This is a genomic window from Arenicella chitinivorans, assembly GCF_014651515.1.
Lineage (GTDB): Bacteria > Pseudomonadota > Gammaproteobacteria > Arenicellales > Arenicellaceae > Arenicella > Arenicella chitinivorans.
In genome coordinates this window covers 807397-1038082 of sequence record NZ_BMXA01000001.1, presented here as the reverse complement: position 1 = coordinate 1038082, position 230686 = coordinate 807397, and the positions used below count along the sequence as shown (strand labels likewise).

The window sequence follows — 230686 nt, the reverse complement described above, 5'->3', positions numbered from 1 at the left end:
TTTTTTGCGGATCACTGATTCCCGCTACGCTGAGAATGTTGCTCTTCTTATCTAGTAACTTGTTCTCGATCTGTTGTGGACGCAGCATGGTGGCGGCGCCCGACACAATCACAGAACACACCAGACACAGCAGCGTGGCAACGCCGATGGTCTTGATCATATTGTCATTCGGCAGATGGAAGAATCCACGCTGACGATGATTCATAGTTCGTCTCATTGGTAATTCTCCTTAGGCTGCGTAGCGCGCCGCACGACGTTTGACATTTGACTGCACCACAAACCAGTCGATGAGTGGCGCAAACAAGTTAGCGAAGAGGATTGCCAGCATAATTCCTTCTGGAAATGCTGGGTTCACTACGCGGATCAATACGGTCATCAATCCGATCAGAAAGCCATACCAAAAACGACCAGTATCAGTCATTGATGCGCTCACCGGGTCAGTGGCCATAAACACCATCCCAAAGGCTAGCCCGCCGATCACAAAATGCCACTGCGGCGTCACACTGAACATAGGGTTGGTGTCGCTGCCAATCACATTAAACAGAACCGCCGTGGCAACCACACCGACCGCAACGCCCAGCATGATGCGCCAAGACGCAACCTTGGTAAATAGAAGGAACAACGCACCCATACCAATCGCTATCAGAGATGTTTCACCGATTGAGCCGGCAATGTGGCCAACAAACGATTGCTGCAACGAGTACCCGGCCTCAGTCAAGGCTTGAACACCACCGCTAGCGGCAACACTCAGCGCCGTGGCGCCGGTATAACCATCAACCGCTGTCCAGACCGCATCGCCCGAAATCTGAGCTGGATAAGCAAAGTATAGAAAGGCACGCGCAGTGAGTGCCGGGTTCAGGAAGTTCTTACCGGTACCACCGAAAACCTCTTTGCCAATCACAATACCAAAACTAATACCGAGAGCCGCCTGCCACAACGGTAGCGTCGCTGGCACGATCAGACTGAATAGAATTGACGTGACGAAAAAACCTTCGTTGATTTCATGCCCGCGCACGGACGCAAACAAAACTTCCCAAAAACCACCAACAATAAACACAGTGGCGTAAATTGGGAACCAATACCAGAAACCATGCCAGAAATTATCGAAAACGCTGGTCGGGTCTACACCAATACCAAATAGGCTCAGAAGATCACCACGCCAGCCTGCGACTTCGGTGATACCCAAACTGGCCATCGCTGTATTTGCCTGAAGGCCGACATTGTAACAACCCATCAATACGGTGGGCATTGCTGCCAACCAGACATAGATCATGACGCGCTTCAAATCAATCGCGTCACGCACGTGGTTGCGGCCGCGGTTTACATCGGCTGGTGAGTAAAAAATGGTATCAACCGCCTCGTACAAAGCATAAAACTTTTGGTACTTGCCACCATCAGTAACGTGCGGATGAATACTATCGAGTGTTCGACGTAGAAAAGACATAAAGCTAACCTTCCTTCTCGATTTGAGTGAGCGTGGAACGTAATAAAGGACCGAAATCGTGCTTACCAGGGTCTACAAAAGACAACAGCGACAAATCCTCTTCCACCAGCTCAAGACATCCCAGCTCCTGCGAGGCGTCGGTGTCTTTCACTAGTAGGGAGCGAATCAGTGGCGTTGGCAAGATATCGAGTGGCATGACTTTTTCAAACACGCCAACCGGCACCACAGCACGCGGGCTGCCATGCTGTGACGTAGAAATATCGTAAGTCTTTGGCTTGAAAATGCTGGAGATAAGCACATTCAGCGCTGAAAACTTGGTGCGTCCCGGTGCAATCCAACCCATGAACTCGCGCTCATCGTGCTCACGTATGACTGACACTTGGTTGTCATAGCGACCAAGATAGTCGGCATCACCTGTGGCCGTGTGACCATTGAGCACTGAACCACTAATCACGCGTTTCTTGCCGTCCGCGGTGCGGCCTTCGATCAATTCGCTGACATTCGCACCAGCGCGTGTCTTGAAGACCCGTGGTGAATTAACTAAAGGCCCAGCCAGCGCCACATAACGGCTGACATCTAACTTGCCTTGATTAAACAGAGCACCCAGCGCAATCACGTCTTGATAGCCAATCGTCCATACTGTTTTCTGTGCGAACACCGGATCGATATGGTGAATATGCGTGCTACTCAACCCTGCCGGATGCTTGCCGCTAAAACGTGCTGTTTTAACAGCGCTCCCAGACAAGCTTGGCAATTGTGCAGTATCGGATTGACACACGTAAACTGGAATATCAAATTTCCCAAGAATGCTGACGCCTAGCGCGAAATCGGCAGCGCGTTCATCAATCACAACGGCCGGGTCCACTGCCAACGGATTCGTATCCATTGCATTCACAAAAATCGAATTCGCACTGCTGTCGATCGCGGGAATTTTGCCGTAGGGACGCGTTCGAAACGCAACCCAAAGGCCGGACGCCTGCAAAACTTTGCGCACATCGGCTTCAGACGCGGACGCGACTTCTTTGCAGTCAAAAAGCTCAGCGTCGTCGCCTTCAATCGCAATCACCACCGAGACCAGCGCACGCTTGGCACCTCGATTGATCGCAGCCACGGTACCTGCCGCGGGCGAGGTTATGATGACACCTGGGTTTTTCTTATCTTCGAACAGCGGCGTCCCAACTTTTACTTGATCACCTTCTCGAACCAACATCGTCGGCTTCAACCCAATATAGTCACTCCCTAGAACAGCAACGGTTTTGACATCGTTTGCCACATCAATACGCTCATCGGGACGGCCCTTCAATGGGATATCAAGCCCTTTCTTAATCTTGAATAACAATGATTACCTCGCCAAATATCAAGTTGGCTGCCTATCGTGAGTTAGCGTGCAGTGCCGACATCAGGGACGACCAGTCCACCGGTCGGCATGCCTCTTGCGCGCGAATAGTATACAACTTTGCCAAACCGAGCAACAGTTAGTTCCGGGATCAAAATAAAGCATGCTCGCAGCCCAGCTTGCCCCGCGATTATTCGGCCCAGAGAATGCAAAACACCAATTTATGCGCTTTGTGCTAAGCTCTGCCCTGTGGACCAAACTAGGCGGTCAAAAGCCAAGGCTTTCTACCGCTAGCGCATACCATATACCAAACTAGTTTAAGAATCCGTCAACACAGGAACCCCTATGAATTTTGAAAAAGTCGTTTTTGCGTTCTTCATTATTCTCGCCATGTCACTTAACTTCGGTTTTTTTATCGGTGAGATCGCTGAACCAGCGCATCATCACCCGTACGAGCTGTTTGCGGCACTGGTTGTTAGCTTGATTTGCACGATTATGAAATTCGGTGATCGAACGCAATTTGGCTCGACCGTGCTGGCTTCTAGCCTAGTGGTGGACGGACTATTGATCGCGGCTGCAATCAGCTGGGCTCTGGCTACAACGGGCGGGCAGACGATGTCTCCGATGACAATGGCCAGCATCACATCATTGGCCGGTGGCGCGCTGATCGCCAACATCATATCGGTAATTCTGTTAATCATTGAGACCAGCCAGGTACGTAAGTAAGTGATCGATACATCAAGACGATCACTTTAGTTACTGATAATAAACGCTTGTGTCTGATATCTTTTTTCTAGTATTGCGACGAATGCGGGTTCCGCTGATCTTTTTGATCAGCGTGTACGCAGTATCGACGCTCGGCATGACACTTATTCCAGGTCAAGATGCCGATGGCAACGTTTGGCACATGGATTTCTTTCATGCCTTTTATTTTGTCAGCTTCATGGGCACAACAATTGGCTTCGGCGAGATACCCTACCCGTTCACTGATGCGCAGCGAGCCTGGGTTCTTGCGTGCATTTACACCTCGGTAATTGCGTGGCTTTATGGAATCGGGAGCCTACTTCGACTGGCGCAAGATGAAACGTTTCAGACCGCCGTGTCAGAACGTCAATTTAGAGTCAGCATCCGACGCATCGATCAGCCCTTCTACATTATTTGCGGCTATGGGGAAACTGGCGAACTTATCACTCGTGGCCTAGCCGAGATGGGGATGCAAACGGTGCTCATCGACCAAAACCCAGAGCGCACAAATTCACTGGAGCTCGAGAATTTATTAGTGGCGCCGATTGTACTCAAAGCCGACATCACTGAACCAAAAAACTTATCGTCCGCTGGAATCAATTCACCTTTCTGCCGCGGCGTTATCGCAGTCACGCAAAACGATCACACAAACCTTAAGGTAGCGGTTGCCAGCAAACTGGTTAACAACGGTGTGCCGGTGATTTGTCGTTCTGAGATCCAGGACGAAGCCGATAATATGGCGTCATTTGGCACGAACGCCATCGTCAACCCCTACCTAACATTCGCCAAACGACTGCGCTTATTGACCCAAAACCCGGCACTGCACCGCATTCAGAATTGGTTCATTAACCAATCCAGCGCCGAGCATATTGACCACAAAATCGCACAGGATGGCCTACCTAGCGGGCACTGGATCATTTGCGGCTATGGCCGATTTGGCCGCGCGGTCTATGAGGCACTGGCCGAATCAGACATCAAGTTAACCGTGGTGGACGCAGACCCGATTGCTCAGATGGCACCACAAGGCACCATTGTCGGGCGTGGCACCGAGGCTAAAACACTCCGAGAAGCAAACATTGAAGATGCGACAGTTATCGTGGCTGCCAGTAACGATGACGCCAACAACTTGTCGATTCTAATTACCGCAAAGCAACTAAATAAAGACATCGTCACGATCGGTCGCGTGAGTCACGAAACCGATAATGTGTTGTTCGAGCACGCACGCTGTGATTATATTTTCAGACGCAGCCAAGTCATTGCCAATCAGGTGCTGACCATTATTTCGCGCCCGCTGGTTGCCCGCTTTATTCAGTATTCAACCACCTTATCGCCCAAGGCAACCAACGATTTAATTCAACGCATTAGCAATCTGACACACCACCGTGCGCCCAGCACCTGGCGCCTTGTGATCAGCGCTGAGCGCGCGCCCGCCTTGTTCAATCATGTTGATCGCGGTGGCAAAATTACGATTGCACAATTATGCGAGCATCCGCGATTCACCAACGAGCTTGCCATTCCCTTGCTGTTGCTGCGAGGCGGCATGAGTCATCTACTGCCGGACCCTGAAACACAAATTCAGCTGGACGACGAATTGCTAGTCTGCGGGCGGCAGCACAAAACCATCCTGGCACACAGGCTTCGCGACAATCATGAATTGGTTGACACACTGATCAACGGTAACGCACATGTCATCCCGCTGATCCGCTGGTTATACCGTCGCAAACACAGACCCGCTCGGGTTAGAACCGACAATCCATAGTCCAATTGACATTGAATTCCGTACAACGTAAACCAACATAGCTTAACGTATGCAAAAACTCGATACCCTACTGGATCGGCTCAACACCGTAATCCTCGGCAATCCATTGGCCACTAAGCTGGCTGTCGTGTGTCTGCTGGCGCGTGGTCATTTATTAATTGAAGACATTCCGGGCGTGGGGAAAACCACACTGTCGCATGCGCTGGCAAATCTCTTGGGGCTGCCATTTAAGCGCGTTCAGTTCACCAGCGACCTGCTACCGACGGACATTATCGGGATGACTATATTTGATATGGAGAGCAAAAAATTCCATTTCAAAAAAGGCCCCTTGTTTACCTCCATCCTACTGGCTGACGAAATCAACCGTGCGACGCCAAAAAGCCAAAGTGCACTGCTGCAAGCAATGGAGGAGAAGGAAGTTTCAATCGAAGGAAGACAAGTGAGTTTAAGTGATCCCTTTTTTGTGATCGCCACCCAAAACCCGCTGGAGCAAAGCGGTACCTTTCCGCTGCCGGAGTCACAGCTTGATCGTTTTTTGATGCGGCTTTCGCTCGGCTACCCGAGTGCCGAACATGAGCGCAAGTTACTACTACAACAAAACCAACGCCCCGAACTCAACACCGCTATCTTTAGTCAGACCGAAGTCGCCAACCTGATCGCGCTGGTGGATAAAATTCATGTCAGCGAATCACTGGTCGTCTATCTACAAACCTTGCTGGCAAAAACGCGAGAAAGCGGTGTTTTTGTGACAGGCCTGTCTCCGCGTGCCGGCCTGCAATGGTTGCAAGCCGCCAAAGCGTTGGCCATGCTGGAAGGCCGAGACAAAGCACTACCGGACGACATCAAACTTCTCGCCCCCTTCACGGCGGCTCATCGCTTGCATTGCGCTGATGGCTCGGACACTGTGACTGAATTGACATCAATCATTAATAGCACTGAAATTTTGTAAACTTCGAGCCCTCAATTCCCGCTAGACATGCACGAATTCACCATCGGCCGACGCCAACTGTACATCCTGCCAACCCGAATCGGCTGGTATTATTCGCTGATTCTGGTGGCACTGTTCGGGATCGCCGTAAAATTCGACAATCAAGCCGCATTTATGATGCTGTTTATTTTGATCGCGGTCGGACTGGTGGCCATGATTTACACGCACAATAATGTGATCGGTTTATCGCTCTCAGCACAACCAAGCAAGTCTGTGTTCCTCGGCGAATCCGCTATTTTCCCGGTCACGCTCAAAAATGCCAGCGGCAAACCACGCTCAGCCGTGTGGCTGATCTGTGGCGGTTTTCACAAACTGTGCAATTTAAGCGCCGATGATTCACAGCAGGTTGATTTGAAGCTACCAACCATTCAACGCGGCTACCTCACTTGTGATCCCATTATCATCAGCTCGCAGTTCCCCATCGGCATTTTCTTTTGTTGGACCAAACGATTTTTCTCAGATCAACGTTGCTTGGTATACCCCCAACCACTGGACTTGATTGCATTACCTGAGGACGGAGCCAATGAAGGCCAGCAACAAGCCAACCCCAATGTCAGAGTTGGTGCCGAGGATTACGCCGGTATGAAAAGTTATCAGGCCGGAGATCGCCTACGCGATATTCATTGGCCGTCACTAGCCAAAACGAATAAGCTGGTTTCCATTCAATATGAAAATCAAACCAATAGCGCTGTTAACCTTAGCTGGTTTAACCTACCTTCTGCCATGTCGATTGAAGATCGACTGAGCCAACTCTGCTTTTGGCTGATCGAAGCTGAAAAAGCCGATCAACGATATCAACTTGAGATGCCGAATCACACCTTGGCGTTCGACAAAGGGCAAAACCATTACCATGCCTGCCTCCGGGTTCTGGCGTTGTGGGGCGATGACGAGGTCAGTCCGTGATTAAGCTTCTTGAACGGTTTGGCTTGAGCTTACCCCCGCTACCGAGCACTCCGCCGACGCATTCACCACATCACGCCACTTTGTTGCAGTTGGCGTTCATTATCGGCATTGCTGTACTGATGCATTTTCAGATTGCTGATCCCGCCATTGGTCTGTTCGCGGTCGCGGTCTATGCGCTAAAAGTCGGGCTATTAATCCGTGGACGCACTGCCCCACCACGACTTCTGATGATGGCACTGACGATCTTCAGCCTAGTGTTGATTGTATTTCTTTACGGCGGCTGGAATGGGCAACGCGCGGGCATCAGTTTTTTAGTTTTGCTGGTCGCACTAAAATTTCTCGAATCTCGTGGCCTTAGAGATTATTTTGTCGTCTGTCTGATACTGTACTTTCTCGCCGCCTCCAGCTTTCTGTTCAATTCCTCGATTCTCAGCATCGGCATCGTTGTCCTGTATACGCTGGCCATAACCAGCATCTTATTTCAGCTTAGCGACCCCACCGTACAGCACTGGATCAAGCCGTTCAAATCGGCCGCGATGATCGTACTAAAGGCCCTACCACTGGCAATTTTGTTGTTTTTTCTGTTTCCACGTATCCAAGGCGATTTTGGCTTTCTACCTTCGCAGGACGAGCGCACCTCAGAACTCGGAGACAGCTTAGTTGCGGGCGATCTTGCCTCATCTGCATTTAACAACGCGCTCGCATTTCGCGTCGAATTTGAAGGCAACGTACCGGCACCTGCCGACCGTTACTGGCGAGTCAAAGTCATGGACGTTGAGGAAAATTTCTCGTGGCGAGTCAGGTCGCCCAGCGTGCAAGATTTCCAACGCTCCAAAGAAATGCATAGCAAATTGGATCTGGAGTCAGGACGGATCAAATACCAGGTTCTGCACGAGCAATCTTCCGATCTATTCATACCCTACCTGGATTACATCTCTGGGGCGGAGCTGGGCCGATTACTGCTGGACTATTCAATGGTGCAACGCGAACCGAGTGCAACGTCCTTCACTTACTTCGGTAGCTCGAACTTAAATCAGGCGATTCCCGCACCAGCACCGCAAGGAAAACCTCAGGTCGAAAGCGAGCCAAGCGCAAAGCTAATGGCACTGTTATCTGAATGGCGCGAGCAAGCACAAAACGATGCGGACCTGGTCCGGCTGGCGTATGGGTACTTCCAACAAAATGATTTCGCCTATTCACTAATGCCTGAGGGACTGCGGGATGACAATAAAATAGAAGATTTCCTTCTCAACACGCGGGTAGGTTATTGCGAGCATTATGCCAGCGCCTTCACCATTCTAATGCGCTGGTTAAACGTGCCGGCACGCGTCGTTGTCGGCTATCAAGGTGGTCGCTTCAATCGTACTGGCAATTTCCTTGAAGTACGTTACTCCGATGCCCACGCGTGGAGCGAGGTCTGGATTAATGGCCGTTGGCAACGCGTAGACCCAACGGCGGCCATTAGCCCGGAGCGGATCGAGTACGGCATGGACGCACTCATGGAACTGTGGGACGAAGACGGACTTAACGGCCTTGGCGGCGGCACGCTCTCAGAATTTCTGAACCCAGGCACCGGTACCCGCATGATGCGACAACTGCGCGAAACTTGGAGCAATATCTCGTACCAATGGAACAAATGGATTGTTGACTATGATTTCAAAACACAAAAAGAGTTACTGAGTAAATTTGGTTTTGAAGGCCGCAATAGTGCTTACGTGCTAATTATGCTTATGTTCGCCGCGGTATCGACGCTGATGTTATTCTATTTTTGGCGCTTACTCCCCAAACGTGTTCCACGCAGTGAGGCGCAACGGCTGTATTTGCGTTTTATAAAGCAATTCGACAAAGTGGACATCCACAAGTTGCCCAGTGAGACACCGCGGGAATTTGCCGAAAAAGCAATCACCGCTGCACCGCAGGAATCGGCGGCAATTGCGCAAATCACCGACATTTATGAGAATATACGCTATGGTGAAGCTTCGAGTAATTCGAACGACCAAATACAAGAACTAAAGCGACTGGTTAAACAATTCACCCTTCGTTGAGCTATGCAGGTAGTCACAGTATGAAACATTTACACCAAAACATTCACGTCGGCGGTCAAATCACCGCGCAAGATTTTGATGCATTGGCACAAGCTGGTATTAAAGTCATTATCAACAACCGGCCCGACGGCGAAGAACCCGGCCAACTAAGCCATGCAGACGCAACTAAACTGGCCGAGGAACGGGGTATGGAATACCATTATTTGCCCATGGCAAACGGGCAACCGCTGCCGGAGTCGACCGTACACGATTTCAAAGAAGTATTGGACGCAACCACTGACCCAATCTTCATCCACTGCCGCAGCGGAATGCGCTCAACCGTAATTTGGGCCCTCGGGCAGATCCCAGCTGGCTCCATCACGGTGGACGAAGCGATCAGCAAAGCCAAAGATGCCGGTATCCCGCTCGATAACGTTCGCGCCATGCTCGAATCGGTGGTTCCGGCATAACTTCACACCATACTTCTGGCAACACAGCTAACCAGCTCAAAAATCAATTGTTCCGATTACTGCAACATCAGCTAACTGACGCTATGGTAGATTCCTGACAATTTTTTGAATCCAAATCTCGACTCCTCGCATCTAAGTTACTAGAGGCGGCAATAAAGCTGTCTTAAACCAGAGGAGTCATCATGAAAAAATCAGGCGTTATTATTTCCGCACTTGCCGCGCTATTGACGGTTGCGTCTGCGAGTGCCGCAAGCTCACAATCTTCCTACCACTTACGTGGAGAGCCACCTTCCGGTTCGAAAATTCCAAGCGTTGCTGCTACCGCACCATTGCCATTTGATACCAGCTACGTGGCACTAAGCGCCAGTCAGAAAGCATTGGTCAAGTCTGCCTATGAATCCTTAGGCCTCAATGACACACCACCGTTCCCCCGACACGGACTGAAACAAGTCTACCAACCAGTCATCGAAGCGAACCACAAGATTGGTGCGACCGGCGACCTAGTCTTGATCGCGGATGTAAACCAGTTTGGCTTCGTTGAAACGATTACCGTTCAAGCTTCTCCAGCGCAGGCGTTGAGCCTAAAAGCAGAAGAAGTGTTACGCAGTGCGCGCTTTGACCCAGCCAGCTGCGATGGACAACCTTGTCGCATGACGTTTCCGGTCAAAATATCCTTTCAGTAAACGTCAAAGAAAAATTCACTAACTGCAAAAATAAACACAGAAACGAATTCTTATAACAATATCCTTAGTAATTCATACACTCGTGGTTTAGGAGGTTGGCTTTTACGGCCAACCTCCATTTTTGCATTATTTACAGCCTGATTTGTCGCTCCATTCGGCCTGCTCTCTTTGAGCAGGCTTTTTTTTATGCTTTCGACTTAAGATAAGCAATTGCCTTCTCAACAAACTTGTTTGTTTGTTCGAATCCAGCAGTAAATAATTTTTCCCCATCAGGATCGTCAATCGCAGCGAAGTTGCGGCGCACTTCTTCTGGTGTTTGCGCTTCCGGTGGCAGATAAATACCTTCCGTTTCATAAATATGCGTCACCGCGTAACCACCGGCGCCTGCACATAATATTGTTCTATTTGGTGCTTCTTTGTCACACAGCGTGATTAGACCAGCGGTAACCGACTCCACGCTCATGATATCCATCACCTGTTTATCTTCGATAATGTCCTCCAACATGCGAGTACCCGCCGTTGGCGACAAGGTGTTCACGTGTATCCCGTATTTTTTGCCTTCCAGCACCAGCGTATTCATAAAACCGACCAATGCCATTTTGGCGGCACCGTAGTTGGCCTGACCAAAATTACCGTACATACCACTCGAAGATGTCGTCATCACGATACGCCCATAATTTTGTTCACGCATCTGTTCCCAGACCGCTTTGGTGCAGTTAACGCTGCCCATCAGGTGCACATCAACAACGGAGGAAAAGTCGTCCAACGACATTTTGGCAAAAGTTTTATCGCGCAGAATACCGGCATTGTTGACCAACACATCAACGTGTCCCCACTTGTCGACAGCCTGTTTCACCATGGCTTCGACTTCATCATATTTGGCGACGTTAGCGCCGTTAGCAATTGCTTCACCGCCATCGTTTTCAATCAAGGCGACGACTTCACGTGCCGCGTCGCTGGAACCACCTGTGCCATCACGCGCACCACCGAGGTCATTCACCACCACTTTTGCCCCACGGCGTGCTAATTCGAGTGCATGGCTGCGGCCCAGACCGTTACCAGCACCCGTGACGATCGCAACTTGGTTTTCAAAACTGATACTCATTTTCTCTTCCTCAATCTCTCAGTTACACAAACACCATGGTCAGCCACTCTGCAATGAGCGCTGGCTTATCGACGTCTTCGATTTCCACAGTGATTTCTTGTTTGAATAAAAATTGCCCAGGTTGTTTTTCTTGAACCTCTTTCAATACCGAGCGGCCACGGATTCGTGAACCAACACGTACTGGATGAATAAATCGGAGTTTGTCGCAACCATAGTTCACACCCATTTTGGTGCCTTCTACGCGCAATCCGCATCCGTTCTCAGAAAAGTGTGACAACATCGACATGGTGTAAAACCCATGCGCAATGGTACCGCCAAATGGCGTCTTGGCAGCTTGCTCTGGATTAATATGAATGAATTGGTGATCTAAGGTGACATCGGCAAACTTGTTCACGTTTTCCTGAGTAACTTCGAACCAGTCTGACACGCCAATTTCATTACCTATTTCTGACGCGATAGCGTCAGGACTCACTGTTTTTCCCATACTTACTCCTAATTTAGCGAATGGCAGATTCGAGCGCCTGCCGAATTGATTTTGGTATGCTCACCGACTTGCCAGTATGACGATCCACAAACACATGTGTGAAGCTGCCACTGGCAGAAGCCATGTCAGCATTCTGTTGAAAAATTGCTAACCCGTATTCTACCGAGCTATTACCCAGCTTATTGACCTTAAACCCGCCTTCCAAGGGTTCCGGGTATGCAACGGGTGAATGATAGTGGCACGTGGAATTGACCACAAAGCCCACGATGTCGGCTTGATGGATATCGAGCCCGCCCTGTTCAATCAAAAAACGATTGGCCACGCTATCAAAGTAACTGTAATACACCACATTATTGACGTGCCCATAGATATCGTTGTCGTGCCAGCGCGTGGTAATTGGCGCAAAATAAGCGTATTGATCTCGCTGAGAACTCATACTCACCTCACTATTCTCAATACGCTTGTTGATAAATCATCAATGCCTCATCCAGTGCAACGGTACGAGGATTATTGATCAGAAGGCGTTCCTGCAACATTGATTGTTCGGCCAGCTCCGATAAGCCGCCCTCTTCAATATTCATAGCGCGTAATGCAACGGGTAAGCCAAGCTCTTGGGCCAACGCGTAAAAATAATCTGCCAACTGGTACGCACCGGCGTTTGGCTCGACTGAACCAAAGACCACAGCCGCCAATTCATCGTACATCGTGGCAGCGTACTCGGCATTAAAGCGAAGTACATGCGGCAGCACCAACGAATTACTTAAACCGTGAGGAATGTGGTAGATACCGCCCAGCGGATAAGCGAGCGCATGCACCGCGCCGACCGGTGCGTTGGCAAAGGCTTGACCGGCCAACATCGCGCCCAGCAACATCTTCTCGCGCGCAACAATATCCGTGCCATTGATTACAGCTGCTTTGATGTTGGCAGACAACAATCCAAGTGCTTGCAGTGCAAGCATATCGGAAATCGGGTTTTTCAAACGTTTACTGGTGTAGGCTTCAATCGCATGCACCATGGCATCAATACCAGTCGCGGCCGTCACTGCTGGGGGCAGTCCTACTGTCAGCTCAGCATCCAGTAAAATTGCATCCGCAAACAATCGATAAGACACAACGCCAGATTTAGTGTGCTCACCAGTCGTTACTATCGCCACCGCAGTCGCCTCGGAACCCGTACCCGCTGTGGTTGGAATCTGGATCAGCGGCAAACGACCACCTGAGATCATATCAACACCATACATGTCGGTCAGATGTTGGTCGCCCAGCGCGGCAACCGCAACGAGTTTTGCCACATCCATGGAGCTGCCGCCGCCAAAACCGACCACACCGTCACATTGTGACCTAATAGCTTGTTCTATTGCTGCTTCAACTGTGGCCTGTGGCGGGTCAGCCACCACATCCTGATACAAAACGTAGTCCTCAATACTCGCCATTGCAGGCTTTAGTATTCCACATTTCACTACGCCAGGATCAGACACGATGAAAGGCTTACTAATACCGACTCGTAGGCAAACATCGTGGAGTGTCTTGCTGCACCCTGCCCCAATTTCAATAGTAGGGACCGTTTTAAAAACGTGTGTCATGATTAAAGACCTATTTTAGAGCGCGTTTACCTTTCGATGGATTAAAAAAAACCGGCGTCGAGTCAATGCTCGACGCCGGTTTTGCGCTGTTTCACGTACATTATAGACGGATCACAACGACTCCGGTTTAGAAGTCTTTAGAGATTGTGACACCGTAAGTGCGTGGTTGCGTACGATAACCCGTGAAGCTACCCGACTGAGCGACGGATGGGAACGCACTGATCAATGAAACATGATCGGTGGCATTACGCACCCAAACTGAAAAGCCAAGTCCGCTTTCAGTATTGATGCCCGCGGCCAAGTTTAGGTTCTTAGTTTCGCGATCGAACTGAGAAACATCGATTGTTGGATTCGGGTTTCTATCGCCGATTTGGACTAAGTCTTCATAGAAGTAGTCACCACGGAAGTATGCATCATTAGAGCCAATGTTAAAGCGATAGGTAAAAGATGCCGACAAGCTCCATTCATTGATGTTCGCCGCTTTCTCTCCACTTAAATCCGTCACCACACCCGTTAAAGGATCACGTCCTGCACCAACGAATGAATCGTACTTTGGATCCAGCCAAGTACCGCCTAAGGTCAACTGCAGTGAATCAGTGGGGTAAACCACCAAATCAAACTCAGCACCGACCGTTGATTGTTTACCGGCGTTGGTCAGGTTAAACCCTGTACCAATAAAGGCGTTTGACTGAAAGCCCTCAATCGATTGATCGAAGAGTGCCAAGTTAAAGGAACCGCGCTCAAAACTGGATTTCAAACCGATTTCATACACCGTGGCTTCTTCCGGACCTGCGAAACGCGTGCCTGGAATCAAGTTTGCTGTACGCAACCCGGCAGCTGTTAACGCTGCCACGTCTTCCGCGAACGGACGTGCGTCACGACTCAAGTTCCAAGACGTCGCCTTGAAACCCGTAGATGCACCAGCATACACATTCAAGCTGTCACTAATGTCGTATGCGAGGCGCAACGTGTAGGTCAATTCATCGTCGTCAGATTTGCCGTCTTCCACCGCGTTCGGAAAATCCACGTAGGGTGGCAAGAACTGAAACGCCTGCAAACCAGTGAACGGGTTGGTCGCAGGATTCGAAGCCAGCCCAGCCGCCGCTTGGAACGCTTGCGGCACCAACGCGAAGTTTTGTGGGGTTGGCGCTAAACCTGTGATTTGGTTAAAAATCACGCCGGTACCCAATTCAACACGGTCAACACCTGAAAACGCATCGCCACGTGTTTGACGCGTCGAGGCTTCTTTTTCGTCTTTGGTGTAGCTCAATCCAACCGTTGCAGTGAACGAATCGGTCAAATGAAAATCAAGCTGAGTAAATAACGAAATCGCTTGGTTATCCAATGTCGACTGATGGGTAAAACCTTGGCCTACTTGGCCGAACGCTTGACCAACGGGCAGGCCGAGAATGGCTTCAACTGTGCCAATTGCGCCAGGCGCACCAGCACCAACGGCCAACGCATCGAGGTAACGACGATACGCAGTACCAAATGGCAGGTCGTCCTGATAGTCGATGGATTCGTCAAAATAGAAACCGCCAACCATCCAGTCCATGAACTCGCCACTGTTTGACGTGAGACGGAACTCTTGAGTAAAGGTATCGATATCAGTCAGAATTTCGTTGGTAATCACATCGGCACTGGTGAAATCTGCATCGATGTCATAACGCGAATCGACATTTCGGAACGACGAAATCGAGGTAAACGTAAAGCTGTCGAAGTCATGATCGATCTGCATTGACAAGCCGGTGTTATCCAGCTGGTTGTTTGGATCAATGTTCGTATAAGTCGTCAGCGCTTCAGGATCATTTGCAACGATATTGCCGCCCGCAAAACGAATCGCATTAGTGGCAGGACCGCTGATCAGGTTGACTGTGGCGCAGCACTTCTCGTCGATTGTGTCGTAGTCTGCAATGAAACGAATCTCAGTCGCGTCGCTTGGGTTCAACAACAATTGGCCGCGGAAAGACTGACGATCACGGTCGTTTAACTCGCCGCCAGTGGCCAGATTTTCGACATAGCCATCGCGCGTATTGGTCGATGCTGACAAGCTGAACGCTGCCGTATCACTGAACGCGCTCTCCACATAGCCCTTAGCGATTAATTGGCCATAATTGCCGATGGTCCCGGAAATTTTGCCGGCTGTTTCGCCTGATGGCTTCGCCGTAACAACGTTGATGACACCAGCCGATGCGTTCTTACCGAACAACGTACTTTGCGGACCACGCAGAACTTCCACACGCTCCAAATTAGGTAAATCAGAAATGGCGCCAGCGGAACGAGAACGATAAACGCCGTCGATGAACACACCAACAGATGGCTCAATACCCGGGTTGTTCGCACCATTCCCGAAACCACGAATTACGAAATTGGTGTTGGTGGAACTTTGCAACTGGCTCACGCGCAAGCTTGGTACCACGCTTTGTAGATCACTGATGTCCTGGATCTGAGCGCGCTCGATAGTATCTGACGATGTGACCGACACCGCAATTGGAATGTCTTGTAAGGTTTGAGCCCGCTTGGTAGCGGTGACCACAATCTCTTCGATAAACGGTGATGAATCATCTTGTGCGATGCTCACACCGGGCGCCGCGACACCAGCAAGGGCTAATGCTGCAGCTACTCTTCGTAAACTTAATGACATTTACTACTCCTCCTCTACGGATTTGTTTTCAAGTTATTAATTGGGGCTTAGCCTGCTCTATGCAGTTTGAACCACTGCCCCTTCGTATGTTACCAACCCGCCACACATGCCATTAAATCGTCACCATTTCCAGCTGTGTACGACGGTGTAATTTTTGTCTGGAAGTAATTACGGACTTGCTAACCTTATTATTACCATTAATCCGGCGATCTTCAAAGACATATTGCCTATTTCGAGTGTGAATGTACCAACATAAAACGTCTCGCGGAACGAGTCATTAACTACGAGATTAACGCGGATCAACGCAACCCCTTCAAACACGTAAACAAGCCGCAATCGGCGGTCGTCGAACAGGACTTAGTGTTCGTGCATAAAATCTCGATACAGACCGGCGATATTGTAAATCACATAATGACCGCCATCACGACCAAGCACGCCTTCAGTGGTCCATGCGCGTAGCGTTTTATTGACACGTTGGCGGGATCCCATGGTCATATTAGCCAAGTCAGTTTGGCTGAGCTTCGTTTTAATCTCCAACCCCGCTTCGGTTGTCTCGCCATACTGTTCTGCCAACCAAAGTATGCGGCCTGCAAGTCGCGCCTTGAGCGACAAAAACAGTATCCCGGCGAATAATTCGTACACCATGCCCGACCGATTCATCGTGTCGTTAAAGAGGTTTCGATATACCAACGGATACGCATTCGCGACTTCCACCACTGCGGCTGCGGGCAACACCAGCATTTCAGCTGGCATATCAACTCTGACTGCGAGCATTCTGGACTGATTGCCGGCGATAGCCGCTTCACCTAACCATGCGCCTTCACTTAGATTAGCTAACACAAACTCCTGACCCCGCAACCCGGTCACATTGACGCGAATTCGCCCCGATAACACACAAAATAAATTCGTTTGCCTTTCACCAACCCGATACAGAAACTGATCATCCCGATAGCGTTTGCGGTAAGCGCGTGATGCGAGTACTTTTAAAGCTATCTCTGGTAGGTTAGTAAACCACAGACAGTCACGGATAATTGCAAAATTAGCCAACGCGTCATTGCTCATTATGCGCCACTCTTCCTCATTGTCTGGCTTAAAGCATTCCCAATCACTGCGTATGAACATAGTCAGAGAATATCGAATTTGCAAACATTTCACGTTACGCTAAACGGCAACGCCTATGGCAAATTGTCTTGCTCAAAGATAAACACACACCATCGCCAGCAGACTCAGAACCCCAACCACAACAAACAACTATCCGTAACGCGGCACTATCATCGCAGCGCAAATTTCTCGTTCACGTCAGCCATACCGGCACAAACCGACCCGCGCCGAGTTGTAGATGAAAACATGTCGCCCCAAGACAAGTCCACTCGCCTGCGGGCGCACCCTGAACTACGCTATATTGGTTGGTGGCCTATCGCAAGGTCAGGCATGCCATTCGATACCAACGGTGTGGATTTACGCCGGACTCTGAGCAACCATACCAGTGGCACTAACATTAGACCAATCCCGCCTAGTAGTAAAAAGCATCGCCGCCAATCTGGGATTGGGCCAGCGTGCCGGCGACCACCAAACTGGCTCCAGCGCTCATCGGCGATCCTAAATCGTAAAGACCACTGAACAAATCTCTTCGGCGCGCCGGAAACAACTCAGACATCAACGACATCGCAGATGGTGTCAGCGTCACCTTGCCAACGTAAACCGCCACTCGCGCACTGGCAACATGAAAAAAGCGCCGAGCTGCAGCCGTGACGGCGGTATCAAGGCGCCAAACCAAAAAGCCTAACGCAATGAGTCTGGCCCCAAAAGTGTTGATTGACAAGGTGGCCAGCAAATAGGCCTGTGACAGCGCAGAAGAATACCAACAGCGGGCCTGAGAGCAGGCCGAACTGCGCATCGCTGAACTATAGATCACGCGTAATTAAAGCGCCGACACTGGCGACAAAATTGCGATCGACTATATTGAAAATATTCAGTAAAACCAACACACCATGCACCGAATCGGTATCGACTGGCCTATTCCCTGGAAGCCAACTCCCTGCCAACTCCCTGCCAACATGGTGACAGCAGCATGCACAAATCGCTCAGGACTTACCCATGGTCTTCCCGACCAAAGCCAGTTGGCGGCGAACCTCTTTGGGGTCGGCCAGCAAGGGGCGGTAGATTTCCACACGATCGCCGCTTTCAAGCAAGTAGTCATTTTCGACCTTGTCAGCAAATACACCAAGATCGAGTTCTTCACAGTTGGTGTTTTTCAGGCCCGGAATTTGGTCTGCAAACCCACTCATTTCATACAGCTCCAGCGCACTTGTCCCGCGGGGAACCGTGGTCTCAAACAGCCACTGTTGCTCACGGGTGGCGTAGACGATCGAAACATCAATTTTGTGCATATTGGTCTCCGTATAACTGCGCTGCACGTCGATTAAAGGCATCTAACTGAGTCGCCACGATATTCTCAAACACGCGCCCGAGTAATCTCTGTGTCAGCCTGTTTTCAAACTCAAAGTCCATGACCAACGATACTTTACAGGCCGCGTCACTGAGCGCCTGAATCTGCCAACGGCCGCGCAATCGACTAAATGGGCCACGCACAAGTTCCATCGTGACCAAATCATGTTGCTGCATGGTGTTGCGTGTGGTGAAAGAGAAATTCAATTTGCTGTAGGCAATCGTGAGCGTGGCAATCATTTGTTCATCGCTTTCTTCAAGCAACTCCATCCCGGTACACCAACCCAGAAAAGCCGGATACGAACGTACATCCGTGATCACATCGAAAATCTGTGCATCACTGTATGGCAGCAAAGCCGATCGAGAAACATTCATACTTTTATCACTAACTCCACCACTGCAATGTGGCCTTAACAAGTGAGACGGCTATCAGGCGCGTAATTATCCAGGGTAAAACAAAACCAGCAGCAGCACGATCCCGATCAACGTCGGGGCTAGAAAACGAATACACCAGCGCCACAACCGATAACTCATAAACGGTTTGGTAGATTCCCCGGCCTGGTTCGTACCCAGCGCCATGCGCCAACCCGCAAAAATAGCTATCAGCAACGCGGTGAATGGTAACAGAACATGCAACGACAACAAGGTGAAAACATCAAAGAAGCCGCGCGTTCGTTCTATACCGAAGTAGTAAAATTGAAAACTAAACTCTCCGAATGAATAGACAGACACCAACCCCATCGCCCAAGCTGCTGCCCCAACCAACCATGCAGCTACGCGGCGCGACATCCGACCGCGATCGGTTAATAACGCAATCGTCGGCTCCAGCAAGGCGAACCCTGAGGTCAGAGCGGCGACTAATAAGAGCGTAAAAAACGCGGTACTCCACAACACGCCATTTTCAGGCATCTGAGAGAACGCAACCGGCAGCGTCTGAAAAATCAGCCCAATCCCAGCGTCTGGCCGCATTCCAAACGCAAAAGCGATCGAAAAAATCATCACACAAGTTAGTAGCGCAATGGCGATATCGAACAACATGATTGAACCGCCACCTAGAAACAACGGTCTTCGTTCATCCAGGTACGAGCCATACATGATAAGAATACCAATACCAACGCTGAGTGAAAACAACGCCTGAGTTAAGGCGCTGACGACCATTTCCGCATCAATTTCACGCCAGTCAAAACTAAACATGAATGCAGACGCTTTTTCATAATCACCGGCTTGCGTGGAATACAATGCCAGCCATACCAACATGGCAATAAACACAGGCATCAGTAAGCGAACGGCACGCTCCAAACCGTGGCGAAGGTCGCGGGACATCACCAGAACAACAAGTAACACAAACACGGTGTGCCATATCAGCATTTGATCAGTATTGCGCAACAAAGCGCCGAAGGAGTGCTGCACGATTTCCGCGGGCATATCAACGAAGGCACCAGACACCGACTCCATGACATAAAATAGAATCCAACTGGCGACCACACTATAAAACGAAAAGATCAAAAAACTGGTTACAATGCCTAGCCAGCCAATCACTGTCCACAAACTGGAACTGTGTTCGAGTCGGACAATACGCGCGACGCTGGACACCGTATTACCTTGCCCCACTCGCCCTATCCAAAGTTCTGCCAAAATCAACGGGAATGCCACCAGCGCGACACTGACGAGGTATAAATACAAGTAAGTACCACCATGCACACCAAGCTCGGACGGAAAACGCCAAACATTCCCCAGCCCAATCGACGAGCCGATGGTCGCGAGTAGAAATGCCGGGTACGAGCCCCATTGTGGACGCCGGCGCTGGTTTGATTGCTGATTGCCTTGATTTGCTTGAGTCACGTTTTTTATGTAGTTTTTAGCGCAACGGCGTTATCATGCCCGCTTGTTAACAAGTATACCTAAGCACACACAATGGCAAAGCCAAAAAAGTCCGCCTCCAATACTATCGCAACCAACAAGAAAGCGCGCTTTGATTTTTTTATCGAAGAAGATTTCGAAGCGGGCATTGCGTTGGAAGGCTGGGAGGTCAAAAGTATGCGTGCTGGACGGGTGCAACTCAAGGAGAGTTATGTGGTTATCCATCAAGGTGAGTTATTCCTGCATGGCGCGCACATCTCACCGCTGAATTCGGCATCCACGCACGTCAATGCCGACCCAGTACGACGCCGTAAACTACTGATGAAACGGATTGAAATCAGCCGATTGATCGGGCAGGTCGAACGCGCAGGTTATACCCTTGTGCCGCTGGATCTATACTGGATGCGAGGTCGCGCAAAACTTAAGATCGGCTTGGCTCGAGGTAAGAAACAACACGACAAGCGCGCCAGCATCAAGGATCGCGACTGGAAGCGCGAGCAACAACGGGTCTTGAAAGGCGGCTAATTCGAACCGCCTTCCACACGGATTACCGACGTGCGCTAATCACATCATGACTAAATAAGGCTGATACCGAAAAACTTCAGGGCCACGGTACTTACAAACACAAACAGCAACACCACAGGTATAAATGTACCCAAGGCAAAATTTACGTACTTCTGCGTCAAAGACCCTTGGTAAGCAGCATCGCCCACTGACATCTCGGCATTCAGATTGCTTCGCCGCCAACGATAAACCGCAAACAAACAGATCACTAAGCCATTGAGCGGCAAAATGGTTTCATAGAAAACGTCAATGATGACGTCGAAAAAAGACTTCGTCTGACCGGCATACGATGTGAACTCTGTAAAGTAGTTCACCATACCAAATGACACCGTCGACGCAATGACCAGCAACGCGGCGCACGCACCCAAGGCTAACACACTCTTTGCGCGACTGAATTTGAGTTCATCTTGAAAGGCGCTGATGGGCACTTGCAAGATTGAAACCTGTGACGTCAAGGCTGCAAAAAACACCAGCAAGAAAAAAGCACTGGCAAAGATCGACGCGCCAACATACCCCACCACTGCTTGCAGTGACAGGAAAATCTTGGGTAGAAATGAGAACACCAAAGAAACGGATGACGACGAAAGCTCGTCAGTATTGGTGGCCGGATTAAACACAAAGATTGCGGGCAGAATCAATAATCCAGCAAAGAACGCCACAGATGTGTCCACTGCCGCGACCATCTTAGCACCACCGGCTACGCTTTCATTGCGGCTGACGTAGGACCCGTAGGTGATCAAAATACCCATACCCAACGACAATGAAAAGAACGCCTGACTCAATGCCAGATTGACTACCTCAAGATTAATTTTGCCAAAATCTGGAACCAGATAATACTGAACTCCAACCAATGCATTTGGCAAGGTCAATACAAAAATCGTCAGAATCAACAACATCACGAACAACGAAGGCATCAAGACCTTGGCCAGCCGTTCAATGCCATTTTGCACGCCGGAATTGAGGATAACGCCAACCATGGCGGTCAACACCACCAGATAAATAAACACACCGTAGGAGTTAATAAACTGGCCGAAGTAGCCAGGCTGCGCCATCGCTTCCAGATTTCCAGTGACCGCGCCGACAAAATAGCCAAGCAGCCAGACAGTCAAAACCTGATAAAAAACCGCAATCATAAATGGGGTAATCAAGGCCAGCCAACCACCGATCCGCCACCAAGATTTATCGCCCGCAACGGACTGGTATGCACCCAATGGGTTGCGTTGTGTACGTCGTCCCAGCGCCATTTCGGCCATCATTACTGGCAAACAAATAATGACCACAAACGCCGCGTACACCAGGAGAAACGCGGCACCGCCGCTTTTAGCAGCATTAACAGGGAAGCCAACCAGGTTTCCAATGCCCACCGCAGAGCCAGCGGCAGCAAGGATAAAACCGAGACGAGAGCGAAATTGTTCGCGCTGATTTTCCATATTGTTTTCCTTCGGAGCGTATTCTTGTTTTATTCTCTGTCGCCGAGTCTACCTTTGGCCCTGACGGATCACAAGGATTTCCGAATGTCACCGTTGTATGGTCAACCCTATTTAGTCAGCAAGTGCCGGTACAAATACCCGCCAGTGGCCTGCAATGGTGTCAGGCGATTCCCTTGGGTGACCCAAGCAACAACCGCATACTGGCTTGACGCTTGGTGCGGTCGCGGCAGTTGGCCGGACCAGCTACCCTGCTTCTGCTCCGCAAATCGATGCATGCCTAACACGACGAAATCGTGACGCAATAAACGCCCTCGGTTTTCACCACGCGCCACGTTCGAGACCAGATCCATGCCGAGTATGGCAACAGTTAAGGTGCGTGATTGCCTACCCCTTGGCGCAGCGGTTGTGTGAAATTGTGCTTCAAATTGACCGGGTGCATTAATAAGCAATCGTAAAACGCCGACCTCCTGACCCGTGTTCACCACTGGAGCCATAACGCTTCGCCAGCCTCGCCATTCGCTGCCATTCCATCGCAAGCCCGGGGTATAAACCGTTGGTTCACCGTACTCACGGGCATACCGACGTTGCCGCTGACTGAACGCAGGCTGTGCAAACCGATCTTGCCAGCCCAAATAATTCCAATAGTCAACGTGAAATGCTACCGGCACGAAGTCATGCCACAGGTTTGGGGCTGACTTGACCTGACTTAGCCAGCGATCGGCCGGCGGGCAACTACTGCATCCCTCAGAAGTATAAAGTTCAAGTAACCCGACTTGCGATGATCGACTTACAAAGCGTTGCTGATCGTTTGATCGACCCTGGGTTATTGTCGACCATAAACACGTCGACAACAGCACCCATGCAAATAATCGTGAATGAAACGTACCCATACCACTAAAGACAGGCCCCGGTCGAATTCTATTGCAGGAGCTTAGATATCCTTAGAACGCGCTTGTCTGAGTGGCTTCACAAGACCGTCTAAGCCATCAATCTTCAAAGCAAGACAGAGAGCCAACAGGCGACCTAACTCACCTGTTGGAAATTCGTGCTTTTGAAACCAGAGCAAATAGGCTTCTGGCAAGTCGATCAATGCGCGTCCGGAATATTTACCGAACGGCATCTGCCAGCGTGCGAGTTTGATCAAGTCCTGCTGAGAGAAACCCAGGGTGCTTTGCCAATCCAGCTCAGAATCCACTCATCTACCTTTAATCGTTGGCCAAAAACTCGGCCAATTCTTCCGAACCACCGATCAACTTGCCATCGAAGAACACTTGCGGCACGGTTGCACGGCCTGAAATCGCTTTTACACTGACTGACGTAGCATCCTTACCTAATACGATTTCTTCGTAGGCGATCCCTTTATCTTGCAACAATGCCTTGGCGCGCACACAGTACGGACACCCGGGTTTGCTAAGCAAGGCCACGGAAGACGGTTTACGGGCTTGCGGATTGATGAAATCGAGCATAGTGTCTGCGTCCGATACTTCAAACGGATCACCTGGGACGTCAGGTTCGACAAACATTTTGGTTACCACGCCGTCTTTGACGAGCATGGAATAGCGCCATGAGCGCTTGCCGAACCCCAGATCTTCCTTGCCCACCAGCATGCCCATGCCTGCTGTAAACTCACCATTGCCGTCCGGAATAACCGTAATATTGTCAGCTTCCTGGTCTTGTTTCCAAGCATTCATTACAAAGGTATCGTTCACACTCATACAGACAATACTGTCCACGCCATTGGCTGTGAATGTGTTTGCCAGCTCATTGTACCGAGGTAAGTGTGTTGATGAACAGGTTGGCGTAAACGCGCCGGGTAATGAAAATACAACGACAGTCTTGCCTTTAAACAAGTCGTCGCTCGAAATATTTGTCCACTCGTCGTTCTCGCGCACTCGAAAAATCACATTGGGTACGCGTTTCCCTTGCATATCATCAGACGTCTTAATCACAGTGTGTTGCGACATTTTATCCCCTCCTCAGGGTACTTAATTTGTTAACAGTTGAGCGCTAAGATAACGAGCCGAGAATGATAAGTAAATTTCGATTTTTAGCTCAATACGTTCAATTATTTTAATCATCAATTGGATTTAATCTGCGCATAGGCATCTAGCGCTGCCTGACGTGCAGCCGAGTGATCCACCACCGGCTTGGGGTAATCTTTACCCAGCACCAAGCCAGCGTCGAGTAACGTGGTTTGGGCCGCTGCCCAAGGCTGGTGGACGTATTTATCCGGCAAATTTGCCAACTCGGGCACCCATCGTCGTACGTAATCTCCATGTTTATCAAACTTTTGTCCTTGCAGCACCGGATTAAAAATTCGAAAGTACGGTGCCGCGTCAGCACCACAACCCGCAACCCATTGCCAGCTTGCGGTATTGTTCGCCAGATCCGCATCCACCAAGGTATCCCAGAACCAGTCCGCACCGGATTGCCAATGGATCAACAAATGTTTGGTTAGGAATGATGCGCAGATCATTCGAACGCGATTATGCATATACCCCGTTTGCCAGAGCTCACGCATACCGGCATCGACGATCGGGTATCCTGTACGACCTTGTTGCCAGGCTGCGAGGTGTAATGCCGATGTTTGCCAAGGAAAGTCCTCAAACTTGGGGTTGAACGGCGCGTGCTCTATCCTTGGAAAGTGGCACAGTAGATAACGACTAAATTCCCGCCAGCCAATCTCGGCCAAAAATTTAGAACCGTTTTCGACGCTCACTTCCCCCGTCGCCATGGCCTCCTGCACATCCAACCAAAGTCGACGTACACTGATCTCCCCAAATGCGAGATGTGGTGACAGCATGGACGTCAGTTGCTTAGCTGGCAAATCCCGTCCATCTTTGTACTTACTTATCGTTTCCTCAAGAAACCGTGTCCAGCGCGACTCAGCGCCAAACTCACCTGGCTCCCAGACTGTGCCGAAGCCCCTAGCCCAGTTGGGGCGGCTTGGCAGCAGCGCCCAATCGTCAAGCGTTCTACTGGTCAATTCGTGAGCGATGCTTGTCAGGCGCGCTGGTGCACTGAGTGGTTCTTGCGGCGATATCTGTTGCTGGCTATGCCGCCAGAAAGGCGTAAAGACCTTAAATGGCGTACCTTGTTTAGTGAGAATTTTGCTTGGTTCGATCAGAAGATTGGCATTGAACGACTGGGTATCAACTTGCCCGACAGCCAGACTCTGTTTAAGCGTTTTACCGAGTTCTATTCCCGCAGGGGAATAGACGCGGTTCCACACAACCTGGGTCGCGCCCGTTTGTTTCGCAATCTGCGGAATTGTCGAAATCGGGTCACCATCCAGCAACAGTAACGGCGCGCCAGCATCGGCGCACTGTTGCTGCAGTGTTTTCAAACTGTGATGTAGCCACCAACGACTGGCTGCCCCCATCTCGTCGGGAAAAAAATAGATAGGCAGTACGGCACCACGGGCGGCCGCATGTGACAGCGCGGGGTTGTCGTCTAGCCGCAAGTCTTCACGTAACCAAACGAGAGTGAGTTTTTGTGTCGTGTTCATCGCGCAAGTGTAGCCACAAACAGTGACTTTGAAGTGAATTTAGAACACACGCCAGCAGCGCGACTCGCGTCTCGCTTTTTACCCGCTAAATACGGCCAAATTGCTTTAAACGCAAATACTCAGAGACCAGCTTTACATGGAGATTCTTGTGTGTCGCATCGACCACTGACACACCCTTGGCTCGGAGTAACGCCAGCATTTTCTTGCGACTGTGCTCAAAATGCTTGACCCCTGCGTACAAAAGCACATCGTCTTGAGTCTCCAGCTGCATATCATCCACCTGATCTAAGATGCGTTCCTGCAGCGCCACAATCATGACCAAATGTTGCTTAGATAAAATCGACACTGCCTGCTGCAAATCCTGACTGTCTTCATCACGCACGTTGGTCATCACGATAACCAAGGAACGTTTGCGTTGTTTCACCAACAAGCTCTCCGCAGCGGCAACATAATCACTACTTTGAGTTGAGGTTGACAAGGCATACAAATGATTCAGTAGAGTGTTGATGTTCGCCTTGCCTTTTACCGGTGGTAACCAGCTTGGCTCACCGGAAAAGCTCATCACACCAACAGCATCGCCTTTGTCCAGCGCAATATAACTACTCATCAGGAGCGCATTTAACGCATAATCAAAATAGCTTAGGTCCTGCTCCATCGCTCGCATGCGACGGCTACAATCGAGCAGAAAGACGATATTTTGGTCTTTTTCTTCCTGATATTCGCGTGAAATTGGCGCACCGAGCTTGGCGGTGGCTTTCCAGTCAATCTGCTTAAGTGTGTCCCCTTCTCGGAACTCACGCAGTTGATTGAACTCCATGCCATCACCTTTGCGCTTGGCGATGTGTGCCCCCATATTACGCATCGCCTGTTCAACGCCAAACACAAAGGAATTTGAGATAGCACTGAAATCCGGGTAAACCTTGGCGGATGATTCTCCACCGAGTCGACGAATATGTTCCCAAAAGCCGAGCCGGGATTCGATCAACACATATGCCGGTTCAAATTCCGCGAGACCACGACGTTTTGGCTTCACACTGTATTCAAAACGGCCAATCTGCTCAGTTTCCACTCGCTGATGCAATGGAAATTGTGCGCACTCAAAGTGATCAGGCACGCCGTCACTCACACTCAAAGTTAATACACGATCACCCTTATTTTCGAGTTCGAATACCACACGCTGTGTGCGGTTAAGCGCGAAAGAGTTAGGCAAGATGCGGCGCGCATCATAAGCACTCGGCAAATCAGCGCGAAACGCATCCCATGCCACCATCAATGTAAAGGCACACACCAACCACGCAGCAAGGCTCATAAGGCTTGCCGCCAGTGCAGAGTCCGAGTCGAACAGCTGCCATGCACATAACCCCAAAAACACCACAGCAACACCGACGCCTATGGAAAGTAAGCGTTCGGTTGGACGGACCTGAGGGATCAGCTTTAATTTCACTGACGCGGTGCCTCTACGTCTTGTAACAATTGTTGCAGCACATCCGCGGCCGACAGACCTTCAATCTCGACATCGGGGGTCAAGGCTATCCGATGTTGCAGCACCGCAACCGCGAGATTTTTGACGTCGTCCGGCAGCACAAAATGACGCCCCTCAAGGAAAGCATTCGCTTTAGCGATACGCACCAAACCAATGCTGGCACGTGACCCAGCACCACGAAATATCGATGGATGAGTGCGAGTTGCACGCACAATTCGCACCGCGTAATCCACCACTTGGTCATCGATGGCGATATCCGCGACTTGCTGTTGATACGCCAATAGTTCTGCCGCAGTGACGACCGGATTGATGCTTGCGATGGAATTATTGTCACCAACCTGCCCTTGTGTAATCAGCTTGGTTAAGCGAATCTCATCGGCCACACTCGGAAACTGGATCACGACCTTAATCAGGAATCGGTCTAACTCCGCCTCCGGTAGCGGGTATGTCCCTTCCTGTTCCAGCGGGTTCTGCGTGGCCAACACCATGAACGGCAATGGCACTTTACGCGACTCACCTTCGGTGGTCACCTGTTTTTCCTGCATCACTTCCAGCAAGGCAGCTTGAGATTTAGCTGGTGCACGATTGATTTCATCTGCTAACAACAAATTCGTGAACACCGGACCATGATTCATCTGAAACGACTTATTTTGCAGGTCGAATACCACGTGACCCGTCACATCTGACGGCATCAGATCAGGCGTGAATTGAATCCGTTTAAAGTCCCCGGAAAAAGTTTTAGCCAACGCACGTACCAGCAAGGTTTTGCCCAGCCCAGGAACCCCTTCTAGCAATACGTGACCGTTCGACAACAGGGCTAACAAGACCTGCTTAACCACGGATTCTTGGCCGATTAAGGCCGTATTAACCTGCGCTAACAGCATACGCATTTTAGTGACCGCTTGGTCTTCAGCCGGGCTGCTGGCCGCGGCATCAACCCCAGACGGGGAGATCACTGAATCAGAGTGTTCGTTTGGAGTGTCGTTCATAGCTTTTTCCGTATTAAATTGCCGACTTTCAAGGCATTGAAAAGTTCGTATTGATCGTTGATGTCCTGTGCTGGACCGAGCCAGTATTCCGCTTGCTCACGTCCAACACCGGCAAGCTCTACTAAAAGGTCTACCTGCTCTGGCGTTGATAGTTCCCTGAATCCGGGTGCAACCAATCTCAAACGCGCATCGACATCGTCCCGCAATGAGTTTATCAACGGTGCCCATTGTTGTTTATTTACCAGGTAGCGGGTACTGGCTTCCAAGTGTTCAGCGAAATTACGACGCTGATGGCTGGCAACACGGCGTAACATCTGAGTCCGTATGCCACGCCGCCACAACCACAGTCCAAGTATCACTGCGGCCACCAATAAAAACTCAAAGAAATAACGATAAATCAGTCCCCAGAGTGATTCCGCATCAACGTCGTAAAACAGGTAGAGACTGCTGCCGTCCGGCACCAATTGCGACAGCAAAAAGGCATGATCCGCTTCACCAACGTGCCCATTGTTCCAGTAGTCCGTGCTGGACACGGCAACAAAACGACCCTCACCGTAATCAAAATCCAGCAGACGTGGCCCATACTGATCACGCACGCTCCACGGCTCCGAATCAATATCCGAGCTGGTCGCGGCGGACCATTGCTCGGTATCCATCACATCAGCGTTGTCAATTTCTTCATCACTGGAGATCCAGGGATGCAGCAATACAAAGCGATCTACTTTGGCCATGTAAATCAATGCATCGTCAGTAAATAGGTCGGTGCTAAAATAGCTGTGGCGATGCTTTTGATTCAAGGCATCGATAAAGATCGAAGAAAACTCATCAAGTTCTTCTGAGCTATCATCATCCTCCAACACTTCGTCCTGCGATTCATTAGGCGCGTCGCCAGAGTCGGGTGATTCCGAGCCATCAGCGTCAAGCCCCTGCGCCTTCTCTCTGGCCTTCTGCTCTTCAAGTTGTCGATTTGCTTCGCGCATTCGTTCGCTGGTTGACAGCTCCTTCTCGACCTCATCCTTGATCGCCGCTGCGAATTCAGAGATGTGTGCATGAGGCACAATTCCAAATCGGGTAAAAACGGAGTCATGCCCTTGGACCTCCATGCCGGCACCAACAACCAATGTACCGCCATCAGCTACCCATTCTAGCGCTGCATTGATTTTAGACGCGGATACCAACATATTATCGGCGTGCGAAATCATGACCACAGCGCCAGTCGGAATCGACTTAAAGTCGGCTTCGGTCGCACCGCGAATCACATCCACATTACGTGCGTCCAAATACCGCTCTGTGGCTAGGTACGGATTCCGCTTAGCCTCTCTGCTTAGTCCCAGCCACACCTCCTCCTCTACCCGCTCATGCGTCAGGTAGAACCACGCGCCAAAAACAGCCAGCAATATCAGGGACGCAAGCCAGATTAATCGTCCTTGCATTAAAACACCTCCTGCCAGCCAGTGCACAACTGATCAAACTGTGCTGCGGATGGAACTCGGTGTGCATAGGCTACCTGCTGCCAAAGACGAATCAGTGACCACATGTAGTCGCTCAGTGGCTTGGTGGACTGAGCCTCAATACGCTGACCGCACTCGGTCTCGGTATCTGAGTCATAAAAAGTGCATTCATGGTCATGCAATAGTTTGATGAGACTGGCTTGCAGTAAAGTTGCGATTGCGCCCCGATGGTCACCTTGCGACCACTGTTCTCTGGACCGTGCGACGACATCCTTGGGCAGACTGGTTTTCTTAACGTCCAGACCGAATAGCGTGGTTGGGAGCTCACGTGGCGTAGCATCCTGATTCAGGTTGCGAATAAAGCGGCCGACATCCCCGTAATAGCGGCGAATTAGATACACCACAATCCAGGCCAACAATCCCCACAACAACACTTTAAGAATTAGCGCCATCCCTTCAAAAAAATCACCAGCATTCTCCATGGATTCGGCAAAACTGATCATCCAGTCTGGATACGACTCGTCAGTGTCTTGCTGCTCGGGCTTTTCTTTCTTTTTCCACCGCGTGACTGTCTTAGTACGCGAAAAATCATCCGTTGCTAAAATTTCGCTGATTGCATCATGTGCGTGCTCAGCAACAGGCGCTCGCGGCAGTTCTTCGCCCTCTTTCAATCTGAGGTTGTCCGACTGAGCCAACACAGGCGTGGCGAAACACAACCACATCGCAAGCAGCGCACTGGAACGGCACCAGTTAATCATCCGCTGCTCCCGGTGACGGTTCGGTGTGCGTCACCGATTTAGCCACCCAATCGCGAAAACAGATTTCAATGTCCCAACCTTCCAGCTCTACCCGCCGACATATGTAGAGCATAAATCCAGCAGCGGTATAAAACGGCGCCACCACGGCCACCAATAACAATGAACCATAGTCAATGACGATGCTGTGTTCCGCGAGGTTATTGAAAAATGCGAAACTAAATTCAATGTGATCCGGAAACAGCGTTGCTAATAGAACAGCCACCGCCAGCACTAAAAAAGACTCAATATGGTAGAGCACAACCGTTAACCACGTAGCTTGACTGGCAAAATTGTTGCCCAGCACTAAGGTTCGTTTGCTGTAGTCCGATGCAGACGGTCGTTCCAACAAACTGACAGGCGCATACATCCCGCGCGCAATACTGATGCGTCGCAGCGTCAAAACCCAGCCCATGCCCGGCAGCATCCACTCACGCCAGTGAGCTAATGTGCGCCAAAAACCCATGGGCTGCTTGAACAGCTCACGACTTAACATAAACAGGATCGGTCGCTCGAACATAGGTTTACACCACCACAGAATCACATACGGGATCCAATAATTGGTGTCAAAATAGCTATGACAAGCAATGAACACCGGTGTCGCGATGGTGAGGTATAGCAGGCACGACCGAACCCAGAAATACCGCGCCACCACAAACCCTAGGTCAATCGCCGACCAACCCGTGCGTACCCGAGTCGCGATGATGAGATTATCGAGATTCATGGGCAGCAATGTACGCACGCACTTCCTGGCGAGCGAAGAAAAAGCAGTAGTAGTACACCGCGATCCAAAGTATCGCCCCAACAGCGTATTTCCCTTGGTTTGGAATAATCGCCGAAGCCGACCAGAAAGCCTCAATCAGGGCAGCGATGGTCAACATAATAAACACGCCATACATAATTTTTATGGCATCGGAAGCAGCTGCTTGCATTGCCTGCAATCGACTTAACCGCCCCGGAGACAGGAGGGCCCAACCGAGCTTCAATCCCGCTGCACCACTGAACACGATTGCCGTCAATTCGAACGAGCCATGGCCGACCACGAATGGGTAAAAGGTCTCGGTGTAACCTAATGCGGTGAGGTGCCCCGATACACCACCGATGACAACACCGTTGAACGTCAGCGTGAAGAGACTGCCGACACCAAAAAACAGGCCAGTTGCGAAACAACGAAACGCGATGCCAATATTGTTATAAATGTAAAACCCAAACATGAATAAGTCAGTCGCTGCCTCGTCCTCTCGACCAAACTTATCCGCGCCTGGTTGATACATGGATTCCATACCACGAACTGACGCTGGGTCCATTACCGAATACAACATTTGATCGTTCACCATGCACGCGATCATCATAAGTACGTAAGGCAACACAAACGCAGCCCCGGCGATCCACAAATAGCGTGCGTTTCGACGCAAAGCCGCCGGGAAGCCACGCACAAAATACTCCACCAAAATCCCTTGGTCTTTGACCCGCTGGCCGTACAGTTTCTGGTAGCCGCGCTGAACCAGATAATTCAATCGATTGGTTAAACCCGGTGCATAACGACGACTTTTTGCCACCGCTAAGTGTTGGCAGAGGCGACGATAATCAGACGGAAAACGCTGGATCAGCGAGGCATCCACCTCGTCTTTGCCGTCCAGCAGATCCTCCATATGCTGCCAAAATTCGCGATAATGATTTTCAAATTCCAGTTGTTTCACGCGCGGCTATGCCCCTCTCAACGACATCCTATTTTGCCCCTAACAACCACTTTCCAACACCACGCACGTAGCTTACCGGTTCATGATTGTGGTTCGGAATTTTTGCTTGAATAATCTCAGCTATTTCAAGCTGGCGCGATTGCGACAAGTTCCCGCGATTCAAGGCAAAGTTGATAAACGCAGTCTGTAAATCTTCGCTCAGCGGAATAGTCGGTGCGATTGGCGTTACGTCACTGAGTGCAGTCATATTATAGCGCTGGTTGTCGTCATAGATTACCAACGACTTCGCAGCCAGATCACCCAGGCGTTGAAAGCGTGTCGTGACGGCCATGCTGATAACGCCAAAAATATACAGAAACGGGAAGATATCGGCCGTGCGTAACAGGTTTCGCACCACCGAAGGGCCAAACTTAATTGGCGTCAGGTCTTCGCTGACTACGCGCAAATTGAAGGCACGTTTACCGATGGACTGCCCGTCACGATAAACTTCATAGAACACTGGATAACCCCATTCCAGTAAAAAAAACACCAACAACCAGAGCCCACCTAACTTACCGCCGGTAAAGGTGACCACCAAGCCAAGGATGAACAAAATCCCCATCCGCACCAGAAAATCGATGCCGTACGCCAACGCACGCGGCACTACGCCAGCAACTTCGGCATGCAAATCAGTCCCCTCTGGTGTTTCCACCAGGTGCATGGTGTCTATCTTTTCCGACAAAGCGATCGCCTTTATATAGAGTGCGAGATGGTTTCCCTGCGTCGATACTGCCGAGTTTTAGTTAGGCGGATTCACCGTGTGTGGCTCAACGCCGAACACATCCCGATAGATAATGCCAATAGCAAGGACGACCAGTGGATATGCCCAGATTACGCCAACGAACAGTGCCAGGAAGCCCGCGATCACGACCAACAAGCTCAGAACCCAAAAGCCAAAAAAACTGAACCACTTGTGCGTGATGGCTTTGCAGGACGTAGTCAGTGCTTCAATTGGGCCCATGCGCTTATCGATTACCAACGGCATCGCCAGCGCAAACCCGACAGACAGATACAAGCCCGGAATAATCAACAAGATAAAGCCGATGATGATAAGAATGTACATCAGCAACATAGTCAAAAACAGTGGCATCGTCTTGTCAAAATGCTGATAGATCTCATTGAAATTTACCGGCGCACCAACCGCATGTTTAACACCGATCATCATCAATCCGGCCGCCACCGGCGTCAAAACAATCATCTGCAGTAAATTCATGGCGATGTAACCAACCCAGTTAACCGAACCGGTAGCAGGGTCGCCAGCGACGGTGGTGGTCACAAAAGAGAAACCGAGGGACAACATGCCGTAGATGATCGCCGCAATCCAAAATGGCGACTTCATTCCAGGCAGCATTGCCCAAGCTTGCTTGATTACCTCAACCGGTTTGAGTTCATACTGACCAGCTAATCCACGTTCCAGTGACCCATACTGGCCGGGTTCGGTTGGCTCATTCAAGCTTGCCTGGGGGGCTTTATAAATATCAGACATTCCAATCTCCGTGTAGCACTATTAAAATCGCGTACAGCAATGTCAGAAATGACAATTCCCAATTTCTTACGCGCTTATCGGATGCTAAACTACTGCCAACCAGAATGAAAGCATCAATCTGGTTTGCTTTAAAATAACAATCACATAAATGGATAAAACGGAGTTTTTATGCCAACTAATAATCCTTATCAAGCCCCCAACGCAGATATTTCTCAAGCATCTGACAATACCCCATATCAACCCAAAGTATTTGCGGTCCACGGTCGCATAGGTCGCCTGCGCTACTTGGCCTATGGTTTCTTATCCATGCTCATCGCACTACCAGTATTTGGAATTTTTGGCGCTATCGGTGGTGCTACAAGCACTGAAGAAGGTCCTGGTGCAATCGGTGGGATCGCACTAGCCCTGCTTGTCGTCGCTTATATTGCGCTTCTCGTCTACTCGTTCATTCTCGCTAAGCGACGTTTCAATGACATTAATCAAACCGGCTGGCTGTCACTATTAATGCTGGTACCGTTGGTGAATTTTATTGTCGCTTTGATTCTAATCTTTATGCCTGGAACCAAAACCGGCAACAAGTACGGCCAACCGCCCGCTGCCAATAATATTTGGGTGTATCTGGGTTCCTTGATCTTCCCGGTCATCATGATCGGTGTGCTCGCTGCGGTGGCAATACCCGCCTATCAGGACTACGTAGAACGTGCACAACAATATGAGAGTATGTATCAAGAGTAATTTTCTACGCTTTGATACGAACGGGGCTGCGTCAAAAGCGGCCTCGTTACCACTCTCTCACGCCGAAGCGAAACTTGCTGCTAAACAAACACATCTTCCGCGTGATAGTGCTCTACGGTTGGGAGTGGCGTGTAGAAATGATGCAGCAAGGCACGCCAAGCCTGGTACTCACTTGATTCTCGAAACCCCTCGGTGTGCGCCTCAAGTGACTGCCACTGCACAGTTAATAGATACCGCTCCGGGACAGCGACACATCGACGCAGACGGTGAGATATGTAGCCATCCATCGACGAGATAATTGATTGCGCGTGTTTAAATGCGTCCTCGAACGCCGATGCCTGCCCTTTAACCACATCTAATATTGCAACTTCCAACACCGCTGTTTGCTCTGTTAGGTATTCGAACCTTGGTATCTGTTTAAGCACCGCGCCGTCTTCTGAGTGTATCGACACCAACTCGGTGAACATCGATACAGGTCTGGCCCAACACCCTTTATCGCCATACAAGGCCTGATAGATTACCAACGCCTCGTCAGTTTCCGAATGGTGTGCTACTTGTAGCACACGATAAACTGGACCTTTATAGTGTTGATACAGGCCAGGTTTGAGCTGCATCAAACTTCTGCCTGATCGCCTTTGTTGGAGAGCCACTTTTTACGCGCAGGCACCTGTTTTTTGGCCAGCAGCATATCCATGATTTTCTGTGTACCATCGCCCATTCCAATGGTCATCTGCACCAAACGGCGGGATGCTTCATGCATGGTGGTTTCTCGTAATTGGCTGGGATTCATTTCGCCCAGACCTTTGAATCGCTGCACATTGATTTTCGCATTTGGCTTCTCCGCCTTGATGCGCGCAATAATTGCATCGTGCTCGGCATCATCCAACGCATAAAACACCTGCTTTGCTTGATCGATTCGGTACAGCGGAGGCATGGCAACATATAAGTGACCAGCTTCAACCAAACTGCGAAAATGACGCACAAACAGAGCACACAGCAACGTGGCAATGTGCAAACCATCGGAATCCGCGTCTGCCAGAATACAAATTTTGCCGTATCGCAAGCCGGTTAAATCTTCCGAACCTGGGTCCACGCCGAGAGCAACAGAGATATCATGCACTTCTTGCGACGCAAGCACTTGGCTCGATTCAACTTCCCACGTGTTGAGGATCTTACCGCGCAACGGCATGATCGCTTGAGTCTCACGATTACGGGCCTGCTTGGCTGAACCACCGGCCGAATCCCCTTCCACCAAAAACAATTCAGTTACATCAATATCTTCACTGGAACAGTCCGCCAGCTTGCCCGGCAGCGCGGGACCAGCAGTGACCTTTTTACGCGTAATTTTCTTCGCTGAACGCAGGCGACTTTGGGCATTTTCAATCGCCACCATGGCGATGCGCTCACCGACGTCTAAATTTTGATTTAACCACAAGGCCAAAGCATCTTTCACTTTTGCCGCCACGAACTGAGAAATCTCACGCGACGATAACTTTTCTTTGGTTTGTCCCGAGAACTGCGGGTCTTTCATACGTACAGATAACACATACTGCACCTGAACCCAGACGTCTTCAGGCGACAATTTGACACCCTTGGGCAACAAATTACGAAAATCACAAAACTCACGAATGGCTTCGGTTAGACCGAGTCGCAGACCGTTGACATGCGTACCACCTTGCGCGGTCGGAATCAGATTGACATAACTTTCAGTAATCAAGTCATTGGCATCCTTGACCCAAGCCACGATCCATTCAACTTTTTCGTCCGGACCAGATTCAGCGCCCTGAAAACCCGCTTCCGGTAACCGCTCATAGTCGCCGAGCGCGCCAAGCAAGTAGTCTTTCAAACCATCCTGATAGCACCAGATCTGATTGTTCGATGGCTTTGCTTCGTCTTCAAAGTTAATCGTGAGTCCAGGGCACAAAACGGCCTTAGCACGCAGTAAACGGCACAATTTTCCAGCATGAACATTGGGCGAATCAAAAAACTGCTCATCCGGCCAGAAGCGAATGGTCGTGCCGGTATTCCGCTGACCAACGGAGCCAACCACTTCTAAATCTGACGTTTTCATGCCGTCCGCGAACGCCATATTGTACTCATTGCCACCACGTTTAACCCAAACTTCAACGTGCTTGGAAAGCGCATTCACAACCGAGATACCAACGCCGTGCAAACCACCGGAAAACTGATAATTCTTGTTCGAGAACTTACCACCGGCATGCAAGCGCGTCATAATCACCTCGACACCGGGCACGCCCTCTTCCGCGTGCAGGTCTACCGGCATTCCACGCCCGTCATCGGACACTTGCACCGAACCATCTTTAAACAAAGTGACATCGATTCGTTTACAATGCCCAGCGATCGCTTCATCCACACTGTTGTCGACGACCTCTTGAACCAGATGGTTAGGCCGCTCGGTGGTGGTGTACATCCCGGGGCGCTTTCGGACCGGTTCAAGTCCGGTTAGCACCTCAATAGCCGAAGAATCGTAATCGTTGCTCATACGTTGGTCGTGACAGTTAATTCAGGGTTCGATATCGAATAGCGGTGAAGTTTAACGCGAAATTTACACTGTAGAAACATTAATTACCGACTATGCAAGTAGAGCAACAAAAAACCGTCTTCATTACGGGATGTTCGTCCGGCATCGGCCACGCATCCGCACACCTTTTGCATCAACTTAATTTTAAGGTGGTGGCATCCGTCCGCAATCCAAACCACATCACGCGCTTGACTGACCTTGGTATTGAATGCATCCACCTTGATTTAAGTGATGAACACAGCGTGCAATCAGCGGTTGATTATCTACACGGTAAGCACCCAAATTTATACGCACTGGTTAACAATGGCGCATACGGACAGCCAGGCGCGGTAGAAGACCTGAGCCGAACCGCACTGAAAGCTCAGTTTGAAACCAACCTGTTCGGCACGCACGACTTGACGCAAAAACTGCTCCCGCTATTACGCAAACAAACCACAGCCAGAATTATTCAGGTGAGCTCCGTGCTGGGCTTTGTGGCCCTCCCTCTGCGCGGTGCTTATAACGCGTCAAAGTTTGCCCTAGAGGGATTGAGCGATACCCTGAGGCTCGAGCTCAAAAACACGAACATCGAAGTCATTCTGATCGAACCGGGCGCGATCGACACACAATTTCGTAGTAACGCCTTACTGCAGTTCGAACAACATATTAATCCAGAGGGTAGTCATTATATGGCGCAGTATGAAGCCGCTAGAGTTCGGCTCGAACGTACCGAGCCGGGCCGTTTTGCACTTCCAGCAGCATCGGTCGCTAAGGACATTCACCACGCACTCACTGCGAAGCGACCAAAATTACGCTATCGACAAACCTTACCGACGATTGTCATCGCTAAACTCAAACGCATATTGAGCACTCGAATGATGGACAAAATCCTCAGTAATGACCGCTAATCGACCAAGCGGTGGTAAACTACGCCGCGACAATAACTCGACCGCATATATGCATACATCATGAACGATCAAGACTTGCAAAAACTCAGCTTCGAAACAGCGTACCAGGAGCTGGAATCGATCGTCGACCGCATGGAGCGAGGTGATCAGGACTTAGAGCAGTCATTACAGGATTTTGAGCGCGGCGTGGCGTTGATGAAGCATTGTCACAGCGTGTTGCGCGATGCGGAACAAAAAGTCGACATTCTGGTAAAGGATAACAACGGTTTATTTACTACCGAACCCTTTACAGCCGGCAACGACTAAGTACGCCGCATGAGCAAACTCACGGATTTGCAAGCCCGGATCGAAGCGGTGCTTGCGGAACACCTCTCTAGGCCGGGCATTCCTGACCGACTGCGTGCTGCGATGAAGTATTCCACGCTGAGCGGCGGCAAACGTATTCGAGCCATATTGGTGTATGCCGCCGGTACGGCAGCTAGCGCTAAGATTGAGCGGCTTGACGCCGTCGCTGCAGCAATCGAGTGCGTCCATGCTTATTCGCTGATTCATGACGATCTACCCGCCATGGACGACGATGATTTACGTCGAGGCCAACCGACCAGTCACATCCAATTTGATGAAGCCACCGCGATCTTGGCTGGCGATGCATTGCAAACGCTGGCTTTCGAAATATTGGCAGAGTCCGAGCTCAGTGATCAACAAGCACGTCAAATCACCTTACTACTGGCGCGCAGTGCTGGCGCTGCCGGAATGGTTGGCGGACAAATGATCGACATTTTAGCGACCGAGCAAGAGCTAAATCAACTTGAACTCGAAAACATGCACCGCTGTAAGACCGGCGCCCTGATCAATGCAGCCGTGATTGGCGGCGCGTTATGCGCAGACTCCTTGGACGAGCGCGTCCGAACGGCATTGGAAAAGTATGCTGCGAATTTGGGGCTGGCTTTTCAGGTAATCGACGACATTCTGGACATCGAGAGCACCACCGAACAGCTGGGCAAACCGAATGGATCAGATACCGCGGCCGGAAAAGTCACCTTCCCCCAGCTGCTCGGACTGACTGAAAGTAAACAATTTGCACAAAAACTTTATCACGATGCAATGGAAAGCCTGCAGCTGATCGGCGATAATACCGAGTCGCCAATTGGGGTCAGGCTATTGAGTGACATCGCCGAACGCGTGGTCACACGCACCCATTGACGCATCCACGAAATTAACACTGCTTGTTCCGACAAGTTTACCGAAAACATCTTCCGTGACTGATACTGCTAAATACCCTCTTTTAATGACGCTCGACTCACCGAGCGATTTACGTGCCTGCGACGAAGATCAATTGCAGCAGGTGTGTGATGAAACCCGCGGTTTCTTGATCGACACGGTTGCCAAAATCGGTGGGCACTTGGCGGCTGGACTGGGGACGGTAGAACTCACCACAGCCTTGCACTATGTGTTTAATACACCCGATGATCGTATTGTTTGGGACATTGGTCACCAAGCCTATCCACACAAAATACTGACTGGTCGACGGGATCAACTGCATACCATTCGCCAGGAAGGCGGTTTATCGGGCTTTTTAAAGCGCAGTGAGAGCGAGTACGACACCTTTGGAGCGGGACACTCCAGCACCTCGATCAGCGCGGCACTCGGCATGGCGGTCGCCGCTGCTCAGCAAGGTCTGGATCGCGATGTTGTCGCTATCATCGGTGATGGGGCACTCACCGCGGGCATGGCGTTTGAGGCGCTGAATAATGCCGGCGACATGGACGCCAACGTGTTGGTGATTCTGAACGATAATGACATGTCGATTTCACCCAATGTCGGCGCCCTAAAGAACTATCTGACCAAGCTCATGACCGGCCCGACCATCAGCTCGGTACGCAGAGGCACCAAGAAAGCCTTGAGCGGTATTCCACCAGTGCGAGACTATGCTCGTCGCTGGGAAGAACATATTAAAGGCATGATCCTGCCGAGCACGTTTTTCGAAGAAATGGGTTTCTACTACGCAGGGCCGATCGACGGCCATGATATTGAGACCCTAGTCACCACCTTACGGAATCTAAAAGACATCGATGGCCCACGATTCCTGCATATTGTGACCAAAAAAGGCAAAGGCTTTGAGCCAGCCGAACATGCGCCTATCAAATACCATGGTGTCTCGCCGTTCAATCCGACGACCGGTGAATTTGGCAAGAAAGTCAAAAGCAGAACTTACACCGACGTATTTAGCGATTGGCTGTGTGATATGGCGGCACAGGATGACAAGTTGATTGGCATCACGCCCGCCATGCGAGAGGGTTCGGGCCTGGTTCGTTTTTCAGAAGAATACCCAGAACGTTACTTCGACGTTGCGATCGCAGAGCAACATGCCCTCACCTTCGCTGCTGGCATGGCCTGTGACGGACAAAAGCCTGTGGTTGCGATCTACTCCACCTTTTTACAACGCGCGTATGATCAGCTGATCCACGACATCAGCGTGCAAGACCTTGATGTGATGCTGGCAATAGACCGCGCCGGATTAGTCGGCGCCGATGGCGCCACACACGCTGGTGTATTCGATTACAGTTTTTTGCGCTGTGTGCCAGATTGCGTGATTTATGCACCAAGCGACGAAGCCGAGTGCCGAGACATGTTGTACAGCGCGTATACACATGTTGGACTCACTGCGGTGCGCTACCCTCGCGGTAGCGGCACTGGCGCCGTTGAACGTAAAGAGATGCAAGACATTCCCATCGGCACGGCAGATGTCGTGCGACGGGGCCAGGACATCGCCATATTGAGTTTTGGTACTTTGCTAAGCGAAGCGCTTGAAGTTGCTGAACGACTCAATGCCACAGTGGTGAACATGCGCTTTGTTAAACCCATTGATGAGGCGTTGTTGCGTGAACTTGCCAGTCAGGTCGGCATGTTTGTTACCGTCGAAGAAAACGTGGTTGCCGGCGGCGCCGGATCGGCAGTCAATGAGTACCTTGCCACCGCTTCACTGTCCATCCCTGTCTTGAATTTAGGTATCCCAGACCGATATATAGAACATGGCACACAGGCATCGCAACTAGCACAATGCGGCCTCGACGTGGCTGGAATCGAAAAGTCGATCACTGCTTCGCCATTTTACCAAGCCCTATTTCAAGCCAAGCAAGAACAGCAGACATCCTCTGTTTGATTCAACCTAAGCACAGTATAACCAGATCAGCATTCAGTACTTTTGGTAGTACACCGTAACTATGACTTCGAAACAAAATTCACCTCACGCCAAGCCAGCTAACGATGGCATGGAGGACGTACAAGGCAGCCTTGATACGCGCCAAATCCCGATTAATCGCGTCGGAATCAAGGACATTCAGCACCCGATCGTGGTGGTGAACAAAGACGGCACCACCTCGGCGTCGATCGCGACGTTTTCAATGTCGGTAAGCCTGCCGCATGATCAGAAAGGCACACACATGTCGCGCTTTATCGAGATGCTGAACAGCAAAGAAACCCGTATCTCAGCCAAAGGGTTCCACAGCATGCTGTCTGACATGGTGAAAAAGCTAGAGGCAGAGTCGGGTTACATTGAAATGCAATTCCCCTACTTTATCGAGAAGACAGCCCCAGTCTCTGGGGTTAAGAGCTTGATGGACTATCAAGTTAATCTGGTCGGCCAAATTGAACAAGGGCATATCGACTCGACACTGGAAGTCACGATTCCAGTGAAAAGCCTATGCCCCTGCTCGAAGAAAATTTCAGAATACGGCGCGCACAATCAACGCTCGCATATCACAGTTGGCGTCAATTGCGGCAGTAAACTTTGGCTCGACGAGTTGATTCAAAGTGTTGAAGCACAGGCAAGCGCGGAACTTTTTGCCATTCTTAAACGGCCAGACGAAAAATACATCACTGAACGTGCGTACAACAACCCCAAGTTTGTTGAAGATGTTGTCCGTGATGTCGCGCACGAATTTGATCAGAATGACCGAATTTTGCGTTACTACGTACACGCCGAAAATTTTGAATCCATTCACAACCACAGCGCTTTTGCCGTGATTGAGCATGATAAGTCATTGTAATTATTAAACATCGCCTAGAACTAGAAAAAATCACCCGTTCGGGTGAGGCATCGTAGCACAAGCATCCCTATACTTAAGTTTCCTTACCGGGAACCGCATCAGTCGATAACATTGCCCCTAAGGGCGTGTGGCTCTGTGAATGCCTTCGATTGATCAGTATGCTGCGAGCCGATCGGCGATCAGCTTACAAAAAAACAGGCCGCGTGGAGTCGAGTCCATGCGGCTTTTTTTGTGGTCCATGCTTCAACGGCGTTTAAGCGTCATGGTGTTGCCAGAGCGATTCATATCCAACCGCCCCAAGAATGTCATACCCAGCAATGGCTGCTGCGGATACGCCCCCTCAATGACACCGGCGCCGATATTGTAAAGATTGATCCCACCAATACTGATCTGATCGATTTCAAAATGATACATTGGAGCGGTTCCAGACGCAGTGCTGGCATAGGTTCGTTTACCAGATTTATATTCCAAACCAATCCGGTTTGCTTGCTCGCTGCTCAAGACCACCAGGTTTGCACCAGTGTCGACCAAAAAGCGGAGTGGCCGGCCATTGACCTTAGCGTCTGTTTCAAAAAAACCACGCCCATCCACATACAAAGTAACGCTGTTCGACAGGTTACTCGATGGCTTGCCGCCCATTGCATAATCTAACGTCGTGGTGCTGTTGAGCGTCAGTGTTTGCGATTGACCGTCGATATCAATGACAGCCTCTGAGGTGTTCGAACTAACTAATTTAACGCCTTTATGCGCCTTACCAGCGTGCACGATTTTAGGTTTACCGCTATTCACCGACAACATCGCGCGGCCTTCAAACAATGCGATAGCTTTGACTGAATGTACTTGTGCCCGTGCCTGTGCTGAACCAGCACACCAAAGTATGAGAATAACCAGTTTAATAATCAAACGCATAGCGCACCGCTTGTTCAAGGTTGTTAACTGTAACTATGTCTAATTTACTCGATTTTATGCCGGATTTGTTGCCCTGTGGCATGATCAGGCGTGTAAACCCGAGTTTTTCAACCTCTTTAATCCGATCCAAGCCACGCTGTACCGGGCGTACCTCACCCGTCAAGCCGATCTCACCGAACACCGCTAAGCCCGGTGGTAACCCGCGATTGCGAAAACTTGATAGCACGGCTAACAGTATCGCAAGATCCGCTGCAGGTTCGTGCACTTTGACGCCACCAATTACATTAACGAAAACATCCTGGTCATACAGTGAAAACCCAGCATGGCGATTGACGACCGCCAACAGCATCGACAAACGTTGATTATCTAATCCCACCGTCACGCGACGCGGATTTGCCAGCGAACTCTGATCTACTAAGGCTTGCACTTCCACCAACAGGGGTCGCGTGCCTTCCTGCGAGACCAATACGACACTACCTGTCGCATCGTCTTGAGTACGCTTGATAAACATAGCGGATGGGTTTGTAACCTCCTTGAGCCCGGCATCAGTCATCGCGAACACGCCGATCTCATTCACCGCACCGAAGCGATTTTTGATCGCACGAATCAAACGAAAAGTGCTGTTTTGTTCACCTTCAAAGTAGAGAACGGTGTCCACCATATGCTCGAGCACGCGAGGTCCAGCCAACGCCCCTTCTTTGGTGACATGGCCAACAAGGATCACAATCGTCTTGGTTTGTTTTCCATACCGCACTAGCCGACTCGCGGTTTCGCGTACCTGGGCCACACTGCCTGGCGCCGATTGCAAGGTGTCGGTATACAAAGTCTGAATTGAGTCCACCACCAGAACATCAGGCTTATGGGCAATTGCAACATCCAGAATACTCTCAAGTTGATTATCCGCCAGCAATGCCAGGTCAGCATCTTGTACACCGAGCCGTTGTGCTCTTAGCGCGACCTGTTCAGCGGACTCTTCACCGGTGACATAGAGCGTGCTCTTATGCTCACTCAGCAGCGCCAAACTTTGCAGAATCAAGGTCGATTTACCAATTCCCGGGTCTCCGCCCAGAAGAATAATCGAACCAGGCACCAGACCACCACCTAGGACACGATCCAACTCTTTGAGGCCGGTCCCTGAACGCGGCGCACTTTGGGTACTCACACTGGGTAATTTCTGCACGTCTGCTTTAGGTGCAAACCCTTCGAATCGAGCGGCTTTTGGGTTACTACTAGACGGGATGGACTTAGCTATACCGAGCTCTTCCTGCAAGGTATTCCAATCCCCGCAGTCCTGGCATTGCCCGGTCCATTTAGGGAACTGGGCTCCGCAGGAAGTACACGCATAGACGGTTTTCGCTTTTGCCATCTCTCAACTCCGTTTTTCAGATAGTTAACCGTTCAACCCGCGGCGTAATGCCACAGGTCAATTCGTAAGCAATCGTACCGGCCTTCTCCGCAACCAGTTCAACTGGATTTTCCGCTCCCCAAAGTACCACAGCATCCCCAACTCGAGCATCAACAGTGCCGAGATCGACGGTAATCAGATCCATCGACACGCGTCCGATCAATGGCACCGTATACCCGTTAACGTATACGGGTGTGCCAGTCGGTGCGTGTCGCGGATACCCATCACCGTAACCGGCAGCGATGATACCAACCCGCGTATCAGACTCTAACGTATAGGTAGACCCATAGCCTATTGGGCTACCAGCTGACATTGCGCGCACAGACAACAATTGCGAGCGAAACTGCATTACAGGTTTCAGAGGCAGCGCCGTGGCGTGGCCTCTGGCCTGTGGCGCGATGCCGTACAACACCAAACCAGTTCGAACAATATCAAAAGCTGAGTCACTGAACCCTAGTGTGCCGGCTGAATTCAGAATACTTGCCTCGGCGAAATCAAATTGCGACAGTGACTCCTTAAAACGCGCTATTTGGTATCGGTTACTCGGATGCTCCGGATAGTCAGCATTGGCAAGGTGCGTCATTAGACTAATGGATCCAACCCGAGGATTGGAACGCAGACGTTGGTAAACGTCAGCCAGATCGTGCGGATAAAACCCCAACCGCCCCATGCCGGTATCAATTTTAATCCAGACATCAATCGCTGCACCTGCAGACAAATTATCAAATGCCGTGAGTTGGGTGTCGTCGTACACCACCGGACGCCATCGTCGATCACCAAACTGGCTAAGTTGCGGGGCAGTATAACGACCAGAAAGCAGTGTCAACGGTTTGCTCACACCATGGCGGCGCAGGCGCTCTGCGTCATCTTGGCAGGTGACCCCAAACTCGTCGGCGTCGTTTAAGGCATCCGCAGCGAGTTGCATACCATGCCCGTAGCCGTCAGATTTGATGATCGCCATGACCCGCTTATTCGGCACCAGTGAGCGAACCACTGCTAAATTATGTTGATAAGCGCGGGAATCGATCACCACATGGGTGGCACGAAACTGTTGTTGGACCACAGACACGAACTCGGCTTAGTGCATGTCGCCCGAAAAATTCGGATTCGCGTAGTTTTCAAATCGGGTAAATTCACCCAACCACGCAAGTCTTACGGTACCAATTGGGCCATTACGCTGTTTACCGATGATGATTTCTGCCAAGCCTTTCTGATCAGTTTCGGGCTCATAGACCTCATGACGGTAAATAAACATAATCACGTCAGCATCCTGTTCGATCGCACCAGATTCACGCAGATCTGACATCACTGGCCGTTTATTCGGCCGCTGCTCCAGACTACGATTTAGCTGAGACAGCACGATGATCGGACAGTCCAGCTCTTTCGCCAAACCTTTGAGGGCCCGGGTGATATTGGAGATTTCCAAGGTACGGTTTTCACCACCGCCGGTATCGTTACCGCGCATCAACTGCAGGTAATCGATCATGATCATGCCGAGACCGTGTTCGTGTTCGGCTGCGAGCCGTCGGGCACGGGTGCGCACCTCAAGTGGCGACAGCGCTGGCGTGTCATCAATGTAAATAAACTTGTCTTGCAGAATACCGACTGCGGATGTCAGCTTTGGCCAATCTTCGGTATCCAGCTGACCGGTACGCAGCTTGCCAGAGTTCACGCGGCTCAATGACGCCAGCAATCGCGCTGCCAGTTGGGTACCAGGCATCTCCATACTAAAAACAGCGACCGGCAGATTCTGATTGATTGCCGCGTATTCGACTAAGTTCATCGAAAATGAGGTTTTCCCCATCGACGGACGTCCTGCCACAATCACCAAGTCGCCACCTTGTAGACCGCTGGTCTTTTTATCTAGATCCACAAACCCGGTTGGCACACCGGTCACGGTTTGCTTGGTGTTGAACAGCTCTTCGATCTTATCGACCGCTTGGGTCAACAGTGCGTCAATACGTTGAAACCCGGCTTTTGCCTGATTATTGTTCTTGGCAATTTCAAAGATAATGGATTCCGCAAAATCCAATACTTCTTCGGGTGTCCGGCCGTCCGGCTGGTAAGCCCGTTTAATAATGTCATTAGCGCTTTCAATCAGACGCCGCAAAATTGCACGCTCGCGTACGATTTTGGCATAGGATTTGGCATTGCCAGTATTCGGCGTATTTTTCGCCAGAGAGCCAAGGTAAGCCAAACCACCAACTTGGTCGATTTCACCCAGATGCGTCAATGATTCCGATACCGTCACCACATCCGCAGCTTCACCACGCTCGTCCAGGCGCACGATCTCGTTAAAGATAATCTGATGATCATTGCGGTAAAAATCGCGGGCCTCCAGCTCGGAACTGATTTCATCAATCACACGATTGTCGAGCATCATTGATCCAAGGATCGATTGCTCAGCCTCGATTGCCTGCGGCGGCAAGCGCAAAATATCTTCTTCTTTTGTGGTGTTCGCCATAATCAGAAATGCGGTTCGGTTAACGGTAGAAATGGCTTGCGTTTGGGGTAGAAGACTTTAGCACACTGCGCCAATTTTGTGGCTGGACCTACGCTAATTTAATTCTCAGATGTATTCCACATTGATGGAATCCAACAAACCTAATGAACAAAAAAAATCCCCGCAGTAGCGAGGATTTTTTAAAACAGAAAGCGTGAGCCCTGCTTATTCAGGCACAACCACAACGGTCACTTCAAAGTGAACCTCAGGGTGTACGGAAACCGCAACCTCATATTCACCAACCGTTTTGATCGGACCTTCTGGCAATTGAATTTCAGATTTGTTCAAATCCAGGCCTTTAGCCGAGAACGCGTCCGCAATCTCAATTACGCCAACCGAACCAAATAGCTTGCCTTCATCACTCGCTCGACCAGCGATTTCAACCGACTGACCTTCCAGTTCTTTGGCACGACCTTGAGCGGCTTGCAGCTTGTCAGCCGATGCTTTCTCAAGCTCCAGACGGCGCTCTTCGAACAGTTTGATATTTTCAGCAGTCGCCACTGTCGCCAAACCTTGTGGCACCAGATAGTTGCGCGCGTAACCAGGCTTCACCGTGACCATGTCACCGAGGTTGCCAAGATTAACAATTTTTTCCAATAGGATTACTTGCATGACAACCTCCTATCGATGTCCGTCAGTGTATGGCAAAAGAGCCAGGTAACGCGCATTCTTGATCGCACTTGCCAACTGACGCTGGAAGCGTGCAGCCGTGCCAGTGTTACGACTCGGAATGATCTTTCCAGACTCAGAAACAAATGACTTCAGGGTAGCCAGATCTTTATAATCAATATGCGTAACGCCTTCTGCCGTGAAGCGGCAAAAGCGACGACGCATTTGACGAAAACCTTGACGTCTTTTCTTAGGTGCATTGCGTTTCATGATTATGCCTCCTCAGTTTCTGTCGACTCAGCGCTTTCTTCCGCTTTGTCTGATTCTGCTTTCGCTTTAGCGGCTTCTTCTGCAGCAGCTTCCTCTGCGGCAGCAACACGCGCGGCCTCACGCTCTTCGTCACGTTGACGTTCAGCTTCAACTTCTTTCATCATCACAGATGGTTCAGTTTCTGCGTCTTTCATCTTCAGCACCAAGCTGCGGATGATTGCGTCGTTAAAACGGAAAAGATTCTCGATTTCCGCTAGGGTTTCTTGAGAAACCTCAACGTTCATCAAAATGTAGTGTGCTTTATGGATCTTGTTGATCGGATAAGCTAACTGGCGGCGACCCCAGTCTTCGTAGCGATGAACGGTGCCACCGCCCTGCTCAATAACGCCTTTGTAGCGATCGGCCATTGCGGTGACCTGCTCGCTTTGATCTGGATGAACCAGATACACGATTTCGTAATGTCTCATTTGAGCTCCTCACGGTTAAAAAGTTTCCTGGTATGTGCTCAACTCGAGTTGAACCTGAGCCAGTGAAACAAGGAGAGTGGATATCTTTTCTATCACAGACAACAACGTCGCCAGCAAATATCCTCGTTTTCTCACCACAAAAGGGTTTGCCCAGATTGCAGCGAAGCGCGATTCTATCGGAATCAATGCAAAACTGCAAAGCAAGCACGGTAAAAACCCCTTAAAATAAGCCCTTAGCGCGTTGGCTTTCACTGAATTTGATAATTATTCCCATGCACTACCGATTAGGCGACAATATCTTACTTACCGAACTTGATGACGAGGCCGTACTACTGGATGTTTCATCGGGCAGCTACTATGGTCTCAACGCCGTTGGCGCACGCTACCTATCCCTCCTCAACAGCGGAACGAGCGACGCGGACAGTGTCCGCCAGATTGCCGATGAATATGAGCAAACCCTCGCGCTCGTGTCGACCGATTTGGCAGAGTTACGCACAGATCTGCTCGCCAATGCGCTGATTGTAGAACGTTCCAAGGACGATGGATAATTCGCGCACCAAGCAAGATACACAAGTTGAGCTGCAGTATCTGGCCAGCTTAATCTGTGATTATTCCGCGATTAAATCGAACCACTCAGCGGAATTTGCCGCTGACTGGCGACGCCGTTCGCCACAAGCCAAACTTGAACGCCTCGATTACCATGGCATCACTCTACTGGCAGATGCGAAGAGCACATTGAGCGTGGATTTGGCAACCGCCTGTCAGCAACGGCGTGCCATGCTAGCTGCGACCGAAACACTTAAACAACAGGAATTGCGAAACCTCTTTTCGGCCTGCCGTGCCGCAGGTTTGGGCAACATCATTTTATTTAAAGGCACAGCCCTAGCGCATACGGTGTATCCACAGCCCTGGTACCGCCCTCGCTCTGATGCGGATTGTCTGATCAATCCCGACGCACGCGCGCTTGCGCACCAAATTCTCACCGAGCAAGGCTTTGCAAAGCACTTTGCGATTGAAGGTCGTTACGTCTCGTATCAATCACTCTACAGCAAGTCGCTGCCTGGCCAGAGTCAGATTCACATCGACCTGCACTGGCGAATCAACAATCGACAATGCCTTAGCCAGGCTTATACCGTGGAAGATTTATGGCCGGAGCGTCAGACTATTGATGCGCACTTGGCAGCACCCAGCAACGTCGACAGTTTACTGATCGCCTGTCTGCACAGACTGGGGCACCACGCACGGGAAGAACGCCTTGCCTGGCTGTATGACATCCATTTATTGAGTGCCACACTCGACCAATATGATTGGGAAACTCTAATCAATAAGGCACGCCAAAAATCACTCTGCGCTGTCACGCTAGACGCACTGCAAGCCTGCGCCGGGTTATTAGGAACCCAGCTACCGAACACGGTGCTCGACTCGCTCTCTGGCGCTGCTGAGGAACCTAGCGCTGTATTTACTCGGCGCGACCTCCCTGAATGGCGTTACTTTCTCACTGACCTGCGATGCATGCCAAGTCTGCGGCAAAGAATGGGGTTATTGCGCGAGACGTTTTTACCCTCACCATCTTACGTTCGCACGCAAATGCAAACTTCGTCGGCGACCTTAGGCTATCTTAAACGCCTCTGGCGTGGATTGAAGCGCGTTACGTCGTGAGCAACGCGTCCACGAGTTGCTGCCTAAGATCAGGCAGCTGATCCAACGCTCTGGGGTAAGCAATCTCAAAAGCCGGCACACATTGACAAAACCGCTTGGCGAATTCAGCATGCGCCGCCAGACTGCTCGCGTCGAATAATTTGGCGGCCACAGTATGGCGAATTAACTGTAACATTGCGCTTTGCAGCGGCAAACGACGACACTCGAACACCTCCGCGGGTTGAGGATTAATTCTAACCAGATAGTCTAAAGCAAACGCTTGAGAAGGCAGCCAAGCCACACGCGCATTCGGCAATTTGAGCTGAGGGTAGTCCGGTAACAAACTGACTTCGCTGGAGTCACCGTCCCCCGACAGTCTGACCGGCAGTAAATCATCGCTTACCTGCCGCCAGTCTTCTGCGTCATGAGCACTCAAGGTAGATTTCCCCGCGCCTGACTCTGCCACCATAGCAATAACGCCTGCCCTGCTGTGCACCGCACCAGCATGCAAACAATAAATACTTCGCCGTTGCAGCAACAAAATCAGAGCCGGTCCAGTGATCACCTCGAGATTAACACGTGAACCCAAACCGTCTGAACACAGTAAATGTATCGCTGCCTGGTCGATGTCGAGCTGACAGACAGGCTGCGCATCGACATCAATCTGCACGCCGACGGCGGTCTGCCAAACGGTGACCTCACGCAATCGACCATCAATCGGCGCCGGACCTCGATATACTTCGTCTACGGTAGCAGCGAGCTCAGGCTGTAGCGCCGGATACTCAGACTGCTTTGGCACGTACGCCGGAGATGCATACTCGCTCAAAGCTGTGACCGCCTGATCAAACACCACTGTTTGGCCTGCCAACGTATAGGCAGTCGGTTGCAGCGCCCGCGTTCGTGGCGAGATAGAGGTTACGATGATCACGCCGCGATCATAGCGAATATACTTGAGCTTGAGAACAGCATGACTAATAATCAAATTTTTGGTTGTGTTCTCACCTTGTTATGTCTTCCATTCTCAAACGATATCAACAACTCAGTCGACTCCCCGCTGGCAACTACTTATTCAGTAAAGCAGTCGGGTTCTCCGCACCGTTTTTTGCCAAGATTCACCCCTATGTGGTTAATCTGCGCAAGGGGTATTGTGAAGTCAAAATGCGTGACCGACGCAGTGTGCGCAATCACCTGGGCACCATCAATGCTGGCGCGCTATGTTCTTTGGCGGAAATGACTGGTGGCATGGCCCTGGACAGCTTGGTGCCCGGGAACATGCGCTGGATACCGCGCGGCATGACGGTTGTGTACCATGCAAAAGCTACCGGCACCATCCGTGGGATTACCGAGCTACAAGCCGAGAATATCCAGCCTGGTGATATCGTGGTGCCCGTCAAAGTCTATGACGAAGCGCAGACCCTGGTGTTTAGCGCCGACATTACGTTTTACGTCAGCTTAAAGAAATAGCGACCATCTATAACCGTTAGTCAACCGAATCTCAGCAAACGATCGTGAAAACTATTAAATGGGGCATTCTCGCTCCGGGCAACATCGCTCACAAATTCGCTACTGCGCTCGCTCACGTTGAGGGCGCTGCGTTACACACCGTCGCAAGTCGAGATCCGGCACGCGCGCGAGCATTCCAGCAAACTCACAACGCCACCACGTATGCTGAAGATTATGCCCAGATGATAGCCGACCCTGAGCTGGACGTGATTTATATCGCGTCGCCACATCGCTACCACGCAGAACAAACGCTCGACTGCTTACAAGCTGGCAAAGCCGTTTTATGTGAAAAGCCCTTGACCGTTAATCTCAGCCAAGCCGAAGCGGTGTTTGCCGCGGCAGAACAGCACAATGTGTTCTATATGGAAGCTGTCTGGACCCGTTTTATGCCGATCTACAAACAGGTATCGGAATGGGTATCTGAAGGCAAGATCGGTAACGTCGGAGCTATTCAAGCCAGCTTTGGGATTAATGTGCCGTTTGATGCTGCGCATCGTTTATACGCACCTGAACTAGCCGGCGGCGCGCTGCTGGACCTTGGCATTTACCCGATTACTGTGGCACAAATCGTCACCGACCAAGCTCCAGACAAGGTCGTGGCAGCTGCCCAATTGGGTGAATCCGGCGTGGACGAAGCAACCGGAATGGTGCTGCACTATCCCAATGGCATAGTGGCAACTCTTAATTGCGGCACCCGTGCCACCAGCTCACTGGACTGTTGGATATTAGGAGACCAAGGCAGCATCCACATTCCACAGTTCTGGCAGGCCGAATCCGCCACACTTTACCAACCGGGTGAAGGCCACCACTCGACAGCTAGAAATAACCCAACCGAGTGCCAGCTGCCGCATGATGTAAACGGCTACGAGTATGAAATTCGCGAGGTTAATCGGTGCCTGCGCGCTGGCTTACTGGAAAGCCCATTAATGCGTTGGCAACACAGTCGCGATGTAATGCGTATCATGGACACAGTGCGCTCTCAGATCGGTTTAAAATTCCCGTTTGAATAGCAGGCATCAGACTACCACAGTCTATTTTTTCTGGAAACTCCGGTGCATTGGCTGTAGGTTGATTTCTTCGATCACCACATTACGTGGCTGTTGGATCGCGTGCAGCACCGATTCTGCAACCTGCTCTGCCGTCAGTGAATAGACCTCACCGGACTTCGGTTCAAAACTCGTTTCTGCGAAAAATTCGGTTGCAACCGGACCCGGATTAATCAACATCACACGAATATTATTGCCAGCACAATCAGCGCGTAAACTCTGCGCCAATCCACGCAGCGCAAATTTACTGGCACAATAAACGGCACCGGCCGGACCACCTTGCAATGCGGACTCGCTGCCGATGATCACAACATCACCACCACCGGCTCGTTTCAAATGCGGTAAAAAGTGCTTGATCAAAAACACGTTACTCGTGAGGTTGGTATCCAGTAGATGTTGTATCTGCGAGTACGAAAATTGCTCCAAGCCACCAAAACGCCCATACCCAGCATTTAACACCAAGACGCTGTGATCTAGGCTTAAGGCACGCAGTTTGTCCGGTAATGTGTTGATCTTCGACAAATCAATCTGATGCATCGTGAGCCAATCCGATACCTGCGCTGGTTTGCCACGCGCAATACCATCGACTGTGTAACCCGATTTATGCAGACCTTGCGCGACAGCCAAACCGATGCCGGTGCTGGCACCCGTCACAAGCGCTCGCTTGGGTAGCTCAGGCTTTAGTTTGTTGTGCTTCATCGGCGTAATACACAAATAATTTATCGGCGGCAATAAATGCGCGACATAAGTTTGCGACCGTATCGAGCACCTGACGTTCCAATATGGGTTTATACGATACTAAACCGGCTTGCTCACTGAGCCCAGCGTTAAACAGCCAATGCTCGGGATACAACTTCAGCATTGTCTTGTAAAATCCTTTAGGCAAACGGAAACCGCCTAATGTCACGCTGTCTATTTGCTCGGGGTCAAGTACGGCGAACACGGATTGAATCGCCTGCGCATAGGTTTCGGCATAATCCGCATGCCATATCACTGGGTCGAAACGAATGCCGATCCGCCAACCATGATCCTGTAATTTCTTTAACGCGTCTAACCGCTTTACCAACGGCGGCGCACCCAGCTCCAGCTCGGCTGCGATGGGTTCAGGGCTCAAACTATACGCCACCACGACGTTGTCGATTGGTTCGCGCGCTAACAAGCTGCGCACTTGCGTACTTTTGGTACGCAACTCTAGTACCGCATTGGGGATACCCGCAAACGCAGGAACAAACGTTTCTGCGAAGCGGGTTACCGGTTCATAGGCCAGACTGTCGCAATCGTAGCCAGAGAAAAACCAAACCGGCTTTTCATCATCAATATGACGTTCAGCCACACTTCTAATTTCATCGATAAATTCTTGATAGTTAACGAATAAAAGATAGTTTGCTGAGCGCAACATACCCTGCAAAAAACAGTATCGACAGTCGTACACGCAGTTCAACATATGCGAGAAATAATAATGCGCACCGCCGCCTGTTTCGTATTGATCAGGCGCTGGCATCACCTTGGCATTTTTCTTTTCAGCCAGAATCAGCGATGGATTGTGCTTCTGTGTGCGAAAATTTTGCGCGTGTGAATTGAACACCTCACCATACCGTTCAATCACAATCTGACGCGCTTTAGGGTACCGAGACACAACCGCCGCGGTAGTGTCCAAATCCAGCACTGCGTGTTCGATATACAGCGTATCAACCATCGGCGACCTCCAGAGTAGGTACTCTGTCGTCGACCATTTTTTGCAAAGCCGTCAACACATCACGTGCTGAGGCCTGTTCTCGCACAGCCTCAGAAATGCAATCCGACGCCATACCCAAGACGGTAAGTTGATGCAGCGCTCGCTGGATTTGCTGCTTGACACTGTGACTCGCTCGCAAAGATTCGATATGCAGCACCTGTGGCACTGAAAACGCGTTAGGCATCAGGGACAAAAGGTTATATGCGAAGTGCATCACCGCAGTCACGTGCGGCTGCATTAGCTCAGTGATACGTTTTGGATTCAAGTGTTCAACGCCAGTACGCTCATTGTCAGACACCACTTTGATCGACTGCACAAGCTCACTGTCGCTGAAACGCAGTGCGGCGTTGAAAAAAGCCATCGACTCCATGTCCACAGCCGCGCCACCTGGATAGTGATCCGACACATGATCGACACACAATACAGCATCAGTCGCCCCATCCCAGGCCGCCACCAGCGGCGGGTAGTGAGCCCGGCCTTTCTCCGACGCGGCACAACCATGCACCAGTAGAAGCTCACCTAATTCTCGCGTTGCGTGACCTGCTGTACCAACATTGAGCCACACTCTCGGACCTGGGTTGCGCCCCGCTACCCAACCAATCGCGGTGGCCATCGACTCACTGCCGATACCGGTTATAACCACCTCAATATTATCCTTCGTGTAAAGGTCGTATGGACGCACCGGTACTTTGTTGAGCTTAAGGGCGTCTATCCAAGGCCGTGCCTCGCAACTCAGTGCGAACAACATCGTAATCAACGGTGTGAATCTCATATCAGCTCTGGACACCAGCGCGCCAGTTTGGACTCGCAGTCCTCGACTAACTCAAAATTATTGCGTTTGCGCGCGCCATTACAAAGTATATTCAATTTTTTCACTAACGTTTTCAGCGTCTTCTGACGTTGTTCGACCGTGAGGCTCGGACCAATCTCAGGATGGTTTAGGCAATTTTCCAATGCTATCACGCGGAAGCGATCCATTCCCCAGTACTGCCGTGATAATTGGTCCTCATGTCCTCCATATTTTCGAATACAGGGTTGCGCAACATACGCCACCTCGAATCCGGCAGCGACGCGCAACCACAAGTCGTAGTCTTCACAGGCGGGTAGATTCTCATCGAATCGCCCCACCGTCTCGAATACACTTCGATGAATAACGATTGACGACGGCGACATCGCGCACAACGGCAAACACTGCTCAAATATCCATCCACCCTGCTTCTGATGCTTGTTCATTTGATTAATCCGCCGACCATGTCGAATCCAAATTTCTTCGGTATGACAGACGCTCAAGCCGGTGTCTGCGAGCACGTTCATTTGTGTGCTCAGTTTATGTGGCAGCCACTCGTCATCGGAATCGAGTAGCGCGATCCACTCGCCGCAGGCAATGTCTAGCCCCCGGTTACGTGCCGCACTCACGCCACGATTGGGCTGTTGTAGTAATTGTACGCAAGGAAATCGAGACCGTACGAACTCGGCGGTGCCATCATCGGATCCGTCATCTACCACAATGATTTCAACCTCGGAATCGCGCGTAAGATAATCTTGCGCCAGCACCGACGCCACTGCGCGCTCAAGCGTTTCAGCGCGATTATACGTAGGAATAATAACGGACAGATTCATGCAATTTTTAACGAATATTCGGTTCACAAGACCATATCAGCATGCTAGTCTCACTCTACAAAGTTTCTCTAACTAACTGTTTTTAATAATTAAATTCAATTTTTAGGTATTTATCACACCACATTTGTTGTAGAAAACACACACATCACGCTTTTTACGAGCTTTAAGTTAACTGTTAGTTACCAGCGGATTCTACACTTAGACAAACGCCTATACTTTGAATCATGAAATGTAAATGAGTATTTATTTTCATAACTCTCTCTTCTTTTTGTTAATTTAACGCCGCCCTCTAAGAGCGGCGTTTTTTTTGCCTGACCAGTTCAGATCAGAATGCGTTGATATTAACAAAACAATGGCGTGAATCGCACATCTCAGGCCTGATGGTTAACGGACAAAAATTTATGCCGAAAATCATTGAAAACGCGACCGACACACATATATAATCCCCGCTCGCTGATGTTACGCCGGGGTGGCGGAACTGGTAGACGCGCCGGATTCAAAATCCGGTTCCTTCACGGGAGTGTCGGTTCGATTCCGACCCTCGGTACCATCAGCCAAAAATAAAGCCCCTTAATTGGGGCTTTTTTGTGCCTGCCTAACCGAAAAAAGCACTTACTTCACGCGATACAAAGCACATAGCTTGTGACCATCTGGGTCCCGCACGTACGACAAGTGCATTGCACCCTGTGCGCTTTCACGTAGACCTGGCTTACCCTCTATCGAGGTTCCGCCATTCGCCACCGCGACATCGTGGAACTCTTTCACTTGCTCCGGTGAACTGCATTTAAACCCAATCGTTGCCCCGTTAGCGCAAGTCGCTGCTTGGTCATCAATTGGTTCGGTGATGCCAAAGGTATTGCCATTGTGAACATAAAAATATCGAACATGCCCAGTGGCGGCCACATTCCGAATGCCTTCGGGTGCACCCAAGAACCCCAGTACCGCGTCGTAAAAACGCTTCGAGCGCTCGACATCGTTGCTGCCTATCATTACGTGGTTGAACATTATTCCTCCAACTCAATGGTTGTTTTGTACGCTAAAAAAAGCCAACTATACACAGCTTGTGATGAACTCGCCATGCCCCCTATTCACATCCGAACTAAAGAAATTCTCACGAGCCACTGAGAGATTATTTGTCAAATGACCACTATCTCAATACGAGACTGGATGTGAATGACGTATCAAGGAGTGATTCAACGAACGCCAGGGCCGGCATATTACGGTGTGACTCCCCAGTTTCGCTGGATATCGAGCGACCTTTTCGCTCGCACTTTGATCAATCGGGGAGAAAATGGATGAATTCTAACAGACGAAAATTTTTACAGACCTCCGGCGCATTGGCAGCACAATCGATACTGGTCGGCGCAGGACTCGCCTCACTGACCAAGCCACGTATAGCAGCGGCTGCCGAATGCGGAGGCACCGACTGGGGTGCACTTCACACAACCGTTGACGGTTGGAGCTGTGAGTCGCACGAGGGATACAAAATTCTCGAAATACACTTAACCGGTGGCGCCTCTCAGTGGGAAGCGTTCTGGCTACCAGGCAATGGTGCAACACCAAACTACAGTGACTATGATATGGGGGCGCCAGACAGCGCGCCATTTGCGCCAGCTGGTGTTACCACAACCTTGGATTTAAGCACACTGACCTGGAATAGCCGAAGCGGGGAATTTCCCTGCGAAGCACCAGACAGCCCTGTGTCATCGACGGATGCCACCTTGTTTGCGGCACAATCGGGTGGCGGCAATATCTATTGGGGCGCACCAACAAAGCCCATTTTCAGACGACCGGATATATTTAATCGCGCACGCATGGTCACACAATTCCATGATTTAGCGCCGCATGAAGCAGCCCGTCCATTCTGTATGACTGGGTTACGCCTCGGTAATCCCCGACTGGCTGGTACCGGTGCGGCGATCCAGCGTCGCGCAATGATCAATAATCCTGCGCAAAATCTACCAGTCTCGTATGTGCTCCACCGCTCAGGGTCGCTAGCGGCAAATTACGCTGCTGCCACCGGCGCGCACCCAGGCTCATCCAGACCATTGGTAATACAACTTTCGAGTAATGATAGCTTTCATGACAGCTTATCCAGAACCGGTATCTCAGCGGAGTCAGATGATTTGCTAAGCGCTCTGCGCTACGAGTATCGAGACCGCATGCGCTATCGAGGCAGCGGCGACCCCGTTCGCTCATCGGGCTTCAACAGCTACTGGAACGCTGCGCAATTACTCGGTGACGCTCCAGCTCTTCAGTCGTTGTTCGCCGGCGGTATTTTGCAGATTGACAACAACGAAGTCGTCGCCTGCCCAGATATTGGCGGCACTTTTGAATCCAATACCCCAGCGATCAAAACCATGTTGGAAACGGCCGCGTCATTACTCGAAGACGGCCCTGCACGGTATGTATGCTGTGTAGATTCTGGGCTTGGTGGAAGCTACGACACACACGGAAACAATCATTTATTGGAGGTAAACACCAATATTTACAACGTGATGCATCATTTAGCGAATGTAATTCATCATCCCGTAAACAACCCGTCTGGCACTCTGAACCTCGATAACACCATGATCGCCATCACCACCGAATTCGGTCGCACGCCTTGGATCAACGGCAATGCCGGTCGCGATCACTGGGTACGAGGTCATTGCTGCTACTTATTCGGTGGTCCGATACCTGAATCGTCACCGACCATTCGCGGCAGTATCGACGCCACTACAGCAATCACGGATGCAGCGCACCAATACTCATTTGCTGATTTTCGAGGCGCTTTACTGCTTGCCGCTGGTGTTGATCCGTTCGCACCAGATAATTTTCGGTTTAGTGATTTCAGTCCCGCCTTGCAAGACGGTGTCGCCACCGAACAGGATTTGAGATTGAGAATGAAAGATTGGATATTGGGGGTTTAAGATGGAATTTTTACTACGAAAACAGAATCAATCCAGCACTCGAGTTAGTTTTTTAACGATCGTTCGCTGGTCACTCACCGTGGGCTTATTTACATCGCTGGTTGCGTGCTTCCCTTCAGCCCCGGAAGACGATGAGAGTCACGCCAGCTTTGCCCGCGAAGCGATCCCGACCATCCTTGGTCGCCGTGCAACCGGGGTCGATGAAGTCGAAGTTGTGGCCGACATCGCAGAACTGCTCGGGCGCGATGCGGCAGTCGAAATGCTGATGCAAGATCCTGCTTATGTCGATCACTGGACTGATGCCATGATGGACATACTCAAAGTGCAGCGACATGCCTTGAATGATGGCGTCAACGCGGCGCAGGATCAAATTTGCTGGGGCCCGCCAACCACTGACAACCCTGACCCGCAATTTGCCGAATGGGTTCGGGACCATAGCCCAACGGATGCCGGCGCACCGACCGGTTGGAACATGACTGACCTGTTGCGCTCGGCGATCCTAATCGACGACCTTTCTGTCATCTACAAAGCCTACCTGTTTCCATTGGCGATGCGCCGCGATGGTAGCGGTGGTCGCAACGCGCAATTAGCGGAGCGCTTGTCAACGGTGTATCTAAATCGAGACACCACCTGCTTGCGCTGCCACAACCCAACCTTTTCAACCTCGAACCTGATTGATGGCAGCGGCAACATTGTGTGGCAACGCTTATACAATATTAGTGGCCATCCTGAAAAAGCGTTGTTCAATAACTACTATGATTCGGTTGGCGCATTCGACAACCTAACACCGGTTATGCGCGGAGCTGTTCGTCAGCCTGCCGGCAGTGGTGTTGGCATCCTGCCCTGGGGCATGAACCTGGCTTGCGCTACCGACACAGACCAAGCAGGAGCAGCCAACAACGGCACATTGATTTATAGCGGATTCCAATCAGTCACCGGCGGCGGCAGCAGTGTCGCATTCGGTAGCTTAGATGGCGCCATTGATGCAGATGTGTCGTTATGGGAACTTGAACGCAGCTTGGATCAAGGGGTTACCGATTTACAGGATGGCTACGAACGTTTTACTGCAACCAGCGTCGTGTTACCACCGGATGAAGAGACCTACTGCGAAGCCGTCGATGTGTTTGCCGCAAATTGCACTGGCTGCCACTCCGGCGCCTCACCATCAGGGGGGCTGGACTTATCGACCGACCCGCACGGCGAACTCGTTGGGGTTGCCTCCCAGGCTGGCAGCTCGGTTGAGGCAACACGCGTGGTGGCGAACAATACCGGCGATTCCGAATTGTGGGGTCGTGTCAGCTCAAGCACTGTTGGATATCAAATGCCACCTGGCGGTGGTCTATCGGCGACCGATGAAACAACGATCGAAGACTGGATTAACGCCGGCGCAGCGGGCGTTGATATTGCCAACTGTAACACCAGCCCGATTCCGGACGTTGCGCCGGACGAAGCTTTTGCTTTTCTGACTGCAGCGAATGCCGTCGACGGAATCTGGGATTCAGTCATGGGTTATCGCTTGACCATAGATCACGGTTTTCCGCGCAATAAAGCGCAACGCGATATGTTGTGGAATCTGACCGAATACACCTTGCTTCCCGAAGATTGGTCGTTGAAATCAGTGCTGAGCAAAATTCTTTCGTCCGACTGGTTCGCGCGCCGCGCACCAAGCCTGTCACAGTTGGACTCTGCCTACCCGCTCGAACCGCTTCTTGATCCTTGGATCGTGGCAAACCCAGTCGATGTACCAAGTCCACACGCCTCGGAGGCGCACAATGGTAAAGGCGAGCAAGTGAATCGATATCGGGTAAATACGCTGCTCAGAAGTATCGCAGACGCACTCGGTTGGGAACAACCACGTCGATTTAGAGACGCCACCTACCCGACCAATGTGGATGAACAGCTCGGCCAGTACCGCTCACCAACCATTGCCGGATTTGACGACGTTAACTTCCAATCGCTACTGGCACTGGAAGCCGAACTTGGTTTGTGTAACAAAGCCGGAAAAGCCGTTGGCTCGGACGATTACATCGATCTGTTAGTCGACGCGATTGCGCAGTTTAATTCTGACAACCCGGATACGCCAGTCACCATTGGGGATGCGTATTCAATTCTCAAAGACCGGCTTCTGCAGGACACCACCATTGAGGCGGTGTTGCCACAGGAATTGAGTGCCATGCCGAACGCAGTGAGCGAAGCCTCTGCGATCGTGGCACTGTTCACTGCAGGAACCGGATCGACACTCACACTCAATTCTTCGGCGACGGATCTAGACGCCACTCAGTTGGATGCCAAGCTTCGTGAAAGCTGTGGATCACTGGTTAAAACGCCCCAATTTCTATTGGCCAACATAACACCAGGGGGCTATTCCGATAACAATATGCCGGATGCGCCGCGTCTGACGGTCTGCCTAGATGGCGAAGAATGTGGCTATCCACAAGCGTGTGGTTACTGGCGGTCAACCTTGTGGAATATGGGAACCTACCTGGCATGCGAAGATCGTACTGTTCGGCGTGCGCAGTTGCTTTACCTGCCCCTACCAGAAGATTTTGTGTTCTACCCTCGCGAACCAGGCTTGTTTACACCGATAGGCGAAACTCGGTTTGGTTCCTCCATGTCTGCCAGCGATGAGTCTACCATGAAGAAAGATCGCGCCGCGCTGCCCAAGACTAAGCTAAAACAAGCAGATTTCGATCTGCGATACGCACTCCGTAGTGCGACGCTGTGCCCGGATGGCCTATGCGGCTTCGTCAAAAAGCCCAGCGTGGAGCAATGCGTCGAAGATCCTTCAGCGGCCAGCTGTCGACGCCTGGTTGCCACCTGTGACCCTCGGGATATGGCAGACGTTAATCAGTGTGGTCGCCGACGCGGCGATATTCGTGAAAACGGTGTACACGTGCTCTGGGGGGACGGTGCCAAGGTCGCCGAAACACGTGGTGTAATGCTGTTGCGCCCCGAATTACCAGACCCTAAATCGACCCGTGAACTGGCGGCCATAGAAAAAAATAAACCCAAGGTCAAATCGACCGATCTCATGCCAGCTAAACAGTTTAAGTACGACCCCACAAAACCGTTGGAACGGAAACCGATTGGCAGTCGACTGAGTAGTCGAGACTTGACCAAACTGCAACGCAAACCGATCGGTCCATTTACTGGGCGAGATCTAAAATGGCGCAAGTTGGAACCTGGGGAAACACTGCAAGCTGGTGATTTAGTCCATGTGCCGCTGACTGCGCGCTTGACCCTAGAACACCGTGGCAGCCGCTTTGGCACTGGTAAACCGATCAAACAACGCGTTGAAGGTCGTGCAACCGCAGGTCACGTGTTGTCGATTACCGGATCAAACGCCTCGCAATTGTTCGCCACACCAACCAAGCGTGGTGCGCTCAGTCCGGCACAACTACGCAAAGCGGAACTGAGTGGTGAATTCCAAAGTCGAGCGCCTACGAAACGCGACTGGGCACGATTAAAACGATTAAGCACGAAGCCGCAGTCGTACTACGTGCCAACCATCAAAGAACTCTACCAAGAGACCGAAGCCTATAAGGAACAGCATATCCTCGACCACCCAAATCTCACGCCGGAAGGCACCGACAAACCGTCACGTGATGACAAACAGTAAGCGACTGATAAAGTGATGATCGAAAACGCCTACTCAGCACCTGAGTAGGCGTTTTCACGGTTAAGGGCGCTTGTTAGCCACCTTGACTTAACTTTTTAGCGTAAGCCTCAACCGAAAAGTCGCGACCTAGAAAATCTCTGACCAGCTCGGCTGCCGACTTGGTACCGGTTTTGGCCAAGACCAGATTACGATAGTCCTGTGCCGTTTTCGGGTCTCTAAGCCCTTCTTCTTTGAAGCGCGAAAGTAACTCCTCAGCTATCGAGCTAGACCATTGGTAGGTGTAGTATTTGGCACCATAACCATTGAGGTGACCAAATGCAGCGAACATATGCGTGCCGTCGTCGTAGCCATAGGGTGAATAACGTTCGAAAATGTCTTTTTCGAAGGCTACCAAATCAATCCCTTCTGGATTACGGTTGTACAAATCGAATGATAAAGCCGTGTAAGTCAGCTGCGTAGCGACGCCAAGCGCCTGCCCGAAATAACGCGCCTGATTCATCTTCTCGACTAAGGCCTTGGGGATTACCTCACCTTCTTCATTGGTGGCAAAGCGCTTCAAGGTATCGTAGTCCCAGACCCATTCTTCCAGCATCATCGAAGGTGCTTCACCAAAGTCCGACTCGCTTTGGAATCGACTGTACCCAATGTCATTTTGACCAGCAAAAATGAAGTGCAACAGATGACCGTATTCATGCAGAAACGTCTCCACTTGGCCGTGCTCCATTAGCCCTTTAGGAAAATTCATCAGCAATGCAGCTTCAGGTAGTGTTTCACCTTTTTTGCCCAATTGGATACCGAATTGCGCCGCATGGGTAAATTTGCCATCGCGGGGATGGGAGTCAAGAAAAAATGTGCCGATTAATTTATCAGATTCAAACACATCGTAGGCCTCCACACTCTCATGCCAAGTCGCTGCATCACTGGGTTCAATTTTGAGTGTGAAAAGATCTTCAGACAACGCGATAATTCCATCTCGCACCTTGTCGTAATCGAAGTACTGACGAACTTCTTTGGCATCCAGTTTGTAATCCTGCTCGCGAATAATATTCGACAAATACGACGCATCCCAGCTCCTAACTTCCTTCGCTGCCGGATCTAGCTTCTGCATTTGAGCCAGCAATTGCGCCTTCTCTTTCACCACCGGTTCTGCGATGGCAGCACTTAACTTAGCGGTAAATTCCGCTACCTTTGTAGGTTTCGCCACCATCGTGCCGAGCATGTTGGTTTCAGCGTAGTTTTGGTGTCCTAATAGCTGCGCCAGTTCATATCGTCTCTCCAACAACTCTGTCAGTACGGGCGTGTTCTCCTGTACGGCCCGGTTACGGCTCATCATAGCGACCTCTTTACGTAGGCTTCGGTCATGCGCATATTTCGAGATCGGTCGCGTATCAGAATAAGCTGTGCTAATGGTCACCATACCTTTGTCATCAGCTGGATGACTGTCGAAATAGTCTTGTGGCAACCCCGCTAGGCGCTCAGCTTTGACCTGAATTTTATTCACAGCGTTATTAATGTTTTGGCCAAAGGTATTGCCCAGTGCGCTGATCTCGTCGTTTTTTGCTTTAATGGCAGCACGTGTTTTCTCGTCCTTACCAATACCGGAGCTTTCAAACTCTGATTTCCAATAGTTCACCGTATACGTTTTATCGGCGGCTAAGCCCTCGGTAGGTACGGCAGACATACGTTCGTACAAAGCACGGTTTGCACTCAGGGCATTTAACACAGAGAAGCCCTTCAGCGCACATGCCGTACTGGCATCACGAATGGCAGCATCGGTATGGGCATTCTGCATGAGGTAATCGTGCAACAACTGATCCACGAACTGAGTCATATGATTGTCGAACGCAACAAAAACTGAGTCGTAGCTCGCTTTAGCTTTATCGTTGACTAGGGCGTCGATTTGACCATTAAATTCGGCCATATATTGCTCACAATGACGACTAATCTCTGTCGGTTCGCGATCAAAGCTGTTAGCGGCATGGGTCGTCGAAGTCAATGGCATCCAAGCCACGATTGCGGCCATCGCCACACCTCTAAGTGAATGTTTTTTCACAAGTATTCCTCTTAATAATGGTATTTTTATTCGCGCCCTGAAACTCATGGAACGCACGTACGAGTGCCTCGATAGCATCACCGATACCAGATAAGATGCTGTTTAAGCGAAAAAAGATTCAAAAACACGAACAAGCAATCAACTAATCGGAAAACTGCGCACTTGGCGTAGACAAAGACACCGCGCGTTCATCATCATTCATCTGTGCGTCAATATCACCAAACAACGGTGTGCTCAGATACCGCTCTCCGGTATCCGGCAGCATGCAGAGAATGTTTGACCCTTCCGGTGCTGTTTTGCACACCGCTAACGCGGTCGCCATGGTGGCGCCTGCGCTGATTCCAACGAAGACCCCCTCCTTCTGCGCGAGCTGCTTCGAACACGTTATTGCATCAGTCCCTGTAACCGTGAGAACGTCATCTATGTAATGGTCATTGATCGCGTCAGCGGTGAGTTTGGGAATAAAATCCGGTGTCCAACCCTGTATTGGGTGTGGTTCCCAGTTCGGGTGTGTTTCAGCTGGCGATCCATCATTGTTGTTTTTTTGTATTGCGCCAGACCGAATCAAACTGGCTTGCTCCGGTTCCGAAACCACAATTTTTGTATTTGGTGACTCGACCCGAAGCACACGCGCGACGCCCTTCAGTGTGCCACCGGTGCCGTAACCGGTGACCCAGTAATCCAGCGAGCGATCACTAAACGCAGACAGAATTTCTGGCGCAGTGGTACGTGAATGCATTGCTGCATTGTCTTCATTTTCAAACTGCCGAGTCATAAACCAGCCATGCGCATCGGCCAATTCTTTGGCTTTGGCCACCATGCCGTTGCCACGCAGTGCGGCTGGGGTTAAAACCACTTTGGCGCCCAAAAAGCGCATAAGTCGCCGACGCTCCACACTAAACGACTCCACCATGGTGATCACCAGCGGATAGCCCTTTTGAGCACACACCATGGCGAGTCCAATACCGGTGTTTCCACTGGTGGCCTCAACAATAGTTTGTCCAGGCTTCAAGGCACCGGACTTCTCAGCCTGTTCAATCACATTTAAGGCCAGTCGGTCTTTCACTGATCCCATCGGGTTAAACGCTTCGATCTTGGCATACAAATTAACGTGGGCAGGTGCCATCTTGTTGATCTTGACAATCGGCGTATTGCCCACGGTTTCCAGAATATTGTTATAGAGTTTGGTCATGGTGGTCACAGGTGATTGGCATTTTTTGCCAGCATAGCAGAAATGAATTTACGAGTTCAGACCCTGCGCATATGAATACACACAGGCCAGCAAAGCTGCATGCTATCATCCCGCAAAAACCTGCTGGAGACCAGTATGCAACACACCGCCTTAATCACCGGAACCAACCGCGGAATCGGACTGTCTTTAACAAAACATTATCTTAAAAATGGCTGGAACGTCATTGCTGCATGCCGTCAACCGTCAACAGAACTGGCCGACTCTGGCGCTACCGTAGTGTCTGGGATTGACGTTACCAACCCAGAATCACTCCACAAATTGACCACTACGCTCGCTAGCACAAAGATTGACCTGCTCATTAACAACGCCGGAATCCTACGCGATGAAGCACTCGGGCAACTTAATTTTGACACGATCGAAGCGCAATTCGCAGTTAATACGCTGGGGCCACTAAGAATTACCGAACGCCTACTCAATAACTTTAACGAACATGCCAAAATTGCCATGATCACCAGTCGCATGGGCTCCATCGCCGACAATACGAGTGGGGGGCGCTACGGGTACCGCATGTCCAAAGCGGCCTTAAATATTGCTGCAGTGTCCTTGGCACAAGACCTTAAATCGCGCGGAATTGCCGTGGGCATAATTCACCCGGGCCTGGTTGGCACCGACATGATTGGTGGCTACGGTGATGTTACGCCGGATCAAGCGGCAGCTAACATTGTGCAACGACTTGACAGCCTCGATCTCGATAATTCTGGCACATTCTGGCACGCCAACGGCGAAATCCTCCCTTGGTGACGCCCTTGATTTGGAGCCAAACGTCAGCTTTCAGCCGCAACTTTTTCGACTTCACGCCACACACGCAGTAGATTCAGCCCTAGAATTTTTCGAATGTCCTGATCTGAGTAGCCCTTGTCGATTAATCCCTGAATTAGCACCGGATAGGTAGCAACATCTTTGAGTCCAGTCGGCAGAGAATCGCCGACGCCGTCGTAGTCTGAGCCAAGGCCGACGTGATCCACGCCGATTAGTTTTACGGCATAATCGATATGCGCAACCACATCGGCGCTTGTGGCGTATGGAAAAGGGTTTCGGTCTCGGTAGGTGTCGATAAAGTGTTGCACCACGTCACTGGCCGCGCCATGCTTGCGCTCCATCGCCTCAATCTCGTCTTTACGAATATCCGACCATTTTCGCGCGTCGGCATCAACAAAGGTAGACCCAAAGTTGATCATAATTATGCCGCCATTTTTCGCTAAAGCTAGGAGCATGGCGTCATCCATATTACGTTCGAAACCTGGGGTAAATTTACGTAGTGAGGAATGCGATGCGATAACCGGCGCGGTGCTGATGCGTAACGTATCGTAGAATGCCGTGTCAGAGACGTGTGAAATATCCACCATCACACCACGTTGATTCATCGCGACGACCAACTCCTCACCAAACGGACTCAGGCCATCCCATTGCCTATTGTCATCGTAGGATGAGTCGGAAATGGCGTTGCTCTTGGAGTGCGTCAGCGTAATATAACGGATACCACGCTGATAAAATATTTCAAGGTTATTAAGGTCACCGTTAATCGGTGCTCCATTTTCCATACCGAGCGGCAGCGACACCTTTCCTTGCTTGAAATGCGCCTCTACCTCGGCTGGTGATCGCGCGATTGCGAACTTTTCGGGCGCGCGACCGACGATCGCTTCAACATGATCAATTAGCGTATGAGCTCGCGCGGTCGACTCAGCCGTACCGTCAAGTGCCGCGGGTACATAAATGGACATAAACGGTGCGTTCAACCCGCCGAGTTTGGCACGCGGATAATCGAAATCACCACCGTCCGTGGATTCAGTGACGTCAACCCATTGATCAAACACCCGATGCGGCACATCGATGTGTCCATCTACGATAATCGACGAAGTCGCTAGTGTTTCAGCACGCGTGGACGTTGGCGTGCTTGCGAGTAACTCTGCATTCACGGGCGCGGCTGCCGCGAATATGGATACCATAACCACACCAACGACGTGAACTCGACGTGTATCGAAAAACATAGCTCTCTCCTAGGCTAAAAAGACTGTGTCAGACCATACACTGTAACAACCGATTGAGTGGATTGGCAATGACACACCAATAACGCCCAATCGAATACACCGTAAACAGCAAACCATTCCCGTGTGCTCATGTGCATGGCGCCAGAGTTGAGGCCGCGTAAACAACCGGGGAGCAACAGCTCTGTATTCAACAACTCTGTATTAAAGCACGAAGTCACGACCTCGCCTGGCGAACACTGAGAGGACATCCACCACTAATACGAGTAAAACAACGCAACGAGTGCCATTCTGTAAATCTGCCTAACAGCGCATTACTGGTTCGCCTAAGCTCGCGTAAGGTACGGCGTCAACCAATGGGCAGTATTCTGTACCAACCCCACCGACTGCAATCAAGGGCACCATACCCGTGATGCCTGTCAGAATTAATACTGAACTTGCTCGCGTTTGAGTTCGAGTTCGCGTTTTTGCAACTCAAGGCCACGTTGGCGCAACACGATCAGCTTACGTTCAATATCAATCTGCTCATTAATCAAAGCTGTACGAGCTTCGTTCTTTTCCGCATCCTCAGCAGTGTTATCCGCGAGCGCCTCATCACCTCGAACGTGGGCACAGATCTTCTTTGCAGTCGTAGTTTTGTCTGGGTCACAGATCTCATCGAACTCCATCGCACACCAATTGTCTTTCCCCTCGCGACGACGTAATTTGTATTCATCTTCAGAGCCATCGCAAGTCGCTACTGCTTGCCAGTATCGAATTCCGGCGACTAACACCAGTTTGCGTAGAGAGACTGAATCATTTGCCCAGGTTTGACCCAATGGCAGCAGCAACGAGCCAAGCAATGCAGCTACGGCAACCTTCTTAATCAACAACATGTAATTTTCACAACCAATAAAAAGTTCAACGACGCAAGCCAACAGCACACTCGTTGTGCGACGGCTTCTCGGATGGCGCTATTCTATACCGGTTTAGCTGGAAAGATAGGTGAATGCGTCAAAAAAACAGCCCGAGTACACGAAAAATTCTACTACTCTATCTCGCACCAGTCATCCGCTTGACACAATTGTGCGACAAACTATTAATGGGTATGTTAGGCCTGAAAAACGTGGCGCTATACACATCAAGCCCGTCCGACATTAACCAATAAAATCTAAGACTAAGGTATATGTTGACAATTTCAACATGATATCAGACACTTACAGTCCATTTCACACAGTTTACTTGATCTAACTAGCGCATCCCCTAGATCAGGAAGCTAAACGAACACAACCTTACTATAATGGAATCACTCGCCGGGAAGAACATTGCCGTTGTTGGCGCAGAAGACTTCGGTCTCGCTATTGCGCAAAGCTTTCAGAAGCAGAAAGCCACCGTATTTCTAACTGGCCCGAACACCACACTGATTGCCGAGAAGGCGAAAAAACTGAATATTCGCACGGACGTACAGCCCATGCTTAACGCCGTAGTGAGCGCCGACTTGGTGCTATTGGCGGTACCCGAAGCTGAAATCGAGTCGACCTGTAAAATTCTGGCGATCAACCTCAAAAAAGGCGCGGTGATTGCGCACTTTTCAAAGGTATTGGACAGTACCGCACTGGAGAGCGCACACAAGAAATCGGGCGTACACGTCTGCTCCTTATACCCGGTCAATAAGTTTTATGATCTGGAAGCATCGCAGCGGATTCTCAATAATCGTTTGCACCGTAGCTATCTCTACGGCGAAGGTGATCGTGCAGCGCTTAAAATCACCGATGCAATGTTTAAATTGATCGGCTTTGTCCCGATGACGATTTCTCGTGAATCCAAGCCCAAGTACCACGCCGCATCCGTTATCGCCAGCGATTATCTAACGGTGTTATTGGAAGCGTCGATGCGAATCGCTTCGTCCACAGGCGTTGACGGAAAGCTTTACTGGCGCTCAATACAACCGTTGGTAAAAGGCACGCTCGAGAGCATACTGCAACGGGGTTTCGACAGCACGCTAGGCGGCCCAATCATGGGCGGTGACACCAACACCGTTGCGAACCACCTAACCGCATTGGAACACGTTTCCTCGAATCTTCCTACCCTGTATGCCAATCTTGGCAAACACGTACTCGCGCATGCCACACAGCATAACCGGCTAGATAAAAGTACGATTCTTAAGCTGCATACCGTGTTGAATGACGTCGACATCAAGAAATAAGCCGAACCGCTATCTGATTTAGTCGTTTTCATTATGCAGGCACTTATTTTTGACCATGACGGTACCCTAGTTGACAGTGAGCGCCACCACTTTGAAGTATGGCGGCAAATACTCGCGTCGTTTGGTGTTTCTTTTTGCGAAACGGAGTACATCCGTGAGCATAACGGTGTGCCAACACCGCAAAATGCGGCCGCACTCATAACACGGCATAATTTAGACATCGACATTGATTCACTTTGCGAACGTAAAAACACGGCGTTTGCCGAGTTCGCCTCACGCACTCCAAGTCCGCTGCTGCCAACCGTGTTAGAAACCCTCAAATTGGCGCGCAAGCAAGGTCACAAGATGGCAATTGCTACCGGAGCTGACACTCGAGATGTGATGCGTAGCGTCAAGGCCCATGCGCTGACTCCTTTGTTCGATGCAATCGCAACGCGCAGTGACGTGAAACACGGCAAACCTGCACCAGATGTGTACTTGCTAGCCTGTGAACGCTTACAGATACGCCCGCACCGTGCGGTTGCGTTTGAAGACACGCATACTGGTGTGGCGGCGGCCAAAGCTGCGGGGTTGTATTGTATTGCGATCCCTAATCACTACTCCATTCATCAGGATCTCTCGCGGGCGGACGCCCGTTGTGACACCTTGGCTGATGCGCTTACTCTAGCAACAACACGCGCACGCTGACTTCGCTCAGCCCGTGGCAGGCGCAGACTGCCATAGTGACAGAATCGACTTCAAACTCGCTACCAGCGCCACAGGCTGGTCCAACATCAGATGGTGATGTGCATGTGGAATATCAACGATCGGAAACGGCGTAGCACGGAGCTCAGCAATCAACTCACGCAAATAGTTTGCCGAGTCATCATTGAACAGCATGCTCTCGCGACCATAGACCACCGCTTTACGACCAGGTGCAGTGACAATCCGATGACCGGTTTCAGCCCAACGCTTTTCAAACCCGGCTTCACGACGAAACACGCTCGGATCAAATTTCCAGGACCAGCCTCCGTTGACCTTGCGCAAAGAATGATAGGCCATAAAATCGAGCAGCTCAGCATGACCTACAGGCTGAGGCGGTGCCAGCACAAAACGCGCTTTCGCTTCCTCGTAGCTTGCGTACACCTTATTCGGCTTATTCGATTGCTGATTACCGGGTGGCCGAAAGCGTGCGGCATTAGCTGCCAAGACTTCCGGGCGCATGACCATCAGATCACAAATAATCAGACCATCGAACCGCGCTGCATGCCGGTGCATGGTTTCAACACCAACCTGTCCGCCGTATGAATGTGCCACAATGACCGGTTTTTGATCATGTTCAAACAAACCGGTGCGCTCAGCGACACCGATCAGCTCATCAACCCGCTGGTCGATTGGGTATTCCGATCGTGTCCCGGAGTCGCCCATGCCAGACATATCAAATGCTACTACGTGATAGTCTGTTAGATACGGTGCAATGAAGGCAAAGCAGCGTGCGTGCGCTAGAAAACCATGAATCATAATGATCCCCGGTTTACTCGTATCTCCCCAACGAAAATAATGAATCTGGCAGCCACTAAGTTGCACATACCCCTCTTCTCGCGGCACAGTTAGCGCAGACCGAAGCCACGCAGATGGTTCCGCCACAGCCGGGTTCAGATCATCCAGCGCGGTACTGGAAACCGTAGGTTGATTACCTGCCAACGCAGCAGGTTGTTTAGAATCGAGAGTAGACATTGAACGAGATACCTGAAATTGCAGCATTAGGATACAAGTAATCCGCATGCAAGGCGAGTGTTAGGTCACTTTGAAAGCAATTGTCTCGTCACGGTCGTTGCCAATGCCATGCAGCGTAGACTAAGCTTAAAGAGGTCTACACTAATTTTGCGACGCTCTATCATACCAAGCGCATCTTTTAAACTGAATTACGCTCCCAAAATAACGCCACCACCGGAGATCACTACCTATGGTAACGCTTACCCTAAATGGACAGGAATTAACGCTCGACGCAGACCCAGCTATGCCACTCTTGTACGCGATACGTGATATTGCTCAGCTCACCGGCACCAAGTTTGGGTGCGGCATGGGCTTATGCGGTGCGTGCACCATACACCTTGACGGCCAACCCATCCGCGCCTGCGTCACACCCGTATCCGCTGCGACCAACAAGCATCTAACAACCATCGAGGGCTTAGCCACCGACGGCGTACTGCATCCCGTACAGTCGGCTTGGATCGAGCACAAGGTGCCGCAATGTGGTTACTGTCAAAGCGGTCAAATGATGAGTGCGGTCGCGCTGTTAAAAAACAATCCAAACCCAAATGACGACGACATCAACACCGCCATGCAGGGTAACATTTGTCGCTGTGGCACGTATCCACGGATTCGCAAAGCCATCAAGGATGCTGGCAAGACCATGCGCGAACACGATAAGGCGGTGAAATCATGAGTCATTTCAATAAATTGAGTCGTCGTGAATTTCTGAGCTTAACCGGGCGTGCCGGTGGCGTATTGATGCTGTCCACCACGCCAAGCGCACCAATATTCGCCGCCAATGGGGATGCGGTCGCTACGCCACCCGAGTCAGCACACCATCAGCTTGGTGCCTTTGTCAGTATTGATCAATCTGGTAAAGTCGACATCATCTGTCATCGTGCGGAAATGGGGCAAGGCATTTTGACCAGCGTACCTCAACTGATTGCTGACGAACTGGAAGCGAGCTGGGATCAAGTGAATGCCGTGCTGGGCAAAGCGGACCCAGCTTACGGCAACCAAAGTACCGGCGGTTCTGCCTCGATCCGTCGCTTTATCACCCAGATCCGCCAGATGGGCGCCGTTGCGCGTGTCATGCTGGAACAAGCCGCTGCGGACCGTTGGCAGGTTGATGTGGCGAACGTAAAGGCCAACAATCATCAGGTACACAACATGATGAACGGCGCCACATTCGGCTTTGGTGAATTAGCCGCTGACGCGACGAAACGTCCAATCCCAAAAGCAGACAAACTGGTTCTAAAGTCGACCTCCGAGTTCAAAATTGTGGGCAAAGATGTGCCCTTACAAGGCTTGCGAAAAATTGTGACGGGTCAGGCCACGTATGCCCAGGATTTACAACTTCCTGGCATGCTGATTGCCAGTATCGAGCGACCTCCCGTCGTCGGAGGAAAAGTCAAAACACTGGATGCTAGCGATGCTAAGAGTGTGCGCGGTGTCGTGGACGTGATTCAACTGAAACAGCGTCGTTTTCCCGTCAATGTCAATCCGGTTTCCGGTGTCGCTGTGTTAGCGACCAATACATGGGCAGCAATCGAAGGTCGTAAACGGCTTAAGATAAGCTGGGAGGATGGCGACAACGGGGCGCACGACTCCGAAACCTACAAACAATTGTTGATCGACAAAGTCAAGAATCAAGGCAAAGCCGTGCGCTCGGAAGGCAAGAACCTTTACCAGCACGAGTTTGATCCACAACGCACAGTCGAAGCGTGCTACACCTTTCCTTACCACCACCACATGTCGATGGAAACGCCTGCCGCAACGGCAATGATTAACCAAGACGGCAGCTGCACGGTGTGGAGTGGCACCCAAACCCCGCAGTGGGGCAAAGGGTTGGTGTTAGAAGAATTGGGGCTCGATCCGACCAAAGACGCAGACAAAGTTACGCTCCACAACACACTGATGGGCGGCGCTTTTGGGCGCAAAGGTAAAAACGACTTCACCCTGGAAGCTGTCGAGCTGGCGAAGGCCTCTGGCAAACCGGTAAAAGTTATCTGGAGTCGTGAAGACGATGTCAAACATGGCTTCTACCACGCCATCGCGGCCAATTATTTTAAAGCGGAATTAACCACAGATGGCGGCTGTGAACATTGGCTGCAGCGTGTGGCTTCGCCGCCGATCGCCTGGATTTTCGACGACAGCGCCCAGCACTTAGATGCGACATCACTGTCCTTAGGTTTTGCAGATGTACCATTTGACATACCGCACATGCAATTCGAAAACCCCGGTGTGGATACGCATGTGCGCATTGGTTGGCTGCGTGCAGTTGGCAACATTAATAATGCGTTCGGGCTCGGTTGTTTTGTCGATGAACTGGCCACCAAGGCTGGCGTCAGCACTCACAGTATGTGGCTAAAACTGCTCGGCAAGGATCGACTGTTCGATCCGCGTCTCGAAGGTTTTAAAGACTACACGCATTACGGAAACGAGAGCGCTGATCACTTGCTGGACATTGCTCGGTTTAAGGCCGTACTCAACGAAGTGGTCAGCAAAAGTAAGGCGGATCAAACGCTACCAAGCGGTCAGGGCTGGGGTATCAGCCTCGCGGCGAGTTTCAACTCGTACGCTGCGGCCGCCACCAAAGTAGAAGTACGCGACGGCAAAGTCACAGTTTTAGAAATGCACACGGCAATTGATTGTGGACTGGTGGTAACCCCTGATCGCGTCGTCTCTCAGATGGAAGGCGCAATGATCATGGCGTTATCGATGACGCTGGAAAGCGAGATCACCGTCAAAGATGGAAAAATCGTACAGAATAATTTTTACGATTACCCAGTCACCAGAATCAACAAAACGCCACCGCTACATGTGCACATTCTACCTTCAGACAAAGCCCCTGGCGGCGTTGGCGAACCGGGATTACCGCCTATTTGCCCGAGTATCGTGAATGCGATTTTCCATGCGTCTGGCACACGTATACGCGACTTACCAGTAAAAAAGACCTTACAAGTTTAGCGTCCTCAGACACTCTGAGCGCTCGCGACCCTCAGAGTGTCTAAACCATTAAATCGGCGACCCGGGCGGCATCGTTGGCACCGCCAACGATGGACGTGTAGAAGCCGGGTCCGCAGCTTCAAGACGAGCCAGTTGGTAACGCAAAACTGGATCATTATTTCGTTTTAATTTAGCCTTTAAATATTTGATTTCATTATCAATTATGGAAATTAATGCCGATTTCAACGTGACAGGAACGTCAGCACTGTGCAATAAATTCAGGTAATTTGTGTACACCAGATCAACCACGGATTCATGCACGGTTGCATCTAAGCCGCTTGTCGACAGATTGATAACACGTCGGTGGATTTCCTGCCCAAGTTCGGAGACGGATGGCATGCTTGGGTTAATAGCATGTTGTTGTTGCAATCGCATCAAGCGTTCCGGGTGTAGTAGCATGGCCAGACTGTGTTGTGCGCTTTTAGAGGCTAATGCAACAAAATCAAAACTGACACCGGTTTGACCGCTTATGGACTCGCGGCTGCGCGCATATTCCGCCGCCTTCGGCACCATCAATCCGCGTACGGATGCAGGCAAGGTCAAAAACGACGGCGTCAACGATTCAAGAATGGTTTGCATGGCCAACCGTTGCTGCGTGGCATCGACCGCCACTAACTTTGGTTGATCAATTGCGCCAGGGTCGCCCTTGCGTGCGTAGTCGTAATCCCATCCACCGATCGCCTTGGCAGCCGCAGTGAGTTGATATCGATGCGAGTAGAACACCGGCACCAGAATTTCCTCGAGGTCAGACCACGGGCTGCCCACTTTGAGATTCGCCGCACCAAAGCGTAAGAGTGCCTGCCTGCGCACCTGATACATCCGTGCTAGTTCGGCAACCGGATCGGCACCGTTGTCCCACAGACTGGCCCGAACATGCGGGCTACCTGGGCTGCGAGCATCTTGATCATTAATGTAAACAAGACCGCGATTATCAGTTGCCACCAACAGCGCTTCCAGAGCGTTGACTTCCGCCTCACCGCGCATCAACGCGCCCGAGTCAGCAGCGAACTCCTGATACCCGTAAGCAATCGCAGCTTTGTCCCATTCTCCGATGCCGACACCATAAGCGTTCGGCGCCACCACACGATCACCATCCAGTTCAAACACTGGGTGTGGATAATCCATGACCGACTCACGCCCATAGGTGCTGGCAGCAAAATTGTGCAATAGGCCGAGTGTATGCCCGACTTCGTGTGCCGATAATTGACGGATGCGGGCCAGCGCCAACGCCATCAACGCGCTATCATCTTCTGACTCTGCAAATGGAGCCATCATGCCCTGCGCCAGTAAGTAGTCCTGCCGAACCCTGAGTGAGCCCAGCGTAACATGCCCTTTGATGATCTCACCAGTGCGCGGATCGGCCACGCTAGAACCATATGACCAACCCCGCGTCGCACGGTGCACCCATTGAATCACGTTATAGCGTACGTCCATGGGGTCCGCGTCGGCAGGCAACATTTTGACCTGGTAGCCATTCTCAAAGCCTAGCTCGTCGAACGCGGCTTGCCACCAGCGAGCACCATCAAGCAACGCAGAACGAACTGGCTCTGGTACGCCTGGATCAAGGTAATAGACAATCGGTTCACGCACCGGACTTTTACCTGGCCCGGGATTCACCTTCTGCAAGCGGTGTCGGCCTATGTAGCGCTGTGTAATGGGTTCGTTGATCGGCTGCGCATAGTCCATAAACTGCGTCGTCCAATACCCACTCTTGGGTAAATAGGCTCGCGGCTGATACCCATCGTCAGGGAGTCGTACGAAGCTATGGCGCATTTTGAGGCTAATAGCGGTGGGCTCAGGCACCGTGTCTCGAACATACTGACCCGGTTCGGAGCCAACGAGCGTAATCAGTGACTGAATTTCGGTGTTATCCGGAAAACTTGCAGTTCGGCTTGGGTCCACCGCAGAGCGCGCGGGGTCAACTTTATAGCCTTTGCCCTGTTGTTGCTGTTGCAAAATCCGACCAACGCCGTGAATGTCTTGTAAAGCGAACTCAGTGGCATCCACCAACACGGAATTGGTGCCCTGCTCCACGATCTCGAACCCCCACAGGACGGATGACGCGAATGCCTCTTCAATCGACGCCACTTCCATCATGTTATTCGTATGTGCTCGGTAACGCGTTGGGAGCTGTCGCAACAACAGCTTGTTGCCGAAGCGTTCAAATTTAACCAATCGCGTGTCGCTTAACTGCCCTCGATCCAGACCGACATCATTCGAGCCAAGGCCATTTGGCAGGCTGGTTTGATAAATAAACTCGGCATCTAGGTTGCTCACCTGCAAATACAGCTTACCGCTTGATCGATCCAATAGCAGTCCAAAAAAACCGGGTTGCAGTTGATCGGATTTGAGCGAGGTGGTGGCCGCGCTGAGTGGATTGATGGACAAGCACGCCAGTGAAATCAGCGCGAGCAACACAAAATGAAACACAGGTCTTTGCATGGTCATTTACCGGAATTGAGAATTGATATGGGGCGGCGTCTAACAGTGACACTGGGCACCATAACCCAATCCGCGATCACGTGCCAGACAGGCGGTTTTAGAAGCACGCGCACAATCGGAAATCACAACACGAGCAAACTAACCACCAGATACGTAATGCCAGCGAGTGTGGCCGCAATCAATGCGAGTGGTAACTGCGTATTAACGTGATCCATCAAATCGGAGCCACACGCCAGCGCCGACAGTATCGTGGTATCCGATACCGGCGAACACTGGTCTCCGAAGACCGCACCACCCAATATCGCGCCAAAACACAGCAGCAAGTAGGTCATCTCGGGGGCAACAGCCCAAGCCAAAGGCAACGCAATCGGGAACACCACGGCGTAAGTTCCCCAAGACGAGCCGATGGAAAACGCCACGATCATGCAAATCAGTAGCAACACACTGGGAAGAATATACGGCATACCACTGAGCACACCGGCTGCGATATCTATCACGAATTCGGCAGTCCCCAACGATTCGGATACGTCAGCCAAAGTCACCGCCAAGCCCAATACCAGCGCACCAATCGTCACGCCTTTGATGCCGGTCACCATCGCCTCAAATGCCGTCTGAATCGACATGCCCCGCAACACACTGGTCAAACACGCCGCCATCACAGCCATGCCGAAGCCCTCGAACACCAAGGGTGACTTGCCCAGCACAATAGGAATTATACAAAACCCCAACAGCACGCCAATCGGTACCAGAAAATCCAACACGGAGGGTTGATAACCCTGCGGTACCTGCGACGCCGTCAATTCTTTGGCAGCCATGGGGTTCGCGTTCGGCGCGTCCAGTTCACCACTAACCTGGATTCGCTGCACCACGCTTTTCATTGGTGTGCCGAATAATGGCAGACGGTCGATGGCGAATAAGAAGGTCATCGAAACGGCAAACATGGCGTAAAAATTGAATGGGATTGCGGCTAAGAACAGACCAATCGCCACTTCTTCGTTGGGCACAATTGTGGATAAAGGCGCAATGGTAATCAGGCCGGCCACGTACACTGGCCAAACATTAAACGGAATCAAGGTGGCGACTGGAGACGCCGTAGAATCGACAATATAAGCCAGCTCTTCATGCGCTACGCCGTGCTTGTCGGCCACCGGTTTAACCGTGGTCCCAGCCAGCACGGTACTGATTGTACCGCCTTGATGAAAAAACACGCCCATGCTCCAGGCAAACACCTTAGCCGAAATGCGCGACTTAACCAGCCGCGTGGCCAACGTCTCGGCAAAGTGGCGAGCGCCACCGTTGCGATTCCACAAACCCAGCAAGCCTCCTAAAGCCCAAAGGTAAACCAGCAGAATCTGCGCGTACTTCTCGCTACCGAGGCTTGGCACCAGAAATGCATCAATAATATTGAGTTGTCCGCTCACCAAGCCGCCCGTCGCGACCCCGAGTAGTAGGGCCAACAACACGTTGCGCGTTAAAAAACAAATGCCAATAGTCACCACACTGGGTAACAACGACCACAAACCGTAGTGCGTGCCAGTTGGGTCAGGCCGCAACCCCCAAATCACCAGCGAAACAAGTAAGGCCAATCCAATACTGATACGTGTGGTGTTCATCATTTCGCTCTCTCGCGAGTCGCCTTCGCGACGCATCTATTCAGGATACAACGGTGGCAAGCCACCAGCTCGTTGCGTTTGACACTGCGATTTAGACACCAGTGCGGTGCGCACTTTGGAGACGGTGTCGGCAAAGTCAACGGCGTTGACCTCGCCCTGATCGCGAAATAGCACGCGATCGATTCCCTCGACCAAAGACTGTAAGTTGGTATCACCGCTGCGCTGCACCAGCATCTCAAGACTATCTCTGGCCGGCGCTTTAAGCGCGCTGCGCAACCAGGTCTGTAATACCTCGCGGGTAGTGGCAGTAATGGGTTGCCTGAGGTGCTGCTGTAACGCACTCCAAGCCTGAGCTTCTGAGAGGTGCACCGCTTGTGGTGGCGACAACGGACTTCCGGCCTCGTGCTGTTGTAGTGCGCTCACCTTTCGCTGCAACTGAATTAGCCTGTACATCAAGCCTGCGACAATCAGTGCCAGCACGCCAGAGATAAGCGGCCAGACACCAGCCGAGCCGGCTTGGGATGGTGCGTGCTCAGCCTCAATCGGATCAGCAGTCTGAGCGCCAGTTGCGTTTGCAGACTCACCGTCCGACTGCGTTCCAGACTTAATCCTGACCGATTTAGCCGGCAGAACGGCTACTTCCCAAACACCAGATGTGGTGTTGAACCACGGCAGACGGACTTCGGGCAGTATCAATTCACCAGCCTGTGACGGCACCAACGCTGCTGACTCGGTTCGCGTGGCGGTTACCCCCTCATCCGACGTCTCGTCATCCAGTTGCGGCTGATCCTGATAAACTTTGAATCCGTCATCATTTGGCATGGGCGACAACGGTGACACTCTGGCGCTGCGTTGCTGCTCAGCCTTGACCATCACAGTCCGAGTCAACGGCTGCCCGACCTGCCAGTCATCCAGCGACCCTGACCACGCTTCTGTCAAGACCACAGATTTGGCTGGCAACCATTGCGCAGAGGGTCTATCAACACGTGGCAACACGTCAATAGAGACCGGTTTGCTGCGCGCAATGACCTGCTCGCCGTTCATGCCGAACGCGTCAAACAAACTTCGTCGGCCGCCCATACGCCCGGTGTATTTGAGTTCAGGAATGGTGATAACACCGGCCTTTTCAGGAAAGATTGCGTACCGCAGCTCAACCACCTGTGTCGCAATACCGTTATCGAGCTGCTGAAACGTTTGCTGGCCTAGCGGCACGATCTCACCGCCCTCGATTGCCAACTGTGAACCACCCAAATCATTGAGACGCTGGCTGATTACCAATTGCACCGTCAGAATGACCTGTTGTTCTTCATACACTTGCTCGGGTTCGACCGACACGCTGACAGCAAGTGGCTGCGTGACTGCGTCGGAACCTTGGCTCGCCGCCGCGCTCACAACATTGATACTGATTGGCTGACTCTTTGCCGTACCAATCGTGAACGAGGGAATCGTAAGCTGCCCCTCACGTTTCGGTGCAAGCACGATAGACCAGCGCGTTGTCACACTACTCTGCGTAACGCCATTCACCATGGTGGTCGATGAACTGGTCTGAGGACTGATGCCAAGTACGTCAAAATCCGATCTCAGCTTTGCCGTATCCAGCGCAGAGGTATTAGCCTGGTTGTCGTAAGTGACCGTTAAACGCAATGTTTGGTTGATGGTTAGTTCATTGCGATCCACGGTGCTAACTAAAGACTGTGCCGCACCAATAAGCGGCCATGCACTAAAGCTGGCGAATGTGCATAGCATTAGAAGACGTGTCAAGTGGGGTAACTTAATAGCGCTGTTCATTATTCTTTGGTTGGCGATCCGGTTGCTGGCGCGCACGTAATTGAGATTGGTATTGAAATTTGCGGCGCAGCAGTCCACTTGGGTCGTCCTGAATACTGCGCAACCATTGCTCACTGTTTTCGCTCAGCGGGTTTTCCACCGTGGGCTGTTTCGATAAGTCGACTGATTGGTCCTGGGCTTGTTGGTCCTGGGCTTGTTGGTCCTGGGCTTGTTGGTCCTGGGCTTGTTGGTCCTGGGCTTGTTGGTCCTGGGCTTGTTGGTCCTGGGCTTGTTGGTCCTGGGCTTGTTGGTCCTGGGCTTGTTGGTCTTGACTCTGTTGGTCTTGACTCTGTTGGTCTTGACTCTGTTGGTCTTGACTCTGTTGGTCTTGACTCTGTTGGTCTTGACTCTGTTGGTCTTGACTCTGTTGGTCTTGACTCTGTTGGTCTTGATTCTGTTGGTCTTGACTCTGTTGGTCTTGACTCTGTTGGTCCTGACTTTGCTGGTCCTGACTTTGTTGGTCCTGACTTTGTTGGTCCTGACTTTGTTGGTCGAGCAGCTCCTCAATCACTTGCTTATTATGTTTCGCGTCATCGTGCTCAGGATCGGCTTCAAGCACACGTTGGTAGGCCTCCAATGCCGCCGTATAGTCGCCGTTAAGTGCCAGTGCATTTGCCTGGTTATAAATTGCCTCTACTCCCAATTGAGACGCCAACCCGGCAAACTGCTCAGCCGCTTTGTCATAATTCCCGGCGCGGTATTCAGCGATCGCAGCCCAGTCTGAGCGTTGGAACATATCAGCCGCCATCGCGTAATCGGAACGCGTATACGCGTCTGCAGCACGCTGATCGGCATTTTTCCACCAACTAATGGCATTCTCCGCACGCACGGTTCCCGGTTGTATCCACAGGATCAGTGGCAACAGGTAAATCAAACCGCGTCGAAAACAGTATAAGACGATCGGCAAAATCAATAACACCAACCAATGACCAAGATCCTGCCACTGATGCCATTCTACAGCCCGCTCAGTGGCTTCGGCGTCCGGTTGTTCAGCCAAGCTGGCGCGCACCAAGCTATTAATGTCTTTGTCGTCAGCCGTGATGCGCTGAAATTGACCACCATGTTGCTTAGCCAGCTGCCGCAGGAAGCCGGCATCGATCGAAGTCAAAACGATTTCGCCATTCGCGCCCTGTACAAACCCACCTTGTGGGCGTGGTATCGGTGCGGGCGCTGAACCACTTACACCGAGTATCGATAAGCTGAATCGAGAACCGAGGGTATCGCGAATGGTTTTTGCAGCAGACTCGGCCACGCCATCCGTGATTAGCACTAGGTCGCCGTCAACGCGACCAGCATCTTTCAAAAGACGAACCGCAAGCTGGACCGCTGCCTCCACATTGCTACCTGATACCGGCATTAAGCTCGGCTCCAATGCGGGTAACAACGCTTGTATTGTCGCCGGGTCGTCGGTGAGTGGGCTGACCGTGTGTGCCTCACCGGCGTAGGCCACCAAGGCGGTTTGCCCGTCCACTCGGGCGCGTAAAAAATCAATGATTTTAAATCTCGCACGCGCCAGACGATTGGGTAGCAGATCTTCCGCCAGCATGGAGGGCGACAGATCAAGAATTAGTACGGTGGCTTGCGTATTCTCGATTGTTGGCACCGCTTGCTTACTGAACGTTGGCCCCGCCGCAGCTAGCACCAACAGTACTCCGGTAAACCCAGCTGCACGCGAAAACCACACCGGCAACACGCTCGCTTCAGTAACCATCAGCGCCTTAACCACCATCGGCGGCAAATACCGTTGCCAACGACTTTGTTGCGAGCGTCGACCTGCATACCAGTAAGCCATAATTACCGGCAAACTCAGCATCAACCATTCTGGACGGATAAAATGAAAATCACTCAGCATCGCCGACTACCTCGCGTAACACACCTCGGAATGGCCATTGATAGCTAATAAACAACAATGCAGACAACACCAGTGCCACTAGCAAAATCCAGTGCGTCAAACTGATTTGCGGTCGAAACGTCTGTTCTTCAGGGATTGGTTCCAGCGCATCCAATTTTTCGTAAATCGTATTCAGTTCCGCTGGATTGCGAGCACGAAAAAAACTGCCGCCAGTTTGTTGTGCGATGGCAGTCAGCGTGTCTTCATCCAACTCATTGCCAACCGGCACCATCCGCTGACCACCGAATGCACCGCGTACCAGCCGCATCTCTGCGCCTACGCCGATGGTATGAATGCGAATACCCGCTTCTCTCGCCACCGCTGCCCCCGCCATGGGATCTGTCCCAGCGGTATTTGCGCCGTCAGTTAGCAAGATCAACACCCGGCTCTCGGCCGGACGGTCCCGTAGGCGCTTAACCGCCAAGCCAATGGCGTCACCGATCGCCGTCGCGCCGCCCGCAAACCCGGGCTGCGCCTCGTACAATTGCTGGGCCACGGTATTCCGATCATGGGTCAATGGCGTTTGTAAATAGGCCTGCTCACCAAACAGAATCAAGCCTAGTCGATCACCGACGCGTTGTTGGACAAAGTCCCCTACCACGTACTTTACCGCGTCAATGCGTTGCACATATTGTTGATCAAACAACATATCGGCTTCGCGCATCGATTCCGAAATATCCACCGCCAGCATCAAGTCGCGTCGATCCTGCGCTAATTGGATTGGCTCACCGTAAAGTACCGGTCGCGCGACTGCCACCACAAGCGCGCTCCAGAGCAACCAGAGCAGCGCACCACGCACCACAGGCCTCGGTTGCCCTGTCGGTGCAGTGAGCGAGCCGACCAGTCCATAGAATGGTACGCGAAGCGCGCCGGCCGCACTATCGCTTGGAGGAAGCGCAACGCGCATCAACAGCGGCAGGGGCAGTAACACAAATGCCCAGGGCCAAATCCAGCTAAGCATCCCGCGCCTCACGGAGCTCATGCCGATTAGAATCTACTGAAAGCTTAGCAAACCAGTTCACAACCTCCTGATGCAGCGGGTCGACATCAACCCGGTCGGATGGTGACTGATACAAGCCGAAGGCCAGCGCGTGGCGAGTGGATTCGGACCATGAATCCAAGGGACTAATCTGGTCCAACGCCGCCAACCACGACTCACCGGTTAATTTTGCGACGGACGAGAGCGCCTGCCCTAATAGAAATCGCTTTAGTGTGCTATTCACCGCGCGCAAATATTGAGTGGTATCTTGATGTTGTTGCCAGCGTGCATAGATTCGGTCGAGTTCATTAATGGCAAGCTGCTTCATCCTCGGATCACGGCCTTGAGGTCTCCGCTGCCACCAAAACACCAGCGCCAGCAGCATGGCGACAATAAGACCAAGCAACAACCAATAACCCGGCGCTAACGGCCACCAACTCACCGGCTCCGGCATGTGGACGTCGCGAAGTTGCTCGAGTAATTGCGGCGCAGTATCAGTCATCAAACCCCTCAATCCCGGTATACGGAGCCCAAGATGCTGCGGGCTTTGATGGCGGTGGACGCGGTCAGTAATCGCGCTCGCGCTCGCTTAGCCGCTGTATGCAGTGCATCTTCTCGTTCACTGACCAGCCGTTGATACTGTCGCTGCAGGCCCGCAGTCCAACGTATACGAGTGTGGTGCTGTCCATCACTGATGCGCAGATCACCGTCAACGGGCAGACTCAATTCAAACGGGTCATAAACCTGTATCAACGTTACGTCTGTGTGTCGTGCTAGCGTGCTGAGCGCTTGCTCAAATTCCGCACCTAAACCATTGAAATCACTCACAATAAAAACAGCCGTGCCAGGCCGTGTTATACGGCGACACTCGGTTAATGACTGCGCTAAACTGAGTACCGAAGCAGGCGCTGCGCCGGACTCCATTCTGGGTGTGGGAGTTAACAACGCGTGATTCATCGCCACACTGTGGTGTAAGAATTGCAGGACCGCCGATTTGTGCCGCTTGGCGCGGCAATCCAGTTCCCGACCTTGGCCAAGCACCTGACCTCCGACGCGATCGCCCCCGTTGAGAGCAGCCCACGCCAATGCCACTGCCAACTCCGTCGCCAGTACCGACTTAAACTGTGTCTCCGAGCCGAAAAACATGCTCGCCCGTTGATCGAGAATAATATGACAAGGACGCTCCCTGTCTTCACAAAATAGCTTAGTAAACGTTTCACCCGTGCGCGCTGAGACTTTCCAATCAATGCTGCGAATATCGTCCCCGGCTTGGTAATGGCGAACCTCTTCAAACTCCATGCCCCGCCCTCGAAACCGAGATCGCGTCGCACCGAGCAACATACTACGAGCGGCGGAACTCGCAGCCAGATTCAGCTGCTGCGCCCAATGACGCGAACACACTAACCGTGCGGGATCGACAATCACACCAGCATGCATAAATTCGTCTGAAGTCGCAGATTGGGGGCTTTTCGATGCCAACATAGGTGATCAATCGTGTGGTGTATCGAGTGGAGAATTAAGCCACGGGAACACGGTTCATTAACTCTGTGATAACCTGATCAGTGGAGATACCATCGGCTTCGGCCTCGTATCGCAAAATCAAGCGATGACGTAGACAATCATGCAGCACCGCTTGGATATCATCTGGCGACACGAAATCCCGTCCGTTTAGGTACGCATGCGCACGCGCACAGCGATCTAACGCGATCGTGGCGCGCGGGCTAGCCCCGAATTCAATCCAACCGGCCAAATCATCGCCGTACTTCTGCGGTGTTCGCGTCGCGAGTACGAGCTGAACTAGGTATTCGTCTACCGACTCGGCCGTGTGCAATTGCATTACCGCCTGACGTGCGTCAAAAATACATTGCTGCGAAATCTGGCTCGCGGGTTTGGCCGAGCCACCGGCCAATGCTTCACCACGCGACAAGGCCAAGATGGATTTCTCAGCATTCACGTCGGGATAACCAATGCGGACGTGCATCAAAAATCGGTCCAATTGTGCTTCCGGCAAAGGATATGTCCCTTCCTGCTCGATCGGATTCTGAGTCGCCATCACTAAAAACAACGGCGGCAATTGAAAGGTTTCTCGACCAACGCTGACTTGACGCTCCGCCATTGCTTCCAATAACGCCGATTGGACCTTGGCTGGTGCTCGATTAACCTCGTCGGCCAGCACCAAATTGTGAAAAATCGGGCCTCGTTGAAAACTGAAGCTCTGCGTTTCCGGTCGATATATCTCCGTGCCGGTGATGTCCGATGGCAATAAATCAGGCGTGAACTGAATGCGGTGAAACTCACCTTCGATACCTTCCGACAGACTTTGGATCGCCTTAGTCTTAGCCAATCCTGGCGCGCCCTCGACCAAAAGATGGCCGTCCGCGAGTAGCGCGATCAATAAGCGCTCAACCAATCCTGGCTGCCCCAAAATCTGGCCATTGAGCCAGTCCCGTAACTGTGCAAATTCTTTCAACACGATCGTGTAACCATTCCTATAGATAAAGTGACACCGCGTGCGACACTCTCTTCGCAGCATGGCGTTCGTCGTTGTAAAACTGATGACTGACTTTGCTTTTTATAAGCAGATTTGACGATATTTCAATTACAATTTTGACATAAAGGATGGCCCAGATGTAGACACCAGGCACAACTGCCGTTGCAGTCAGTCTGACTCGTCGGTATCGACCTGCATTTGCTCGACTTCAGTCACGGTTCGCTGCACAAGTTTTATCCGCCCAGCCTTAAGCAAGGCGTCGCGTAACAGGTACTCGATCTGCTGATTAACACTGCGCAAATCGTCGTCGGCCCAACGTTGGAGCGCCGCCAGTACCTGCGGGTTAATTCGTAATGGGTACGCTTTTTTTGCCACGATCAAGCTTCAAGTTAATACAGCGAACCGCTGTTTACTACCGGTTGAGCTTGCTGTTCACTGCAAATTACCACTAACAAGTTGCTCACCATACTCGCTTTACGTTCATCATCCAATTCAAAGTTGTGGTCTCGAGCAAGTGAGTCCACGGCATCGGTCACCATCTCAACCGCCCCTTGCACGATGATTCGGCGCGCAGCCAAGACAGCGCCAGCCTGTTGTTTTCGAAGCATCGCCTGCGCTATTTCAGTAGAGTAAGCAAGGTGTGAAATTCGCGCTTCAATCACCTCCACACCGGCCTTATTGAGCCGCTCCTGGATTTCCTCTTTCAGTTTCTCGGCAACCTCAATCGGATCACTGCGCAGTGACAATGATGCATCATTACTTTCATAGGGATACTGGTTGGCTAAGTTGCGCAAAGCTGACTCGCTTTGAATCGTAACAAAACTCTCAAAATCATCAACTTCAAAAAACGCCTCCGCGGAATCGACTACACGCCACACAACCACCGCAGCGATCTCAATCGGACTACCGACAGCATCGTTGACTTTCATCTTACTGCTCTCGAAGTTGCGCACCTTGATCGAGACCGGCGTGCGCCGATGCAATGGGTTTGACCAGCGCAGGCCGGTATGATTATCCGTTCCCGCGTAACTGCCGAACAGTTGCATAATTTTGCCTTCGTTGGGTGCCACCATAAACAGACCAAACCAGCAAACCGCAAATACCACTGCCGCCACGATGCCACTCAACAACAGTACAAAGTCGGGTGCTGACCCGCTGACAACTGCGGTTTTCAATGTCGAAAACACCAACCAAATTGTACCTGCTTGGAGTACCGCCAATATCAAAATCGCAAGGTATCCGTTTAAAGTCCATGCTCGCTTTTGTTTAATCATTTCAGTCATCCTCACGTAGCCCAACAGTTGGTCATTAAATACAATATACTATTGATATCATTTTGATATCTCACAAGCAAGCTTTTTGCATACGATTTCGTGTTTCAGACTGATTCAATTTGTTCAGGCGTCGGGGTTTACGCTTTGCTCGTTGCCATCATTGAACAATTCACTTTCCTTGTAATGACCAACCGCGTGACGAATTAACACGGCCAATACCGCAGAAACAGGTAGCGCGAGCAATACGCCGACGAACCCGAACAGATGCCCCCCGGCTAATACCGCAAATATCACGGCGACTGGATGCAAACCTATGCGATCGCCAACCAGCCAGGGCGTCAGCAGATAGCCTTCAATTAGTTGCCCGATACCGAATACCAACGCAACTTTCCAGAGCGCAACCCAGTCTTGGTACTGGGCGACAAACAGAACGCCAGCCAAAATCACGCCGACGGCGGTCCCCAGGTAGGGGATAAAACTCATAATCCCGGCCACCAAGCCAACCAGGAGAGAGAATTGCAAACCAATAATTGACAAGCCAAACGCATAGATCGTTCCCAAGCCAGTCATGACTAAGAATTGACCACGCAAGAAGGCGCTGACCATTGAGTCCGACTCAGTTGCCAGTTCTTTAACTTTGGCCTTCAACGCGTGCGGGATCAACTCATACAATCGAGCTACCAGCAAATCCCAATCGCGCATCAAGTAGAACGTGATCACCGGCGTCAATGTCACGAACACCACGCCACTGAGGAGTGCACTGCCGGATTTAAACACCGCCTCCAATAACCCCTTGGTTGCGCTACCCGCCTCTGGTAAATAGGTTTTGGCCACATCTTTAAAGTTAATCGCATCTGCATCCACGCCAAAGTAAGACGCAATTTGTGTCGCCGTGTCATCCAGCCATTCGCCATACTCCGGCGCACGTTGGGTCAAGGCATCTAGCTGATTATGTAACATGGGCACCAGCAACAATACCAGCAGCCCAATCACCACAAAAATAGCCAAAAACACCAGACTCACGGCCGCACTGCGTGACAATTTTAAACGCTCAAGCTGATCCACCAAAGGGTCACCGAGATACGCCAACAGCGCCCCAAAAATAAACGGCGCCAGCATCGGTGATAAAAAGTACACCGCCAGCACCGTACTCAGGCTAACAGCGAGAAAAAACCAGACTCGGGTTTCACGTCGAAAAATTGGCATCATGGTCTCGGAAAACGTTGGATAAATAAATGGGAACTCGGCACGCTATTCAGTTGGTAACAAGGTATTTTGATCATGCTGGAGATACCAGCAACCATCGGATTCAGGCGCGAACAGCATACTCAACAAAAATGGATCACCCGGTTTATTAGGCCGATCAACCGACACCTCATACACTACGATTCCCCAGTGATCACGCACATCGCGGCGAACCTCTCTGGTATTAAACTGCCATGTGGAATCCGCAAACCACTCCCGGTGCATCGACTCAATAGCAGACGTTGACCGTAATCGTGCGCCGTTGGGCAAGATCATAAGCTGATCATCACGCGGCGCAAGGGTTTGCATGTATGTCACCAAATCGCGTGTTTTGACAGCCGCCAAATGCCGTTCGACCACATCGGAGAACGAGCGACCACAAGCCTCCGCGGCGTTGCTCATACGTGGCAGAACCGCCAATAACAAACTAAAAACAACAATTCGCAATATCGTGTTCATGCACCCGTCTCCTGATTAAATCGGTGGAAGCCTACGCTTTGAAAACATCGCGTAACCTATACTGCAAGCATTGGAATCACGTTTCAAACTTTTCGCACCCGAACTCCGCATAAATCAACTCATGGCTTTTGAACTCCACCATTCCTCAGTAAAAGCGTTCTTAGTACCTAACCACAGCATGGTCACGATTAAGCTTCGCGGCGAAGAGCACCCTTTGAGCAATTGGCGTTTTCGTGGCTTTGATGACGATCAACTGTTTATTTTAATCACCAAAGAAAAACGTTCACGCTGGCTCCCTGTCAACTCGATCTCTTTTATTGAACACGTTGACGAGGAACAGCAGTAAACGGCGTCAGATGCGAATCTCGGCCGCGCGTCAGGCAAAGCTTTATTTGTCTAACGCCAAAGCTTGCATCATTTTTGCGTGAATTTCGTTGTTGTCGTACACACCTGCAAACAACTCCGACCCAGGGCCGTAAGCGAATACCGGTACCATTGCCGACGTATGGCCGTGACTGGCAAATTGACGCCCAGCTTTCGTGTAGGATGTTTTACCGTCTTCACCGGGTTCGCCAGCCAGCGTCAAACCACCAGTTTCATGGTCCGCGGTTACGATTACCAACGTGTTTCCATTTGCTTCGGCGTAATCCAAGGCCTTACCGACCGCTTCGTCAAAGTCAATCAGTTCCGAGATCACGTAATCAATCTTATTCTCATGACCGCCCCAGTCTATTTGCGAACCTTCTACCATTAAAAAGAAGCCTCGCTCGGTGCGTGAACGTAAATGTGAAATTGCGGTTGGAATCGAACGCGGAAGAATATCGCCGCGCCCCTTCAAAATCGGATCGGGATGACCGTCAGCGAGAAAATACCCAACCTTGCCTTTGGCTTTGCGTAACTCGGCCAAACTATTCACGAAACTGAAGCCTGAAGTTTGCATTTCCTCGATCAGGTTCCGATCATCTGTTTTTCCGTTATTCGGATCAGTCCGATTCTCAAAGTGCTTACGACCACCTCCGATAAACAAATCTAACGGCGCTTTCTTCATATCCGCAGCAATTTGGTAGTAGTTCTGACGGCTGTCTTCATGCGCGTAAAAGCTTGCTGGCGTTGCGTGTGTGATGACCGAGGTTGCAATCAAGCCGGTGGCATAGCCCTTATTTCCCAGTAATTCCAGGATCGTTTCACGTGCACGTCCGTGCTGGTCGACACCAATAGCACCATTGTACGTTTTAACGCCGGTCGAGAAAGCGGTAGCACCCGCCGCTGAATCAGTAATTTGCTCTTTGGCACTGCGTGTCTTACTCAGACCAACCACCTGAAAACGCTCCATCTCGAGCTTACGGCTATGCTCTTCGATGGCGGCTGATATTTGAGTTAATCCCATGCCATCGCCGACCATCAGGATGATGTTTTGAGTGGTACCTGGCGCGACATCCGAAGGGAGTTGCGATTGTTTAGCGGAGTCCGATCCGCAGGCGGAAAGCGACAAAGCCAGAGAAAAGGTAAAGAATTTTTTGATCATCATGGTGTTAAATAAAACGTAAAGATTAAGCGTTAAAGTCAAACGCGTTCTAATGCGCTAAGAGCATAGCCGATTTACTAGGCAAATAGGTAGTAAACCACGGTCATTCCGCACTACACAAAGTGCCTAAAAGTAACCTAACCCAAATGCATTGCAATGACATGACAGTCACGGCCAGTGTAAATCAAACAACACCGTCGAACAGTAACAAAAAAGCCACCCGATCTGGGTGGCTTTTTTATCTATCTGGGTAACAATTACCAGATTTTGACACGCTTTTCCGGCGGCAGATACATTGCATCGCCCTTCTTCACATCAAAGGCGGCGTAGAACTCATCCATGTTCGACAAAGAACCAAGCGCACGAAACTCACCAGGCGAATGCGGGTCCGTCACAATACGGTTGCGCATCGACTCTTCGACGATCTTGGAGCGCCAAATTTGCGCAAAACCCATAAAGAATCGTTGATCACCCGTTAACCCATCGATTACCGGAGCTTCTTCACCGTTCAAAGACGCTTTATAGGCTTTATAGGCAATGGTCACACCGGATAAATCACCAATATTTTCACCCAAGGTCAGTTCGCCATTAACATTAACGCCTTCAAAGACCTCATACCCGGCGTATTGCTCAATTAAGTTTGCGCCACGCTTACCAAATTCTTCGAGGTCGGTCTCCGTCCACCAGTTTCGCAGGTTGCCATCAGCATCGTATTTGCTCCCTTGATCGTCAAAACCATGCCCCATCTCGTGACCGATGACAGCACCGATTCCACCGTAATTGGCCGCATCATCGGCTGACATATTGAAAAATGGTGGTTGTAGGATTGCCGCTGGAAACACAATCTCATTACGAGTTGGGCTGTAATAGGCATTCACCGTTTGCGGCGTCATACCCCACTCCCATTTGCGAATCGGTCCGCTCAGTTTATCAAGTTCTTTTTGTTCACTGACCTTGCGCGCACGCATGATATTACCAACCAGGTCATCGGCCACAATTGTCAAAGCCGAGTAATCTTCCCAGCGATCTGGGTAACCAATTTTAGGTGTGAAGGCGGCCAATTTCACATGCGCAGCTTTCTTGGTATCGTCAGTCATCCACTCCAATTGATCAATACTGTGGCCGTAGGCCGTGCGCAGATTCTCCACTAACTCCGTCATACGCGCTTTAGCTTCCGGTTTAAAGTGCTTGCTCACGTATAGCTTGCCAATGACTTCGCCCAAGTTGCTATTCACGACCGCCACGCCGCGCTTCCAACGTGGACGTTGCTCCTGTCGTCCTTGCAACTGCCGTGAGAAGAAGTCGAAGTCTTCAGCATCAATCTCGGACGGTAAGTAGCTGGCGAACGCGCTAAGCGTATGGAATTTTAGATAGGTTTTCCAATCTTCCACTGAAGTCGCCGCAAAGACCTCGCCAAAACCTTGAATGAAACTTGGTTGATTGATGATGATATCTTGTTGATCAGCGATGCGTTTAGCGGTCAGGAATGCCTGCCAGTCAAAAGCATCCGTCAAGTTGGCTAGATCCGCGGTAGCGATCTTGTTGTAACGCTTTTCACTGTTTCGGCTTTCCACCCGGGTCCAGTGATGTTTCGCCAGTTGGGTCTCCAAATCCATAATGGTTTTGGCGGCCTGATCACCGTTGTCAAAACCAGCTAAAGCAAACATATTCGCAATATGGGTAAGGTATCCGGCGCGCAGCTTTACAAACCGTTCGGCGTCATTGACGTAGTAGTCTTGATCGGGTAACCCTAAACCGCTTTGCCAGATATGGGCCGCATACCGAGAAGACTCTTTCGCGTCGATTGACACATACGTTATCAATGGGTTCTTTATACCCAAATACCCGTACTCACCGAAAAAGGTCGCCAGACCCTGTTTCGTTTGGATACTGTCGATTTTTGCAAAAATTGGTTTTAGCGGATCTATTTCGACAGCTTCAATGGCTGCACTGTCCATAAACGAACGATAAAGATCCGCAACTTTCTGCTCATCACTGCCCGCTTCGAGCGCTGGCGTTTCCGCCAGTTCCGAAATCAGTTTTTTAACGTCTTCGTCGGCTTGATCACGTAGATCATAGAACGAACCGATAGACGTTTTATCGGCGGGTATCTCGTTATTCTTAAGCCAAGTTCCATTGACGTACCGATAAAAATTGTCCTGTGGCCGCACAGTTTGATCTAGGTTCTCAAGGCTGATACCAGAAGTCAGTGTCGATGTCTCAACAGCAGTAGAATCGACGGTTTCAGACATGGCAGAAATCGCTTCTGACGGGGTAGGATTGGATTCGCTGCAGGCACCCAGCAACAATAAGGGCGCACACAGGGCACCGGTGATTATTTGTCTCATGAAATTTCTCAAGTGTGGTGGTTAAACGTGTTCAATAATTCAGACGATTGACAAGGCTGCATCCTCGCCAAATTGCTGACGATCCTATCTAAGATGCCGGTATTCACGAATTGGTCGCGTAAAGTTTGGTGTTTTTGCGAATACACTGCATGCGCATTCAATTTACAGGCAGTCAACTGGCGGCAGCCATTGATAACGTTGTAATTCAATTCTGCCGGCACAATCGAATTCAATGCCCTCGTCCTCGAGGAGCATGCGTTGATACGCTTCGTAATCCACTACGGCCCTGCGACTGACTTCGCCTTTGGCATTGACAACACGATGCCAAGGCACATCGTGCCCAGCGGGCAAAGCGGATAGTGCGTAGCCGATCTGCCGTGCGTGCCTAGGACGCCCGATCAGCTGCGCCACCTGTCCATAGGTCACCACCCTGCCGGACGGCACCGCACGAACCACCTCATAAACCTGGGCATAGTAGCCCGACACGGCGACCTCAGACTGGTCGATTAAGTTAAGGCGGCGTGCACTGCTCCCATAGCCGCGTAAAAGAGTAACCAGTAGCCAGCATCAATAAAAAATAGGGTTTTACTCTTTTGCGAAAACAAGTAATTCGTGCCGATGGCTGGCAGAATAAACCCGGCTGCGATGCCCACCGCAGTCAATACTTTGACTGAAAAGGATAAGTTAACTGCATAACTGGCAAACGTATGCGCCAAAGTCCAAGAGGCGAGCAAGCTGAACGCCAGGGCTCCGCCATATATCGCCGCCATATTGCCACTGCGAATTTGCGCTTCGCTCAGGCCCACCGCGCCCATCCATTTCTTACCCATGATCGGCCCGTACCAGATACCACCAACCACAAATCCCATGACCGCCGCTGCCAAAACAGCAACCCAATTCACTGCTAATAAACTCATATGCCATCCTCCGGATAATTTTTGTTATCCCGTCAGTGTACTCCGGCGCCGAACCAAAACCAACGTAGACTTAGGCAAGAATTTTCGCAAATCCAATGAGAAACGAATACACTAGCCGCTCTGAACTACGCCACTTCCATCACCGATTTAATTATGAGTTCTATACAGATTTCCACTCAGTTTGACGCAGGCAGCATTGACGTACTCGACAGCGCCGACCCAAGCAATGTGCAGCTAGCTCTCAAAAAAGACAATGCGGCAGATTTTTTACAATGGTTTCACTTCCGTTTGGAAGGGACGGTTGGGCAAACGGGCACGATCCACATCACGAATGCCGGAGAATCCTCATACAAAGGGGGCTGGCCGGATTACAACGTCTGCACCTCATGGGACCGGCAATCCTGGTTCCGCTCACCTTGCCGCTACGAGAACGGCGTTCTGAGCTTTGATTATGAACTGCAACAAAACAGTGTTTACTTTGCTTACTTTGCACCCTACAGCCACGACCGTCACCTGGACTTACTGGCCTGGGCACAGGGCGACACACGTGTTACCAATGAAACATTGGGGCTAACGGTCGATGGCCGCGCCATGAGTATGCTCAAAATTTCCGCGACCGCCGAACCGACACACAAAGTTTGGATGATCGCACGCCAACATCCTGGTGAGACCATGGCCGAATGGTTTGTCGAGGGTTTTCTGCATACCTTGCTGGATGAAGACAATCCGCTGGCGAGCAAACTATTAAAAACCACGGCGTTTTTTGTGGTTCCCAACATGAACCCGGACGGCGCGGCACGCGGTAACCTGCGAACCAACGCAGCTGGTGCTAACTTAAACCGCGAATGGTCGACGCCATCCACGGCAACAAGCCCAGAAGTGTTCTGGGTCCGAGAGCGAATGCTGAAAGAAGGCGGCGACCTGTTTCTGGATATTCATGGCGATGAAGAATTACCCTATAACTTCGTCGCCGGATGCGAAGGCAACCCTGGATACGATGCACGTCACGCAGCCTTGGAAGAGACCTTTAAAACAAGCTATATGGCCATATCACCAGACTTTCAGGATACACACGGCTACCCTAAAGATGAACCTGGCAAGGCGGATATGCGTATCGCAGCGAATTGGTTAGGCGAACAGTTTAAGACCTTGTCGTTCACCATTGAAATGCCGTTTAAGGACAATGCCGATTTGCCCAATGAATTGACCGGATGGTCGCCTGAACGCAGCGCACAACTCGGCTCAGACGTGTTGTTTCCGATCAGTGCGGTGTTATCAACGCTGTAAACGGGTTTGATTGAAGCGAGATTGGCGGCGTCACCTAGCGGTTTGCCGCCCTAACGCCCTGTTGCGCCAACCATTGCTGCAATTGCGTCGATGACAGCGCACCACTCACGCGTGCCGCTTCCCGCCCGTCACGAAACAGTATCAAGGTTGGAATAGAACGAATTTGCCAGCGCGTTGCCAGACTCGGATGGGCTTCTGTGTCTAATTTTGCTAACCGCAGATTCGGCTCATATTGACCAGCCGCCTGCTCAAACACGCTGGCAAAACTGCGACACGGCGCACACCAGGGTGCCCAGCAGTCCACTAGCAGCGGCAATTGATTGTGCTTTAACACGGTTGCGGCATTAGCAGCGGTCAGAGTCATGGGGCGACCAATAAACAAGCGAGTTTTGCACTTGCCGCATTTTGGACCATCGGCCAAGCGCGCCTGTGGAATTCGGTTGCTGGATAAACATTGCGGGCAACTTACAGTCAATGTACTCATACACAACCTCGCTTCGTGGAAATAGTCTTAGCCTAGCGAAAATACTGAGCGAATCAAGTCAGATAGTCGCTCACTAACTCGGTTGCCAGTTTACGCACGTCCGGATCCCAGGTTTCCATCAAGCTGGCGTAATTGATTAATGGGTGCGCATACTGGCTAAACAAATTCGTGTCGCTCATCTGGCCCCAGAAACGACTGTATACATCCACTCGGACGCACTGCGCCGACTTGGCACTGGCAACGTCACTCAGCTTGAGTTCACGCACAAGTTTGTCACGCTTAAATCTACCCACGTATATTTCGCCACTGGCCGGCTGAAAACCAGGGAACGCGCCAGCTAACGCTAATTCACCGCCCAACACTGCCTCATAGCGCCCCAAATCAATCGACTTCCACCAATCAGCGTGCCGACAATAATAACTGCCCAACAGATGTTTCTGTTTTAGGTCAGGAAACGCATCGACCCATTTTCTCAGCAACAATTCGCGATCCAGCCAACGATACTGATTACCATGCGACCGGATAAATCCCTGGTTTTTCAATTCGCGCAGAACCCAACCAATGGTCCCCATGGACACACTGGCATGGTCTGCAATACTACGATAACTGGCATTCAAGAGATTGCCATCGGCCAGTAGCGCAAGAATGACTTTGAGTCCGGTTTCAGTAAAGAGTTTACTGCCTCGATCGGCATCGAATCGCTCTTTAGGCTTCTTACCTTGAATCAGCACATAGATCGGTGGAATATCAAGATAGGCGTTACCGACGTTGTCTAGATAGTTAACATTTGCGGCACGTAACCGTGCGCCTTCCTCATCGGAAATATAATCACAAATCAACAACTTATCGTAACCGGAGCGAGTCTCCTGGCTCAATTCCTGAATCAGATTTCGAGTTCCACCTGAGGTCGCCCATTCGCGCAGTTCAGCTAGCAAGCGAGCATTGGAATTATCGAATTGAATTAAGGCACCGCCAACAGACGCATCGGTTTGACTGACCTGTGCAACCAAGCCAGTATGAAATTGCAATTGATTGAGTGCCTTGACGGTGATAGTACGCGTGTTCATGGCGTAGATATAACAGGACTCGAACATCAACTTAGTTAAATAATGTCCATCTCTGGATAGCGAAAGTCGCACCAGAAACACGCGGGTCAAGCGTGCGCTGGTGCGACAATCTCCGGTTGACCACCTACCCTATAATCGGGCCAACCGGCCTACTAGGGCATTGACCTTTTTTGTCACTCATCCCCAACGGCGTCAATATCAACTTCGTTTTGACGTTTGAGGTTTTCTTCCAAGTCTTTCAGCACTTTATATTCCTCGTTACTTAATGCCGAACGCTCTGCATCGGTCATCTCAGATAACAACTTGGCGGCGTGCTTTACCTCGCCTGTACGTGGATCGACATAGCGTCGATCTTCGGTATTCGGCGCACCTGCGGAAGCAGCATGGGCTCCAATAAGTGTTATGGCGGCCAGCGCTGCTGTGGCTAGATGGCGTTTCAGTGGGATTGTGGTGTTCATACTTACCTCGCATTACTTAGTTAGTAGGGTCGACTGCCAAGAACGACAGTGAGAACGAGTGTACGTCGCGAATTTGGGACGTGAGCTTGCCTGACCTTTCTGTAACGAGACATTCGTCAATTATTAAGGCCCGTTTAGCTGAATCGAATTGAAGTTAATCTGGCTAAGCGGGCTATCACGCGGACAGTCGGAGGAGTTGCGCAGCCATCATTAACGGTTAATGACTGATTTTATTGCGCTTTTTTAATCTGGCCAGCGCTGCTAGGTTTTACAGACCGCCCAGATCCAATTTGGCGTACTTGGCTAAAAACGGCGCAGTAAGACTGGTTACATACAAATGTGTTTCCGATTCAAGCGCGCCGGTGGTGGTGTAGACTTTGCCACTTGGTGAATGAAGATTCGCAACCACCTTCCCATTGCCATCGATCCCAATTACCATGCCGTATAGACCAACCTGAGGCCGCATAAACGCAGGCAGGCGTTGGACCATTTTGCGTAAACCCGGCTTACCGGCCAATCGGTCTAAAATCGAAGACCTAGGCGCAGTCAACCCAATCCAGAAACGCCCATCGCGACCAGCATGAATATTGTCTGGGAACCCCGGAATATTATCAATGATCACGTCGGTTTGCCCTTGCCGCGCACCACTCAGCCAGTATTTATGCACACGGTACTCACCCGTCTCGACGACCAGCAAATACGCACCTTCAGGTCCAAGCGCCACGCCATTGGCAAACGTAAGTCCATCTAGGAGGGTAGTGGTCGCGCCAGTTTCAGCGTTATAAACCAGAACTCGACCGTTGTCGCTGTGCTCCATGATATCCAGCAGACTCGCTTCCAACGTGCCGTAATGCTCCTCGGCACCGAAACGCGTGGACGCGTCGGTAAAGTAGACTTTGCCATCGGGTGACACCGCAACGTCGTCGGCATAGCGAATCGGAATGCCGTCCGCCTGATCGGCGACCACGTTAATCTCGCCCTGTTGGGTTACTTTTTGCAAACCTAGATACGCATTGGCAACCCAAACGGTATTGTCTGCATCAATATCCAAGCCTAATGGGCGGCCACCTAAATCCAACCATGGTTCTAGGGCATCATCAGTCTGATTCGATCGGAGCAGCCAACCCTCGTGCGTGGTGACATACAATCGACCATCTCGGTCGAACGCCGCCGCTTCCGGTCCATGCAGCTCAGGCAAGTTCAGCTTGGTGGGCTTATCCAGTAGGTCGTTAGCACTAAACTCACCGGTATAGCCGGGAGACACCGGTGCCTTCCAGGCCTTGGGCTCGACCGGTACCGGCCACAAAACAAGGTACATGCTGCAAAACAGCAACATCAACCCGGCGATGCGAATCCAGGGCATCATTAGATGGTGAATCCGCCATCCACAACAATGCACTCACCCGTTGTATAACTACTGGCATCCGAGGCTAGGTAAAGTACTGTTCCGGCCATTTCACTGGGCTCGGCATGACGCCCCATTGGAATCGTCGCGAGTGCCATTTTATGAATTTTCTCATTTTCGAATAGCGCGCCTGCAAACTTAGTTTTGGTCAGCCCGGGCAGTAACGCATTAACACGAATATTGTGTGGTGCACATTCTTTGGCAAAGGCTTTAGTCATATTGATCACCGCGGCCTTCGATATGGAATAGATGCCCTGCTGAGGCCCAGGCTGCAACCCGTTTATCGACGCGGTATTGATAATGCAGCCACCACCGGCATCGCGCATCATTTTTCCGGCCTCCACTGACATAAAGAAGTAGCCGCGAATGTTCACTTCAACCGTCTTATTAAATGCCCCTAAGTCGGTATCCAAAATATGCCCAAAAAATGGATTCGCCGCTGCATTGTTCACCAGGATATCCAACTTGCCATGTGTTGATTTGATCGATTCAAAAGTCGACTTAATATCATCCATGTCGCCGACATGACACGCCATAGCCTCGGCCGACCCGCCAGCCGTTTTAATCTTGGCGACGACTTCTTCACAGGATTCCGCACGCCGACTCGATACGATTACATGCGCGCCTTGTTCAGCAAACAATTCGGCGATGGCTTCGCCAATTCCGCGGCTTGCTCCGGTAACAAGGGCAACTTTTCCGCTCAGATCAAATAAGTTAGTGGACATCAAAACTCCTCATCTTCTTCTAGTTTATATAATGTTCTTTTAATTCTGTCAGCATTGCGAGCGCTCACACACCGATTCTCATACGTCCCAAGAAGTCGGCTTTACCCAGTGGTACGCCGTTGTGACGTAAAATATCGTACGCAGTTGTGGTATGAAAATACAAGTTCGGGAGCGAGAACGACATAACAAAGTTCTCTGCCGTGAACGGTAACTCATAGTCTTTGAATTTAAAAATCATGGACTTTCCACTCAGGTTCTCCACATGACTCGGGTCCAGCGTTTCCAGTTCGGACTTGGTTTGAATCAGCATGGCTTGCAAGCCACTGTAATCACGCTGCTCCGTGGTGCTGGGCGGTGTAAACACGCCACTCTCGATACCGCTTAGCGCGCCCAGCGTATGAACCTCGACACAGTTTACCTGAAACAATAACGGCAACATGTTTTCATGCAACCTGGCTTTCACAAAATTGTCTGGGTCCAAGTTATTTTCTGCCGCGAATTCTGCGCCTTTGTTCATCACGGTGATCATGCCGTCAATGGCTTGTTTGTACGACCCAATACTTAAATCATAAAACGTCGTCATGGTTTCTTCTCTCCTGCTTCGATGGTGAAATGGCTTTTGTTTATAGTTTTTTTACGACCGATGATTTTAGTTTCATCGCCCCAAAGCCATCGAGTTTACAGTCAATATCATGACCGTCAACGACATACTCGGGGTCCAGCACCCGAATATTCTTGGCTTTAGTCCCCATTTTAATGACGCCAGAACTGCCCTTTATTTTGAGATCTTTGATCACTGCAACGCTGTCGCCATCCTGCAACAGATTACCATTTGCACACCGTACTTCGAGCGCGGCTGACTCAGCGTCAGCGTCCCATTCATGTGCGCATTCAGGGCAAATCAATAAGGATCGATCGGAGTAAACATACGAGGATTGGCATTTCGGACAGGGAGGAAGAGACATACCGCAAATTCGGACCAATGAACAAAACAAGCCCGTAGTATCGCAGCAATCCCGCTGCGATACAAAGCAGATTGTCTAACTGGCCATCGCGCCCAGAAAGTGGTTACCGACGACTAATGAGGTCGTCGACCACGCTCGGGTCAGCCAAGGTGCTGGTGTCACCGAGTGAACCATAATCGTCCTCGGCAATCTTACGCAGGATACGCCGCATAATTTTGCCTGAGCGTGTCTTCGGTAACCCTGGTGCCCAATGAATGACATCGGGCGTCGCAACCGGGCCGATCTCTTTACGTACATGTTTGATCAACTCGGCTTTAAGTGCATCCGAATAATCCTCGCCTGCCATCAATGTGACATAGGCATAAATACCCTGCCCTTTGATGTCATGTGGATAGCCAACCACCGCAGCTTCTGCCACGGCTTCGTGCAACACCAATGCACTTTCCACTTCGGCCGTACCCATACGATGACCGGATACGTTGATCACGTCATCCACGCGGCCCGTGATCCAGTAATAACCGTCCGCGTCGCGACGACAGCCGTCGCCGGTGAAGTAATAGCCCGGGTACATGGCAAAATAGGCTTCGTGGAAACGCTTGGGGTTGTTGTACACACCACGCATTTGTCCCGGCCAGGAACGTGGAATCGCCAAGTTACCCGATGCTTCACCTTGCAGCACGTTGCCTTCGTCATCCAGCAAGGCCAGTTCAACACCAAAGAATGGCAATGAAGCTGAACCGGGTTTCGCTGGTGTCGCGCCTGGCAAAGGCACAATCATGGCACCACCGGTTTCAGTCTGCCACCAAGTATCCACGATCGGACACTGTTCATTGCCGACCTTATGGAAATACCATTCCCACGCTTCCGGGTTGATCGGCTCGCCGACCGTACCCAGAATCCGTAGACTGGCGCGCGACGTGGTTTCAAGATATTCATCACCGGCACCCATCAGCGCACGCAGGGCGGTCGGTGCCGTGTAGAAAATATTAACCTTGTGTTTGTCGACCACTTGCCAGAACCGACTGGCGTCTGGGTAGGTTGGTACGCCTTCAAAAACCACCGTCGTTGCGCCGTTACTCAATGGGCCGTAGGTCAGATAAGTATGGCCGGTAATCCAGCCAACATCCGCCGTACACCAGTACACCTCGCCTTCCTGGTAATCAAAGATGTATTTGAAAGTCATGGTGGCGGTGAGCAGATAGCCGCCAGTCGTGTGCATCACACCCTTGGGGGTACCGGTCGATCCTGAGGTGTAAAGAATAAATAAGGGGTCTTCTGCGTCCATCTGCTCTGGTTCACAGGAAGTCTCTTGGAAGTCCACCAAGTCGTGATACCAAACATCGCGGTCATCCTGCCAACCAACCTTGTTTCCAGTAACTTGGCAGACCAATATCTTCTCTACAGAGGGCGTGCCCTCGCAGGCTTTATCCACGTTTTTCTTCAACGGAATCGGTTTGGCGCCACGCAGACCTTCGTCCGCCGTGATCACGAGTTTACACTCAGAGTCATTGATGCGACCGCGCAGTGCATCAGGAGAAAAGCCACCGAACACCACCGAATGAATAGCGCCGATGCGGGCGCAAGCTAACATGGCGTATACCGCTTCCGGAACCATCGGCATGTACAGGCACACACGGTCGCCCTTCACGATGCCCAGTGACCGCATGGCATTCGCCAACTGGCAGACTTTGTCGTGCAAGGTCTGATACGTGATGTGCTGGCTAGCATTAGGGTCGTCGCCCTCCCAAATAATGGCGGTTTGCTCAGCGCGCGCGGGTAAATGGCGGTCAATACAATTGTAGGCAACGTTCAATTTTCCACCGGCGAACCACTTAATGTCTGCCGTGTGAAAATCATACTTGCTGACGGTATCCCATGGTTGGTACCAGTCTAAATGTTCTTCGGCCTGCTCTGCCCAAAATGCATCGGCATCATTGAGTGAGCGATCGTACATCGCCTGGTACTGTTCCTTGGTGACATGCGTAGTCGCTTTTATGGCGTCGAAAACTGGGTAAATCTTAGCTTCGCTCATAATTTCGTGTACTCGTTATTTTCGAAAATCTTTGTTAAAGGTGGTTTGGTATTCACCGAATCCCATGCTGGTCTCGGCAAAGTAATGCGCATCGTTTGCGCGCAAGGCGACTCGGACCACCGTTTCAGGCGCCACATCAATTGTGAGCGGCATTCCCCACAGGGTTGATGTCGCGTCGAGTTGGGTAAATTTGACCGGCGTCACTTGTTCGCCACTCGCCATTACAAAACCAGCTTGAGCCTGTTGCAGCGGATGACTGGATGTCAGTTGCAACTGCCGACCCGAGTCCGCAGACACCAGCGTCAGACTGGATTTGAAATCGGAATTCGCCAGGTCGCAGCGGCCACTGGTGTAACGGCAATTTGAATTCGCTATCAAAGGATAAGCCTGGCCCTCGACCGCTGCGTGCGGTTGTTCGCGGACCAGTAAATCAACCAGATAGTAACTGCCTATTGCCAAAACAGGCGTCACAATCATGGCAGTGATGACGTGTTTATTTTTGAAAAAATTCATAAATAGTTGGTCTGAGTAAAAAACTTATCCTCCTTGCTAAAGGAGGATAAGTCAAACAAAGCATGACTCGACGTGCAGCCCCCTGCATCGAGTCATACTGGCTTAGTGGGACACTGCTGTGCCTTCACCGTGTGGCGACCGTACATAGTCAACCAACTCTTGGATTTCTTGTGGTGGTTCTGCGGTTAGTTTGCAGACGGTCACGGCCACGATCAGGTTAACCAGCGCACCAACTGCACCAAATGCATTTGGCTCAATGCCGAGGAACCAGTTCGGGCTCATATCACCCAAGAACGCGGTACTTTGCACAAACATGAAGCCTTTATGCTGGAACACGTAGAACAACGTTACCCCAATACCTGACAACATACCTGCGATTGCGCCTGCGGTATTCATGCGTTTGTAGAAAATACCAAGCATTAGCGCCGGGAAGATAGACGACGCGGCCAGCCCAAATGCCAGCGCCACGGTCCCAGCTGCGAAATCCGGCGGGTTAAATCCTAGATACCCGGCCAGCAATACCGTAAAGGCCATGGCGACCCGAGATGCATTCAATTCGCCTTTCTCTGAGATATCAGGTCGAAATACACCCTTGAGCAAGTCATGTGAGATCGCGGATGAAATCGCCAGCAGTAAACCTGCCGCTGTGGATAAGGCCGCGGCCAAACCACCTGCTGCTACCAAAGCGATAACCCAGTTAGGCAGACCTGCAATTTCCGGGTTCGCCAACACCAGAATGTCGTTATCAACTTTAACCATTTCATTCACGGCTTTATCTGCGCTGTATTGAATCAGGCCATCGCCGTTCTTATCTTGATACTCAAGCAAACCGGTTTTTTCCCAATTCTTGAACCATTGCGGCCGCTCGTCATAGGCCAGATAGTTACCAGGCGTTGGCTCAATGGTGCTCATCAGATTTAAACGCGCCATACCGGCAACCGCTGGTGCTGTGGTGTACAAGATGGCGATGAACACCAGTGCCCAACCGGCAGATTTACGTGCGTCTTTGACACTGGGTACGGTGAAGAATCGAATAATCACGTGTGGCAGACCCGCCGTACCGATCATCAGCGACATGGTGTACACAAACATATTCAGCGTACTTCCCCTGGTCGAAGTCGTGTATTCTGCAAACCCGAGTTCGGTCACCACTTGGTTCAGCTTATCCAGCACGTACGTGCCATCGGACAACAGAGTGCTGCCCAAACCCAGTTGTGGGATAGGGTTACCCGTCAATGACAGAGAAATAAAGATCGCTGGAATGGTGTAGGCGAAAATCAGTACCACATATTGTGCGATCTGAGTATAGGTAATCCCTTTCATGCCGCCTAAAACAGCGTAGATGAATACGATCACCATGCCGGTGGTTAAACCAGTTTCATATGTGGTTTCAAGGAAGCGACTGAATGCCACACCAATACCCTTCATTTGGCCAATTACGTACGTCACCGACGCGATAATCAAACAAATAACAGCCACAATACGTGCTGCTTTGGAGTAGTATCGATCGCCAATAAATTCCGGCACGGTAAACTTACCGAATTTACGTAAGTAAGGTGCGAGGCACATGGCCAGCAACACGTACCCACCTGTCCAACCCAGCAGAAACACGGAGCCGCCGTAACCCTGATAGGAGAAACCGATTAGACCGGCCATCGAAATAAACGACGCCGCAGACATCCAATCCGCCGCCGTGGCCATGCCGTTAGAAATGGGATGTACACCACCGCCGGCAACGTAGAAATCTTTGGTGGAACCGGCTCTAGCCCAAAAGGCAATACCAATATAGAGCGCGAAGGTTAACCCAACAACGATGTAAGTTAAGGTTTGTAATGCCATGACTACTCACCTCCAACCGCAAATTCGTCGTCTAGGTCACTCATCTTCTTTGCATAATAAAAGATGAGTACAACGAACATATAAATTGAGCCCTGCTGAGCGATCCAGAACCCAAGCGGATAGCCGCCAAGACTGAATTGATTAAGCGTATCTACGAAGACGATACCACCCAGAAACGGCACCACGAACCAAATTGCTAGCAGCTTCAAGATCAAACTCACATTGGCTTTCCAATAAGCCTCAGCTTTGTCTTTCATGGCTATTTTCTCCATCACTATATTATTGTAGGACTTAGGAGTGTACGCCGCCTGTTGAATACCGAGTATTCGACAATAGTAGTAGGCCACTTGCCAGAAGCTTATGCGCCTCGCTATAGTAACGTTATGCCGTACCAAGTCTTAATAGCCGACGATCATCCGCTTTTTCGCGAAGCACTGGCTAGCATCATCTCGATGACGCTTCCAGACTGTTCTCTACAACAAGCCACCGATTATTCAGAAGCGCAGCAAGCGCTGTCGAAATCCGCATTCGATCTCGCATTTGTCGACCTGAATATGCCTGATTCCAATGGCCTCACTGATCTTGCATTGCTTAAGAAAATGCACCCGGATTTACCGATTGTGGTGGTGTCTGCGCACGAGGAAGCCGAGGTCATCCGTACTTGCATCGGACATGGTGCAACGGGCTATATCATTAAGTCGTCTGGCCCGAATGAAATCAAACATGCCATTCAAGCTGTTCTCAATGGAGAGACCTACTTGCCAGCAAACATTGATTTGCAGGTAGAGACCCCGGACCCAGAGGCCGATGCAGTGTCACGCATCAGCAGCCTGACACCGTCTCAGTTAAAGGTGTTGATCGAGGTCGGAAAAGGCAAATTGAACAAGCAAATCGCGTACGACCTAGCAATTTCAGAAGCGACCGTCAAAGCGCATATCACCAGTGTGTTCAAGAAGCTTGGAATCAATAACCGCACGCAAGCGGTGTTGTTTGCGCAACAACACCAAGCCAAATACCCAAGCCTGCGTTAAACAGCGGATCAAGCATTGACATCAATGACCACGCGTCCACGCAGTTGACCAGCAAGCAAATCCGCCGCCAGACTGTGGATCTCGCTCATTGGTTTGACACTGGTTGCCAGTTTCAGCTGGTCAAAGTCGAGTGTCGACGCGAGTGCCTTCCAGGCCCGCTGGCGATGCGCTTGGCTTGCCATGACGGAATCAATGCCTCGCAAGGTAACGCCCCGCAGAATAAATGGCATAACCGTGGCTGGCAAATCACTGCCACCTGCCAGCCCACACGCCGCGACAATGCCATCACGTTTGGTTTGCGCAAGGACAGTCGCCAGAGTTTGACCACCAACGGAATCAATCGCCGCCGCCCATTGCTCTTTTTCCAGCGGTCGTGACCGAGCACTCAGCGCATCCCGAGGCAGCAGTGCACTGGCACCCAGTTGACGCAGATAGTCGTGCATTGACTCGCGCCCAGACACCGCGGTCACCTCATACCCAAGTTTTGCCAACAACATAATGGCGACAGACCCGACGCCACCCGAGGCACCCGTTACCAAGACCGGTCCGGATACAGGCGTCACGCCATGATCTTGCAAGGCTAATACACTCAACATCGCAGTGTAACCTGCGGTGCCGATAGCCATGGCCTGTTGCTCACTGATGGCATCCGGTGTGCGCACCAACCATTCCGGTTTTACAGCCTGACGTTGGGTATAGCCGCCCCACTCTGTTTCTGAGAGACCAAATCCGTTCACTAACACCCGGTCGCCAACCTGCCAGTCGGCTGAGTTAGACTCGACAACTTTGCCAGCCAAATCAATACCACAGACCATCGGCAGCCGTCGGCAGATCGGCGCACTGGCCGTGACCGCAAGTGCGTCTTTGTAGTTGAGTGACGAATACGCAATCTCGATCTGGACGTCGTACTCAGGCAAGTCGGCCACTGACATTTTTTCAAGCGTAACGGTTGTCCCGTTTTCCGCCGCTCGTGCTATGACAACATTAAAAGTTTCGTTCATTTGTGCTCCGTCTGTTTAACGCAAGGGATACCACTACCCCGCTTCTTGTTCACGCGCGCCACCACCCAGAATCTGGATCAGTAAATTGCGCAAGCTTTCTGGTTCAATCGGTTTCGCAAGATAGTAAAACCCAAGCCCCTGTGCCTTAGAACTCAGAGATTTGTCTTGTTCAGCAGTGACCAGCACACCTTCCGCCGGCTGCGTATCTTCCAATGCAGTCGCCATGCAGAGAAAGTCCAATCCGGTCTCTGAATAATCCAATCGATAGTCTGCCAACAGCACGTCAAACGGCTGTGAACTGATCAATCGCAGCCCTTGCTTATAGGTACTCACGGACTCGACCACGCAACCCCAACCTTCGAGCAAGGTGCGCATCGCCTCTAGAACACTTTGGTCATTGTCCAGACATAAGATACGGGCACCTTCCAGCCGCTCGACGTCGGTCAAAATCACATCCGACGTCATTGTTGGCGCCAGTGCGACGGACTCACGCACGTCCAGCTCGACCGTGAATACGCTGCCTTCGCCGGCCTTGGAGTTAACCGACACGTTTAATTCCAGCAGCCGGCTGATCCGCTTGACGATCGACAACCCAAGCCCTAACCCGCGCGCGTTCTGTTTATTGCCAGATTTGATCTGATAGAACTCGGTGAAAATGTTACCTAGATGTTCTTCAGCAATACCAACGCCGGTGTCGCACACGCTCAATGCCACGCGACCGCCTTCTCGCAGGTCGGTTTTGACCACCACAGAGCCGCCCGCACGCGTGTAACGTAACGCGTTGGCCACCAGGTTCTGCAATACCGAGAACAACAACTGTTTGTCGGTACGCACCGTCACCTTGGCGACCTCATGGCTCAAGTTGACGCCTTTATCGTTGGCGCTCGGCTGCAATTCATCCAACAAATTAGCAACAAAATGCTGCAGACAAAATTCAGTCGGTTCCGGCTGGATACCACCGGAATCCAGCTTGGAAATGTCCAGCAGCGCGCGCAATAATTCGTTTGCTGTAACCAGAGACTGATCCAAACTCTGGGCCAGCTTCTCGACCGCCTCTGGCTCATTTCGACGCTCGGCAATACTGTGTGTGAAGAGTCGGGCCGCATTAATGGGCTGCAGTAGATCATGGCTGGCGGCCGCTAAGAAATGGGTTTTGCTTCGGGTATTGCGACGCAACTCCTCGGTTAACACTTCTAACTCACGCGTGCGTTCCTGTACGCGATCCTCCAATTCCTCATTCGCCTGCCGTAACAACTCGGAAGCACGCACGCTGTCGGTAATGTCCTCATAGGTTGTAACGAACCCGCCACCAGGCATCGGCTCACCAGTGGACTTAATAATGCGTCCATTCGGTCGGTTACGAACCATTGAGTACGACGCCCGCTTTTGCAGATACCGTAACCGCTTAGAGATCTCGCTTGCATGATCTTTGCTACCAAAATCACCACGTTCAGCGTTATACCGCAGCACATCGCGTAGCGGTTTGCCAACATAAATCAGGTCGTCCGGGTATTCGAATAATCGCAGATAACGATCATTCCAGATGACGAGATTAAGGTCCGCATCCACCACCGAAATACCGTGCGTAATATTCTGCAGGGTGGTTTGCAAGAGGTTGCGATTGAATTGCAGAACGCTGGAGGTTTCATCGACAAAATTAGTGACCTCTTCCAGGTAATCGTCGTCATGCAGCAAGGTGTCTGAGATCACCTTTTGCGCAGAGGTCGTGCCGATCACACCGGCAATTGCCGTCTGCACCAGCGCAACCAGTTGTCGATCGGCCTGCGCACTGGAAGAAACCTCCACACCGAAGCGTGATTCATACTGGCGAAACACCGCATCGGTATTGCGCACACCGATAATCGGTTCCGCCAGAATTCGTAGCGCGTCCGGGTGGACCAACGATGTCTGATGCCCGGTAATGCTCGGGTCCGGCAAACGATTGGTGCCCGCATGGTAAAAGCGGCTGGCTTGTATACGTTCTATCACTGTCTGCGGTTCACGCAGCGAAAACCACAGAATCAAGCTGACGTTGACCACCAGACTCCACACCACGCCGTGCGTCAAGGCATTGCCCATATCGATCCCGAGCAGGTGCTGCGGATGCAATAGTGCATTATCACCGAACCAGGCGAGTACCACCGCATCGCTCAGAATCGTTGGTAACATTAAGGTATACGTCCACAAAGACGCGCCACCAATCAGCCCCCAGAAAATACCCTTGCGGTTAGCTCGTTGCCAATACAAGGCGCACAGCACCGCTGGCAGAAACTGTACAATCGCAGCGAACGACACCAACCCAATGTTGGCCAACTGGGCGTTATTGTCGATCAAAATATAGTAGCCATAGGCGCCTGCGATAAGCCCCACAATGGCAATACGACGGATCATTAAGACAATCTCGTTGAGATTCTCTCGGCGCAGAATGTCCAGCCGTTTGAGATTGATGAGGTACGGCATGACCAAGTCATTGCACACCATGGTGCTGAGACTGATTGCCGCCACAATCACCATACCCGTAGCCGCCGACAGTCCACCAATAAATGCCACCATTGCCAGCGTCGAATTGTCCGCACTTAACGGCAGAGATAACACGTACAGATCCGGCGGGTTGTCGGGCAACAACACCATGCCGCTCAAGGCGATGGGAATGACGATCACGCTGGTGAGAATCAGATACACCGGCATGATCCACATGGCGGTCTTGAATTGGCGATAGTCGCGCGCTTCAACGATTGCCACCTGAAACTGCCGTGGCAGCAGCAGGATGGCGCTGATGCTAAGTAGCGTCTTGGTGATAAAACTGGCCCAGGTCGATTTATCTTCGGCCAGAGCGTTACTCACCGACGCACTGGATACGAACTGCGACACATTTTGGTTAGAACTGTTGTCTAGCAGTAAATACACTGCGTAGTAGCCCACCGCCAGAATAGCAATCAACTTCACCACACTCTCAAATGCGATGGCCAGGATCATGCCCTTGTGGTGTTCGCTGGCATCCAAGTGGCGAGTGCCAAACAAAATGGTAAATAAAGCCAACACGGCCCCAGTGGCGAGCGCAACATTGTCAGAGAGAAACTGACCAGAAATGTTGGCCGCAGTGCTCGACGATCCAGCCAGAACCAGATACGACATCGACACTGCTTTGAGCTGCAAAGCAATGTAAGGCAAAGACCCAAACACGGCAATGATGGTAACCAGAATACCGATCCGGCGATCTTTACCAAAACGACTGGAAATAAAGTCAGAGATAGATGTGATACGGTTCTGCTTGCAGATCAGAATCATGCGCCGCACCAAGGGGTAACCAAACACGAACACCAAACAGGGGCCGAGATAGATGGCTAAATAGTCCAACCCATCCACCGCTGCTGTACCAACCGCGCCATAAAAGGTCCAGGACGAACAGTACACCGCCAGCGACAAGGCATACACCAGGTTGCCATTGCTGTTTATGTCGGGATTGTGATGGTGTGAATCGCCATAATACGCAATCAGAAACAGCGCAAATATGTACACAAACCCAATAATGGCGATGGATTCGACGTTAAACATTTACCCTCGTTGGCATAGTAGGTTTTTGGGGATTCCGCTCGGCGTAGGCGAACAGAATACATTACCAGACTGGTCGACGTCACCGTGGCATACGGAAAATCGAGTCGCGATAAAAAAAGATCGAGGTAGGAATCTATCCTACCTCGATCTCTAAGACTCCGCGCCGCTGGCGCATAGGAAGCGCTAGGTCAACTTGTTAGAATGCATACTTTGCGGTTACTTGGAATCGGTTGAGTTCGCCATCCAAGCCATTTTCCAGTTCTCGGCTAGCCTTAATAACGGCGCCGCCAAACGTCAGCTTGGGTGTTGGTGAATACATCAGATTAACTTCAAAGTTTTCGACGGTTTCAGTATTACTGGAAGCCAACCCCGGTGCTAGATCCGCGGTCGAGAGCGCATACTGGAACGTACTGCGCAACTTGTCTGACCACAGCTGACGATACGCAATGTAACCCCCGGTAATGTCCGTCAGCTCAAGATTACCAGCGGCATCAATTCCGCCATCGCGGAACGCATTTAATGCGATGTACCGACCCAGATTACCGTGCGCGATCGAATAGCGAATGTCATTCCCGTTCGCAAACACCACCTTACCCGCAAGGTTCAAAGCAAAGCCAAATTCATTCTCACTCAGACTCCCGTCATCATAGCTAACTTCGCGACCCAGTGCTGAAACAGCATAAGAGTGGCCACCAGACGCGCCGTTGTAGCGAAGCACGATATCGGGCACACCATTGTCATCAAAATTACTCGCCGCAATACCAGAACCGCCATCAGACAAACTGGTCGAGGGATTTTCTGCCGACATCATGAATGAGCCAGATCCAAGTTTCTTGGTCCAGCGAATCTGCGCTTGGCGATTAAAGATGGTGCCTGACGTAGGGCCGATAAAATCAACCGCCTCGGGCAATGCGCCAACATTAAAGAACGTGCTCCAAGTTTGACCAACCAGTAGCGACGCATTGTCTGAGTATCCCCAGTCCAAGAAGGCGTGACGAATTCGCGGATTGGTTGAGTTTGAAACCCGCTCATCACCGCCGCCGCTAAGAAAATCAAGTTCAACGTGCGATTTGATCACACCGACATCCGTATTGGTCGCCGTCTTAAAGAAGAATCGAGACGTTTTAACGTGTGAGTCAAATTGTGCGCCCTCGCCGACACCGCCGACTGGGATGGTACTTGGGACCAAGATCTCATCACCAATATTGGCCGGACGCGGACCATCATTGTAATCACTGTACATGCCGTCCACTTTTATAAAACCACCGTAGGACAGCGTGGTGTTGTCACCAATCTTTAAATTGTCTTTTGGAGCCGCTTTCGCGACGTCGGCAACCTTATCGTTGACCGCGCCGACCTGTGCAGCACGCTCACCTTTTTCTTTCTGCAACAACGCTTTCAATTCCTGTAACTGTTGCTCCATCTGCTTAACACGTTGTTCAAGTTCCGCGTCGGCAGCCAATGCTGCACTCGGGGCAGCAGTGAGGGTTGACAAGCCAAGACAGAAGCTTGCTATCAGAGTTCTCTTCATGGTGGTTTCCTCGCATTATTAGTGTAGTTTGGTCACTATGACCAAGCACAATGCTGAACGCTATTAGCCAATAGTCTAACTAAGACTAAAGTCTTAGATCCGCGCCTATCGAGGAGCAACCCAAATGTGCTAGCGTGATTGCAAGTCACCCTAATTGCCGTAGCGCGAATTATGAATACGCCAGCGAATACGCCGCCCGAACTGCAGGAGATCATCGATTTTCTGACCGATGTTCGTCCATTCGATCAACTCCCAAACGACGTGTTGATCGACGCGGCGCGTAAAATGAAGACCACCTACCATCGTGCTAATAGCGAAGAGCAAATCCTCGATTACGAGAGCCCAACGCTGTTTATCGTGCGTGCCGGCACATTCGATGTGCGTGACGCCGATGGCAGTCTGATTGATCGCGTCGGTATCGGCGGATTCTTTGGCTTTCTGTCGCTCCTAACTGGTGACTCTAAGGGCCATACGCTGCACGTTTACGAAGACGGGCTGTTACACCGCCTTGATCAACAGGCATTTCGCGAGTTACGCGCTCAAAGCGCGGAGTTCGACCTGTTCTTTAATCAAGCGTTCGAGAAACGACTGCGGGTCGGGCAATCACGACGCAAAGAAAACAGCGCATGGGCCACGCGGATTGCCGAGATCATGTCGCCGCGCCTGATCTCGGTGTCACCAAACACCAGCATCTATGATGCCGCTCAGACAATGACCGCCGAAAACGTTGCCTCATTGCTGGTCATGGATGGCGACACACTGGTTGGTATCTTTACCGACAAAGATTGCCGTAAACGTGTTATTGCAAAACAAGTCGACATCCATGCCCCCATTTCCGCAGTCATGACCAAACAACCGATCACAATAGACCACGCATCCATGGTGCACGAGGCATCCATCACCATGAGCCGGCACCAGATCAAGCATCTGCCGGTGGTGCGCCAGAACCAGGTCATCTCGATGGTCACACTCAGTGATTTGATTCGTCTACAACGCGCGGATCCGGTGTTAATCATTGACCAGATTCACAAAAGCAAAGATGTCGAAAATCTGCAAACCATTACTGCCCAGATTCCCGAATTGTTGTTGTATTTAATTAAGATGGATGTGCGTGCTGACGATCTTGGACGCATTCTAACCTCGGTGACCAGTGCGCTGACGCGACGCCTAATCACGCTAGCCCAAGACCGACTGGGTCCCGAACCAGTGCCGTTTGTGTGGCTGGCATTTGGGTCGCAGGGGCGTCAGGACCAATCCGCCAAATCCGACCAGGATAACGGCCTACTGCTCGACAATCGCGCCAGCCCTGAACACGACGCCTATTTCGAGGCACTGGCCAAATTCGTCAACTACGGACTGGATGCATGCGGTTACGTCTACTGTCCAGGTGATGTCATGGCGCAGAACAAGCAATGGCGAATGCCGCTGCACGGATGGCAAGATACGTTTAAGAATTGGATTCTGGAACCGACCACGCACGCCCTGATGCACACCAGCATCTTCTTTGATCTGCGAGATATTTACACCAGCAAAGGCGGCGAAACACTGCTAGCCGAACTGCAGGACACGATACTGCCAGCCGCGCGCGGGAACAGTATTTTCTTGTCCATGCTGACACAAAACGCCATTGAGCTCACACCACCGCTGGGCTTTTTTAAGCAGCTGGTGGTTGATAACAGCGGAGAACACAAAGACACGCTCGACATTAAAAAACGCGGCATGATGCCGATCACCGACATCGCCAGAATACATGCCTTGGCGCATGGCGTCTCTGCGGTCAACACCCGTGATCGCCTTAACGCATTAATCACTATGAACGCGATTAACGAGCGCGACGGCAAAAACCTGCTGGATGCGCATGAGTACATAGCACATCAGCGTTTACTGCATCAGGGTGAGCAACTTAAGCGCAGTCAAATACCTGACAACCATCTACGCCCCAAGGATTTTAGCGCCTTAACCGTGCGCCATTTGAAGGACGCCTTTCGCGTGGTGCGAGACGCGCAAAGCGGACTGAAACAAACGTATTCCAGCGGTCTCTAACAGAGCATGTTTGAGTCGATTGCCCACACGCGGATGACCCGGCGACGCCGTAAAGCACAAAAGTTGGCGTCTCAAGACAGCATGCGCAACTATCTAGCAACCGCCTTGCCGCACCCGAATCACGCTGCCTGGCAATGCGACTACCTGGTTCTGGACTTAGAGATGTCTGGATTGGACCCAGAACAGAATCACATTCTCAGTGCTGGCTGGGTTGTCATCGAGAATGGCCAAATTTGCCACGACAGTGCTCAGCATCACTATGTGGCAAGCAATGAAGCGCAGCTGGACTTGTCTGAATCCGGCCCCATTCACAAGATTAGCCACACGGTATTGTCGTCCGGCAAGGCACTGAATACGGTATTGGATGCGCTGTTGTTCCAACTCGGCAGTCGTGTATTGGTCGTACACCACGCGCCGCTCGACATGCGTTTTTTAAATACTGCCTGCGAACAGATTTACGGTGTACGGCCCTACTGCCTCGTGATCGACACACTACGCAACGAGCAATTAAAACTGTCACGCCAAAACCGACTGGATGGTGCGTCTCTGCGATTGCACGACTGTCGACAACGCTACAACCTGCCAAGTTATCAAGCACACAATGCCGTAATTGATGCGCTGGCGACAGCGGAACTCTGGTTAGCACAATTAACGTATGCGGGTCCCAATGGTGGCCGAGAAGACCTGCGTTTGCGCTTTTTTGGATAGCGCTTCAGGCCCGCAGTAACACCTATGAGGGCGACAGGCTGGTGATCTTCACCGCAGCCAAGCACTCCTCGCCCGGCGACTAAATTGGCAAATTCTGTTTGATTCCTGCGAAACGCCCCCATATACTGCGTAACCCGATTGGCACACCCAATTTCGAACACATTCCAAACACCAGCGCCACGCGCTTTTGTTTAATGCAAGAAAATGGGGGCGACATGGCTTCGACATGGGTCGCGAAACCTTCGGTGCATGTAGAGCATTGTGGCTTGACTCTTAAATCCAGCTGCAAAAGTTATAGTTGCAAACGACGATAACTACGCACTAGCAGCTTAGGCCGCTAGGGTCTCACCAGAGTTGTTCATGGCTTCGGATTCGAGATCTCATCTCACATGAAATCGCGCGTAGCTTGTGTCGATTAAGCTGCCGTTAAAACGCAAGTCGACTCACCCTAGACCGAGTGCGTTTGTCCAGTTGGTCAGGGCTAAACTAAAGACAAACTAAACATGTAGATCCGATGAGCGGAGGGCTTATGGACGCGGGTTCGATCCCCGCCGCCTCCACCAAATAAAAAAGACACCCTTGGGTGTCTTTTTTATTTGGGCCGGACGTCCGGGTGAGAACCCGCAATCCGGGCGATGCACCTGGACGTGCGAGTGTCGTGGTAGCGCAGGATGCGCGTGAACGACCGACGCGCCAAAGGCGCTAGTGCAGCGCGAGGCAAAGCCGAGTGCTGGAGATCTAACTCAGCAGGAATTCCCATCTAACAATCGACACCCAAGGGTGTCTTTTTTATTTGGGCCGGACGTCCGGGTGAGAACCCGCAATCCGGGCGATGCGCGTGAACGACCGACACCCAAGTGTGCCATTCTTATTTACTCCCCAGACCATCACTAACCAATCCGAAAATTAGAATTCAGCCTACCCCAGTGTTCGGCAAGCTTAATTTTATGTTCTTCATTCATTGGCAAATCTTTGATAGCCTTTGGCCAAACTGTTCGCGCTCTATCTAATGTGTCCTCAAGATGAAATCGAACAGCTTTCCAAGGAACATCCGCCTTTTTAGCCCATGCTTCGAAATGTGAATAGTTCACGTTGTACCAATTCTTTTCTTTATTTAAATTCAGAGCGAAGTCCTTTTCGCCGTCAATATACACAAGCGTGGTCACAATATCGTACGCGGGCGACAGCTTGGGTGTTCTCATATCAGGATAAATCAGGCTCCAGTTTTTTAAGTGTGCATCGCCATTAGCAAGCAAAATGTTAACCAATAGTCGTCTGGCGAATTGCTGCACGTCGGCCAATCGATCGCCCGAATATTGGTAAAGCACCTGAGCAATATTTTCATAATTAGCCGCGCCGTATTTTTGATAAGGCTGTTTGACTAACACTTGGGCGAAATCCTCCATATGAACCCGTTCATCACCATTTCTATCAAATCGCTTAATTGCAAACGCAAACGTCTCATTGGGCAACTTGATCGATGGCAGATTATCGAGCTTATCCAGTTCCACCAGCTTCATATCAGGCACGTCAACACCGGCCAAAGAAGCTAACGTCATAGCCGTAAATTCGTTTTGCGGCACGTCTTTATACTGTGTAGACGGGGTTTTGATTATCCAATCACCCAAAGCACCATCTTTAGATAAGTTATACCGCCCATCTTTTGCTCTCATCGAAAACTTCATCTGCACACCGGCCAGCGAAAATTTATTCTCCTGCGCTCGCTTTTCGTAAAAACTATCGTCAAAGTCAATCGCCCTAACCTCGCCTAAACGCAACAACACATGATGTGGCACTTCACTAGGATCTAAGGTTGTGGCGACCAGAGCACCAGGTAAATCCTCACCTAGATAGGACAATATTTGAAAGTCGTTATCAATATGTACTTTCAACGCTTGAGCTATCAACTCGCGTAATACACCTTCGGGCAGTAGATTTGAGAGTACCGGGTGCAACCGATGGTTGTTGTTCCACACCCCGGAAACCAACGCTTGTGACTTAGGAAAACTAGGGTGCGTAATTAAACTAAACGTTGGGCGATTAGGATCATGCTGAAATTCTTGGGAAAAAATAAGGCTGTTTTTTCCGTTTCGAAAACCGGCCAGATACCCAACTAATGCGCCATGCAAACTAAGCTTTAGAAAATTCACGTCATTATTCACGCTCATGAATGGTCCTCATCATCGCTCAAAAGATCACTCCATGGATCGTCTTCTAGGCTTTCGGTTTGCATGTGTTTTTCTAACTGACCACTACCGGAATCTTCCAGTAATGCCGTTACCGCAGCGACCTTCTCTAAAGGGATCAACATAAGCTCACTATTTAAGCCAGCCGCCACCAACTCCAACGTCGCGAGACGTGGATTCCCCTTTGACTCTAAGCGTTGATAAACCTGACGCAGTATGCCCACTCGGTCTTGCATATCAGTTTGTGTAAAACCGAGTGCTAAACGTCTTTTTTTAATCTGCTTTAGTAGAGAGCTCATTACCAACACTGACGTTGCAAACAATAAAGAAGCATATTAGCTTCATGTCAAAATGATAGCAACTTATATGATTCTTTTTCTGAGATAATAAGAAGATATGAAGTTAAAAAGCTGCTTTTATGTGCGACACACTTAGATGGTTTACTTTTCTGATGGGTGTCCAGATAAGTTCGCCGGTGTCCAGATAAGTTCGCCCGGGTGTCCCAAACTAAACTCCGGCGATGAGTATACAAAAGCGAGACGATCCATACATTACGTATTTTCCAGTTGAAAAATCATGAGCTCAGCTGCGTTTCGAGCTGACTCAAATGTTTATCATAATTCTCAGGAGCATTCCGCTTGAATTTTTCTAGATTCAACATCTTCCACTTCACAGAAGGAAAGTCTTGATAAGGATAAATAGACCAATCGGGCTCAAGCCGGTTGAAACCGAGCAAGAAATCTCTGTCAGATTCACTTAGGCTCTCCAATGCCAGCTTATGCAAAAGAGCCCTAGTCTCTTCATAATCATCGTAGGTGAACGCATGAGCGGTCATGCCTTCAAATTGATTCTCAAACGCCAGCCGTTGATCAATTAAATTCGGCGCGAGCATTTCATGCGTTGGCCTGCCTCCGCTTAACAGGCCATAAATCAAACCCTCTTTAATTTCTTGATTCAAGCCTTCGTTCTCTAACAGCAGCTTTACATCAAATAAGTCTCGCGGATGCTGGCGATCTAAAGCAGCGCATAATTTACCGCCGTAAAGCTGCCCTAGTGGCACCATGGGCACCGAACAAAACGCGTCAAACTCTTCTTGGGCTGCATCACATAATTGAGCTTTAACCACCTCACCTAACAACCCTCGCCCAACCATATTCACTTCAACCTTGATCAGAGTACCGCCCTGATCAATCCTCAATTTACAAATTTCAGGCTTGTGTTGAATCCGCACAGTTGGAAGTAAGCGCTCAACTCGCTCTCTGATTCGAGCTAAGGCGTCGTTAATTGCATTTAACGTCGGTTGGCGTTCTGCTACCTCGGTATACGTTAAATCAATATCAACGGATAGCCTTGGCATATTCCGTACAAACAAATTAATCGCTGTGCCTCCATGCAGCGCGAAACACGCTTCTTTGGCCACCTCGGGTAACACACTTAGCAAAAGACCAACCTGTTTGCGATACGCGATGTTCATGAAACTACCTCCAATTCCTTTGGAACGGTTATCTGATATTTCGGCACGTACGTACCGCCCTGTACGATTGACCGTTTACCCGAACCCAAATCGACCTTTTTCAAATCGAGATAATTAAACCAATCGTGCCCGGCCTTTTCTGCCAGGTAGAGAAACAAACGTTTCACTTTGACCGACTTACACGCTTCAAGTAAAGCCTGAACAGATGCAGGCCTAAGATTATTCAGCCCTTCCATGATTTCATACACTTCAAGCAGTGGCTGCGACTTAGGCACAGAGTATAAACACTCCATCACGGCCCTCGCAGGGCTTGATACCTTAACAGAAAAGCTTTTGTGCTCAACGTCAACCAGGCCTAAGTCCGCCGGTAAAAAGGAAGTTGACGTTATTTCTAACGCTAAACCCCAATCATATTTTTTAAACCAAAGCGGTACGTTTTCGTTAAGGCTGACAAAGAGCTGAGCTTTATCCGCACTCATTTCCAAATAATGCGCCTTCCCTTGCAATGACAATGCTGTTTTAGCCGCTGGGTGTATGCTCAAACCCAATTGAGTCTGAAGCGCATAAACACCGCCCAAGTAATCCACCTGATCTTCATAACGCACGAGAGCGCCAGACCCTATAGATTCAAACCATCGGCTCTTCTTATACTGCTTCAGCAACTCAAAACTGTATCCCTGATCAACCAACCATGAGGATGCAAGCACCACGCCCGAAGGCTGAGATCGCAAAAGAGAGTTTAATTTTACTTTATTATTAGTAGCCATACTACCAATGATAGATTATTTTTAAACCAGATTCTATTTTTAGTTTAGATATTTCGTTATTTTGGTAGTTTGACTACCAATTTAAGCACATTTTTAAACCAACGCAAATCAAGCACTCGAATATCAGACCACTACAATTTCATCTACCCTGAAGATAGAATGATTGGGTTAGCCAAAGAGGTAAAAAAAGTCATCGATGACAAAGCTAGGTATACTGACTGGAATAAACGTGAAGACATTAGAGCCGATCTCCATTTTACACTAGTCCTACTTCTTGATGAATGGAACTACCCGCCAATTGATCGCGATGAGATCTATAAGGAAATTTTTGAACAGGCTGAGAATTTTAAAAAAAATCGAGTAAGATAAAAACACATCCATCAGGGAGGAAAGCATGAAAATTGAAAAACTAATACTATCCAACTTCAGATCTTACAGTGACGAAATTGAAATTGATTTCGATGATCTAAACGTATTTGTTGGAAAAAATGACATCGGCAAATCAACAATTCTTGAGGCGCTTGACATTTTCTTTAATGATAACAAGGGAACAATCAAGATTGATAAGGACGATATCAACAAGCAAGGAATTGCTGAAGGCAATACAGAAATAAAAATTTGTGTTGTATTCGGAAGCCTTCCAGAAGAACTAACAATAGATGCAACAAACCCAACACGTTTACAAGATGAGTATCTTCTTGGGCAGGACGGTAAGCTAACGATTATAAAAAAATACCCCAACGCCGGAAAAGAAAAGGTGTTCGTTAAAGCTTATCATCCAACTCGAGGAGAATGCTCTGATCTACTTTTGAAGAAACAGACTGATCTGAAAAAACTGCTTACGGATGAGATGGGTTGCCAAGATAAAACCAAGAACGCGGAGATTAGAAAGACTATCTGGGAATACTATTCAGAAGATCTCGGGCTCTCTGAAATAGAGATAGAATTGGCAAAAATTGAGGCCAAAAACTCTTGGGAGCAAATTAAAAAGCATCTCCCTGTTTTCACGTTATTTCAATCTGATCGAAAAAACAGCGATGGCGATACTGAAGTTCAAAATCCCATGAAATTGGCTGTTCAAGAAATATTAAGGGATCAGCGGTTAATGAATAGTTTGAATGATGTTGCTAGCGAGGTTGAAACTAAGCTAAATCAAGTCGCATCTCAAACATTAGAAAAATTGAATGAAATGAATTCTGAGATTGCAGACAGTTTAAATCCAGTTATACCGAGCCCTGAAAGTCTTAAATGGGTTGACGTCTTTAAGAGCGTTTCTATTACTGGGGATGATGATATCCCAATAAACAAGAGAGGTAGCGGAGTTAAGCGATTGGTTTTGCTAAATTTTTTTCGTGCTGAGGCGGAAAGGCGAAAAAACGAAAGTGATAGCCCTGACATTATTTATGCTATAGAAGAGCCTGAAACTTCACAGCACCCAAGTCATCAAAGAAAGTTAATTGAAGCATTCATTTCGCTTTCTCAAGCAGAAAATACACAGGTTCTTTTGACAACTCACAGTCCGTCAATAGTCAAGATGTTGCAATTTGAGCATTTAAAGCTAATTAAGTCTTCTCCTGCAAAAGAGGTCATTAATGTAGAGCGTGGTGATTTGCCCTATCCATCGCTTAACGAGGTCAATTATTTAGCTTTCGGCGAGTCGAACGATGAATACCACAATGAGTTATATGGTTTTATCGAGAGCGAAGATTTATTAAGTGCTTACAGGAACGGCAAGGGAACAATGAGCTACATACAGTTGACGAATGGCGTTCCAAGGCCTGCGCGGCAAGTAATACTTAGCGAATATATAAGGCATCAAATTCATCATCCCGAAAACACTCACAATGTACGTTATACCGACGATCAGCTTCAGGACTCAATACGAAGTATGAGGGCGTTTATACAGGCTCAGACTGTTTAAATTTTAGTACCAAACTTTCAAGGAATATTTCGAATGAATGAGATTATTTGTCCGCATTGTAAGAAAGCTTTCAAAGTTGATGAGGCTGGATATGCTGATATTTTGAAGCAGGTTCATGATAGCGAATTTGAAAAGCAGTTGCATGAACGGCTGGAACTAGCAGAAAAGGACAAGCTCAAAGAGGTGGAGTTAGCGAAGAGCAATGTCAGAAACGACATGCAGGCAATTGCCTCGGCAAAAGATACGGAGATCAAAAAGCTAGAAGCGAAACTAGAAGCCGAAGAGGTCGCGCGAAAGCTTGCAGTTACTGAGGCTTTAAAAACTGTTGAAAAAGAGCGTGATTTGCTAGCAAATGAGCTAGAGAAGGCTCGGCAAGATAGTCTTGCCGCATCGAAACTAGCTGAGGAAAGGCTAAGTGCTAGCGAGGCGACTCAAAAGCTTGCTATTTCAGAGGCGCTTGGGAAAGTAGAAAAAGAGCGTGATGAGCTTCGTAGCAGCCTTAAACAGGCAGAGTTAGAAAAACAGCTTGCAGAGAAGTCGCTGAAAGATAAATATGAAACCCAGATTAAAGATCGAGATGATGCTATTGAGCGCCTTCGGGATATGAAGGCTCGCCTTTCAACAAAAATGGTCGGTGAAACGCTCGAACAACACTGTGAAACTGAATTTAACCGCATCCGTTCCACGGCTTTTCCTAATGCCTATTTCGAAAAAGATAACGATGCGAGTTCGGGAAGTAAAGGAGATTTCATTTTCCGTGACACTGACAATGCTGGCACTGAGATTGTGTCGATAATGTTCGAAATGAAGAATGAGAGTGACACTACGGCGACCAAGAAGAAGAACGAAGACTTTTTGAAGGAGCTGGATAAAGATCGCAAGGAAAAAGGCTGTGAGTACGCCATTCTCGTCTCACTGCTTGAGCCAGAGAGTGAGCTATATAACTCCGGTATTGTTGATGTGTTTCATCGATATCCCAAGATGTATGTCATACGACCTCAATTCTTCATCCCAATAATTACTCTTCTAAGAAATGCGGCTATGAAATCTCTGGAGTACAAAACTGAGCTCGCTCTTGTTAAGTCTCAAAGTATTGATATAACAAACTTCGAAAACGACTTAGACCAGTTTAAGACTGCTTTTGCCAAAAATTATGATCTGGCTTCGAGGAAATTTCAAACTGCAATAGATGAAATAGACAAATCAATTAATCATCTCCAGAAGACAAAAGACGCTCTCTTAGGGACAGATCGAAATCTACGCCTTGCAAATGACAAAGCGCAGGATGTAACGATTAAGAAGCTTACGCGGAAGAATCCTACCATGGCTGCGAAATTTGAGGATTTAAAGCCTGACGGCTCTGAAGACTAAAGCAGCATTTCGCTATACCTGTTGACTATGAATTTAGATCTAATCTACTAAAAAAAACATAGCCTCCGGCAATAACGAGCAACTTTGGGGTATTTATGAGGGTATATAGACAATCGATTATAATTTAATTTATTTATTATCATGCACTTACCTTATCTTTGCGATCCCCGCCGCCCCACCGATGCGCCGCAATGCTACCGAGCCAGCATATAACCGCTTGATTACGGCGCATCCAATCTGCAGAGCTGCTCATGCTTAGTCAGATTTTAAGCTCTGCAATAATGTAGCCCTGTGGGCAGTTTTACCGTGACCACATCGGCTCTACCCCCTTTAAATTCGTCATTTACGATCAACGTAAAACAGGGTTAATCTGATATAGGGATTTGATTTTGAATACATTCTTCCTATATATTCCATATTCGAATATGGAATATATGATATGAAAAACGAACAATCTAGTATGAGACCGCAAGATGTTGTGGTGCTTCTAAAAATAGCGTCTCACCAAGGCGAGCCATGGCTACAAACCCCTACTGCCCAACAATTAGGGCTAAGCCAATCTGAAATGAGTAAATCATTGAACAGGTCGAAATACGCAGGCTTGATCGATGATTCTGGGCGAAAAGTCAGGAGACTCGCACTCGTAGATTTTATTCAATTTGGTTTGCCTTATGCATTTCCTCAACGCCCTGGCTCAATTGTCCGTGGCGTACCAACAGCGCATAGTGCTCCACCGCTTAACGAGCAAATACAAAGCGATGACAATTACGTGTGGCCATACGCTAAAGGCAAAGCTAGAGGCCAATCAATAACGCCTCTGTACAAATCCGTACCAGAAGCAGTAAGCAACGACCCGGTACTTTACGAGTTATTAGCCTTGGTTGATGCCATCAGGCTTGGCAACGCTAGAGAAAAGAAGATAGCCATATCCGAGATTAAGCACCGCCTTCTCAATTAGGCAAATAACGATATGAAAAACAGAACAATCAACCTTGGAGTTGTCGCCGAAATAGCACATGCTCTCAGGGAGCTTAATGAATCAGTTGTATTTGTTGGTGGTGCCGTCGTAAGCGTATACGCCGACGATACAGCGGCAGACGAAGTTCGACCAACTCAGGATGTGGATTTAACTCTAACTATAGTGGATATAGATCAACATAGGTTAGACAAAAGGTTGGCTGAGCTTGGCTTTCACCCAGACTTACACGGCCATGCAATCTGCTCTTACCGCTACAAAGATATTGCTGTAGACATAATGGCTGCAACAGACACAATGCGTGGCCCAACAAACCGCTGGTATCAAGTTGGGTTCGAATCAATACAAAAGATAGAAGTCCAAGATACTCCTATTCAAATACTGCCAGCACCATGCTACTTAGCAACCAAATTTGAAGCTTTTAATCATCGCGGCCAGGGCGATTACAGAACTAGTCATGATTTTGAGGACATCATCTACGTAATAGATAATCGAACGACGATTGTCGAGGAAGTCAAAAATTCAGATCAATCGATTCAACGCTTCTTAAAGTCCGAGATACAGGAAGTTTTGAATAACAAATATGCTGATGAAATTTTATCGGCACACATACACCCTTTGATTGCAGAGCAGCGATACCCAATGTTATTGGATAAGCTTAAACGAATAGCGGTCTAAGCCCGCGCATACTTGCCACTTAAGCTTTGAGTATCATCTTGAGCTGCTCAAGATGATTTTTTGTTAGCCGTAGAAGTTTAGATCAAGCCTAAACTTCGACACTTTAGAAACAAAACAATATGTTTTGCGATCCCCGCCGCCTCACTGACAACGATCTATCACGACGTATTGATCCAAACCCTACGCAAACTAACCATCCACGTCCCGCACCTTCTCAGACAAACACGCCTCAAATACGTGAAATAACTCCGCTTTTCTTAACGGCTTAGCAAGGCAGTCATCCATGCCGTGTTCGATGTATTTTTCGCGGTCTCCAACCAACGCATTCGCGGTGAGCGCGATGATGGGCGTTTTTGGTTTGGCTTGGGTTCGTTCATGCTCGCGCATGTGGTGTAGCGATTGCAGGCCATCCATGACGGGCATGTTGATGTCCATCAACACCAGGTCAAATTTCTCTCGCTCGAACGCCTCAAGCGCTTCAGCGCCGTTGTTGCAGATCGTAAAATCGGCGTTGATGCTTTTTAGGATAGCGCTGACCAGCATTTGATTGACCTGATTGTCCTCTGCGACAAGTATTTTTTGCCCCTTGAACGCGTCGGTCTCCACCACGGTGTCTTCAGGTACTTTGGGTATCTCGGATTTTTCGAACGTCAATTCAAAGGCAAACTCGCTGCCCTGCCCCGGTTCACTGTTGACCGACAGCGTGCCGCCTAGTTTTTTGACTAATTGATACGATATCGCTAGCCCAAGTCCGGTACCGCCGAAGCGACGTGCCGTGGCTTTCTCGGCCTGTAAAAAAGGATTGAATATGTCATTCAGACTATTCGAATCAATCCCGATTCCCGTATCACGCACTGAGAAACGCACGCGTAATGCGTCTTGGTTTTCCTCGGTCAGCGCCATATTGACATCGACTCGACCTTGCTCAGTAAATTTGATGGCATTGCTCACCAGGTTGCTAACAACTTGTTTCAGGCGTAACGAATCACTCATCACGCCTTGACTCAGGCCCGCGTCGATTTGTGTTACGAGTAGAATATTTTTCTCACTCGCTTTGCACTTGAACAATTCAATCGCCGGCAGCAGCACCTCGTGAAGATTCACTGCGTGAAAATCCAGTTCGAGCTTGCCTGAATCGATTTTGGAGAAGTCCAAGGTATCGTTAATGATCCCCATCAAGCTGTCGGAACTGTGATTAATGACGTCGATGTAGTGCCGTTGCGTTTCGTTAAGATCGGTGTCGGCGAGTTGCTCGATAAATCCAACCACGCCATTGAGCGGTGTGCGTATTTCATGCGCGACGGTGGCTAAAAACTTATCTTTGTATTCTTGAGCTTTTTGTAGCTGGATGAGCGAATTCTGCAATTCACGCTCTTTTCGATTCAATTCTTGGGTTGCAAAGCAAGCCTGAATACTCTGATCCAGTTTGGCACATAATCTGTTCAATACCTTGATTGTGACCGCGTCCAGCGGTTTTCGTCTTCTAAAGAATAGAACACCGGTGTTGGGCAAATTAAAAAAGTACCCGAGCTCATTCTCCCCCTCCCGTATGAGTAGAACATGTGGCGTCGTGGGGCTGTCAGATTTTACTTGAATCGCTTCTTTGACCAGCGGCACATAGGCTTTTTGCCCTCGAATGGGGATTTGCGCAATCGGTTTTTCTGGGTCGCGTTGATCAAACACGCCAATACCAATTCCATCGAGTTTGCGCAGCAACGTGGTGAGCGATTCCTTGAGAGAGACATCAAGGTCCAACGAATTACCAATCGACATGGCGATTTCGTACAACAGACTCGTGTGCTTTTCTAGTTGAACCTTATCCATGAATCTAAAGCAGGGAAACGACGGTGGTTTTGTTATAGAACTCCAAATACCCACTGCCAGAGTTAGCAATTTCTCCGAGGACGAGTGCGCCAAACATTGAGTGGTTTTCGCCAAATCGCTCGGCTATCGCTTGCAGCTCCAGCTCAAAGTCGCTCTGCAGAAACAAGGCGCGTGAAATGCAGTCCATAACCAACACCTCACCGCCTTCGTTGGATGTTGTCAGTAATCTGCCAGCCGTCTGTCTGGACGATTCGATCAACGCGTCTGCATTGCCGCGAAGGATGTCAACATGGTCGCCCTCGGCGAGTTCACCGACACAAACTAAGTGCCCTTCCTCGGTAACAGAAATCGGATCGCGAACCACGTAATCACCGTCAATTTTTTTGATGCCGAGCGGGAATGATTGAGCGATTTCAAAGAAATTTTCTGACGTAATATTGGTGTCGGTTAAATGACGCGATATGAGTGATTGGTATACGGAAAACGCGTTTTTGTAGTCAATTTCCTTAACCACGTTTTTCTCGACATCGGTGACGAAATGCCCTTCATTAACCGGCACCCAACCGTGTCCAACTTCTATCTGAAGGGGTTTTGCCAGCAGCCCAATCACGGCGGCACTTTGGAATAGCCCGGCATTCGACAAAACGCACGCAGATTGTTCAAAACTAAGCGACCCAGCACCGCCACCAACGTAACTTACATCAGCGCCAAAAAGCGCAAACAAAGAATCAACAAAGGTGCTGATTCGAGCGGATAAGCCGTCCACAAATACAATCATTGAATTAATGTCGACGTCTTCGTCAATTAATGAATTGAGTGTTGACTCGAAATCAACCGCGTCATCATCCAGCCCTTCAATCAGTACCGGCGTCAGATGAAGCTCGGTGGTCACAATTAAATAACCCGATTCTGAGTGCTCAGTATCGTGCACGATCTGTGGAAAAACACCGCCGATCAAAGGTTTTGGGCACCCTTGAAACAAGCGCGAGAGCGCCTTAGCATCCCACCCGTTGCCGTCACAGATAAACACAAAAAGACTCCCGCCTTTCGCCTCTTCAACCGCCTCGGCAAAGTCCTGCTCAAAGCGATTGATATCCCGAGATCTGTTAAATCGTTTCATATGCCCCCCCTTGAATTGACTAGTTCTCTTTAACCCCCGTTATAACCCGGACGATGCGTCACGGCTAAACCGCTTCACAGAGTTCGCCGCTGTCTACTCGGGCTTAGCCAAAATCATACCAGTGTTTCAATCGTGCAACTGTGTAGATAGCAGCAAGCTGCCTCTGTTTCTATCCAAAAAAGCGCGGGCTTGCCAAAAAAGCGCGGGCTTGCGAATCACCCTGGCGTACCAACCAACGCCATCATCTCCCAATATGCATAATCATCATTCAAGTCGGCGTGCCAGAGAATTTTGCCGGTTTGGTTGTCGACGGCGATAAATTCCGGGGCGCAGGCTAGGACCAGATCGGCCCAGGCTGTTTTGTAGCCGTAGAGCACGTAGAATGGCACGCCTTCACTAATCAGAGCGTCTTCGGAGGCAAAATGCTCGGGATGGTCTGTCGGGCGATCACGTTCGCTGGTCATGACGATCATGGGCCGCAGTGTGTTTTGCAGAAACGGGTAGACACTTCGATACACCTTCAGTGCGTTGTCGTACGGCTTATTACCGCGAAACGTGAGCATTAAGCAGTATGGTGTCACGGTGGCGTCGTTCCATGTATGAGTTTTATCCCCGACCAGCAGTTCCATACCCTCAACTTTGCCGAAGGTGCCGCCGACATGCGGGCTTGTGGTGCGGTAAGTTACGTTATTGGCATCGGCTTCAGCTTTTAACCTGGTCGACGCCTGATTATAGGGCGACTCCATGGCACGCATCATGGCGCTTTGATAGCGGTGCATATCGTCCTCGGCACGGAATTTCTGTGCCAAATAATAATCCAAGATGCCGGTAACATCGGTGGTCAGAAAATCGCCATGCTTTTTGTTAAACGCCACAACCGTATCGTAGGCTTTTTGGCTATCGGCGACGCCCTCTTCCAGGTCACACACAGCAATGAGCAAGTCGCGACACGCTGCCTCGTCGGCCGTGCCGTTACTTGCCTGTTGCGCGTCACAGATGCGCCGAATCTGCGAGTACGCTTGGCGTTCCCAGAGTATGCGTAGACCGTCAAACTCACTTACCGATTTGGATTGATAACTCGCGACAATGTCCTCAGACGTCAATTCTGTGCGGATGCCAAGGGGTAATGCAGCCGTTAAAACAATGATTCGCGTGTTATCAGATTGGCGCAAGAATTCATACGTTACCTGTTCATTTGACACCAGTATCTCGGGTACATCGGCGCACGCTGCTGGCGTGTCGTTTACACGCACAAACCAGTCTTTTGGCGCGAGATTCAACGCTGCGGCTGGTGAGTCTGGCGCAACCGCAGTAATTCTGACTGACTGAGTTGGTACGTCGGTAGGACTTGGTCTTTCTTGGATATCTAAAAACCAAGCTTGCTGATTAGACATAGCTTACTTTTACACGCGCACAGTGAAGGGACAAGGAGCGTGATCTATCATTACAGGTGACCTAAGCGTAGCACAGTAAAGTGACATTGGCGCTTCACCTAATAATCAAGTAGTTGCGTTGCAGCAACACAAATACACGGACTGGTCAGCGGCTAGAGTTATTGCACTGAAACCAGCCCGCGTACCTCCCCTTTTCCCTCACGAGTGGGATCTGTCGCCCAGTACGCGTTGCAGTATGGCATCCAGATGCGCCACCAATTGGCGGCATTTATCTGGCGCAGTCGCGTCAGGGTGTGGCGCACTGAAGGCACCGGAATCGTTATCAAAATATTTGCCCGAGGCGTGCTTGAACGCGTCATCCAAGCTTGCTCGAATAAGAATGTCGGCACCAATGTCGAGGTCTTTCCCTGCCACACCAAACCCTTCTTTGACCATTTTACTGGCCAGTAACGAGCCCGGATTTACCGCAATAATCGCTGGTTTATCGGCACCGAGTTCAGCGGCCAGGTGAGCACTCCACATGGTGATCGCTAACTTGCTTTGCGCGTAGGCGTTCATTGCGTCTTCGATCTTTTGCTCACCATTCAGCGCAGCCAAATTGACCGGCGCTTGTGCAGCGGACGAAAGATTGACTACCCGACCAGTATTCGGCATTGAAGGCAGTAGTCGCCGCGTCAATAGATACGGCGCCAAGGTGTTCACCACAAATCGCATGTCCAAACCATTGGGCGCAATGGCCACAGGCGTCTTCAACACGCCGGCATTGTTAATCACCACGTCAATGAACTCGTGGTCGTGTTCGATGTCATCCGCAAGCCGGTGCGTGGCTTCCAGGTCTGACAAGTCAGCCATGTACGGCCGCACTGAACTGGCACCGGCCGCCGAAACCTGAGACACCGCCGCGGTTAATTTCACTTCACTGCGGCCATGAACCAACAGATTGTTGCCTTGCGCGGCGAGTTTTTTGGCGGTGACAAGACCGATACCATCGGTTGCGCCGGTAATCAAAATTGTTTTCATCGTGATGTCTCGTGCTGTGTTCGTGTTAATGACTCACTACGACTTTGCCTAGGCCGGTGCCCGCTTCGGCGTAATCATGTGCGGCAGCTATCTCACTCAGCTGGAATTGCTTTTCGGTCAACACCGGACGCAACGCACCACCGTCCACAATCTCAGCAACTTGTTTAAGTATGTCGCCATGCGCAGCTCGTCCTATGTCGTGAATCATGGGAATCAACATAAACACCACATGCATCGACAAGCCTTTGATGTGCGCGAGAGTGAGGTCGAGCTCCACCATCGAGACAGTCGTGGCGATGTGCCCGTTCAATTTGCTTGCCAGCATCGATGAGGTCAAATTCTCAGCGCCGACCGTGTCGAAGACCACATCAAAGCCTTGCCCGTTGGTGTGCTGATTGACGTAATCATCCACCGTGCTGGTTTTGTAGTTGATGCCAGTGGCACCCAGTGCAGAAATAAGCTGTAACTGGGCATCACCACCGCCGGTGGCATACACATCCGCACCGAGATGTTTGGCCAGTTGCACGGCGATGTGGCCAACGCCACCCGAGCCACCGTGCACCAAAACTTGCTGTCCAGCCTTGACCCCGGCGCGTTGCAACCCTTCAAAGGCAGTGATACTCACCAACGGAAGTGCCGCAGCCTCTTGCATGCTCAGACTTCTTGGCTTGTGTGCCATCAGGCGCACGTCCACCAGCATGTATTCTGCTAAGCTGCCGGGTAAGCCACCGAGCCCACCAGCGCAGCCATACACTTCATCATTAAGTTTGTAGCCGTCTACGTCGTCGGCGACGCCAACCACAGTGCCAGCAAAGTCCATCCCAAGGATGGCAGGTAGTGCGGGCGCAAAGGGTAAATCTGCACCGGCTTCCCGGATTTTGTAATCCACCGGGTTCACGCTGCTAGCAGCAACCCTAACCAACACGTGGCCGGGTTTTAATTCTGGGATCGGCACATCCGCCGCGCTGAATACGTTGCTATCGCCAAATTGGGAAATGGTCATTGCTTGCATAGTTTTCATAAAGTACCCGTATGGTAGTGTGTGTTTGGAAGATCTGCTGAAGCACTCAGTTGGGGCAATACCTCGTCCGCCAACCGTTTTAATGTGTCTTCGACGTTTGCTTGATTAAAGCGCAGGTTTAGGGCCACATGGTTGACGCCAACCTCGCGCAAGGTGAGAAGATGGTCTACCAGTTGTGCAGCACCGATGCGCAACCCTAGGTGAATCGGCGTTGGTGTTTGGTGGTCGTTGCCGACTAAATCAATATAGAGCGGCTGCATGATGGGCAGCGCTGGTCGACCCAGGTCTTGCACCTTGGCGCGCATGTGATTGATCACCGCACACTGTGCCGCTGGGTTGCGTGGATAGGTCATCCATGCATCCGCGTTTTGCGCAATCCAATCATCGCTCTGTTGGCTGCTGCCAGTAACCAATAGAGGTAAGCGCCCAGCTATTGGTTTGGGTAATAAATCCATCGCACCATCGGTTTGACCAAATGGGCTTGCGATGCGCGGATGAGGCTGCCAGCTTTGTTGTAAGTAAGCCACACTGTCTCGAAATCGCGCGCCGCGCGTTGCGTAGTCAAGATTCATGGCGGGGTATTCATCTGGCCGGTCGCCAGACGCAATGCCGAGCAGTACCCGCCCATTCGACAGCACGTCTGCCGAGGCTGCAGCTTTGGCCACATGCGCAGGATGACGCAGTGGCAATACGGCACTCGCCATGCCCAACCCAATCCGCGAAGTCGATGCGGCCAGATACCCCAGATACACGAATGGATCAAACACCTGACCCGCATCGCCAAAGCTGGGTACATTGAACGGCACATCTCGCAGCCACACGGCCGCGAACCCAAGCTTCTCGGCTAACTGGACCCGAGCCACGTGATCTTGCATGGTCGGAACCGGACTTGCGCTGTAGTTTTCAATTGGCACAACGACGCCGAGGCTTAATTGCCCTGATTGAAAAACACGCGCAAACGCCGTATTAATAGTTTGAAAATCAGTGTTCATTGGTTTGGGTCTCATTTCGAATGAAGACAGTATATTTATAGGCAACATCTATGTTAATACTGCTATATTTAGAATCACTATCAACATTTCATTGATAAAAGACCATGAATTTTGAGCATGTGCGCTTGTTCCTTCGCGTCGCGAAGACCCAAAACATCTCCCAAGCAGGGCAAGAACTCGGGCACTCCGCTGCGGTTGCTAGCAGTTACATAAACAAATTGGAAAGCACCCTGAAGGTACGACTGTTTCACCGCACAACACGGCGTGTCACCTTGACGGAAGACGGTGCCGCCTTTTTGCCACACGCGGAAGACATCCTTGCCAGTGTCGCCGCAGCTAACGCAGCCATCGGTCGCGGCAACAGTGCGCCATCAGGGATCTTGCGGATCACATCCCCTGCGTCGTTTGGGCGCATGCACTTAATGCCAGCAATGGGCGGCTTCTTACGACGCTACCCTGAATTAACCGTCGATTGCCGGTTTTCAGATAATATTCAGGATCTGGTGGAAGGTGGTTTTGATATCGCGGTGCGCAATGCACAACTAAAAAGCTCGAGCCTAGTGGCTCGAAAATTGGCGGATGATCGCCGCATTCTATGCGCCTCGCCAGACTACATTGCCCAGTTTGGCAAGCCAACCACGCCGCAGGCGCTTGAACAACATGACTGTATCACCCTGCTCGGCTTGGACAACTGGCAATTTCGAACCCCCTCAGGCATCGAAACAATCCAAACCCATGGGCGATTTCGCGCTGACAACGGTGAGTCGGTGAGAGATGCCTGCGTACAGGGCTTAGGGATCACAATTTGTTCAGTCTGGGTTGCGTACCAACACCTACAGCGTGGCGAGCTTGTTCAAGTACTGGCGGATTACGAACTTGAGTCAAACACCGCCATCTGGGCGGTGTACCCGAGTTCACGACAACTTGCCCCCAAGGTCCGCGCGTTTATAGATTACTTTGCCGATCACTTTGGCGAGCGCCCGTATTGGGAAGTGCCCGGTTTAATAAAGAGTAGTCAGACCATTTAGAAATACTGGCTCTGTGCCTACGCGTACCGCGTTCGGTCACGCTGGAAAACACAGATAGCCGTGCGTATCACTGGCACGCGCTGGCAAAGAAATTGGCAGGCGTCGTGGTTGCGAGGCACGTGTCGGAATTACCAGTGAAGGAGTACGACGCGCCAGTGTCAACATGCGAATGGTAAATTATGAAGTCGCCGGAGCTCGTTGTCCCTGTATTAATCGTGCTGGTGGATGTTGAGCTTAGCTTGGAAAAACCGATTTCGAGCTCGCCCGAAAGAAGATTAATTATTTGCTTACTCGACGCAGTTGATGTTAGTTCGGAGTCAAAGACTTGCACCGAACTGCCGCTGCCGACGTTCAACACGTTATCACCAGTAGATCGGAAAACACTGTTTCGAGCGACAACGTCGACATTGCCCCCTTGTGCCGAGAGAGCACGATCAGCAGCAGTGACATCCACGTTTTGTATGACCACTTCGTCGGAGAAGCTGTCTACCCGAATACCGTCTTCGTCATCGGCGACAATCTTGATGTTCTCAATCCGAACCCTATTGCCCGTGGTGACCACAGCCCCACTCGACGAGGCAGTGGATGAATCCGTGATACTGAGATGTGACAGCAGGTTATTGCCTTGTAACTCGATCGCGCGGTTTCCGGTTGAAGACGCTGCCGCTGAAATCGTCGTTACATCAATACCGGCTCCGCGCAATGAAACATACGGAATCAAAACCAGCTCGCTGGCTGCCAGATTAAACACGCCAGGCTCGACCAAAATAAGCCATGGACTGCTGGCTGAAGCCGTGGTGACCAGATCGAGTGCCGCAAGCAAGGCCGCGCCATTTTCAGAATCGGTTCCAGAGCCACCAACCACGATCGTACGGTCAAAGGTATCGACTTCAATAAACTCGGTGTCGCCGGGCATGGGAACGACGACCACTTTGGTTTGTGCGTTACTACCAGTGGTAAAAAGCAGGCTCGCAGAGACTACCAGAGTTAATATGGTGATGTTTTTCAAGTGTGACCCCTCTTGTTCCATGATCCATTAACTATCGTGGAGTTCACTATCAGAACTCGCACTTCCGAGAGTATAGGCATGAAGGAATAAGGCCAACAACTGGCCATTCGGCCATGCTGTCGGGTCCTACCTTGAAAACACTATTGGCGCTATTTATTCGTGCTCATATACGACATCGCCGTCAACAATCGTGGTGACAACCTCAATAGTACGAATAGCGTCCGGTGCAACCTTGCGAGGGTCGTCCGATAAAATGACCAGGTCGGCACGCTTACCGACTTCCAATGTGCCGGCTTGGTTTTCTTCAAATCCCGCATAGGCATTCACTGAGGTATACGCCCTAAGCGCTTCGGTGACTGTGATTTTCTGTTGCGGCTGCCAGCCGGCAGGCTTTGCACCGTCGGTAGTCTGGCGTGTAACGGCCGCGTAGATACCCTCGATGGGTGATAGCGGTGCCACAGGCCAATCAGAACCAAAGCTCAACAGACCACCCGAATCCAAAATAGATCGAAACGCATAAGTTGTTTTACTGCGCGCTTCACCAATGCGTTTTTCCGCCCAACGGCCATCATCGATGGCATGATACGGTTGCATGGCGGCAATGATGCCGCTGCGCGCCGCCAATGCGATGGCTTGCTCACTTGGGTGCTGAAAGTGCTCAATACGAAACCGATGTGCCAACGTGGCATGTCCGCCCGTCTCGCGAAAAGCCGTGATCAACTCATCAATAGCGCGGTCGCCAATGGCGTGAATATTAAGCTTTAATCCGGCGTCATCAGCAGCGGTAATTAGCGCACGTAACCTCTCTGGTTGAGTCAGAGGAAAACCGGAATTACTGGGTTGATCGTCGTACGGATCGTAAAACCAGGCTGTGCTCGAGCCCAAAGCCCCATCCACAAACCCTTTGACACCGCCCCACCTTAGTTTGCCTTTATGGGTACCTTCAGTTGCGATCTTGGCTGCCAGTTCTTCCCAATATTCAATCGGTGACATCGCATAAACACGCATTTTAAACGCACCGGCGGCTTGGACTTTTTGTAATGCGGGCAGCAGTGTTCGCTCTTTGGGATTCGCGGGCATGGCGTGGACTTGTACCACACCCAGACTCAGTGCATGGTTCTGAGCGGCGACAAACGCCGCCAGAAATTCATCGTCAGTACGCGCTGGAATGACATCCAACACAGCATTCATGGCACCGTCTTTAAGGACGCCACTGGGTTCGCCCTCGGCGTCACGCACGATCTCGCCATCTGCTGGCGCTGTCGAGTTCTTGTCGATGCCCGCGAGTTTTAACGCCGCGGAATTCGCCAGGCCCATATGCCAATCCAGGCGCATTACAAATACCGGCGTATCACCTGTTACGGCATCGATCCAGTGTCGCGTGGGCAACTCACCGCCCCACAGCTCATGATCCCAATTACCATATAAAACCCAACGTCCCTCGGGCAGCGTCTGGCTGTAGTCACCGATACGACGAACAAATTCTTCGCGCGTGTTTGCATCGCGCAGATCCACGCTGGCAAGACCCGCTCCACCATCAATAAAATGCACGTGATTGTCGATAAAGCCGGGCGACATAAACTGGCCCTTGAGGTCGACTGAACGCGTCGCTTTGAACTGAACACCTGAACCATCACCAACATAGACGATTTTACCTGCCTTCGTCGCCAGCATTTGCGCGTCACCTGCCCCCGATAGACCGGTCCATATGGTGCCGTTGTGATACAGCGTATCGACGGGCAGCACGTCATTGTTTGGTTTGTTGATTGACGATGATGTCTGCTGACCTTGCTCGCATGCGACCAAAACAAATAGCAGCGCTAGGGTAAGGAACCTGCTCATATAATCACCTGAGTAAAAAAACCATTAAGTTAACTGGGACTCAATATACGGCGCCAGCGTCCGCTCATTAACGAAGGTAATCTCGTACATTGCGGTCATGCCGGTTGCTTGTTCATCACTTAAACCGAACACGCATAGTACAAACTGCTGTTTGCTCAGCTTTAATCGCTTGCGCAGAGTCAAATACTTCTCGATGTCATGCCTAAACTCTCCCGATTTGCATTCGATGCAGATTGGCTGGCCTTGCTTCGACACCAACACGATATCAAGTTCATTGCGCGACCCATCCTGAAAACGCACATCGACGGACCTAGCACAAGACGACGACAAGTTTTTGTCCTGCATTAGTTTCAACACGGTGATTAGGGCAAACCACTCCATCCATACACCATGGAAAAAAGCACGAATCTTCGGCGCGGTCTGCAAGGTCAGACGCACGAACTTCTCTTTTTTGTGATAAAAGTATTTCGCCACGAAAGAGTAGTCGTACAACTCCTGACAAAAGTGTCGAATAGTTTTCTGGTCCTGTTCGGTAAACTTACCCAAGGCGAATTTAACGTTGGCATAGCCTTTCCCTTGGATATATTTTATTTGATTAACTATTGGGGTAATGGCATCCACATGTTGCCCCATGTGCAACGCGATTTCGTCGAAAAAACCGGTGGTGTCCGCCGCATCCGGATTAAAACTGACATCTACATTTAACGTTTTCAGCCAATCGGCAATCGGGCCTAAATTGGCCTCATCAGCCAAAACATTGGTGTTGTGCACGTCCACATCATCCAGGCTGAACAGCTCATCACCGATGTTGGCACTAGTGTCCGGTTGTAGTTCCTTTAAAATAGCTTTCTGCGCTAAATATTTTTTTACCAGCGTATTAACAAACACCGCCGTGTCGTGCACATTCGCGCCTGACCGACACTTTGGGCATTTGACCAATTTACCAACATAGTCCGCGCTTACTTCACGAACGTGCCCACAGCTATTACATCTGAATATTGCCATCTTATTATTGAATGCTCCCTCTTAAAATATTGCTGCTGATACCTCATTGTATACCGCCAGCGCCTGACATAGAATGCTGAGTGTCAGCCCGTTCCCTCCTTGCTCTTGAAGCGACTCGTGAATCGTGACTTACCAGCCATTCCATCACTCGTCTTTATCGTGCGCATCGTGCTGTGTGTTTTAAAGTCTATACAGCGGGTAGAGCGTTTTGCCTTGCCAGTGGTGAGCCAGTTCATTAGTAGCGCAGGACCAACGACGTTGGTCTGATCGGCGTTAGTCGTGACCATAAGAAACTGTGTATCAATATGGGCGGGCAACAAACCTCTCTAATTCAAAAATTAAAGCGCTTCGCGCGAATCGAAGAAACCTGCGCTGATCGCGGTCAAAGCAGCCTACTGGCGTACGATGGTCTATTCGCTTGCGTCGCCAGGGGCGATGTCGAATTACACGCCCAGGCCAACACGCGCCAAACAGCTGGCTGGACGATTGTACTGTCTGATTGTGGTGGCATTGCACCAACCCATCGATTCCCGTCGATGGCACTGGCTGTCGGCGATGAAGAATTGATTATACTAACACACACGGCTCAAATGAACTAAGGACAGTTGTATCGTCTTTGCTAAGGCCGCGCGGTGCGACTGCTTGCCAATTCGAGAGACATCACCACCTTCCATATTGATGAAAATACGCTGTGCGCGGCCGACTACCGTTCACACACGATTTGGGAACTCAATTTTAATAACATAGGCTCACACAAACTACAACTGGCATCCCTCAACGCAACGACAGACCAACAGAAAAGCGTGATAAGCAAGAACTGCTCACAATTCATTAAGCATGCGTCCGGTCTCGCGCTTATTGGTCTTATTGCACTCGGTGTTGCGTTGATAAAATCTAAGCCGCGTACTGGCGTGTGAAGGTCGAGACGCACAGCGATTAGTGGCAGGCTTGTTGGATCGATCGGCCTCTGCCACGCAGACGTTACTTCTTCAAGATGTGACGCTCAACATAGACCCTAACGAAAAAACCAAGCACAACAAGTATTAGCACATACAGGAAGTTTCCCAAACTTACACCGAGCATCTGTCGAATCTTAACGGCCAAAATTACGCACAGTGTGACGACAATCAGCAAACCTGTCATGTGAAGAAACAGTGTCACCTTGTTACGAGGATCACGGATTTTGATGTCTTGCCTCCTGGTTTGCGCTTGTTGACAGTGCGGACACCTTGGTTACAAGAGAAGAATTCTTAGTAGCTGGACTCCGAGCCTATCAGGAAAACTAAGTTAGAGCGACGACCACACTACCCTGGCATTGCGAATTGGGGTCAGAAAGTGATATCGGCACAATCGCACACGCGCTACAAAGCGCCGAGGTTGGCCAATAGTTGCTCTGCATGTTGCAGTGTTTTCTCGCGCAGTGCTTCATCCATTTTATCTAGATTGCGATACACCATACCGATTCTCGGGTTGCGCCCGAACTCGTCACGGTGTCGGTGCATAAAGTGCCAATACAGGCTGTTGAGCGGGCAAGCTTTGTCGCCGACTTTTTCCTTCACCGTGTAGTGACACCCGGAACAGTAGTCGCTCATACGATTAATGTACGCGCCGCTGGCAGAATACGGCTTGCTGGCTAGCAGGCCACCGTCGGCGTACTGACACATGCCGCGTGTGTTCGGCATTTCAACCCATTCGATGGCGTCGATATAAACACCGAGGTACCACGCGTCCACTTGATCCGGATCAATCCCAGCAAGCAAACAAAAATTGCCTATTACCATGAGCCGCTGAATATGGTGCGCGTACGCGAATTCAAGCGACTGACCAAGCGATTGCTGTAAACATCGCATTTTGGTTTTGCCGGTCCAGAAATAATCGGGCAGTTCTCGATTCGCTTGCAGCGTGTTCGACTGAGCGTAGTCCGGCATATTAATCCAGTAAATCCCGCGCACGAACTCACGCCAGCCGAGAATCTGGCGGATAAAGCCTTCGACTTGCGCAATGCTAATGGCGTCAGGCCGGGCCGAAAACTCGGTCAAAACGCGGTCTATTACCTGTTGGGGCGAGAGCATCTTAGTGTTGAGCGAAAACGAAATGCGGGCGTGGTACAAGCTCCAAGCATGATCGCTTTTTGCCGTCATGGCGTCTTGAAAGGTGCCGAAGTTTGGCAAGCAACGTGCACAGAAAAAGTCCAGCAGCTTTCGAGACTGGTGGCGTGTGGTTGGCCATCGCAAGCGGTCTCCAATTTCTCCAAAGTGTTGGATTTTGTGCGCATTGAGTCGCTCAAAAATATCGTTAACGTCGTTTTCAAACACCAAGGGTTCAGGAATCGCTGCAAGGTCATCGGGCTTGAGCTTGTTGCGATTCTGCGTGTCATAGTTCCATTCACCGCCGACCGGATCATCGCCGTCCATCAACACACCGAAGCGAATACGCATCTTGCGATAAAACGTTTCCATGCGACTGCCACTACCGGCGTCAAAATAGTCGTCAATCTCGTCGAATGGGAGCATAAAATGCTCGGTATCAACCTCGTTAATAGACACTGAGTCGACCGCCAGTGACCGCAACTGCGAAAGCAAGCGATATTCATCGGGCCGCTGGTATTCGAGCACCGATACCGATTCCTGCTCGCACCAATGACGTAGCAAATCGGGCAAGTCTTCAAACGCCTGAGTGTCATCCAGCGTTAGGTGATGTACCCGGTGACCTGCGTCGCTCAATGCTTGAGCGAAGTTTTTCATCGCCGCAAAAAAGGCGGTAATCTTCTGGATATGGTGCTTTACATAGGTCTGCTCTTGATGCAGCTCCGCGATCAAATACACCACATTATCGTCGACATGACGGTACCAGCTATGACTGGCATTCAATTGATCCCCCAAAATCAAACGCAGCGTTACGTCACTCATCGACTTCTCCTAGTCATTCAATGGGCACTGTGTGTTCGAGCGGTCTCACGACATCGACGCGAACAATACTTAACCTGCAACCAATCCCGCGCCCATTTGCGCCGCCAGGTAAATGGACGATCACACACCACGCACAGTTTACTGGGAAGATTGGGTTTCTTATGTACCATGTGTTTCTAACTAAACCGGCCAATCAGCTGCATCAACCGAGTCCAAAGGCAACAGGCTCGCCGCACCCTGCCAACGCGCCACATACGCACCGTCAGGGTCGAAGGTCGCAGCTTGTTTTGCAAGATTGAAATGGCGCTTGGGTTGCACATCTGCACCAACTCCAGCGAGGTATTGCCAGTTACCCCAGTTTGATGCCACATCGTAATCCAACAAAACTTGTTCAAAGTATGCTGCGCCGTACCGCCAATCCATCCCCAGTTCATTGACGAAACAGCTGGCCACGATTTGGCGTCCGCGATTAGATAAGTATCCAGTGGCGGCCAATTCCCGCATACCGGCGTTGACCAACGGGTAAGGCGTATTGCCAGCGATCCACTTTTGGTATCGCTCAGGATAAAAACTGGTCACCAGTGACACATGTTTCACACCGGACAGCGAAAACAAGCTTGCACCATGTTGATGAGCATGCCACTGGAAAAATTCGCGCCATAACAGTTCAAAGTAGATCCAATAGGTCGACTCGTTGGCCGCGACACTGCTCTCATACTGTCGTAGCCTAGCAACTAGCTCTCGAACCGACAAATTGCCGTTCGCCAACCACGGTGAGAATTTCGTGGAGTTGTCCCAGCCGTCCAGCGCATTACGCACCTGCTTGTAGTCAGTAGGCAAGTCAGACGAAAAATACGCCTCCATGTGGCTTAAGGCAGCGGACTCACCACCATTGAACTCACTCGCAGCCTCCCGTACTGAATCAAGCAAGCGCACGGTTGGCAACTGAATCGCCGCTCTGAAACGTGCAGGCGGTGGCAGATAATTCAGTCGTACGATCGGTGCAGACGGGACAGCGGCATCGATCAGTTTGCGAAATCGCGTGAACGTTGCCGGGATGTCGGCCACATCAACGGGCAATGTATCGATATCAAATAAGGTATGGCTGTCAATCGTATGAAAAGTACACTGGCCGCACTTTGCTTTCGCATACGCCCAATCACGATTTTCGTACCAACCTGGATTTCGACTACGGAACACATCGGTGGCTGCAATAGCCCGTATCAAACTGGGAATGATACTGGCCGCAGAACCCTGCACGACGAGCAGTTTCTGACCTAAGGTCCGCAAGTCGCGTTGCAATTCGAGCAGTGATTGCCGCAAAAACTGAAACCGGGACTGCCCCATTGATGGGGCCGAGTAACTACTCGGGGAAACCGACCGTGACTCAAGTACGTACACGCACACCAGTGAATCCACACTCGACACAGCACGCTGCAGCGCTGGGTTGTCATGCAGGCGAAGATCGTTGGTAAACCAAAATAGTCCAGTACGTGCCATCGTCAATCAATTGGGAGTGGAATAGGTCTCTAGGATGTGGGCTGAGCAAACCTGAACGCTATCAAACACCAAGTCAACGCGATGTCAGCATGATCACACGATCTTGAGATCGATTTTACTATGCTGCGCAACGCTAAACTCACTAGAAGAAATGACTATGGCGAACCCACGCTTTAAATTGGAACAGGTTGAGCGCCTCACGCGCGGACACCGTTCTGGGGTCAATATCGGTTCACGGGCGGTGGGCCATCACCTGCGTCCACACGAGCGGAAGCAATATGAGCGCGCACTGCGCGCGGGGTACCTTGAACTCACTCAGCGAGACCGTGAAAACCTGTGGCATGTTTGGGAGAAAGTATGTACCGCGAAAGACTGGCACTTGCTAGTTCTGGTGAAGGACACAGCCAATGGTACGGCCACTGTCTACCATTCTCGGTCCGCCAGCGTGATACGCGATGCTACGGTTGTCCAGCGTACCGAACTTGAATTGGGTCTTGCCAAGCAAGAGATCAGAAATCTGGCGGCCAAATATAATCTCGGCTGACGCCCTGCCTCATGCGATATTTACTGCCGATTTTGCGCTCTCAGAGTGTCTTGTGCCTCACGTACACGACTGGAGCGAGACCGCACACGTAAAGGATCGGTACGATCGGCATCCAGCATTTGTTGAGTACTTGCAGCAGCCCCAGAAGCCAACGGTTTGATGCAGACTGATTCCGGTAGGTACCGCCAATATTTCTTTGGCATTTCGCTTTGCATTGCCTGCTCTTTTAGACGCGCGGGATTAAAGATATGGCAATAATAGGTTTGCCAAAACAGTTCATACTCATCGGAAACGGCCGGCGGTCGAGGCACGCCAGTGCTCAGACTCAGTACGCGTTGATTCCAATGCGCACAGCCGTACGGCGTCAGTATGCTCCAACTCATTCCAGCGAACCGCTTGGCGAAAAACGGCGCGACGCGCTCAACAATCGCATGGTCAGGCTCGAACCAAGCGGTGAAAAATGCGTCTGAGTTAGCCGGCGTACCACGGGTGCAGACACGCTGAAAACGGACAAACGCTTTCATTTTATGACAGTCTCGACTCACCGCACGAGCCATCCGGTTCAAGCACTGCACTTGCGGGTCAGTGGTTAAGCTTAACGTACGGCGGTCATAACGTACCAATCGCCACAACAAGGAATATAGTAAGGACCATTTTTCTGCCGGTACTTTGGCGTCGATAAAACAACTTGCAGCCCGCGCCAACGAGATAAACTGAGCCGGCACTCGCAGTTGTGGCTTAGTTCGGCGAGAAGCACAGGGTGAACTAGGTGCTGAATCGCCGACAACGGCATCCTCCGCCTCTGCCCACAAGCTGATTTGCGCACCTGCATCCCAATGCACCTGCTCGGGCGCGATTTCCATCGACAACAAATTACGCGCGGTGGCGCGCCATTCGTCAAAATTGGTAACGTGAGCTTGGTGCATCGTCATTGTTTGGTAAGGGTTTCAGAACAGGCTGAGTTGTTTGTCCACCGAGGATGCAAAGCGCGCGGCCAGCTGATCGTTGTCTAACTGATGACTGGTTGGCTTATGGTCGATCACTGTCACAAACGACTTTACCTTCTGAATTGGTAAGCGTAGACGCTGAAGATCCGCGAACCGCAACGCGCGGATGCGACGTTGCTTCACCAGACGTCGTGCATTGATTACACCGATGCCAGGCACGCGTAAGATCGTTTCGTAGTCGGCCCGATTCAAATCGACTGGAAACAACTCGCGGTGTGCCAGGGCCCACGCCAGTTTGGGGTCTTGATCGAGTGCAAGCATCCCGGTTTGCTCACGACTTTCAGGACGGTATGTCAGCTCGTCTAGCGAGAAACCGTAGAATCGTAACAACCAGTCGGCCTGATATAAACGGTGTTCGCGCATCAAGGGTGGCGGTTTTAGTGGCAGCTGAGACGAGGCATCCGGAATTGGACTAAATGCGGAATAGTAAACGCGTTTGAGTCGGTAACGTTTATACAAGCCATTGGCACGCTGCAGAATGGTGGCATCATCTGCGGCGTCGGCGCCGACGATCATTTGCGTGCTCTGGCCTGATGGTGAGAACTTCGGTAAGGTGAGTTTTCGATTGCCCTGTTTGCGAGCCTCTCGTTTCGACTCCTTATACTCTCGGATTCCCAACTCCAGGTTCTGCATTGATCGGTCAATCGAACGCGCATTTTTCTCAGGTGCCAACGCATTTAAGGACTTCTCACTGGGCAATTCAACGTTGATACTCAACCGGTCTGCATACAAACCCGCTTCAGCCAGTAGTTCGGGGGAAGCTTCGGGAATCGTCTTCAAATGAATATAACCAGCAAAGCGGTGCTCCAGTCGGAGCTTGCGAGCCACCGCAACGACCTGCTCCATCGTGTAATCTGCACTTCGAATAATACCGGAACTAAGAAACAAACCTTCGATGTAATTACGCTTATAAAACTCCATAGTCAGCGTTACCACTTCATCAATACTAAATCGTGCTCGAGCCACGTTGCTGGACGTACGGTTAACGCAATAAGCACATTCATATAAACAAAAATTGGTTAGCAAAATCTTCAGCAAAGAAATACAACGTCCGTCCGGGGCGTAGCTATGGCAGATTCCCATCCCACCAGAGGTTGAACCAATCCCTCCAGTGGCTGAGGAATCACGGCGCTCTGCCCCAGAACTTGCGCAGGAAGCGTCGTACTTTGCGGCATCCGCCAAGATTGCTAGCTTTTTTAGCAGTACATCTGAATCAATCATGTTTTGATTATTGCACAGTTTTCAAAAAGACGAAATACACATCAGCCACCTTTGCGTTAAACCAGCTTTTCTAAGCTTTATCCGCGAATCCAGGGTCTTTGTCGCATGCATCCAACCGGGCCGACCACTGCGTTAGACTTGATTCACTGTATGACCTATTCCACGGACTTAGATATGCCCTCAAGACTCAAACGAATACTGTGTTCAAGCCTGATGGTGACTGCCGCTTCCACCCAAGCATCAGACACGTCACTCCAATCTCAGTTGCAGAGCATGCTAGACGGCGACCGCACTGGCGCTTGCATGGCTGTAGCCACCATTGATCATGGCGTAAAACGGGCAATTGCGTGCGCAGATCCGGCGGCAGCCACCAAGCGAAAACTTGATTTTGATACGGCATTTGAAATCGGCTCGATCTCCAAGACCATGACGGCCGTGGTCGCAGCCGGTTTGATGCGGGATACAGAGTTAAGCCTAGACACACCGATTAGTGCGCTGCTGCCAACCGATACGCAGGTGCCCGACTTTGCCGGACAGCCGATTCGGCTCCGCCACCTGCTCACGCATACCAGCGGCCTGCCTGCGCTCCCAAGTCGCATGAAGGCAACCTCACTGACCGACCCTTACCGTAAGCTCACTGGCAACGCATTGTTAGCGTCACTTGCTGACGTAACCTTACTTCAAGCACCTGGAGAGTCTTTTCAATACTCTAATTTTGCCATGATGGTGTTGTCGTACGCGTTGGAACTTCACAGTCAACGCGAGTTTGATGCGCTGTTGTCCGACTATGTGTTTAAGCCGTTGAACATGCAGCACAGTTTTACTCACGACAAACCAAAAGGGGTTCACATGGCACAGGGGCATTCAGCGCTCACCAAACCAGTAAGTAACTGGTCATTCACGCCGGGCTTGCATGGTGCTGGCGGCGTGCGTGCGTCGCTAAACGATATGGTGCGTTACGCTCTGGCTCACTTGAGCACTGTGGAAGACGAGACCACATCGCTGCTGCGGAGCACACACACAGAGCTGAGTCAGGTAGATGGTCAACGTGTGGCACACAACTGGATGATTAACCGTATTGGCAACACGGACTATCTGGCGCACGAAGGCGGCACTGGCGGCTTCTCTGCGTTGATCGCGCTCGATACACAACGCCAACGCGGGATTGTGATTCTGGCCGACACCGCACTGACTAGCCTCGGGGGATTGTCTGACTATGCGACGGCGCTGATGGACGAAACCGCGCCCGCACCGCAACCACGCCGCGAGCTGCCAGCGCCGACCACTCTGCTAACACACCTTACCGGCGAGTACGAGCTGACCGAAGCCAATCTGCGAATGCGGTTATGGGAGGAGGATGGTGCACTGAAGGCGCAAGCCACTGGTCAAGGCGCATTTACGCTGAAATACGACAGCCGGGGCGATTTTTATCCGACCAGCTTTGATGCCCTATTACGCCCCGTCGAAACGCCGCAGGGATTGAGCTTTCAATGGCATCAAGGTGGCGGTATTCGCATGGCCCAACGCGTCGGCGCCGAACCGACTGATTTCACACTCCCAGCTGAGAAACTGGCCGAATATGTAGGCATCTACCCGTTAATGTCCGGCTTCTCACTTACCGTCGCTGTCACCGACGACAAACTCGCGATTCAAGGCACTGGACAAGCCGCATTAACGGTGCAGGCAGTTGCAGAAGATGAATTCTGGCGCGGGGATGTCGGCGCCAAATTTGTGTTCAACCGCGGTCCTCATGGCCACGTAATATCGGTTACCCTAAACCAACATGGACAAATCATCACCGGCCAAAAACAATGAGCACGCCACACATACCGCTTGATAAGGAACTGCCCTTCCCCGATCGCTGGCGCTGGGGCTATCAGCATTATCCCGTCTTCAGCTGGGCATGGTGGCGCGGCAGGCTGTTTATCTTTGGCTTAGGCGCATTGGCACTCACGCTGATGACGGGTATGGGCTCACTGATGGACTTTGATGACAACACCGCAGCAATAATCACAACGCTGAAATTCGGCATCGGCGTATTCGGGATGATCTTCTTTGGTGCCACTGCCATGACGCTGGCGCGCGAAAATGTCGTGAACCCCATGTGGCAGCGAGTGTTCGTCACCGTGGGACTCATGATTGGCCTGATGTGCGCTGTTTTGATGGATGCCTGGTCGTCACGTGAGATTGAACACGCTTTCGCTGCCCACAGTCAAAGCCGCCAAGCTATCGAGAGCATGCTGGCCCAACAGGGTGAAATCGAAACTCGCCGTTGGGCGCTGATCGATGCATTCATGGTGTTTGGTATCTATTTCTGGTGCGCTGGCGGCATTGCGTTTATTCGTTACTGGCGAGAACCAGGCATGATGCAGCGCTGGCAGATGCAACAGGAACTAAGCCAAGCGCGCGCGAACCAGCATGATGCCGAGTCCCGCTTGAGCATTCTGCAAGCGCAAATCGAACCACACTTTTTGTTTAATACGCTGGCCGCACTGAAAAGTGTTTTGCGCAGCGAACCCGATCGTGCGGAAGCCGCCATTGATGACCTGGTGGATTACCTTCGTGCGTCAATTCCCCGCTTTAATCAACAGCAACAACTAGCTTCTAACAGCTTGTCACAACAAGTGACTTTGTGTGAAAAATATTTGGCGCTAATGCAATTACGTATGGGTACGCGCCTGCGTTTTGACACGCGCATCGAGCCAGAACTTGGATCTCCAGCGTTCCCGCCGCTGATTCTGATCTCATTGGTGGAGAATGCGATCAAACATGGATTGGAACCAAAGGAACACGGTGGCGAAGTCGCGATACACATCACGACAGCGGGCACGACCTTACATATTGAAGTAGCTGACACCGGGGTCGGACTCAACGCCGACCGACCCACACACACCTCTGGACTGGGATTGAAAAATATTCGTGATCAGCTCAAACTGCTGTATCCGGACCGTGCGACTCTCGATCTGGCCGCTAACCCTGCGGGCGGTGTTATCGCCACCATTACGATTACCGACTTTTTATCCACACCGTTATGACTCAACCTGTTCGCATTCTACACGCCGAGGACGAAGCACCACAACGAAGGGCTTTTCGCGATCTAATTGCGCAAATCTGGCCAGAAGCCGAGCTGGTGGCCTCATGCAAAGACGGTGAGTCCGCGATTGCGGCCTGCCAACAGCTCAGTCCCGACGTGGCTTTTCTGGATATCCGCATGCCGAACAAATCCGGACTGGACGTGGCTCGCCAGATCGGCGACCACACATTCGTGGTATTCACTACTGCCTACGATCAATACGCCATCAATGCATTTGAGTCCGGTGCGGTGGATTACCTTTTAAAGCCACTCACTGCGGTGCGTTTCTCCGAGACTGTCGCTCGGCTTAGGACCCGAATCGAACAACAGCAGCCGGTCAAACTAGATCAGCTGCTGGCGACCCTGGATCAGCTCAGCACACACAGCGAGTCACAACCTTTGCGATGGTTGACAGCAAGCCAAGGAGAGACCTTAAAAATGATCGCCGTGGAGGACGTTCGTTACTTTCAAGCGGATGCAAAATACACCAAAGTTGTCACCAATACGCAAGAAGCCTGGCTTCGGATAAGCCTTAAGGAACTGGCGCAAAAATTAGACCCGCAACATTTCTGGCAAGTACATCGAAGCGTCATCGTAGCCGTTACTTGCATCGACTCAGTCGCCAAAAACGAGTTGGGACAATGGCACCTGCAACTGCGTGGCAGCAGTGAGTACCTACCCGTGAGTCAGGAATTTCAACGTCGATTGCGCGCGCTGTAGTCACGGAATTTTGCAACGTAAAGTGGACAGTCATTGATTAATCCAACGACGATAAGTAGCCAAGCAACTCGGTGAGGGCAGATTGACCCGCTAACGCTTGGAGATTAATTTGGTACTTTCCAGCCCAGATCAGTGTCGGGACAGAGGTGATTTGATTGTTTATAACTTCTTTGTTCATCTTGCGAATCATGGCATCCGCAGAAAATGAGCGTAAACTGCTCGCCACATCAGATTCGGCATAGCCAAGTTCCTTGAAATAACGAACCACTTCTAGATCGCTGTCAAAGGAATCCCTTTTAAGATGTATGCGATCAAAGATCACTTGTTTGTTTCGTTCTTCACCGAGTAATACCATCAACACAAAGGCTTTTTGAGCGTGTTTCGCATTCCGCCCACCAAACGGAGCATGCACTCGACGTAAGGTCAATCCGGGTTTATTCTCGACCAGTCTCTCCAAACTCGGTTCAATGGCATAGCAACCTGGGCAGCTGAATGAAAAAAACTCAGTCAGTTCATACGATTCAGCCTTGATTGGCGATTTGAGAACGCTGTAATGCTGTCCTTCAACGAATACTTGGCTGTGAGCAGCCGCGCCGTAGCTCAAGAGCATTAAACAACCAAGGACACGTAGAATTTTGGTCGTAAAAGCCATCGGTATCACTCACTCCCTTCAGCAATAAGTTTTTGTATTTCAGCTGGTTTTAGAAAACCCAAACGCAGTTCGCCATTGGGGAAAACCATGCCGGGCGTTGCTGATACCTTGAGTCGTTTCGACGCAACGATATGCTCGTTTAAACGATCGGATGAACATTGTTTGAATGCTAACGGCACATTCTGCATCGCCAAAGTGATGGCGTTTGGTACATCGTCGGCACACAGCGCACTGAGTGTTTTGGTATAGCTGGATGAACCCAAACCCGCTCTTGGCAACATCAAATAGTTGACTGATATTCCCTGCTCATTAAGCTCAGGAATCTGGGTGTGAAACTCGCGACAATAGGGACAATCGATGTCCGTAATGACGGTAATCAGAGGCGCATCTAATTGATCACTCGGGTAACTGACAAACGAATTTTCAGGGACAGCACTCAAAATTGCCTTACGTCCAAGCGCCTCGCTATCAGCCACGATGTCACGCTTTCTTACCGTGTCATAAATTGGACCAGCAAAGAGGTACTGCCCGTCATGCGTAACAAAGTAAGACGATACGCCGCCAGCAATTGTGACGCGCTTTAGTACCGAATCATACTCATCAATGGTAATTTGACCATGCTCAAACGTGGCAGCCAGACGCTTCTCAAGCAGCGCCTGTTTTGTCGCAGGCTGCGCAAAAGTTTGGCTACTCAGCAAAAAAACAGACAATAATAGTATTTTTCTCACAACAGTTTCCTTGGTGAACTTGTGTGAGATTATTGTGGTTCAATTACTGAATAAAAATAAACTAAAAGCGTCTTAAACTTTCTAAATATTATTATTTATCAAACACTTAAGAATATAACGGTGTTCGCGATCCAACGCCAACTCCGACATAATAAGCGGCATCTGTATCGGGTGCGCAGTACGACGTTTTCACTGGCTCTGGTTCTAGAGCGCTGCATGGATCCAATTTGCTCTCTGGTATCTCTTCATCTACCTTTGGTGCATTGGAAGCCCTCACCGAGGTCTTTGCAGTCACGGGCGTGTCAGTCACCTTACTCAGCTGCATTGTCAATCCCTGGACCCGCTCATCCACCGCTTCGACGGAGCATTGAGCCACAACCTCTGCGCTCTGAGCGCGTTGTGCATAACGCAGAGCCGCATCCAGTCGCCCCTGACTTTCCATGACCTGACTCATCAAACTACTTGCCGACATTCGGCTATATTCACCAAGATTCGGCTTCCGCAACAGTTTTTCGAGATATCGCGAGGATTCCTCTGCCTTGTCCTGCTTCATCAAGCCTTCGACTAAGAATAGTGATGCTTCAACCGAATCTGGATTTTCGGCCAAAGCAAATTTAAACATCTCGATAGCGTGATCAGTATCGCCACTGTTGAGCGCCAGCACGCCTTTTGAGAGCGCCGTTTGAGCCGGCATCTGAATTGTATTTGGCGCGGACTGTGATGGCTTATAGAGCAAAGCACCTAACAACGACAAGCCAAGCACTAGGCTAACCGTCGCAACCGAACGCGAGAACAATGGACGCTTGACTTGCTGCGTCTTGACAACCCATTGATAACCTTGATTAGGAAGCGTCCGAATAAACGTCTTAGAAAAAGGCGGTTTACGTAATTCGCTGACCAGCTGAAAAAGTACATGATCGCGCTCATGTGGATTACCCCACACGTCGCGATAAATTTCTGATTTGGATACGACTCTCTCTCGATTGCTTATTAAGAAAACCAACAAAATCAATGCTTTTGGGCGAACTGCGAGCGGTTTGTTTCGATAGGTGAGCTGATAGCTCTGAACATCAAAAACGAACTCATCAAACTTATAACAAATCATACGGAACGTATCTTGTAACTGTATCTACCCGCAGCTTAGCACAGACCGCCAACGCTAATCCAAATCCGCGCACGCGGTTGCAGGGCACGGCCTTTTCTGAGGTGCAGTCTATCCGGAGTATGCCAACAGCGCGGCCACAAAAAAGGGCTGCACACACGGCAGCCCTTCTGAATGTCTGATCCAACTCAGTGTTAGCTGAATGACTTGATACCAGGGTATACCGCTTTGTCACCCAATGCCTGCTCGATACGCAGCAATTGGTTGTACTTGGCGACACGGTCCGAGCGACACAACGAGCCAGTTTTGATTTGTCCTGCGGCCGTCGCTACCGCCAGATCCGCAATCGTGGTGTCTTCGGTTTCACCTGAGCGGTGCGAAATCGTGGCTTTATAGCCCGCATCATGCGCCATTTTGATCGCGTCAAACGTCTCACTCAACGAACCAATTTGGTTAAACTTAATCAGGATCGAGTTGGCCACGCCTTTCTCGATGCCTTGCTTCAGGATCTTGGTATTGGTGACAAACAGATCGTCGCCGGTCAGCTGAATATCGCTGCCCACACGTTGAGTTAAATCTGCCCAACCATCCCAGTCGTCTTCGGCCATGCCGTCTTCAATCGTGATGATTGGATATTTGCGTACCCAAGCTTCGAGGTACTCGGCAAACTCTTCAGAATTGAGGGACTTACCTTCGGCACTTAAGGTGTATTTTCCGTCTGAATAGAATTCAGTACTGGCCACATCAAGGCCTATCATGATGTCTTTTCCTGGAACGTATCCGGCATTCTCGATCGCTTTCATAATGATGCCAACCGCGGCTTCATTACTCTCTAGGTTCGGCGCAAAACCACCTTCATCACCGACCGCGGTACTTAAGCCCATCTCGCTCAACACCTTTTTGAGGGAATGGAAAACCTCTGCGCCGGCGCGCAATGCTTCGCCGAAACTTGGCAGCCCGGTTGGCAGAATCATGAACTCCTGAAAATCAATCGAGTTATCGGCGTGTTCACCACCGTTGATGATGTTCATTTGCGGTACCGGCATCGCGTAGGTGTCATTACCAAACAATTCAGCGTAGTACGTATATAAAGGAACACCTTTGCTCGCAGCCGCTGCTTTGGATACCGCCAGCGACACTGCCAGGATGGCATTCGCACCCAATTTGGACTTATTTTCGGTGCCATCTAAATCAAGCATTGATTGATCAATTGCACGCTGATTCAGCGCGTCTTTACCAATGAGCGCGTCGGCAATAAGAGTGTTGGCATTTTGCACGGCCTTGGTCACACCCTTGCCCAAATAGCGTTGCTTGTCGCCGTCACGGAGCTCCAGCGCTTCGAGTGTCCCCGTGGATGCACCGGATGGCGCAACCGCACGGCCGAATGAGCCATCGGCTAAGGTAACGTCGGCTTCAACAGTTGGATTACCGCGAGAATCCAGGATTTCGCGTGCGAGAATTGATTTGATAGTGGACATACTACTTTCTGCCTCGAGAATTAATGAGTAAGTTCAGACTTTGAAACACAGACCGCTGATTTACAGTTCCGTGTCCGAAAAGCCACCAGCTTTCGTGGACTGGTCAAGTTGTTGGAGAACGGTGAGTAATGCTTTGAGTTTCTGCGTAGGCCAGGCATTCGGCCCATCGCTTTTGGCATTATCTGGATCGGGATGTGTTTCCATAAAGACACCCGACACACCAGCGGCAACCGCGGCGCGAGCGAGCACCGGAACGAATTCACGTTGACCACCTGAGCGATCACCTTTTCCACCCGGCAATTGCACCGAATGCGTGGCGTCAAACACAACCGGGCAGCCGGTTTCACGCATCTGCGCCAAACCCCGCATATCCACCACGAGGTTGTTATAACCGAAAGAGGCACCGCGTTCACACACGGTAATTTTGCCTTTGCCGCCAGCGGCTTCGGCTTTCTTGGTGACGTTGACCATTTCAGGCGGGGATAAAAACTGTCCCTTTTTGATGTTGGCAGGAATGCCACAGGCACCGACTGCTTCGATCAAATCAGTTTGCCGACACAAAAAGGCCGGTGTTTGGATCATGTCTACGTACTTAGACGCCAGTTCAACCTGTTCTGGTGTGTGTACGTCGGTCAACACCGGAATGCCAACGGTCTCCCTCACCTCTTGTAAAATCTCCAGCCCTTCTTGAATACCCGGGCCACGAAATGACGATCCAGAGGTTCGATTTGCCTTATCAAACGAGGACTTATAAAGCGTATTGATTCCTAGTTCGCCAGTGATATCGCGCACCATTTTGGCGACTTCCAAGGCGTGTTGACGTGACTCAATAACACAGGGTCCGGCGATGAGGAAAAACGGTTGGTCGAGACCGACTTCAAAATCAGCTATCTTCATGATTGCACCTTTGCGATATCTGCTGGTTGCAATAATCCAGCGAGTAATTTATTGCGCAGCTCGAGCCGCTTCGATATACGAAGTAAACAACGGATGACCGTCTCGTGGGCTCGACGTAAACTCAGGGTGGAATTGTACACCGACAAACCAAGGATGATCAGCTATTTCAATTGTTTCCACTAGGTCATCGTCCGAGACGCCGCCGATAATCAGGCCAGCATCAACCAATTGCGGACGCAGACTATTATTGAACTCATAGCGGTGACGATGTCGTTCGACAATTGAGTCCTTACGGTAGATCTCGCGAACCTTTGTGCCTTCAACCAAGTGACAGGTTTGACCGCCCAAACGCATGGTGCCACCAAGATCTGAGTTTTCATCACGTTGTTGCACTGCGCCACTCTGATCAGTCCATTCGGAGATCAAAGCGATGACTGGGTAAGGCGTATCTGGATTAAACTCGGAACTGTTAGCATCGGTCATACCGGCCACGTGTCGCGCAAAATCGATGGCCGCGACCTGCATGCCCAAACAAATGCCAAGGTAAGGAATTTTATTTTCACGCGCGTATTGGGCGGCACGGATCTTTCCTTCGGTGCCACGATCGCCAAAACCGCCAGCCACGAGTATTGCATCATTCCCGGCCAGCGCCTCAACCCCGATTCGCTCGATGTCCTCGGCTTCGATATAGTTAATGTTCACTTTCGTCAAAGTTTGAATCCCAGCGTGAATCAGCGACTCAGACAGCGACTTATAGGACTCAGTAAGTCCAATGTACTTACCAACCAAGGCAATATTGACCTCGCCAGTTGGGTTGGCTTTACGATCAACCACCCATTCCCACTCGCTGAGATCGGCTGGCGGACAGTCCAGTTGCAAGTGTTTCACCACCAGCTCATCCACATTCTGATCGCGGTACAATAAAGGGATTTGATAGATATTCTCAACATCCACGCCTGAAATCACCGCTTCTGGGCGAACGTTGGTGAACAAGGCGATTTTCCGCTTGGCTTCTTCCGCCAGTGGCTCATGCACACGACACAATAGAATGTCTGGCTGAATACCGATGCTGCGCAGTTCTTTAACTGAGTGCTGTGTAGGCTTAGTCTTGATTTCGCCAGCCACCGCAATGTACGGCACCAAGGTCAAATGCATAAACATGACGTTTTCAAAGCCCTTCTCGATACGCATTTGACGTATTGCTTCCATGAAAGGCAGGGACTCAATATCACCAACGGTGCCGCCAATCTCAACCAGCGCCACGTCGACATCACCAGCGCCATCTTCGATTGCATCCTTCATCTCGTTGGTAATGTGAGGAATAACTTGAACGGTGCCACCCAAGTAATCACCACGACGCTCTTTGCGCAGTACACGCTCATAGATTCGACCGGTGGTAAAGTTATTCTTCTGCGACAAGGTCGTCCGGATGAAGCGCTCATAGTGACCGAGATCCAAGTCGGTCTCGGCACCGTCTTCGGTCACGAAAACTTCCCCATGCTGGAATGGACTCATGGTACCAGGGTCAACGTTGATATAAGGGTCCAGCTTCATCAACGTGACCTTTAGACCACGCGCTTCCAACAGCGTCGCCAAGGAAGCAGCCGCAATCCCCTTGCCCAAGGACGAAACTACGCCGCCCGTAATAAATACATACTTTGTCATTAATTCAAAAACCGAGCCAGCTGGGCTGGCGTATAACGTCTTGTGCGATCAAAAACAACCAAACGAGCACACGCTAACGTGCCTGCTCAACGATTAGTTGTACGTAAAAGAATTGATTTATCAGAGCCACAGGCAAACGCGTGAAAAAGTTTTGCGCTGTGCTCCAGAAGGTTCTACATGATACTCGACACGACAATATTGGACAATCGATTTACCATCGATGCCCGAAAAAAAGTCCGTCCCGGACAACTTGTCCTGTTATCAATTTGACGTCGTGCGTGTATCAGTGCAACGGTGATTCGATCGACACCCAATCATTGTGCGCTTGCAAATCGACTGGACCCAGCACAAAATCCTTACGCGACTTTTTGAGTGTTAGCAACGGCAGAGTCTGGCGTCGCCACGGGGGAATACCAAGCTCATTCATCCATTTTTTGAGATTTAGACTATGACCTTGCAATGCTTTCGGGTTCTCGATATGCGCACGTTCAGCCAAACGAAGTTGCGCCTGTGATTCGGAATGAATCAAGCTTAATAATTTCTGGGTAGCATCCACGCGCACACTACTTTGATATATATCAATAGGTTGAGCTACATTTCGCCAATCAACAACACCGAAAGGTGGCGTCTTTTCCAACGCAGGCATCACATACATAAAACCGTAGTGAAAACGAAACTGCTGGCCACCTTCCTGCAACACAGCGGTGCTTGGTGGCGGCACGGCAACAGCGTCGACCAATTGTTTCAAAAACCGACGACTCGGCGTGTGCAAATTCAAACTCTTAAGCCAGAAACGCAATACATTCGCTTGTCGTGCGGGAGACAAGTGCGCCATGTCTGCAACACACAATGCATAGGACTTATCTACTGGGTGCTTAGGGTGCTCACGCACTTCAACCAAATCGCAGATAGCGAGCTCTCGCAAAAGCTCGTTTTCCTGCTGCAGATTCGCCGCTGCACGCGTGATGTTCTGCACCGCATCTGGACGAAACTCAGTCAGCGCTGGAATAATTTGATTGCGAATTGTATTACGCGAATAATCGTTGGTGCGGTTACTCGGATCATCGACCCATTGCAGGCCGCTTTCATGCGCGACCTGGTATAAATCGTCCTTAGTAAATGGCAACAGCGGTCTAGCCAGCTTGGCACCTTGAAACGGCCGCACAGATCGCATACTGGACAACCCAGCACTGCCTGCACCACGCATTAAATTGAACAGAAACGTTTCTGCGCGATCTTGCTGGTGATGCGCAGTCAGCAATACCGAATTACGGTTTAGCTGCTGACTAAACCACTTATAGCGCGCATTTCGGGCCGCTAACTCACTCTTATTCTCGAGTTCTAACTCGGTTTGTCGGTATTCAATACCGAGTAACTGACACGTCGCGGCGCAATGGTCAGCCCATCGCCCGGCGTCTTTTTGTAGGTTGTGATTAACGTGAAGTGCGGTAAGCTCGAACCCGGCATGAGATTGCAATTGATGCATCAAATACAGCAAAGCGGTTGAATCAATTCCACCACTGAATGCCACAAAAAAGTGGTTCGAACGCATCAACCCCAGATTGTCAAACACTTCTTGTTCGAATTTTTCGATCGAAATAGCCATTCAAGGCGACCTCTGTGTGCTGCGTTTATGTTGTTCTTTATTGTGCGCTCACGACGGAGACGTTCCGCGTAGCAAACCGTGTGCCCGACACCCAGATGTTGAAGTCGAATGTCGCAACAAGCGTCAAATCATAGTTGGTGTATAACGAGTGAGGGGAATAAGTGTACCGAATTACTGAACCGCGCAGGTGTCAAAACAATGACACTTTTGGCAACCCTAACCCGTTAATACCAGCCTTCCTGATACTGCAATTGTTTGGAAAACTATGCAAGTCGCCAAGAGTCCAATCCGGCTTAGGAATGAAGTCAAGCAGTGCTCTTGCATAAGCTTGCGCTGTTGCCGACCAGTATAGCACTGCAAAATAAAACATTTAAAGAGCAAGGACTTAGAAAGTCTTTGAAAAGTTAATCTTAGATAAGTTACGTACCCGTCAGTAAATAAGACGAATATTCCTCTGACCAATAATGTTTTCCAATTGCTCGAGCATCAGTTTGGTCGGAATAATACGCCAACCATGACTGACTTCCAGCTGACAAACCCCACGGGGCGTTCGGTACTCAAAACCAACCCCACACTGCCCTTCCTCACTTGGTTCCAGAATACGCCGTAGATCCCGCACCACGTGCTCATTGAGCTGTTCCGAGCTAAGTTGGATTTGCATGTGCCGCGCCAGATTACTGCGCGCTTGCTCGATATCAAACAGCTCATCGGCAGACAGTCGGATGCCGCCACTAAAATGGTCGTAACTGGCTTTGCCCTTGACCACCAACACTTTGTCTTTATGAATCACATCACGGCGTTGGTCGTACAGCTCACCAAACACACCGACCTCAACGCGCGCGGTTTTATCATCCAACTGTAAAAACGCCATTCGGGACCCAGACTTGGTATTCATAGTGCGTGCACCAATCACCAACCCGGCCAGGGTCACTGATTTCTTCCCTTTGCCTTGCGCCACATCAATGTCCACTAAGCGACAGGATGTAAACTGATCGAGTTCCTGAATGTACATATCTATGGGATGCCCACTCAGATACAGGCCAAGAGTTTCTTTCTCAGCCGCCAGCAGATCCTCCTCTTTCCATTCCGGCACCTGCTGATAGGTCTGCACTGTTTCCGCTGGTGCAGCAATTCCGAACATATCATTCTGTCCTGCCAGTGCACTGCGGTGCTGTTGGTTGGCAGCTTCCAGTGCGAGATCGATACTTTCGATCAAGCTGGCGCGATGGACACCCAAGTCATCTAATGCGCCGGCCCGCACCAGCGCTTCTAACGCACGTCGATTCACTCGTTTCACGTCGACCCGTGCACACAAATCATACAGGTCTTTAAATTCACCGCCGGATTCGCGTGCCTGGATGATGGCTTCAATTACGGGCCGACCAATACCTTTGATAGCGCCGAGTCCGTACACAATATTCTGATTATCGGTCGCACGAAAGTCATACTGACACAGGTTAATGTCCGGATGCTGAACCGACAAACCCATCTGGTTAGCCTCGTTCAGTAAGATCACCACCTTATCGGTGTTTTCCATATCCGCAGACATACACGCGGCCATAAACTGCGACGGGTAATGGGCTTTCAACCAAGCTGTTTGGTACGCGATGAGGGCGTAAGCCGCTGAGTGACTCTTGTTAAAACCATAGGCTGCGAAGTATTCCATTAAGTCGAAAACTTCCTTGGCTACTTCTTTGGGAACTTGTCGCTCATCAGCACCCTGCTCAAAAATGGCTCGCTGCTTTGCCATTTCTTCCGGCTTTTTCTTACCCATGGCGCGTCGCAAAATATCAGCGCCACCAAGCGAATACCCAGCCATCACCTGGGCAATCTCCATCACTTGTTCCTGATAAAGGATAATTCCTTGCGTATTCTCAAGGATTGGCTCCAACATTGGGTGCGCGTATTTGGTCGCCTCTTTGCCGTGCTTACGGTCACAGTACACTTTCTCCATGCCTGCACCGAGAGGGCCTGGTCTGTACAATGCCACGAGTGCCACGATGTCTTCGAATTGGTCCGGTTTCAGGTTTTTAATCAACTCCTTCATACCGGACGATTCCAACTGGAAAATCGCCGTGGTCTGCCCCTGTCGCAACAATTCATAGGTTGCATTGTCATCGAGCGGCAGCTTCGCAATGTCTAACGCCGCTTCACCATTCGCGGCGCGCTGGACATTGATGGCCTTCACGGCCCAATCGATAATCGTCAGTGTTTTCAGGCCGAGGAAGTCAAACTTCACCAAACCGACCGTTTCCAGATCGTCTTTGTCGTACTGTGACACAATCTGATCACTACCGTGCTCGCAATACAGCGGTGTAAAGTCAGTCAGGTCACTGGGAGCGATCACCACACCACCAGCGTGTTTACCAACGTTACGCGCGAGACCCTCGAGCTTGAGCGCCATATCGATCAGCTCGGTAATCTCCTCTTCGTTATCGTAGCGCTCTTTTAATTCAGGCTCCTGCTCAAGCGCCTTGGTTAAGGTAATACCTAAATCAAAGGGGATGAGCTTGGCCACACCGTCGACATGCCCGTAGGACATGCCCATCACTCGGCCGACATCGCGGACCACGCCTTTGGCCGCCATGGTACCGTAAGTGATGATCTGCGAGACCTTATCACGGCCATACTTACGCGCCACATAGTCGATCACGCGTTCTCGCCCTTCGATGCAGAAATCGACATCAAAGTCAGGCATTGAAACTCGCTCTGGATTCAAGAAACGCTCAAACAGCAAGATGTGTTCAATTGGATCTAAATCAGTAATTTTTAATGCGTAAGCTACCAGTGATCCCGCGCCGGACCCTCGTCCGGGACCGACCGGCACGCCGTTTTCCTTGGCCCATTGAATGAAGTCAGCAACGATTAGGAAGTAGCCCGGAAACCCCATCTCATTGATGATTTTGAGTTCGAACTCCATCCGTTCGATATACTCCTTACGGGTTGCTTCGTCTGCCCCGCCAGGAAAACGCCGCAGTAGAACTTCTTCCAATCCGAGAAACGACTCGTTCCGTAAGTGCGACTCAATGGTCTCGCCTTCCGGCACCGGAAAGTCAGGCAAAAAGTATTCACCCATACGCATGACAAAGTTACAGCGCTGCGCGATACGTAAGGTGTTGTCAATCGCGCTCGGGATATCAGCAAACAGCTCAATCATCTCAGCTGCCGATTTATAATACTGCTGCGGTGTGTGATGCTTTACGCGCCGAGGGTCATTGAGAACCCGGCCTTCGTTGATGCAGACCCGGACCTCGTGTGCGTCGAAGTCTTTCTCCTGCATAAAGTGCGCATCATTAGTGGCAACCAACGGTACCTGAAACTGTGCCGCAAGCTGCGCAACGGCGGCGATATACTCGTCTTCGTAGGGTCGACCAACGCGCTGAATCTCAAGATAAAAGCGATCACTAAACCAGGTCTGATATTCAGCAATGAGTTGCGCAGCATATTTGTGCCGCCCGGCCATCAACGCACCACCCAACTCTCCCCGTAAACCGCCCGACAAGCATATCAACCCGTCTGTTTTGCCTTGCAGCCATTCTTTCTGCAAAATTGGCCGGCCATGTGCCTGTCCCTCACGAAATCCGCGCGACAGTAATTCAGACAAGTTGACGTACCCGGTTTCGTCTTGCACCAGCAGCACCAAGATATAGGGCTGGGTGACTTTGTCGGGGTTCGCGATATAAACCTCGGCCCCAATAATCGGCTTAATCCCTTGTGCCACACATTTATTGAAGAATTTTACCGCACCGTACAGATTTCCCATATCGGTCAGCGCCACGGCGGGCATCTGATACTGCAGCGTTTGATCCACCAGCGCGGGCAATCGGATCATGCCATTCACAAGCGAATACTCGGAATGGAGGTGTAAATGGACGAAGGATTCAGGCATCCGCGAATTATAAACTGAAGGGTTTTCAGTCGGGAGACTGATTACAAATTTTTCGATTACAACAAGGCTTTTACGGGCGCAAAACTACGTCGGTGAATTGGCGTAATCCCGCAACGAATCAAGGCCTCTCGGTGCTGTTTGGTTGGATAGCCACTATTGCGATCAAACCCATATTCCGGATACTGCAGCGCGTAATCGCGCATCACGTCATCGCGGGCAACTTTTGCAACAATTGAGGCGGCCGAGATAGCCGGTTCTAAGCCATCACCGCCAACTATCGCTCGGGCCGGGATTCCAAACTCAGGACTTCGGTTGCCGTCCACCAAGATTTGCTGTGGCGTGACGCGCAATTTAGCCACTGCACGCTGCATCCCCAGCATGGTGGCATGCAGAATATTCAGTTGATCGATTTCCGCCACGCTCGCTTCGCCCAAAGCCCAGCAGATGGCTTGCGACTTAATTTGTTCGCTGAGCTGTTCGCGTTTTTTGAGCGAAAGTTTTTTAGAGTCAGTCAGGCCGGGTAAATCATATGATTCGGGTAGGATGACCGCCGCAGTGACGACCGGGCCAGCTAACGGGCCGCGACCGACTTCATCGACACCAGCAATCAACATACCGTGTTACCTGCCTGTGGCGTGTCTTGTATCAACGCTTCAATGGCGTCACAAGCCAATTCGCCAGAATGTTCGTTTAACGCCGGTGCGATGGCAGACAGCGCTCGCTGCATTTTCTGGTAGCGATGTTGATCGGTCAGCAAGCTGGTCACCTCAGCAACTAAACTCTCAACTGTGGCATTCGATTGGATCAGCTCGGGTACCGCCGGAGGATTGGTTAGATGGTTCGGCATTGAGAAATGCGATACCGTCATTGAGCGAGCCGCATACCACTCCTCAATCTTAGCGACTTTGTACATCACCACCATCGGCTTGGCAAACAATCCCGCCTCCAGCGCCGCGGTTCCAGACGCCAGGACAGTTAAATGTGAGAGATACAGTATGTCGCGTGAGTGCCCTTCGATTACTCGGACACCATGCGAATCAGCACCCAGATCTTCAATAAGATAACGGGCGATCTTAGGATTTGCTGCCGGTATCACAAAATCAATATCCGTAAACCGAGTTGCCAACTCAGTCGCGCCGGCCAGCATCAGCGGGGCCAACCGACTTACTTCGCTCATGCGGCTTCCAGGCAGCAGACTGATCAGCTTTTTATCCGCTGCACGCAGCAACTGTTGTTTTAGCGCATCCGACACTGTCCAAGATTGAACCTGCTCAGCCAGCGGATGACCAACATACTTAACACGCACCGACTGCTTCTGATAATAGGTCTCCTCGAATGGGAACAGTGTTAGCATCAACGAAGCGGCACGCTTGATTTTGTGAATCCGCTTGCCACGCCACGCCCAGACAGTCGGACTCACATAATGCACCGTGGGAATACCCGCTTCTCGCAGCGCAATTTCCAGTGACAGATTAAAATCCGGCACATCGATTCCAATGAAGACATCGGGGCGCCAAGTGAGCATGGTTTGCTTTATCGTACGCCGAATCGTCAAGATGTCACGCAGGCCTTTCAACGCCCCCATGATTCCCATGATGCTGATTTTATCCATTTCTGCCAGCGTTCGAACGCCTTCTGCTTGCATCAATGGACCAGCCAAACCAACAAATTCCGCATGCGGGTAGCGTTGTTTGAGGGCAGAGACGAGTTCCGCACCCAGGTAATCGCCAGATTTCTCGCCTGCGACTATCCCTACTTTCATCGCACCAGCACCTTGCCTGGCATAACGTTAGCGGATAACGCCGCGCTTAGACGACTTAATGAACTCCAGTAGGTTTGCAACTTGTGGCACCTGAGACCCTTTCGCCTCTAACTCTGCAATCGCATGCACCATGGTGTGCCCTGACCGATAGATGGTCTTGTAGGCGCGTTTTAGCTCCAACAGCGCGTCTTTGTCGATACCTCGACGACGCATGCCTCGCACGTTAATCCCGTGCGTGATTGCTTTATTACCGGCGACCAACATATATGGCGGAATATCCAGAGTGCAATAGGTGTTAACACCACAGAAACTGTGCTCACCGATGCGGACAAATTGGTGCACCAAGGTGTAGCCTGCTAGTACCACATAATCTTCGACACGAACATGGCCCGCCAGACTGGCATTATTCGAGAAAAGTAGACTCGAACCAAGGCGACAATCATGCGCAACATGTACGTACGCCATAAACAGGTTATTACTACCGATACTGGTAATACCCTCGTCATCCACAGTGCCGCGATTTACCGTAATATTTTCACGAAAAACATTATTATCGCCAATTCGAGTTTCGGTTGGTTCCCCCTTATACGATACCGACTGTGGTTCACCACCAATGGCGGTAAATGAGAAAATCTGATTATTGGCACCAATTGTGGTGTGTCCATCCACCACCACGTGGGCAGCAATTTTTGTGCCGTCGCCGATGCTGACATTCTCGCCAATGACAGAGCACGGGCCAATACTGACATTCTCACCTAACTGTGCGCCAGGTTGGATAATCGCGGTGGGATGAATTGCGGTTGCCATGGGTTGGTTTCCTAATTAAACAATATCTTTAAACGTGAACATCATTTCAGCTGAGGCAGCGACTTTGCCATCGACAGTAGCAACGCCTTTACACTTCCACATGTTTTTTATGCGGCGCAAAATGTCGACCTCTAAAATCAATTGATCACCAGGTTCGACTGGTTGCTTGAAACGTGCTTTATCAATGCCAGTGAAATAGTAGACTCGGTTCTGCGTGTCGATATCCTCGCGACCGTAGCTCGCTGTCAGTGCGGCTGCTTGCGCCAAGGCCTCAACAATCAATACACCGGGCATCACTGGGCGACCAGGAAAATGACCCGTAAAAAATGGTTCATTGTAGGTTACGTTTTTCAAGGCAACCAAGCGTTCTTCCGGTACTGCCTCAAGCACACGATCAACGAGTAGAAATGGGTATCGATGCGGGAGGTAGTTACGAATTTGGTGAATATCGAGCAGTGCCACGGGGAGTTCCTTTTTGGGTCTTAAACAAAGAGTCTTAACAATGAAGCTTGTATGTAAAAAGGCGGAGTAAACATTGCTTTACACCGCCTTTAAAGTCTACCGAGTATAACCTGATTCCGACTCAATCAAAGGGTCAGATTCAGTACAAACTCACTACTTAGATGACATACGCTTGAGGACTTTGTCGGTGATATCCACCTTTGGGCTGGCAAACATCACGCCACTGCGGAGAATCAGGTCAAAGCCTTCTTCCTTCGCTACTTTAGTCACTTCAAGATCAACCGATGATTGGAACTTACGAATCGCTTCATTCCGACGTACGTTGAACAACCGCTCTGTGTCTTCTGCCAGCAATTGCAATTCACGGCGCTTACTTTGCCATTCCAATTGTTTTGCTTGCAATTCAGTTTCCGAATAGATGGTACCGGCATTTTTTTCGATATCGTCTTTCAGCTTCAACAATGCTTGTTGTTTCTCGGCAATCTCTTTCTTTTTAGGCTCAAATTCGGCGTTCAAATTATTGAACTCTTTTTGCACCGAAGGCAGGCTCTCGAGAATTTTGCGTGCGTCATACACACCGATTTTTACTTCAGCAGCCGCAACCGACGTTTGAACCAAAGCCGCAAACGCTGCGACCACAAATAAACTGCGTTTTAACATTATTAGTACCTTATTGTATTAAGCTAATTTTGATCTTTTCACACCATGGGATGTGTGTAAGTCTGAACCTACTGGCCTTACTGAATCAGCTGGCCAACACTGAATTGGAACTTCTCTATCTCGTCACCGTCTTCTTCGTTAAGCGGGAACGCGTACGAGATAGACAACGGGCCAACTGGTGAAATCCAGTTAAACCCAACACCGGCGGTGACACGAATCTCGGACGAATCAAAACTCTCACCCGGTCCATAAACCTGACCTGCATCAACAAACAATTGCAAGCGTTTGTCCAACGCGTCATCACCAACTGGCAGCAGCAATGATGCATTCAACAAAACCCGTTTGCTACCACCCAATGGGTCCTGACGTGCACTACTATCACGTGGCCCCAAGGACCGGGCTTCATAGCCGCGTACTGAGCGCGAACCACCAGCGAAGTAATTTTTGAAAAATGGCAGCTCTTCGGTATCGCCAAAGCCATCACCAAACCCAATATCCGCCGCCAATTTCAAGGCTGCACGCTGGGTAAATGGGAAGTACGTACTCGCATCCACATTCACACGATAGAACTCAAGGTCACTGCCCGGTGCCGACGCATCAAGCGACAGACGGAATTCATTACCATCTGTTGGGTACAACAAACTATCGCGTGTATCATGAACAAATGCGGTACTTAAGGTCAGCAAGTCATTTTCAGGACTGTTGTCGATAAACTCGCGAATCTCAGGCACCGTGAAAATGGTGGATTGCAGATCAATGCGTTCCAAACCGGCACCCAGCGAGAATGAGTTGTGCTCATTAATTGGGAATAAATACCGCACATTCAAGCCCAGCGTTTCTGTGATGTACTCAGACGTATTGGCACGCGCGGAATCGATGCTACGCCCGCTCAAGCCGATGGTACGAGAAATGCCACTTTTTGTGTAATACGGATTCGTGTATTGCAAAGTCACCGCTTCAATAAAACTTGAGCGCTGTACATTAAAATTCAATTGGTTTCCGGTACCGAACAGATTAGTTTGCGACACACTCGCCTGCACCAAAGCGCCATTGTCACCGGAGTACCCCAAACCAAATAGGAAACTACCGGTCGGGCGTTCTTTCACAATGACCTGCAAATCAACCTGATCATCACGACCGGCCACCGGATTGGTTTCGATTTCGACTTCATCAAAGAAACTCAAACGTTGCAGACGAACCTTAGAACGATTCACGCGACTTGGTGAGAACGCACCACCTTCAGTTTGACGCATCTCACGGCGGATAACGGAATCATTAGTCAACTCATTGCCGATGATGTCGATTCGGCGCACGTAAACACGACGGCCAGGCTTGATGTTGATTGAGAATGCCACGGTCCGTGCTTCACGGTCGATTTCCGGCACCGGCACAACTTCCGCGTACGAATAGCCCTCTTCTGCTAATCGATCACTGATGACTTCGATCGTGTTGTCGACGTCTTTGCGCGAGTATGTACGGCCTGGCGCAATGTATACAAATGGTAATAGCTCATCTTCCGGTACTACGAGTCTTCCGTTCAGCACAAAGTGTGACACGGTATAGCGCTCGCCTTCCTTGACATTGATGGTCAAAAAGATGCTGTCTTTCTGCGGTGAAATACTGACTTGATTAGACAAAATTTCAAAATCCAAAAAGCCCTGATCCTGATAAAAGCTACGTAGACTCTCAAGGTCACCGGCAACTTTCTCTTTTGAGTATTGGTCTTCTTTACCCCAGAATTTCCAGAATGGCATACTGTCGGATAATTCGAACTCCTCCAGTAACATGTCATCAGAGAAGTAGTTGTTTCCGACGATGTTGATTTTTTCGATTTTGGCAGTCGGCCCCTCTTTCACATGCAGCTTTACTTTGACGCGATTACGCGGCAAATCGGTGACTTCGGTCCCTACCTGTGCATTGTATTTCCCTTGATTAAGATACTGGCGCTTTAACTCTTGCTTAACCTGTTCCAAAACATTCGGTTGAAATACACGACCCTCGACAAAATCATTGCCCGCTAATGCTTCGCGCAGAGACTCTTCTTTAATCAGCTTATTGCCGGCAAACTCGATCCGCGCGATTGATGGATACTCCACCACTTGCACGATAATGGCAGACCCTTCTGTGCTTAATTCGATATTTTTGAAAAAGCCAGTTTTGTAGAGCTCTCGAATCAACTCAGCCGACATGCTTGGCTCAAATCGGTCACCAACTTTAATCGGCAGATAGTTAAAAATCGAGCCAGCTGAAATACGTTCCAGACCTTTGACCCGGATATCGGATACCTCGAACGATTCCTGCGCCACGACGACACTTGTGGAAACAGCTAAGATTAAGCAGATACAGAGTTTCTTGATCATAAATTTCTCAATGTTCTGGGCACAGAAATAGCGGTGCTAGTTAGTCTCTGAATAGTGTTATTATTGTGGCACGCAGTGAGTACGCTACTCGGTAGCGTGTGCTGATTCTAATTGAATATCGCCGAAATATCATTATAAAAAGCCAGACTCATTAAGCCCGCAAGCATCAATAAGCCCAAAGGCTGAATCGCCAGGTAAACTTTCTCCGATATTCGTCGACCCGCCACCACTTCAACCGCGAAACGCAACAAATGCCCACCATCTAGCATCGGCACTGGCAATAGGTTCATGACCCCGAGACTAATACTGATCAGAGCCAGAAACGAGACATACGATTCCCAACCAATCTGTATTACCTGACCAGCCACATCGGCAATCATAATTGGCCCATTCACATTCTTGTGCGAGACCTGCAGGGTCACCATTTTGCCTAACATGCGAACCATGGTCATGGACATCAGCCAAGTCTGCTCAGCACCGGCGACAACCGCTTCGACCGGTGAGTGCGAAATCGTCACAAACTGTGACTCTGGCCGCGGCACCGGCTTAGCACTGACGCCAATCACACCGGTTTTCTGACCTTGATTTTCCTGTGTTTTAGGCGTAAGCGTCACGTCAAACTGCTTGCCATTACGCTCCATAACCAGGCTAAGAGGTCGCCCGAAGCTCGGCTGTACAATACGCACTAAGTCTGACCAATCCGTCACCGGTTCGCCATTGATCGACACGAACTTATCGCCGGGCAACAAACCTTTGTCATATGCTGGATAGCCCGCCGACACCGCGCCGACTTCGGTTGTTGCAGGCGCACCAATCGGCGTAAAGCCCAACTGGTGCATCAGAGTGGCCGGACTGATTTTGTAGATCGGTATGTCCTGAGTCGGCATCGAAATATCACGCACACCGGACGCATTCTGAACGGTCAGATTGATCGGTTCACGCGTCAACAACTTATTGAAGATATAGACATCATGCTCGGTGTAATGGCGGTATGGCTTACCGTCAATACTCAGGAGTCGTGCACCGGATTCCACACCAGCCTGACCTAGCGGTGAGGTTTGACTCACCTCACCCAGCACTGGCACCAGGCGCTGGGCATCCTGCATTCCAAGCACCATAAATAAAGTTATGGCAAAAAGAAAATTGATTCCCGGGCCAGCCGCGACAATCAACGCACGTTTCCACACCGCCTGATTATCAAATGCGCGGTGACGCTCATCGTCAGCAATGGGCGCATCCGGGTCGTTCTCGCCCAACATTTTAACGTAGCCGCCAAGCGGAATCGCGGCTAGCACGTACTCAGTTTGATCAGGACCGGCAATGCGCTTCCACAAAGGTTTACCAAATCCAACAGAGAAGCGCAGCACTTTGACGCCAAGCCTGCGCGCCATCCAATAGTGCCCGTACTCGTGCACTGTGACCAAAATCCCAATGGCCAATAAAAAACCGATTACGCTGTAGAAAAAACCCATGTCACCACCCGACACGACAGAAGTGTCGCTAAATCAATCTGGATTCTAGACTTGCACATGCGACGCGCCGTGCTTCATTATCAATGTTTAATACGTTTTCCAAACTATTCACTGGCGTTACTGGCATGGCGGTCAGCGTATCTGCAACCACGCTGGCAATGTCAGTAAACCGTATTTTTTTCTGCAAAAAGGCATCCACAGCAACCTCATTCGCCGCATTTAGGATCGCCGGTGCGCTTTGCCCGGCATCCGCTGCCTCGCGTGCCAGACGCAGACAAGGCAAGTTGGTCATGTCCGGCGTATGAAAATCCAACTGCGCGATTGCAGCCAAGTCCAAAGTTTCTGCACCCGAACGAATGCGGTCCGGCCAGGCCAGTGCATGGGCAATTGGGATACACATATCCGGGGCACCGAGTTGCGCTAGAAATGAGCCATCAACGTACTCGACCATGGAATGAATGATGCTCTGCGGATGAATTAGGATCTCCACTTTACGCGCTGAAATCTGAAATAGCGCCGCAGCTTCTATGAGCTCCAAGCCCTTGTTCATCATCGTGGCCGAGTCGACTGATATCTTACGACCCATGCTCCAATTCGGATGTGCACAGGCCTGATCTGGCGTGATGTTTTGTAGATCCGACCATGGACGACCACGAAATGGTCCACCCGAGGCGGTTAGGTGAATCTTTCTGACCGCGCGTTGCGATTGATCTTCGGGCAAGCACTGAAAAATAGCATTGTGTTCACTGTCAATCGGCAGTATGACCGCGCCAGAAGCCTCCGCCTCGCGCATGAACAGGTCACCGGTCATCACTAATGGCTCTTTATTGGCAATCAAAACTCGCTTTCCAGCGCGTACCGCAGCCAGCGTTGGCTCTAAACCGGCCGCACCAACAATCGCAGACATGACCGTGCTTACCGCACTCTCAGCCGCCAATTTAGTTAACGCGTCTGCGCCACTTTCAACCGTAATGTCGGACATGCCGTGTTGCGCCAGCAATAACGATAATTCCGCCGCACTCTGCGCCTCTGTCATGACGACCGTTTGTGGCTTAAATTGACGACATTGCGCCAACATGTCGTTCACGTTGGTATTCGCGGTTAAACCAACAACATCGTATTTTTCAGGATGCAGTTGTATGACTTTAAGCGTGCTTTGGCCGACTGAACCTGTGGAGCCAAGAATCACCAGCGATTGCTTTGTATCTGTCATATACCCTCACGCATACCGGATCTCTAGCTCAGATAACCGAGCACCAGCAAACCGAGCGCAAAGAAATTGACCCCAGCCAAAATACTGTCGATCCGATCCAGAATACCTCCGTGACCCGGGAGTATCTGGCTGCTGTCTTTCAAGCCTACGTGGCGCTTTAGCTTGCTTTCAAACAAATCGCCACCAACCGACACCACCGCCGTGACCAAGACGGTCAGCAATAGCATGCTGGCGGCGTCAGCACTGAAGAAATAGAATAAAACAGGAATGTAGATAACCGAGACTAAGACCAAACCGCCGAAAAACCCTTCCACAGTTTTACCCGGACTGATCGAAGGCGCAAGCTTTACGCGACCAAAACGTCGCCCGGCAAAATAAGCGCCAATATCAGCGGCCACCACCGCACAAAGAAAACAGACAATCCACAAGTGCCCGTGAGCTAGGTTTTTAATCTCAATCACGATAAAGCTAGCGGACGATAAAACCACGATACCTATCAGTAGCTTAAGCCACTTGATATGCAGTATGTTGAGAGCGTCGGTCATCGTGAAAACCAGCAGCACTAACCACAGAACACACACCACCGGAATCACCCAGTCGAGCGCCAACCAGCCACTTTGGGTAAAGTACACAGCCGCACCGAACACACCATAGGCTAACGCTTTAATCGGTAAGGCTTCGATTTGACAAAACCGCAGCCACTCGTAAAATGCCAGCAACACCACAAGGGTAATCAGCGCACGCCAGAGCAATGGATTGGGAATAAATAAGGCACACAGAACTATGGCGGCCAGCACCAATGCCGTTATAACTCGTTGTTTCAACATACTAGGCTGCTTCTCCGCGCGCCGGATCGGTATTGTCATTTTCGGCGGGCGCGACACCATCACCTTGAACTTTATCCACAGCCCCGCCGAAACGACGATCACGCCGCGTATATTTTAGTAAAGCTTCGGTGAACTCGTGCTCATCAAAGTCCGGCCACAACACGTCGGTAAAATAAAACTCGGCGTACGCAGCCTGCCATAACAAGAAATTGCTAATGCGATACTCGCCTGAGGTGCGAATAAACAAATCGGGGTCAGGCATGTCCGCTGTCACGAGCTCACTGGCGATCGCATCTTCGGTGACGTGTGCCGCGGCCATCTCACCGCGTTCTACTTTTTCGGCTAAACGACGACTCGCTTGTGCGATGTCCCAACGTCCACCATAATTAATCGCCACTGCGAACACCAACTTGGTGTTATGCGCAGTCTCTGCTTGAGCCTGCGCGGCTAACTGCTGAATTCGAGGACTGAAACGTGTCAGGTCACCCAGCAATTTTAGACGCACACCATTTTCATTAAGCTTCTTGGTTTGAGTCTCTAACGCGTTACCAAGCAGGTCCATCAAGGCATCGACTTCGGACTGTGGGCGGCGCCAGTTTTCGCTACTAAACGCAAAGATAGAAAGATAGCCGATATCGTGTTGAATGCAGCTCTTGATCAAGGATTTGACCGAATCAACACCACGTTTGTGGCCAGCGACACGAGACAAACCCTGCGCATTGGCCCAACGACCGTTGCCGTCCATGATGACGGCAACATGGTTCGGCTTAGGGTTGATATCTGGAATCCGCCTTGGAGCAGATGAGCGATACAAACCCAAAAGTGTGCGTAATTTAGTTAGCATAGGAAGGCGAAGTGCGCTCAACAGATCAATCTCTGTCAGCTTCACACCGTCAGAATTTCGGCTTCCTTCTCTTTGACGACTTCGTCGACTTCAGCAACGTATTTATCAGTTAGCTTTTGCACGCTGTCTTCAGCTTGTTTCTCTTCATCTTCGCTGATCTCCTTATCCTTCAAAAGCGACTTGAAATCACTGTTCGCGTCACGACGAATATTCCGAATTGCAACTTTACCATTCTCGCCTTCCGCGGCTGCGACCTTGACCATTTCCTTGCGGCGCTCTTCCGTCAACGGCGGCATTGGAATACGAATAATATCGCCCGCTGTAACCGGGTTGAATCCGAGGTTCGCCTCCATAATCGCACGCTCAACGACGGGAACCATGTTCTTCTCCCAAGGCTGTACTGCTAAGGTGCGCGCATCTTGCACGGACACATTCGCCACCTGGTTGATCGGCGTCGCCGTACCATAATAGTCTACGGTCAAATGGTCGATTAGTGCCGAACTGGCACGCCCAGTCCGAATCTTCGCCATTTCGCCACGCATAGCTTCAATACTTTTTTTCATGCGCTGTTCAGCGTCTTTTAGAATATCTTCAATCATGTCTTCGCCTCTATAATCGGGGACTCAATCAAGTATGGGGAAATATCGCGTTTGGCGCGCGTCCACAGTGTACGCAAACCAGGCCGGGGAATCCAGCTAAGCATCAGGCACTGGTTATCAACGTGCCAACCGAACCACCGGTAGCCATACGACGCAATGCGCCCTCTTCGCTGATTGACAGTACACGCATTGGCATATTGTTGTCTCGACACAAGGCAATGGCTGTCGCGTCCATAACCCCTAAACGCTTTTGCAACACTTCATCGTAAGTAACCTGCTCATAACGCGTGGCGTCAGGATTTGTGGCCGGATCGGAGTCATACACACCGTCCACTTTAGTCGCCTTAACCAGAATATCTGCATTGATCTCGGCAGCACGCAGGCTGGCCGCAGTATCCGTCGTAAAATAAGGGTTGCCGGTACCGGCGGCGAAGATAACCACGCGGCCTAAATTCAGATGCTTAAGCGCGCGCAAACGAACGTAAGGTTCAGATACTGGGGAGATCGGGATAGCAGATTGCACCCGAGCTTCGATACCAACTTGTTTTAATCCTTGTTGCACGGCCAGTGCATTCATGACGGTGGCCAGCATGCCGATATAATCGGCTGTAGCTCGCTCGATACCCGACTCGGATGCCGAGATACCGCGAAAAAAGTTACCGCCACCAATCACGACGGCGACCTGTGTACCGGACTCAATCACACCAGCGATTTCCTTGCACACGCCATCGAGCGTCTTGGCATCAATGCCAAATTTTTTGTCTTCAGCGCTTCCGGCCAGTGCTTCACCACTCAACTTGAGCAAGATACGTCGAAAGCCGGAGTTAGGGGTTTTAGTCGACATAAGCGTGTTGTCTCGTGGTCAGTTTAGATTAGTTTTTCAATTTTGGGTCGTGCAGAAACAAAAACGACCTCTCACTGCATGCGCGGTGAGAAGTCGTTAGTTTACGGTTCGAACTTAAGCTTTACCAGCTTGAGCCATCACCTCGCCAACAAAGTCATCTTCTTTCTTCTCGATACCTTCACCGACTTCATAGCGCACAAATTGCACCACGCTTGCGCCTGCTGATTTTAACAACTTCTCAACAGTTTGGTCAGGGTCTTTAACAAAAGACTGGCCGAGCAAGGTGACTTCATTCAAGTACTTACGAATCCGACCTTCAACCATTTTTTCCATGATTTCAGCAGGTTTACCGCTTTCAGCTGCCTGCGCCGCGAAAATCTCACGCTCCTTTTCCAGCAGCTCAGTCGGTACTTGATCGGCAGATATACACACTGGGCTACTCGCGGCGACATGCATGGCAATGTCTTTAGCAAGCTCTTCACTGCCGCTCGCAAGGCGCGTCAACACTGAAATTTTTGTCCCGTGCTGATATGCACCTACCACTTCGCCATCACCAGCTTCCACCAGCTCAAAACGACGTACAGTGATGTTCTCACCAATTTTTTGAATCAATGATTGCCGAGCCGATTCCACTGTTTTGCCCGCTTCAATTTCAGCGTTCATCAACGCTTCTAGGTCGGCAGGTTGCGCGGCCATAACGGTTTGAGCAACCTGATTGGCGAACTCAACAAAAAACGTATCTTTGGCAGAGAAATCAGTTTCTGAATTCACTTCCACGGCGACAGCCTTGTTACCTTCTACCAAGGTCACGATAGTCCCTTCGGCAGCAACACGACCGGCTTTTTTGTCAGCCTGAGCAGCACCACGCTTACGCAGTTCTTCAATCGCTGCATCAATGTCACCGTTGGTTTCGGTCAACATTTTCTTGCATTCCATCATGCCCGCGCCAGTACGCTCGCGCAGCTCTTTAACTAATGCGGCAGTAATTGCCATAATTTCACCTATCTAATTCTTACGAGGTTATATTCTTGCCAATTCAATAACTTAGCAGATTAAGCGATTTTTTCTTTCGCTTGAGCAACCCACTCTTCACGCTCGATGCGACCTTTGAAATTCAGCTCGGCATCCACACGCTCAATGTCTTCAGCTGTGAAATCAGCAATTTGCTTAAACGTGGTAATACCAATGTCTTTCAGCTTGCCAGCGATAACCGGGCCAATACCGTTAATTTCGGTCAACTCATCACCACTCGCCGCGTCGGCCACAGGTGTCGCTTCAACAGCTTCGACCGCTTCTGGCACGGCTTCAGCAACAGGCTCTTGAGCTTCGACGGCTTCGACAACTTCAACATACTCTTCATCGCCATCTGTCAGTGCAGATTTAATCTGCGCTGCCGCGCGTGCATTGATGATGGTTTCCGCGACGGCTTCTGAATACAAGCTGATGGCACGGATCGCATCGTCGTTACCTGGGATTACATAATCAACACCGTCTGGCGTGCAGTTTGTGTCCACCACTGCAACCACTGGAATACCCAGTTTGTTTGCTTCCTGAATCGCAATGTACTCGTTTTTCACATCAACAATAAACAAGCAATCAGGCAGACCCTGCATGTTTTTGATACCGCCCAAACTGCGCTCTAACTTGACGCGCTCACGTTCTAGGGTCAGCGACTCCTTTTTGCTCAAACGTGTGTTGGTGCCCTCGACTAACTGGGTGTCGAGCTCTTTCAAACGCTTGATTGAATTCTTTACCGTTTTGAAGTTGGTCAGCATGCCGCCCAACCAGCGATGGTTAACATACGGAGTACCTGCACGCTCAGCCGCTTCTTTAATCAGCTTACTGGCAGAACGTTTAGTACCAACCATCATCACTTGCCCACCATTACCGGCGATCTGACCGATGTAATTCATCGCGTCATTGAACATTGGGAGTGTTTCTTCCAGGTTAATGATATGGATCTTGTTGCGCTCACCGAAGATAAACGGGCGCATTTTAGGTGACCAGTAACGAGTTTGATGGCCGAAATGTACGCCTGCCTCAAGCATCTGGCGCATGGTAACGTCTGACATAATGTACTCCAAATTGTACGGGTTTAGACAAATCCGAATGATCTAGACAGTTAACCTTCTGACCCTTAAAAAAACTGAATTTTCAATTACTTACAGGCTCAGAAAGCACCCAACTGTCAGTAGTGATAATCGGATGATTTAAGTTGAGGCGCGTTTATACCACAGGGACCCGTGAATGCAAAGAATTTATGCGCTAAAAAGAGCTGTTTTGCGGACGCCAAGCAGCCACTGGAACGCAGCAACGAGGACACGGTATGATGCATGCTTTCACGTAACGTAAAGGAAGGTGTGGTGTGCAACAGCTAAGCGGTTTAGATGCGTCGTTTTTATACCTAGAAACCCCAAACTCGCCAATGCACATCGGCGGGCTAACGATTTACGATCCGAGCACAGCAAAGGATGGCAAAGTTGGCTTTAAGCAGATTCTCGCCAACGTAGCGCAGCGCGCCCATATGGTTGCTACTTTCAACAACGTGTTACTCGAAGTCCCACTCAAACTCGACCACCCGTATTGGCGCTCAGCCGGTCAATTTGATCCCGAGTTTCATATTCGACACATCGCGCTGCCCAAGCCTGGCGATTGGCGACAATTATGTATTCAAGTTGCGCGCCTACATGCACGCCCATTAGATCGAGCGCGACCCTTGTGGGAAATGTATGTAATCGAAGGACTGGACAATCTTGAAGGCTATCCATCCGGCTGCTTCGCTTTGGTGACAAAGATGCATCATGCCGCAATTGATGGTGCGTCTGGCATTGAAATTGCCGCGACCATCCATGATTTGAGCCCGGACTACAACGTAGATCAACAGATTGAGCCAGTGACTACCGACCGCAAACCAACTGCCATGGAACTCATCTGGCGCTCACAAATCAATTCGTTGAGGACCCCTCGTCGAGTATTCGAGGTCGCCAAAAACTCCGTACCCGGTTTAGCAAAGATGGCCACCGGATTAGCCCGCGGGCGACTAAAACGCATTACAGATATTCCGCGCACACGATTTAACACCAATGTATCACCACACCGCGTGGTCGAAGCCGCCGAGTTCGACCTTGACGCAATCAAAGCCATTAAGAACGCCGTGCCCGGCGTGACCGTCAACGACGTGGCAATTGCAATCTGCGGTGGTGCATTACGACGATACCTCGCCGATAAACAGGAATTACCGGAACGCTCTTTGGTTGCAATGGCACCAATCAACGTGCGCACACATGACAAACGCGGAACAGCCGGAAACCAAGTCTCTCAGATGACCGTAGAAGTAGGCAGCCAGATTGATGACCCGCTCGCGCGTCTAGATTTCGTGCATAAAAGCACACGCGCGGCAAAACAATTGACGAATGCGGTTGGCGCAAAAACCATGACCGATTACGCTCAATTCATCCCCTCCACACTGTCTGCAGCGGCAGCTCGGCTTTACAGCCAGCTCGGCATGGCCAATCGAGTTAAGCCAGCATACAACTGTGTGATTACCAACGTTCCAGGACCTCAAATTCCGCTGTATTTTACCGGCGCAAAAATGTTAAGCTCGTTCGCGCTTGGACCACCCATTGATGGCATGGGTTTATTTCACGGGCTGGGAAGTTACTGCGGCAAATTCAACATCACCATTAGTGCGTGTCGTGAGATGATGCCGGACCCGGCATTTTACGCTCGCTGCCTCAATGACGCATTTGCCGAATTACATCAAGCAACATCTGCAGATGGGGTCCGCGAAGCACAGTCCACCACCAAACAAGTACGCTCAGAAAAGAACCAAACCAAGGTCATGACCAAACGCAAGAAGAAAAGCGGCAATAAAAATAGGTCAACAACCAGCAAACCTGCTTCTAAATAACGTCCAAACCAAGAATATGCCAGGCAGACACAGGCTCCTTGAAACCGCCCCCTAAACCCTATCAGCTCTGAGTATCGAGTTATGGAAAAGTATTTAATGGCCAACGGCTTACGCTTGGCATATGAAGAATTCGGCCAACCCGCCAATCCTGCAATTGTGCTAATCATGGGACTTGGCACCCAGATGATTGCGTGGCCAGATGCCTTGTGCAATGGATTGGCTGATCGTGGCTTCCATGTTATCCGGTTTGACAATCGAGACATCGGCTTGTCACAACGTATTGAGACAAAGAAAGACACCAATGTCCTGAAGTTATTATTACGCAAGCGAGTTGGATTATCGATTCGTGTGCCGTACACACTGCGCGACATGGCGGCGGACACGGTCGGCCTGCTCGATCAACTTGAGATTGATTCGGCGCATTGGGTCGGTGCCTCTATGGGGGGAATGATTGCCCAAGTGCTGGCCGCCGAGTACCCAGAACGCAGCTTATCGCTATGTTCTATTATGTCCACCTCTGGCAATCCTGAACTACCGCAGGCGAGCTGGCGAGTCGCTAGACAACTTATCAGCCAGCCCGGCATTACCAACGAACAGGCGTTCTTGAAGCATGCACTGAAAACCTGGGCCATCATCGGCAGTCCAGATTATCCGCCGACGCAAGAAGAACTCACTGAACGCATACTGACGGCGGTCCGACGCGCCTATTCACCCAAAGGATTCGCGAACCAAATGGCAGCGATCTTGGAATCCGGTGACCGGCGGGGTCTGTTGCGTAAGATTGACGCGCCAACACTGGTCATCCACGGTAAAGCCGATGTCCTGGTGCCGGTCGAGGGCGGGATCGATACCGCGACGAATATCAAACACGCCAAACTGGAACTAATCGAGGGTATGGGGCACGATCTCCCTAAGCAATTACTGCCGAGATTTGTCGACTCGATCGATCAACATATCCAAACCATCTGACACATGTCAGGCTGAGCTGTACGGCATCTCACTAAGCCTTGAAACCGGCTCAGCTAGATACGCTGGCCGAACGGGCGTTGTGCGCCGGCACTGAGTTAACGCTTTGCTTCGGCACAGAGAACCACAGCTTATGGATTCCAGTAGCCCGAAACTTTCGCCACTGCCCTTCTGGTTGGCGTAACCTGTCCGCTAACACGTACATAACCAATGGGTTAACGCCAATACCGAGATGACTGGCTGGCACTTCGATATTTTCCGATTGTGGATGTGCGGTTTGGATTGATCCCTCCCAAGCCACAATGCCGTCAGTTTTCGAATAGATCGACGTACTCGGCACAGGCGGCGGAGATTTGAAGCTCGCTCGACGAGCATGATCTAGACTGGACGCCGCACCATTGAGTAACGTAAACAAGGCGTGCGCGCCAGAGTGGCGCGGCTCACCCGAGATCGGACTACCCAATGAAATAACACTGCGCACGCAGTCGGGGCATGCCTTAGCAACTTCGCGTGCAAATAAACCACCCAAGCTCCAGCCAATCAATGACACTTTGCGTCCTGAGTTCGACGCCACTTCACGAACCAGCGCCACCATTTCAGCCTCTAAATGTTCATCGACCCATATATTGGAACCCAATCCCCACCCATGAGATTCGTAACCCAAGCTGGTCAATAAGGCACGCATCGGCCGAGTAGACAGATCACCACCACCAAATCCAGGAAAAACAATGACTGGATGACCATCACCGCGCGGCAGGCGTTTCAACCAAGGGCGAAATGCGTAAAAACTTTGCCACTCAAACAAGGCTCTGGGCTCAGCCAGACGCCAAAAACGGAATTTTGCACGACGCAATGGACTCAATGTTTTAACCCTACTTTGACAACTTTATCCACAGCTTAACGCCACAGCCTGTTAATTTCGACAATATTTTGCTGCAAGCACATGGTTTTAGGTCATTGCGATTAGGAATTTGCTACAATCAGCCTCGAATCTAGCATCAAGAACACACCATGACTGTTTCTATAAAAACGCCCGACGAAATCCAAAAAATGCGCGTTGCTGGCCGCTTGGCGAGCGAGGTGCTTGATATGATCGAAGCGCACGTAAAACCAGGGGTAACGACAGAGGAGCTGAACACGCTCTGCCACGACTACATCGTGAATGAGCAGCAAGCGATTCCAGCGCCACTCAACTATCGAGGATTCCCAAAATCCATCTGCACTTCCGTCAACCATGTAATTTGTCATGGTATTCCTGGTGCCAAAAAACTCAAAAAAGGCGACATTATCAATATTGATGTCACCGTCATTAAAGATGGTTACCACGGCGACAACAGCCGCATGTACTACGTTGGTAAGCCCAACGTTCTTGCCAAGCGTCTGTGTGAAACAGCAAAGGAGGCCATGCTAATCGGCATTGACATGGTGAAACCCGGCGTGCGTCTTGGCGATATTGGCCACGCAATTCAAACGCATACTGAAGCCGGTAATTTTTCTGTGGTGCGCGAGTATTGCGGTCACGGCATCGGCCGTGTATTTCACGAAGAGCCACAAGTTTTACATTACGGACGCCCAGACACTGGCATGGCACTCAAGGAAGGTATGACGTTTACCATTGAGCCGATGATCAATGCAGGCAAAAAAGAAACGCGATTACTGGCGGATAACTGGACCGTCGTGACGCGCGATCATTCCTTGTCTGCACAATGGGAGCACACCATTCTGGTGACCAGTGATGGCTACGAGATTTTGACTTTATCCGACGGCGCGGTGCTGCCGTAAGCCGCCACGGCGATCACTAACGATGCACTTTGCCAAGAGCAAGTTATTTAACCGAGCCGCCTTTAAACAGGCGCTGGGTGACACCGATACGCTCCCCATCGCCCCGTTTAAAGCGGCGATTAAACGCGCACTCACTGTACTCCAGGATCACCAACTGCAAGGTGCTTCTTCATCGGATCTGGTCAACCACTTTACCTGGATGATTGATCAGCTGGTCGTGATGATCTGGGAGCACCACCGGACGCGGCTACCAAACAAGGTCACGGCGGAATTAGTTGCTGTTGGCGGATACGGCCGCGGTGAACTGCATCCCCATTCGGACGTTGATTTACTGATATTACTGGCTAAAGACCAGTATGATGATGCTGGCGAATGCGTCGAAGCCTTTCTGCGCTTTCTGTGGGATATTGGATTGGATATTGGTCACAGTGTGCGCTCTGTTAAAGACTGTGTTAAAGAAGCACGCGCCGATGTCACCATCATGACCAACTTGCTCGAGGCACGCCATCTGGCCGGGGACGCAAGTCTGTTCGAGACACTGGATCAAAAAATCCGTGCGCCACGTATGTGGTCACCCGATAAATTCTATCAAGCCAAAAAGGCCGAGCAGGATGTGCGCCATGCTCAGTATCAGGACACCGCCTACTCGCTTGAACCGAACTTAAAAGAGTCGCCCGGCGGTTTACGCGACTTGCAAACTATTCTATGGATCTATAACCGACGCTACGGCGTACGCTCGTTTCGCGACATGGCTGACCAGCAGCTCATTGACAAAGACGAGTACCGCATTTTGATTCGCGCCCGCAACATATTATGGCGCATGCGTTGTGGTCTGCATCTCATTACCCAGCGGCATGAGGATCGCCTGCTGTTCGACACACAACGAAAGCTCGCCGAGGAGTTCGGCTATCAAGATTCGCCGACGCACTTGGCAGTCGAGCAGCTAATGAAGCGCTACTACCGTACCGCGAAGCAAGTAATCTATCTCAATGAGGTGTTGCTTGCCAGCTACCGAGTGACGCACAACAAGCGCCTATCGCTGGCCGTCGGCAAGAATTTGGATAAAAATTTTGTCCTCAAGAACAAGATGATTGAGCAACGTAACAGCAACGTATTTGAGCGTGAGCCAAGCGCAATGATCAAGCTGTTCAATCTGATGCAAGAGCATAAAATCACGGTTATACACCCAGATACGATTCGTGCGATTCGTGCCAACCTGAGCCAGATAAACAACCAGTTTCGCAACGATCCTGAAACCAAGGCGTTGTTTCTGGATTTATTCAAGCACGACGGTATCGGCCTGACCAACGCGCTGGCACGCATGAATGCGTACGGCCTGCTCGGTGCCTATATCCCCTCCTTCGGCGCCATCGTGGGACAAATGCAACATGATTTATTTCATGTTTATACGGTCGACGGTCATACATTGAAAGTCATCGAAAATCTCACACGTCTACGCAAATACCCGGATGAATTCCCCATGGCGAGCCAACTGCTTGCTGACCTGTACAGACCCGAACGCCTGTTTCTCGGCGCACTGTTTCACGACATTGCCAAAGGCCGTGGTGGTGACCACTCTGTACTTGGCGAGTCTGACGCTTATGAATTCTGTATCGAGCACGGCCTGAGTGAATATGACGCCAAACTGGTTGGCTGGCTGGTACTGAAACACTTGATGATGTCGCACTTTTCGCAACGACGTGACATCTCAGATCCGGACGTCATCAAGGAGTTTGCTGATATTGTTGGCGATATCGAGCATTTGGACAATCTTTATCTATTAACCTTGGCGGATATCCGCGGCACGAGCCCAAAAGTTTGGAATGCTTGGAAGGGTCAGCTTTTACTGGAACTGTATAACGCTACCCGCAAAGCTTTGCGTCAAGGCGTCGCCAAACCGCACAACGTGCGTGAGCACGTCGAAGACGATAAACGTGCTGCATTGGAGCTAATTTCACAACAACTCGGACCTCGTCATTTTTCCGAAGATTCCGTGCAGCAGTTTTGGAGTACTTTGCCAGGCGATTACTTTGTTCGTAACGAACCGTATTACATCGCTTGGCACGCAACCAGTCTACTCACTGGGTCTGCGATTGAGATCCCACTGGTTACTACGCGCTACAGCGAGCGATTGGAAGCGAATATGTTTTTTGTGTTCGCACCTGAAACCAACAAACTTCTAACTCAGGTAACCGGTGCGTTCGACTCAATGGAACTGAATATAATAGAAGCACGCTTACAACTAAGCTCGAACGGCTTTGCGCTCTATACTTTTAACGCCACGGTGCCCGACCTGGACTCTGGTCGCGATCCGGAGTATGCGCGGTTTCTCGAAAAGCGCTTGCGCACTTTGATGTTGGATCATGACGACACCAAGTTTCAACCAAGGCAACGTTCCTCACGGGCGCTCAAACACTTCCCAATTCAGCCTCGCGTTAACTTTTTATTCAATAGCCAAAGCTATACCACAATGGAAGTTGTCGCACAGGATCAGCCAGGATTACTGCACAAAGTGGCTCGGGTATTGCGCAACCACAATATGATTTTACTCAGCGCACGCATCGCAACCTTCGGTGAGCGAGCTGAGGATATTTTCTACATCCGCCACGGAGATCACGCTCCAGTCGTGGATGACGCCATCTTGAAAACTCTGCAGCAACAGATTTGTGATGCCCTGTTAGAGGGTTCGACCACAAAAAAATCTGCTTAGACTATAAATGCACCGATTTACGGTGGTAGTCCGGCGGCGCTTGATAGATAATTCCGCCCAAAAATTTTACTAACCTTCCGCAACTCACCATGTCTGTCCAATTACAATCCACAATCAATGACGCGTTCGAGCAACGCAGCACCATTCGCCCTAACCGTGTTGATCCGCAGATCAAAGATGCGGTTGAAGCCACCATTGAACTACTCGATCGAGGAGACGCACGCGTGGCAGAAAAAATCGACGGTGAGTGGCAGGTCAATCAGTGGCTGAAGAAAGCAGTCCTGCTGTCTTTCGCAATTCGTGATAACGAGCTGATGCCAGGTGGCGAAACCAACTATTTCGATAAAGTCAGCTCTAAGTTTGCAGATTACGATGAAGCCCGTTTTCGCCAAGAAGGCTTCCGCGTGGTTCCTCCGGCTGCGGTGCGCAAAGGCTCTTACATTGCACCCGGCGTTGTTATCATGCCTGGCTACGTCAACATTGGGGCTTACGTTGACACTGGCACCATGGTTGATACCTGGGCTACCGTTGGCTCCTGCGCGCAAATCGGCAAGAACGTACACTTATCCGGAGGCGTCGGCATCGGCGGTGTGCTGGAACCGATCCAGGCAGGCCCAGTGATTATCGAAGACAATTGTTTTATCGGCGCTCGCAGCGAAGTCGTTGAAGGCGTCATCGTGGAAGAAGGTTCGGTCATTTCCATGGGTGTTTACCTCGGCCAAAGCACCAAGATTCTCGACCGCGCCACCGGTGAAATCACCTATGGCCGTATTCCAGCCGGTTCGGTTGTGGTGTCTGGGTCGATTCCGAGTGACGATAAGTCTCATAGTCTGTATTGCGCTGTTATCGTGAAGAAGGTTGACGCCAAAACACGCGCAAAAACGGGCCTAAACGAATTGTTGCGCGTCGATTAATTTACTCGGAGTTCTTTACCATGCCTCGCCAAGACGACGCTACGCTGGCACTGACTAAGCAGCTTATTGCTGCGCAATCAGTGACCCCAAATGATGCCGGTTGCCAGATGCTGATGACTGAGCGTCTCAGTGTGATTGGCTTCGAAATTGAAGCTTTGAATTTCTCCGATAAACACGGCACTGTGCAAAATTTTTGGGCGCGTCGCGGCACTGATGGTCCATGTCTCGCGTTTGCTGGGCATACCGATGTGGTACCTATAGGCGACCTAAAACGCTGGCACAGTGACCCGTTTGAGCCAACCGAGCGAGATGGCATGCTCTATGGGCGCGGTGCAGCGGATATGAAAACTTCCCTCGCAGCGTTCGTCACCGCGATAGAGCAATTTGTCACAGAGCACCCAAATCACGCGGGTTCGATTGCGCTGCTGATTACTTCCGACGAGGAAGGTCCGTCAACCTGTGGCACTGTCAAAGTGATTGAAACACTGGAAGCGCGCAACGAAAAAATTGATTATTGTCTAGTCGGTGAACCAAGCTCCACGAAGCAGCTCGGCGATGTAATCAAGAATGGACGACGGGGTTCTCTTGGTTGCGAACTCACCATTATTGGTCATCAAGGTCACGTGGCGTATCCGCATCTGGCAGACAATCCCATACATCATTGCGGTCGCGTGATCACGGCGCTGACCGAGATTGAATGGGATCAGGGCAACGAGTATTTCCCACCAACTAGCTTCCAGATTTCGAACATCGCTGGTGGCACTGGGGCGACCAATGTCATCCCCGCCACAACCACCCTGACTTTCAACCTGCGATTCTCAACGGAGATTGATGAAGAGGGTATAAAACGAAAGGTGATCTCTACGCTGGATGCGCTGGACCTTGAGTATGAGATGGAGTGGAATTTGTACGGTTTACCATTTCTAACTGAAAAAGGCAGTTTAGTGACGGCCTGCACAAAGGCAATAAAATCGGAGTGTGGTATCGATACGGTGCTTTCGACTTCGGGCGGTACCTCTGACGGTCGCTTCATTGCGCCAACTGGTGCCCAAGTGGTCGAACTTGGACCAGTCAATGAGACCATCCACAAGGTTAACGAGTGTGTTGCGCTGGAAACGCCAGCCAAGTTATCGCGAATTTATGCCGGCATCCTTCGAGAGCTACTAACATAGCACGTAAGGGTATGGTCGTTAGGTTTCGCCCAACCTATTGCGCCCCAACTCCTTGGGGCGTTGTGGAAACGAGGCGGCATGATCAAACGCTGATCACTCCAGTAACAGAGCGTCAACTTCCTTCCGCTCGATTCTCGTTCAATTCCATTGTATTCAAGCTGTCTGTGCGAAACAGGTGGAACGCCTTGCTGTTCGCAAACGCCACCGTATACCCATCGTATCGCCACAGGGTATACGTTGCATGTGTGCCGACCGGCGGTGTGGTACTGATGGGCTCACCAAGAATTTGGCGTACCTGCGCTTCACTTTTCCAACGGATTTGATTGACGTCCTGAGCTACGGCAGCGCTGGGTAAGGCGCTGCACAACAACAGACTCGCCAAAATACCGACCGGCATTGAGAGACTCTTCGAAAAGAATCCTATAACTGTTTGATTTGACACTTTAAATTTTCCTTCAAGTATTGGGTAAAAGCACATTATCAAAGAACAGTCGCAATCGCAATTGGGATATATCAAGCTTTTTGGCCCGGTTTCAGTAATAATTTAGTAGATAGTCAGTCAACCAACTCAAAACTTAGTCTAAAAATGCAATACAAGTTATTGATCTTTATCACTTTAATCATACAAGCGACAATACTATCCAGCGCCGCCTCTGCTGATCTAAGCGGCGTGATTTCAGCACCTTTGGCCGAGATGCAGTCTGGCTTGGCACAACTCGAAGCCAACCATTCCGACATTGTCGAAAATACCGAGAAGCACATTCGGTTTTACGCAGAGACACAACAAACAGATTTCGCCATCGTGTACCTGCATGGGTTTTCAGCGACGCGAATGGAGCTACACCCGTTAGTTGATCGACTGGCTGACGCGTTACAGGCAAACGTATTTTATACTCGCCTCACGGGACATGGTCGAAGCCAAGATGCCATGCTTGACGGTTCGGTGGCGGCTTGGAAACAAGACACTGAGGAAGCACTGGCGCTAGCGCAACGTTTAGGCAGAAAAATCATTGTCATCGGCACCTCGACTGGCGGCACGCTCGCCACTTGGCTGAATGCGAACATCAGCGACGCCGATGCCCCATTTGCCACGATTCTCATCTCACCCAATTTCGCCGTTAAGAGTCGCAGTTCCGAACTGCTGCAATGGCGCTTGGGTCGCTGGCTTGTGAAAATACTCAAAGGTGACTATTACTCATTCACACCACACAATGAATTTCACGCTAAGTATTGGACTGAACGCTACCCCATCGACGCAATTGCGCCGATGTTGGACTTGGTAGACGAGGTAGCCGAAATTGACAAGCAGCGAATCACCACGCCACATATGATCGTGTATTCACCACAAGATCATGTGATCGACGTCAGCAAAATCATTGAATTTGCTGACGCACTGGGTAGCGAACAAACCGTCGTGTTGCCGTTCACCCAATCCAAAGACCCGGCCCAACATGTCCTGGTCGGAGACGCCAGTTCACCGAACGAAGTCGACCTACTACTCAATGCAATAAGCGAGTTTATCCGCGCTCTATAGCCTATAAGGCTAGTCCAACCAAGCACGCGCGTTACGGAACATACGCATCCATGGGCCGTACTCGCCCCAGCGCGCATCGCGCCACGAGTTCGTGACTGTGCGGAAAATGCGTTCTGGGTGCGGCATCATAATCGTGACTCGTCCGTCATCATTACTTAATCCAGCGATCCCCTGCGGCGAACCGTTGGGATTCGACGGGTATGTTTGGGTAGCATGACCACGATAATCAATGTAACGCATTGCCACATTGCGCGCGGATACCCCATCAGCAAATTCTGCACGACCCTCACCGTGAGCAACGACCACTGGTAACTGCGAGCCCTGCATACCGGCCATAAATATCGACTGTGTATCAGCGGGAATATCGGCTTGCACCAAACGTGCCTCAAATTGCTCAGAAGCGTTTTTCACGAAATGCGGCCATGCGTCTGCGCCGGGGATAATTTCTTTCAAATTCGACATCATCTGACAACCATTGCACACACCCAGTGCAAAGGCGTCTGTGCGTGCAAAATAGGCACTGAAGGCATCACGCAAATGCGCATTAAACAGAATTGATTTGGCCCAGCCCTCACCAGCACCGAGCACATCACCATACGAGAAGCCGCCACACGCGACCAGCCCTTTGAATTCCTCCAAGCTAACTCTGCCTTCGTGCAAATCACTCATGGTAACGTCAATTGCAGAGAAACCGGCTTGCGTGAATGCCGCCGCCATTTCGATATGTCCGTTGACGCCCTGCTCTCGAAGCACCGCAATGCGCGGCTTACTGCCACCGACATACGGCGCACAAATATCGTGATTTGGATCGAAGCTCAGGTTTGCAAACAAACCGGTATCCTCGGTATCTAAAAGCCGATCATACTCTTGCTGTGCACACTCTGGGTTGTCACGCAACGCTTGCATCGCATGACTGGTTGCAGACCAGACGCGATGCAGTGCCTTACGGTCGGCATTAAGCCGTTCCTGCCCCGAAACATGCACTGAAATCCGGCCGTTCGTATCTGGCACTGCAACACGGGTTAATGCGGCTTCAATACCATGTTCTCTCAACACCGCGTGCACCGCGGCCAGATTCTGTGATTGAATCTGCACCAAAACACCCAACTCTTCATTAAACAGCTGAGCTAGCGCAGCCTCCGGCGCGCAATCCAACTCGATGTGCATTCCGCTACGACTGGCAAACGCCATTTCACATAACGCAGTCAACATACCGCCATCTGAGCGATCGTGGTATGCACTCAGCAAGCCATCAGCAACCAGTTGCTGGATAGCAAGCAGCCCATTCTTAAGTAATCCAGGGTCGTTGACGTCGGGCGTTTCAGTACCAACCTGACGATAAACCTGAGCCAAAATCGAACACGCTAGACGTTGTTGACCGCCAGACAAATCCAACAAGTAAATCGCAGCATCTGGGGCCTGATCCAACACCGGCGTCAACACCTTGTGCACATTCGATACCGGGGCGAAAGCGCTGATCACACATGAGACTGGCGCAGTTACACTGTGTTGTTGTCCGCGATCGTCTTGCCACACACTCTTCATCGACATGGAGTCCTTGCCAACCGGAATCGCAATACCAAGCTGTGGACATAGCTCCATACCGACTGCTTTCACGGTGGCATAGAGCGCCGCATCATCGCCCTCATGCCCCGCCGCGGCCATCCAGTTAGCGGATAGTTTTACCTCGGATAAATCTCGCAGGTTGGCAGCACACAGGTTCGTCAGCGCTTCGCCGATGGCCATCCGACCACTGGCAGGCGCGTTTACCGATGCCAAGGGGGTACGTTCGCCCATCGCCATTGCTTCACCACTGACCCCAGTATACGCCGACGTAGTGACCGCAACATCGGCTACCGGCACCTGCCATGGGCCCACCATTTGATCTCGTGCAATCATGCCCCCAACACTGCGATCACCAATGGTGATCAAAAACGTTTTATCCGCCACAGTTGGGCATGCCAAGACACGTTCTAGCGCCTCAGCCAGGTCGACTTCATCGAGCGACAATGCCGGCGCGTGGCGCTCCGCAGTAGCGACATCTCGCAGCATTTTCGGCGGTTTACCGAACAACGTTGCCATTGGCAAATCAATTGGTTTTTTCTGACGCTCTGTCCCCTCTGAAAAATGTGGATCATCCAGGACAAGTACTTCATCGTCTGTGGCTTGACCAACCACGCAATATAAACAGCGCTCACGCTGACAAATTGCTTCAAATTCAGCCAGGCGTTCTGGCGCCACCGCCAATGTGTAGCGCTCCTGCGCTTCATTGCACCAGATCTGCATTGGTGACATACCCGGTTCATCATTCAACACCTTGCGCAAGTCAAAGCGACCACCACGACCAGCATCACCGACAAGTTCAGGCAAGGCGTTACACAAACCACCGGCGCCAATATCGTGAATTGAAATAATCGGATTATGTTCATCCATCGCCCAGCAAGTGTCGATAACCTCCTGACAGCGGCGTTGCATTTCGGGATTACCACGTTGTACGGAGGCAAAATCCAGTTGTTCACTGCTTTCACCTGAAGCCACACTGGAAGCAGCACCACCGCCCAGACCGATCAGCATCGCCGGACCACCAAGAACCACGATATATGCGCCGTCAGGGATGATGTTTTTCTCAACATGCTGTGCACGTATGTTTCCAAGTCCACCAGCCAACATGATTGGTTTATGGTAACCGCGTACATCTTCCGCCGATGAAATCGACTGCTCATACGTTCTAAAGTAGCCAGCGATATTTGGCCGCCCGAACTCATTATTAAACGACGCTCCGCCGATCGGGCCTTCCAGCATGATCTGTAAAGGCGATGCAATTCGTGCCGGTTTATTTTCCGGTGTCTCCCAGGGTTGCGGCAGACTCGGTAAACGCAGGTTCGAGACTGAATAGCCAGACAGGCCCGCCTTAGGTTTTGACCCACGACCGGTTGCGCCCTCATCACGAATCTCCCCGCCGGACCCGGTGGCTGCACCTGGAAATGGGGATATAGCCGTCGGGTGATTGTGTGTTTCCACCTTACACAAAATGTGAATAGGCTCATCCGACGTGCCGTACTCGTGTGACGCTGGATCGGCAAAGAATCGAGCCGCAGTACTGCCCTCGAGGACCGACGAATTGTCGGAATAGGCAACCAGCGTGCCACGACTATTTTGTCTATGTGTTTCGCGAATCATGCGAAACAAAGAATGTGCCTGTTGCTCGCCATCGATTATCCAGTCAGCGTTAAAAATCTTGTGCCGACAGTGCTCCGAATTAACCTGTGCGAACATCATCAACTCAACGTCAGTCGGATTCTTTTTCAACTGCGTATATTGCGTAACCAAATAGTCGATTTCATCATCGGATAACGCCAGCCCTAATTCTGTGTTCGCTGACTCCAATGCGGTTCGCCCTTCCGACAACAAAGGCACTTCAAAGAGGCTTTTTGGTGCTTCGGCTTTAAACAATGCATTTGCGTCATCAATCTGCTGTAACACCGATTCCGTCATCGGATCGTGCAACGCCGCAGCGATATGCGCCACCTCTGCACTCGAAAACTCGCAGCTGGATTGTATATAGAACCCGATTCCACGCTCGATTCGTGCGATATCACGAAGGCCACAATGATGCGCAATATCCGTCGCCTTAGTTGACCATGGAGAGATCGTACCGATACGTGGAACTACAAACACTCTCTGACCTTGATGTTCTATCTCAGGGCCGCTCGGACCATAGGCGAGTATCCGTTCTAATGTCTGCATGCTGGGCGTATCTAACGATTCGACACCCGGTTTCAAACACACCAAATGCTGGTATTCAGACTGAATAGACTGCAATGCAGGAACGCGTTGCTGTAAGTCAGCCACAATTTTTTGAATTCGAAAGCTGGAAAGCGCTTGGCCGCCACGGAGTCGCAACATGGTAATTTCCATCGGTAGAGATTAAATTTTCAGTCAGGATCAAAAGTCAAACGCCAGACTGCTTGGCCCGCAGTCTGGCGTTTATTTGTTTATGCATAGCCTTGTTTAGGCAATGGTGACAGCAGCGGGCGTCAAATCTGCAACCCCAGACGCTTAGCCACTTCTTCATACGCTTCGACGACGCCGCCGAGGCCTTTGCGGAAGCGGTCTTTGTCAAGTTTCTCACGCGATTCAGCATCCCAGATTCGGCAACCATCTGGCGAGAACTCGTCCCCCAAATACAAGGTGTCACCTTGACGGCCAAACTCCAGCTTGAAATCGACCAGAGTCATCCCTGCATCAGCAAATAGCTTGGACAAAATCTGGTTTACCTGCAGCGTGGTTTTCTTCATCTGCTCAATATCGGCCTGACTTGCCCAGCCAAACGTAGCTATATGAGACTCGTTGATCATCGGGTCATGTAGGGCATCGTTCTTGAGAAAAAACTCAAACGTCGATGGATTTAACACCAACCCATCGTCAACACCAAGGCGGCGGCAAATCGACCCAGAAGCAATATTTCGCACCACGCACTCAACCGGAATCATGTCGAGCTTACGTACCAGTGAATCGGTCTCTGACAGGACTTTTAGAAAGTGCGTGGTAACACCGTTGGCTTCAAGGTGCTGCATGATGAATGCATTGAACTTATTGTTGACCATACCTTTGCGGTCAAGCTGTGCCACTTTTTCACCGTCGAACGCCGAAGTGTCATTTCTAAAATGCAAGATCAGCGCGTCGTCTTGCTCAGACGCAAACACTGATTTGGCCTTGCCACTGTAAAGTTCTTCACCACGTTGCATAAATCTATCTCACTTCAACTGTCACTGGTCGTCGTAACGTAGGGAGTCCGGCGTTACTTATAGGTTATTTAATATTCGAGCAAAGATCTTGTTGCTGCTCTCCGCGGGCACCACAACCCCCGCACGGTTTAATACGGTCACCGCCGTTTGACCTTTTTCTTCCACGGTTTGTAGACCACAATACTCGCTTGGTTCGGTCTTGTCGCGCGTAAAAATAGACCATCCGCCGCGCTTCTGAACACGCACTGCTTGTTCAGGGATGTCGGTACAGCCGATCGCGAATCGGCCGGCAGTTTCGTTGCGAGAAAAAATGGTGACATCTGACTTTTGCAAGTTTGCCGCCAGGTACGCCCAAGCTTCAGTGAGGGGCGCATCGATTAGAAGCTTGGAACGGCCGTCTCGCGTTTCAACCACCCGAGCCGTCAATGTGCGTTGCGGGGCTTGCGACACTGGCTCTGAGACCGGTGCAGCTTGCACCGCTACAGCAGGCTCTTCCGGCTCGGTAATGACCACATCTTCAGGCATCTCAGGCTCGTCGTCCAAAACGGGTTCACTGGCTGGCGAACCGGAAGGTTTGATCAACGGCGGCAAGGCGCGCGCTGACTGATACTCCGCGCTGTCGTCCACAGTCTGGATGATCCGCTTATTGTTGCAGCCAGTCAGTAGACAGGCCGCTATCAAGCTGAGCATGATCCAACGGGCTGCGCTGAAGAGTGTGAGACCCGACGCCTTAGCATCTAAAGCGAGCGTTTTGTGCCTGTTTTGTTGCTGAATTACATTCATCATTATATTGGTTTTCTTAGAGTGAAATACCCGCTTCTGTCATCGCGACCGCGACAGCGTGTTCGTGTTTGGCACTTAACGGTGTCAACGGTAAACGCAAGGCGTTCGCAGTATAGCCCATTTTTGACACGGCGTACTTAACCGGAATAGGATTTGATTCCAAAAACAGATCACGGTGCAATCCACGTAGTTTTTCATCGTATTGCTCCGCAGCCGCGAAATCGCCCGTCAATCCAGCAGCGCACATTTTGCTCATCAATCCCGGCGCGACGTTTGCAGTTACAGAAATATCTCCACGTGCGCCGAGTTTGATGTACTCCAAAGCCGTAGCGTCATCGCCAGACAAAATTGTTAATCGGTCCCCGCACAGATCCACCAACGCCTTGCCACGCATTAAATCACCGGTTGCGTCTTTGCAACCAACGATATTGTCAATATCAGCGAGTCGAGCAACCGTCTCGTTATGCAGGTCTGCGACGGTCCGTCCTGGCACGTTATACAGCAGCTGCGCGATCGGTACAGAGTCTGCAATTTTTTTGTAGTGCAGATACAGGCCTTCCTGCGTAGGCTTATTGTAGTACGGCACCACTAACAGAGCCGCATCCGCGCCTAAGCGTTCCGCATGCTTGGTTAAATGCACCGCTTCCTGTGTTGAGTTTGCACCCGTTCCGGCAATCACCGGGATACGCTTATTCACGCACTTAATAGTGTGTTCAATTACCGACAAATGTTCGTCGACCGTTAGAGTCGCAGATTCACCCGTGGTCCCAACCGCAACAATGCCATCGGTACCCTCAGCAATGTGAAACTCAATAAGACGGGTCAGTGCAGCAAAATCCACACTGCCATCAGCCTGCATCGGCGTTATTAAAGCAACAATGCTGCCTTCTAGCTTCATTAGTTCGTATAATCCGTAGGTTTCAAGATATCTAAAACGGGAACGCAGAGCTTACTCTTCTTCTGCATCCTCGGACGGGTGTTTAAATTTGTTTAATACGTAAAAAAGCGCGCCACTGAGCATATAGCCGAGACCGAACAACAGGAACGCCATCGGTGGATCCCAGTAAATTAAGGCGAAGATCATGACACCGATGATCAGACCGACAAAGGGCATTTGATCGCGGAAGTTTGCATCTTTAAATGAACGGTATTTGATATTGCTAACCATCGCGAGGGCAGTTGCCAGCATCACCACGGCGAGCAGCCCCGAAATGGCCGACACATCGATATCATAATCCACGGACACCCAGACAATTGAGGCCATGATGGCGGCCGCACCAGGACTGGGCATACCGGTAAAATAGGCTTTATCTGAACTCGCCACCACATTGAATCGTGCCAGACGCAAGGCCGCACAGGCGATATAAACAAAGGTAACCAGACTACCAAAACGCCCCAACTCCGACAGCGCAAATTCAAACAACACCATTGCTGGCGCGACCCCAAAGGAAACCATGTCCGACAGACTGTCATACTCAGAACCGAATGCACTCTGAGTATTGGTAAGACGCGCTAGCCGACCATCCAAGATATCCATAACCATGGCCGCATAGATGGCCAATGACGCGGCTTCAAAGTGCCCAAGCCGCGCTTGCATAATCGCGTAAAAACCAGCAAACAACCCTGCTGTCGTAAATAGGTTGGGCAACACATAGATGCCCTTAGCGGGTTTAGCACGGTTCTCGAACTGATCAGACTCCGATTCCGGCTCAACTGACGTAAGTTTAGGCTGCTTTGAACTCATGCCCGCGATTATACAAGCTCAAAGCAGGAAATGGACATGATTTTATTCGCGCTTACGCCGTGAAGCTGCCAAGAATCGATGTGCCTGAACTGACATTATCGCCCAGTTTCACCGCAGCAGAGAATTCGACCGGCAAGAACAAGTCAACCCGACTTCCAAAACGGATATACCCGTAGCGCTGCCCCTGCTCCAGAGAATCGCCTTGTTTGACATAACATAGTATTCGACGCGCAACCAATCCGGCCACCTGCACGGAGATCACGTCACGGCCTTCTGCGGTTTGCAACCAAATAGCATTGCGCTCGTTTTGCTCTGATGCTTTATCAAACGCGGCATTCACAAACAAACCGGGATGATACCAAACCTTCTTAACCGTGCCCGCGACGGGTGCGCGATTCGAGTGCACCGAGAAGACATTCATGAAAACGCTGATCTTAAACGCCTTACGATCTAGATACGGGTCATCCACCACACCAGTAAAAATAACCTTGCCGTCGGCCGGTGATATCAGCGCATTGTCTTGTTCTGGAATTTGACGATGCGGATCGCGAAAGAACTGCAACACGAACAGAAAAATTACCCAGAACAGAATCGCCACATACCATGGGAAAACCGCACTGGTCACAATTGCCGCAAACAGAGTCAGCGCGAGATAAAACCACCCTTCCCGGGCCAGGATCGGGTGTGAGTCGATCAGTTTCATAGTGTTCTACCTTTTAGAGAGAAGGCGGCAAACAGCCAGCCCAAAAAACCAGACGGCGTACTGAAGACTGCTTCAGTACGCCGCACACAGCATAGATGCCCAGAGCCTATCATACTCAGGCAAATTAACTTGGATTTAGTTCTTATCTTTATCGATGATTTTTTGAATCCAAGGCATCATCTCACGCAGCTTCTCACCGGTTTTCTCGATCGGATGCGCTGCGTTATTGCGACGCCACGCTGTCATCATTGGATAGTTCAGCGCGCCCTCAGAGATAAACTGCTTGGCGTACTCACCGTTTTGAATGTTTTTCAAACAGGCACGCATTGCCTCACGCGACTGCTCGTTGATCACTTTCGGACCCGTCACATACTCACCGAACTCCGCATTGTTTGAGATCGAGTAGTTCATGTTGGCGATACCACCTTCATACATCAAGTCAACGATCAGCTTCAATTCATGCAGGCACTCAAAATACGCCATCTCCGGCGCGTAACCCGCCTCAGTCAGGGTTTCAAAGCCCATTTTAACTAACTCGACTGCACCACCGCATAATACCGCTTGCTCGCCGAACAGATCGGTTTCAGTTTCATCTTTGAATGTTGTTTCGATGATGCCAGTACGGCCACCACCGATTGCCGACGCATAGGATAACGCCACCTCTTTTGCGTTCCCACTGGCATTCTGGAACACAGCAATTAGATCTGGAATCCCACCACCATTAACGAACTCATTGCGCACCGTATGACCTGGCGCCTTTGGCGCGATCATGATGACGTCCAAGTCCGTGCGCGGCACAACCTGATTGTAATGAATCGCGAATCCGTGTGCGAAAGCAAGAATTGCACCCTGTTGCAAGTTAGGCTCGATCTCTTCTGCATACAGTTTTGATTGGAACTCGTCTGGCGTCAGGACCATCACCAAGTCTGCGGCGGCAACCGCCTCAGGCACCGTGTTCACTTTGAGGCCATGTGCTTCGGCTTTTTTAATTGAAGACGAACCAGGACGCAGTCCGACAGTGACATCGACACCAGAGTCCTGCAGATTGCAGGCGTGCGCATGGCCCTGTGAGCCATAGCCAAGAATGGCTACTTTTTTGCCACGGATTATCGAGAGATCACAGTCCTTATCGTAATAAACTTGCATGATTAAACCTATATTGCTTGTCAGCGTAAACGTTGAAAATTTTGTCTTGTGGCGCTATACCGTCAGCGCGCCTTCACTGGAAGATAAACCGGTCACGCCTGAGCGCGCGATTTCGATGATTTGAACCCCGGACAAGCTGTTCAGTAGCTCGTCAATTTTTTCGCTACTGCCACTCATCTCAATGATCGATTGTGACGCAGACACGTCAATCAACGAACCATTGAAGGCAGCGACAACACGATCCAAATCCGTTTTCTGCTCAGGTGTCACGACCACCTTTGCCAGGATAACCTCGCGCTCCAGGTGGCCACTAACGGTAATGTCTTCCAAAGCAGCAACATCCACCAACTTGTTTAGCTGCTTTTCGATCTGATCAATTTTGCGATCATCGCCGACTGTCACAATGGTCATGCGTGACAACGTTGGGTCATTGGTCGGCGCTACCGTTAATGACTCAATATTGTAACCACGCGCGGAGAATAAGCCAGACACGCGTGATAACGCGCCGGATTCGTTTTCAAGAAGTACCGAGATAATGTGTCGCATACGAGTTCCTACTAGATTTGGTCAGTTGCTAGTGACGCAACTATTTGGCCGGACGAAGACGCATTTCGTGGTGGTTTTTACCTGCCTCGATCATGGGGTATACGTTCTCCTCACGATCCGTAATAAAGTCCAAAAACACCAGTCGATCTTTCAATGCAAAGGCTTCTTTTAATGCGCCCTCGACATCACTTGGCTGCGTGATCTGCATACCAACATGCCCGTAAGCTTCAGATAAAGCGACAAAATCAGGCAGCGAATCCATGTACGAGTTCGAATAGCGTTTCTCGTAGCTGAATTCCTGCCATTGACGCACCATCCCTAGATAACGGTTGTTCAGGTTAATGATCTTGACTGGCAGGTCATATTGCTTACAGGTCGCCATTTCCTGAATACACATTTGAATGCTGCCCTCACCGGTGATACACGCTACGTCAGCGTCACGGTGGGCAAATTTCACACCCATGGCCGCCGGCAAACCAAACCCCATGGTGCCAAGACCACCAGAGTTGATCCACTTGTGCGTATCAGAAAAACCGTAGAACTGCGCGGCAAACATCTGATGTTGGCCAACATCGGATGTCACGTAAGCTTCGCCACCAGTGACCTCGTGCAGTTTTTGAACCACAAATTGTGGTTTGATCACCGTATCACTCTGTTCGTACCACAGACTATCCAGTCCGCGCCACTCATTAATTTGTCGCCACCAGGCTTTGGTTAGCTCAGGATTAATATCGTTTTTGCGACGCTGCAGCTCTCGATTGAACTGCGTGAGCACCTGCTTGACATCACTCACGATAGCGATGTCAGCTTTGATGTTTTTATCGATCACCGATGGATCAATATCAACATGCAGAATTTTTGCACCGGGTGCAAAATCATCCAACGCACCGGTAATACGATCATCAAAGCGCGCACCGAGCGCAACAATCAGGTCAGCCTCATGCATCGCCATGTTCGCTTCGTAGGTGCCGTGCATACCCAACATACCCAAAAATAAAGGGTCATCATGAGGATAAGCGCCCAACCCCATCAACGTATTTGTGCAAGGGAACCCAAGCGTACGGACAAAATCACGTAACTCGGCCTGTGCTTTGGCTAGCACGACACCACCGCCGGTATAAACAACCGGTTTCTTAGCATTCAGAATCGCTTCAACCGCACCAACAATCTCCGCCGGACGTGCCGACGGCACCGGCGGGTAGGAACGCATAGTTAGCGACTCAGGGTAAATAAACTCAGCAACGTGCGCTGTAATGTCTTTCGGAATATCCACCAACACCGGCCCCGGACGACCAGAGGTTGCGATGTGGAATGCCTTTTTGATGGTCGACGCGATATCTTCCACATTTTGAATCAAAAAGTTGTGCTTCACACAGGGTCGGCTGATACCAACGGCATCAATCTCCTGAAACGCATCATACCCGATCAGCGGTGCCATCACCTGGCCCGACAACACCACCATCGGTATCGAATCCATGTAGGCGGTCGCGATTCCGGTAATCGCATTAGTAATGCCTGGACCCGACGTAACCAGCACCACACCGGGCAGACCTGTCGCGCGCGCATAACCATCTGCGGCATGTGTGGCGCCCTGCTCATGGCGCACCAGTATGTGCTGCACATCATCTTGTCGATGAAACGCATCGTAAATATGCAGCGCGGCACCGCCCGGGTACCCGAATACATAATCTACGCCTTCTTGTTTAAGGCTTTGGACAACAATATCTGCGCCGGTTAACTGCACCGTAGTCTCCGTCTATTAGATCAGCTGGTTTGGTTGTCTGTGCTGAAGCGGCACGTATGACTTCCAAAGAAAAAGGCCCGCTGGCGGGCGCTTTGGTCGAGCGAGAAATTATAAACGCAGAGGGATTAAACGCAACGGCCAATTCGGCTTTTTTCCAGTGTTTTCGCGGCCTTGCAAACACTTAAACCGTTGAATGTTAGGCATTTCGTAAATTTAGCAATGTAAAACATTCATCAAGATGATAGCTCACAGCACAAAATACTGCAGGATTGCCCTTTGCCGACAAGCTCGCATACAATACACGGATGCATACTTACTTCCTCTCTGACCTGCATTTGACGCCGGAAAGGCCAGAGCTAATTTCGGCGTATTTACACTTTTTGTCCTCACTCGCACCAACCGCAGAGCGCGTCTATGTGCTGGGGGATTTATTCGAATTCTGGATCGGCGATGACGCCGCCAGCATGCTCGGCGCGGATCCACTGCTGGACGCCATGAAACAGCTCAGCCAGCACACAGCATGTTATTTCATCGCAGGTAATCGAGACTTCTTGGTACGGGACACATTTACCCAACGTACTGGGTTTGAGATTCTACCTGATGAAAGCGTCATTGATCTGTATGGCACGCCAACACTGCTTCTGCACGGCGACAGCTTGTGCACCGATGATGTGGCGCATCAGGCGTTTCGGCAACAAATGATGACTAATCGCCCATTCTGCGATGCCTTTCTGACTCTTTCCATCCCAGAACGTATCGCCAAAGCCAAAGAAGCACGCATGCAGAGCCATGAACATAAAGCCGAAGTCAGCATGTCAATCATGGATGTCACCGAATCAGCGGTACTGAAAACCTTTGAACAGCATGCCGTTACGCAGATGATCCACGGCCATACGCACCGCCAAAATATCCATCGCTATGCTGGCGCAGATGGCGGCCAACTAACACGTTATGTGCTGGGAGACTGGGACAAAACCAGCAGCATTCTTCGAGCCGATGCCAACGGCCTACACATCGACAACCAGAGTATCGCGTGATTCAGGGCTGTGAATCGGCGGTGTTATCTGACGCGTGTGGAATCACTCGGTAAAAGGTTTCGCCGTCCTTGATAAACCCAAGCTGACTCCGCGCACGCTCTTCGAGTGCTTCACGCCCTTCTTTCAACTCCTTGACCTCGGCATGCAACGCTTCATTTCGTTGACTAAGTTCGTCGTTACGTGCACGCTCTTGCGCGATGGTATTTTGCAGTGACCATAACTGAAATACACCGTGACCGCCAAACCATAATTTGGCCTGTAGGTAGATCAACAGAATAAACAGCATACTGGCAAGAATCCTCATGCGCGCGATTCTACAATGTGCGAGGCCTCGCACCAAGCCGTATTACACGATAGACAGGCCGAATTAATCCTAGAAACAACTTCTTAAATTACCCAAAGGAATATACTCAAATCATTGAAGTGTAACGTTTTTTATTATAAGGTTTAGCCTCATACAAACCGATTCAGATCGGCCTAACCGTAAAATCTGTGTCATCCGTGGATCAATTGTAGGATTCTCCCCTGCTGTAGACCTCGGTTTGTCGACCCGTTTGACACATTCAGACCCGACTAGATGAAAGAGGGAGTGATACAAAAATGAAAAAATTAAATCTCATAAGCAGTCTCGCTGCGATTGCGTGCCTGGCTACCAGCGCGCCAGCGTTTGCTGCCGATGACGCAGATGGGCCTTTCTTCGGCAAAAAGGCACCAGGCAAATGGATAGTTGGCGCCAAATACGTCAATGTCGACCCGAATGTTGCGGACACCAAAGATGCCGATGGCGTTGGCATCGTTCTGGGTTATGAATTTGCTACCAGCGTTGGCCAAGGTACGTCCAGCTTTGAAATCGAATACATTAATGCGGACGAAGGTGAAGTTTCTGTGGTGAACAATCTCGCCCTCGTACCAGCAAGACCAGATGCATTTGGCACCTATGAAGCCGACATCATTAACGCTTATTTTACCTATCGCTCGCCAGGCGCTCTGTTTTACAAGCTCAAAGGCGGTCTATCGTATGTTGATCTGAACATCGCGCCGGTCAGCCTGCTAGACCGTGACTATGAAGATGTCTCGATCGCCGTCGGTGTTGGTATCGGCTATCGCATCAATGAGTTAGGTATTATCGAAGTTGAATATACCCAAGATTCCGGCGACGCAGATGTCGGCACTCTGGGTGTGAATGCCCTACTGACATTCTAGTATTTGTCGCCAAAGTTATCGCGCTGAACTCTAACAACCAACCTAGCAGCCTTCGTGATTTATTGATTCAGTTTTCATGAAGCACGATAAATAGCGATAACAAAGCTAAGACCGTGAGCTCCGCCAAGCACATGCTTTGCGGGGCTTTTTTTTAACTGCGATAAGAGGCAATACTGGCGAGACAAGGTCGTGCAACCTTGTTAGCGTGCAAATCAGAGGCTTGGCAAACGAATATCTTCGATAATGTCGAGCGGGTCTTCCAAACCAACCGCAATTCGGATTAGTCCTTCCGTTATGCCAGCGGCAGCTTTATCTTCCTCGGACCAGCGCGCATGCGTCGTAGTGTATGGGTGCGTGATTGTGGTTCGCGTATCACCCAGGTTCGCGGTAATTGACAACAACTGTGTTTGATCAATAATGCGCCAAGCAGCATCTCGACCGCCATTGACCTCGAACGACACCACCGCACCGCCCTTACCCTGCTGTTGCATTGCCAGCGCATGTTGCGGATGACTGGTCAAACCAGGGTAATAGACATTGGCGACCCCTTTGTGTGTGTAGAGATAGTCAGCCAATTGAGCCGCGTTATCACAGGCTTGGTTTACCCGCAGCGCCAGCGTCTCCAAACCTTTTGCAAACGTCCATGCATTAAACGGACTCATCGACGGACCGGCTGTTCGCATAAACCCAAGCACTGATTCACCAACAAAGGACTGGTCACCGACAACTGCCCCTCCAACGCATCGACCTTGCCCATCAATAAACTTGGTGGCCGAGTGTAATACAACGTCGGCGCCTAAGCTTAGCGGCTGTTGTAGCACCGGAGTACAGAAGCAATTGTCGACTACCACCTTAATGTTCGGGTCATAGTCATGCACCAGATTTGAAATCGCAGCAATATCCGCAATTTCCATTAACGGATTGGTCGGCGTTTCAAAAAACACCATGCGTGTTTTATCAGTCAGTGCGGCCCGCCATGCGGCAAGGTCGCTCAGATCCACAAACGTGGTCGTAACACCGAACTTTGCCAGCAAACCACTCAACAATATCTGACTCGCACCAAAGATCGAGCGTGCCGAGACTACGTGATCCCCTGCACTCAAGGCTGACATGCACACCGCCAACATAGCAGACATGCCCGAGGCTGTGGCGACACAAGACTCACCGCCCTCCAGCGCGGCCAGACGTTCTTCGAAAACGCGTACCGTGGGGTTGGTGAAACGTGAGTAAATATTCCCAGGCTCTTCATACGAGAACCGAGCCGCACATTGGGCAGCTGAATCGAACACAAAGCTCGATGTCGTATAAATCGGCTCGCTATGCTCGCCTTCTGAACCGCGTAACTGTCCCACTCTGACAGCTTGGGTGGCGGGCCGGTAATCTTTGAGTGCTTTTTTCACCATGTTCTTTAATTGGAAACCTGACTGACGTCACGCAGCTCAGAGGTTCCCGCACCACTTTTGGATTTCTTTGCATCGTCGCTACGAAGTCGTTCCAGTCGCTTGAAATATGCGTCATCCACATCGCCAGTAACATAACGCTTGCTAAAGCAGGAAGTATCAAATTCGGTGATTTGTGGATTACCCTCCGATGCCGAATCAATCAAATCTTGTAGATCCTGATAGAACAACCGATCTGCACCAATTTGCTCCTGCACCTGCTCAACTGTGCGGTTATTCGCGATCAGCTCAGAGGCAGCAGGCATGTCAATCCCGTACACGTTTGGATAGCGCACTGGAGGCGCGGCAGAGGCAAAATACACTCGTTTCGCGCCCGCTTCGCGAGCCATCTGCACAATTTGCTTTGAGGTGGTACCGCGCACGATAGAATCGTCCACCAGCATCACGTTCTTGTCGCGAAATTCGAGCTCAATCGCGTTCAGCTTCTGCCGTACCGATTTTTTGCGCTGCTCTTGACCCGGCATAATAAACGTGCGGCCAATGTAACGATTCTTAATAAAACCTTCGCGGTATCGCACACCCAACAACTGAGACATCTCGAGCGCGGCGGTGCGACTGGTATCTGGAATCGGGATCACAACGTCGATGTCATGATCAGGCCATTCACGCAGAATTTTGCGCGCTAATTTCTCACCCATCCGCATACGCGTACGGTATACCGAGATGCCATCGATCATGGAATCTGGACGCGCCAAGTAGACCTGCTCAAAAATGCATGGCGCATAACTGTAATCGGTTACGCATTGATGCGTGGCGATCTCGCCTTCAATCGGCAGAATAATCGCTTCACCGGGCTTTACATCGGCAATGACTTTATAGCCCTGACTGTCCAACGCAACACTTTCGGACGCCACCATATACTCGCGGCCGTTGTCGGTGTCTCGATACCCGTAGATCAAAGGGCGAATGCCAAATTTGTCACGAAACGCGACCAAACCGACACCCATAATGTAAGCCACGACCGCATAACCACCACGACAACGCTTGAATACACCTTCGACTGCTTGAAAAATATGTTTATTGCGAAGCGTGTAAGTATTCTTGCCTAACGCATTGTAGATTTCATGCGCTAACACATTGAGTAAAATTTCCGAGTCCGATGTGGTATTGATGTGACGTAGGTCATCACGAAAAATACGGCGACGCAGATTATCCGCATTAGTGAGATTACCATTATGCGCTAGGGCAATACCAAATGGTGAATTGACATAAAACGGCTGCGCCTCAGCAGGCGAACTTGACCCGGCGGTCGGATAGCGGCAGTGTGCTATCCCGATATTTCCGGTCAAACGCTGCATATGACGTGTAAAAAACACATCCTTGACCAGACCGTTGTCCTTGCGCAGGTTCACAAACCCGTTTTCATCGCAAGTCAAGATACCAGCGGCATCCTGGCCCCGGTGCTGCAACACGGTCAACCCATCGTACAAGCTGGTGCTGACGGGTGACTTACCGACAATACCTAACACACCGCACATAATCTTCTCTCTGGCAAATCTAAGGTGGTGATTTGTATGCTGCACGAACGACATAACCTGCAGCACATCGGAAAGCCCGAATCATACAACATTTCTCAGCACTTGCTGACATGTTGCAACTTTTTTTATTCCTGAGTTGCCTCATCAAGGTCGGATTCAAATTCCTGGGCCGTCTCAGTCTTGGGAGTCAAGTTGCCAGCGACATCAATCACTGCCTTGCTCTGATCAACTGCTTCCTCAGTCTGAACACGCCAACTCTCAGGAAATAACGGCTCGATCGAATCCGCCATCATTTCAAAGTAGCCGATGTGCCTTGAGTTTTGCCACCAACCAGAATCTTCTAATGCGAAGCCACGACCAACGATGACAAAAGCCACAACAATCGCAGCAGCACGCAAGGCGCCAAAGCCAATTCCAAGCACGTGGTCAACCCCGCGAACAGGACCACGAATCAATAGTTTGATGATTAGATAACTCGCCAATTCGAAGGCAATCAATCCGCCCAGAAAAATTACAGCAAAGCCTGCCCAGTCTCGGAACGTTGGGTTTGGAATCCGAACATACTGGTTTACAAACTCCCCGGCTTCAGAGCAAAAAGTGAAGGCCAGCCAAATTGATACGATCCAAGCAGCTAGTGACAATGCTTCCTTGGCGAATCCTCGCATTGCACCGATTAAAACGGAAATCAGAAAAACCACCGCAATAATCCAATCAAATCCACCCATAATTATTTCTCTTGCTGTAAATAGTGCGTTTAAGTTGCCATCTAATCAAACGTTAAGGATACACCCGAATAAAACCGGCCTTCCCCATTTTTGCACGTAACTGCTGATTATGTGATTCGGCGTCGGTGCGCTTTTCAAATGGCCCAATCCAGACGCGAGTTCCTGTTTTTGGCCCACGATTGGTATCGACCACGGTCGTGTGTGCGCTGAACCCCTTTTCTTTCAACGCGTTAACCTGCGCTTGCGCACCACTTTTCTCGACAAAGAGGCCGACCTGCACAATCCAGCCAACCGTCAAATTTTTGTTGGCTTCGGTTTTACTTTCTGCCTCTAATGCTGCCAACAACGCTTTTTCGCGTGCTTTCTGCTCGGTCTGTCCTTGCTTAACCGCTACTTGCTTGGCATCGTCAACGGGCTTTTGAGTCGGCTTAGTCTCTGTTTTTGTAGTAGCTTGTTTTGCCACTTCAGGCGTTTTTTTGGTGACCGCCTCAGAGCTAGATGACGATGCATCGTCATTCAGCTCAGCGACTTTCTCTGCTTTGGAGTCCACCTGCTTGGTGGTCGCAGCTTCGTCCTCCTGAGTCTGCGACGTTCCGTCCAACGGGGTAATCTTCGAAATATAGACGGTTTCTTCTGGCACCTCCGCCGTTTGCGCATCGGGCCCAAGCAGTACTCGTTCGATTTCTTTTGCAGAGGCCAACGTCGCTTCCTCGTCAACCATTTCATCAACGCCTGCCTTGCTGGCAGCACTCGGCGGCCCCAACAACCACGGAATCACCAACGCACCAAAGAACAGAAGCACGGCCGCGCCGGTAACACGGTGCTTTAGATTGAACTCCAGGCCTTTTTCTTCTGGTGTTGTTGTACTTTTACTCATTATCCCAAAAACCCTACCGATCAGAATGATCGCTACTTTCAAGCACGCGAAGTATATCACCTGCCACAAAAAACGATCCAAAAACCACAAGAAGGTCATCCACTGTTAATGTTGCTTTAGCGGCTTCGAAAGCAACCAATGGACTCTCATAGGCATGCAGTGAGGCGGTGTCAGCACCGAGTTGCGCTAGGGTCGCGGCAAGTTGCTGCGATGACGCACCACGAGGATTGTTAATCGAGCCAAGGTGCCAGACGTCCACCAATTTATGTATGTGCTCGAGACTAAGCTCGATCTGTTTGTCCTTCAGCATGCCACAGACGGCAATAACTCGTCCCGAGATCGAGTGTTGCATTAGAAAATCATGCAACCTAGCCACCGACGCGACGTTGTGTGCCACATCCACCACAATCGCGGGTTTTTCTTGTACAAGTTGGCATCGACCGTAAATACGCGCTTGAGTCAGCCCATCACGCAGCTGTGCTTCGCTCACCGGCAGTACTGGATTCAGCAGCAAACAGGCGTAAACAACGGCGGCGGCATTTTGCAACTGCATACCTGACTGACCAAATGGCAATGGTAAATCATGCAATCCACGCTCAGGCGTAATCAGGTTCCAACTCTGGCTTGGCTGCTCAATTATCTGATAGGCTAGCCCGTGACGATGACAAGCAGCACCAATTTCAGCGCAGCTCGTAAGCAAAGTTGTTGGCGGGTCGATCATTCCAATGACACACGGCTTACCAGGGCGCGCAATTCCGGCCTTCTCCACCGCGATCTCTTCAACTGTGTTACCCAGCCAAGCAGTATGATCGATAGAAATGTTGGTAACAATCGCTACATCCGCATCGAGAATATTGACCGCATCCAAGCGACCACCGAGACCGACCTCCATAATGGCGATGTCAATATTGGCTCGTTCAAACGCCTCGATTGCTGTTAGCGTCGCGAATTCAAAGTACGTGATCGGTGTTTTATCGCGTGCTTTTTCAACCGCTACAAACGAGCTTAACAGTTCCACGTCCGAAATTGCCTGACCTTGAATTTCAATACGCTCATTAAAGTCTTTCAAATGTGGCGACGTGTACTTACCTACTCGATAGCCTGCCGCTTGGTAGATAGCAGCCAACATTGCGGCGGAGCTGCCTTTACCATTGGTACCCGCAACACTGATCACCTTAAAACCGAGTTCATCATCAAGCAAGCGCTGATACACCTGTTGGACTCGCTCTAAAGTAAGTTCAATTTCTCGCGCATGCAGAGTTTGAATATAGTCCACCCAATCCGCAACAGTGCGTCTCATCGTGCATCCTCCGCGAATACGCGAGCGACCATTTCAGCTACCTTTGACGGGTCTTTCACGCCTGGTGCGGACTCAACACCGCTGTTGACGTCGACCGCGTACGGCGAGCAAGCCCGAATGCGAGCTGCGATATTTTTTGGACTCAAACCACCAGCAAGAATCGTCGGTTGAGCACCCAACGATGGCGGCCATAATGCATCGGATAACACCGACCCAGTGCCACCGTGCTGCCCTTCAACATAGGGGTCCAACAATATCGCTGCAGCGTTGGGATAGCGCGCAATATCCCGCGCCACCTGATCCGGGCTTTGCGCACGGATAGCTTTGATATAGGGCCGCATCAACTGTTCTGCGGCATCCGGTTTTTCGGCGCCATGCAACTGAACCAGATCTAACCCAATCGTATGTATGTATTGATTCACCTGCTCCGTCGCGCAATCGACGACCACGCCTACCAGACTCACGAACGGTGGTACCACCGCGCGAATCTTCTGCGCCTGTGTCACGCTAATTGTGCGTGGGCTATCTGCATGCAAGATAACCCCGATCGCATCAACACCGCAAGCAACTGCATGCCGAACCTCAAGCGGGTCCGTCATGCCACATAGTTTGATTCGCGTTCTGGCCATTTATTTAATGGGAGTTGAGCTTGAGTGGAAGGGTTAATTATCTGCCCAGTATGCCACTGAGCGCTTCTCTGAGGGTAATGAAAACTGGCTAGGATAGGTCACACCAACCAAGTACAAGCCATGTGGTGGTGCGGTAACCCCAGCGCGCTTTCGGTCGCGCGATTCCAGCACATCGGCAAGCCAGTCTGCCGAACGCTTGCCGTATCCGACTTCGATCAGACTCCCGGCTATATTGCGCACCATATGCTGAAGAAATGCGTTGGCCGTGATGTCTATCCAAATCCACGCACCGTGCGCATTCAGTGACAAATTCGTAACCGTTCGCACGGGCGAGTGTGCTTGACATCCTGCAGCGCGAAATGCACTGAAATCGTGCTCGCCCAACAGGCAACGCGAGGCTCGCACCATGCGCTCAATATCCAGGGGCCGAAACTCGTGTGTCACGTGGTGACGGTGCAAGGCGCTGGCTATTGGCGCATTGTAGATTACAAAACGATACGATCGAGACAGTGCGCCAAACCGCGCATGAAACTCAAGATTGGATTCATGCACCCAGTTCATACGAACATCCTGATCCAGAAACCGGTTTGTTCCTCGACACCAAGCAAACTCACTGCGCTCAACATCGGTGTCGAAATGGATCACTTGGTGCGTTGCATGCACACCCGTGTCTGTGCGCCCAGCCGTGACAATCGCGATTTCCTGGTTAGCAACGCGACTGAGTGCCGCTTCTACTGTTTCTTGCACCGTTCGCACATCATGCAGCTGAGTCTGCCATCCACTAAACGCAGAGCCATCATATTCGACACATGCAGCGTATCGTCTTGTCACCGGTCAACCTCGTCTCAGGACCAAAAAAATAAAGCCCAAACTCAATGAGCCTGGGCTTAAATAAACTACTAAATCGTTGTTTATATTATGATAAAAATCTCAACTACTTATTAATAGAGTCCAGCAACGCTTGTGCATCGCTCACCACAGCAGGTGCATTACCAGCATTCGCGACTAATTCATCGAGAATTTTACGAGCACCATCTTCGTCACCCAGATCAACAAATACTTTGGCCAACTCATACTGCGTGCGCGCTTCGTCATAATCCGGATCGATCTCCAAATCACTTACTTCGCGCACCTCACCAATGGATGTCTCGTGATCATCGTCCAAATCCAGTGTGGCTTCCGCCGCAGGCGCAGGAGCGGTATCGAAACTCAACAAATCATCGTCGTCGCTTTCTGCTTCGTCAATATCAATCAATGGGGTACTATCATCCAGCGCAGAAGAGCTGAACTCGAGCATATCGGAAGAATCACCTGGATCCAATTCAATGGCATCGATCTCAACATCATCCAGCTCGCTCACTTCACTACGACCTTCGTCAAAGTTGATCAACTGCACATCTTCATCTTCGCTCAGCGAGTCTTCCACCATCATTGAATGGCCATCGACGTCAGCCGCATTCCCATCGTCACTGGTATCAATAAGATCTGAATCGAAGGACAAATTGTCACCATCGTCAGCATCAATACCCAGTAAATCTTCATCTTTTGCAGCAGAGCCATCAACTTCGGCTGCCGCGTCACTCGCCACACCAGCACTGACCGCAGCCGCACTTAGGTCGTCAATTGATAGGTCAAACAAAGGGTTATCCGCAGACAGATCCTTACCCATCTTACTGACTTCTTCCCACATTTCTGGGCTCACTAACTCGCGCTGCGAATACAACTCTTCGGCCACGCGCTCGAAACCCTCGACATTCTTAGTTTTTTGATACAAGCCCAGCAATTTATGCTTAATGTCAACACGATCTGGGTGATTCGCAATGCCATCCAACAACACCTCTTCGGCTTGCTCATCACGACCGTAAGCAATGTACACGTCCGCTTCGGCGACTGGGTCCACTTCATCCGCTTGCACCACAGCGTCACTGTCGCTGTACACGGTTAGGAATGATGTCTCTTTATCAGCCACGGATTCCGCGACCGAGGCGACCGAGGCCGACATAGACGCGGACATTGAACTTGAATCAGATTGCATGGTGTCCATACTTTGAGAATTACTCTCAATCGACAACATACTAATTTCGAATTCTTCATCAGCCTTGCGTCGACGGATGAAGAACAATGCCAGTCCAGCCGCAATCAATGCGCCCAAGCCAGCTAACACTTTCCAGAGTAAGCCGCCGGTCAAAACCGACATGACTTTGTCCATAAAAGACTGTGATTCAGGCTGAGTTGCCGCTGGAAGCGACGGTGCTGAAGTCTCGACAGTTTCAGCTTCTTCAATAACACCTGAGTCGGCTGCATCCTCAAGGACACTTTCAAATTCATCGCCAGCTACGGTGTCAGTAAACTCATCAATGCCAGTTTCCGCATCAGCCAGAAATTCATCAACCGCGTCGGTAGCATCGGCTGCCACCTCGTCAACCGCATCGCCAGAATCAGACAAGAATTCATCAACCGCTGATTGAGAATCAGTCTCGGTGCTTAAGCCAAATTCATCTAAGTCGGTATTGGTGTCACCCAAGAACTCGTCCAGCACGCTGTCTGTGCCCGTAGAGCCAGAATCAAACTCGGTTACATCACTCGTGGCCGCATTCTGCTCAGCCAGCGTTTGCTCGACCGCTGCCATTTCGGCGCTTTCCACGTTCAGATTCATCAAACGATTCATATCTGCGAGCTGCCCTTCGAGTGATGAAATTCGTTCTGTCAGTTCTTGATTTTCTAGCTCGCTGGAAGCCAGTGAAGATTCCAGTTGGGAAATTTCCTGACGTAGCGCTAAGACCTCGCCTTCGCGGCTGCCCTGGTCAGACGATACGAACTCGGCGGTATCACGCGAAGCGCCTACCTGAAAATTGTCAGAACCACTGCTCGATGACGTGGAACTGGAAGACCCAAAGACATCGTCATTATAAGAATAAGAATCCTGGCCAACACTGATGCTGTCATAATCATCGGCTGGCGCCAACACGCTCGGATCCCAAGCGGCCACCTGGTTGCTAAAAAATTCTTTTGCAGCAGCAGCATCGACGGCGCGAATTGCATCAAGATCACCGATATCCAAGACGGAACCTTGCATCAAGCCGTTGATATTGCCATTGATAAAGGCAGATTGGTTTTCTTCAAACAAAACCTTCATGATCGAGTAAATACTCAAATCGGGAAACTGACGCTGCAATTCTTGGGCGATCATGCTCAATGATTCGCCGCTGGCAACAGGACCATAACGTGCATCAGTACCCTCGGGGTAGCTGCTGGTTGTGGACGACGACGCAGTATCAGCATACGAATCTTCAGTACTCGATCCAGACTCTTCGTAAAAATCATCTTCAATCAACGGCGCATCTTCTTCAACTGGCGGGTCACTTACCGCCACCTCGTCGTATGCCACGTCATCATCCATCGATTCAACTTCCAGGCTTGATGACTCATCGGCTGCGTACGATTGATCCGTTCCCACAGCCCGCGGTTCAGAAAATGAACGTGGTGCTTCTGCTGCGTAGACTGGCGGATCAATCAGCGCGGTGTATTCGCGCAAGAAACTGCCCCCAGACCAATCAACACGAATCAGGAAGTGGATAAATGGCTCATTGATAACCACATCATTGCTACGCACACGCAGGACTTTGCCAGCAGCGGTGTTTTCCAACGCCAGACTAATGTTCTGCATATAGGCTGGGTAATCGATGCCTAGTTTTTCAAAATCTTCTCGTGGTGCGATCTGAGCATTCAAGCTGGACACATCATCACTTGGCGACGTACGCAACTCGATGGTGCCATTCAGTGGTTGTTCGAGATTCGACTGAACCTCTAGCGCACCCAACCCCAGGGCGTTCGCGGTGCTGGATGCCATAAGCAATGCGGCAGAAATCCCCAGCTGTTTTAGTACTGAATTTGCTGTTTTGGTTTTATTGAAGGTCATTTTTCGGTCTGCCATAAAGCACTCCAATCTTTAAGATGCTGCGGCCATATCGCTGCGACCCGTCTGGTTAGTTCTACGCATTAGGCTCATCAAAAAGAAGGTTTTTGTAATAGTTTTAGGTAGTTAGCAACGCATTGTAACAACTTACATCAGTTTTTAGCAAATCAATAGTGCATTCTGATCAAAAGTCGCCGATTGAAACCGTTTTTTTAAAAACGCAGCTCACCGCAGCAGACTGCCGGGCTGGCGACTTAAATGCCCTAATTTGCTATAAATAATCGCGCACTAAGCATTCAGCAATCTGCACACTGTTGGTCGCAGCGCCCTTGCGCACATTATCGGCAACGACCCATAAATTTAGACCACGCGGATGGGAAATATCCTCACGGATCCGCCCAACATAAACTGGGTCCTGGCCTGCTGCATCGGTCACCGCCGTTGGGTACCCGCCATCGACGTGCTCGTCCAGCACCACAACTCCTGGAAATGCGTTTAACAGCTCAGTTGCTTTCTCAGCTGAGATCTTTTGTTTGGTCTCAATATGAACCGCTTCGGAGTGCCCATAAAACACCGGCACACGGACCGCAGTTGGGTTGACTTCAATGCTGTCGTCACCCATGATTTTCTTAGTTTCCCAAACCATTTTCATCTCTTCCTTGGTGTAACCATTATCAAGAAATACATCAATCTGTGGCAGTACGTTAAAGGCAATCTGTTTTGGGTAGACCTTGGACTGAATGGATTTAGCATTCAGTAAGCTGGCTGTTTGAGCAGCCAATTCTTCCATTGCTGGCTTGCCGGTACCCGACACAGCCTGATACGTACATACATTAATACGCTCAATTCCTACGGCGTCATGAATCGGCTTCAGTGCCACCAACATCTGAATAGTGGAACAATTTGGGTTGGCAATAATGTTCGTAGTTTTGTATTGTGCGATCGCTTCTGGGTTCACTTCTGGCACAACCAGAGGTTTATCATCGTCGTAACGAAAGTGGGACGTATTGTCGACGACGATACAACCAGCCGCCGCCGCTTTCGGCGCATACTCGGCTGAAATGCTACCACCAGCTGAAAACAGGCCGATGTGTGCTTGCGTAAAATCAAAATTCGCAAGATCCTGGACCCGAATGCTCTTGCCGCGAAAAGTACGACTTGAACCAGCCGACCGCTCACTTGCCAGCAGATACAATGTATCCACAGGAAAATTACGCTCCTCCAGAACTTCGATCAGTGTTTCACCAACGGCACCGGTGGCACCGACAATGGCAACATTAAAACGTTTTGACGAGTGTGAATTGACTGGGTCATTCATGGGACTATGGATCTCTCGATTGGAATTAGGTAGTCGATGAAAACTGGCCATCACAGAGATTTCTGCCAATGGCACACAATAATCATTCGCAACGGGTTAAATTGACAGGCTCACAGGCAAGCGTTACTTTAGATCGTAGAGCGCTGCAGGGTAATTGAACCAACTCCATAATGCACGCCAACGCGAACATCCGCGCGATTTTAGCACGCATCTAATTCAGCAAAGAAGAGTAAATGAACAAGCAATCCGCCCCAAACTCAGAAAACACCACTGGAACGCTCTCATTCCTTGAGTTCTGGTTGGTAGCGGCGCAAGAACTGGGTGATGCACGACTAAAAATAAATCCCAATGCGCAATCTGCGAAGCAGCTTTTGGCCGCCAACAGTGATCATCGCGAATTTTTACCTAAAATTTTGCTGCAAAGCTATCAGCGCAGTCGCTGCCAACATTTACGTGACACGATCAACCTAAATGTAGTTTTAGATGTATTGGGCGAAACAGCCTACTCCCTAAAGGGCCAACAAGCCGATGACTTGCTGGACATTGAATTGCTCGAAGAATTGGCTTGGATTATCAGCCAACGCTATCTACATCACCTCGACATTCCCCAATCCACTCAGTCGAACATCGACGGTGGCACCAACACGCGGATCATTGCACTCGATAAAGTCAAAATTCTACAGGCGAATCGTCGCCTTTAACACTCACCGCCGGTTGGGTTGCCGTGCCGAAACGTGCTTGCTAGATTACGCTAACAAGCGCATTAAATAGTCTTCGCCTTCGATCCGAACTCCCAATTCAGCGGCCTTGGCGGCTTTACTCCCGGCGTCCTCCCCAGCGATCACCAAAGTGGTGTTTTTGGACACACTACCAGTGACCTTGGCACCCAACGCTTGAAGTCGCTTCTTGGCTTCCGTGCGCCCCATTGCACTCAACGCGCCGGTTAAGACAACCACTTCACCTGCAAGCGGCAGCTCAGCGAATTCATCCGGATTGGGTGCAGCAACCACATCGTAGGTAACCCCGCGGTCTTGCAGCTGAGAAATCACTTTTAGATTATTGGGGTCATGAAAAAAATCCACAATATTCTTCGCCACGACCGGACCAATATCTGGCAACGCCTCCAGCGCTTCCTGCTTGGCCGCCTTGAGTCGCGCCATTGTGCCGAAATGCGCTGCCAATTGATCCGCAGTAGTTTCACCAACCTGCGGAATGCCTAATGCATACAGTAAACGCGCAAACTCGGTTTGTTTGCTTTTATCAATAGCCGCGAGTAGGTTCTGTGCCGACTTTTCAGCAAAACCCTCGAGCGCCAGTACCTGATCGAAGGACAACAGGTATAAATCCGCGACCGTGGATACCAGCGCCTGCTCCACCAAGGCATCGACAATTTTGTCACCCATGCCATCAATATCCATCGCCTTGCGCGAAACAAAATGCTTGATACCCTGCCGCACCTGAGCGCCACAGGTTAAGCCGCCGGAACACCGCGCAATAATCCCGTCGCCTTCGGTCACCACATCTGAACCACAAACCGGACAGCTTACCGGAAACTCGTACGGCTTGGCTGATGCTGGGCGTGCTTCCAGATTGACACCGACAATCTGCGGAATCACATCACCGGCACGGCGTACGATCACCGTGTCACCAACCCGAACATCTAAACGCGCGACTTCTGCTTTATTATGCAATGTGACATTCGACACAGTGACGCCACCAACAAACAAGGGCTCCAGCCTGGCCACAGGTGTAATCGCCCCGGTGCGCCCCACCTGCACGTCAATATCATTAACCTGAGTGGTCTTTTCCTGTGCTGGAAACTTATGTGCCAACGCCCAGCGCGGCGCTTTCGCGATAAAACCTGCCGCACGCTGCCAGTCAAGACGATTCACTTTATACACAATACCGTCGATTTCATAATCGAGCTCAGGTCGTCGCGCCCCCATCTCATGATAGTACTCAAGGCAACCGTCTACGTCGTTAACCACTTGCAAGAGCGGGCAAATTGGAAATCCCAAGCGCCCCAAACGTTCCAAGGTTTGCGCGTGTGTGACAGCAAACTCGGAATCAGAAATGACGCCGGTGGAATAGATAAATATATCCAACGGGCGATCCGCTGTGATTTTGCTATCGAGTTGTCGCAAACTGCCTGCGGCCGCATTACGAGGGTTGACGAAGACTTTCTTACCATTGTCAGCCTGCACTCTATTAAGCTCGGCAAAACCAGCCAGACGCATGAAGACCTCGCCGCGCACCTCGAGCCGTGCGGGCGCGCCCTTTGGCAACGTTAACGGCACGGAACGGATGGTTTTTACATTCTGCGTGATATCTTCACCAACCCGGCCGTCGCCGCGAGTAGCTGCATACTCAAGTACGCCATCCACATACAAAATACTGACCGCCAAGCCATCGAGCTTTGGTTCCGCTACGTATTCGATAACGGTGGCTTCGCCAAGACCTATTTCTTTGTGTAAACGGGTATCAAACTCACGAATATCATCGTCCGTAAACCCATTACTCAACGACAACATGGGTAGCTCGTGCTTGATCTGAGCGAACTCGGCCAGCGGCTCGGAACCAACTCGTTGACTCGGGGATTCAGGACTTTGCAAGGTTGGAAACTCGAGTTCCAGCGCCAACAACTGTTGCATCATCTGATCATAATCATGGTCGGATATCTGCGGCGCATCCTCAGTGTAGTACAAGCGACTGTGGTGATTAATCTCCCGCACCAGCTCGGCGTGCCGCGCGGCGGCTTTCGTCAAGTCAGACATACTCTTTCCCAAGGGCTAAAAAAGTTTCTTGGAGACCGCATCGCCAGGCGTCAACCCGTCTTGCTGCATACTGAAGGCAATGTCAGAAACCTGCTGCATAAGCGTTGAGTAAGACCGTTGCGTCATCACCTTCCCCACGCGATCAACCACTTTGCCATCGAGCCAGGTTGCCAGACTATTAGCATCCTTGACCATCGCTTCAAACACGCGCTCGGGATCATTGGTGGTGGGCACATTCATATACACCACTAAATCGTGAACCGGAGCGGCACTGCTCACGGTAATTCCGAACTGGCCGGTGCCATCCGTACAGGCAAGGCGATACAATACCGTCATATTCGATTTATGCCCTTCGGTTTTCATGAAGATGCCGTTTTTATCAGTCGACATCATCAAATCTCTTGCACAGCTCTCTATATCCGCCATGCGAAACCCAGACTTGGAACGCGGAACCACATTTAGCACAGCCATAGAATCGTACCGGCGTCCCAGCTTGTCCAACGCGGCCGCCTGGGCCAATGCTTCATCCAAGTCCATCGAAAATTCAAATGGCGCGTCATAGGCGTTGGTAAACTCAAGTACCATTTGCTGAAAGTCGTGCAGCTCCTTCTTGGACATCGCTCCCTCTCGATCTGCCAGCTGAATGGACACGCCCAATTCTGTAAACCGTGCCGATGGCAGCTCAAACTCAATGTCTCGCCACATATCCGTCAACTCATTGAGACCGTAGATATGCACCTTGCGATGAAACTTAAAATCATGCTTTCGAAATAGCCCGAGCAAGCCTTGCTGCTCTATCGGGCCGGGATTTTTAATCCTTGCCACCAGCTCAGTCACCATACTGGAGGTTTTCGGATCAGTATGTGGCTTGACAAGTTCGGCAGCGGATTGACCTTCAGCCAGCTTGTCATTCGGCATGGAATTTATTGCGGCTTCGCGCAGACTCGGTTCACGCACCTGCGGTGACTCAGGCACCGGTTGCTGGCTGCTGCTGGGTTTGGTCAGGCTTGGTTCCTTGTGCACCTTAGTGTGGCCAGAAGGCGTGGACGCATTGGCACTTGGTTTAATGTCAGGCAGTACGCTCTCAGCACCACTCGCGCCTTCATCTGCGGTGGACAGACTTAGCGTGGTGTCGGATTGTTCTGTGTGACCACTCGGTGTCGACACATCGGTCTTATCGCCAGAAATCTGGGCGAATAGCGGATCAACATAGTCGGACTTCTTATCGTCATGCACACGACTTTTCTGCCAATACGAATAGCCGACAATCCCCAGAAACAGGACCGCACCAACCAGGAAGAAAATCAAATACAGATCAGCCACTACTGCGCCGCCATTGCTGCTGCTTCGGCAACATCCACTGCCACCAAGCGAGAGACACCGGGTTCTGCCATCGTCACGCCAACGAGGATATCGGCCACCTCCATGGTAATTTTATTATGCGTGATAAACAGCAACTGAGTTTTCTCACCCAACTGCTTTAACACGCCTGCATAACGCTCCACATTGGCGTCATCCATCGGTGCATCAACCTCGTCCAGCACGCAAAATGGCGCGGGATTCAGTTCAAAGAATGCAAACAAAAGCGACACCGCGGTCAGTGCTTTCTCACCACCAGACAAAAGGTGAATCGTGCTGTTACGTTTGCCCGGCGGGCGTGCCATTACGCCGACTCCGGTATTGAGCATGTCGTTCCCGGTGAGTTCCAGATACGCACTACCGCCACCGAACAGTTTTGGAAAGAACTCCTTGAAACCCTCGTTCAGACTATCAAAGGTTTCTTTGAAACGCGTACGTGTTTCTTTGTCAATTTTGGCAATTGCCGCTTCGAGAGTGGCCATGGCCTCAGTCAAATCAGCGTGTTGCTTATCGAGGTAGACTTTCCGTTCTGAGCACTCTTCATACTCATCAATCGCCACCAAGTTGACCGCACCAATCCGTTCGATCTTGCGTGACACCTCGGCCAAATTCTGCTCAATCGTCTGCAAAGCAAGATCATCCGGTAGGTTTTGCTGCAACAGCAGCATGGCCTCTTCGTCCTTACCCATCTCTTCCGAGATCGTATTCCGTCGAACAACCAGCTCCTGACGTGCCATACGCACACCTTCTAGATTGTCACGCACGGATTTTGAATGACGATCGAAGCCCAGACGAGCCTGGTCTGCCGACTTCATTTGATTCTCAAATTCGGCGAGCTCATTGCGCGCCTTGGACAGCGACTGCTCAACCACTAAGCGCTTTTCAATCAATTCCTGCAGTTGTTCACGCATGGCTTCGGTCGGGTCGTCTTCATTGTCAATCAATGCCGCCAACTCCGCTCGCCGCGCGGCTTGTCCTTCCAGCTGATGAGATAGTCGAGCAATACTCTCCTGTAAATTACTGGTACTGGACTGTAACCGCTCTAACTCAATCTGTTTCGCTTGTCGCTCATCACGCGCAGCGCGCTCGCGTTGTCGCGCTGACTCCAACTGACCGGTTAGCTCTGCGCGTTGCTGCGTCAGTTCCTCACGTCGATACTCAAAATTCGATGCCAGCTCTTGAGCGTCTTCCATCAATTTCTGGGCCAGTGCGACCTGCTCCTTCGCGTTAGCAAGGCGATCACTCAATTCTTGCTGCTCAATCAGCAAATTATCACGCTGCTTGAGCAGTTCTGCGCTTCGCGCTTCAATGCGCCCAAGTTGATTATGCAGATCTGAACGCTGATGAGACTTGTTGCGAAATTCATTTCGCGCGAGTTCGCGCGTCGACTCCAACTCTTTGATTCGAGCTTGATCGGCTTCGGTCGCGGCTTGGATTTTCTGTAACTCGTGGCTAGCAAGATCGACGCTGTCGGCCAGCTTCTCAATTTGAGCTTCCCGCGCCAGAACACCACCTTTGGCTTGATCCAGACCAAAAGACGCCCAATTGGTCCCGATCCAGCAACCTTCACGGGTGACAATTGATTCGTGCGCCGCTAACTGGTGACGTTGAGACAGGGCCTCCTTCACCGTGTCTGCGACGTACACACCGTTAAACCAACCGTCGATTTGAATGTCCGTGGAACTGACTTTATCGGCCAGTACATCCAACTTGGCATCACTGTTTACGACGGGTGCAGAAGTTTGGTCAACCACCCAAACGCGGCCAGCCTTAAACGAGTCGAACTCGCCAGCCAACTCTTCCAATTGCTGCACCGATATTGCATTCAGCTGGCTACTGAGAACCGTGTCCACTGCCAGTTCCCAGCCACTTTTTACCTGCAAACTGGCGGCCAGACGTGGATTGTCTTTGATTCCACGCATTTGAAGCCATTTATTAACTTCCGGATTGTCTTCCCCAAGCGCGGCCGCCTGCAAAGCTTTAAGCGACTTCAATTGTGCTGAGTCATCCTGCAGCTTATGGCGCACGAGGTTGTGGCGCTCACGATTTTCGTCCAGTGCATCACGCAAGGTCACAATCTCTTGATCACGTTCCTGCAACTGGGTCTCGAGCGTGGTGCATTCTTCATCGATGATCGCCACGTCTTCTTTTAACTGGTTTATTTCGTCGATATTCAACTTCCCATCGATATCGGCAAGCGTGCTGGCGACTTGCTCACTACGTTGTGAGAAATGATGAATCTGACGTTGCTGTTCTTCGATTCGAGTTGACTGTACTTCGCGCTCTTTTTCAGGGTTGGCTGCGTCGCGATTCAATTGCTCCCATTCAGTCTGCCAGTGGTTGAATGCCTGCTCCGCCGACTGAAACTCTCCCAAGGCGACTTCATAGCTTTCTGCTAACGCTTCGGCCATCGGCTCTAATTCAATAAGCTGCTCTTGCGCCGTCTCCAGTCGAATTTGGTCCTGCTCTAATAACTGCGACGCCTCCAACTCAGAGTTTACTAAGCGTTCAAACTCTTCCTGCTGACGCTGCCGGGTGGTGCGTGTGTGTTCGATCGATTGTTCCAGCGCTGCGATCTCGCCACCAACACCATAATACTCAGCGTGAACGGTGTTTAAGGTTTCGGTCAGTTCAGCCTGCTGCTCGCGCATTAACTCAATCCTAGACTCAACATCACGCTGCTCCGCGACCTGTGACTCAAACTCAGTTTGCAGCCGTTCGAGCTCGAGATCTTTGGCTTTGACTTGGTTATGCAGACCAGACCAGCGCAACGTCTTGAGATGGCTGTCCAAGTCACGCTGCTCGGCCTTCAATGTCTTGTAACGCTCTGCCTCATTCGCTTGACGCTTCAATCGACGTAATTGGGTCTCAAGCTCGCCAATAATATCTTCGACGCGACTCAGGTTGTCGCGGGTATGGCGAATGCGGTTTTCAGTTTCACGTCGACGCTCTTTGTACTTCGAAATACCAGCAGCTTCTTCAATTAAGACCCGCAGGTCTTCGGGCTTAGATTCTACGATACGACCAACCATGCCCTGCTCAATAATCGAGTACGAACGCGGACCAAGTCCAGTACCAAGAAAAATATCCTGAATATCTTTACGTCGGCAGCGATCTCTGTTGATGAAGTACTTCGAGCCACCATCACGAGTCAGCTCGCGCCGAATACCAATCTCGGCAAACTTGGCGTAGCTGCCCGGTGCGGAACCGTCAGTGTTATCAAAGACGAGTTCCACATACGCGCGATTTACCGGCTTGCGTACCGCAGAGCCATTAAAAATAACATCTTCCATGCTATCACCGCGCAGCGTCTTTGCTGAGGACTCACCCATTACCCAACGAATGGCGTCAATCACGTTGGATTTGCCACAACCATTGGGGCCGACGATGCCGATTAAATTGTTCGGTACCGACACTTTCGTCGTATCTACAAACGACTTGAAGCCGGAAAGTTTAATGTGTTTTAGGCGCATTAATGGGTCCTATGGAAGGCCAGAGGTATGCATGTAACTCTGACTCCAAGTATTAAAAATTCTAAAAGCCCGTACCCAAGCGGAACGCTACAACATTGCGTGCCGCACACCGGCATTTATGACAGAGCCTTAATCGGCTCGGTGCACCAGCGGCGACAACATTCATGGCGTAGACCTTCCGCACGGCCCAATATCGGCCGCCAGCCAGTGTGGTACGCCGAGTTTGAGTGAACTTTGGGTTAATCCCTAAGATTAAGTGAAAATGCGTCGCGAGAAAACCGTTGTTTCACGCTAAATAGCAAAATTACGCACTCCCCCGTTGATTCCTTACGAGCACACGAGGAGAATACCACCATGAACAACCATAAGCTGGCTCGACAATGCTGTCTCACGCGCAAATCCAACAATTTAAGATCGACGGCTATCTGGTACTACGCGGTTTGATTAATGAACGCGAACTCGTTGCGCTACGTAGCATCACCAAGGCGCATTTAAATAAGCGCATAGCACCATTTGAGCTAGAGGCCGAGGTCCATTATCCTGGCGCGCCGGCAAGTACCACCGCTGAGGGCGGCAGCACGATCCGTCGCCTAAAGCAGGCATACCATCGCGACAACACATTTCGTGCCATCGCTGAGCGTTCTGAAATCACCGCAGGCATCCGCCAAATACTTGGCTCCAAATCCTTGTTTTTGAACCCGAATCATCACAATTGCGTGATGACTAAGCTACCACAGCACAGCTCAGAAACACTGTGGCACCGAGACACGCGGTACTGGCACTTCAGCGACAAGTACCTAGTTAACGCCTGGTGCGCACTCGGCGATGAACGCCAACCAAATGGCGCAATGAAAATTTTACCCGGCTCACATCGTTGGGACGTGCGCGAATCAGCATTGGATGAGGCCCAGTTTCTACGCGTGGATCACGCCGACAATATTGGCAGACTCAAGACCCAGCGTTTAGTAGAGCTGGATGCAGGCGACGTTTTATTATTCAGTGCGCATTGCTTCCATGCCGCTGGCCGCAACACAACCGACAAGGCTAAATACTCGCTGGTGTTCACCTATCACGGGGAGTCCACCCGTCCTTTACCGGATACCACGTCAGACCAGCGCCCTGAACTCGTCGTGCCGCACGAATAAAAATAGCGCTAAATCTGCTGCAGGCCATCGAGCCCGGCACATTAATCGCACGCGCCGGGTGACGGGTAGACGCTAATTTGGTACGGACTCGGAGTGGAAAATTGGGGCGACACGTATGTCGTCCGAGAGGATCGAAACCGGCAGTGCAACGATTGGCTGCGGGCTTCTCATCGGCAACGCAGCTGCCTGTGGACGTGCGTGTGAGGAGGCCATCACGGCTTGCATGACCTGACGTTCATGCGCAGTTTTGCGTGCCCGAAGAACCTGCTCTTCGCGTTGGGCCAGCGATTGCGAACGCGCAAATTCTACCCGCTTCTGGTGTGCTTCCTGACGTACTTTTTGTTGTGCCTCGTGATGGTACTCGAATGCGCGCTGCTGCTCTTCTGTCAATATACCAACATCATGCACCGCATGCGGGACGCCCTGTTTCGTTAGGTCTAGATCAATTTGAATGTTACGTTTCTCACCGTCTACACGCGGCGCAAGAGAACGCACTTTCAAATTGGCGTTAACCTCGGAGATGATCGCTTCAAATCCAACGGATTCTTCTCGCGTTAGCGCACGCCGTCGCCCATCATCAAGCACATAGCGCTGCGCTTTATCCTGTGTGTACACGAGACCGTTCTTGTGCCAGATATAAGTCTGCTCCCCCAGATCGTTGATCTCGACATGCACACCCTCCTGCCCTGGCGCTACGGCCATCGTCGCTGGTGGTGCCGGTGGTGTTACTGTGCGCAAAGTTAATGCTTCGTTAAACACTGCATTCTCTTCATTGGTGAGCGGTCTGCGGCCGTCTTCCCCGCTTACGAATCGCACACCGTTTTCTTCATGCATCACTTTGTCATTAATCTTTACCGTAACGGCGTGTTTGCCGGTCTTATCATCCACAATCCGGTGCACCGAGCGTGATTCGTGGTGATCCCCATCCACGCTGGCAGCATATACCGACGTCGCTGCAACAATCAGCATACCGGCAAGCGTGATTAACAATGTTGCCGTCAGGCTGGTTGACTTTCTGATATTCATAATTCGTTCCTCAAGTTGGTTGAACGATTTCCATGAGCAAAGCAGACTGACTGAGTGTGTTGCCGACACCGTGGTTAACAACGCATGACCATAGGATTGGTGTTGTCGCGGCGCAGTGCGATTTAACACCAAATAGTCACAAAATAGTTCCTGGTCATGACGAAAAGATTGTCGCGCCAAGTACACCAGTGGATTGAACCACAACAAACACACTGCCAAGTCCCACGTGAGGTTTAACCACAGGTGACATTGACGTATATGCTGTTCTTCGTGCGCCAAGATCAGACGAATCTGCTCATTGGACAACTGCGATTGAAGGTGGATAGGAAAATAGATCGTCGGCCTAAAAAAACCATAAACCGCTGGTGAAAAATCCGTCTGAATGACGCCGACTAAACGGTATTGTGAATTATGCGGCAGATTTATGGGCACTGTGATTGACGCCAGTCGCCTGCGCAGCTGAATGTGTTGCCATAACAACCTCAAAACCAAAGCGAGCGCGATCCAAAACCAGATCTGGCTGAGATGACTGTCTTGTTTGTCAAGCGCCGTGGCGGGCGCGACCACGTACTGTGTTACGAGCACATTCACCGACGCGATAGGCGGCTGACTAAACTCGACAAATGACACAAGACCCGCCAGCAGAACACCGATCGGAATACTGGACCACAATAAATAAGCGTTATAAACGCGAGTGGTCTTGCGCACGAGGAATCGCGCCACCAGAACCACCAACAATAAGATACTGAACTCAACGTTGTATTGCCACAGTGTGGCCAGGTGCAGGCTCACTGTTCGCCCTCATCGCTGGTATCAGACTGCTGATCGAGCAAACTGCGCAAATAGTGCAACTCACGCTCAGACAGCTTTTTATCATCAACAAACGTGGCCAATAACGCCTTCATGTCGCCATTAAACACTTTGTTTAAAAAGCCTCGACTTTCTTGTTTTAAGACCTTGTCCTGGCTAATTAACGGCGAATAGAGATAGCGACGCCCATCTCGAGTAAATGCGACCGCCTGTTTTTTAACCAAGCGGTTCAAAAATGTTTTTACTGTTTTCTCATTCCAGTCCTGCGACGATAACCTAGCGACCACATCAGTACTGGTCAATGGCGATTCCTGCCACAGAACCTCCATAACTCTTTGTTCGGACTCGCTAATTCTATTCGACATAATTGTTGTTAGGGACACGTTTAAAATTTGTCGACTCACCTGCGCGTGAGGTAACAATGGTATTCAGAAATTGCCTTGCTCATGTACTCTCGAAATCATGGATTACACTTGTAATCAAGATAAAGATTACATCCGTAATCGAATTTCGTCAAGCAAAATTTGCACACAAGCCCGCAGCTAGTCCATTTGTGTAATAGGCAGATTCTCATTAAACGGGTTTACTTGCCATATGGAATCATCAACCGACCAGCGACCTGAGTTCTCTGACCGAGCCTCAGCTCGTTTCCTTATCGCAACGCCACCGGAGAGTCTAATGCCAAACCAGCAACCCGAGTTTCATGTAGAGGACGGATCAGTCCGAATAAGCTCCGCGTTCACTGAACTCACCGGTGCAGCATCTTTGGCAGCTTATACCGATTACCTCGAAGAAAACTGTCCACCGTACACCGATCCACCAAACCTTAGCTTCGGAACCAAGCCGTTTAAATATGTATCGCGCTTCACAGGCTACGACACCACACCGTGGGGCACAGGTAAGGAAGAGCGATTCGGGTTGATCTACCAATGGACAGCGATACCGGACGTTTATTTGTTCGCGTTTCGCGGCACGTCATCAGTTTACGATATGTGGAAGGACCTAGAGTCAGCCGAAGTCAGTAATTTTGCCCCCTATCGCCGTCCCGCCAACTTCCCAACCACAGTACATGTTGGTGAAGGCTTCAATAGCATCTATACCAAAAAAAACGCAGTCATGACGGCCAGCATGCAAGATCAACTGTTTGCTGAAATCAGCCAATTGCCGACACCTCCGAAAACCATTTACATCACGGGCCACAGCTTAGGTTGCGCGCTAGGCAGCCTGTTCGCTCTCGACCTGGCAGCAAGCTTACCGGGCATCAACATCCTTAATTTTAATTTCGCCAGCCCACGTGTCGGCACGTCAACGTGGCAACACGCCTACGATGACCTGTACCAACTCAAGTCCCGTACGGTACGTGTGCGCAATAATTACGACCTGGTCCCGAAAGTCCCTTTTGAGTATCGGCCATTTGACTTCCGTCATATCGGTCAAAAATTTACCGTATCGTTTACGCTGGACAGCTATACCCATGACCCCGTAGTGATTATTGAAGCGTGGCACTCGCTGCTCAATTATCGTTATGTCCTTCATCGCGCTACGGTAAACACACCGCAGGTCTGGACTGGTCACTTCAAAGACCAAGCTCAAAAACACCCATCTTGGCCAATGACCAGTTACGACCCCGGCACAACAATGCTGGATTGGAGCACCGGCAATCTAATGCAGGTTCGCCGGGATCTAAATTCAGTCGCCAAGTTTATGTAAACAGGGCCGTGTTCTCACGCGGCCCTGTTTCGCGTTTGCGCACAACTACCGCGCAAACTGGTTATTACTCTACAAAAGGCGTATTCGCTTTCACCGTAAGCGGATGGTAGCCAGCTTTGGCTTCCGCAAATGCCTGTCGACCCAATGCTTTACCTCGATCCGTTTTGGCTAGTTCGCGATACAGCGGCTTCACCAACTTATTGCGCCCAATGGATGTCAGATAATCATGCAATCTCGGCAAAGCAGGCTCATACCAGTTCTTCACGCTAATCAACAACCAGCTGTGCGCAATCTCATTATTGCGTGATTCGGTCAAGTCGAACGCCGCGTCCAGCTCAGACAACTTCTTATCATCAATTTCTTCCGGCATGTTGTTAAGAAAATATAGCCATTGATGCACGGTCCAACTATCGGTTTCGATATCCGCAGCCGCTAATTCATCGCCCAACCATTGCATGCGCGCGTTATCCACGAGCGAGAACGCATCCGACTCTTCCAGCGGCAGATCGTTTGGCAACTCCGGTGAAAATATCCATTGCTCAATACGTGCCTTGTCGAGTACATCGGCATGGGTCACTAGCAACGTTTTATCGAGGTAATCAATAAACTGATCGGTGGTGATACTCTCGAATTCGAACTCTTTGAAGTACGCCTTTAAAAAGGCGTCAAAATTATCACGGCCGACACGCTGCTCTAGCTCACGTAGAAACAGCGCGCCTTTCTCATAGGGCACATTCGAGAATACGTCGTCAGGGTCTCGTCCACGCAAATCAATCGCAAGAATAGCGTCGTTCGGGTCCAGTCGAGTGATATCTGCTTCAAGGTCTTGGAACCCCAACACGGCTTCCATTTTGTAGCGGTCGGTTCCGTAAATAATTTCCATGATACGGTAGGTCAAATAGGTGGTAAAACCCTCGTTCAGCCATAAATCGCGCCACGTTGCGTTGGTAACAGTATTGCCAGACCAGGAATGCGCCAATTCGTGCGCAATCAATGAAACTAAGCTTTTGTCACCGGCGATCACTGTTGGAGTAATAAAAGACAAGCGCGGGTTTTCCATGCCTCCGAATGGAAAGGACGGCGGCAAAATCAAAAGATCATAGCGGTCCCAGCCATATGGACCATAACGCTTTTCGGTTGCGATCAACATAGATTCCGTGTCCTCAAATTCCTGCGCTGCGGCTTCCAACAGCGCTGGCTCCGCGTAGACGCCGGTGCGCTCACCCATGGCCTTGAAGCGCAGATCACCGACTGCGAGTGCGATCAGATAGGAGGGCACGGGCTGCGGCATGTTGAATTCATACACACCATCCAGCTCAGCATCAGGCTCATTGGAGGCACTCATCACTGCAAGCAATGCCGGCGGAGTACGCAGTACCGCTTGATACGTCACGCGTACCTGCGGTGAATCCTGCAAGGGAATAAAGCTGCGAGCATGAATTGCTTGCGCCTGTGAAAATAGAAAGGGATATTCACCACCCGCCGTTTGGGCCGGTGTAAGCCATTGCAAACCGGATGCACTTGGTGAGGTGGTGTAAGCCACTTTAATCTCATCCACGCCATGGGGTACGACAATAGACAGCGGTGCACCTAAAAACGAGTCTGCCGCCCCGAGCTCGAATTCCAATGGTGTTCCGGCCGCTTCAACGCTGTGAATGGTTAGATCTTTGGTATCCAGGACCAGGGTTTGTGCGTCATTCGCTACGCGTTCGATCTTGAGGACCGCGCTGCCATCCAGCACTTTACGATCAAAATCCACAGTCAGGTCTAGTGCGACATTGCGCACCTTCATTTGCGCTGGATTTGAGAATGAATGGTAGTCTTTGCCAACCTGAATCGAGGCGGGCGTAGTTTGTTCGGGCGTGATGCTGTCTACGGCATTTCCAGTCTCAGGCTGGGTTGCTTCAGGCGCGTCCTGACTGCAAGCCGCAAGCAACAAAACAAGTAGGCTGATGCCTATAAATCGTTTCATCATTGGGTTCTCATTGTTAAAAATAGTTAAGTGGCGGGACAAAAATAGTCGCGCCGCTGAAGCAACAGTTTGCAATCAAGCTGCTGCGGGATGATCGCTATTGTATGACAGAATTTGCGATCGACGGCTGACCTTTACCTAGAAAAAATATCCCTGGGTAGCCGGCAGTCTCAAACCCGTTACTCGGATTACGTTTTAAGGTGGAATTGGTAATGCTCAAGGTTCCTTGGCGGTTATTGCTGACGAAGAAGATCGCTCCGCCCCCTTCGTTGGCCGCATTGTTCTCAATCGTGGTGCCACAGATTTTAAGATCAAAGTTGTTGCCATCATTGTAAATAGCGCCACCACTACCACCACCTGGGGTTCCAGGTTGACTTGGGTTAGCACCATTGCCGATAGCACGATTGTGACTGAACCATGAATTGGTCACGGTGTAGGAAACACCAATACTGCTTAAGCCACCACCGTTGGAGCACACATTGGCTTTATCGCTCGCACCACCAAAGACACTATTCGTGACATAGACGGGCAACCCTTGGTACTGGCTAAAAACCCGCACAGCCGCACCGCCAACATCCGGCCCCGTGTTGGCGCAGACATTGTTTTCAAAGCGCGAGTTCACAATCTTAAACCGTCCCCCTCGTACCCAGATCGCCCCGCCTCCATCGTACTCAGTCTCGGATTTTGAGTTGCCATTTTTAAAGGTTAAATTCTGTACGGTCAACTGAGGATGATCCTGGTTTTGACAGTGTGAAGTGGTCCAGACCTGGTCTGGGTCACAGGTATTCATATACAGGATTCGACGTGCACCACCACCGCTCAAGGTCACCTTGCCGCCCCCATCCAATACGATCTTTGGGCCAGTATTGTTAACCACTTTCGCCGTCTTTTGCATCACAATCTCAACCGGCCTCGCACCACAGTTGAAGGTAATTACACCACCCTTGGCCACCGCCGAAACCACCGCTGCACTCGTACAACTTGCTGCAGTGCCGTTGCCAATGACATGATCTGGTTGACTGGTATTCTCTTCACCACCACCGCTTGGTATCGAACAGAACCCACCATTTGGTTGTGGTATAGCCGACTGTAAAGTGACCTTAGTGTCTATGGAGGCCAGTAAGCTTGGAATGTAGTCGAGAATCGAATCAGCGTCGGACGCTATCGCACAAGAGGCGTTAGCGACAAGACCCAACATTATGACAGTGCGTGTTGTGGAAGCCATTTTTAGATTTGAATTCAAAGTCTCATAGTATAATTAAAACCGGCCTTTGCTTAGGTATTTTTCACATCACCAATACACAACAACCTTGAAAAACCGCTTTTTTTGCGGATGGAGCGTTATGTCGCCAGACAGCGATCACATTCTACGACAGAAATTATTCTTGAATAGCATTCCAAAATCCGGCACACACTTACTGACGGGTATCACTCAGATGTTGGGATTTAGGCACACTGGTGAAATAATTGCTGCATCCACCGCACTTGAGGCCCCAGACTCTGATACCAGCCTATTGGTTGGTGTGTCCTCACCGGCGGGTATTGACGCAAATTATTTCGACTCGATAATATCAAATATAGCCTATGGCCATTTTCATTACGGCCACATTCCCTACTCTAGGCTCGCTCACGAAATATTGGAGCAATCAGGGATTTCCATGATTATGATCTATAGAGATCCAAGGGCTGTTGCTTTATCACTTGTGAACTTTGTACTCAAGTTACCAGATCACCCCTACCACAACCTTTTCGCGTCGCTGGAATCTCGAGAAGACCAGCTTAAGAGCGTTGTTTTGGGGCTTGTGCCTGAGTACGGAAGCGGCGACCCAGTGTTTCTACCACTCGATAAGTGGTACGACTCTATGATGGGCTGGATTGACTACCCGAACATCCACTTTCTTGACTATGAAGACGTGGTCGGGATTCACGGTGGTGGCGATCAGAGGAAACAATTTGACGCAATCCAGCAACTATCTGCTTTCCTCGACCTTGGGCTTGATTCGGATCAAATTCATAATGTGCAGTCAAACGTGTTTGATCCCGGGAGCTCGACTTTCCACCGGGGAAGTATTGATTATTGGAAATCACAAATGAGTGAGCGCTTAACCATGTTTTTCGACAGTCATGCCACTCAGGCACTAAACTGCTATCGTAAACTCAAATCCAGCGGCAGCGCGCTCAGAACAACGCAACTTGGCGCCTGACTCCGCGCCGCTTAAATTAGATCAGACGCCACGCTTTCAAGTCTAAACCGGTTAACTGTTCGACGGAAACAATATCGCGTTGAAAATAGAGTCTGAGCGTAAAATTCAACCATGATGGCATCTGAGGGTAGTGTCTTGCATGCACAGACTGTTGCTCTGGGATGATAGTACTATCCACATCAAGAAAGGAAAATATCCGAGACATTACCTCAACATGGCTCCTTTGAAGCTCATCACTTTTGATAAACAGACATTGTTTCCTCTCAAAGTATTCAAGTAAATTGACAACCTGAGGCGCATATAAGCTACGGTGGAGATAAGAATAGATCCTGTGCGCGCCTCCTGCTCGACGACGATTCTCAGTCAGGATCGCCTTTAAGAATCCAAGCTTCTCATCACCTCGAGAATACTCCATATTCCAGTGAGAATAGGTACGCAGCACCGGGTCTCTGAGCAGAAAGATAATTTTCATGTCTGGGTTGTATGCCTTGATACGCGCCACTGCATTCGGCCAATAGCTGTATATCGGCGTCACATCCCCAGTCAGCATGGCCAAACTTTTTTCCGAATACATTCGATGATATACCTCGTAATCAGGTATATCGCTAAAAATTTTCTCATTATCGAAAAAATGAGGTGCGATCACTGGGGGCGTCACCATGCCGATTTCCGGGTGCGCTTTTAAAAACTGGTTTAACGCTTGAGTCCCCCCTTTTTGCGTTCCAATGACCGTAAAATTAACGCGTGATTCCATAGTGGATTGCTTAAAAAATGTATGCCAAACATTAAAAAACACCCAGACCGCAGTTAACGCGATCTGAGTGTTTAAGAGACAGTGGTCGAGGGAATTTACTTCTGTTCAAAAGCCTCGAGTCGGTTTTCCATGTCCTTTAGCCGATGGTGTAATTGCTCAATATAGATGTGAGCCACCTCCAGTTCATGAAGAATACCACCAGTCTTCTTAGTCAGATTCATCGGTATACCTTCCCGCGTTGGTCCAACGCCCCACAAATAGCTGTTTTCCCACATGTACTCTGCGTGATCCTCGATGGACGGAACCGTAAACTTATCTGGCTGGAACGTCGCGTCGCAAGGACCGGGATTACACGTACCAGAAGGTGTGCCTGTTATTAAGCCGCCCTCTAAGATTAGTGTACCGTCCTCTCTGAGCTCCAACTCAAAACCAGTATCACCAGGGGCGTTGATAACGAAATTGCCAACAGTATTGTTTCTAAATTTCCATTCACGAATGGAATTCACTAACGATACTTCAGCGTTTGATCCCGTCGCGTTTTTGTTCTCAACTCGGAATACCGTGTTTGTATTGGCGGTTTCCACTAAATGCACTTGGGTATCAGGACTATTAGTTCCGATACCAATATGGCCATTAGAGTTAACATACAAAGAATTAGTATCCGCACCCGGCTCAATACGCAGTGGCAGCTGGCTACCGTTAGTCACATCACGAATAAAGAAATTTGCTTCGTTACCGGCCATGTCCCAGGTCTGAGGCGTGAAACCATCAGAGCCATCTTGCTCGAGTCGAACAGTCGGCGTGTTGCCTTCAACAATATGAATATCGACTACCGGGTTCCGGGTTTTGACGCCAATGTCTCCGTCTGCTTCAACGACCAACGCGTCTGCTGGCGCGCCAGCTTGCACGCGAAAAGGAAATCGCCCGGTATTGGAGTCTTCAATCCCAAGGTAGTTTTCACCACCGTTTCCGGAGTCATTCGCTACAATACGCCAATCGTTAGTTGGGAAACTCGCTGAGATACTCGTGTCATTGAAATGTATGCGTATATTATTCTCTTTTAAACGAAGGGTATCGAAGCCAAAATTTTCACCATTGACACAATCAAAACCTATGCATTCACTAGACGTGACGATTAAATCATCATTGATTACTTGGTCGGCGTGCGCGAACGGCGATATGCAAAAGCTAGCCGACAGAGCTAGAAAGCTGCATGTTAGAAGTTTCATAAATGTACCCCTGAGCCTGAAGCTCAATTTGATTATGCAGCTATCTGAACTTCTACTACTCAACGTAGATATCTGCGACCCATGCGCTTAACTCTCACCTTCGGTTAGCACAGTATTCTTAATTATAGTTAATAGTATAGTCGAATCTCAACGATCAACCACCTCTTTCTGAACATCGACCAAGGTTGGCCTGACAACACCATCCACCACGGTAAATGTGCCCGACTGACGGTTTTGATTACCTTGTTCTTCTGACGGCAAACTGCCCTCAGATCGTAGCCTCGCCAGAAGCGCCTGTTCCGCCTCAAGGTTCCCTTGTGACCGAACTTGATTCATTTGTTCACGCACATACGGATCTACTTCAGGCGAAAGTACCGACTCCCATGTGTACAGACCATCTTGGAGACCGGAGTCCCATTCAATTGATTGACCTGGCGCGAACTCTCGTCTGTTGAGCACGCCATCCGGACCCACTAGGGTGACCGTGACGCGCTCATAACTACGTTCCAATGGCGAGCTCCACTCGACTCTGTTAGAAGTCAATGGCACCAAAGCCACGGTTTCAGCTGGTGCTTCAAAGTTCTCGTAAAGTGTGTCATCGACATGCAACTCAAGTTCATCTTCAGAGTTGGCAGTGCTTGAAGGCTCAGCCGCAGATTCTACCCGCTGAGAACTCGTTAATTCTGCGGTAAGCGCCGGATCCTGCGGACTCGTATTGAGTAACGAAACGGCATGTTCAACCGTATTCACAACCTCAGTTTGAGACGACCGACTAGCACTCGCAGGCATATGCTCCGGTGGCTCATTCGAGCAAGCACCCAGTAACAAAGACAGTGTGCTGACAACACAGAATCTAAAATTAGTTTTGTTGTATAACTTCATCTACAGTGTATTTATTAGTTCATGCCGGCAAACAATTGCCCGAACAATGCCGATTAACATAAAACGTCAAATCATCTTAATATGGACGCCGAGAAAATGTCGTGCGACTAAAGTCTAATTTGAAGTAGTTTGAGCTGCTGACCCAGCATCTTTCCCCGGTGACAGGCGATGATAGACACCGGACTTCGGATTATCCAAGACAACTTGACTACCATCACTCCAAGTTACACTCATCTTAGACACTTTGTCACTCTTACCCAGACCGAAGTGCAACTTAGCAGAATGCTGTGCTGAGAAAGAATCCCCCGTCACTACGCGAGTCATCTGACTCCCACCTTCCGCTTCAATACGTACGGTCGCGCCGATGGTCGACATTGCGGGCGTATCGTGTAACGCAACACCAATCCAGTTTCCAGCCTGTTGCAAACCATTTCGGTAGACGTGCAATCGATAGCGCGCTGGGCTCAGGCTGTCTGCAATGTGTTCAACCACCAGCAGATCCACACGGCCATCACTGTCGATGTCTTCGGTAACAACGGCTCTTGCATCGTACTCAAATGCAACCCCCATCAAATACCCAATATTGATGAAATCGTCACCGTGCTTTAGGTACAGCACTTTATGCTCATACCCATTCCAGGAGATTTTGGCCTCCCGAAGATCGGTTGATTCAGCCTGAAATAGCATATCTCGGGCAACATCTTCTTGGCCGCCTTCATAAATATCGTGCCGCCAAAAGGTCGTGCAGTAGTCTTGGGTACTTTCGCCGCTGTAGTGGCCGTTGGCGACAAAGATATCTTTGTCGCCATCGTTGTCAAAATCGAAGGTGCTGGTCCCCCATGACCAACCGGTGCGAGCCACTTGATCATTATTAGGGGCTTTTCTGAAACCATCACCGTCTCGCAGGAACATGCGATTTCCGTAACCCATGGCCATACGCATATCCGTATGCTGTTTAAAATCTTCACGGCCCAGCCCCATATTTTCCAATCGACGCGCCGTCGTTGAGCTCATGCCGATGACGTAAAAGTCGAGCTTTCCATCACCATTAAAATCGTCAAAAGTATGTCCCATCCCGAAGAAATGACGATCAAGGCCAAATTGATCGGTGATATCGGTAAACTTTCCTTTGCCATCATTGGTATAAACATCGAAGCCAGCGTAGTCGCTAACCACGATCAAATCCATGTCCTGATCGTCATCCAAATCGACGAAGGAGCTGCTATAAGAACGACGATAACGCTTTGCGGCCAATCCTGACTGCTCGGTGATATCACTGAATTTACCGTCGCCGTCATTGCGCAACATCACCGCAGGATAGCCGTCGTTTGCATCAAAATAGGGGTTTGGCATCTGCCCTTGACGGTAGGCATATTTGTAGTTTGCAATGTGGATATCTAAATCACCGTCACCATCTATATCACCTGCGGTAAAGGTCTTGGGCAGCCCCAAGTGGTGCTCTGATATCTTGATGGCACTACCACTAAACCGTCCCTCAGCACTACCAACGTACATCATGGGGTACCCGCGCTCGTCAACGCCGACGAAGTCGACATTTCCATCGTTGTTAAAGTCTGCTAACACGGCGCCGTCATACAGGTTACGGAACTTATCAAATAACTGCTCCGTGACCAGTTCGCCACCGCCTTTGTTTCGCAATAGCAAATTTTGTCCACCGACCACGATGTCAGAGTTACCGTCTTTATCTAGGTCGTACACCAGAATAGGATGCACCAATGGTTGCTCCTTGGTGCCTGTAACGGTAAACACTTCTTGAAACGGAGCTGGCTGTTCACGCTCTAGAATGGTCAAATCAAGTAGTTTTAACTTGTCTGCTTGCAGGCTGACACCCGATGCCGCTGCGACCATCCAGTCAATTTCAAGCAACCCTTTAAACACCAAACGATGGGCAGGATTCGCACGCGCAACATGCAAAGCAAAACTGACCTCAGATATCGCGCCCTCGCCCTTGCTTGGCGGTGTAAACTTAGCGTGGTGCCACTCGGTCTGCTCAAGCACATAATCCGCTGCTACCATTTCGGTAATAAAATTCTGGAACTTGGTATTCGACCAGGTTTCGCCCTCTCCCTCAAAAGTGTACTTTGCTATTTGCAGCTCAAGCGGCTCACTCTCTTTGTGCTTTGCGAGCTGCAACGACCCAAACGGAAACGCTTTCAATACCTCGAACTTGTGCTCTGCCTTTAATAAATCATCCCATAGTTTCACGATGCGTTGCTCGTACTCTTGGGCTAATTCTTCAGGGCCCCATACTAACTTATCGAGTTTACGTCGA

At 50.5% G+C, this 230686-nt stretch carries 201 protein-coding genes, 1 tRNA gene, 1 other RNA gene and 3 pseudogenes (2 of these 206 running past the window's edge); 56 read left to right on the top strand and 150 right to left on the bottom strand.

The features are described 5' to 3' along the window. The 3 genes in view from IE055_RS04570 to IE055_RS04560 are tightly spaced (at most 12 nt apart) and all read right to left on the bottom strand, a layout consistent with a single transcriptional unit that may run on beyond the window. Window positions 1-217, bottom strand: the 5' portion of a protein-coding gene (locus IE055_RS04570; protein ID WP_229794132.1) for a Na(+)-translocating NADH-quinone reductase subunit C. The gene continues 647 nt to the left of window position 1, outside the view; 217 of the gene's 864 nt are visible here — the first part of the coding sequence; its start codon is at window positions 215-217; the stop codon falls past the left edge of the window. Between the two features lie 12 nt (window positions 218-229). Then, window positions 230-1444, bottom strand: a complete 1215-nt coding sequence (locus IE055_RS04565) for an NADH:ubiquinone reductase (Na(+)-transporting) subunit B (protein WP_189398794.1) — start codon at window positions 1442-1444, stop codon at window positions 230-232. Window positions 1445-1448: 4 nt separating this feature from the next. After that, window positions 1449-2783, bottom strand: a complete 1335-nt coding sequence (locus IE055_RS04560; protein ID WP_189398793.1) for a Na(+)-translocating NADH-quinone reductase subunit A — start codon at window positions 2781-2783, stop codon at window positions 1449-1451. Between the two features lie 342 nt (window positions 2784-3125). Here IE055_RS04560 and IE055_RS04555 point away from each other — a divergent pair, with 342 nt between their 5' ends. The 7 genes from IE055_RS04555 to IE055_RS04525 all read left to right on the top strand — a co-directional run bounded on the left by IE055_RS04555 (window position 3126) and on the right by IE055_RS04525 (window position 10351). Next, the gene (locus IE055_RS04555) at window positions 3126-3506 is read left to right on the top strand and encodes a DUF6394 family protein (protein ID WP_189398792.1); all 381 of its coding nucleotides are present in this window, start codon (window positions 3126-3128) and stop codon (window positions 3504-3506) included. 49 nt (window positions 3507-3555) lie between these two features. Further along, window positions 3556-5283, top strand: coding sequence for a potassium channel family protein (locus IE055_RS04550; protein ID WP_189398791.1), 1728 nt, complete (start codon window positions 3556-3558; stop codon window positions 5281-5283). 49 nt (window positions 5284-5332) lie between these two features. After that, the gene (locus tag IE055_RS04545; protein ID WP_189398790.1) at window positions 5333-6232 is read left to right on the top strand and encodes an AAA family ATPase; all 900 of its coding nucleotides are present in this window, start codon (window positions 5333-5335) and stop codon (window positions 6230-6232) included. A 27-nt stretch (window positions 6233-6259) separates the two neighbouring features. After that, on the top strand, window positions 6260-7174 hold the full coding sequence (locus IE055_RS04540; RefSeq protein ID WP_189398789.1) for a DUF58 domain-containing protein: 915 nt from the start codon (window positions 6260-6262) through the stop codon (window positions 7172-7174). Then, complete coding sequence (locus tag IE055_RS04535) at window positions 7171-9219, top strand: transglutaminase TgpA family protein (protein ID WP_189398788.1); 2049 nt, start codon at window positions 7171-7173, stop codon at window positions 9217-9219. The genes IE055_RS04540 and IE055_RS04535 overlap by 4 nt, the downstream gene beginning before the upstream one ends. 20 nt (window positions 9220-9239) lie before the next feature. Next, the gene (locus IE055_RS04530; protein ID WP_189398787.1) at window positions 9240-9668 is read left to right on the top strand and encodes a protein tyrosine phosphatase family protein; all 429 of its coding nucleotides are present in this window, start codon (window positions 9240-9242) and stop codon (window positions 9666-9668) included. 182 nt (window positions 9669-9850) lie between these two features. After that, on the top strand, window positions 9851-10351 hold the full coding sequence (locus IE055_RS04525) for an energy transducer TonB (RefSeq protein WP_189398786.1): 501 nt from the start codon (window positions 9851-9853) through the stop codon (window positions 10349-10351). 184 nt (window positions 10352-10535) lie between these two features. Here the strand turns inward: IE055_RS04525 and IE055_RS04520 are convergent, their stop codons facing one another. The 10 genes from IE055_RS04520 to IE055_RS04475 all read right to left on the bottom strand — a co-directional run bounded on the left by IE055_RS04520 (window position 10536) and on the right by IE055_RS04475 (window position 20457). Then, window positions 10536-11456, bottom strand: a complete 921-nt coding sequence (locus tag IE055_RS04520; RefSeq protein ID WP_189398785.1) for an SDR family NAD(P)-dependent oxidoreductase — start codon at window positions 11454-11456, stop codon at window positions 10536-10538. A gap of 22 nt (window positions 11457-11478) precedes the next feature. Next, window positions 11479-11940 carry a MaoC family dehydratase gene (locus tag IE055_RS04515; protein ID WP_189398784.1) on the bottom strand — a complete coding sequence of 154 codons (462 nt, stop codon included), beginning with the start codon at window positions 11938-11940 and terminating at the stop codon, window positions 11479-11481. A gap of 13 nt (window positions 11941-11953) precedes the next feature. After that, window positions 11954-12376, bottom strand: coding sequence for an acyl-CoA thioesterase (locus IE055_RS04510; RefSeq protein ID WP_189398783.1), 423 nt, complete (start codon window positions 12374-12376; stop codon window positions 11954-11956). Between the two features lie 16 nt (window positions 12377-12392). Then, window positions 12393-13526 carry an iron-containing alcohol dehydrogenase gene (locus IE055_RS04505; RefSeq protein ID WP_373299171.1) on the bottom strand — a complete coding sequence of 378 codons (1134 nt, stop codon included), beginning with the start codon at window positions 13524-13526 and terminating at the stop codon, window positions 12393-12395. Window positions 13527-13650: 124 nt separating this feature from the next. Continuing rightward, window positions 13651-16167 carry a TonB-dependent receptor gene (locus tag IE055_RS04500; protein WP_189398781.1) on the bottom strand — a complete coding sequence of 839 codons (2517 nt, stop codon included), beginning with the start codon at window positions 16165-16167 and terminating at the stop codon, window positions 13651-13653. Between the two features lie 357 nt (window positions 16168-16524). After that, on the bottom strand, window positions 16525-17289 hold the full coding sequence (locus tag IE055_RS04495; protein ID WP_189398780.1) for a Crp/Fnr family transcriptional regulator: 765 nt from the start codon (window positions 17287-17289) through the stop codon (window positions 16525-16527). 391 nt (window positions 17290-17680) lie between these two features. Then, window positions 17681-18082 carry an MFS transporter gene (locus IE055_RS04490; RefSeq protein WP_189398779.1) on the bottom strand — a complete coding sequence of 134 codons (402 nt, stop codon included), beginning with the start codon at window positions 18080-18082 and terminating at the stop codon, window positions 17681-17683. 169 nt (window positions 18083-18251) lie between these two features. Next, window positions 18252-18557: an RnfH family protein gene (locus IE055_RS04485; RefSeq protein WP_189398778.1), complete on the bottom strand. Its 306-nt coding sequence runs from the start codon at window positions 18555-18557 to the stop codon at window positions 18252-18254. After that, a complete protein-coding gene (locus tag IE055_RS04480) occupies window positions 18544-18990 on the bottom strand; it encodes a type II toxin-antitoxin system RatA family toxin (protein WP_189398777.1) in 447 nt (148 codons plus the stop codon). The genes IE055_RS04485 and IE055_RS04480 overlap by 14 nt, the downstream gene beginning before the upstream one ends. A 66-nt stretch (window positions 18991-19056) precedes the next feature. After that, window positions 19057-20457, bottom strand: coding sequence for a sodium-dependent transporter (locus IE055_RS04475; RefSeq protein ID WP_189398776.1), 1401 nt, complete (start codon window positions 20455-20457; stop codon window positions 19057-19059). Between the two features lie 72 nt (window positions 20458-20529). On the opposite strand from IE055_RS04475, the gene smpB reads away from it, so the two are divergent. After that, entirely contained in the window at window positions 20530-21000 is a 471-nt protein-coding gene (smpB, locus tag IE055_RS04470; protein WP_189398775.1) for an SsrA-binding protein SmpB, read from the top strand. Between the two features lie 50 nt (window positions 21001-21050). Here the strand turns inward: smpB and IE055_RS04465 are convergent, their stop codons facing one another. The 13 genes from IE055_RS04465 to IE055_RS04405 all read right to left on the bottom strand — a co-directional run bounded on the left by IE055_RS04465 (window position 21051) and on the right by IE055_RS04405 (window position 33919). Beyond that, window positions 21051-22469, bottom strand: a complete 1419-nt coding sequence (locus IE055_RS04465) for a sodium-dependent transporter (protein WP_189398774.1) — start codon at window positions 22467-22469, stop codon at window positions 21051-21053. A gap of 107 nt (window positions 22470-22576) precedes the next feature. Beyond that, entirely contained in the window at window positions 22577-23359 is a 783-nt protein-coding gene (locus tag IE055_RS04460; protein WP_189398773.1) for a DUF1223 domain-containing protein, read from the bottom strand. Window positions 23360-23400: 41 nt separating this feature from the next. Further along, the gene (locus IE055_RS04455; protein ID WP_373299170.1) at window positions 23401-23634 is read right to left on the bottom strand and encodes a DUF3820 family protein; all 234 of its coding nucleotides are present in this window, start codon (window positions 23632-23634) and stop codon (window positions 23401-23403) included. 40 nt (window positions 23635-23674) lie between these two features. Further along, complete coding sequence (locus IE055_RS04450; RefSeq protein WP_189398772.1) at window positions 23675-24433, bottom strand: glutathione peroxidase; 759 nt, start codon at window positions 24431-24433, stop codon at window positions 23675-23677. Between the two features lie 113 nt (window positions 24434-24546). Beyond that, complete coding sequence (locus tag IE055_RS04445; RefSeq protein WP_189398771.1) at window positions 24547-25977, bottom strand: cryptochrome/photolyase family protein; 1431 nt, start codon at window positions 25975-25977, stop codon at window positions 24547-24549. Window positions 25978-26062: 85 nt separating this feature from the next. Next, window positions 26063-27421, bottom strand: a complete 1359-nt coding sequence (locus IE055_RS04440) for a DUF58 domain-containing protein (RefSeq protein WP_189398770.1) — start codon at window positions 27419-27421, stop codon at window positions 26063-26065. Further along, the gene (locus IE055_RS04435) at window positions 27418-28449 is read right to left on the bottom strand and encodes an AAA family ATPase (RefSeq protein WP_189398769.1); all 1032 of its coding nucleotides are present in this window, start codon (window positions 28447-28449) and stop codon (window positions 27418-27420) included. The genes IE055_RS04440 and IE055_RS04435 overlap by 4 nt, the downstream gene beginning before the upstream one ends. Further along, on the bottom strand, window positions 28446-29882 hold the full coding sequence (locus IE055_RS04430; protein WP_189398768.1) for a DUF4350 domain-containing protein: 1437 nt from the start codon (window positions 29880-29882) through the stop codon (window positions 28446-28448). Before IE055_RS04430 ends, IE055_RS04435 begins: the two co-directional genes overlap by 4 nt. Then, window positions 29882-30658 (bottom strand): DUF4129 domain-containing protein, encoded by a 777-nt coding sequence (locus tag IE055_RS04425; RefSeq protein ID WP_189398767.1) that lies wholly within the window; start codon window positions 30656-30658, stop codon window positions 29882-29884. Before IE055_RS04425 ends, IE055_RS04430 begins: the two co-directional genes overlap by 1 nt. Continuing rightward, the gene (locus tag IE055_RS04420; protein WP_189398766.1) at window positions 30651-31418 is read right to left on the bottom strand and encodes a hypothetical protein; all 768 of its coding nucleotides are present in this window, start codon (window positions 31416-31418) and stop codon (window positions 30651-30653) included. The genes IE055_RS04425 and IE055_RS04420 overlap by 8 nt, the downstream gene beginning before the upstream one ends. Next, on the bottom strand, window positions 31405-32394 hold the full coding sequence (locus IE055_RS04415; RefSeq protein WP_189398765.1) for a stage II sporulation protein M: 990 nt from the start codon (window positions 32392-32394) through the stop codon (window positions 31405-31407). The genes IE055_RS04420 and IE055_RS04415 overlap by 14 nt, the downstream gene beginning before the upstream one ends. Before the next feature lie 28 nt (window positions 32395-32422). After that, window positions 32423-33115: an RDD family protein gene (locus IE055_RS04410; protein WP_189398764.1), complete on the bottom strand. Its 693-nt coding sequence runs from the start codon at window positions 33113-33115 to the stop codon at window positions 32423-32425. Window positions 33116-33172: 57 nt separating this feature from the next. Then, complete coding sequence (locus IE055_RS04405) at window positions 33173-33919, bottom strand: DUF2189 domain-containing protein (protein ID WP_189398763.1); 747 nt, start codon at window positions 33917-33919, stop codon at window positions 33173-33175. A gap of 168 nt (window positions 33920-34087) precedes the next feature. Here IE055_RS04405 and IE055_RS04400 point away from each other — a divergent pair, with 168 nt between their 5' ends. After that, on the top strand, window positions 34088-34654 hold the full coding sequence (locus tag IE055_RS04400) for a DUF805 domain-containing protein (RefSeq protein WP_189398762.1): 567 nt from the start codon (window positions 34088-34090) through the stop codon (window positions 34652-34654). A gap of 80 nt (window positions 34655-34734) precedes the next feature. On the opposite strand, the gene IE055_RS18050 is transcribed toward IE055_RS04400, so the two are convergent. From IE055_RS18050 to parE, 3 genes and pseudogenes are all read right to left on the bottom strand, one after another. Continuing rightward, complete coding sequence (locus IE055_RS18050; protein WP_373299169.1) at window positions 34735-35031, bottom strand: antibiotic biosynthesis monooxygenase family protein; 297 nt, start codon at window positions 35029-35031, stop codon at window positions 34735-34737. A 33-nt stretch (window positions 35032-35064) separates the two neighbouring features. Then, a pseudogene (locus IE055_RS18045) lies at window positions 35065-35268 on the bottom strand (DUF1653 domain-containing protein); the annotation flags it as partial. Next, the gene (parE, locus tag IE055_RS04390; RefSeq protein WP_189398761.1) at window positions 35268-37157 is read right to left on the bottom strand and encodes a DNA topoisomerase IV subunit B; all 1890 of its coding nucleotides are present in this window, start codon (window positions 37155-37157) and stop codon (window positions 35268-35270) included. The pseudogene IE055_RS18045 and the gene parE, both read right to left, overlap by 1 nt. Window positions 37158-37249: 92 nt before the next feature. Here parE and IE055_RS04385 point away from each other — a divergent pair, with 92 nt between their 5' ends. The 5 genes from IE055_RS04385 (at window position 37250) to folE2 (ending at window position 42132) form a co-directional block, all read left to right on the top strand. Further along, entirely contained in the window at window positions 37250-38083 is an 834-nt protein-coding gene (locus IE055_RS04385) for an SDR family NAD(P)-dependent oxidoreductase (protein ID WP_189398760.1), read from the top strand. 60 nt (window positions 38084-38143) lie between these two features. After that, on the top strand, window positions 38144-38389 hold the full coding sequence (locus IE055_RS04380; RefSeq protein ID WP_189398759.1) for an exodeoxyribonuclease VII small subunit: 246 nt from the start codon (window positions 38144-38146) through the stop codon (window positions 38387-38389). A 9-nt stretch (window positions 38390-38398) separates the two neighbouring features. Then, window positions 38399-39286, top strand: coding sequence for a polyprenyl synthetase family protein (locus tag IE055_RS04375; protein WP_189398758.1), 888 nt, complete (start codon window positions 38399-38401; stop codon window positions 39284-39286). Between the two features lie 55 nt (window positions 39287-39341). Beyond that, a complete protein-coding gene (gene dxs / locus IE055_RS04370) occupies window positions 39342-41246 on the top strand; it encodes a 1-deoxy-D-xylulose-5-phosphate synthase (RefSeq protein ID WP_189398757.1) in 1905 nt (634 codons plus the stop codon). Between the two features lie 61 nt (window positions 41247-41307). Beyond that, window positions 41308-42132 carry a GTP cyclohydrolase FolE2 gene (gene folE2, locus IE055_RS04365; RefSeq protein WP_229794129.1) on the top strand — a complete coding sequence of 275 codons (825 nt, stop codon included), beginning with the start codon at window positions 41308-41310 and terminating at the stop codon, window positions 42130-42132. A gap of 243 nt (window positions 42133-42375) precedes the next feature. Here the strand turns inward: folE2 and IE055_RS04360 are convergent, their stop codons facing one another. The 7 genes from IE055_RS04360 to rpsF all read right to left on the bottom strand — a co-directional run bounded on the left by IE055_RS04360 (window position 42376) and on the right by rpsF (window position 48295). Then, window positions 42376-43041: a retropepsin-like aspartic protease family protein gene (locus tag IE055_RS04360; RefSeq protein WP_189398756.1), complete on the bottom strand. Its 666-nt coding sequence runs from the start codon at window positions 43039-43041 to the stop codon at window positions 42376-42378. Further along, entirely contained in the window at window positions 43025-44407 is a 1383-nt protein-coding gene (gene radA, locus IE055_RS04355) for a DNA repair protein RadA (protein WP_189398755.1), read from the bottom strand. Before radA ends, IE055_RS04360 begins: the two co-directional genes overlap by 17 nt. Window positions 44408-44423: 16 nt before the next feature. Continuing rightward, the gene (gene alr, locus IE055_RS04350; RefSeq protein ID WP_189398754.1) at window positions 44424-45509 is read right to left on the bottom strand and encodes an alanine racemase; all 1086 of its coding nucleotides are present in this window, start codon (window positions 45507-45509) and stop codon (window positions 44424-44426) included. A 15-nt stretch (window positions 45510-45524) separates the two neighbouring features. After that, on the bottom strand, window positions 45525-46910 hold the full coding sequence (gene dnaB / locus IE055_RS04345) for a replicative DNA helicase (protein WP_189398753.1): 1386 nt from the start codon (window positions 46908-46910) through the stop codon (window positions 45525-45527). 204 nt (window positions 46911-47114) lie between these two features. Continuing rightward, a complete protein-coding gene (gene rplI, locus IE055_RS04340; protein ID WP_189398752.1) occupies window positions 47115-47561 on the bottom strand; it encodes a 50S ribosomal protein L9 in 447 nt (148 codons plus the stop codon). Window positions 47562-47570: 9 nt separating this feature from the next. After that, window positions 47571-47783 (bottom strand): 30S ribosomal protein S18, encoded by a 213-nt coding sequence (rpsR, locus tag IE055_RS04335; protein ID WP_373299168.1) that lies wholly within the window; start codon window positions 47781-47783, stop codon window positions 47571-47573. A 47-nt stretch (window positions 47784-47830) separates the two neighbouring features. Then, window positions 47831-48295, bottom strand: a complete 465-nt coding sequence (gene rpsF, locus IE055_RS04330) for a 30S ribosomal protein S6 (RefSeq protein ID WP_189398750.1) — start codon at window positions 48293-48295, stop codon at window positions 47831-47833. Between the two features lie 272 nt (window positions 48296-48567). Between rpsF and IE055_RS04325 the strand changes: the two genes are divergently transcribed. Together IE055_RS04325 and IE055_RS04320 are read left to right on the top strand one after the other, a co-directional pair. Then, window positions 48568-48843 (top strand): PqqD family protein, encoded by a 276-nt coding sequence (locus IE055_RS04325; protein WP_189398749.1) that lies wholly within the window; start codon window positions 48568-48570, stop codon window positions 48841-48843. Continuing rightward, window positions 48836-49954, top strand: coding sequence for a nucleotidyltransferase family protein (locus tag IE055_RS04320; protein ID WP_189398748.1), 1119 nt, complete (start codon window positions 48836-48838; stop codon window positions 49952-49954). The genes IE055_RS04325 and IE055_RS04320 overlap by 8 nt, the downstream gene beginning before the upstream one ends. Here IE055_RS04320 and IE055_RS04315 read toward each other — a convergent pair. Next, window positions 49944-50861 (bottom strand): hypothetical protein, encoded by a 918-nt coding sequence (locus tag IE055_RS04315; protein ID WP_189398747.1) that lies wholly within the window; start codon window positions 50859-50861, stop codon window positions 49944-49946. The two genes, IE055_RS04320 and IE055_RS04315, sit on opposite strands and share 11 nt — an antisense overlap. An 80-nt stretch (window positions 50862-50941) precedes the next feature. Here IE055_RS04315 and IE055_RS04310 point away from each other — a divergent pair, with 80 nt between their 5' ends. Continuing rightward, the gene (locus IE055_RS04310) at window positions 50942-51397 is read left to right on the top strand and encodes a hotdog fold domain-containing protein (protein WP_189398746.1); all 456 of its coding nucleotides are present in this window, start codon (window positions 50942-50944) and stop codon (window positions 51395-51397) included. Window positions 51398-51441: 44 nt separating this feature from the next. Continuing rightward, window positions 51442-52446: a Gfo/Idh/MocA family protein gene (locus IE055_RS04305; RefSeq protein ID WP_189398745.1), complete on the top strand. Its 1005-nt coding sequence runs from the start codon at window positions 51442-51444 to the stop codon at window positions 52444-52446. A 21-nt stretch (window positions 52447-52467) separates the two neighbouring features. On the opposite strand, the gene IE055_RS04300 is transcribed toward IE055_RS04305, so the two are convergent. From IE055_RS04300 to IE055_RS04285, 4 genes are read right to left on the bottom strand one after another with little or no spacing between them, the layout of a single operon-like run. Further along, window positions 52468-53181 (bottom strand): SDR family oxidoreductase, encoded by a 714-nt coding sequence (locus IE055_RS04300; protein WP_189398744.1) that lies wholly within the window; start codon window positions 53179-53181, stop codon window positions 52468-52470. Then, window positions 53156-54178: an SPL family radical SAM protein gene (locus IE055_RS04295; RefSeq protein WP_189398743.1), complete on the bottom strand. Its 1023-nt coding sequence runs from the start codon at window positions 54176-54178 to the stop codon at window positions 53156-53158. Before IE055_RS04295 ends, IE055_RS04300 begins: the two co-directional genes overlap by 26 nt. Continuing rightward, window positions 54171-54989, bottom strand: a complete 819-nt coding sequence (locus tag IE055_RS04290) for a nucleoside phosphorylase-I family protein (RefSeq protein WP_189398742.1) — start codon at window positions 54987-54989, stop codon at window positions 54171-54173. The genes IE055_RS04295 and IE055_RS04290 overlap by 8 nt, the downstream gene beginning before the upstream one ends. Then, window positions 54986-55837: a glycosyltransferase family 2 protein gene (locus IE055_RS04285; RefSeq protein ID WP_189398741.1), complete on the bottom strand. Its 852-nt coding sequence runs from the start codon at window positions 55835-55837 to the stop codon at window positions 54986-54988. The genes IE055_RS04290 and IE055_RS04285 overlap by 4 nt, the downstream gene beginning before the upstream one ends. A gap of 463 nt (window positions 55838-56300) precedes the next feature. Here IE055_RS04285 and IE055_RS04280 point away from each other — a divergent pair. After that, window positions 56301-56387, top strand: a tRNA-Leu gene (locus IE055_RS04280). Between the two features lie 62 nt (window positions 56388-56449). Here the strand turns inward: IE055_RS04280 and IE055_RS04275 are convergent. Continuing rightward, on the bottom strand, window positions 56450-56842 hold the full coding sequence (locus tag IE055_RS04275) for a VOC family protein (RefSeq protein WP_189398740.1): 393 nt from the start codon (window positions 56840-56842) through the stop codon (window positions 56450-56452). A 290-nt stretch (window positions 56843-57132) separates the two neighbouring features. Here IE055_RS04275 and IE055_RS04270 point away from each other — a divergent pair, with 290 nt between their 5' ends. Both IE055_RS04270 and IE055_RS04265 read left to right on the top strand, forming a co-directional pair. Then, window positions 57133-58749, top strand: a complete 1617-nt coding sequence (locus IE055_RS04270) for a DUF1501 domain-containing protein (RefSeq protein ID WP_189398739.1) — start codon at window positions 57133-57135, stop codon at window positions 58747-58749. A 1-nt stretch (window position 58750) separates the two neighbouring features. After that, complete coding sequence (locus IE055_RS04265) at window positions 58751-62368, top strand: c-type cytochrome domain-containing protein (RefSeq protein ID WP_189398738.1); 3618 nt, start codon at window positions 58751-58753, stop codon at window positions 62366-62368. Window positions 62369-62441: 73 nt separating this feature from the next. Here IE055_RS04265 and IE055_RS04260 read toward each other — a convergent pair whose 3' ends face one another. Together IE055_RS04260 and cysK are read right to left on the bottom strand one after the other, a co-directional pair. After that, entirely contained in the window at window positions 62442-64421 is a 1980-nt protein-coding gene (locus tag IE055_RS04260) for a M3 family metallopeptidase (protein ID WP_189398737.1), read from the bottom strand. A gap of 142 nt (window positions 64422-64563) precedes the next feature. Further along, entirely contained in the window at window positions 64564-65613 is a 1050-nt protein-coding gene (cysK, locus tag IE055_RS04255) for a cysteine synthase A (protein WP_189398736.1), read from the bottom strand. A 135-nt stretch (window positions 65614-65748) separates the two neighbouring features. On the opposite strand from cysK, the gene IE055_RS04250 reads away from it, so the two are divergent. Continuing rightward, a complete protein-coding gene (locus IE055_RS04250; protein ID WP_189398735.1) occupies window positions 65749-66414 on the top strand; it encodes an SDR family oxidoreductase in 666 nt (221 codons plus the stop codon). A 23-nt stretch (window positions 66415-66437) separates the two neighbouring features. On the opposite strand, the gene IE055_RS04245 is transcribed toward IE055_RS04250, so the two are convergent. Together IE055_RS04245 and IE055_RS04240 are read right to left on the bottom strand one after the other, a co-directional pair. Then, a complete protein-coding gene (locus IE055_RS04245) occupies window positions 66438-67661 on the bottom strand; it encodes a dipeptidase (RefSeq protein ID WP_229794128.1) in 1224 nt (407 codons plus the stop codon). A gap of 422 nt (window positions 67662-68083) precedes the next feature. Further along, entirely contained in the window at window positions 68084-68533 is a 450-nt protein-coding gene (locus IE055_RS04240) for a hypothetical protein (protein ID WP_189398734.1), read from the bottom strand. Between the two features lie 404 nt (window positions 68534-68937). Here IE055_RS04240 and IE055_RS04235 point away from each other — a divergent pair, with 404 nt between their 5' ends. Further along, a complete protein-coding gene (locus tag IE055_RS04235) occupies window positions 68938-69843 on the top strand; it encodes a DUF2520 domain-containing protein (protein ID WP_189398733.1) in 906 nt (301 codons plus the stop codon). Between the two features lie 33 nt (window positions 69844-69876). Beyond that, window positions 69877-70530: an HAD family hydrolase gene (locus IE055_RS04230; RefSeq protein ID WP_189398732.1), complete on the top strand. Its 654-nt coding sequence runs from the start codon at window positions 69877-69879 to the stop codon at window positions 70528-70530. Between the two features lie 6 nt (window positions 70531-70536). Here the strand turns inward: IE055_RS04230 and IE055_RS04225 are convergent, their stop codons facing one another. Next, window positions 70537-71559: an alpha/beta fold hydrolase gene (locus IE055_RS04225; RefSeq protein ID WP_189398731.1), complete on the bottom strand. Its 1023-nt coding sequence runs from the start codon at window positions 71557-71559 to the stop codon at window positions 70537-70539. 229 nt (window positions 71560-71788) lie between these two features. Between IE055_RS04225 and IE055_RS04220 the strand changes: the two genes are divergently transcribed. Together IE055_RS04220 and IE055_RS04215 are read left to right on the top strand one after the other, a co-directional pair. Beyond that, window positions 71789-72271, top strand: a complete 483-nt coding sequence (locus IE055_RS04220; RefSeq protein WP_189398730.1) for a (2Fe-2S)-binding protein — start codon at window positions 71789-71791, stop codon at window positions 72269-72271. After that, complete coding sequence (locus IE055_RS04215) at window positions 72268-74547, top strand: xanthine dehydrogenase family protein molybdopterin-binding subunit (protein ID WP_189398729.1); 2280 nt, start codon at window positions 72268-72270, stop codon at window positions 74545-74547. The genes IE055_RS04220 and IE055_RS04215 overlap by 4 nt, the downstream gene beginning before the upstream one ends. Before the next feature lie 48 nt (window positions 74548-74595). Here IE055_RS04215 and IE055_RS04210 read toward each other — a convergent pair whose 3' ends face one another. The 12 genes from IE055_RS04210 to IE055_RS04155 all read right to left on the bottom strand — a co-directional run bounded on the left by IE055_RS04210 (window position 74596) and on the right by IE055_RS04155 (window position 88807). Continuing rightward, the gene (locus IE055_RS04210; protein WP_189398728.1) at window positions 74596-77028 is read right to left on the bottom strand and encodes a zinc-dependent metalloprotease; all 2433 of its coding nucleotides are present in this window, start codon (window positions 77026-77028) and stop codon (window positions 74596-74598) included. A 122-nt stretch (window positions 77029-77150) separates the two neighbouring features. Further along, window positions 77151-78641, bottom strand: coding sequence for a Na+/H+ antiporter NhaC family protein (locus IE055_RS04205; protein WP_229794127.1), 1491 nt, complete (start codon window positions 78639-78641; stop codon window positions 77151-77153). Window positions 78642-78677: 36 nt separating this feature from the next. Beyond that, window positions 78678-80387 (bottom strand): BatD family protein, encoded by a 1710-nt coding sequence (locus IE055_RS04200; protein WP_189398726.1) that lies wholly within the window; start codon window positions 80385-80387, stop codon window positions 78678-78680. 25 nt (window positions 80388-80412) lie between these two features. Further along, window positions 80413-82320, bottom strand: coding sequence for a vWA domain-containing protein (locus IE055_RS04195; RefSeq protein ID WP_189398725.1), 1908 nt, complete (start codon window positions 82318-82320; stop codon window positions 80413-80415). Then, window positions 82310-83320 carry a VWA domain-containing protein gene (locus IE055_RS04190; protein WP_189398724.1) on the bottom strand — a complete coding sequence of 337 codons (1011 nt, stop codon included), beginning with the start codon at window positions 83318-83320 and terminating at the stop codon, window positions 82310-82312. The genes IE055_RS04195 and IE055_RS04190 overlap by 11 nt, the downstream gene beginning before the upstream one ends. Further along, window positions 83313-83840 (bottom strand): DUF4381 domain-containing protein, encoded by a 528-nt coding sequence (locus IE055_RS04185; RefSeq protein WP_189398723.1) that lies wholly within the window; start codon window positions 83838-83840, stop codon window positions 83313-83315. The genes IE055_RS04190 and IE055_RS04185 overlap by 8 nt, the downstream gene beginning before the upstream one ends. 8 nt (window positions 83841-83848) lie before the next feature. Then, entirely contained in the window at window positions 83849-84820 is a 972-nt protein-coding gene (locus IE055_RS04180; RefSeq protein ID WP_189398722.1) for a DUF58 domain-containing protein, read from the bottom strand. A 34-nt stretch (window positions 84821-84854) separates the two neighbouring features. Further along, window positions 84855-85811 carry an AAA family ATPase gene (locus tag IE055_RS04175; protein WP_229794126.1) on the bottom strand — a complete coding sequence of 319 codons (957 nt, stop codon included), beginning with the start codon at window positions 85809-85811 and terminating at the stop codon, window positions 84855-84857. A 186-nt stretch (window positions 85812-85997) separates the two neighbouring features. Next, window positions 85998-86207, bottom strand: a complete 210-nt coding sequence (locus tag IE055_RS04170; RefSeq protein ID WP_189398941.1) for a type II toxin-antitoxin system antitoxin — start codon at window positions 86205-86207, stop codon at window positions 85998-86000. An 11-nt stretch (window positions 86208-86218) separates the two neighbouring features. Continuing rightward, on the bottom strand, window positions 86219-87100 hold the full coding sequence (locus tag IE055_RS04165; RefSeq protein WP_373299167.1) for an SPFH domain-containing protein: 882 nt from the start codon (window positions 87098-87100) through the stop codon (window positions 86219-86221). Between the two features lie 126 nt (window positions 87101-87226). Continuing rightward, on the bottom strand, window positions 87227-88309 hold the full coding sequence (locus IE055_RS04160) for an AI-2E family transporter (protein WP_189398719.1): 1083 nt from the start codon (window positions 88307-88309) through the stop codon (window positions 87227-87229). Window positions 88310-88354: 45 nt separating this feature from the next. After that, complete coding sequence (locus IE055_RS04155; RefSeq protein WP_189398718.1) at window positions 88355-88807, bottom strand: YybH family protein; 453 nt, start codon at window positions 88805-88807, stop codon at window positions 88355-88357. Between the two features lie 121 nt (window positions 88808-88928). Here IE055_RS04155 and IE055_RS04150 point away from each other — a divergent pair, with 121 nt between their 5' ends. Beyond that, window positions 88929-89153: a hypothetical protein gene (locus tag IE055_RS04150; protein ID WP_189398717.1), complete on the top strand. Its 225-nt coding sequence runs from the start codon at window positions 88929-88931 to the stop codon at window positions 89151-89153. 42 nt (window positions 89154-89195) lie between these two features. Here the strand turns inward: IE055_RS04150 and IE055_RS04145 are convergent, their stop codons facing one another. The 4 genes from IE055_RS04145 to IE055_RS04130 all read right to left on the bottom strand — a co-directional run bounded on the left by IE055_RS04145 (window position 89196) and on the right by IE055_RS04130 (window position 93597). Further along, window positions 89196-90335, bottom strand: a complete 1140-nt coding sequence (locus IE055_RS04145) for an alkaline phosphatase (RefSeq protein ID WP_229794124.1) — start codon at window positions 90333-90335, stop codon at window positions 89196-89198. Between the two features lie 254 nt (window positions 90336-90589). Continuing rightward, window positions 90590-92680 (bottom strand): M13 family metallopeptidase, encoded by a 2091-nt coding sequence (locus tag IE055_RS04140; protein ID WP_189398716.1) that lies wholly within the window; start codon window positions 92678-92680, stop codon window positions 90590-90592. 162 nt (window positions 92681-92842) lie between these two features. Then, entirely contained in the window at window positions 92843-93166 is a 324-nt protein-coding gene (locus IE055_RS04135) for an MGMT family protein (protein WP_189398715.1), read from the bottom strand. Window positions 93167-93186: 20 nt separating this feature from the next. Then, on the bottom strand, window positions 93187-93597 hold the full coding sequence (locus IE055_RS04130) for a DUF1761 domain-containing protein (RefSeq protein WP_189398714.1): 411 nt from the start codon (window positions 93595-93597) through the stop codon (window positions 93187-93189). 162 nt (window positions 93598-93759) lie between these two features. Here IE055_RS04130 and IE055_RS04125 point away from each other — a divergent pair, with 162 nt between their 5' ends. Beyond that, the gene (locus IE055_RS04125) at window positions 93760-94884 is read left to right on the top strand and encodes a M14 family metallopeptidase (RefSeq protein WP_189398939.1); all 1125 of its coding nucleotides are present in this window, start codon (window positions 93760-93762) and stop codon (window positions 94882-94884) included. Between the two features lie 34 nt (window positions 94885-94918). Here IE055_RS04125 and trxC read toward each other — a convergent pair whose 3' ends face one another. The 11 genes from trxC to IE055_RS04070 all read right to left on the bottom strand — a co-directional run bounded on the left by trxC (window position 94919) and on the right by IE055_RS04070 (window position 104629). Continuing rightward, entirely contained in the window at window positions 94919-95368 is a 450-nt protein-coding gene (gene trxC / locus IE055_RS04120; protein ID WP_189398713.1) for a thioredoxin TrxC, read from the bottom strand. A gap of 53 nt (window positions 95369-95421) precedes the next feature. Beyond that, a complete protein-coding gene (locus IE055_RS04115; protein ID WP_189398712.1) occupies window positions 95422-96435 on the bottom strand; it encodes a type IV toxin-antitoxin system AbiEi family antitoxin in 1014 nt (337 codons plus the stop codon). Window positions 96436-96608: 173 nt separating this feature from the next. Continuing rightward, the gene (locus IE055_RS04110; protein WP_189398711.1) at window positions 96609-96893 is read right to left on the bottom strand and encodes a hypothetical protein; all 285 of its coding nucleotides are present in this window, start codon (window positions 96891-96893) and stop codon (window positions 96609-96611) included. A gap of 268 nt (window positions 96894-97161) precedes the next feature. Then, window positions 97162-98259 (bottom strand): SMP-30/gluconolactonase/LRE family protein, encoded by a 1098-nt coding sequence (locus IE055_RS04105; protein ID WP_229794122.1) that lies wholly within the window; start codon window positions 98257-98259, stop codon window positions 97162-97164. Then, complete coding sequence (locus tag IE055_RS04100; RefSeq protein WP_189398710.1) at window positions 98259-99023, bottom strand: SDR family oxidoreductase; 765 nt, start codon at window positions 99021-99023, stop codon at window positions 98259-98261. Before IE055_RS04100 ends, IE055_RS04105 begins: the two co-directional genes overlap by 1 nt. Window positions 99024-99087: 64 nt before the next feature. After that, window positions 99088-99606, bottom strand: coding sequence for a DUF1993 domain-containing protein (locus IE055_RS04095; RefSeq protein ID WP_189398709.1), 519 nt, complete (start codon window positions 99604-99606; stop codon window positions 99088-99090). Between the two features lie 40 nt (window positions 99607-99646). After that, window positions 99647-99988, bottom strand: a complete 342-nt coding sequence (locus IE055_RS04090) for a zinc ribbon domain-containing protein YjdM (protein WP_189398708.1) — start codon at window positions 99986-99988, stop codon at window positions 99647-99649. 103 nt (window positions 99989-100091) lie between these two features. Further along, the gene (acs, locus tag IE055_RS04085; RefSeq protein WP_189398707.1) at window positions 100092-102020 is read right to left on the bottom strand and encodes an acetate--CoA ligase; all 1929 of its coding nucleotides are present in this window, start codon (window positions 102018-102020) and stop codon (window positions 100092-100094) included. Window positions 102021-102035: 15 nt separating this feature from the next. Next, window positions 102036-102533, bottom strand: a complete 498-nt coding sequence (locus IE055_RS04080; protein WP_189398706.1) for a hypothetical protein — start codon at window positions 102531-102533, stop codon at window positions 102036-102038. 102 nt (window positions 102534-102635) lie between these two features. Further along, on the bottom strand, window positions 102636-104372 hold the full coding sequence (locus tag IE055_RS04075) for a sodium:solute symporter family protein (protein WP_189398705.1): 1737 nt from the start codon (window positions 104370-104372) through the stop codon (window positions 102636-102638). Between the two features lie 2 nt (window positions 104373-104374). Continuing rightward, complete coding sequence (locus IE055_RS04070; protein WP_189398704.1) at window positions 104375-104629, bottom strand: DUF4212 domain-containing protein; 255 nt, start codon at window positions 104627-104629, stop codon at window positions 104375-104377. A 126-nt stretch (window positions 104630-104755) separates the two neighbouring features. On the opposite strand from IE055_RS04070, the gene IE055_RS04065 reads away from it, so the two are divergent. Continuing rightward, window positions 104756-105403 (top strand): response regulator transcription factor, encoded by a 648-nt coding sequence (locus IE055_RS04065; protein ID WP_189398703.1) that lies wholly within the window; start codon window positions 104756-104758, stop codon window positions 105401-105403. Window positions 105404-105411: 8 nt separating this feature from the next. Here the strand turns inward: IE055_RS04065 and IE055_RS04060 are convergent, their stop codons facing one another. The 3 genes from IE055_RS04060 to IE055_RS04050 form a co-directional block, all read right to left on the bottom strand. Continuing rightward, window positions 105412-106404: an MDR family oxidoreductase gene (locus IE055_RS04060; RefSeq protein ID WP_189398702.1), complete on the bottom strand. Its 993-nt coding sequence runs from the start codon at window positions 106402-106404 to the stop codon at window positions 105412-105414. Between the two features lie 33 nt (window positions 106405-106437). After that, window positions 106438-109959, bottom strand: coding sequence for a PAS domain-containing hybrid sensor histidine kinase/response regulator (locus IE055_RS04055; protein ID WP_189398701.1), 3522 nt, complete (start codon window positions 109957-109959; stop codon window positions 106438-106440). Between the two features lie 196 nt (window positions 109960-110155). Further along, window positions 110156-111490, bottom strand: coding sequence for a DcaP family trimeric outer membrane transporter (locus IE055_RS04050; protein WP_189398700.1), 1335 nt, complete (start codon window positions 111488-111490; stop codon window positions 110156-110158). 171 nt (window positions 111491-111661) lie between these two features. Here IE055_RS04050 and IE055_RS04045 point away from each other — a divergent pair, with 171 nt between their 5' ends. The 3 genes from IE055_RS04045 (at window position 111662) to ssrA (ending at window position 114804) form a co-directional block, all read left to right on the top strand. Continuing rightward, window positions 111662-113533 carry a DUF294 nucleotidyltransferase-like domain-containing protein gene (locus IE055_RS04045; protein ID WP_189398699.1) on the top strand — a complete coding sequence of 624 codons (1872 nt, stop codon included), beginning with the start codon at window positions 111662-111664 and terminating at the stop codon, window positions 113531-113533. Between the two features lie 6 nt (window positions 113534-113539). Next, the gene (locus tag IE055_RS04040) at window positions 113540-114241 is read left to right on the top strand and encodes an exonuclease domain-containing protein (protein WP_189398698.1); all 702 of its coding nucleotides are present in this window, start codon (window positions 113540-113542) and stop codon (window positions 114239-114241) included. Between the two features lie 206 nt (window positions 114242-114447). Then, window positions 114448-114804, top strand: a transfer-messenger RNA (tmRNA) gene (gene ssrA / locus IE055_RS04035). A gap of 327 nt (window positions 114805-115131) precedes the next feature. Here the strand turns inward: ssrA and IE055_RS04030 are convergent. The 4 genes from IE055_RS04030 to IE055_RS04015 form a co-directional block, all read right to left on the bottom strand. After that, the gene (locus IE055_RS04030) at window positions 115132-116409 is read right to left on the bottom strand and encodes a type II toxin-antitoxin system HipA family toxin (RefSeq protein WP_189398697.1); all 1278 of its coding nucleotides are present in this window, start codon (window positions 116407-116409) and stop codon (window positions 115132-115134) included. After that, window positions 116406-116726: a helix-turn-helix transcriptional regulator gene (locus IE055_RS04025; RefSeq protein WP_189398696.1), complete on the bottom strand. Its 321-nt coding sequence runs from the start codon at window positions 116724-116726 to the stop codon at window positions 116406-116408. Before IE055_RS04025 ends, IE055_RS04030 begins: the two co-directional genes overlap by 4 nt. Before the next feature lie 275 nt (window positions 116727-117001). Next, window positions 117002-117901 carry a nucleotidyl transferase AbiEii/AbiGii toxin family protein gene (locus tag IE055_RS04020; RefSeq protein WP_189398695.1) on the bottom strand — a complete coding sequence of 300 codons (900 nt, stop codon included), beginning with the start codon at window positions 117899-117901 and terminating at the stop codon, window positions 117002-117004. Next, a complete protein-coding gene (locus IE055_RS04015) occupies window positions 117898-118668 on the bottom strand; it encodes a type IV toxin-antitoxin system AbiEi family antitoxin (RefSeq protein WP_189398694.1) in 771 nt (256 codons plus the stop codon). Before IE055_RS04015 ends, IE055_RS04020 begins: the two co-directional genes overlap by 4 nt. 132 nt (window positions 118669-118800) lie before the next feature. On the opposite strand from IE055_RS04015, the pseudogene IE055_RS18040 reads away from it, so the two are divergent. From IE055_RS18040 to IE055_RS03990, 5 genes and pseudogenes are all read left to right on the top strand, one after another. After that, a pseudogene (locus IE055_RS18040) lies at window positions 118801-119037 on the top strand (type I restriction enzyme endonuclease domain-containing protein); the annotation flags it as partial. A 25-nt stretch (window positions 119038-119062) separates the two neighbouring features. After that, a complete protein-coding gene (locus tag IE055_RS04005) occupies window positions 119063-120589 on the top strand; it encodes an ATP-binding protein (protein WP_189398692.1) in 1527 nt (508 codons plus the stop codon). 33 nt (window positions 120590-120622) lie between these two features. Beyond that, complete coding sequence (locus IE055_RS04000) at window positions 120623-121960, top strand: DUF2130 domain-containing protein (protein WP_189398691.1); 1338 nt, start codon at window positions 120623-120625, stop codon at window positions 121958-121960. A 439-nt stretch (window positions 121961-122399) separates the two neighbouring features. Continuing rightward, on the top strand, window positions 122400-122918 hold the full coding sequence (locus IE055_RS03995) for a hypothetical protein (RefSeq protein WP_229794121.1): 519 nt from the start codon (window positions 122400-122402) through the stop codon (window positions 122916-122918). A 12-nt stretch (window positions 122919-122930) separates the two neighbouring features. After that, window positions 122931-123614, top strand: coding sequence for a hypothetical protein (locus tag IE055_RS03990; protein ID WP_189398690.1), 684 nt, complete (start codon window positions 122931-122933; stop codon window positions 123612-123614). 189 nt (window positions 123615-123803) lie between these two features. On the opposite strand, the gene IE055_RS03985 is transcribed toward IE055_RS03990, so the two are convergent. From IE055_RS03985 to IE055_RS03960, 6 genes are all read right to left on the bottom strand, one after another. Continuing rightward, complete coding sequence (locus IE055_RS03985; protein WP_189398689.1) at window positions 123804-125438, bottom strand: ATP-binding protein; 1635 nt, start codon at window positions 125436-125438, stop codon at window positions 123804-123806. A gap of 4 nt (window positions 125439-125442) precedes the next feature. Further along, window positions 125443-126558 carry an FIST signal transduction protein gene (locus IE055_RS03980; protein ID WP_189398688.1) on the bottom strand — a complete coding sequence of 372 codons (1116 nt, stop codon included), beginning with the start codon at window positions 126556-126558 and terminating at the stop codon, window positions 125443-125445. A 215-nt stretch (window positions 126559-126773) separates the two neighbouring features. Then, entirely contained in the window at window positions 126774-127952 is a 1179-nt protein-coding gene (locus IE055_RS03975) for a PDZ domain-containing protein (RefSeq protein WP_189398687.1), read from the bottom strand. A 198-nt stretch (window positions 127953-128150) separates the two neighbouring features. Next, complete coding sequence (locus IE055_RS03970) at window positions 128151-128972, bottom strand: SDR family NAD(P)-dependent oxidoreductase (RefSeq protein ID WP_189398686.1); 822 nt, start codon at window positions 128970-128972, stop codon at window positions 128151-128153. Window positions 128973-128997: 25 nt separating this feature from the next. Then, window positions 128998-129984 (bottom strand): zinc-dependent alcohol dehydrogenase family protein, encoded by a 987-nt coding sequence (locus tag IE055_RS03965; protein WP_189398936.1) that lies wholly within the window; start codon window positions 129982-129984, stop codon window positions 128998-129000. A 5-nt stretch (window positions 129985-129989) separates the two neighbouring features. Beyond that, the gene (locus IE055_RS03960; protein WP_229794119.1) at window positions 129990-130985 is read right to left on the bottom strand and encodes an LLM class oxidoreductase; all 996 of its coding nucleotides are present in this window, start codon (window positions 130983-130985) and stop codon (window positions 129990-129992) included. A 104-nt stretch (window positions 130986-131089) separates the two neighbouring features. Between IE055_RS03960 and IE055_RS03955 the strand changes: the two genes are divergently transcribed. After that, entirely contained in the window at window positions 131090-132013 is a 924-nt protein-coding gene (locus IE055_RS03955; protein ID WP_189398684.1) for a LysR family transcriptional regulator, read from the top strand. Between the two features lie 67 nt (window positions 132014-132080). Here IE055_RS03955 and IE055_RS03950 read toward each other — a convergent pair whose 3' ends face one another. From IE055_RS03950 to IE055_RS03940, 3 genes are all read right to left on the bottom strand, one after another. Beyond that, window positions 132081-133022 (bottom strand): hypothetical protein, encoded by a 942-nt coding sequence (locus IE055_RS03950; protein WP_189398683.1) that lies wholly within the window; start codon window positions 133020-133022, stop codon window positions 132081-132083. Between the two features lie 153 nt (window positions 133023-133175). Next, entirely contained in the window at window positions 133176-134864 is a 1689-nt protein-coding gene (locus IE055_RS03945; RefSeq protein ID WP_189398682.1) for an amidohydrolase, read from the bottom strand. Window positions 134865-134888: 24 nt separating this feature from the next. Next, a complete protein-coding gene (locus IE055_RS03940) occupies window positions 134889-135869 on the bottom strand; it encodes a TFIIB-type zinc ribbon-containing protein (protein ID WP_189398681.1) in 981 nt (326 codons plus the stop codon). Window positions 135870-136174: 305 nt separating this feature from the next. On the opposite strand from IE055_RS03940, the gene IE055_RS03935 reads away from it, so the two are divergent. Next, on the top strand, window positions 136175-136468 hold the full coding sequence (locus tag IE055_RS03935; RefSeq protein ID WP_189398680.1) for a hypothetical protein: 294 nt from the start codon (window positions 136175-136177) through the stop codon (window positions 136466-136468). 762 nt (window positions 136469-137230) lie between these two features. Here IE055_RS03935 and IE055_RS03930 read toward each other — a convergent pair. The 3 genes from IE055_RS03930 to IE055_RS03920 are packed head-to-tail and all read right to left on the bottom strand — an operon-like array spanning window position 137231 to window position 140278. Next, window positions 137231-138778: a cryptochrome/photolyase family protein gene (locus tag IE055_RS03930; RefSeq protein ID WP_189398679.1), complete on the bottom strand. Its 1548-nt coding sequence runs from the start codon at window positions 138776-138778 to the stop codon at window positions 137231-137233. A gap of 17 nt (window positions 138779-138795) precedes the next feature. Then, a complete protein-coding gene (locus IE055_RS18035) occupies window positions 138796-138948 on the bottom strand; it encodes a DUF2256 domain-containing protein (protein ID WP_189398678.1) in 153 nt (50 codons plus the stop codon). Between the two features lie 10 nt (window positions 138949-138958). Further along, window positions 138959-140278, bottom strand: coding sequence for a DASH family cryptochrome (locus tag IE055_RS03920; RefSeq protein WP_189398677.1), 1320 nt, complete (start codon window positions 140276-140278; stop codon window positions 138959-138961). A 157-nt stretch (window positions 140279-140435) separates the two neighbouring features. On the opposite strand from IE055_RS03920, the gene IE055_RS03915 reads away from it, so the two are divergent. Continuing rightward, window positions 140436-140822, top strand: a complete 387-nt coding sequence (locus IE055_RS03915) for a hypothetical protein (RefSeq protein ID WP_189398676.1) — start codon at window positions 140436-140438, stop codon at window positions 140820-140822. Window positions 140823-140842: 20 nt separating this feature from the next. Here IE055_RS03915 and IE055_RS03910 read toward each other — a convergent pair whose 3' ends face one another. Further along, window positions 140843-141748, bottom strand: a complete 906-nt coding sequence (locus IE055_RS03910; RefSeq protein ID WP_189398675.1) for a TIGR03915 family putative DNA repair protein — start codon at window positions 141746-141748, stop codon at window positions 140843-140845. A 21-nt stretch (window positions 141749-141769) separates the two neighbouring features. After that, window positions 141770-143050: a putative DNA modification/repair radical SAM protein gene (locus IE055_RS03905; protein WP_189398674.1), complete on the bottom strand. Its 1281-nt coding sequence runs from the start codon at window positions 143048-143050 to the stop codon at window positions 141770-141772. Window positions 143051-143200: 150 nt separating this feature from the next. Here IE055_RS03905 and IE055_RS03900 point away from each other — a divergent pair, with 150 nt between their 5' ends. From IE055_RS03900 to IE055_RS03890, 3 genes are read left to right on the top strand one after another with little or no spacing between them, the layout of a single operon-like run. Beyond that, the gene (locus IE055_RS03900) at window positions 143201-144865 is read left to right on the top strand and encodes a serine hydrolase (protein ID WP_189398673.1); all 1665 of its coding nucleotides are present in this window, start codon (window positions 143201-143203) and stop codon (window positions 144863-144865) included. Then, the gene (locus IE055_RS03895) at window positions 144862-146085 is read left to right on the top strand and encodes a sensor histidine kinase (RefSeq protein WP_189398672.1); all 1224 of its coding nucleotides are present in this window, start codon (window positions 144862-144864) and stop codon (window positions 146083-146085) included. Before IE055_RS03900 ends, IE055_RS03895 begins: the two co-directional genes overlap by 4 nt. Beyond that, window positions 146082-146843 carry a LytR/AlgR family response regulator transcription factor gene (locus tag IE055_RS03890; RefSeq protein ID WP_189398671.1) on the top strand — a complete coding sequence of 254 codons (762 nt, stop codon included), beginning with the start codon at window positions 146082-146084 and terminating at the stop codon, window positions 146841-146843. Before IE055_RS03895 ends, IE055_RS03890 begins: the two co-directional genes overlap by 4 nt. Before the next feature lie 37 nt (window positions 146844-146880). Here IE055_RS03890 and IE055_RS03885 read toward each other — a convergent pair whose 3' ends face one another. From IE055_RS03885 to rpsB, 23 genes and pseudogenes are all read right to left on the bottom strand, one after another. Then, a complete protein-coding gene (locus tag IE055_RS03885) occupies window positions 146881-147495 on the bottom strand; it encodes a thiol:disulfide interchange protein DsbA/DsbL (protein WP_189398670.1) in 615 nt (204 codons plus the stop codon). Between the two features lie 5 nt (window positions 147496-147500). Next, complete coding sequence (locus IE055_RS03880; RefSeq protein ID WP_189398669.1) at window positions 147501-148223, bottom strand: DsbC family protein; 723 nt, start codon at window positions 148221-148223, stop codon at window positions 147501-147503. 106 nt (window positions 148224-148329) lie between these two features. Continuing rightward, window positions 148330-149328 (bottom strand): winged helix-turn-helix domain-containing protein, encoded by a 999-nt coding sequence (locus tag IE055_RS03875; RefSeq protein WP_189398668.1) that lies wholly within the window; start codon window positions 149326-149328, stop codon window positions 148330-148332. A gap of 191 nt (window positions 149329-149519) precedes the next feature. Further along, window positions 149520-150803 carry a phosphopyruvate hydratase gene (gene eno, locus IE055_RS03870; protein ID WP_189398667.1) on the bottom strand — a complete coding sequence of 428 codons (1284 nt, stop codon included), beginning with the start codon at window positions 150801-150803 and terminating at the stop codon, window positions 149520-149522. Window positions 150804-150863: 60 nt separating this feature from the next. Beyond that, window positions 150864-151700 carry a 3-deoxy-8-phosphooctulonate synthase gene (kdsA, locus tag IE055_RS03865; RefSeq protein WP_189398666.1) on the bottom strand — a complete coding sequence of 279 codons (837 nt, stop codon included), beginning with the start codon at window positions 151698-151700 and terminating at the stop codon, window positions 150864-150866. Between the two features lie 48 nt (window positions 151701-151748). Beyond that, window positions 151749-153365, bottom strand: coding sequence for a CTP synthase (gene pyrG, locus IE055_RS03860; RefSeq protein WP_189398665.1), 1617 nt, complete (start codon window positions 153363-153365; stop codon window positions 151749-151751). Between the two features lie 283 nt (window positions 153366-153648). Next, window positions 153649-154971 (bottom strand): tRNA lysidine(34) synthetase TilS, encoded by a 1323-nt coding sequence (gene tilS, locus IE055_RS03855; RefSeq protein ID WP_189398664.1) that lies wholly within the window; start codon window positions 154969-154971, stop codon window positions 153649-153651. Between the two features lie 430 nt (window positions 154972-155401). Beyond that, window positions 155402-158860 (bottom strand): DNA polymerase III subunit alpha, encoded by a 3459-nt coding sequence (gene dnaE, locus IE055_RS03850; RefSeq protein WP_189398663.1) that lies wholly within the window; start codon window positions 158858-158860, stop codon window positions 155402-155404. Between the two features lie 56 nt (window positions 158861-158916). Then, window positions 158917-159474, bottom strand: coding sequence for a ribonuclease HII (rnhB, locus tag IE055_RS03845; RefSeq protein WP_189398662.1), 558 nt, complete (start codon window positions 159472-159474; stop codon window positions 158917-158919). Next, complete coding sequence (gene lpxB, locus IE055_RS03840) at window positions 159468-160622, bottom strand: lipid-A-disaccharide synthase (RefSeq protein WP_189398661.1); 1155 nt, start codon at window positions 160620-160622, stop codon at window positions 159468-159470. The genes rnhB and lpxB overlap by 7 nt, the downstream gene beginning before the upstream one ends. 27 nt (window positions 160623-160649) lie before the next feature. Continuing rightward, the gene (gene lpxA, locus IE055_RS03835) at window positions 160650-161429 is read right to left on the bottom strand and encodes an acyl-ACP--UDP-N-acetylglucosamine O-acyltransferase (protein ID WP_189398660.1); all 780 of its coding nucleotides are present in this window, start codon (window positions 161427-161429) and stop codon (window positions 160650-160652) included. A 15-nt stretch (window positions 161430-161444) separates the two neighbouring features. Continuing rightward, window positions 161445-161891, bottom strand: a complete 447-nt coding sequence (fabZ, locus tag IE055_RS03830) for a 3-hydroxyacyl-ACP dehydratase FabZ (protein ID WP_189398659.1) — start codon at window positions 161889-161891, stop codon at window positions 161445-161447. Window positions 161892-162044: 153 nt separating this feature from the next. Then, window positions 162045-162551 (bottom strand): OmpH/Skp family outer membrane protein, encoded by a 507-nt coding sequence (locus IE055_RS03825; protein WP_189398658.1) that lies wholly within the window; start codon window positions 162549-162551, stop codon window positions 162045-162047. A gap of 77 nt (window positions 162552-162628) precedes the next feature. Further along, window positions 162629-164911: an outer membrane protein assembly factor BamA gene (bamA, locus tag IE055_RS03820; protein WP_189398657.1), complete on the bottom strand. Its 2283-nt coding sequence runs from the start codon at window positions 164909-164911 to the stop codon at window positions 162629-162631. A 107-nt stretch (window positions 164912-165018) separates the two neighbouring features. Beyond that, a complete protein-coding gene (rseP, locus tag IE055_RS03815) occupies window positions 165019-166383 on the bottom strand; it encodes an RIP metalloprotease RseP (protein WP_189398656.1) in 1365 nt (454 codons plus the stop codon). Window positions 166384-166411: 28 nt separating this feature from the next. Next, complete coding sequence (ispC, locus tag IE055_RS03810; protein ID WP_189398655.1) at window positions 166412-167596, bottom strand: 1-deoxy-D-xylulose-5-phosphate reductoisomerase; 1185 nt, start codon at window positions 167594-167596, stop codon at window positions 166412-166414. A gap of 23 nt (window positions 167597-167619) precedes the next feature. Next, on the bottom strand, window positions 167620-168423 hold the full coding sequence (locus tag IE055_RS03805; protein WP_189398654.1) for a phosphatidate cytidylyltransferase: 804 nt from the start codon (window positions 168421-168423) through the stop codon (window positions 167620-167622). Window position 168424: 1 nt separating this feature from the next. Further along, complete coding sequence (gene uppS, locus IE055_RS03800; protein ID WP_189398935.1) at window positions 168425-169237, bottom strand: polyprenyl diphosphate synthase; 813 nt, start codon at window positions 169235-169237, stop codon at window positions 168425-168427. A gap of 71 nt (window positions 169238-169308) precedes the next feature. Continuing rightward, entirely contained in the window at window positions 169309-169866 is a 558-nt protein-coding gene (frr, locus tag IE055_RS03795; protein ID WP_189398653.1) for a ribosome recycling factor, read from the bottom strand. A 103-nt stretch (window positions 169867-169969) separates the two neighbouring features. Beyond that, window positions 169970-170710 (bottom strand): UMP kinase, encoded by a 741-nt coding sequence (gene pyrH, locus IE055_RS03790; RefSeq protein WP_189398652.1) that lies wholly within the window; start codon window positions 170708-170710, stop codon window positions 169970-169972. 114 nt (window positions 170711-170824) lie between these two features. Beyond that, entirely contained in the window at window positions 170825-171703 is an 879-nt protein-coding gene (tsf, locus tag IE055_RS03785; protein WP_189398651.1) for a translation elongation factor Ts, read from the bottom strand. 59 nt (window positions 171704-171762) lie between these two features. Further along, window positions 171763-171975: a helix-hairpin-helix domain-containing protein gene (locus IE055_RS18170; RefSeq protein ID WP_505603963.1), complete on the bottom strand. Its 213-nt coding sequence runs from the start codon at window positions 171973-171975 to the stop codon at window positions 171763-171765. Window positions 171976-172032: 57 nt separating this feature from the next. Next, window positions 172033-172782: pseudogene (gene rpsB, locus IE055_RS03780) on the bottom strand (30S ribosomal protein S2); the annotation flags it as partial. A 293-nt stretch (window positions 172783-173075) separates the two neighbouring features. On the opposite strand from rpsB, the gene IE055_RS03775 reads away from it, so the two are divergent. Both IE055_RS03775 and IE055_RS03770 read left to right on the top strand, forming a co-directional pair. Then, the gene (locus tag IE055_RS03775) at window positions 173076-174620 is read left to right on the top strand and encodes a WS/DGAT/MGAT family O-acyltransferase (RefSeq protein ID WP_189398649.1); all 1545 of its coding nucleotides are present in this window, start codon (window positions 173076-173078) and stop codon (window positions 174618-174620) included. 81 nt (window positions 174621-174701) lie between these two features. Continuing rightward, a complete protein-coding gene (locus IE055_RS03770) occupies window positions 174702-175589 on the top strand; it encodes an alpha/beta fold hydrolase (protein ID WP_189398648.1) in 888 nt (295 codons plus the stop codon). A gap of 49 nt (window positions 175590-175638) precedes the next feature. On the opposite strand, the gene IE055_RS03765 is transcribed toward IE055_RS03770, so the two are convergent. After that, window positions 175639-176448, bottom strand: a complete 810-nt coding sequence (locus tag IE055_RS03765; protein WP_189398647.1) for an esterase/lipase family protein — start codon at window positions 176446-176448, stop codon at window positions 175639-175641. A 149-nt stretch (window positions 176449-176597) separates the two neighbouring features. On the opposite strand from IE055_RS03765, the gene map reads away from it, so the two are divergent. The 4 genes from map (at window position 176598) to dapE (ending at window position 182164) form a co-directional block, all read left to right on the top strand. After that, the gene (gene map, locus IE055_RS03760; protein ID WP_189398646.1) at window positions 176598-177368 is read left to right on the top strand and encodes a type I methionyl aminopeptidase; all 771 of its coding nucleotides are present in this window, start codon (window positions 176598-176600) and stop codon (window positions 177366-177368) included. Between the two features lie 22 nt (window positions 177369-177390). Then, window positions 177391-180078 carry a [protein-PII] uridylyltransferase gene (glnD, locus tag IE055_RS03755; RefSeq protein ID WP_189398645.1) on the top strand — a complete coding sequence of 896 codons (2688 nt, stop codon included), beginning with the start codon at window positions 177391-177393 and terminating at the stop codon, window positions 180076-180078. 89 nt (window positions 180079-180167) lie between these two features. After that, complete coding sequence (gene dapD / locus IE055_RS03750) at window positions 180168-180992, top strand: 2,3,4,5-tetrahydropyridine-2,6-dicarboxylate N-succinyltransferase (protein WP_189398644.1); 825 nt, start codon at window positions 180168-180170, stop codon at window positions 180990-180992. 20 nt (window positions 180993-181012) lie between these two features. Beyond that, window positions 181013-182164, top strand: coding sequence for a succinyl-diaminopimelate desuccinylase (gene dapE, locus IE055_RS03745; RefSeq protein WP_189398643.1), 1152 nt, complete (start codon window positions 181013-181015; stop codon window positions 182162-182164). Between the two features lie 112 nt (window positions 182165-182276). On the opposite strand, the gene IE055_RS03740 is transcribed toward dapE, so the two are convergent. Further along, the gene (locus tag IE055_RS03740; protein ID WP_189398642.1) at window positions 182277-182561 is read right to left on the bottom strand and encodes a hypothetical protein; all 285 of its coding nucleotides are present in this window, start codon (window positions 182559-182561) and stop codon (window positions 182277-182279) included. Window positions 182562-182750: 189 nt separating this feature from the next. Between IE055_RS03740 and IE055_RS03735 the strand changes: the two genes are divergently transcribed. Beyond that, window positions 182751-183698: an alpha/beta hydrolase gene (locus tag IE055_RS03735; RefSeq protein ID WP_189398641.1), complete on the top strand. Its 948-nt coding sequence runs from the start codon at window positions 182751-182753 to the stop codon at window positions 183696-183698. Between the two features lie 9 nt (window positions 183699-183707). On the opposite strand, the gene purL is transcribed toward IE055_RS03735, so the two are convergent. From purL to ilvB, 9 genes are all read right to left on the bottom strand, one after another. Next, entirely contained in the window at window positions 183708-187604 is a 3897-nt protein-coding gene (gene purL, locus IE055_RS03730) for a phosphoribosylformylglycinamidine synthase (protein ID WP_189398640.1), read from the bottom strand. Window positions 187605-187735: 131 nt separating this feature from the next. Continuing rightward, window positions 187736-188446 (bottom strand): phosphoribosylaminoimidazolesuccinocarboxamide synthase, encoded by a 711-nt coding sequence (purC, locus tag IE055_RS03725; RefSeq protein WP_189398639.1) that lies wholly within the window; start codon window positions 188444-188446, stop codon window positions 187736-187738. A gap of 57 nt (window positions 188447-188503) precedes the next feature. Next, window positions 188504-189232 carry a hypothetical protein gene (locus IE055_RS03720; protein ID WP_229794117.1) on the bottom strand — a complete coding sequence of 243 codons (729 nt, stop codon included), beginning with the start codon at window positions 189230-189232 and terminating at the stop codon, window positions 188504-188506. Between the two features lie 13 nt (window positions 189233-189245). After that, complete coding sequence (gene dapA, locus IE055_RS03715; RefSeq protein WP_189398637.1) at window positions 189246-190127, bottom strand: 4-hydroxy-tetrahydrodipicolinate synthase; 882 nt, start codon at window positions 190125-190127, stop codon at window positions 189246-189248. Between the two features lie 51 nt (window positions 190128-190178). After that, the gene (gene pssA / locus IE055_RS03710) at window positions 190179-190973 is read right to left on the bottom strand and encodes a CDP-diacylglycerol--serine O-phosphatidyltransferase (protein ID WP_189398636.1); all 795 of its coding nucleotides are present in this window, start codon (window positions 190971-190973) and stop codon (window positions 190179-190181) included. A gap of 52 nt (window positions 190974-191025) precedes the next feature. Further along, window positions 191026-191676: a phosphatidylserine decarboxylase gene (locus IE055_RS03705; RefSeq protein WP_229794116.1), complete on the bottom strand. Its 651-nt coding sequence runs from the start codon at window positions 191674-191676 to the stop codon at window positions 191026-191028. Window positions 191677-191811: 135 nt separating this feature from the next. Then, window positions 191812-192822, bottom strand: coding sequence for a ketol-acid reductoisomerase (gene ilvC, locus IE055_RS03700; RefSeq protein ID WP_189398635.1), 1011 nt, complete (start codon window positions 192820-192822; stop codon window positions 191812-191814). 54 nt (window positions 192823-192876) lie between these two features. Continuing rightward, window positions 192877-193368 carry an acetolactate synthase small subunit gene (gene ilvN / locus IE055_RS03695; RefSeq protein ID WP_189398634.1) on the bottom strand — a complete coding sequence of 164 codons (492 nt, stop codon included), beginning with the start codon at window positions 193366-193368 and terminating at the stop codon, window positions 192877-192879. 40 nt (window positions 193369-193408) lie between these two features. Beyond that, entirely contained in the window at window positions 193409-195112 is a 1704-nt protein-coding gene (gene ilvB / locus IE055_RS03690; RefSeq protein WP_189398633.1) for a biosynthetic-type acetolactate synthase large subunit, read from the bottom strand. 305 nt (window positions 195113-195417) lie between these two features. Here ilvB and IE055_RS03685 point away from each other — a divergent pair, with 305 nt between their 5' ends. Then, window positions 195418-196149 (top strand): UDP-2,3-diacylglucosamine diphosphatase, encoded by a 732-nt coding sequence (locus tag IE055_RS03685; protein ID WP_189398632.1) that lies wholly within the window; start codon window positions 195418-195420, stop codon window positions 196147-196149. Window position 196150: 1 nt separating this feature from the next. Here IE055_RS03685 and ftsB read toward each other — a convergent pair whose 3' ends face one another. Then, complete coding sequence (gene ftsB / locus IE055_RS03680) at window positions 196151-196453, bottom strand: cell division protein FtsB (protein ID WP_189398631.1); 303 nt, start codon at window positions 196451-196453, stop codon at window positions 196151-196153. A gap of 296 nt (window positions 196454-196749) precedes the next feature. Here ftsB and IE055_RS03675 point away from each other — a divergent pair, with 296 nt between their 5' ends. Then, entirely contained in the window at window positions 196750-197352 is a 603-nt protein-coding gene (locus IE055_RS03675; RefSeq protein ID WP_189398630.1) for an outer membrane beta-barrel protein, read from the top strand. Between the two features lie 212 nt (window positions 197353-197564). Here the strand turns inward: IE055_RS03675 and IE055_RS03670 are convergent, their stop codons facing one another. The 9 genes from IE055_RS03670 to IE055_RS03630 form a co-directional block, all read right to left on the bottom strand. After that, window positions 197565-198755: an O-succinylhomoserine sulfhydrylase gene (locus tag IE055_RS03670; RefSeq protein ID WP_189398629.1), complete on the bottom strand. Its 1191-nt coding sequence runs from the start codon at window positions 198753-198755 to the stop codon at window positions 197565-197567. 5 nt (window positions 198756-198760) lie between these two features. Beyond that, complete coding sequence (purF, locus tag IE055_RS03665) at window positions 198761-200290, bottom strand: amidophosphoribosyltransferase (protein WP_189398628.1); 1530 nt, start codon at window positions 200288-200290, stop codon at window positions 198761-198763. A 125-nt stretch (window positions 200291-200415) separates the two neighbouring features. Continuing rightward, a complete protein-coding gene (locus tag IE055_RS03660; protein WP_189398627.1) occupies window positions 200416-201015 on the bottom strand; it encodes a CvpA family protein in 600 nt (199 codons plus the stop codon). 52 nt (window positions 201016-201067) lie between these two features. Beyond that, a complete protein-coding gene (locus IE055_RS03655; RefSeq protein WP_189398626.1) occupies window positions 201068-201892 on the bottom strand; it encodes an SPOR domain-containing protein in 825 nt (274 codons plus the stop codon). 13 nt (window positions 201893-201905) lie between these two features. Next, window positions 201906-203192, bottom strand: coding sequence for a bifunctional tetrahydrofolate synthase/dihydrofolate synthase (folC, locus tag IE055_RS03650; protein WP_189398625.1), 1287 nt, complete (start codon window positions 203190-203192; stop codon window positions 201906-201908). Continuing rightward, on the bottom strand, window positions 203189-203821 hold the full coding sequence (locus IE055_RS03645; RefSeq protein WP_189398624.1) for a phosphoribosylanthranilate isomerase: 633 nt from the start codon (window positions 203819-203821) through the stop codon (window positions 203189-203191). The genes folC and IE055_RS03645 overlap by 4 nt, the downstream gene beginning before the upstream one ends. A 33-nt stretch (window positions 203822-203854) precedes the next feature. Further along, window positions 203855-204652 (bottom strand): tRNA pseudouridine(38-40) synthase TruA, encoded by a 798-nt coding sequence (truA, locus tag IE055_RS03640; RefSeq protein ID WP_189398623.1) that lies wholly within the window; start codon window positions 204650-204652, stop codon window positions 203855-203857. Window positions 204653-204755: 103 nt separating this feature from the next. Further along, window positions 204756-207755, bottom strand: a complete 3000-nt coding sequence (locus tag IE055_RS03635) for a FimV/HubP family polar landmark protein (RefSeq protein WP_189398622.1) — start codon at window positions 207753-207755, stop codon at window positions 204756-204758. A 253-nt stretch (window positions 207756-208008) separates the two neighbouring features. Further along, complete coding sequence (locus IE055_RS03630) at window positions 208009-209055, bottom strand: aspartate-semialdehyde dehydrogenase (protein WP_189398621.1); 1047 nt, start codon at window positions 209053-209055, stop codon at window positions 208009-208011. 233 nt (window positions 209056-209288) lie between these two features. On the opposite strand from IE055_RS03630, the gene IE055_RS03625 reads away from it, so the two are divergent. After that, window positions 209289-209756 (top strand): hypothetical protein, encoded by a 468-nt coding sequence (locus tag IE055_RS03625; RefSeq protein ID WP_189398620.1) that lies wholly within the window; start codon window positions 209289-209291, stop codon window positions 209754-209756. Between the two features lie 45 nt (window positions 209757-209801). Here IE055_RS03625 and ligA read toward each other — a convergent pair whose 3' ends face one another. Genes ligA through smc form a run of 3 tightly spaced genes read right to left on the bottom strand, consistent with a single transcriptional unit; the run spans window position 209802 to window position 216661 of the window. Further along, window positions 209802-211829 (bottom strand): NAD-dependent DNA ligase LigA, encoded by a 2028-nt coding sequence (gene ligA / locus IE055_RS03620; RefSeq protein WP_189398619.1) that lies wholly within the window; start codon window positions 211827-211829, stop codon window positions 209802-209804. Window positions 211830-211844: 15 nt separating this feature from the next. Continuing rightward, window positions 211845-213152, bottom strand: a complete 1308-nt coding sequence (locus IE055_RS03615) for a cell division protein ZipA C-terminal FtsZ-binding domain-containing protein (RefSeq protein WP_189398618.1) — start codon at window positions 213150-213152, stop codon at window positions 211845-211847. Beyond that, entirely contained in the window at window positions 213152-216661 is a 3510-nt protein-coding gene (smc, locus tag IE055_RS03610; RefSeq protein WP_189398617.1) for a chromosome segregation protein SMC, read from the bottom strand. The genes IE055_RS03615 and smc overlap by 1 nt, the downstream gene beginning before the upstream one ends. 380 nt (window positions 216662-217041) lie before the next feature. Between smc and IE055_RS03605 the strand changes: the two genes are divergently transcribed. Further along, on the top strand, window positions 217042-217806 hold the full coding sequence (locus IE055_RS03605; protein ID WP_189398616.1) for a phytanoyl-CoA dioxygenase family protein: 765 nt from the start codon (window positions 217042-217044) through the stop codon (window positions 217804-217806). 72 nt (window positions 217807-217878) lie between these two features. On the opposite strand, the gene IE055_RS03600 is transcribed toward IE055_RS03605, so the two are convergent. Next, complete coding sequence (locus IE055_RS03600) at window positions 217879-219624, bottom strand: M56 family metallopeptidase (RefSeq protein WP_189398615.1); 1746 nt, start codon at window positions 219622-219624, stop codon at window positions 217879-217881. Continuing rightward, on the bottom strand, window positions 219621-220007 hold the full coding sequence (locus IE055_RS03595) for a BlaI/MecI/CopY family transcriptional regulator (protein WP_189398614.1): 387 nt from the start codon (window positions 220005-220007) through the stop codon (window positions 219621-219623). The genes IE055_RS03600 and IE055_RS03595 overlap by 4 nt, the downstream gene beginning before the upstream one ends. A 313-nt stretch (window positions 220008-220320) precedes the next feature. Here IE055_RS03595 and IE055_RS03590 point away from each other — a divergent pair, with 313 nt between their 5' ends. Beyond that, complete coding sequence (locus IE055_RS03590; RefSeq protein WP_189398613.1) at window positions 220321-221352, top strand: lipase family protein; 1032 nt, start codon at window positions 220321-220323, stop codon at window positions 221350-221352. 64 nt (window positions 221353-221416) lie between these two features. Here IE055_RS03590 and IE055_RS03585 read toward each other — a convergent pair whose 3' ends face one another. Both IE055_RS03585 and IE055_RS03580 read right to left on the bottom strand, forming a co-directional pair. Next, window positions 221417-223324 (bottom strand): M1 family metallopeptidase, encoded by a 1908-nt coding sequence (locus IE055_RS03585; protein WP_189398612.1) that lies wholly within the window; start codon window positions 223322-223324, stop codon window positions 221417-221419. A gap of 97 nt (window positions 223325-223421) precedes the next feature. Continuing rightward, complete coding sequence (locus IE055_RS03580) at window positions 223422-224522, bottom strand: hypothetical protein (RefSeq protein WP_229794115.1); 1101 nt, start codon at window positions 224520-224522, stop codon at window positions 223422-223424. Window positions 224523-224667: 145 nt separating this feature from the next. Here IE055_RS03580 and IE055_RS03575 point away from each other — a divergent pair, with 145 nt between their 5' ends. Next, window positions 224668-225528 (top strand): sulfotransferase domain-containing protein, encoded by an 861-nt coding sequence (locus IE055_RS03575; RefSeq protein WP_189398610.1) that lies wholly within the window; start codon window positions 224668-224670, stop codon window positions 225526-225528. A 16-nt stretch (window positions 225529-225544) separates the two neighbouring features. On the opposite strand, the gene IE055_RS03570 is transcribed toward IE055_RS03575, so the two are convergent. From IE055_RS03570 to IE055_RS03555, 4 genes are all read right to left on the bottom strand, one after another. Further along, window positions 225545-226282 (bottom strand): sulfotransferase domain-containing protein, encoded by a 738-nt coding sequence (locus IE055_RS03570; protein WP_189398609.1) that lies wholly within the window; start codon window positions 226280-226282, stop codon window positions 225545-225547. Between the two features lie 95 nt (window positions 226283-226377). Then, entirely contained in the window at window positions 226378-227511 is a 1134-nt protein-coding gene (locus tag IE055_RS03565; RefSeq protein WP_189398608.1) for a hypothetical protein, read from the bottom strand. Window positions 227512-227658: 147 nt separating this feature from the next. Continuing rightward, window positions 227659-228393 (bottom strand): hypothetical protein, encoded by a 735-nt coding sequence (locus IE055_RS03560; protein ID WP_189398607.1) that lies wholly within the window; start codon window positions 228391-228393, stop codon window positions 227659-227661. A 114-nt stretch (window positions 228394-228507) separates the two neighbouring features. Then, window positions 228508-230686, bottom strand: the 3' portion of a protein-coding gene (locus IE055_RS03555; RefSeq protein WP_189398606.1) for a CRTAC1 family protein. The gene runs 146 nt beyond the window's last position; only the last 2179 of its 2325 coding nucleotides appear in the window; its start codon lies off the right edge, out of view; the stop codon is at window positions 228508-228510.

Excerpts from the sequence above, each read along its gene's own strand:
- IE055_RS03995 (WP_229794121.1), top strand. The coding sequence starts at position 122,400 with ATGAAAAACGAACAATCTAGTATGAGACCGCAAGATGTTGTGGTGCTT.
- IE055_RS03955 (WP_189398684.1), top strand. The coding sequence starts at position 131,090 with ATGAATTTTGAGCATGTGCGCTTGTTCCTTCGCGTCGCGAAGACCCAA.
- ftsB (WP_189398631.1), bottom strand. The coding sequence starts at position 196,453 with ATGAGGATTCTTGCCAGTATGCTGTTTATTCTGTTGATCTACCTACAG.
- IE055_RS04015 (WP_189398694.1), bottom strand. The coding sequence starts at position 118,668 with ATGGCTACTAATAATAAAGTAAAATTAAACTCTCTTTTGCGATCTCAG.
- IE055_RS04215 (WP_189398729.1), top strand. The coding sequence starts at position 72,268 with ATGAGTCATTTCAATAAATTGAGTCGTCGTGAATTTCTGAGCTTAACC.
- dapA (WP_189398637.1), bottom strand. The coding sequence starts at position 190,127 with ATGAAGCTAGAAGGCAGCATTGTTGCTTTAATAACGCCGATGCAGGCT.
- tilS (WP_189398664.1), bottom strand. The coding sequence starts at position 154,971 with ATGGCTATTTCGATCGAAAAATTCGAACAAGAAGTGTTTGACAATCTG.
- IE055_RS04070 (WP_189398704.1), bottom strand. The coding sequence starts at position 104,629 with ATGAAAGACAAAGCTGAGGCTTATTGGAAAGCCAATGTGAGTTTGATC.
- IE055_RS03705 (WP_229794116.1), bottom strand. The coding sequence starts at position 191,676 with ATGAAACTGATCGACTCACACCCGATCCTGGCCCGGGAAGGGTGGTTT.
- IE055_RS04485 (WP_189398778.1), bottom strand. The coding sequence starts at position 18,557 with ATGCACAAAATTGATGTTTCGATCGTCTACGCCACCCGTGAGCAACAG.
- IE055_RS04115 (WP_189398712.1), bottom strand. The coding sequence starts at position 96,435 with ATGAACACGCGTACTATCACCGTCAAGGCACTCAATCAATTGCAATTT.
- IE055_RS04230 (WP_189398732.1), top strand. The coding sequence starts at position 69,877 with ATGCAGGCACTTATTTTTGACCATGACGGTACCCTAGTTGACAGTGAG.
- IE055_RS04275 (WP_189398740.1), bottom strand. The coding sequence starts at position 56,842 with ATGTTCAACCACGTAATGATAGGCAGCAACGATGTCGAGCGCTCGAAG.
- IE055_RS04005 (WP_189398692.1), top strand. The coding sequence starts at position 119,063 with ATGAAAATTGAAAAACTAATACTATCCAACTTCAGATCTTACAGTGAC.
- IE055_RS04145 (WP_229794124.1), bottom strand. The coding sequence starts at position 90,335 with ATGATGATCAAAAAATTCTTTACCTTTTCTCTGGCTTTGTCGCTTTCC.
- IE055_RS03965 (WP_189398936.1), bottom strand. The coding sequence starts at position 129,984 with ATGCAAGCAATGACCATTTCCCAATTTGGCGATAGCAACGTATTCAGC.
- IE055_RS03920 (WP_189398677.1), bottom strand. The coding sequence starts at position 140,278 with ATGGCACGTACTGGACTATTTTGGTTTACCAACGATCTTCGCCTGCAT.
- IE055_RS03740 (WP_189398642.1), bottom strand. The coding sequence starts at position 182,561 with ATGCCGGTCGGTATTTTGGCGAGTCTGTTGTTGTGCAGCGCCTTACCC.
- IE055_RS04425 (WP_189398767.1), bottom strand. The coding sequence starts at position 30,658 with ATGATTAACTGGTGCCGTTCCAGTGCGCTGCTTGCGATGTGGTTGTGT.
- IE055_RS03685 (WP_189398632.1), top strand. The coding sequence starts at position 195,418 with ATGCATACTTACTTCCTCTCTGACCTGCATTTGACGCCGGAAAGGCCA.
- IE055_RS04430 (WP_189398768.1), bottom strand. The coding sequence starts at position 29,882 with ATGCAAGGACGATTAATCTGGCTTGCGTCCCTGATATTGCTGGCTGTT.
- map (WP_189398646.1), top strand. The coding sequence starts at position 176,598 with ATGACTGTTTCTATAAAAACGCCCGACGAAATCCAAAAAATGCGCGTT.
- lpxB (WP_189398661.1), bottom strand. The coding sequence starts at position 160,622 with ATGAAAGTAGGGATAGTCGCAGGCGAGAAATCTGGCGATTACCTGGGT.
- IE055_RS04090 (WP_189398708.1), bottom strand. The coding sequence starts at position 99,988 with ATGTCTCTTCCTCCCTGTCCGAAATGCCAATCCTCGTATGTTTACTCC.
- IE055_RS04555 (WP_189398792.1), top strand. The coding sequence starts at position 3,126 with ATGAATTTTGAAAAAGTCGTTTTTGCGTTCTTCATTATTCTCGCCATG.
- IE055_RS04160 (WP_189398719.1), bottom strand. The coding sequence starts at position 88,309 with ATGCCAATTTTTCGACGTGAAACCCGAGTCTGGTTTTTTCTCGCTGTT.
- ilvN (WP_189398634.1), bottom strand. The coding sequence starts at position 193,368 with ATGCGACACATTATCTCGGTACTTCTTGAAAACGAATCCGGCGCGTTA.
- parE (WP_189398761.1), bottom strand. The coding sequence starts at position 37,157 with ATGAGCAACGATTACGATTCTTCGGCTATTGAGGTGCTAACCGGACTT.
- IE055_RS04525 (WP_189398786.1), top strand. The coding sequence starts at position 9,851 with ATGAAAAAATCAGGCGTTATTATTTCCGCACTTGCCGCGCTATTGACG.
- IE055_RS04020 (WP_189398695.1), bottom strand. The coding sequence starts at position 117,901 with ATGAACATCGCGTATCGCAAACAGGTTGGTCTTTTGCTAAGTGTGTTA.
- IE055_RS04420 (WP_189398766.1), bottom strand. The coding sequence starts at position 31,418 with ATGAATCTCGATAATCTCATCATCGCGACTCGGGTACGCACGGGTTGG.
- bamA (WP_189398657.1), bottom strand. The coding sequence starts at position 164,911 with ATGATCAAGAAACTCTGTATCTGCTTAATCTTAGCTGTTTCCACAAGT.
- acs (WP_189398707.1), bottom strand. The coding sequence starts at position 102,020 with ATGAGCGAAGCTAAGATTTACCCAGTTTTCGACGCCATAAAAGCGACT.
- IE055_RS04360 (WP_189398756.1), bottom strand. The coding sequence starts at position 43,041 with ATGCGTTTGATTATTAAACTGGTTATTCTCATACTTTGGTGTGCTGGT.
- dnaE (WP_189398663.1), bottom strand. The coding sequence starts at position 158,860 with ATGCCTGAATCCTTCGTCCATTTACACCTCCATTCCGAGTATTCGCTT.
- glnD (WP_189398645.1), top strand. The coding sequence starts at position 177,391 with ATGCACTTTGCCAAGAGCAAGTTATTTAACCGAGCCGCCTTTAAACAG.
- IE055_RS03565 (WP_189398608.1), bottom strand. The coding sequence starts at position 227,511 with ATGAAACTTCTAACATGCAGCTTTCTAGCTCTGTCGGCTAGCTTTTGC.
- IE055_RS03990 (WP_189398690.1), top strand. The coding sequence starts at position 122,931 with ATGAAAAACAGAACAATCAACCTTGGAGTTGTCGCCGAAATAGCACAT.
- IE055_RS04000 (WP_189398691.1), top strand. The coding sequence starts at position 120,623 with ATGAATGAGATTATTTGTCCGCATTGTAAGAAAGCTTTCAAAGTTGAT.
- IE055_RS04205 (WP_229794127.1), bottom strand. The coding sequence starts at position 78,641 with ATGAACACCACACGTATCAGTATTGGATTGGCCTTACTTGTTTCGCTG.
- IE055_RS04050 (WP_189398700.1), bottom strand. The coding sequence starts at position 111,490 with ATGAAGAGAACTCTGATAGCAAGCTTCTGTCTTGGCTTGTCAACCCTC.
- IE055_RS04385 (WP_189398760.1), top strand. The coding sequence starts at position 37,250 with ATGCAAGTAGAGCAACAAAAAACCGTCTTCATTACGGGATGTTCGTCC.
- IE055_RS04480 (WP_189398777.1), bottom strand. The coding sequence starts at position 18,990 with ATGAATGTTTCTCGATCGGCTTTGCTGCCATACAGTGATGCACAGATT.
- IE055_RS03590 (WP_189398613.1), top strand. The coding sequence starts at position 220,321 with ATGCCAAACCAGCAACCCGAGTTTCATGTAGAGGACGGATCAGTCCGA.
- IE055_RS04100 (WP_189398710.1), bottom strand. The coding sequence starts at position 99,023 with ATGTCCACTAACTTATTTGATCTGAGCGGAAAAGTTGCCCTTGTTACC.
- IE055_RS04185 (WP_189398723.1), bottom strand. The coding sequence starts at position 83,840 with ATGACTGATACTGCGCCGCAATTACTCGAGCAACTTCGCGACGTCCAC.
- IE055_RS04040 (WP_189398698.1), top strand. The coding sequence starts at position 113,540 with ATGTTTGAGTCGATTGCCCACACGCGGATGACCCGGCGACGCCGTAAA.
- IE055_RS03585 (WP_189398612.1), bottom strand. The coding sequence starts at position 223,324 with ATGAAACGATTTATAGGCATCAGCCTACTTGTTTTGTTGCTTGCGGCT.
- ilvC (WP_189398635.1), bottom strand. The coding sequence starts at position 192,822 with ATGCAAGTTTATTACGATAAGGACTGTGATCTCTCGATAATCCGTGGC.
- IE055_RS03960 (WP_229794119.1), bottom strand. The coding sequence starts at position 130,985 with ATGAACACTGATTTTCAAACTATTAATACGGCGTTTGCGCGTGTTTTT.
- IE055_RS04285 (WP_189398741.1), bottom strand. The coding sequence starts at position 55,837 with ATGAATCTGTCCGTTATTATTCCTACGTATAATCGCGCTGAAACGCTT.
- pyrG (WP_189398665.1), bottom strand. The coding sequence starts at position 153,365 with ATGACAAAGTATGTATTTATTACGGGCGGCGTAGTTTCGTCCTTGGGC.
- IE055_RS04530 (WP_189398787.1), top strand. The coding sequence starts at position 9,240 with ATGAAACATTTACACCAAAACATTCACGTCGGCGGTCAAATCACCGCG.
- IE055_RS04075 (WP_189398705.1), bottom strand. The coding sequence starts at position 104,372 with ATGGCATTACAAACCTTAACTTACATCGTTGTTGGGTTAACCTTCGCG.
- kdsA (WP_189398666.1), bottom strand. The coding sequence starts at position 151,700 with ATGAAGATAGCTGATTTTGAAGTCGGTCTCGACCAACCGTTTTTCCTC.
- IE055_RS04320 (WP_189398748.1), top strand. The coding sequence starts at position 48,836 with ATGGATAATTCGCGCACCAAGCAAGATACACAAGTTGAGCTGCAGTAT.
- IE055_RS04210 (WP_189398728.1), bottom strand. The coding sequence starts at position 77,028 with ATGCAAAGACCTGTGTTTCATTTTGTGTTGCTCGCGCTGATTTCACTG.
- IE055_RS03975 (WP_189398687.1), bottom strand. The coding sequence starts at position 127,952 with ATGTCTAATCAGCAAGCTTGGTTTTTAGATATCCAAGAAAGACCAAGT.
- IE055_RS03875 (WP_189398668.1), bottom strand. The coding sequence starts at position 149,328 with ATGATTTGTTATAAGTTTGATGAGTTCGTTTTTGATGTTCAGAGCTAT.
- IE055_RS04180 (WP_189398722.1), bottom strand. The coding sequence starts at position 84,820 with ATGTTGGCATCGAAAAGCCCCCAATCTGCGACTTCAGACGAATTTATG.
- IE055_RS04380 (WP_189398759.1), top strand. The coding sequence starts at position 38,144 with ATGAACGATCAAGACTTGCAAAAACTCAGCTTCGAAACAGCGTACCAG.
- IE055_RS18035 (WP_189398678.1), bottom strand. The coding sequence starts at position 138,948 with ATGGTACATAAGAAACCCAATCTTCCCAGTAAACTGTGCGTGGTGTGT.
- pssA (WP_189398636.1), bottom strand. The coding sequence starts at position 190,973 with ATGAGTTCAAAGCAGCCTAAACTTACGTCAGTTGAGCCGGAATCGGAG.
- IE055_RS04515 (WP_189398784.1), bottom strand. The coding sequence starts at position 11,940 with ATGGGAAAAACAGTGAGTCCTGACGCTATCGCGTCAGAAATAGGTAAT.
- IE055_RS03805 (WP_189398654.1), bottom strand. The coding sequence starts at position 168,423 with ATGTTGAAACAACGAGTTATAACGGCATTGGTGCTGGCCGCCATAGTT.
- rseP (WP_189398656.1), bottom strand. The coding sequence starts at position 166,383 with ATGGGTTTTTTCTACAGCGTAATCGGTTTTTTATTGGCCATTGGGATT.
- IE055_RS03770 (WP_189398648.1), top strand. The coding sequence starts at position 174,702 with ATGGAAAAGTATTTAATGGCCAACGGCTTACGCTTGGCATATGAAGAA.
- IE055_RS04500 (WP_189398781.1), bottom strand. The coding sequence starts at position 16,167 with ATGTCATTAAGTTTACGAAGAGTAGCTGCAGCATTAGCCCTTGCTGGT.
- IE055_RS03915 (WP_189398676.1), top strand. The coding sequence starts at position 140,436 with ATGGCGAACCCACGCTTTAAATTGGAACAGGTTGAGCGCCTCACGCGC.
- IE055_RS04190 (WP_189398724.1), bottom strand. The coding sequence starts at position 83,320 with ATGCTTAGCTGGATTTGGCCCTGGGCATTTGTGTTACTGCCCCTGCCG.
- IE055_RS04435 (WP_189398769.1), bottom strand. The coding sequence starts at position 28,449 with ATGAACGACACTCCAAACGAACACTCTGATTCAGTGATCTCCCCGTCT.
- IE055_RS03900 (WP_189398673.1), top strand. The coding sequence starts at position 143,201 with ATGACCTATTCCACGGACTTAGATATGCCCTCAAGACTCAAACGAATA.
- IE055_RS04130 (WP_189398714.1), bottom strand. The coding sequence starts at position 93,597 with ATGAGTTTATTAGCAGTGAATTGGGTTGCTGTTTTGGCAGCGGCGGTC.
- IE055_RS04140 (WP_189398716.1), bottom strand. The coding sequence starts at position 92,680 with ATGAGACAAATAATCACCGGTGCCCTGTGTGCGCCCTTATTGTTGCTG.
- rnhB (WP_189398662.1), bottom strand. The coding sequence starts at position 159,474 with ATGTTGATTGCTGGTGTCGATGAAGTCGGTCGCGGCCCGTTAGCTGGC.
- IE055_RS03625 (WP_189398620.1), top strand. The coding sequence starts at position 209,289 with ATGAACAAGCAATCCGCCCCAAACTCAGAAAACACCACTGGAACGCTC.
- IE055_RS03655 (WP_189398626.1), bottom strand. The coding sequence starts at position 201,892 with ATGAGTAAAAGTACAACAACACCAGAAGAAAAAGGCCTGGAGTTCAAT.
- IE055_RS03630 (WP_189398621.1), bottom strand. The coding sequence starts at position 209,055 with ATGAATGACCCAGTCAATTCACACTCGTCAAAACGTTTTAATGTTGCC.
- IE055_RS04200 (WP_189398726.1), bottom strand. The coding sequence starts at position 80,387 with ATGCTATGCACATTCGCCAGCTTTAGTGCATGGCCGCTTATTGGTGCG.
- IE055_RS03930 (WP_189398679.1), bottom strand. The coding sequence starts at position 138,778 with ATGAGTGACGTAACGCTGCGTTTGATTTTGGGGGATCAATTGAATGCC.
- IE055_RS03645 (WP_189398624.1), bottom strand. The coding sequence starts at position 203,821 with ATGGCCAGAACGCGAATCAAACTATGTGGCATGACGGACCCGCTTGAG.
- IE055_RS03575 (WP_189398610.1), top strand. The coding sequence starts at position 224,668 with ATGTCGCCAGACAGCGATCACATTCTACGACAGAAATTATTCTTGAAT.
- trxC (WP_189398713.1), bottom strand. The coding sequence starts at position 95,368 with ATGAGTACATTGACTGTAAGTTGCCCGCAATGTTTATCCAGCAACCGA.
- dapD (WP_189398644.1), top strand. The coding sequence starts at position 180,168 with ATGTCTGTCCAATTACAATCCACAATCAATGACGCGTTCGAGCAACGC.
- IE055_RS03945 (WP_189398682.1), bottom strand. The coding sequence starts at position 134,864 with ATGAGCAGGTTCCTTACCCTAGCGCTGCTATTTGTTTTGGTCGCATGC.
- IE055_RS04400 (WP_189398762.1), top strand. The coding sequence starts at position 34,088 with ATGCCAACTAATAATCCTTATCAAGCCCCCAACGCAGATATTTCTCAA.
- ispC (WP_189398655.1), bottom strand. The coding sequence starts at position 167,596 with ATGACAGATACAAAGCAATCGCTGGTGATTCTTGGCTCCACAGGTTCA.
- IE055_RS03595 (WP_189398614.1), bottom strand. The coding sequence starts at position 220,007 with ATGTCGAATAGAATTAGCGAGTCCGAACAAAGAGTTATGGAGGTTCTG.
- IE055_RS03580 (WP_229794115.1), bottom strand. The coding sequence starts at position 224,522 with ATGTTGGGTCTTGTCGCTAACGCCTCTTGTGCGATAGCGTCCGACGCT.
- IE055_RS04450 (WP_189398772.1), bottom strand. The coding sequence starts at position 24,433 with ATGTCGCAACACACTGTGATTAAGACGTCTGATGATATGCAAGGGAAA.
- IE055_RS03660 (WP_189398627.1), bottom strand. The coding sequence starts at position 201,015 with ATGGGTGGATTTGATTGGATTATTGCGGTGGTTTTTCTGATTTCCGTT.
- IE055_RS03935 (WP_189398680.1), top strand. The coding sequence starts at position 136,175 with ATGGGCGGGCAACAAACCTCTCTAATTCAAAAATTAAAGCGCTTCGCG.
- IE055_RS04025 (WP_189398696.1), bottom strand. The coding sequence starts at position 116,726 with ATGAGCTCTCTACTAAAGCAGATTAAAAAAAGACGTTTAGCACTCGGT.
- IE055_RS04225 (WP_189398731.1), bottom strand. The coding sequence starts at position 71,559 with ATGTCTACTCTCGATTCTAAACAACCTGCTGCGTTGGCAGGTAATCAA.
- rpsF (WP_189398750.1), bottom strand. The coding sequence starts at position 48,295 with ATGAGACATTACGAAATCGTGTATCTGGTTCATCCAGATCAAAGCGAG.
- IE055_RS03635 (WP_189398622.1), bottom strand. The coding sequence starts at position 207,755 with ATGGCAGACCGAAAAATGACCTTCAATAAAACCAAAACAGCAAATTCA.
- IE055_RS04240 (WP_189398734.1), bottom strand. The coding sequence starts at position 68,533 with ATGTTGTTGATTAAGAAGGTTGCCGTAGCTGCATTGCTTGGCTCGTTG.
- IE055_RS04060 (WP_189398702.1), bottom strand. The coding sequence starts at position 106,404 with ATGAACGAAACTTTTAATGTTGTCATAGCACGAGCGGCGGAAAACGGG.
- IE055_RS03825 (WP_189398658.1), bottom strand. The coding sequence starts at position 162,551 with ATGTTAAAACGCAGTTTATTTGTGGTCGCAGCGTTTGCGGCTTTGGTT.
- IE055_RS04325 (WP_189398749.1), top strand. The coding sequence starts at position 48,568 with ATGCACTACCGATTAGGCGACAATATCTTACTTACCGAACTTGATGAC.
- purC (WP_189398639.1), bottom strand. The coding sequence starts at position 188,446 with ATGCAACGTGGTGAAGAACTTTACAGTGGCAAGGCCAAATCAGTGTTT.
- IE055_RS04300 (WP_189398744.1), bottom strand. The coding sequence starts at position 53,181 with ATGAAGCACAACAAACTAAAGCCTGAGCTACCCAAGCGAGCGCTTGTG.
- IE055_RS03670 (WP_189398629.1), bottom strand. The coding sequence starts at position 198,755 with ATGGTGAAAAAAGCACTCAAAGATTACCGGCCCGCCACCCAAGCTGTC.
- IE055_RS04310 (WP_189398746.1), top strand. The coding sequence starts at position 50,942 with ATGTCTTCCATTCTCAAACGATATCAACAACTCAGTCGACTCCCCGCT.
- IE055_RS04295 (WP_189398743.1), bottom strand. The coding sequence starts at position 54,178 with ATGGTTGATACGCTGTATATCGAACACGCAGTGCTGGATTTGGACACT.
- IE055_RS04095 (WP_189398709.1), bottom strand. The coding sequence starts at position 99,606 with ATGACGACGTTTTATGATTTAAGTATTGGGTCGTACAAACAAGCCATT.
- IE055_RS03970 (WP_189398686.1), bottom strand. The coding sequence starts at position 128,972 with ATGAAAACAATTTTGATTACCGGCGCAACCGATGGTATCGGTCTTGTC.
- IE055_RS04460 (WP_189398773.1), bottom strand. The coding sequence starts at position 23,359 with ATGGGTACGTTTCATTCACGATTATTTGCATGGGTGCTGTTGTCGACG.
- IE055_RS03890 (WP_189398671.1), top strand. The coding sequence starts at position 146,082 with ATGACTCAACCTGTTCGCATTCTACACGCCGAGGACGAAGCACCACAA.
- IE055_RS04565 (WP_189398794.1), bottom strand. The coding sequence starts at position 1,444 with ATGTCTTTTCTACGTCGAACACTCGATAGTATTCATCCGCACGTTACT.
- IE055_RS04540 (WP_189398789.1), top strand. The coding sequence starts at position 6,260 with ATGCACGAATTCACCATCGGCCGACGCCAACTGTACATCCTGCCAACC.
- IE055_RS03985 (WP_189398689.1), bottom strand. The coding sequence starts at position 125,438 with ATGGATAAGGTTCAACTAGAAAAGCACACGAGTCTGTTGTACGAAATC.
- IE055_RS04510 (WP_189398783.1), bottom strand. The coding sequence starts at position 12,376 with ATGAGTTCTCAGCGAGATCAATACGCTTATTTTGCGCCAATTACCACG.
- lpxA (WP_189398660.1), bottom strand. The coding sequence starts at position 161,429 with ATGGCAACCGCAATTCATCCCACCGCGATTATCCAACCTGGCGCACAG.
- IE055_RS04155 (WP_189398718.1), bottom strand. The coding sequence starts at position 88,807 with ATGAACACGATATTGCGAATTGTTGTTTTTAGTTTGTTATTGGCGGTT.
- IE055_RS03570 (WP_189398609.1), bottom strand. The coding sequence starts at position 226,282 with ATGGAATCACGCGTTAATTTTACGGTCATTGGAACGCAAAAAGGGGGG.
- IE055_RS03720 (WP_229794117.1), bottom strand. The coding sequence starts at position 189,232 with ATGATGAATGTAATTCAGCAACAAAACAGGCACAAAACGCTCGCTTTA.
- IE055_RS04520 (WP_189398785.1), bottom strand. The coding sequence starts at position 11,456 with ATGAGTATCAGTTTTGAAAACCAAGTTGCGATCGTCACGGGTGCTGGT.
- IE055_RS04080 (WP_189398706.1), bottom strand. The coding sequence starts at position 102,533 with ATGAATTTTTTCAAAAATAAACACGTCATCACTGCCATGATTGTGACG.
- smc (WP_189398617.1), bottom strand. The coding sequence starts at position 216,661 with ATGCGCCTAAAACACATTAAACTTTCCGGCTTCAAGTCGTTTGTAGAT.
- radA (WP_189398755.1), bottom strand. The coding sequence starts at position 44,407 with ATGGCAAAAGCGAAAACCGTCTATGCGTGTACTTCCTGCGGAGCCCAG.
- IE055_RS04065 (WP_189398703.1), top strand. The coding sequence starts at position 104,756 with ATGCCGTACCAAGTCTTAATAGCCGACGATCATCCGCTTTTTCGCGAA.
- IE055_RS04495 (WP_189398780.1), bottom strand. The coding sequence starts at position 17,289 with ATGTTCATACGCAGTGATTGGGAATGCTTTAAGCCAGACAATGAGGAA.
- IE055_RS04150 (WP_189398717.1), top strand. The coding sequence starts at position 88,929 with ATGGCTTTTGAACTCCACCATTCCTCAGTAAAAGCGTTCTTAGTACCT.
- IE055_RS03885 (WP_189398670.1), bottom strand. The coding sequence starts at position 147,495 with ATGGCTTTTACGACCAAAATTCTACGTGTCCTTGGTTGTTTAATGCTC.
- IE055_RS04055 (WP_189398701.1), bottom strand. The coding sequence starts at position 109,959 with ATGTTTAACGTCGAATCCATCGCCATTATTGGGTTTGTGTACATATTT.
- purF (WP_189398628.1), bottom strand. The coding sequence starts at position 200,290 with ATGTGCGGTGTGTTAGGTATTGTCGGTAAGTCACCCGTCAGCACCAGC.
- rpsR (WP_373299168.1), bottom strand. The coding sequence starts at position 47,783 with ATGCGTCGTCGCTTTTGCCGCTTCACGGCAGAAGGCGTTACGCATATT.
- tsf (WP_189398651.1), bottom strand. The coding sequence starts at position 171,703 with ATGGCAATTACTGCCGCATTAGTTAAAGAGCTGCGCGAGCGTACTGGC.
- folE2 (WP_229794129.1), top strand. The coding sequence starts at position 41,308 with ATGACTTCGAAACAAAATTCACCTCACGCCAAGCCAGCTAACGATGGC.
- dapE (WP_189398643.1), top strand. The coding sequence starts at position 181,013 with ATGCCTCGCCAAGACGACGCTACGCTGGCACTGACTAAGCAGCTTATT.
- IE055_RS04195 (WP_189398725.1), bottom strand. The coding sequence starts at position 82,320 with ATGCTGAGTGATTTTCATTTTATCCGTCCAGAATGGTTGATGCTGAGT.
- IE055_RS04235 (WP_189398733.1), top strand. The coding sequence starts at position 68,938 with ATGGAATCACTCGCCGGGAAGAACATTGCCGTTGTTGGCGCAGAAGAC.
- IE055_RS04105 (WP_229794122.1), bottom strand. The coding sequence starts at position 98,259 with ATGATGCCCTGGATTCGCATCGCCGGGTTGATGTTGCTGTTTTGCAGC.
- IE055_RS04045 (WP_189398699.1), top strand. The coding sequence starts at position 111,662 with ATGAATACGCCAGCGAATACGCCGCCCGAACTGCAGGAGATCATCGAT.
- IE055_RS04405 (WP_189398763.1), bottom strand. The coding sequence starts at position 33,919 with ATGTCTGATATTTATAAAGCCCCCCAGGCAAGCTTGAATGAGCCAACC.
- IE055_RS04465 (WP_189398774.1), bottom strand. The coding sequence starts at position 22,469 with ATGGAAAATCAGCGCGAACAATTTCGCTCTCGTCTCGGTTTTATCCTT.
- IE055_RS04445 (WP_189398771.1), bottom strand. The coding sequence starts at position 25,977 with ATGAACACGACACAAAAACTCACTCTCGTTTGGTTACGTGAAGACTTG.
- IE055_RS04270 (WP_189398739.1), top strand. The coding sequence starts at position 57,133 with ATGAATTCTAACAGACGAAAATTTTTACAGACCTCCGGCGCATTGGCA.
- IE055_RS04250 (WP_189398735.1), top strand. The coding sequence starts at position 65,749 with ATGCAACACACCGCCTTAATCACCGGAACCAACCGCGGAATCGGACTG.
- IE055_RS03735 (WP_189398641.1), top strand. The coding sequence starts at position 182,751 with ATGCAATACAAGTTATTGATCTTTATCACTTTAATCATACAAGCGACA.
- IE055_RS04290 (WP_189398742.1), bottom strand. The coding sequence starts at position 54,989 with ATGAGATTCACACCGTTGATTACGATGTTGTTCGCACTGAGTTGCGAG.
- IE055_RS03905 (WP_189398674.1), bottom strand. The coding sequence starts at position 143,050 with ATGATTGATTCAGATGTACTGCTAAAAAAGCTAGCAATCTTGGCGGAT.
- IE055_RS04265 (WP_189398738.1), top strand. The coding sequence starts at position 58,751 with ATGGAATTTTTACTACGAAAACAGAATCAATCCAGCACTCGAGTTAGT.
- IE055_RS03940 (WP_189398681.1), bottom strand. The coding sequence starts at position 135,869 with ATGGCAATATTCAGATGTAATAGCTGTGGGCACGTTCGTGAAGTAAGC.
- smpB (WP_189398775.1), top strand. The coding sequence starts at position 20,530 with ATGGCAAAGCCAAAAAAGTCCGCCTCCAATACTATCGCAACCAACAAG.
- IE055_RS03675 (WP_189398630.1), top strand. The coding sequence starts at position 196,750 with ATGAAAAAATTAAATCTCATAAGCAGTCTCGCTGCGATTGCGTGCCTG.
- folC (WP_189398625.1), bottom strand. The coding sequence starts at position 203,192 with ATGAGACGCACTGTTGCGGATTGGGTGGACTATATTCAAACTCTGCAT.
- IE055_RS03910 (WP_189398675.1), bottom strand. The coding sequence starts at position 141,748 with ATGCACCAAGCTCACGTTACCAATTTTGACGAATGGCGCGCCACCGCG.
- frr (WP_189398653.1), bottom strand. The coding sequence starts at position 169,866 with ATGATTGAAGATATTCTAAAAGACGCTGAACAGCGCATGAAAAAAAGT.
- IE055_RS03605 (WP_189398616.1), top strand. The coding sequence starts at position 217,042 with ATGCTGTCTCACGCGCAAATCCAACAATTTAAGATCGACGGCTATCTG.
- cysK (WP_189398736.1), bottom strand. The coding sequence starts at position 65,613 with ATGACCAAACTCTATAACAATATTCTGGAAACCGTGGGCAATACGCCG.
- IE055_RS04030 (WP_189398697.1), bottom strand. The coding sequence starts at position 116,409 with ATGAGCGTGAATAATGACGTGAATTTTCTAAAGCTTAGTTTGCATGGC.
- IE055_RS04245 (WP_229794128.1), bottom strand. The coding sequence starts at position 67,661 with ATGTTTTTCGATACACGTCGAGTTCACGTCGTTGGTGTGGTTATGGTA.
- dnaB (WP_189398753.1), bottom strand. The coding sequence starts at position 46,910 with ATGGCGAACACCACAAAAGAAGAAGATATTTTGCGCTTGCCGCCGCAG.
- IE055_RS03895 (WP_189398672.1), top strand. The coding sequence starts at position 144,862 with ATGAGCACGCCACACATACCGCTTGATAAGGAACTGCCCTTCCCCGAT.
- IE055_RS04110 (WP_189398711.1), bottom strand. The coding sequence starts at position 96,893 with ATGAACACCACAATCCCACTGAAACGCCATCTAGCCACAGCAGCGCTG.
- eno (WP_189398667.1), bottom strand. The coding sequence starts at position 150,803 with ATGTCCACTATCAAATCAATTCTCGCACGCGAAATCCTGGATTCTCGC.
- IE055_RS03980 (WP_189398688.1), bottom strand. The coding sequence starts at position 126,558 with ATGAAACGATTTAACAGATCTCGGGATATCAATCGCTTTGAGCAGGAC.
- ligA (WP_189398619.1), bottom strand. The coding sequence starts at position 211,829 with ATGTCTGACTTGACGAAAGCCGCCGCGCGGCACGCCGAGCTGGTGCGG.
- purL (WP_189398640.1), bottom strand. The coding sequence starts at position 187,604 with ATGTTGCGACTCCGTGGCGGCCAAGCGCTTTCCAGCTTTCGAATTCAA.
- IE055_RS04375 (WP_189398758.1), top strand. The coding sequence starts at position 38,399 with ATGAGCAAACTCACGGATTTGCAAGCCCGGATCGAAGCGGTGCTTGCG.
- IE055_RS04220 (WP_189398730.1), top strand. The coding sequence starts at position 71,789 with ATGGTAACGCTTACCCTAAATGGACAGGAATTAACGCTCGACGCAGAC.
- pyrH (WP_189398652.1), bottom strand. The coding sequence starts at position 170,710 with ATGTCGACTAAAACCCCTAACTCCGGCTTTCGACGTATCTTGCTCAAG.
- rplI (WP_189398752.1), bottom strand. The coding sequence starts at position 47,561 with ATGCAAGTAATCCTATTGGAAAAAATTGTTAATCTTGGCAACCTCGGT.
- IE055_RS03560 (WP_189398607.1), bottom strand. The coding sequence starts at position 228,393 with ATGAAGTTATACAACAAAACTAATTTTAGATTCTGTGTTGTCAGCACA.
- IE055_RS04545 (WP_189398790.1), top strand. The coding sequence starts at position 5,333 with ATGCAAAAACTCGATACCCTACTGGATCGGCTCAACACCGTAATCCTC.